Consider the following 230,686-nt stretch of genomic DNA (forward strand, 5'->3'; position numbering starts at 1 on the left):
TCAGCGAGGGCGTGCTGATCACCTCGGTGTCCACCGGCGGCACCGGCGGCGACGAACGCCTGACCGAGAACATCACGCTGCACTTCGGCAAGTTCAAGTATTCGTTCCAGCCGCAGGACGACGAAGGCAAGGCCAACGGCGGCACCAAGGACTTCACCTACGACATCCAGCAGGTCGCGAAGCAGTGAGCGTCACCGCGCGCGGCTCGCGCCGCTTCCCCTCGCATCCGGCGCCGCCGCCTGGCGTCACCCGTCCGGGCAGGCCGCACGCCGGCCGCGCCCGGCCCGCGCCCCGTTGAACGGAATCGCCGACGTGAACCTGACTCCCGCCATCACCCGCCCGGCGGCGCTGCTCGCCAACGGGCAACTCGACGAGGCGCTGCGCGCGCTGTCGGCCGAGGTGCGCAGCCGGCCCGCCGACGCGGCGCTGCGCGTGTTCCTGTTCCAGCTGCTGGCGATCCACGGCGACTGGGAGCGTGCCGGCCATCAGCTGAAGGTGGCCGCCGAACTCGACGCGGGCAACGCGCCGATGGCCACCGCCTACGCGTTCGCGCTGCGCGGCGAACTGGAGCGCGACGCCGTGCTGGCGGGCGCGAAAAGCCCGCTGCTGGCCGGCGAGCCGGCCGCCTGGCACGCCTCGCTGCTGCGGTCGCTGCATGCGCTGACCGAGCGGCGCGTGAAGGCCGCGCTCGAGCTGCGCGCGGCCGCGTTCGACGCGGCCGAGACGGTGGCCGGCACGATCGACGGCGAGCCGTTCGACTGGCTCGCCGATGCCGATCCGCGCTTCGGCCCGTGCCTCGAACTGATCCTGAAGAGCGGCTACGTCTGGGTGCCGTTCTCGCAGCTGCGCTCGCTCACGTTCGACGCGCCGGCCGATCTGCGCGACAAGATCTGGGCGCCGGTGCGGATCGTCTGGCTGAGCGGCGCCGAATCGGTCGGCTTCGTGCCGTGCCGCTACGCGGGCAGCGAGCGCTCGGGTATCGCCGATCTCGCGCTGGCCGCCGGCACCTCGTGGACCGAGCACGGCGAGGACTGCTTCACCGGGCGCGGCCAGCGCATGCTGGTGACCGACCGCGCCGAATATCCGCTGCTCGACGTGCGCTCGATCACGATCGACGCGCGCTGAAGCCGAACCCGACGGGAGCGCCGACACCATGGCCGAACTGACGCCGCAGGAACGCCTGCAACCGTCGCTGCTCGACCGGCTCACCGACCTCGCGCCGGCCGAGCCCGAGGAAAGCCGCGAGCAGCGCGTGATCACCGCCGCGAGGCTGCGCGAGTGCGTGACGCGCGACATCGCCGCGTTGCTGAACTGCACGCGCCAGTGGGAAGACGAGGCGCTGGCGGGCCTCGACCAGGTCGGCGACTCGGTGCTGAACTACGGCATCCCCGACCTGGCCGGCAGCGCGCTGTCGGGCATCGACGCGGGCGAGCTGCAGAGCCGGATTCGCGCCGCGCTGCTCGATTTCGAGCCGCGCCTGATCGCCGACACCGTGCAGGTGACGGTCAGCGCCGACGCCTCGCGCATGGACGGCCGCGCGCTGAGCTTTCGCATCGACGCCGAGATGTGGGCGCAGCCGATGCCGCTCGGCCTTTATCTGCGCACCGATCTCGATCTGGAGACCGGCGAGTTCCGCGTCTCGTCACTGTTGGGTTGAATCGCCATGGATCCTCGTCTGCTCCGCTACTACAACCGCGAGCTGCAACACGTGCGCGAGATGGGCGCCGAGTTCGCCGGCGCGTATCCGAAGGTGGCCGGCCGGCTCGGCCTGGAAGGCTTCGAATGCGCGGACCCCTACGTCGAGCGGCTGCTCGAAGGCTTCGCGTTCCTCGCCGCGCGCGTGCAGTTGAAGCTCGACGCGCAATACCCGGTGTTCACCCAGCATCTGCTGGAGATGGTCTACCCGCACTACCTCGCGCCGATCCCGTCGATGGCGGTGGTGCAGATGCACCCCGACGCGACCGAGGACCTGCCGCCCGGCGGCCATGCCGTGGCGCGCCATACCGTGCTGCGCAGCCTGACCGGCTTCGGCGACCGCACCGCCTGCGAATACCGCACCGCGCATGCGCTGACGCTCTGGCCGATCGAGCTGGCCGAGGCGCGCTACTTCGAGACGCCGGCTGCATTGGCCGCGGCCGGGCTCGTGCCGCCGCGCGGGCGCACCGCGCGCGCCGGCCTGCGGCTGCGGCTGCGCACGCTGGCCGGCGTCGAGGCGAAGATGCTCGCGCTCGACGCGCTGCCGATCCACCTGGCCGGCGCCGACGAGCTGCCGGGCCTGCTCCACGAGCAGTTGCTCGCCAACGGCACCGGCTACACGGTGCGCACGGCGGCGGCCACCGAAGGCGAATTCGTCGAGACCCACTACGACGCGGCGGCGCTGCGCACGCCCGGCTTCGACGAGCACGAGGCGATGCTGCCCGCCGGCGGCCGCTCGTTCAGCGGCTACCGGCTGCTGCAGGAGTATTTCGCCTGCCCCGAGCGGTTCCGCTTCGTCGAGTTCACCGGCCTGCGCGCGCCGCTCGCCCGCGCGCGCGGCCATGCCTTCGAGATCGTGGTCTGGCTCGATCGCGGCGTCGCGCGGCTGCACAACGCGATCGACAAGGGCAACTTCCGGCTGTTCTGCGCGCCAGCCGCGAACCTGTTCGAGCGGCGCGCCGACCGGATCCACCTGCAGGCCGGCCGCACCGAGTACCACGTGCTCGGCGACCGCACGCGGCCAATGGATTTCGAGGTTCACAGCGTGCTCGACGTGCAGGGCTACGGCGACCGCCAGGAGCCCGAGCAGCGCTTCGTGCCGTTCTACGACAGCACCTCGCGCAGCTGGCACGGCGGCGAGGCCGCGTTCTACACGCTGCGCCGCGAGCCGCGCCTGCTCTCCACGCGCCAGCAGCAGCGCGGCCCGCGTTCGAGCTACGTCGGCAGCGAAGCCTTCATCGCGCTGGTGGACAGCCACGACGCGCCGTACGCCACCACGCTGCGCCAGCTCGGCCTGAAGCTGCTCTGCACCAATCGCGACCTGCCGCTGCACATGCCGGTGGGCAAGTCCCACACCGACTTCACGCTCGACACCGACGCGCCGGTGGCGTCGATCCGCTGCGTGGCCGGCCCCACCCGCCCGCGCGCGCCCACCGCCACCGGCGAGACGGCATGGCGGCTGATCAGCCATCTGCAACTGAACTACCTGTCGCTGCTCGACGAGGACGGCGAGCAGGGCGCGGCCTCGCTGCGCGAGATGCTCGGGCTCTATCACGACGAGTTCGACGCCGCCGCGCGCCGGCAGATCGAGGGCATCCGGCAGGTGGTGGCCAGGCCCGTCACGCGGCGCGTGCCGGTGCCGGGGCCGGTCACCTACGGGCGCGGGCTCGAGATCGCGCTGACCTGCGCGGACGCCGCGTTCGAGGGCAGCAGCGCGTTCCTGCTCGGCTCGGTGCTGCAACACTTCTTCGCGCGCTACGTCTCGCTGAATTCGTTCACGGAGACGGTGCTGCGCACGCTCGAACGCAACGAGGTGGCCCGATGGCCCGCGACGCTCGGCAAGCGTCCGATCCTGTGATGGCGACGGCATCGACACCGCCGGCATCGGCATCGGCAGACGCGCCCGCGTCCGATCCGCGCCCGCCCGCGGCCCGCGCGCTCGAAGCGGCGCTGCGCGAGCGGCCGTTCGATTTCGAGTTCTTCGAGGCGATGCGGCGGCTCGAATGCGCGTATCCGCAGCGTCCGCGCTTCGGGCAGTCGACGCGGCCGGCCGAGGACGCGGTGCGGCTCGCGCACGCGGCCTCGCTCGAATTCCCGGCGCGCAGCATCGAACGCTTCGAGCCGGGCGAGGGCGGCGCGCCGGCCCGGCTGCACGGCCTCTTTCTCGGGCTGTTCGGGCCGAACGGGCCGCTGCCGCTGCACCTGACCGAACACGCGGTGGACCGCCAGCGCAACGCCAGGGACGCCACGCTGGTGGCGTTCGCCGACGTGTTCCATCACCGCATGCTGAGCCTGTTCTACCGCGCCTGGGCCGACGCGCAGCCGACCGTGCAGCACGACCGGCCCGAGCAGGACCGCTTTCGCACCTACCTCGGCGCGCTGATCGGCATCGCCGCGCCGCGGCTCGAGGCGCGCGACGCGCTGCCGGACCGCTACAAGCGTTTCTTCGCCGGCCGGCTGGTGCCGCAGGCGCGCAACGCGGAAGGGCTCAAGGGCTTCGTCGAGCATTACTTCGGCGTGCCGGTGAGCGTGATCGAGTTCGTGCCCGGCTGGATGACGCTGCCGGACGATGCCCGTCTGAGGATGGGCGGCGCGATGGCCGCGATGGGCCGCAACGCCACGCTCGGCGCCCACGTGCGCGGCGCGCAGCAGCGCTTCCGGCTGCGCCTCGGGCCGTTGGGCCTGAGCGAGTTCAATCGCTTCCTGCCCGGCGGCGAGGCACTGGACGAACTGGTCGCGGCGGTCCGGCTCTATGCCGGCGACGAGAAGGGCTGGGACGTGCAGCTGGTGCTGAAGCGGCAGGCGGTGCCGGCCATGCACCTGGGACGTGCCGGGCGGATGGGCTTCAACAGCTGGATGGGCCGCTACCCGCAGCCCGCCGACGCGGACCAGGTCGTGGTGGCGCCGCTCGGATGAACCGCGCCGCCATGCCGATGCCGGGTTCGCCTCACCGGTCGTCGTGTGCATCGTTTCGTTTCGAACCGGTGGCCGCGCCGCGGCCGCCACACTCTCCAAAGGATTGACATCATGGCCGAGATCAGTCGCGGCGCCCTGTTCGGCAAGCTCAACGCGCTCGCCTATCGGGGTATCGAAAGCGCCACCGTGTTCTGCAAGCTGCGCGGCAACCCCTACGTCGAACTCACGCACTGGATTCACCAGCTGCTGCAGTTGCAGGACTCGGACCTGCATCGCATCGTGCGCCATTTCGAGGTCGATCCGGCGCGGCTCGCGCGCGACGTCACCGCCTCGCTGGAGAAGCTGCCGCGCGGCAGCAGCGCGATCTCCGATCTGTCGGCGGAGGTGGAGGAGGCCGTCGAGCGCGGCTGGGTGTTCGCCACGCTGATGTTCGGCGAGACGCAGGTGCGCACCGGCTATCTGCTGGTCGCGATGCTGCGCACGCGGCATCTGCGCCATGCGCTGCACGCGGTGTCGGGCGAGTTCGCGAAGCTGAAGGCCGAGGCGCTCGCCGACGCGTTCGCGCGGATCGTGGCCGGCTCGCCCGAGGACGCGCTCGGCGCGACCGACGGCTTCCGGGCCGACGCCGCCGCCGGGCCGGGCGAGGCGAGCGGCGCGCTGGCGCCGGCGCCGCTCGGGCGCGGGCAGGCCTTGAGGCAGTTCACGGTGGATCTGACCGCGCAGGCGCGCGAGGGCCGCCTCGACCCGATCGTCGGCCGCGACGGCGAGATCCGCCAGGTGGTCGACATCCTGATGCGGCGCCGCCAGAACAATCCGATGCTGGTGGGCGAGGCCGGTGTCGGCAAGACCGCCGTGGTGGAGGGCTTCGCGCTGCGCATCGCGCGCGGCGACGTTCCGCCCGCGCTGCGCGACGTGCAGGTGCGCACGCTCGACATCGGCCTGCTGCAGGCCGGCGCCAGCATGAAGGGCGAGTTCGAGAACCGGCTGCGGCAGGTGATCGACGAGGTGCAGGCCTCGCCGCGGCCCGTGATCCTGTTCATCGACGAGGTCCATACGCTGGTGGGCGCGGGCGGCGCGGCCGGCACCGGCGACGCCGCGAACCTGCTGAAGCCGGCGCTCGCGCGGGGCAGCCTGCGCACCGTCGGCGCGACCACCTGGGCCGAGTACCGCAAGCACATCGAGAAGGATCCGGCGCTGACGCGGCGCTTCCAGACCGTGACCGTGGACGAGCCCGACGAGGCGAAGGCCATCCTGATGCTGCGCGGCGTGGCGGCCGTGATGGAGCGCCACCACCGCGTGCAGATCCTCGACGAGGCGCTGGAGGCCGCGGTGCGGCTCTCGCATCGCTACATCCCGGCGCGGCAGCTGCCCGACAAGGCCGTGAGCCTGCTCGACACGGCCTGCGCGCGCGTGGCGATCAGCCAGCACGCGGTGCCGGCCGAGATCGACGACGCGCGCAAGCGGATCGAGGCGCTCGACACCGAGCGCGCGATCGTCGCGCGCGAGAAGCGCGTGGGCGTGGAGGTGGCGGCGCGCGAGGCGCGCGTGGCCGACGCGCTCGACGCGCAGCATGTCCGGCTCGCCGCGCTCGAAGCGGACTGGGAGCGCGAGAAAGTGCTGATCGAGCGGATCCTGTCGTTGCGCGCGCAACTGCGTGGCGAGGCGGTGGCGGTGGACGTGTCGCCTGACGCCGGGAAGGATGTCGATGTGGCCGCCAATGTCGATGTCGATGTGGATGCGAACGATGCCGCCGGCCACGCCGCGCAACTGGCCGAGCTGCGCGAACTGCAGGCGCGACTGGCCGATTTGCAGGGCGAGCGCCCGCTGATCCTGCCGGGCGTCGATCACCAGGCCGTGGCGGCCGTGGTGGCGGACTGGACCGGCGTGCCCGTCGGGCGCATGGTGCGCAGCGAGCTGCAGACCGTGATGAACCTCGCGAGCCTGATGCGCGCGCGCGTGATCGGCCAGGATCACGCGATGGAGGCGATCGCGAAGCGCATCCAGACCTCGCGCGCCGGCCTCGACAATCCGGACCGCCCGATCGGCGTGTTCCTGCTGGCGGGCACCTCGGGCGTGGGCAAGACCGAGACGGCGCTGGCGCTGGCCGAGGCGCTCTACGGCGGCGAGCACAACCTCATCACGATCAACATGAGCGAGTTCCAGGAGGCGCACACCGTCTCCACGCTGAAGGGCGCGCCGCCCGGCTACGTCGGCTACGGCGAGGGCGGCGTGCTGACCGAGGCGGTGCGGCGCAAGCCGTACTCGGTGGTGCTGCTCGACGAGGTGGAAAAGGCGCACCCGGACGTCCACGAGTTGTTCTTCCAGGTGTTCGACAAGGGCGTGATGGAAGACGGCGAGGGTCGCTCGATCAACTTCCGCAACACGCTGATCCTGCTGACCACCAACGTCGGCACCGACCTGATCGCTGGGCTCTGCCGCGATCCCGAGCTGATGCCCGATGCCGAGGCACTCGCGCAGGCGCTGCGCGCGCCGCTGCTGGACGTGTTTCCGCCCGCGCTGCTGGGCCGGCTGGTCGCGATTCCGTATTTTCCGCTCGATCCGGCGATGCTCGCGCGCATCGTCACGCTGCAGCTGGAGCGGATCCGGCGGCGCGTGGCGGCGCGCTATGGCGTGCCGTTCGACTACGACGAAGCCGTCGTGCAGCGCGTGGTGAGTCGCTGCACCGAGAGCGAATCGGGCGGCCGCATGATCGACGCGATCCTGACCAACACGATGCTGCCCGCCATCAGCCGCGCGTTCCTCACGCGCATGATCGACGGCGGCGAGATCGCGCGCGTGAGCGTCGGCATCGAGGCCGGCGACTTCGCGTATCGCTTCGACGCGCACGACGCGCTTTCCACGGCCGCCGCCGAGGCCGCCGCGCTACCGGCCGGCTGATGCCTCGCGTCGGTCTTTCTTGGTTTTTCCAACGGGCGGCCGGCGCCGCCCGACCGTTCGTTCGCATCAGGAGCAACCCATCATGAAGGCCATTCCCAAGGTGATCCACATCATCTGGATCGGCGGCGACATCCCGCAACGCAACCGCGAGTGCATCACGACCTTCGTGAGGCACAACCCCGACTGGAAGATCCGGCTGTGGATCGACGCGAACCAGCTGCTCACGGGCGAGCGCCGCCGCCAGGTGAAGGCGCAACACGGCGGCAGCGTGAGCAAGGAGGCATGGCAGGCGGTGGCGGAGCGGCTCGGCAGCGGCGGCGACGCGGAAACGATCCGCTACCTCGCGAGCCATTTCGACCAGCGCGGCGAGGCGCTGCAAGGCCTGCGCCTCCGGCAGATCAACTCGATCATGGATTTCTGCCGCGCCAACGGCATCACGCTCAGCGAGGTGCAGCGCGACCTGAAGACGGGCAAGAACGCGGCGATCTACCGGCAGGAACTCGTCAATCGCGGCGCCAACTTCGGCTCGGCCAGCGACATCCTGCGCATCGAGATTCTGCTCCAGTACGGCGGCATCTACGTGGATACCGACGTCGATTGCGTCTCGGCGCTCGGCGAGCTGATCTGCCATCAGTCGTATCCGCGCTTCTCGGCCGTCAGCGCGCTGTGGGCCAACGGCGTCACCGAGCAGGACTGGAACAGCGACGCGTGGTGGAAGCAGCGCTTCAACGGCCAGATGGCGCCGAAGATCAGCAACTCGATCATCGCCTGCCACGCCGGCAGCAAGGGGCTCAAGGCCTATCGCAAGCTGATCGCCGGCAACTTCACGAAGCTCAGGCGCGACGACGAGATGCGCGGCGCCTACTTCGACAGCATCCGCAGCAGCACGATCCAGATGACGGGGCCGACCGCCGCCGCCGACAGCACCGGCTTCAACCGCGCGCGCGAGGCCGCGAAGCACGACGGCGACGAGTTCAGCGACCAGCGCAAGCTCGACCTGCGCGATCACTGGTATTTCCCGATGCATCACGTGCGCGATCGCTATTTCCACGACTGGCTCTGATGCGCGGTTCGGCGGCTCGCGCGTGGCCCCGATTCTTTTCACGCGCGACGACGGAATAGATCGCGGTGCCCGTGCGTTTTGACTGGCGAAGGGCGCGTTTTTCGCGCCGGAAACATGGTCTTTCGCCACGCAACGAGGTTCCGCGATCACGTCATGGCTCACGCAATCACGCTCAGTTCCAAGCTCGGCAGCAGCCTGCTGTTTTCGAACCTGACCGCCGGCGAGGCGCTCGGGCGGCTGTTCACGTACCGGCTCGAAGCGATCAGCCGCAACGCCGCGGTCGAACTGCGCGCGCTGCTGGCCACGCCGATGACGGTCAGGCTGGTGAGCCCGCAGGGCGATACGCGCTACTTCAACGGCATCGTGCGCGACGCCGAGCAGCGCGGCTTCGTCAACATCGACGGGGTGCGCTACGCCGTCTACGCGTTCACGCTGGTGCCGAAGCCGTGGCTCGCCACGCGGCGCCGCGACTGCCGCATCTATCGCGGCATGACGGTGCCGCAGATCGTGCAGTCGGTGCTCGGCGAGATCGGCTACGGCGACGTGAAGCCGAGCCTGAGCGGCAGCTATCCCGCGCGCGAGTATTGCGTGCAGTATCGCGAGAGCGACTTCGATTTCATCAGTCGGCTGATGGAGCAGGAAGGCATCTACTACTTCTTCACGCACGCCGACGGCACGCACACCATGGTGCTGGCCGACGCGCTCGGCGCGCACGCGAGCGTGCCCGGCTTCGAGCAGATTCCCTACGCGCCGCCCACCGAGCGCGGCAAGCGCATGAAGGCCTCGATCAGCGACTGGCACACCGCGCGCACCGTCAACACCACGCGCGTGCAACTCGACGACTACGACTACCTGAAGCCGAAGGCCTCGCTGGTGGCCACCGAGGCGTTGACCGACCAGGACGACGCGCCGGGCGTGGACGGCCTGGACGGCTACGACTGGTCCTACGACACGGTCGGCTACGACCAGAAGCTCGCCGACGGCCAGCGCTACGCGCAGGTGCGCGCCGACGCGCTGAACGTGCCGCTCGCCGCGAGCCACGGCCACACCGACGCCTACGGGCTCGCCACCGGCGCGCTGTTCCGGCTCAAGGATTTCCCGCTCGCCGAGGCGAACCAGGAATACCTCGTGATCGAGACCGAGACGCGCCTCGTCGAGCCCGACTACGCCACGGGCGGCGGCAGCGACGACGACGCGGAGCCGCCGTTCCACTGCGCGTTCCGCGCGATCCGCGCGCGCCAGCCGTTCCGCGCCATGCCGGTCACGCCGCGGCCGCGCATCGCCGGCCTGCAGACGGCCGTGGTGGCCGGCGACACGCCCGAGGACATCGCCGTCGACAAATATGGACGCGTGCAGCTGACGTTCTTCTGGAGCCGCCCCGGCAAGCCGCACGCCGCCAACTCGTGCCCGGTGCGCGTCGCGCAGATGTGGGCCGGCAAGCGCTGGGGCGCGCAGTTCATCCCGCGCGTGGGGCAGGAGGTGGTGGTGAGCTTCCTCGACGGCAATCCCGACCGCCCGCTCGTGATCGGCAGCGTCTACAACGCCGACAACATGCCGCCCTACAGCCTGCCCGACAACCGGACCCGGAGCGGCGTGAAGAGCCGCAGCCACCAGGGCGGCGGCAGCGAGGACTACAACGAGCTGCGCTTCGAGGACCGCAAGGGCGCCGAGCAGGTGCTGATCCACGCGCAGAAGGATCTGCGCGAGGAGTCCGAGCACGACCACGACGTGCAGGTGGGCCGCAACTACACGCTTACCGCCGGCAACCAGATCCGGCTCGTGACGGGGCTCGCCAGCATCACGATGAACCGCAGCGGCGAGATCGCGATCGAGGGCACCAACCTGACGATCAACGGCAACCTGAACGTGACGCTGAGTTCGGGCCTCGCGATGGAGATCAACTCGAAGGCGAACCTGAACGTCAGTTCGATCGCGGCGATGGAGATCCTGTCCGAAGCGGACTGCCTGGTGCAGTCCACCAACCTGCAACTGATCGGTACGGCCACCGCGGTGCTCGGCGGCGCGGCGCCGATGATCCTGTGAGCGCGCTGCTCGACGCCGCGCGCCAGATGCGGCTTGGCGCGCCCGCGATGGCACGGCTGCAGCCCGCGATGACGCCGCACGCGGCCGTCTCGGCGCTGCTCGACGCGGGCCTCGCGGCCGACGCGCTGAGCCTGCTCGCGCGGCTGCTGCCGCATCGCTACGCGGTGGCCTGGGTGTGCCAGTGCGCGAGCCGCGACCCGCACGATGCGGCCGATCAGGTCGAGACGCTCGCCGGACCCGACCGCGCCGGCCTCGCGCTGGCCGAGGCCTGGGTGCGCGAGCCCGACGAGGCGCGCCGCGAGGCCGCCGCCGCGTTCGCGAGCGCGCACCGCTATCGCGGCATCGGCGCGTGGGCCGCCGCCGCGGCCGGCTGGAGCGGCGGCCACCTGAACCCGCGCCACGAACGGCCCACGCCGCCGCCCGCGCATCTGAGCGCGCTGGCGGCGATGGCGGCCCTCAACTATCTGGCGGCGCGCGCGCCGCAGCGGTTCGACGCGCGGCGGGCGGCGTTCGTGCGCGACGCGCTCGGCCTGCTCGGCATTCCCAACGGTGGTGACGGAGGACTTCGATGAACAGCGGACCCAGCCTGATCCTGGCCGTGCAGGGCGAGCGCGCCGAACGGCTCGGCAGCCGGCGCGAGCGCGTGTTCGATTGCCGCGACGGCAGCATCGGCCGCGCCGACGACTGCGACTGGGTGCTCGGCGCCGAGGGCGTGTCGCGCCTGCACGCGCTGGTGCGCTACCTGAACGGGCTGTATTTCGTCGAGGACCGCAGCACCAACGGCATGCTGCTGAACGGCGCGCCGCTGCGCAAGGGCGACCCCGCCGCGCTGCGGCATGGCGATCGGCTGCAGATCGACACGTTCGAGATCGACGTGCGGCTCGGCGGCGAGACGAGCGGGCGCCGGGACGACACGGCCGGGCGCGGGCGCGGCGAGGCCGGCGCGGCTGCGGACGATCTTGCCGCCGCCCCTCGCGAGGCGGGCGGCGCGGCCTCGTTGCCTTCCATCGGCGAGAACCGCGATCCGCTCGATCTCGGCCCGCTGCTGGCGTCGCCGGGCGATCGCGCCGGCGACGCGGGGCGCCCGGACGGCCTGATCCCCGGCGCGCGCGACGCGGCCGTGCCGGGCGCGAGCCTCGATCCGCTCGCGCTGTTCGATGCGCCGTCGTCTTGTTTCGACGAGACGCCGGCCGCCGCGCCCGCGCAGCCGGGCTGGAACCACACGCCGGCCGAGGCCGACCGGTTCCGCCCGCCGCGTGTCGAGGCCGCGCGCCCCGGCGCGCCGCTCCTGCCCGAGGATTGGGACGCGACGGGCAGCCGGGTGGTGCCGCGCGAAGCCGGGGCGCGTGCCGACGGCGTGCCGTTGGTACCGACTCCCGTGAGGCGGGGCGAGGGCCGCGAAAGCGATGCGTCGCGTCACGAGGCGGGGGCCGCTACGGGCTCGCCGTCACCGGCGACGCACGCCGCATCCGCCACCGACGCGCACGTCGCGCAGGCGTTGCCGTCCCCGTCTCGATGGACTGACTGGTTGCCCGAGCCCGGGTCGGCGCCCGACGTCGCGCACGACATCGCCGCGAGCGAGGCGGCGGCAGCGGCGTCGCCGACGCCGGCGCCGGCACCGCAGCGCCCCGACCCGCACATCGAGCCCGCCACGCGCCCCGTGTCGTCCGTCGAGCCCGCCCCGACCTCGCGCCGCGACGCATCGCCGGCATCGGTCGCCGCGTCGTTGCCCGCGGAACCGCCCGAGGCACCGCCCCGATCCGCCGCGCCGCCGGCACCCTCGACGCCCGCCGCCGAGCTGCCCGCGCTGTTCGAGATCGCCGTCGACGCGATGATGGACGTGCTGCGCGCGCGCGCCGAGCTGAAGAACAGCTTCCGCCTGCCCGCCACGCTGATCCAGCGCAGCGAGAACAACCCGCTCAAGTTCGCGCCCACCGCGCAGGAGGCCGTGCGGCGCCTGCTCGCGCCGCCCGACAACGGCTTCCTGGCCGGCCACGCCGCGCTCGTCGACGCGGCCGACGACATCCGCCATCACCAGATGGCGATGCTGGCCGGCGTGCGCTCGGCGTTCGATTCGCTGCTCGCGCAATTCGATCCGGCCCGCATCGAGCAGGACGCCGAAGGCGGCGCGCGGCGTCTGCCGCTCGGCGGGCGGCCGCGTCACTGGGAGCGTTACAGGGAGCAGTTCGAGGCGCTGACGAGAAACCGCGACGAATGTTTCCGGCGGCTGTTCGGCGACGCGTTCGCGCGCGCCTACGAGGAACAGCTCGCGCGCCTGAAGCCGCGCCGCTGAGCATGCGCGGCGCACCGATCCGCACGACCCCGCGCGCCGCCATGGCTGCCCGCGCAGCCGCGGCGCGACGCATCACGAACCCTTGATCGACCTGACGACATGACCCAAAGCAACAAAGTCATCTGGAGCGAAGGCCTGTTTCTGCGGCCGCAGCACATGCAGCAGCAGGAGCGCTATTTCGAGCGCTACGTGGAGCTGCGCGCCGGCGCGCTGAGCCCGCATGCCTGGGGCTTCCAGTCGCTCGAACTCGAAAGCGACCTGCTCGCGATCGGCAAGCTCGGCATCAAGCGCGCGCGCGGCGTGTTCCCCGACGGCACGCCGTTCGCGATGCCCGGCGACGATCCGCTGCCGCCCCCGCTCGACATCGAGCCGAACTGGCGCGATCAGGTGATCCACCTGACGCTGCCGCTGCGCTCGCCCACCCGGCCCGACAGCGCCTGGGCCGATGCCGGCAAGCCCGGCGACGATGCGCTGCATCGCTTCCAGGTGCGCGAGACCGAGGTACGCGACGCCTCGGGCAGCACGGAAGGGCTGACCGCGCTCGAGGTGGCCGGCATGTGTACGCGCCTCGTGCCCGATGCGCAGCCCGCCGAGGGCTTGATGCGGATTCCGCTCGCGCGCGTGATCGAGTGCCGCGCCGACCGCCGGGTGGTGCTCGACGAGGGCTTCATGCCGAGCGCGCAGGCCGTCGAGGCGGCCGACCGGCTCGTGATGTTCCTCTCCGAGCTGCTCGGCCTGCTGCACCAGCGCGGCGAGGCGCTGGCCGCGCGCGTGGCCGAGACCGATCGCGGCGGCGCGGCCGAGATCGCCGATTTCCTGATGCTGCAGGTGATCAACCGCTGCCAGCCGCTCGTCGCGCATCTGGCCGCCGCGCCGCTGCTGCATCCGGAGGCGCTGTACCGCGTGCTGGTGGGGCTGGCTGGCGAACTCGCCACCTTCACGGCGCCGGGCAAGCGCGCGCCCGCGTTTGCGCCGTACCGGCACGAGCAGCTGCGCGAGAGCTTCGAGCCCGTGATCGCCGCGCTGCGCGTCGCGCTGAGCGCGGTGCTGGAGCAGAGCGCCGTGCCGATCCCGCTGCAGCAGCGCAAGTACGGCGTGTGGGTGGGCGTGGTGCCGGACCCGACGCTGCTCGACACCGCCACCTTCGTGCTGGCCGCGAAGGCCGACATGAAGGCCGAGGACATGCGCCGGCAGCTGCCCGCGCAGTCGAAGATCGGCCCGGTCGAGAAGATCCGCGATCTCGTCAACCTGCAGCTGCCCGGCATCGGCGTGTCGCCGATGGCGGTCGCGCCGCGCCAGCTGCCCTACACCTCGGGCTTCCTCTATTTCGAATGCGACCGCAACTCGTCGATGTGGCGGATGCTGAAGACCTCGGGCGGCATCGCGATGCATTTCGGCAGCGGCTTCGCGGGCCTCGACCTGCAATTCTGGGCGGTGCGCGCATGAACGACGAGCGCCGCCAACCCGACCGCGCGCTGCGCATCGACGCCACCGTGCTGCGCCCGCAAGGCAGCGCCGGCGCCGACGACGCGACGCGCATCATGGCGCCGCGCGCGCCCTCGGCCGACGCCGCGGGGAGATTCGACGCCGCCGCGTCCCGCGCCGCTGGCCCGACCCCCGCGCGCACGGCGCCGCGCGCCGAGCTTGCCGATTTCATGACCGGCGTGGCCAACCCGCTGGTGCGCGCGGCCAACCCGCTGCTGCAGCTGACGGTGCAGCTTCGCCACAGCGTCGCGCCGCCGGCCGACGTCGCGCGGCTGCGCGAGCAGGCCGTGGCGCAGGTCCACGGCTTCGAGCGCCACGCGCAGGGCGCCGGCATCAACACGCAGACCGTCATGGCCGCGCGCTACGTGCTCTGCACGCTGCTCGACGAGGCCGTCAACAACGCGCCGTGGGGCGATGCGAGCGGCTGGGCGCAGCAGACGCTGCTCGTCACGTTCCATGGCGAGACCTACGGCGGCGCGAAGTTCTTCCAGATCCTCGATCGCCTCGGCGTGGATTTCTCGCGCCATCTCGACCTGATCGAGCTGATGTACATCTGCCTCGCGCTCGGCTTCGGCGGCCGCTATCTGGTCGAGCCGGGCGGTCTGGGCCGGCTCGCCGACATCCAGGACGACCTGTACCGCCGGATTCGCGGCCTGCGCGAGGCGCCGGCGGCCGAGCTCGCGCCGCACTGGCGCGGCGTGGAGGACCGCCGCAATCCGGTGATGCGCCACGTGCCGCCGTGGGTCGCGCTGGCGGCCTCGGCCGTGATCCTGCTGGCCAGCTTCCTCTACTTTTTCACGAAGCTGAACGGCCTGGCCGAGCCGGTCAGCGCGCAGCTGGCCGCGATCGGCCTCGAACATGCGCCGCCGCCGCAGGGCGACGCCGCGCCGGCGCCGGCCGGCCCCGACCTGAAGGCGCTGCTCGCGCCGCTCGAACAGGCCGGCGCGCTGAGCGTGGACGAGCAGCCCGACGGCCGCGCCACGGTGCGCCTCGCCGCCGGCCTGCTGTTTCCGTCGGGCGGCGCCGAGATCGCGCCGGCCGAGGCGCCGCTGCTGCGCCAGGTGGCCGCCGCGCTGAACCGCGTGAAGGGCCGCGTGATCGTGGTGGGCCATACCGACGACCAGCCGATCCGCTCGCTGACGTTCAAGGACAACTTCGAACTGTCCACGGCACGCGCGCGCAACACGCTCGCGATCCTCGCGCAGGGGCTCGACGATCCGAGGCGGCTGGAGGCGAACGGCGCCGGCGCCTCGCAGCCGCTCGCCACGCCGGCGAACCTGCCCGAGAACCGCGCGCGCAACCGGCGCGTGGAAATCCTCTATCTCCCGGAGCACTGAACCCATGAACAGCCTGAAGACCTGGGCGCGCTCCCGGTGGTTCGCGGTGGCGCTCGGCCTCGCGCTGATCGCCGTGCTGATCTGGCTCGGCGGCCCCTACCTCGGCATCGGCGATCACCAGCCGCTCGCCGGCGCCGCCGCGCGGCTCGCGCTGATCCTCGCGATCGTGCTGGCGTGGCTGGCGGTCGAGCAGCTGCTGCAATGGCGTGCGCGCCAAAAGACGGCGCGGCTGTCCGGCGAGCTGGCCGGGCAGGAGGCGCGGCTCGCGGCCGGCGAGCCCGGCGACGCCGAACGCGCGCAGCTGCGGCAGCGCTTTCGCGAGGCGATCGACACGCTGCGCCGCACGCGCCGCAACGGCCGCAACCTCTACGCGCTGCCGTGGTACGTGGTGATCGGGCCGCCCGGCTCGGGCAAGAGCACGCTGCTGCAGAACTCGGGGCTCGACTTCCCGCTGTCCGAGCGCTTCGGCAGCCAGGCGCTGCGCGGCATCGGCGGCACGCGCGACTGCGACTGGTGGTTCACCGACGAGGCCGTGTTCCTCGACACGGCCGGCCGCTACACCACCCAGGATTCCGACGCGGCGGCCGACGCGTCGGCGTGGCAGGCGTTCCTCGCGCTGCTGCGCCGCTACCGCCGGCGCCGGCCGCTGAACGGCGTGATCGTGACGATCAGCGTGTCGGACCTGCTCGGCTTCGACGACGCGCAGCGCCAGCAGCACATCCGCGCCGTGCGGCGGCGCCTCGACGAGCTGACGCAGCACCTGAAGGTGGCCGTGCCGGTCTACCTGATGTTCACGAAATGCGATCTGGTGGCCGGCTTCGGCGAGTTCTTCGACGATCTCGGCCCCGAGCTGCGCGCGCAGGTGTGGGGCACCACGTTCCCGCTCGCGGCCAGCCTCGACGGCAGCGCCTGCGGCCGCTTCGCCGGCGAGTACGACCTGCTGCTGGAGCGGCTCGGCACGCGCCTGATCGAGCGGCTGCACGCCGAGCGCGATCGCGGCCGGCGCGCGGCGGTGCTGGGCTTCCCGCAGCAGCTCGGCGCGTTTCGCGAGATCGCGCGGCAGTTCGTGGAGGGCACCTTCGGGCGCAACGAATACGGCACGCCGCCGCTGCTGCGCGGCGCCTACCTGACCTCGGGCACCCAGGAGGGCGCGCCGATCGACCGGATGCTGAGCGCCGTGGCGCGCACCTTCGGCGTGGACGCGGCGCGCGTGCAGCCGGGCAACACGCAGCGGCGCACCTACTTCGTCGAGCGGCTGCTCAAGGACGTGCTGTTCCGCGAATCGGGGCTGGCCGGCACCGATCCGCGGCTCGAACGGCGCAAGCGGCTGCTGCAGATCGGCGCCTATGCGGGCATCGCGCTGTTCACGGTGCTGATGGTGGCCGGCTTCGCGACCAGCTACGCGCGCAACCGCGCCTACGTGGCCGAGGTGCAGGCGACGCTGACGGATCTGCCCGGCGCCGAAACGCTCGCCGGCGTACCCGACATCCGCACGTATTTCGCGCGCGCGCTGGCGCGGCTCGAGGTGATCGCCGGCACGCTCGACTCGGCCGGCCGCTATCGCGATCACGTGCCGCTGCCGATGCGCTTCGGCCTGTTCCAGGGCCGCGCGCTGACGGCACGGGCGCACGACGCCTACCTGCGCGAACTCGACGGCACGCTGCTGCCCGGCGTGGGCGCGCGGTTCCGCGACGGGCTCGGCGCCAGCGCGAACGATCCGCAGGCGCTCTACGACTACCTGAAGGGCTATCTGATGCTGGGCCTGCCGCAGCATCTGGACGCGAGCGAACTGGCCGCGCTGGCGCGCCTCGAATGGCAGCGCCTGTTTCCCGACGATCCGGCGATCCGCGCCGCGCTCGACCGGCACTTCTCGGCGCGCCTGCGCGATACGCCCGCGCCGCGCGCGCTCACGCTCGACGGTGCACTGATCGACCAGGCGCGCGCCACGCTGAAGACGGCCGATCTCGCCACGCTGATCTACGGCAGCGTGAAGCTCGACGCCGATCGCTCGGGCGTCTCGCCGCTGCGCCTCGACGCGGCGCTCGGGCTGCTCGGCGACGTGTTCCGCCGCCGCAGCGGCACGCCGCTCGCGCAGCCGCTGCCGGTGCTGTTCACGCGGCCGGTTTTCGCCTACGAGGCCACGGGCGGCCTCGACCGCGCGGTGGACGGCTTCGTCAGGGACTACTGGGTGTTCGACACCGGCCGCGTCGATCCGCTCGCGCGCTCGCGCTACGCGCAGCAGGTGCTGGCGCTCTACGAGCAGGACTACATCCGCAACTGGGACGCGCTGCTGTCCGACCTGCAGCTGCAGCCGGTGGCGAACCTGCGCGACGCGAGCACGGTGGCCGCGAAGCTGTCCGGGCCGAGTTCGCCGCTCAAGGCGCTGCTGAATCTCGTGCGCGACAACACCAGCGACCTGCTGCGCGGCCAGAACGGCGCGGCGGCATCGGGCGCGGTGGCCGATGCCGACCCGGCCGCTCAGCAGGCGAAGACGGTCGGCGAGAACCTGGCCGCGCGGCGCGCGCTGAACACGAAGCTCGCCGGCGAACTGCGCACCGCCGGCGCGCCGCTGCCCTACGGCGTGACGCTGGCCGGCCGCAACGCGAACGCATCGGAGGGCGCCGCGCCTGGCGCCGCGATCGAGCAGCACTTCGCGGCGATCGACGCGCTGAGCGTCGGCACGCCCGGCGCCACGCCGCTCGATCACACGATCGGCGTGCTCGACCAGCTCGGCAAGACGCTCCTGACGATGAACGACCTGAGCGACCCCGCCGCGCAGAACAATCCCGCGCTGCTGTCGGCGCGGCAGGAGGCGCAGCAGCTGCCGCCGCAGGTGGCGGGGCTGATCTCGGGCCTGACCGGCAAGAGCGCCGACCTGGTGGCGAGCGGCGGCAGCGCCGCGCTGGCCGAGCAGTTCCGCGCGGCGGCCGGCAACGACTGCGCGAACTTCGTCGATGGCCGCTATCCGTTCGCGGCGGGCGGCGCGTCGGACATCCCGCTGCAGAACTTCGCCGAGCTGTTCGGCGGCGGCGGGCGCTTCGACGGCTTCTTCAAGAGCACGCTGGCCGCGCGTGTCGATACCGGCGCGAGCAGCTGGCGCTGGAAGCCGGACCTGCCGTCCGGGCCGGCCGGCGTGCTGGCCGGCGCGCAGCTCGCCGACCGGATCCGGCAGGACTATTTCGGCGACGCCGCGCAGCCGCACGTCGGCTTCACGCTGCTCGCGCCGCAGTTCGACACGGCGGTCGCGCGCGTGGTGGTGGAGGTGGACGGGCAGAAGTACGAGTTCGCCGCGAACGGCGCGAGCGCCGCGTCGAGCGCGATGACGTGGCCCGGGCCGCAGCCGGGGCACGTGGTGATCAGCGCGTTCGACGGCGCGAATCATCCGCTCGGCACGCCCTACAGGTTCGACGGCGACTGGGCGCTGTTCCATGCGCTCGACGCGGGGCGGCTGCAGAAGCAGGGCGAGCTGCGCTTCGTGGCGAGCTTCGATTTCGGCGGTCACGCGGTGAAGCTGCCGATCCAGCCGGCCAGCCTGCGCAATCCGTTCGCCGACGACGCCGTGCGGCGCTTCAGGTGCCCGCGATGAGCGGCGGCGTGGGTTTCCACGGCAAGCTGCCGGGCGCCGGCGATTTCGTGAAGCGGCGGCTGCCGGCCGATTTCATCGAGGGCTGGGATCGGCATTTCCAGCGCGCGATGGAGACCGGCCGGCGCGAGCTGGGCGAGCGCTGGGCGCAGGCGTGGCGCGACGGGCCGGCCTGGCGCTTCGTGCTGCCGCCGCAGGTGTGCGGCCGCGGCGCCTGGTGCGGGCTGGTGGGGCCGGCGCTCGACCGGCTCGGCCGCGCGTTCCCGATGGTGCTCGCCGCGCCCTGCACCGGCGACGTCGCGCGGATCCTCGGCAACGCGGCGTGGTTCGACGCGCTCGAGCGCGTCTATCGCGGCGCGCAGGCCGACGCGGCCAGCGTCGAGACGTTCGACGCGCGCGTGGCCGCGCTGCCGCCGCCGCTGGCGGGCGGGGCCGATCTGTCGGCGCGCTGGCGCGCGCTGCCCTGGGATGAAGGGCAATGGCGGCTCGACATGCCGGGCGCGGCGGCCGCCGGCGTGATGCTGGTCGAGGCGTGGCGGCAGCTTTGCCTGCGGCCCGGGCCGTGGTGCCTGTGGTGGACGGCTGGTGCGACGCGCCTGCTCGCGACGCGCGGGCTGCCGCGCAGCCATGCGGCGTTGCTGGAGCCGGCGGGGCTGGCTGGTGCCGCTCGGGATGGTGATCTCGCCGACCTGTTCGCGGGCGGTGATTCACGTGCGTCGGCTTCGGTCGATGTCCAGGCGGATACGATTCGCGCGGATGGGATCGGTGGCGAGGCGGGCGCTAGCGGTATGGCGGCGAGGGTTGCGAACGGCGGTCGGCTCGCGGATGTCGTCGCGCATGCCTCGGCCCCGGTCGATGCCGCGGCGGCCACGATTCGCGCCGATTGGCTCGATGGCGAGGCGAGCGCTGGCGGCACGGCGAAGGCGGTTGCGAGTGGCGGCCGGATCGAGACGAATATGGATTCGCGTTTGTCGGCCCTGGTCGATGCCATGGCGGCCACGATTCGCGCCGGTTGGCTCGGCGGCGAAGCGGGCGCTGACGACATGGCGAAAGAGGTTGCGAACGGCGATCGGCCCGCGAGCATCGTTGCGCATGCCTCGGCCCCGGTCGATGCCGCGGCGGCCACGATTCGCGCCGATTGGCTCGATGGCGAGGCGAACGCTGGCGGCACGGCGAAGGCGGTTGCGAACGGCGCCCTGTTCACCGATATCGATCCGCATGCGTCGAAGCCGGCCCCGACCGCCACCGAAGCGGCCACGATTCACGCCGATTGGCTCGACGACGAAGCGGGCATCGACGGCACGGCCACGGATGCCGGCAACGGCGGCCCGCCCGCCGGTCGCCTGCACGCCGCGTTGCCGTCATCGGCATCGAGCCTGGGCGAACACCGCCCGCATTCGACCGCGATGCCCGCGTCCGCCGATCCACGTGCCCCGGCCGTCCACGACGAATCAGCCTGCGCGCTGTGGCTCGACCACGGCCGCACGCTGGTACTGAGCGCCGACGACGACGCGTTCGACACAACGTCAGCCCCCGCCGCGACCCGCATCGCCGCGCGCGCGATCCGCGCGACCGCCGCCGCGCACGCGACCGATCCCGCCGGCCTGCCCGGCGCGCTGCTCACGCTGCACGCCCGGCTGCGCGCCACCGCCCGCGCTACCACGCCGCCCGAAAACGGCGCGGCCCTGGTCGCCCGTTTCAGCGGCGCTTCCGTCCACCTCCTGCGCTTCGGCGCAGCCGCCGTCTGGCACTGGCGGCGCGGCGTGCTGCAAGCACCGTTCGTCGAGCGCACGGCCGGCGCCGGCGGCGAATTCGACGATCTGCTGTTCGGCGACGCATGGCTCGCGATGCCCGGCATCGGCTCGGCCGGCGAGCCCGACCGAGACGCGGCCACGCTTCACCTCGAAGCCGGCGACCGCGTGCTGCTGCTCGCCACGCGCGCGCTGCTGGGCCTGCCGCGCGAGTGCCTCGCCGATGCGCTCGCGCTGCCGACCTGCGACGACGCCAGCGCCCACCTTGCGCGGCGTGCCGGCCTCGCCGCGCCATCCGCCCACTGGCCGCTCGCGGTCCTCGGAGTCCATGCATGAACACGCGCTGCCGCTCCGCCGGCCACACCGAGACGGGCAAGGTGCGCCGTCGCAACGAAGACGCGATCCTGGTGCGCGACGACCTCGGCCTGTGGGCCGTGGCCGACGGGCTCGGCGGCCACGCGGCCGGCGATGTCGCCAGCGCGCTGATCGTCGAGCGGCTCGGCGCGCTGACGCGCGATGGCGACGTCCACGCGTTCGCCGTCGCGATCGAGGAATGCCTGCAGCAGGTGAACACCGAGCTGCGCGACGCCGCGCGCGCCCGGCAGGTGGACGTGATCGGCTCGACCGTCGCGCTGGTGGTCCACGATCCGGCCTTCGTGCTGTGCGGCTGGGTGGGCGACAGCCGCGTCTACGTCCACGAGGAAGGGCGCCTCGCGCAGCTCACGCGCGACCACGTCCACGGCCAGCCCGTCGACGTCACGCACTACGGCTTCAACGGCACGCCGCCGCCGGCGCCCGGTGCGGGCGTGCTGACGCGCGCGGTGGGCGTGGAGGACGCGCTGTTCCTCGACTGGGCCGTGGCCGGCAGCCGGCCCGGCGTGCAGTTCCTGCTCTGCTCGGACGGCATCAACAAGGAACTGAGCGATGCCGAGCTGGCCGACGCGTTCCGGCGGCAGCCGGCCGAACCCCGGCAGCTGGTGGACCACCTGTTCGAACTGTCGCTCGCGCGCCGTGCGCGCGACAACCTCTCGGCCGTGATCGTGCGGCTCGAGGCTCCCTGAGCGCTTCCCGATGAATGATCCCCACGCACTTCCGAACGCGGGCCGCCTGCGCTGGCGGCGGCTCCTGGCCGGCGTCGAGCGCCGCCTCGCCGACCGTCTCGCACGCGGTTCCGCACGGCGCCCCTCGCGCGGCCCGCAACCGGCCCGCCGCGGCCCGCCGAGCCCGGCCGCCGCCACGACGAGCCGCACCGCGCACGCGGCGACCGCCCACGGCGACCTGACGCTCGTGCAGGTCGGGCGGCCCGGCGTGAACGACGCCACGGCGCGGTCCGCCGCGCACACCGCATCGGCCGACGACGACGCCACCGTGGTGGTGCGCCCGCTCGCGCGCATCGGGGGAGGCGGCACGCGGTCCGACAGCCTGAGCCGCGAGAGCTGGCGGCGCATCGCCAGCGCCCAGGGCGGCGACCACGCCACGGTCGGCACGCTGCTCAAGGGCCGCTTCCTGCTCGAACGCGAGCTGGGGCGCGGCGGCATGGGCGTGGTCTACCTCGCGCGCGACGAGCGCAAGGTGGAGGCGCGCGACCGCGATCCGTACCTGGCCGTGAAGGTGCTCAACGACGAGTTCCGGCGCCACCCGGATTCGCTGATCGCGTTGCAGCGCGAGGCGCGGCGCGCGCAGAAGCTGGCCGACGACCATATCGTCCACGTCTACGATTTCGACAAGGACGGCACGATCGTCTTCATGACGATGGAGTACATCGACGGCACCGACCTGCGCACGCTGATTCGCGAGCGTCCGTCGGGGATGCCGCTGCGCGAGGCGTGGCCGCTCATCGACGGGATGGCGCGCGCGTTGCAGCGCGCGCACGCGAGCGGCATCGTGCATTCCGACTTCAAGCCCGGCAACGTGATGGTCACGCGCGACGGCGTGCCGAAGGTGTTCGACTTCGGCATCGCGCGCGCCGGCAACGCGCGCGCCGGCGCGGCCGGCGAGCAGACCGTGTTCGACGCCGGCACGCTCGGCGCGCTGACGCCGGCCTACGCGAGCCTGGAGATGATCCAGGGCGCCGATCCGGCGGTGCGCGACGACGTCTACGCGCTCGGCTGCGTGATCTTCGAGCTGCTGACCGGCCATCATCCGTTCGAGCGCCACAGCGCCGAGGTGGCGCTGGCGAGCGGCGCGCTGCCGCCGGCCGTGCCGGGGCTGCCGCGCCGCCAGTACCGCGCGCTCTGCGAGGCGGTGGCGTTTCGCGGCGAGCATCGGCTGCAGACTATCGGCGCGCTGGTCGAGGGGCTGCGCCCGCGCCGCCGCGGCGAGCGGCTCGCGCCGTATTTCGCCGGCCTGCTGGTCGCGGCCGTGGTGGCGGCCGGCGGCTTCGCGCTGCACGGCCACCACCGCCAGCGCGAGCTCGACCTCGCCATCGCGCGCTTCGCCGACGGCGACGCGCACCGCTATGCCAACGAGGTCCAGGCGCAGGCCGCGCTCGACGCGCTCGGCAGCGACGCGCGCGAACGGCTGGTGCTGGCGCGCAGCGACGTGATATTGCATTTCCTTTCGCAGCGGCTCGACGCGTACTGGAGCCCGCCGCTCGGCCGCTTCGACTACGCGGCCGTGCAGCGCGTGTTCGCGATGCGCGAGCGGCTCAAGCTGTTCTCGCCCGCGTTCGACGCGCGCCGCCAGCAGATCGAGGACGAGCGCACCGACATGCTCGCGCGGCTCGGCGGCGCGCTCGACGAAGCGGTCGATCGCGACGCGCTGTTCGAGGATTTGCCCGGCAGCGCGGCCGACGTCCTGCAGCGGATCCGTCTGCTCGATCCCGGCAGCGCGCTGCTGCGCGGCACGCGGCTCGAACTGAAGTACGACGCGGCGATCGGCCAGTCGATCGATCTCGGCAAGTACGACGAGGCGCGCGCGCGGATCGCGCTCGGCCTGCAGCTGTTTCCCGAGTCGGCGCGGCTGCGGCGGCGCCGCGACCAGCTCGCGGCCGAGATCGCCTCGGCCGCCGCGCGGCCGGCCCGGCCGGCCAGCGCGATGAGCGCCGCCGACGCGCGCCGCGCGCTGACCGTGCTGGCCGCCAGCCCCTCCACCAGCAAGCCCTGGCTCGACGGCGTGGCGAGCGCGATGGCCGCGCTGCAGGGCGACGACGCGCCCGAGACCGGCAAGGCCGTCGAGACGCTGGCCGACGGCATCGTCGCGGCGGCCGCGCAGGTCGGCGATCCGGGGCTCGCGCACCAGTACCTCGATCTGGTGGAGGTCGGCCTGCGCTACGCGCCGCACTCGCCGGGGCTCGCCGAGCAGCGCGACCGGATGCTGATGCTGTTGCAGCAGCAGCGGATCGACCAGCAGATCGCGAGCGACGATCCGGCCGCGCAGGTCGAGGCGCTGCGCCTGGCCGCCTCGGCCGGCGACGGGCCGCGCGCGCTCGCGGCACTGAACCGGCTGCGCGCGTTGCAGCCCGGCAGCGCGGTGCTGACCGGCGCGGGGCCGCAGTTCGTGGCCACCGCCTACCTCGGCGACGCGCGCGCGCTGGCGCGGCGCGGCAAGCTGGCCGAGGCGGCGAGCCTCGTCTCGCAGGGCGCCGACGCGGTGCAGGGCGACGCGCGCCTCGGCGCCGCCGCGCAGCGCTACCTCGTGGCGGCGGCGATCCTGGCGGCGCGCGGCCGGCCGATCGCCGATCCCGACTTCCAGGACCTGCGCGCGCGCTACTCGGCGGCGCAGTCCGCCGATCCGGCCGGCATGCAGCAGCTCGAACGCGATCTCGGCGCGAGCACGCCGCTGCCGCCGGGCGGCCTTGGTGCCGTGCTGGATCAGTTGCGCGCGACGGCCGGAGCTGCGTCCGGGGCCGATGCGGGCAACGGCGCGGACGGCAGCGACGGCACGGACGGCACCGCCGGCGGTGAGCCTCGCGTGGTGGGTAGCGGCGGATGAGCGACGCAATCCGGCAACGCATGAACCGAAACGCAAGAACCAACCACGAGCACGCCGCGCCAGGGCGGGCTTGCGCCGTCGCGACGGCGCGCGCGGCCGATGACGAGGGAACGGCAATGAGCTTACGCGAGCAGCAGGCCAACGACGCATTGCGCGGGCTTGACGAGATGCACCGATCGGGCCGGCTCGATCGCGATGCCTACCGGCGGCGCCGCCGCGCGCTGCTCGAAGCGCTTGGCGACACGTCGGGCGTGACGGAGCGCGATACGGTACGGCGTGGTCTGCACGGGGCCGGGACCGAACGCCACCGCGACGGCGATGGCATGGATGGCATGCAGGCGGCACGGGCCGTGCGCGACGACGTGGGCGGCGGGGGCGCGCGCCTGATGACCTGCCTTTGCGTATTGCTCGGCATGGCGGCGGGGGCCGCCGCCGTCTGCTGGTTCATGATGATGAGCTGAGCCGAACGCGCTCCCCTCGGCCGGCCGCGATCGGCGTCAGTCCGTTTCCGGCCGGGACAGCGTCCGCGACTCCGGCGGACCGCCCGGCGCGATCTCCTTCAGCACTCCCACGCAGCCGGCCCGAGACCGACGTCAGTCGGCGTCCGGCCCCGACAGCGTCTGCAGCTCCGACAGGCCGCCCGGCGCGATGTCCTTCAGCACCTCCATGAAACTCTTGCCGACCAGACGCCGCGCGCGCTTGAGCAGGATCGGCAGCGGGCTGGACGGCTCGACTCGTTGGTAGTAGTCGCAGATTTCGTCGAGGCGGCGAATCACGTCGTCGTGGCCGGCGATCCGGCCGGGCGCCGGTTGCGGCGCGGCGTCGGCCGCGGCCGCGGCTTGCGGGCCGGCGCCGGCGTCGTCATCGGCCGCCGTTGCCGCCGCGCGTTCCGGAAAGCGCCGGGCCACCTGCGCGTCCACGAATTTACGCAGCTCGGCGAGATCGGCCAGCAGATGCGCGAAGTCGGGGCTCGAGGTGCCGAGCCGTTCGCGCAGCAGCGCGGCCAGCGCCTGCGCGTGCGTCTGCGCCTCGGCCAGCTGCGCGGCCGCGTCGGGCAGCTGCGGCTCGGCGCAGTCGAGGCAGCAGGCGTCGAGATCGACGAGGGTGGGCGGCGGCGCGCCGTCGGCCGACGGCGCGGCCTGGATCGCGCCGGTCGCCACGCGCAGGTCGCGCAGCGAGAAGCGGCCCAGGCGCGGCGATTGCACGAACGGCACCAGCCGGAAGTAGCCGAGCACGCTTTGCGGATCGCCGAGCGGCATCAGCGCGTTGGCGCGCGCGGTCGGATCGTTGTCGTCGTCGGCGTCGAGCCGCGGATGAACCTCGTCCCAATAGCGTTCGAGCAGTCCGCGCGCGAGGCCGAGGCCCGCGGCCCAGCCGGCCAGCCCCAGCCGGCGCGTGTAGGCCGCCGTCAGGTAGATCGCCACGCGCAGGTCCTTGGTGCGCGCGAACAGCGCCTCGGCGGCGGCTGCCACCTTGTCCCAGTCGGGCTCCTGCGCGGCCTTCAGGCTGTCGCCCATCGCGCGCTCGGGCGTCGGCATCGCGAGGCGTTCGAGTTCGGTGAAGGCGGCGTCGTATTCGAGGTTCGGGCCGGTCGGCGCCGTGTCGTCGATCGGGGCGAGCAGCAGGGTCGGGTCGGATGGCAGCATGTTGGCGGGTGCGTGGGGCGATCGGGCGGGACATCCTGGAGAACGCCCGGCGCGGCGGAAATATTCCGCGACGCCGTGTGAAGCGGCGCGGCGTTCGCGCTTCATGCTCGCGAACCGCGCGCGAACACGCGTTCCGCGACGCGAAGCGGGACCCGGCGCGAAGCGCCATCCGCTTGCCTCCGCCGCCGCCCGCCGGCACCGCCGCCGAATCGTTTAGGTAGCCATAAACAGCGCACGCGACCCATCGGCGTGCGTACCCGTTCGCGAGGCCTCGCCGGTTTCCCTGACAGCCGCGTCAGGTAAGCCGGGGCGCCAGGTGTTACGCAACGTATCGGCGCTTGCGGGCGATGCGAAAACTGCCTATGTTGGCGGCGTTCGCCGTTTCGTTTTTTGCGGCAGCAAACGTTTTTCGGACGTTGTACAATCCGCGAGCTCGTTCAACCTGCCGGCAACGGCCAGTTTTCCCCGGTGTGCCAGCCGGCGATCCTGCTTTCAGCCAGTCAACCATGTCAACAGCGGATGTCGAGAGTCTGCCCAATCTGCTGCCGGGCATGCTGCCACGGCTCTGGGCGTTCTCCCTGCGCCTGTGCGGGAACCAGCACGACGCCGAGGACGTGCTGCAGCGCGCCTGCGTGCGAGGCCTCGAACGTGCCCATCAATTGCGGCCCGGCACCTCGCCGCTGAGTTGGATGTTCTCGATCGTCCATTCCACCTGGATCAACGAATTGCGCGCGCGCAACGTGCGCAGCCGTTCGAGCATGGATTGGGACGACAACTTCCTCGAAACCGTGCCCGATCCGGGCGCGCGCAATCCCGAGGAAACCGTGATGAACGGCGAGGTGATCGCCGCCGTCGAGCGCCTGCCCGAGGCGCAGCGCATCGTGATGCTGCTGGTGGCCGTCGAGGGGCTCAGCTACGCCGAGGCGGCCGACGTGCTCGAGGTGCCGATCGGCACCGTGATGAGCCGGCTCTCGCGCGCACGCCAGACCATCGGCGCGCAGTTCGGCCAGCGCGACGCGGGCACCGCGCGCGCCGCTCCCACCCAGCGAGCCGCGCGATGACGATCGACGACGCCAGCCTGTTGGCCTATGTGGACGACGAACTGCCGCCCGAGGACCGTGCGCGGATCGAGACCACGATCGGCGCCTCGGCGGAACTCGCCTCGCGTGTGGCGCTGCTGCGCGCCTCGCGGCTGCCGTATGGCGAGGCCTTCGCGAGGCAGGCGCTGCCGCCCGTGCCCGAATCGCTCGCGCGCAGCGTCGACGAGCTGATCCGCCGCCATCGCGCCGGCATGCCGCTGCAGGCCATGCCCGATGAAGAGGAATCCGAAGCGCCCGACGCCCGGTCCGATGTACCGCTCGGCCACAACGTGCATCGGCTCAGGCCGCGCGCGCGCCGGCTGTTGCCGGCCGTGTCGTGGCCGAAGCTGGCCGTGGCGTTCGTGGCCGGCGCGTTCTGCTGCGGGCTCGCATTGCAGTTCGCGCCGCGGCTGTCGGGCGGCGGCTTTCTGGCCGCCTCGAACGATGCCGGCATGACGCCGTGGATCAAGGCCGCGGCCGGCTACCAGCAGCTCTATTCGCGCGACACCATCGCCGCGCTGCAGCCCGACATGGGCGCGACGGCCACCACCGTGGCCGACATCCATCAGGTCGACGATCTCGCGCTGCAGATTCCCGACCTGCGCAGCCAGGGGCTCACGTTCAAGCGCGTGCAGCGGCTGCGCTTCCACGACAAGCCGCTGGTGCAGATCGTCTACCTGCCCGAGAAGGGCAAGCCGGTCGCCCTCTGCGTGCTGAAGGAAGCGAAGGCCGACGCGGCGCCGGCCGGCCATCGCGTCGACGGCATGTCGGTGGTGGCGTGGCGGCGCGGGCAGCTCGGCTACGCGCTGATCGGCGAGCCCGGCGACGTCGATCTCGACGCGCTCGGCAAGCAGCTCTACAACGGCCAGGTGCCCACCACGATCGGCGCGGCCGACACCACCGGCGGGCATGGCCGTCGAGCCTGACCGGCGGGGCGGCGGCGCGATGCGGGGCGGCGGGACGCGGACCACGGTGTTGACGACGCGGTGCGCGGCACCACCGCTGCATGGGCCGCGCGCCGGCACCGTCGATGACCACCGATAACCCGCCCGACCGGCCGCGCCGTGCGCCGGCCGTCTCGTGCCGTCCTTCGGCACCGCGTCCGCGCGGGCGTTCACTCGCCTGGCGCTGGGCCATCGTGCTCGGCGCGCCGGCCGCGCTCGTCGCGCTGTTCGCCTGGTGCGGCGGCTGGCTGTCGTCGCGACTCACCGCGCCGCGCCTCGTCGACGCGTTCGAGGCCACCACCACCGCGCATCCCGGCTTCCGCCGCAATCACGCCAAGGGCATCTGCGTGACCGGCCATTTCGACAGCAACGGCAGCGGCGCGCTGCTGTCGCGCGCGAGCGTGTTCGTGCGGGGCCGCTATCCGCTGGTCGGGCGGCTGTCGATGCCGGGCGGCGATCCCGGCGAGGCCGACGCCGCCGGCATGGTGCGCAGCTTCGCGCTGCGCATCGCGCTGCCGCACGACGCGGACTGGCGCCTCGCGATGAATTCGGTGCCGATCTTCGCGGTGCGCACGCCGCAGGCGCTCTACGAGCAACTGGCCGCCGACGCGCGCGACCCGCGCACCGGCCGGGCCGATCCCGCGAGGATGCGCGCGTTCCTCGAGCGTCATCCGGAGGCGCGCGCGTTTCACGATTACGTGGCGGCGCATCCGTCCTCGTCGCGCTACGACAACGCGACGTACTACGGCATCAGCACGTTCCGCACCACCGACGAGCATGGCGTGCGGCGCTTCGTGCGCTGGGCGGCGGTGCCCGACGCGCCGTACCGGCCGATCGACCCGAGCGCGCAGCGCGATCCCGATTTCCTCTCCTATGACCTCATGATGCGGCTTGCTGACGGCCCGCTGCGCTGGCATCTAGTGTTCGAGGTCGCGATGCCGGGCGATCCGATCGACGATTCCACGCGGCAATGGGCACGCTCGCCGCGCCGCCTGCGAATCGACACCGGGGTGGTGGTGATCGAGCATGCGCAGGCGCAGATCGACGGGCCGTGCCGCGATATCGTGTTCGATCCGACCATCCTGCCCGACGGCATCGCGCCGTCCCGGGACCCGTTGCTGGCCGCGCGCTCGTCGGCGTATCGCGTCTCGTTCGATCGCCGCACGCAGGAGGAAGCGGCGGCACGGCGGCACGCGCATTGAGCGGCCGGGCCCGCGCCGAATTGATCGGTTATGCAGAGGATTGGCCCGCGCGGGGCGCTTCCCGACACATGGCGCCGGAAAACCGTTCCACTTTATGTTGTATCTGCTCATAAAGCGGAACTATGGGTATCATAGGGGTTTGCTAACGAACGACGGATTCGGTCGGAAATTCGGTAGTGCCGATACCGATAACAACCGGTTCATATCGCGGCTACTCTTTCGCCTTTCGTGAGTCCATCGACTTGATGAAACCCGACGACAGCACACTGATCGCTTATGCCGACGGCGAGCTCGATGCCGCCGACGCGGCGCGCGTCGAGCAGGCGCTGGCCGAGTCGTCCGAGTTGCGGCAGAGCGTGGAGCGCCTGCGTGCCTCGCGTCTGCCGTATCGCGACGCGTTCGCGGCGCAGCGGCTGCCCGAGCTGCCCGATGCGCTGCGCCTGCGGATCGAGGCGATGGCGAGCACCGCCCAGGCACGGCCGGCCGGCGAGCCGGCGGTGGACGCGAGCGTGGGCGCGCCCGAGCCGCGTGAAGCCGCATCGCCGGCGGCCGGTAACGTGCATGCGCTGCCGGCGCGGCGGGTCGCGCGGCCGGCGCTGTGGCTCGCCGCGGCGTTCGTGGCCGGTGCGTTCTGCGCCGGCCTGGTCCAGCAGTTCGCGGCCGGCGGTTTCGGGTCAGGGGTGGCCGGTGGCGGCGCGACGCTCGCCTCGGCCGGCGCGAAGAAGCCGTGGATCAGCGTCGCCGCCGATTATCAGCAGCTCTACACGCGCGACACGGTCGCGAACCTCCAGCCCGATCCGGCGGTGTCCTCGGCGATCGTCGGCGCGATCCGCAGCGACGACGGCATCCGCCTGCGCGTGCCGGACCTGCGCATGGCCGGCTTCACGTTCAAGGCCGTCGATCGCCTGCGCTACGACGGCAAGCCGCTCGTGCAGATCGTCTACCTGCCCGAACACGGCACGCCCGTCGCGCTCTGCGTGATGAAGGACGCGCGCCCCGACCAGTCGATCACGCAGCGCGAGATGCATGGCATGACCGTGGTGTCGTGGCGGCAGAACGAACTGTCCTATGCGCTGATCGGCAAGCCCGATTCGGGCAACCTCGAAGCCGTGGCGCGGCAGATCTCGGGCAGCCACGTCGACGCGATGTTCGCCGTCCACGAGGGGCGGAGCGGGTATCTGGGCTGAGGCCGGCGGCGGCGGGTGCCGGCGGCCTCGCGCCCGGTCGGGCGGTCAGCCGAGCGCGAAGTCGTGGAAACGGTACTCGCGGCCGCGTTCGTTGAGGGCCGCCACGAGCGATAGCGCTTCCTTGTCGGCCAGCCCGCGCTCGCGCAGCACGGCATAGATCTGGTAGAACTCGCCCGCCAGTTCCCCGGCGAAGATGCCGGGGTCGTCCGAGCCCAGCGTCACCATGATTTCCGGGTCGCCCGACTTCAATGCGCCGGGCAGGCGCATCCAGCGAAACACGTGGTGCTCCTCGAAGTGCTGGTACTGGCTGATGCGGACGTTGCTCGACGGCAGCGTTTCGATCAGCACGCGGCGCTGCTGCACGATCTTCATCAGCGCCTGCTGCAGCGTGACGTATTCGCTTGCCGAGAAATGCCCACAAGCCACTGGCATCAGCTCGCGCCCGCGTTCGCGCAGCGCGTCGTCGCCAAGCCAGCGCCACAGCAGCTTGCAGTCGCCGGGGCGGGTGCGGATCGCGTCGTCCACACGCCTGGCCTCGGCGCGTTCGGCGTCGTGCAGCGGGCTGACGATATCGATCGACTTGCGCGGGCGGTTCGCGGCCAGTTCCTCGCGTGTCGAGCGCGAGAAGACCAGGTCGAGATAGGCGACATTCAGGCCGCGCAGGCGCATGGCGCGATCCAGCGTCACCGCGCTGATCTCGCTGCCGAACAGTTCGCCGCCGAGTTCGGTCAGTTCGCGCTCGACCTTGTAGGCGAGCGCCGTCTGGTTGCTGGCCTGCAGCAATTGCCAGGCCGCCAGCAGATCCAGCAGCCATTCGTCCTTGCGCAGGCGCACCTGGCCCGGCATGCGTTGCAGCCAGAGTTCCGGATCGATGCCCATCGCCGTGCCGTGACCGATGCGGTCGCCGTCGCGCAGGTCGAGCAGTTCCATGGCATCGAGAATCGCCCGGATGCCGCTCATCAGATGATGGAAATCCTCACCGGCGTGATAGCTGCGCCGGGTCACGCCCGCCGCGCGACAGATCCGGAACGTGCTGGCGAAGACTTCGGGCGGGGCGTCGAGTTCGTTCGCGGCGGCGTCGATGCCGCGAATCCAATGGCGCAGCGACGGATACAGGCTGAATATCGAGCACAGCGCATGCGCCTGATCGACGAGCCGCGTGCGCAAGGCGTAGAAGCGGTAGGGCTTGTCGTCGGTGGTTTCAGGCGATTTGATGAAATGCGCGACGAGCGCGAGCCGCAGGCGGCGTCCCTGCGCCGGCTCGCGCAGCCTGGCATCGAAATCGCGCAGCAGCTTCGTGAAGCCGGATGGCGGATTGTCGTCGTTCCGGTAGCGCCAGTAGCCGCGCAGGATGCGCTCGAGCAGTTCGAGGTTCTTGAAATCGGTCTGTTTCGGTGCGAAACGCCCTTCCAGGTAGACGATCCGGCTGTGCGCGGGCAGCGGGCCGTGCATGGCGCGGAAGCGTTCCAGGTAGTCCTTTTCCGCGGGCTCGCGCAGGTCCGTCCAGGTCAGCTTCTGGAACTGGTCGAAGCCGTACTGGTCCTCGCTCTGCACCAGCAGCCGGTAGTAGAGGTTCTGCAGCAGCAGATAGCCGTGCAGCATGTTGGTAAGCGTTACCGAGGGCCGCTCGCATAGCCGGACGAGCAGACGATACAGCCATTCGCGCTCGGCGGTGACATCGATCGCGCCGCGCCGGGCCAGGCGTTCATGGTCGGGCGGGTTGCACCGCACGGGCGGCGGTGTGAAGCTCAGCGCCTCGGTGTAGAGCGCCTCGAACGTGGCCGGTAGCGCTGCCTCGTTGTTCAGGCAGCCGAACGCGGCGGCCAGTAGATAGCCGCGCAACTGCCGCGCGATGAAGAGCTGCCGCTTCAGTTCGACGATGGTGAAATCGGGCTGGATCGAGCGGGCCAGCTCGCGCAGGCCATGCGCCTCGCGGCTGCCGGATGCGAGCTTGATCGCGAATTCGTCGGTCTCCTGGTCGGGCGCGTCGAGCGCCCGCAGCCAGCAGAGTTCGGCGTGCGTGCTGCCGTTCAGGTGCAGGTGCGTCTCGTGCAGTCCCTCGCGATGGAAATATTCCTCCACGAGCGGATCGTAGGGCAGTAGCAGCGTGTGCGGCTGACGCGGTGCCGGCGCGCCGGTGGCGCCGGGGGCGGCGAGGAGCGGCTGCAGGAAGCAGTCCCTGGGCGGCCAGACGTGGGCGGCGGCCTGCAGCGCCAGCCCGCTGATGCGGCTCAGCACGCTCTGCTGCCAGACGCCGAAGCGGTCGAGCTTGACGTGCAGTTCGCCGTGCCGTGCGGTCAGGAACTCCTCGGCGAGGATGCGCATGGCGGCCAGCAGCGGCGGCCCGTCGTGCGGCTGCCGATAGGCATCCCAGGCTTCCCAGGCGCGCCGGAAGACATGATCGGGTTCGCGCGCGGCCCACGGCTGATGGGTCAGGTAGAGCGCTTCGCGCAGGTCGTCGTCGGCCAGCGGTGCATGCAGCGAGCCGGCCTGCAGGCTCGCCAGCACGCGGTGGCTCGACAGCAGCGCACAGGCGAGCAGCGACGGCGTGGAGATCGGCAGGCCGCTCATGCTTGGGATTTGGCCGATCCGGAATGCTTCTGCCATTGGCCGGCGATGAATGCGTTCTTGACGATACTGGCCTCTGGCAGCTTGTGGATCAGATTGCCGAGCGGGCCGAGTTCCAATGCCTTCACCATGATTTTCCGCTCATTGGTGCCGAGCAGCCCGAGTACGAGTGGACAGCTCGCGATCGCGACGGTCAGCGGCAATTGCGTCCGATTGGCTTGCAGGAACGCCGTCTTGTGCTTCAGCGTGGAAGCCGCCGAAGTGGCCGGATTGGTGCGATCCACGGTGCCCTCGAATTTGCCCAGGCTGTGGTCGGCTTCCTCGACCAGGAACGCATTGATCAGGCAGGCTGCGCTGAGCGCCATGATTTCATCCAGACGCTTGTTGCCGTCGCGGCTCGCGCTGCGGGCAAGGTCCGAGGCCTTTTCGAGGCTGAAATAGGTTCGCACCCAGATCTTGCCGAGCAAGATCGATGACGGAGCGTAATTTTCGAAGATGCCCTCGAGTGAGGTTGTCCAGGCCGCCATGGCATCGACCAGCTTGCCATGCGCGCTGTTTGCCGGGAGGGGAGTGTCATCGGCGCCGTCGGGCTCGTCGCTGTCCGTGTCGCCGGCATTGCCCGAGGCGATGATGCTCTCGCCCCAGTCCGGGCTGCTGATGGTCAGCGGCGGAAAGGTGCTGCTCAGGCGCCGCTCGATGGCCGGGCTCTCCGCGCTCAACAGCCGTTCGATCAGGCCGAGGATGTTGTAGATCGACGCATAACCGCGGCTGCTCTGGTTCGAGACGTCGAGCATGCTGTATGCGATGGTCGGCAGTCCTTCCGGGGACGACGCCTGAAGGCGCAGGATGTCGTCGATGACCTTGAAGTCTTCCTTTTTCGCGTGGCTCGGCTTTCTCTTGTTCAGGCCGATCACGCCGAAGTCCACCACCGACGAACTCGGCGAGGTCGGATGGGCCGCCGCGAGCACGGCCGTGGCTCGGCGCGCCCAGTTCAGCGCGTCCTCGACGCGGCCCACCGCCATGTATTGTCGAAACTGCTTCATCAGCAGTTCCGGGCTGATCCGCGACGCCATGCGCCGTGTTTCCTTGCCCCACAGCGAGACGCTGCCGGGGCCGGCCAGCATGTAAATCAGCGCGTTCGACGGATTCTCGGCGCACAACCCCGCTACCTCGGCGGCAAGCGACATGTAGCAGTTGTTGAGATCGTCGTCGCTGGCCTGCGGGCGCAGGTAGGCGGCCGTATCGACGTCGCCGTCCTCGCAGGCCAACTCGAACACGGCCTTGGTCAAGGTGGGCAGGTAGTTGGCCGCCAGATCGTCGACCATGATGCCCTTCTTGTAGAGGCTGCCCTGCGCCATGGCGCGCAGCGATCCGCGCACGGCGTCGGACAGATCGCGGCTCCAGCTCGTGTCGTCCCTGGCCTGCTCGTCGGTTTCATGCAGGAACGGCGCGCAGCCCTGCATGACCTGCAGCACCGAGCGCAGCGGCTGCTTGAGCAGATGCTCGCGGAACAGCGAAACGTCGGACGCGGAGCGCACGCGCAAGCCGCGCCGGATGATTTCGTCCATCACCGAGATCGGCGTGCGGGGAACCTCGTTCCAGCGGGTCGAGCGGAACTGGTAGGTGTTGTTCTTGCCGTCCTCGTCGAGCAGGCGTCCCAGTTTCTTGAGGTGATACCGGCGGCGCAGCGGGAACAGCTTCAGCAGGTATTGATCCTCGAGATGGTCGAGCATGCGGATCCGCTGCGCCTGCCGGCTTTCGCCCGGCTCGTCGGTGGCCGTCGGCAACTGCAGCGAAAACGCGCGGCGCGTCAGCAGGGAATACAGTTCCATGTCGCCGGTGACGAGAATCACGAGCCGCGGCGTATCGAGGTAGCTGCGAAAGCATTCCAGCAGCTTGTAGGCGTGGCGCGAATTGGTGTCGGCGTCGTCGAACGCGAGCAGCAGCGCGTCGACGCCGAGCATGTTGCAGGCGAGGTCGATCGCAAGGTGCAGGCCGTTGCGCAGTGAGTCACTGTCGGCCGCGCGAGCCAGGCCGCGGTCGAAGAACAGCTCGGGGTCGTGATGCGCGAGCGGATCGTGTGCCTTGCGGAACAGGCTCAGGCCGCCCGCGAGCTGCTTGAAGTGCCGCCGGAAATCCTCGCGACGGCGTTCGTTGTCGAGGCTGGGCGTGGCTTTTTCGGCCACCAGCTTCAGGGCGCGCAGCACGTTCAGCAGGATGATCTCGCTGCCTTCCAGGCGCGTGGGATCGATGTAGGCGAGCTGCCGGACCTGGACGCGTTTCCCGACCGGCGGATTTTCCGACAGGGCGCGCGGCAGATCGGCGTAAACCGTGCGCAGGAAGGTGGTTTTCCCCGCGCCGCGCGAGCCGTCGATGAAGTGGATCAGGCCGCTGCCGGGCGGATAGTGGTCCTCGTCGGGGCGCGACGTCTTCGAGTCGCCGGTTTCGGCGCGGCCGGCCCGGGACAGCAGCGACGCCGCGATATCGTCGGTCAGCGCCTTGTAGATTTTTCGATGAACCAGATTATCGGGCTCGATTTTGGTCGAGTTATCGTAATCATCCAGATGGATGGTGATTGAGGTCATCGGGGTCTCCGTATCGCTCGGCAATCACCCCGGCGCCGCAACGCCGCCTCGGGCGCGGGACGGCGAGCGTCCGCGCGGCCGAGGCGGCGAGGGGAGAAAGGGGGGATTGGCGCTGCGGGAAATAATAGGGCGCGTTTGGATCGTTCTCTCAGGATCGATAACGGCCGTTTGATCGTCTGACTTTAGCTTGGCCTCGCATTCGGCTGCATCGCGCTGCCCCTGTTGCGAAAACCCCAATCCCTGTTGCACCGCAGCGATGGATCCGTATAATACGGGTTTTCCCCTAGGCACTAACCCTGAGGTCATCATGAAAGCTGCGACTGCGTCGACTCCCGTTGTGAATCAATGGTTTGCTCAACTGCGTAGCGGTCTGGCGCGCGCGTGGGAAATCCACGTCCGCACCTGCGAACTGATCGCCGAAGCGCACCGCCGCATGTAATGGCGGGCGGCACGGCCGCCGGTGCCACGATGCGGAGCGGCGCGGCTTCGAGGCTGCGACGGCGCATCCGGCCCCCCGACAGCCGATGTCGCGTATCGAACCCGGCGGCAGTCGCCGCGCAGGGTTCCGGCACGCTGAAACCAGCGTGCGTTTGCCGGTCACGCGAACGCGTTCGCGCCGCCGATCGTCCCGCCGGGGCGAATCCCGAAGCCGGATTCGCCGCAACCCGGCAACCGCTCGACGATCGGCCGCGTCGGCAACGAGCAGGCGGAGGAACGCCTGATTCGTGGTTCGCGTTTACCGGTCATCCCATTCGTTCCGTCGCATCGATTGCGACGGAATTGTCTTTTGTGGCGCCTGTATCGCGCCGTGCCTTCGGGCATGCGCAGCCCGGCGCCCGTTGCTTCCCCCCTTCTCCGCCCGGCACGGCTCACGACCAGTCCGGCAAGCGCCACCACGCACATTGGCCGGCACCGCCAACACGAATCCCGGCAAGGCCGTCACGAGGCAATCGCGCCGCGCCGCGCGCCGTTCCAGTTTCGCGAGCGCGTTGCCGAACACGATCGGCGGCGACTGGCAGGGCAGCACGGTCGTCGCGTATCCGGTGACCTGCGCGGGCATGGCCGTCTTCGACGGCAAACCGTGTGCGAACGCATGCGCCACGAACGGCGTGTAGAGCGCCGGCTCCGCGTTCGAGGTGACGGCGAAGCAAAAGGGCGACCGACAGGGCCGTCAGCGCGGGATACGCGAGCAGCGGGCGATCGCGCAGCGCGTCGGGGGCGAGCAGGCCGAAGGCGCGTGGATCGAGTCCCGGTCGACGAGCGCGGCCAGCCCGATGATCGCCGCGACGAACGCGAGCAGGTCGAGCTTCAGCGCGGCCACGAAGCGGCGGAACCGCGCCGGCGGCGACGTCGCGAAATAAACGGATACGAAGCCGAGCCCAACGCGGCACGGCGCGACGTGATGCAGCGAATCCGTGAGCCAGAACCCGAGCGTGATCGCCAGCGGTGCCGCCGCGTGCCATTCCCGGCGGTCCGGCGCCGGGAATGGCGTAGCGGGAACCCGGCCCGCCCGCGCTTGATCCGGAAACAGCCGCCGCGCGGCATACACGAGTACCGCGCCGCGCACCATGGCGCCGGCCGGGAAAAACCGCAGCAGATACTCGAAGAAGCCGAGCCGCGTGCCCGGCGATCGCTCCGGTATGCCGGCCATGATCACGTTCGGCAGGTTGGCCGGCAGTACGGCGGCGGCCGGCCCATACGAGCCGACCACCACGAGCAGCAGGATGCCGCGCCGGCCATGGGTCCCAGCGCGGAACCCGACCACGCGGTGTACGACCAGCAGCGCGATGGCCGCGGCGCCGGTGGCGAGCAGGGCTGCCGCGAGCCAGCGGTGTGCCGTCACGGGTGCATGCCTCGCGGGCGGCTCGGACGGCGTGGTGCGGCGGGGAACTGGCATGGTTGTCCGGAGGGGTAAGAGGAAGGTCGATATCGAAATGCGCGCTGCGTCCCGGTTGTCTAAAAAAAAAGATGATCGAGGCGAGCGTTCGCCGATGAAGATGTTCGGATCTAGGTGCGAGGTCGTGTCGACGAGCGGAATGCCGCTTCAGGGCGAAGTGCTGGCGGGTCGGCCCGAAGCTCTCGAGGAAAGCCTGAGTGCGCTTCAGGTCGCGAAATCCCCGCATGCGTCGCTCGCGTTCGCGGGTCGGCTGATGACAGCTCTCGGCAGCTCTCGGCGCGGTTGTTCACGCGGGCAACGGCCTGCACGAACACATGCCTGACGTTGGCGAGCGCCGGGATGCCGGCCTTCGCAGCCGGGTAGCTGCGTAACGGGTCGGTGGCGCTCTTGTACGGCAACGGAAAGGAACGCAGCACACGCTGGAAAAAGCGCTTCGCTGCGGCTTCGTCGCGCCGCTTCCGCAGCAGGATATCCAGCACGGCACCGTGTTCGTCAACCGCTCGCCACGGCAGCCAGGGCTCGCCACGCAGGCTCACGAACATCTCGTCCAGATGCCAGGTGCGGCCCGGCTTTCGTCGCGCAGCCTTGACCCGCCGGGCGAAGGTCGCACCGAACTTGTCGCGCCATCGGTGGATCGTCTCGTAGCTGACGATCACGTCGTGCTCGAATCGCAGCCCCTCGATGTCGCGCACGCTCAACGGGAAGCGGAAATACCAACGGATCGCCTGGCTGATGATTGCTGCGGGGAATCGATGGCCGTGGTAGCGCGCTTCGGGTTTCAGCGCGCCGTCTTCCGCGACCACACATTGCCAATGTGACGGCGCCAAGCCAACAGCGACCGGATCCGCCAATATGGCTAATGGGCTTATGATATGCGCTAGCATTTCACCTGTTCACACCCGGCATGAAGAAGGCGCATTGATTGGTCGCGACGCGTACCAAGATCTGAGTGTGCATGGGGCATCGAACTGTACACGGTAAGAAGGTCTGCCCTACAGTCGCAATGGCATATACAAAACGGCCAAGCTTTCCCTAGGATGGAGGTTGACGATAACGTGCAAGCAAAGAAGGAAACACCGGTAACAAGAGTTCGGGGGGAGCGCGCAGGCCTGGATTTGTTAAAGATCATGGAGGCGACCAGAACGCTTGATGCTGCAGCCATATCGATGCAATCGCTTGCTGACGTGTTGAACGTCGATCGTAAGGCCCTTCATTATCACGTCAAAGATCGACAGTCGCTGCTCCAGCTGATCGCGATGGACCGCTTTTCCCGACAGTTTTCGGATAAGGAGATTATTGCCGCAGAGAACTGGCAGGAAGCTTGCCGACGATTTGCCCGCGGGTTTGTCGACGGCGTCCTTTCGATCGGGACACTTGCCGAGCATCTTTGGTTCGGAGACCTGCTTATAGCATCGGTAATGAAGCCGGGCGAGGCATTGTTTCAACAATTTCATAAAGCGTCGTTCGACGATGAGGCGACAATTCGGCTTACAACGATGCTTGCCACCATCTGCTTGGGGCATGCCCGCGACATCATTCAATCCCAAGAAACCTCTGAGAGGCCGAGGGCTTTTTCGCTTGCAAGAACTTTGGAACACACAAGCAAGAAGGAATTCGCCAACTTGCGGAGAATTTCAAAGATTGGAGTGGATACTTATACTAGACAGCAACTCGACTTCAGTCTCGACGTGTTTTTTTCGGGAGCGGAGTTACTTTTGAAACGCGAGTGAGTGTATTGGTGCCGCGTATGCGTGGAGTCGCCCAGGCATTTTCCTATGTAGCCGATACAAGAGAGGTCGAATCTACTTATTTACTGGGGCCAACAATTTCAGCGAGAATCGTGCAACACCCTCGTTAACGTATCGAAAGAGGCTGTTCTGATGAAACAATGCGCACGGAGCAGCCTCTTGCGGATGACCTCGCGGAAAATGAATTATTTGAATTTCGTAACGAGCCTAATTACAACACCACTGGACGCAACGGTGTTCCGCCCGGCCACAGCCAGCATGCCCTTTGCTGTCAGGTTCCAGTAACGACCTGCAGCGACGAAGTCATATGAGACCAACGGACCAAGGGACAGGAAACTCGCTCTGTTGCCATTGTTCGGATGTAAGGTGCCTCCAATAGTATCATCGGCGATTTGTGTATAGGTGGTCCCTGCGATACCAAACTGCCATTGATTGACTCGCTCAGTCATCGAAAAATCCGCGCTTATCGTTGGTCCGGAAAGGTAGTCGGTAGCATGATTTTTTGTATATTTATTGAAGAAAAATCTGGCGCTGAATTCGGTTGCGTGGCCAGGTGCGTCATAAAAGATGCTTGGTTTAGTGTAGGTTAGCGCGATGCTTGGGGAGAACGTGTAAATATTCGAGCCGACATTCACCGGGTCCGAGGCGTGATACTTGCCCGTAGGAAAATTCATCCCGAGGCCAAGCATGACTTGCAAGCCGTAAGGCATCGCATTTCCGCCTTTCGGCTGTCTTGCATAATCCGCGCTCGGGAAAAATCGCGACCACATGAAAATATCAGAATATATGTCGCCAAAACCCACGCTTCTATTCTTTGCTCCACCTTTGATTCCAAAGTTCTGATCAGCGTAGGTCTCGAAGACGGTCGATGCTATTTTTCCACCAAATAGATCAGTATCGTAAACGTATAGAAGGCCGCCGCCTCCAACTATAGGGGTCCCCCTTGAATCGAGGGTGTCATTATCGCCCCAATACTTGGGGAGCGTGAGTCCGACTCCTACGCCGATGCCGTATAACCCTGGGGGCGGTAGATAAGCTTGACGAATGTCTGTCCCCCCAATCGGGCCGATCGGCTTGAACGACTCCACCGCGCAGGCCATTTCTCCGTAATAGAAAAAGAACACGCATGCAACGAGCGAAATGATACGTTGAATTTTCACGATCTCCTCCTTGAATCCGCGCTGGCACCATGTGCGGCGCATTTGTTTGTTTTTTGGTTGGGGTACGTCATGACTGGAACACCTCTCTAGTGACGTACCGACCTGGTGTGACGCGAGTCACGTTGTATTACTTAGTATTTCTGATTAATTGAAAGCCAGACTTCTTGGTCGACATGGATGTGGTCAAGCACACCTCCGTGAATACCATTCCAGAAACGGCCTGGCCGGCATCCGCGGCCTTGCCGTTACGGTCCTCGAGGAACCCTTTATCCCCATATTCCCGACCGGGAATATGGGGATAATAGTTTTTCCGGAGATGCTTCGTTATTGGAGTCTTCCCGAAGGTGCTCTGAGTGGCCGCATCCCGGCGTCACGCGGAGCGAAGTGAATCTCGCCAAGGCATGCCGGATTACGCCCCGAACGTCTCATCTATCTGCCGGGACCGTTCGACCACGTCAGTCTGACGATCGATCAAGGCTGCCGCGATCGAGCCGTGGCGGAGCTTGTCGTGTACCGTCGACCGTTGCGCGCCACGCGCGAACGACGCAATTTCCAGCCGGCACGGGATGATCAGTGCAGATGGCATCGGAGGTCAGGTGGAAAGGCTGCACAGACCTACCACTGACGGGAACAGGTGATGCCCGTTGCTCCGTCCCGTCACGGCTCACCAGTGGCTTTCCGATCCCGGCGCTGGGGTATCACCTCTAGACGAGGGACCGGCTCAGTGCAACGCGTGCAGCAACGGCACGCTACCTCACCGGGCTTGTCACCCTCTTGTTCATGAGATTGAGACATTGGGTGCCGAGTTCGTTGGCACTGATATCGCCGAGCCTCGCCGGGTGGCGCTTCGAGTTGCACAGCCACTCACACTGGAACCATCTCAAAATCGCTCTTGCTCATGCCACAATCCGGACATGCCCAAGCATCGGGGATTTGCTCCCATGCAGTTCCGGGCGGAATTCCCTCCTCAGGGAAACCATTCTGTTCGGAATACTCGAAGCCGCAGACCATGCAGCGCCACACCCTGAACCCTTTTGATTTTCTATTCGTCATTATTCGTCAACGTTTTATAAATCATATCCAGAATTAAATTCGATTCGAGTGTTGCGGGAGTCGTTGCGGCGAATTATTTTTGGTGCTTGAATTTATTTTCACGCCGCATGGATTTTCTGAATTTAGCCGCCAAGTGCCATGTTTATGACTTTGGCCTGAGTGAATTCTTTCATGCCCTCAATTCCCTGCTCCCGGCCAATTCCCGACTGCTTTGCTCCTCCAAATGGCACAGTGAAGGGGATCTCCAGAAACTTATTGATCCACACAATACCGCTGCCGATCTTCAGCGCCACGTCCAGTGCCCTGTCGGTATCTTTCGACCAGATCACGCCGCCAAGTCCCAGCTCACAGGAATTTGTCCATTCGATCGCATCGTCCACATCATCAAAAGGCAAGACCGGGAGAACAGGGCCAAACTGCTCTTGCATGACAAGAGGCGCATCATTCGGCAAATCAGCAACAATTGTCGGCTGGATAAAATAACCCGGCCTATCAAGCCGATCGCCTCCGGCAAGCACCGAGCCGGTGCTTTTTGCGCTTTCAATCAACGAAAGCACTTTTTCAAATTGCGCCCGGTTTTGAACTGGTCCTACGGTGACGTTAGGTTCAGTGCCATCGCCCACGACTGCGCTCTTCGCGAGCTTCGTCAAAGCAGCACACAGCGCTGCGTACACCGAGCGGTGTGCGTAGACTCTCTTGGTGGCCAGGCAGACCTGACCTGCGTTGAACATGGAGGCGGCAAAGATTTTCTCTGCAGTTGCTTCGACATCCACGTCTTCCAGCACGATGGCTGCGTCATTGCCCCCGAGCTCCAGCGTCAGCCGTTTCAAGCTTGCTGCCGCACTGCCCATTACGCGTCTTCCGGTTTCCGTGGAGCCGGTAAAGCTGATCTTGCTGATCAATGGATGTGACGTTAGTTTTACTCCAAGGTCGTTATTGTCAACGATGACATTCAGTACGCCTGGCGGAAAGATTGCGTTCGCTATTTTTCCAATGACTGTCGTCGTCAATGGAGTATACGGAGACGGTTTTGCGACGACCGCATTGCCAACAATAAGCGCTGGAGCGATCTTCATTGCGAGCAGTATGACCGGAAAATTCCAGGGCGTGATTGCTGCGACGACGCCCAAAGGTACGCGTTGCTCAAGAATCCGTCCGCTCTCGTTCTCTTCCAGTACAACAATAGGGAGTTCTTGAGTTGCATAAAACTTGATGACAGCTACCGCGCCGGCAATCTCCAATCTGGCTTCGGTCAACGGCTTGCCTTGCTCACTGGTGAGCAACTTGGCAAGTTCTTCAGTCCGGACCTCGATAGCGTTGGCAAATTGCAACAACCGGCTACTTCTAGACTGTTGGGACATATTGGCCCAATGGCGTTGCACCTTGGAAGCCGCCGTAACCGCTTGGTCAAGTTGCTCTTCATCGGCAACGGAACACGTTGCCAATACTTGTTCAGTCGCGGGGTTTATCACATTGATCGTTTTTTTTCCACCAACCTGTTGGCCAGCGATCGAAAGCAAATATTCGCTCATAACACACCTTATTTTTGATGGCAGTGAATTGGCATTTATGTTCGCGAGGCGAAACGGAGACCTTTTTCTTTTTTTGCCTCTTCATGCAACTTTCTAGCCGACTCGATCAAGCGAGCCCCGTCAGGCCCCCACATGATTCGCATGAAGTAATTTGCGATCGGCCGGCGCTGCAGCAACCAAATCAAAGGGCGCATGCGCCTGGCCCGGGCGAGCACCTTCGCTTCCTGCCGTGGCGACATACCCATGTTGTGCCTGGTTCGATGCGAGGCCGCCGCCTGCACCGGGATAGCAAAAACCTTGTTTTGAAAGAAAAGCTGAAGTTTCACTCGCCATTGACTGGGATGGTCATTCTTCTTCACGGTCTCGTGGAGAAGCTCCCAAAAGTTTTGTCCCGTCTCGGGGATGATGGGCATCGTTGGAGAGGTCCCGAACAATTTCTCGTCTCTCTTGTAAAGCGCCTTGAGATCCTCCATCGTCCGAGGCAATTGCTCATCACGCGCTGGAAATAGGCGGCAGTATTCGGAAACTTCGCTGATGAATTGATCGCGGAGGTTCGCGGGTAGACGTCCAACGCGCCGAAACCCCTTGTATGCCAGCGATTCGTAAATCCAAAGCATCGAGTGCATTTCCGTCAATGCCGCCCACATGGATTCGCGGGGGGAGTTGGCTGCGTATCCTCCCAACTCCGGCGCACCGGAGTCGATGACGTCAGCAGCCACCTTTGCATGAATGTTGCCAAGGTGCCTGGCTACACGTTGGGCAGTATCCCTGTCACCCAGCCACATGGGCGCGTGGATGCCCGAATTGCGCTGCAAGCGATCAAAATAATCGAAGATGGTCAGAGTGCCGTTTCGTGCCTTCTTCGACAGAGGATCCCAGTCCCGCACGCCGGCAAGAATCGGCTTGTAGGTGAGTTGCAGCAGCCCCTGCGACGAGGTTTGAAACACGATCGATGCCGGGTGAAGGAGTACCTCCCATGCCACCGAGCCTGGCCCAAACACACCGAAGTCCGTCGAGGAGGAGCCCGGCTGAGGTGTCCCATTTCTTCTCCAGCGCGACTCCTTCCCGTACAGGCGTTCCTTCGTGACCACCTTGTTGACACTAATTGTCGGTCCATCCGTGCTCATGACGCGTCTCCTCTTTGGCATATTCCCGATCGGGAATAACAGCCGTGATCTTCCTCGCATTTCTTTGCCTGTGTCAAGACCTGCGCGGCATCCTTACAATTTGCTGCGCCGCGCAATTCGGCGCACGACTTTCTAGCGAAATCCAGGGTGCGGGTAGGCAGTGCAGCGTCTGTAGGTAGCTCGCCGGTAGAGGCCTGGCCATTCGCCGAGGCGAACTGAAGCGATTGCTTGGGAACGACTGGCCCAACAGGCGGCCGCGCGTAGCGCGGCGAACGTCCCTCGCGAAGTTATTACAACGAGCTTGGTCGCTAACACTGACGCTCCGGGCCGACTCGTCCTGGCGCTCACGCCGCTCGGAGGAATGCCGAAAGCTGCTGGTTGGGCGCTGGTAGCCGAGAGCGGGGCGCGTCCCGGATACGCTCGTGTCGGCTCGACCGATTCCGCATTCGGCCTGGCGCTCAAGCGCGGCCCGCATCACCCACCGGAAATTTCGCCCTCCGGCCAGCAAGATGGTCCGTGCGCCGGCCGGTCAGGCCGTCGGCGCCGCGCTTGCGATCTCCCGAGGCAAGCCCTCATCTCACGCCGAGAAGCGGACGGCGAGGTGTTTGCAATAAAGCGAAGCGCGCAGCAAATGCCGCTTCAGGGCGAAGTGCTGGCGGGTCGGCCCGAAGCTCTCGAGGAAAGCCTGAGTGCGCTTCAGGTCGCGAAATCCCCGCATGCGTCGCTCGCGTTCGCGGGTCGGCTGATGACAGCTCTCGGCAGCTCTCGGCGCGGTTGTTCACGCGGGCAACGGCCTGCACGAACACATGCCTGACGTTGGCGAGCGCCGGGATGCCGGCCTTCGCAGCCGGGTAGCTGCGTAACGGGTCGGTGGCGCTCTTGTACGGCAACGGAAAGGAACGCAGCACACGCTGGAAAAAGCGCTTCGCTGCGGCTTCGTCGCGCCGCTTCCGCAGCAGGATATCCAGCACGGCACCGTGTTCGTCAACCGCTCGCCACGGCAGCCAGGGCTCGCCACGCAGGCTCACGAACATCTCGTCCAGATGCCAGGTGCGGCCCGGCTTTCGTCGCGCAGCCTTGACCCGCCGGGCGAAGGTCGCACCGAACTTGTCGCGCCATCGGTGGATCGTCTCGTAGCTGACGATCACGTCGTGCTCGAATCGCAGCCCCTCGATGTCGCGCACGCTCAACGGGAAGCGGAAATACCAACGGATCGCCTGGCTGATGATTGCTGCGGGGAATCGATGGCCGTGGTAGCGCGCTTCGGGTTTCAGCGCGCCGTCTTCCGCGACCACACATTGCCAATGTGACGGCGCCATCGCGACAGTCATTGCGTGGCTTCGAAAAGTGTCATGCTCCGCTTCGTTGTCTAAATATTTAGACTGATTGCGGCATCGGCCGATTGCAAGCGGCGCATGCGGGCACGCATCGGCCAGGGCATGCCGCATCGTGCCCGGCCGGGGCCGAGCACTTTCACGTAGTATCGTGCCGAGTTCCCATCCGCGATCCGAGGTCCTGCATGTCCGTAGCCGGTTCCCGAAAAAAGCGTCTTCGCGGCGCGCGCTTCGACTTCGCCAGCATCGGCGAACGTCTGCGCGCGTACCGGATGGCCGCCGAACTGCGCAGCGAGGACGTGGCCGAGCGTCTGGCGATTTCACGCGCGGCCGTCTACAAGCTCGAACGCGGCGAGATCGTGAAGATCGACACGCTGGAGCGGCTCGCCGCGCTGTTCGGCGTCTCGCTCGCGAACCTGCTCGGCGTGGAGGTGGAATATCACGATTCGGCGGTCAGCTATTTCGAGCGGATGCGCCAGCTCGAAAGCCGCGCGCAGCGCATCGTCGCGCATTTCGATCCGTTCTCGTTCCTGCTCACCTCGGACGACTACGAAGACTGGCTGCGCACGATGCTCGCGGAGAGCGCGCCGCCCGCGCCCGCCGATGCCGACTGGCCGCGCACGCTGACCAACGTGATGGTGATCCTGGCCGAGCGCAAGGCCGCGTACCGGCAGGCGCCGCCGAACGTGACGAGCCTGATCGGGCTGCGCCAGATCGAGCAGTTCCTGCATCACGGGCTGGTGGGCCGCCTCGGCCTGCCGCCCGGCGTGCAGCTCGAACGCAAGCTCGCCGCGCGCCGCGAGGTGGCGCGCATCGTCGGCATGCTCGAGGACGACGCGGCCGGCGTGCGGATCGGCATCGTCAACGACAACCTGCCGAGCGAAACCTTCCAGATCTTCGAGAGCTGCGAGAGCGTACACGTGGCGGCCTCGCCGTTCCGGCTCGGCGAACTGCCGAACATCCGCACCGGCATCGCCACGATCACGACCTCGGCCGACGCGCTCGCGATGTACCGCAAGATGATCGACCGGCTCTGGACCGGCGCCGCGAAGGGCAAGGCGGGTGCGAAGCTGCTGAAGGCGTTGCTGGAGCGCGTGTAGCGAGCCGCCGCCGGCCGGGACCGTCTACCATATCGTTTTGTCCCGGGTCGCGATGATGTCCCCTACGCTTGCCGATGTCCTGACGCTCGCCGCCGTTCTCGAACTCGCCGACGAGAAGACCGTCGCGCGCGGGCATGCCTGTTTCCACGAGGGCGCGGTATCGCGCCTCGACGTCGACGTCGACCGGCTGCGGGCCACGGTGCGCGGCGGTGCGCTCTACACGGTCGAGCTGCGCGCCGGCGCCGGCCGCGAGTTGATCCATGCCTGCAGCTGTCCGGTGGGCGAGCGCAGGCAATTCTGCAAGCACGCGGTGGCGGTCGCCTTGTCATGGCTCGAAAATTCCGGCGCCGAGGTGTTCCCGGTGCCAGACGTGCCCGCAAAAGCCGCGCGCAAGCCGCGCAAGACCCAGGCGGACTGGATCGACGAGTTCCTCGCCACGCTCGACGTGCAGGCGCTGCGCGACTGGCTGCGCGAGGCGGCGGCAAGCGATCGTGCCCTGCGCGACAAGCTGCTGCTGGCGGCGCGCGCGAGCGGCGGCGATAAGGCCGACCTGAAAGCGGCGGTGCGCCGGATCGCACGCGTGAGCCGGCATCTGGACTGGCGCGAGGCGTCCGGTTACGCGGCGGGTCTGGAGACGCTGGCCGGCAGCCTGCGCGAACGGCTCGATGGCGCGCGAGCCGGACAGGTGGTCGAGCTGGCCGAACTGGCGATCGAGCTCGCGGTGGCAAGCCTCGAACGCGTCGACGATTCGGGCGGCGCGGTGCTGCCCGCGATCCGTGAACTGGCGGCCGTGCATCTCGATGCCTGCCTGCGCACGAGGCCGGAGCCCGTGTCGCTCGCGCGGCGGCTGTTCGGCCTGCAACTCATCGACGATTGGACGATCCTCGGCGACGTGCTGCCGGCTTATGCGCCGGCGCTCGGCACCGACGGACTGCAACGCTACCGCGAACAGCTCGACGCGCGCTGGGATGCGTTGCCGGCGCTCGATATCGGTGCCGATCGGCGCCAGTCCTACGAGGACGATCGGCTGCGGATCGAGGCGGCCAAGCTGGCGCTGGCCCGCTTCGACGACGATGCCGACGCGCTGATCGCGGCACTCGCCAAGGATCTGTCGAGCGGCTACCGGTTCCTGCAAGTGGCCGAGGCCTGTGTGGAATACGGCCGCGACGACGAGGCGCTCGCCTGGGCGCGGCGCGGCATCGCCGCGGGCGGCAGTCATCCGGACACGCGGCTTCATGCGTTTTGCATCGCCCTGCATTTGCGCAACCAGGATTTCGCCGACGCGGATGCGTGCGCGTGGCAGCGCTTTCTCTGCCGGCCCTCGGCCGATGCGTTCGCGGCGTTGATGCAGGTCGCGGCAACGACCGGCAGCACCGAGGCGACGCGGACCCGCGCACTGGCGCATCTGCGCGCGTGTATCGAGCGCGACGCGTCTGCGCGGGACGACGTCGGCACGATCCGGCGGACCGCCTATCGCGGCGAACTCGTCAAGGCGCTGCTGATGGGCGACGATGCCGAGGCGGCCTGGCGCGTGTTCAACGAAGGCACGGTGCCCACCGAGGTCTGGCGCGCCATGGCCGAGGCGCGCGGGCGCGCCCACCCGCACGACGCGATCGCGCTGTACCACCGGCTGCTGCCCGCGGAGATCGAGCGCGGCACCTACGGCGCGCGCTACGAGCCGGCTTTCGAGATCGTGAAGGCGATCGCCGGCCTGCGGCGGCGGCATGGCGAGCATGACGAATTCGCGGCCGAACTTGAAACGATACGTACGACCCACCGCGCCAAACGCAATTTCGTCAAGCTGCTCGATTCGCTGTCCTGATGCGCCCGCTCGCGGCGTAGAATGCGCCCGAATCGCCTCCCCCTTCTCAGCGAACCCCGCCGCCGCGCATGGAAATCAAGTGGATCGAGGACTTCCTGGCCCTCGCGCAATACCAGAGTTTTTCGCGCGCGGCGGAGTTCCGCAACGTCACGCAGTCCGGCTTCAGCCGGCGCATCCAGTCGCTCGAACAATGGGTGGGCGCCGAGTTGATCGACCGCAGCGGCTTTCCGCCGGTGCTGACGCCGGCCGGGCGGCTGTTTCGCGAAGTCGCCGAGGACGTGCTGCACAAGCTCAACGACACGCGCGCGATCATCCGCACCGAGCAGCGCATCGGCGGGCGCGGCCTGCAGATCGCCGCCGGCCACACCATCGCGCTGAACTTCCTGCCCGGCTGGCTGAAGGCGCTGGCCGGGCGCTTCGGCGAAGTGCGCGCGCGCGTCGTGCCGGCCAACGTCCACGATTCGATCCTCGCGCTGGTGAACGGCAACTGCGAGCTGATGTTCGCCTATCACCATCCCGAGCTGCCGCTCCATCTCGACCCGGCCCGCTACGAGCACCTGACGGTGGGCATCGACACGCTGCTGCCCGTGAGCCGGCCCACGCCGCGCGCGGCGCCGCTGTTCCGGCTGCCCGGCACCGCGAAGCAGCCGCTGCCGCTGATCTCCTACACCGACACCAGCTACTTCGGGCGCTGCCAGGCGTTGCTGCTCGCGCGCGCCCGCACGGCGCCCGCGCTGCGGCTGCATTACGAATCGGACATGGCCGAGGTGCTGAAGAAGCTCGTGATCGAAAGCGAAGGGCTCGCGTGGCTGCCGAGGAGCGCGGTCGCGCGCGAACTCGCGGCCGGCGAACTGGTCATGGCCGGGCCCAGCGCGTGGCATCTGGACGTGGAACTGCGCGTCTATCGCGATGCCACGCGCCGCGACGCGTTCGTCGATACGCTCTGGCAGCATCTGCGTGCTTCAGCCTGAGCGCCTCGCTCGAGCACCACGCGGCAGGCTATTTCGCGAATCGTGTATTTCGAAATATTTCCGGTTTCTTGGGTTTTCATTTCAGCAACTTTTCACCGAAATTAGCGGGCGATTTCCCTTCTGCTCCGCTCATGGCCGCGCCGCGCGATTGTTAGTCTGTCGGCACATCGATGCCTCGATCGATGCGTTCCAACCGGCCGACCAAGCATGAATAGCCCTGCTGTCCTGAACTTCTCCGGTGGCCCCGGCGCGCTGCCCGACGCGGTGCTGCGCGAGACGCGCGAGGCGATCCTCGCGCTGCCGGAAACGGGCGTGTCGGTGCTCGGCATGAGCCACCGGTCCGACTGGTTCCTGGCGCTGGTGGACGAGGCCGAGCGGACCCTGCGCGCGCTGCTGGGGCTGAACGAGCGTCACGCGATCTGTTTCCTGCAGGGCGGCAGCAGCCTGCTGTTCGCCACGATCCCGATGAATTTCGCCGGCTCGGGGCGCGGCCTGCCGGCCTATGTCGATGCCGGCTACTGGAGCGCGCGGGCCAGCGCCGAGGCGCGCCGGGCGGGCGGCTGCCGCGTGGTGTGGGACGGCCGCGAAAGCGGCTACCGGAGCCTGCCCGAGCTGGCGTCGCTGGCGCTGCCGGCCGATACGCGCTATCTGCACTACGTCTCGAACGAAACCGTCGAGGGCCTGCAGTTCGCCGCGCCCGAGGGCGAGATCGCGGCGCCGCTGATCGCCGACATGTCGTCGGACTTTCTCTCGAAGCCGGCCGAGGTGGGCCGCCATGCGATGGTCTACGCCCACGCGCAGAAGAATCTCGGGCCGGCCGGCGTGACCGTGGCGCTGATCGATCGCGCCTGGCTGGAGCGCATTCCCGACGGCCTGCCGTCGATCCTCGACTTTCGCACCCACGTCGCGCATCGCTCGAACTACAACACGCCGCCGGTGTTCGCGATCTATGTGCTGACGCTGGTGGTGCGCTGGCTGGCGCGCGAGATCGGCGGGCTGGCGGCGATGGCGCGGCGCAACGCGGCCAAGGCCGGGCGCCTGTACGCGACGCTCGACGCGCTCGGCGACGCGGTCACCGTGCATGCCGGGCGCCGCTGGCGTTCGACGATGAACGCGGCGTTCACGTTCGGCGACGCGCGGCTCGACCAGGCCTTCATCGAGCAGGCGCGCGCGCTCGGCATGATCGGCCTGGAGGGCCATCGCTCGCTGGGCGGCCTGCGCGCCTCGCTCTACAACGCCGTCACGCCCGAGGCGGTGGCCGTGCTGTGCGAGGCGCTGGCCGATTTCGGCCGCGCGCGCGCCTGAGCCGATGCCGATGACCGCGCCGAATCCGTCGCCCGCCTTGACCGCGCCCGCCACGACCGCCATGCCGGACGGGATCGCGGACCTGTCGCGACAACTCGACCGCGCGCCGCTCGACGCCGATCTGCACGAGCGGCTGTTCGCGAGACTGCGCGCCCACGGCGACACGGCCGGCGCCGCCGCGCACGAGCTGGCGCTGGCCGCGCTGCGCATGCTCGGCGCGGCGCCCGACGAGCAGCGCGCGCTGGCGCTCTACAACCTCGCGACCGTCTACCTGATGCACGGCCGCCACGCCGATGCGCGTCACTGGTATCGGCACACGCTGGCGATCGCGCCCGGCATCGCGGCGGCGCACCAGAACCTCGCGGTGCTGCTCGACGGGGACGGTCAGCCCGAGGCGGCCGCCGCGCATCGTTCGCAGGCCTACCGGCTGCAGCGCGTCTTCATCGAGCCGGCGCTGGGGACGGCGCCGCTGCGCCTCCTGATCCTCGGCTGCGGGCGCGGCAACGGCAACGTGCCGATCGGCGGGCTGCTGCCGCTGGCCCGCGTCTGCCGCATCCGTTACGCGATCGACTATGCCGACGCGATGGAGGACGGCCAACTGCCGCCCTACGATCTCGTCTTCAACGCGCTCGGCGACGCGGACGTGGCCGAACCGCTCGGCGAGCGGCTCGCGCGTTTCATGGCGGCGTGCCCGCGCCCCGTCCTCAACGCGCCGGACGCGGTTGCCCGCACGCGGCGCGATCGCATCGGCACGCTGCTGGCCGGCATCGCCGATCTGGTGGTGCCGGCCTGCGTGCGCCTGTCCGCGCGCCCCGGCAGCGCGCCGGCGCTCGCGCGCGAGCTGGCCGAAGCCGGCGTCGGCTTCCCGGTGCTGCTGCGGCCCGCGGCGAGCCACGGCGGCGACCAGGTCACGCTGCAGGCCACGCCCGAAGCGCTGTGGGCCGCGCTGGGCGCGCTGTCCGGCCCCTGCTACGCGACCGCGTTCCATGATTCGCGCGGCGCCGACGGCCATTTCCGCAAGTACCGCATGATCTATGTCGGCGGCAAGCCGCACGCCTACCATCTGGCGATTTCGCGCCGCTGGCTGGTGCATTACTTCTCGGCCGGGATGACCGGACACGCCTGGAAACTCGACGAGGAGCGCCGCTTTCTCGCGAGCCCGGCCGAGGCGCTCGGCGCGCGGGCGATGGCCGCGCTCGAAGCCGTCGGCGCGCGCCTCGGCCTCGACTACGCCGGGATCGATTTCTCGCGGCTGCCGGACGGACGCGTGCTCGTGTTCGAGGCGAACGCGACGATGCTGGCCCATCGCGAGCCGCCAGCCGGCCCGCTGGCCTTCAAGAACCCCGGCGTCGAACGGATCGCGCAGGCGGTGGGCCGGCTGCTCGAGACGCGCAAGCCGGACGGCGCCGGCATCACGGCCTGACTGCCTGATCGACGTCCGGGCGCCGCGGTTGCCCCCGGCGGTCCATCCTCATCTTTCCCACGACGGACCCGACGCCTTGTCTGCGTCACCGGGTCCGGTTCCCGTCCGGGTGTTTTCCTGCACCATGCGGATTTCGCATACGCGCATGCAACACTCGCATCATCACCTTTTTGGTCATCCCTACCATCCGTGCTGACGATCTGGCGGCGCCGATGCCGGCTTCGCGCCCGTCGTCATCCGACTTTTCCACCACAACGCGCCGCGCGGCCCTTGCGCCCGCCCGGCACCCTTCCCGGGGACGGACATGAAATCACGCCTCACCTTCTGGATCGCCGCGGGCATCGTGCTCGGCGGCGTCGCCGGCTACCTGTGCCACACCAACGCGGCCGACGCCGCACAGGCCAAGGCGATCGCCGGCTACTTCGGTATCCTGACCGACATCTTCCTGCGGCTGATCAAGATGATCATCGCGCCGCTGGTGTTCGCCACGCTCGTCTCGGGCCTCGCCGGCATGGAGGGCGGCCGCGACGTCGGGCGCATCGGCGCGCGCACGGTGGCGTGGTTCTTCTGCGCGTCGTTCGTCTCGCTGCTGATCGGGCTGGTGTTCGCGAACCTGCTGCAGCCCGGTGCCGGCCTGCATCTGACGGCCGGCGCCGACGACACCGTGGCCGGCCTCGATACCGCCGCGCTGAACGTGAGGGACGTGCTCACGCACGCGTTCCCGACCAGCCTGCTCGACGCGATGGCGCGCAACGACATCCTGCAGATCCTGGTGTTCTCGGTGTTCTTCGGGCTCGGCCTCGGCGCGCTGAAACGCGACCCGCGCGTCGCGCTGCTGGTCGGCGCGGTCGACGGCCTGGTGCCGGTGATGCTGCGCCTGACGGGCTACGTGATGCTGGCCGCGCCGCTCGGCGTGTTCGGCGCGGTGGCCTCGGCCGTCACGCTGCGCGGGCTCGACGTGATCCTCACCTACGGCAAGCTGATCGGCGCGTTCTACGCCGCGCTGGTGCTGCTGTGGGTGCTGCTGGCCGGCGTCGGCTACCTGTTCCTCGGCCGCAACGTGCTGGGCCTGCTGAAGGCGGTGCGCGAGCCGGCGCTGCTGGCGTTCTCGACGGCCAGCAGCGAAGCCGCCTATCCGCGCCTGATCGAGCAACTGGAGCGCTTCGGCATCCCGCAGAAGGTGGTCGGCTTCACGCTGCCGCTCGGCTATGCGTTCAATCTCGACGGCTCGATGATGTACCAGTCGTTCGCGGCGATCTTCATCGCGCAGGCGTTTGGCATCGACATGCCGGTCTCGCAGCAGTTCGCGATGCTGCTGGTGCTGATGCTGAGCAGCAAGGGCATGGCGGGCGTGCCGCGCGGCTCGGTGGTGGTGGTCGCGGCGGTCGCGCCGATGTTCCATCTGCCGGCGGCCGGCGTCGCGCTGGTGCTCGCGATCGACCAGATCCTCGACATGGGCCGCACCATGACGAACGTGATCGGCAACAGCGTCGCGACGGCCGTGATCGCGAAATGGGAAGCGCGACGCGAGGCGGCGGGCGCGGCAGCCGCGGCGGCCGGCACGCCGGGCGCGGACGCGGACGCGGCGCGCTTCGAACTCGACCGGCTGCCGGGCGAGGCGCAATGATGGCCGCCCCGGCACGCGCCGTCGGCGCGCGGCGCTACGGCATCGTCGGCGGCCTCGGGCCGCTGGCCGGCGCCGACGTGTTCGGCAAGCTGATGCGCGCCGCGCTCGGGCAGCCCGGCGCCGCGCCGCTCGACGCGATCCTGGAGCAGCGGCCGTGGCGCGGCGCCGGATCGGACCGCGTGGCCACCAGCGAGCGCAAGCTCTACGTGTTCGACCGGATTCGCGAGTTCGAGCGGCGCGGCGTGACCACCGTCGTGCTGCCGTGTTTCCTGAGCCATACCTTCATCGACGAACTGCGCGCGAACACGCCGCTCGCGATCGTCGACATCGTCGAGGCGGTGCGCGAGCATGTGCGCCGCGTCTATCCGGCGGCGCGGCGCATCGGCGTGCTGGCCTCGGCCGCGACGCGCGAGGCGCGGCTGTTCGAACGGTATTTCACGGCGCCCGGGTTCACGCTCGTCTACCCCGCCGAGGATGCGGTCGGGGACGTGGCCGGCGGCGACGCGGTGACCGAGGCCGTCTATGGCGCCGACGGGATTCGCGACGGCTACGCGGCCGGCCGCCCGGCCGGGCTGCTGCGGCGCGCCTGCGAGTCGCTCGTCGCGCGGGGCGCCGACCTGATCGTGCCGGGCCTGACCGAGATCGCGCTCGCGGCCGACGCGATCGGCCCGCTGCCGGTGCCGCTGATCGACTCGAACGCGGTCTACGCGCATTACGTGCTGGACGTCGGGGCCGGCGAGGGCGGCGGCGGACCGGCGGCGGATCCGGGGCCGCTGCGGATCGGCGTGGTGGGCGGCGTGGGGCCGGCCGCGACCGTCGATTTCCTGCGCAAGCTGGTCGACAACACGCCGGCCGCGCGCGATCAGGACCACCTGAAGGTGCTGGTCGAGCAGAACCCGCAGATTCCCGATCGCACCGCGCACCTGATCGGCGACGGCCCCGATCCCACCGTCTCGCTCTACGCCACCTGCAAGCGTCTGGAGCAGGGCGGCGCGGATCTGGTGGCGATTCCGTGCAACACCGCGCACGCGTTCGTCGATCGCATCCAGCCGCATCTGGGCATCCCGATCGTCAACATGCTGACGGTGACGGCGCGCCACCTGCGCGAGCGCTTCCCGGCGCTGCGCGAGATCGGCGTGCTGGCCACCTCGGGCACGCTCGCGAGCGGCGTCTACCGCGACGCGCTGGCCGCCGAGGGCTTCGCGCAGCGGGTGCCGCCGCCGGCGCTGCAGGCGCGCGTGATGGCGGCGATCTACGGCAAGGCCGGCGTGAAGGCCGGCTTCACCGAGGGCCGCTGCCGCGAGGACATCGGCGCGGCGCTCGACGCGCTGGTCGAGGCCGGCGCCGCCGTGGTGCTGCTCGGCTGCACGGAGCTGCCGCTGCTGCTGCCGATGGCCGACTACGTCGCGCCGGACGGCGCGCGAGCGGTGCTGGTCGATCCGACCGAGGTGCTGGCCAAGGCCTGCATCGCGATGGCGACGGGTGGCAGGGCGTGATGGCGCCGCGCGGCGCGGAGACCGGCCGCGCCAGGCGGCCGGTTTGATCAAAAAAATCGATCGTCAGATCGGAAAAATATCGTTTTTTATCAATAAAGCTCATCGGTAAGATGGCGTTCGTCGTCCCGCCGTGCGAGAGCCGCGCGGCGGGGCGCCCGTCCCCAACTGGAGAGTCCCGACCCATGAGCGCATCCGCCGCCCCGCTGCTTCCGTTCCACATCGCGTTTCCCGTGCATAGCCTCGAGGCGGCGCGGGCCTTCTATGGCGACCTGCTCGGCTGTCCCGAGGGGCGCAGCTCGGCCGAGTGGGTCGATTTCAACCTGTACGGCCATCAGATCGTCGCGCATCTCGCGCCGGACGAGACGGGCATCGCGCGCACCAACGCCGTGGACGGCCATGGCGTGCCGGTCCGCCATTTCGGCGCGCTGCTGACGCTGGAGCAGTGGCACGCGCTGGCCGACCGGCTGCGCGCGGCCGGCACGCAGTTCGTGATCGAGCCGTACATCCGCTTCAAGGGCGAGCCCGGCGAGCAGGCCACGATGTTCTTCCTCGATCCGTCGGGCAACGCGCTGGAGTTCAAGGCGTTTGCCGATCTCGGCAAGCTGTTCGCGAAGTGAGCGCGAGCCGCCTGCCCCGCGTCGCCGCGTGCCTTCGGGCGCCCGCATGAGCCGCTGCAACGTCGCCATTTCCGGGTTCGGCGCGATCGGCCGGCGGGTCGCGCAGCTGCTCGAGGCGCGCCGGCCGCGCTATCGCGAGCGCTACGGCGTGGACGTGCGGCTGACCGGCGTCTGCCGGTCGCGCGGCGGCCTCGTCGCGCCGGACGGGCTGCCCGCCGGCACCGATGCGCTCGCGGCCGATGTGGCGCTCGACCCGGCGCTGACCGGCGCCGCGTTCGTGGCCGCCGCGCGCCCGCGGGTGCTGATCGAGGCGGGGCCCACCGACTATCGCACGGGCGGCGCGGGCCTCGGCTATCTGCGCGCCGCGCTCGGCGCCGGCATACATGGCGTCGCGATCTCGAAGGGCGCGCTGGTGGTCGATTATCCGGGGCTGCGTGCGCTGGCCGACGCGAACGGCGTGGCGCTGAAGATCAGCGGCGCGACCGCGGCCGCGCTGCCCACCATCGACCTGCTCGAATACAACGCGGCCGGCTGCGAGGTGCGCGTGATGGAAGGCATCTTCACGGCCACCACCAACTACGTGCTCGACCGGATGACGGGCGGCGCCGGGTTCGCCGAGGCGCTCGCCGACGCGCAGCGGCTCGGCATGGCCGAGCCCGACCCGGGCTTCGACGTCGACGGCTCCGACACCGCCTGCAAGGTCTGCATTCTCGCGAACGCCGGGTTCGGCGCGCGGCTCGCGCTCGATGCGATCGCGCGCGAGGGGATCGAACGCGTGAGCGACGAGGATCTGGCGCGCTGGCGCGCGGCGGGCCTGGTGCCGAAGCTGGTCGGCCGCATCGAGCGGCGGGCCGACGGCAGCGTCGGCGCGGCGGTGCAGCTGCGCACCTACGCGGCCGATCATCCGTTCGCGCGGGTGGGCGCCGGCATGAAGGCGGTGCGGATCGAAACCGATGCGATGGGCGAACTGATCGCGATCGGCCGCACCAGCCCGCAGGCGACGGCCGCCGCCGCGCTGAAGGACTTCGAGCATCTGCTGATGCGCGGCGCGTTCGCGGCCTGACGGCGCGAGGCGCGGTGCGCCAAGACGGCGCGGGCGCGACCGAGGTCGCGCCCGCCGCTCAGGGGAGAGGGAGGGGCGCGGCCCGCCTCAGGCGGCCGGCCGCGGTTCGGCGCCGAGATTGAGGATCGGGATCACGGTGCGCGCGCCGTTGGTGCGCAGCACGTCGCGCAGGTCGTTGATGACGGGGAACACCTCGTGGTTCCAGTCCTCGCCCTGCATGTCGTGCGCTTCCTGCTCGCGCTCGACGATCCAGCGGTCTTCCTTGAAGATCCGCTCGGTGAACCACACCAGCAGCGGCCAGGCCATCTCGAGCGCGAACGGGAACGACGGCTTGCGGATCGACAGCATGCCGAACGTGCGGTTGGTGCGCTGCTGCTTGTCGAGCGGCACGTAGACGATCCACAGGTCCATCACCAGCGTGCCTTCGCTGGAGAGGATCTTCAGCGTCTGGTACGGGTATTCGGTGCGGATCGTCATCACGCTCTTGTCGCTCTGATCCTGCGGCTTCTTGCTCGCGCCGAACACGAGCGCCTCGCCGATCGGCTGCTTGCCCTCGGCGCGCGAGAACGTGTAGTCCACTTCCACCCAGCCGTCGCCGCGCCGGCGGCCCAGCGAGCGCGCCTTCATCTGCCCCATCTCGCGGCGATGCAGGAACTGGTGGTTCATGTCCATCAGGTTCTCGTGCATGAACGAGTAGTGGCACTTCACCGCGCGGCCGAAACGGCGCGTCTTGTACTTCGGATCGGATACGGTGGGCAGCGCCGGCACCGGCTTTTCGTCGGCCAGCGCCGGATCGCCCGTGAACACGAAGATCAGGCCCTGCACCTCGCGGCACGGATACGAGCGCACGCCGTTGGGCAGCCGCTCCTTGCCGAGATAGGGCACGTCCACGCACTTGCCGCTGCAGTCGTAGGTCCAGCCATGGTAGCCGCAGCGCAGCGCGTCGCCGTCCACCACGCCGGCATGCAGCGGCACCTGGCGGTGCGCGCAGCGGTCCTCGAGCGCAAATACCGTGCCCGACTCGCCGCGGAACAGCACGATCGGATCGCCGGCGAAATGCACGCCGAGCGTCTTGCCGCGCTTCAGTTCGCGCGACCAGGCGAGCGGATACCAGAAATCGGGGTGAATGGGCACGCGGCGCAGATCGCGCACTGGCGTGGTGGCGGTCGGTTCAATCACGTCGTCGGGTTGCGACAAGGGCACTGCGTGCATGCGGGGCATCTCCTGGCATTACGGGTGCTTCGACCCACGCGGCGAAGCGCGAAGGGAGGATCTGGCGCAGTTTACGCGAAGTGGCCGCCGTGCGGCGAGCCTTGTTAAGCGACGATGACAAGCCTCAAGACGAAAATGGCCGATCGCGGGTATATGCGGCACGCGATCGGCAAGGATTGCCGGGTGAGCGGCTCGGGGCGGCGGGGTCGCGATCGCGGCGGGTATGGTTGCCGCCGGCGCCGCTGCCGGAACGGTCCGTGGCCGCATTGCGGCCTCGCGGCCTGGCGGCCGACTTCTGCCCGGGCCCCTGCATGCAGGCGGGCCGTGGCGCGCTCGCGGGCGCGCCTCGTCCGGCATCATCAGGGCGGGTCCGCTCGCGTATCCGGTGCGACCGGCGCCCCGCCGGTTTGCGTGGCCCACGGCGGATGCTCGAATTCCTCCACCACCCAGTCGATGAACGCGCGAACCTTCGCTGGCGTGAAGTGCGCCGACGCGCGGATCACATGCATCGTTTCGTCACCGGCCACTTCCCATGCGGGCAGTACCTCGACGAGGCGTTTCTCGCGCAATTCGTTCGCGACGACCCAGTCGGCGCAATAGGACACGCCGGTTCCCTGCAACGCGGCATGCATCAACGCATCGATATCGTCGGTGGCGAGCCGCGGATGGGTGCGCACGGCGTGGCGCTGTCCGTGCCGCGAAAGATGCCAGACCGGATGCGAGGCCATCGGCGTGAACCCGATGCATGCGTGCTGAACCAGATCCCTCGGATGACGGATGGGCGGATGCGTGTCGAGATAGGCAGGCGACGCGCACAGCAGCCGGCGCATCGTCCGCACGTGCCGCGCGACGAGCCGGTTGTCTTCCAGGCGCCCGATGCGCACGCCGGCGTCGAAGCGCTCCGCGATCAGGTCGACAAAACGGTCGGTGAACACGGCTTCCACTTCCAGCGCCGGATAACGGGCGAGAAACGAGGGCAGCCGGGGCGCGATCCAGCGCCGGCCAAAACCGGCCGGCAGGCTCAGGCGCAGCAATCCGATCGGCGACGCGCTCAACGAGCGCGCTTCTTCCTCGCCGCCGCGGATCAACTGCATGGCTTCCTGCACGCGCTCGCGCAGGCGCGCGCCGGCCTCCGTGGCGGACAGGCGGCGCGTCGTCCGTTCGACCAGCCGGGTGCCGAGCCGCGTTTCCAGTGCCTTCAGGCGTCGCGAGATGACCGAGCTGTCGCGCCCGAGCTGCCGTGCCGCGGCCGTGAAGCTGCCGGTCTCGAGCACGGCGAGCAATGCGCCGATTTCGTCCGCTTCCACGCTGTTCATTCATGCGCCCCATGCAAGGATGTCGTGTTTTTCGGGTCAATTATAGAGATTGACGTCGGCTAGCATGGGCTGGTCGACAACCATGATCGGAGTAACGGACGATGCGCGCTTTCCAGTTGATACCCGGCGACACCTGGCAACTCCATCCGGGCGAGATGCCCGCGCCTCGGCCGGCGGCGGACGAAGTCCTGATCCGGCTGCATGCCGCCGGCCTGAATTATCTGGACCTGATGGTGGCGCGAGGGCGGTTGGGCGATCCGTCGGCGCCGTTCGTCCCCGGCACGGACGGCGCCGGCGAGATCGCCGAAATCGGGGAACGCGTGCGTGGTTGGGCGATCGGGGACCGCGTCATCTCCGGGTCGATGGTCGACTGGCCGGCGGGGTTGCCTACCGAAGCGAACACGCGGCGCATTCGCGGCGTCACCATGCCGGGCTCGCTCGCCGACTACGCGGTCGTTCCGGCCAGCGCGCTGGTGCGCATTCCCGACGGCATGCCGTACACGCGGGCGGTCACCTTGCCGATCGCGGCCACCACCGCCTGGAACGCCATCGTGAAAGGCAGGATCGGGCCGGCGTCGACGGTGGCGCTGCTCGGCACGGGAGGGGTGAGCCTGTTTGCCCTGCAGTTCGCGAAAGCCGCCGGTGCGCGGGTGGTGGTGTCGTCGTCTTCGGATGACAAGCTCGACCGTGCGAAACGGCTCGGCGCCGACGTGCTGATCAACTATCGCGCGCGGCCCGCATGGGATGAGGCGCTGCTGGAGGCAACCGGCGGCCGGGGGGCGGATCTGGTGGTCGAGACGGTCGGGGGCGGCACGTTTGCACGGTCGATCAACGCGGCCGCGATCGGCGGCACGATATACGTGGTGGGCTTCATCGGCGGCATGGAGGTGACGATGCCGGTGTTGCCCGTGATGGTGAAGACGCTGAACATCCTGGGCAGCCAGACCGGGTCGACCAGCGATCTGGCGGGCGCCGTGCGAGCGATCGGGCAGGCGGGCATCGAGCCGGTGGTCGACCGGGTGTTTCCGTTCGAGGCCGCAGCGGACGCTTACGCCTATCTGGCGTCAGGGGCGCATTTCGGGAAGGTGGTCGTCGGCGTGGCGTGAGCCGGGACGAGGTGATCCCGGCGGCACGCGGCATCGACGCGGCGCCTCGGGCTCGCGTCGGGGCGAGGCGCGGTGGACCGGGCGGCACGTCGCGGCGGGTGACGACGCGGCGGGCCTGCCGGTTGCCGCCGCCGCGCCGCGGCGTTCACCCTGACCGGGCGTTCAAGGCCCGGCGCGGCGCCCCCGGATGCGCGACCTCGAATCGCCGCCCGGCGCGGTGCCGCGCGGCATCCGCCGGTCGGCGAACGGAGCGGGTGAGCGGCCGGGGGCGTGAAGACCTGGCGCCGGCGCGCGCGCTCAGCGGCCGCCTGGCCCGGACGCGGCCGGGGCCGGCAGCGCCACGCGCTCGAACCTGCCCGCCAGCACGCCGTAGGCAAGAATCGCGACGATTCCGTGCGCGCCCACGAACCAGAGCGCGCGGTCGAACGAGCCGGTGGCGGCCACCACGAAGCCGATCACGAGCGGCGTGACGATCCCGGCCGTGTTGCCGATGCCGTTGAAGATGCCGCCGCTCAGGCCCGTCATGTCGCGCGGCGCGACGTCGGCCAGCACGGCCCAGCCGATCGCGCCGAGCCCCTTGCCGAAGAACGCCAGCGAGACGATCACGATCACCGCCGCGTCCGAGCCGGCCCACGGCGCGAGCATCAGCGAGGTGGCGAGCACCATGCCGAGCAGGAACGGCGTCTTGCGCGCGGCCGAGGTGGCTACGCCGCGGCGGATCAGGAAGTCCGACAGCATGCCGCCCAGCACGCCGCCGCTGAAGCCGCAGATCGCCGGCAGCGCGGCCACGAAGCCGACCGTCATGATGTTCATGCCGCGCGCCTTGACCAGGTAGATCGGGAACCAGGTGATGAAGAAGTAGGTGAGCGCGGTGATGCAGTACTGGCCGATGTAGACGGCCCACAGCGTGCGGCTCGTGAACAGCGCGCCGATCTCGCGCGAGGTGAAGCGGCGGCGGGGGCCGGCCTTCGCGTCGTCGAGGCCGACCAGCGCGCCGTTCGCGGCGACGTGCTCGTATTCGGCGCGGCTCATGCGCGGATGCGAGGCCGGATCGCGCAGCACGGCGAACCAGAGCACCGCCATCGCCAGCCCCAGCGCGCCCATGAAGAAGAACACCTGGTGCCAGCCGAGCCGGTGCGTCAGCCACGCCATCAGCGGCGTGAAGATCACCACGGCCAGATACTGCGCCGAATTGAACAGCGCGCTCGCGGTGCCGCGTTCGTTGGTGGGGAACCAGGTCGCGACGATCCGCGCGTTGCCCGGAAACGCCGGCGATTCGACCAGGCCGAGCATGAAGCGCATCACGAACAGCGCGGCGGTGGCGCCGGCCGCGCTGCCGATCAGCGAGACGGTGCCCTGCGAGATCGTGAACAGCGACCACAGCACGATGCTCGCCCCATAGACGCGGCGCGCGCCGTAGCGGTCGAGCAGCCAGCCGCCCGGGACCTGGCCGATCGCGTAGGCCCAGCCGAACGCCGAGAACACCACGCCGAGCGCGGCCGGCGTGAGGCCGAGATCCCTCGACACGAAGGTGCCGGCGATCGACAGCGTGGCGCGGTCGGCGTAGTTGAGCACGGTGACCGAGAAGATCAGCGCGAGGATCCAGTAGCGGAAATGGCCGATCCGGCCGCTCGCGACGGCGCCGTTCGAACGCGTGATGTCGATGCTTTTCATGTGTCTCCTCCCATGCGATGCGGGATGGTTCTGGTTCTGGTTCTGTCGGCGTCGCGCGGGCGGGGTGCGCGAGGTCCGGTGCCGCCGGGTGTGGCGTGATGCTGCTCGATGCGATGCGATGAAACGGGGCGGCCCGCCGGCGGCGCCGCGCCGCCCGCCGCGTCAGGGCGTGACGCTGGTGGCCGGGCGGCGCCCGGCGAAGCTGGCCGCGAGGCTGTCGAGCACGATCGCGCCCATCGCCTCGCGCGTCTGCACCGTCGCGCTCGCGCGGTGCGGCTGCAGCACCACGTTCGGCAGGGCGAACAGTTCGGGCGGCACGTTGGGCTCGTCGACGAACACGTCGAGCCCGGCGCCGGCGATGCGGCGCTCGGCCAGCGCGCGCACCAGCGCCGGCTCGTCGACGAGCTTGCCGCGCGCCACGTTGATCAGGTAGCCGTCGGGGCCGAGCGCGTCGAGCACCGTCGCGTCGATGATGCGTTCGGCGTTGTCGGCCGACGCGGCCAGCACCAGCGCGTCGCTGTCGGCGGCGAGCTGCGCGAGGTCGGCGACGAAGCGGTAGGGCACGCCGTCGAGTTCGCGCAGGTCGGTGTAGGCGATCGGGCAGCCGAACGCGGCGGCGCGCGCGGCGATCGCGCGGCCCACGCGGCCGAGCCCGACGATGCCGATCCGCATTCCGCTGAACTTGCGCGCGAGCGGCAGCGCGGCGGCCTTGCCCCACTGGCCCGCGCGTACCTGCGCGTCGCCCTGGCAAAGCCCGCGGCAGACCGACAGCAGCAGGCCGATCGCGAGATCGGCGACGTCGTCGGTCAGCACGCCGGGCGTGGTCGAGACGTGCAGGCCGCGTTCGCGCGCGTAGGCGAGATCGACGGCGTCGGTGCCGATGCCGTTGATCGCGACGATCTTCAGGTTCGGCAACTGGTCCATCACCGCGTTGCGGATGCCGGACGCGCCGCCCGTGACCACCCCGCCGATGCGCGCGCCGATCTCGCGCAGATGGGCGGCCGGATCGGCCTGCCCGTAGTGGCGGTGCAGCGTGTAGCGCTCGGCGAGCTGGCGGTCCAGCGACGGCAGGACGGGGTTGATCAGCAGGATGTCGGACGGCATGCGGTGCGGGCTCTCGAACGATGAATCGGTGGTGCGCCGGCAAGGCCCGCCGCGAGGCGGCCCGGCGACCGGATGCGAACGAGTATAGGCAGGCGATCGATCAAGGTCTAAGCTATATTCCGCATCGATCAATACAAAAACTGGAATGATGGTCGAACTCAATCATCTGCGTTGTTTCGTGGCCGTGGCCGAGGAACTGCATTTCGGCCGGGCCGCCGCGCGCCTGTTCATGACGCAGCCGCCGCTGAGCCGGCAGATCCAGCTGCTGGAGGAGGCGCTCGGGCTGCTGCTGTTCGAGCGCAACAGCCGCAGCGTGAAGCTGACCGACGCCGGGCGCGCCTATTACGACGACGCGCGGCGCATCCTGCGGCTGACCGACGAGGCCGCCGACGCGGCGCGGCGCGTGGCGCGCGGCGATGCCGGGCAGGTCACGGTCGGCTTTACCGCGGTGGCCGGCTACCGGCTCGTGCCCGAGCTGCTCGCGGCCGCGCGCGAGCAGCTGCCGGGGATCCGGCTGGTGCTGAAGGAGATGGTGTCGGTGGCGCAGCTCGATGCGCTGAAGACGCGCGCGCTCGACATCGGCATCCTGCGCGCGCAGGCGGCGGACCCGGCGATCGGCGTCGCGCGGCTCGCTCGCGAGCCGCTGCTGGCGGTGGTGCCCGCCGCGCATCCGCTGGCCGGGCGCGAGACGATCGCCGCGGCCGACCTGCATGGCGTGCCGTTCGTGATGTATTCGGCCGACGGCGGCCGGTATTTCCACGATCGCATCGTGGCGCTGCTGACGGCGGCCGGCGTCCACGTGGACGCCGTGCAGCAGCTCGACCAGACCCACACCGTGGTGACGCTGGTGCGAGCCGGGATCGGGCTGGCGATCGTGCCGGCCTCGGCGCGCGAACTCGGGATCCGCGACGTGGTGTTCCGGCCGCTGTGGACGCCCGAGGCGGTCGCCGATCTCGACCTCGGCTGGCGCGTGGAGCGCAATAGCCCGGCGGTGGAGCGGTTCCGGGCGTTCGCGCTGGCTTGTGTCGGGGCAAGTGGGGGCGCAGGGTGACGGTCTGAACGGCGGGATGGACGGTTTGGCGAGCGGTTCGGTGGACGGTTGCACGGGCGGTTGCCGATCTGCCCGCGTTATCGATCCGTGCCTGTCCAGGCGTCCTGCGCGGCGTCATCCTCGCGCAGGTCGCGGGTTCCATGCCGCCCGCCGGCGGTCTCCGTTTTTAAGCCTCGTTTAAGCCTCGTCGCCGAAGATTTTCGCGCGACATTTTCGCCGCCCGTCCCGACGAGCGATAACGACAGGAGAAGAAACCGATGCGACTTCATGCAGCGATCATCGCCGGCGCGTTCGTGCTGGCGCCGGTCCTCGCGATGGCGTCCGATCCGGTACTCGTGCAGGTCGACGGCAAGCCCGTCGCCGCGCACGAAACGTCCCGGATCGTGCAGACCGCCGCCGGTCCGGCCCATGTGAAGACCTGGAGCTGGCAAAGCCCCGACGGCGGCGCCAGCTTCGTGATGCAGACCAGCAGCAGCGGCGCCGATCCCTCGGCGCCGTCGATGTCCCCCGCGATGATGCGGCAGATGCAAGCGCGCATGCAGTCGCAGATGCGCGCCCAGATGGCCGAGATGGCCACGCTGCAGGCGCGCATGCAAATGCAGATGCAGGCGCTCCAGCAGGCCGCGTTCGGCGGCATGCCCGGCTTCGCCGGCGGTCCGTTCGACGCGATGTTCGTCGGCCCGCCGGTGGTGGTGATGCAGGCGCCGCGCCCGGTGCTGTACCTCGTGCCGGTCGCGCCGCCCGTCCGCGCCGCGGCGCCGGCCCGCCCGGCACCGATGCCAGCCGCTCCGGCCGCCCCGGCCACGCGCAAGCCCGGCGTGGAGATCTGAGCGAACGCCGGCTTCGGGCTTCACGGGTCGTGCCTCCGGGCACGGCCGGCGAGGCCCGAAGCCGGGCCGTCGCATCGCACCCCGGCCGCCCCGGCGGCCGTTCTTCCCGCCGTCCCGCAAGTTTCCCCTTTCGCGCATTCCCCCGCGTTTCCCCCGGCGCTTCCCCTTTGCCGCTCCCTCAGACGATCATCCCGCGCCCGCTCGACACGTCGCTCGCCAGCAGCACCGACAGCCGCCTGAGCGCCGCGTGCAGCTGCGTGCGATCGGGCGTTGCGCCGAGCGAGATGCGGATCGCGCCCGGCGCCTGCCCGCCGAGATGGAACGCCGTGGACGGCGCCACCGCCAGCCCCTCGGCGCCGGCCGCGGCCGCCAGCTCGCCGGGCGCCCAGTAGCTCGGCAGCGGATACCAGAGATGGATGCCGGCGCCGTCGCCGGCCACCGCGCCGAGCACTTGCGCGGCGGCGCGCTGCCGCTCGCGCGCCTCCACGCGCACGCCGTCGAGCAGCTGCGCGGCCGAGCCGTCGTTGATCCATTGCGTGACGAGCGAATTCGTCAGCGGCGGCGACATCAGCGAGAACGAACGCAGCGCGATCAGGAACGCGTCGCGTGAGGGCTCGTCGGGCAGCGCGACGAACGCGGTGCGCAGCCCCGGCGACAGGCATTTCGACAGCGTCGACAGATACGCCACCTGGGCCGGCGCGATGCGCGCGAGCGGCGGCGGCGCGTCCGGCGCGAACAACCAGTACGGGTCGTCCTCGACGATGCGCAGCCGGTGCCGCAGCGCCACCTTCAGCAGCTCCTGCCGGCGCGGCGCGGGCATGGTGGTGGCGGTGGGGTTCTGCAGCGTCGGGTTCAGGTAGATCAGCCGGATGCCGCCAGCGCCGCCGCCACTCGTGCCGGCCGGCTCGCGGCAGGCCGCGTCGAGCGCGTCGGGCCGCATGCCGTGCGCATCGGTCTCGATCGGCCGCGCGACGCGGCCGAGCTGGCTGGCCGCGAGCGGCAGCCCCGGATAGACGAGCGGCTCGCAGGCGATGGTGTCGCCGGGCATCGTCATCGCGACGATCAGCGCGGCCAGCGCGGCCTGCGCGCCGGGACTCACCACCACGCGCGAGCGCGGCACCTCGCCGAGCATCGGCCGCAGCCAGCCGGCCGCGGTGGTGCGATCGGCCTCGCTTCCGCCGCCCACGTGGTAGGTCATCAGCAGATCGATGTCGCTGCGCAGTAGCACCTGCGACATGCCGCGTCGCAACAGCTGCTCGAGATCGACGCCGGCCGGCGGCGGCGGGATGTTCATGCTGAGGTCGACGCGCTGCGCGAGTTCGGCCTTCGGCGCGGCGACGAACGTGCCAAGCGGCCCGCGCGCCTCCAGCAGGTGCCGCTGGCGCGCCTCGTTGAAGCCGCGCGTGACGGTGGTCAGGTCCACCCCGAGCCGCTGCGCGAGCTGCCGCTGCGGCGGCACGCGATCACCGGGCTGCAGGCGCCCGTCGGCGATCGCGCGCTCGATGAAGCCGGCGATCTGCAGGTAGCGCGGGCCTTGGCCCTCGGCCAGTGCGTCATTCCATGCATCGATGGCGCCGGAAAGTTTTTGCGTCATTCTGTCGCGGTATGTATGTGTGATGTCTTACTCTATCATCCGACATCGAAGCGCGTAAATCCATACATATTCCGTTTTGTATGCACGGTCAGCCGGCCGCGCGTTCCGGGGGCCGGCGTGGACGGGCAGCGATGCGAGTGGACGGATTTGCGCGCATGGCCACCACGGACATCCCCCCATGCGCACTCCATCTTCTCGAAGCCGGCCCGATGTCGAATCGGGTCCACCGCATTCCCCGTCGCCGCTTTCCTCCTCATCCTCCCCGGGCCCGCGTTCGCTGGCGCATCGCGCGGCGTCGGCCGCGCGCCTGCTGCCGGCCGCCGCGCTGCTGCTGCTCGGCGGCTGCAACGCCGTGCTGCTGGACCCGAAGGGCAACATCGGCGTGCAGGAAAAGAACCTGATCCTGATCGCGCTCGGCCTGATGCTGCTGGTCGTGATCCCGGTGATCGCGCTGACGCTGTGGTTCGCGTGGCGCTACCGCGCCGGCAACACGCGCGCGACCTACGCGCCGCGCTGGTCGCATTCGACCGCGATCGAGGTGGTGGTGTGGTCGATCCCGTGCGTGATCGTGATCATTCTCGGCGTGCTGATCTGGCGTACCACGCTGAGCCTCGATCCGTACCGGCCGATCGAATCCGGCGAGAAGCCGGTGCGCGTGGAAGTGATCGCGCTGAACTGGAAGTGGCTGTTCATCTATCCGGACTACGGCGTCGCCTCGGTCAACGAACTCGCGGTGCCGGTCGGCACGCCGGTCGATTTCAAGCTGACGGCCGAATCGCTGATGAACTCGTTCTTCATCCCGCAGCTCGGCAGCCAGGTGTATGCGATGCCGAGCATGCAGACGCGCCTGCACCTGATCGCCGACGAGCCGGGCACCTATCTCGGCCAGTCCTCGGCATTCAGCGGCCCGGGCTTCTCGGACATGCACTTCCAGACCTACGCGACGAGCCGCGGCGAGTTCGACGCCTGGGTCGCGCGCGCCCGCAAGGCGAGCGTCGTGCTCGACGCGGCCGCCTACGCGCGCCTCGCGCAGCCCAGCGAGAAGAACGCGCCGACGCTCTACGCGAGCGTGGTGCCGAACCTGTTCGACAACGTGCTCGAAACCGCGATGCGCGCCGGCTCGGCGAACCCGAGCTGCACGCCGGGCACACCGGGCGTGGTGTCGTCGACGCTCTCGCCGGCGCGCCTGGCCTCGGTTTCCCTTTCTTCCGGCGGCGCCGACGCGCCCAATTCCGCTACCCGGTAAACATCATGTTTGGAAAGCTCACTCTCGATGCCATACCCTGGCACGAACCCATCATCATGGGCACGCTCGCCGTGGTGCTCGTGCTCGGCGCGGCCCTGCTCGGCGCGATCACCTACGCGGGGAAATGGCCGTACCTGTGGCGTGAATGGTTCACCTCGGTCGATCACAAGAAGATCGGCGTGATGTACATCGCGCTCGCGATCGTGATGCTGCTGCGCGGCTTCGCCGACGCGATCATGATGCGCGCGCAGCAGGCCATCGCCAGCAACGACGCGGCCGGCTACCTGCCGCCGCATCACTACGACCAGATCTTCACGGCGCACGGCGTGATCATGATCTTCTTCGTGGCGACGCCGCTGATCCTCGGGCTGATGAACGTGGTGGTGCCGTTGCAGATCGGCGCGCGCGACGTGGCCTATCCGTTCCTGAACTCGCTGAGCTTCTGGCTCGCCGTGGTGGGCGCGATGCTGGTGATGGTGTCGATGTTCGTCGGCGACTTCGCGGCCACCGGCTGGGTGGCCTACCCGCCGCTCTCCGAGCTCGGCTACAGTCCGACCGTGGGGGTGGATTACTACATCTGGTCCCTGCAGATATCGGGCCTCGGCACCACGCTCACCGGCATCAACTTCATCGTGACGATCCTGCGCATGCGCGCGCCGACGCAGAAGCTGATGCAGATGCCGGTGTTCGTCTGGACCGCGCTGATCACCAACATCCTGATCGTCGCCGTGTTCCCGGTGCTGACGGGCACGCTCGCGCTGCTGACGGCCGACCGCTACCTCGGCATGCACTTCTTCACGAACGAGCTCGGCGGCAACGCGATGATGTACATCAACCTGATCTGGGTGTGGGGCCACCCCGAGGTGTACATCCTGATCCTGCCGGCGTTCGGCGCGTTCTCGGAGATCATCGCGACGTTCTCGGGCAAGCCGCTGTTCGGCTACAAGTCGATGGTCTACGCGACCTCCTCGATCGGCATCCTGTCGTTCTTCGTCTGGCTGCACCACTTCTTCACGATGGGCTCGGGCGCGAACGTCAACGCGTTCTTCGGGATCATGACCACCATCATCTCGATCCCGACCGGCGTGAAGCTGTTCAACTGGCTGTTCACGATGTATCGCGGGCGGATCCGCTATCACAGCTCGACGCTCTGGACCATCGGCTTCATGGTGACGTTCGCCGTGGGCGGCATGACGGGCGTGCTGCTGGCCGTGCCGGGCGCCGACTTCGTGCTGCACAACAGCCTGTTCCTGGTCGCGCACTTCCATAACGTGATCATCGGCGGCGTGGTGTTCGGCTGCCTGGCCGGCATCAGCTTCTGGTTCCCGAAGGTGTTCGGCTTCACGCTCGACGAGTTCTGGGGCAAGGTCTCGTTCTGGTGCTGGCTGATCGGCTACTGGCTCGCGTTCACGCCGCTCTACATCCTCGGCTTCGAGGGCATGACGCGCCGCATGAACCACTACTCGGTGCCGTCGTGGCATCCGTGGCTGGTGGTGGCGCTGGTGGGCGCCGTGTTCGTCGGCCTCGGCATCCTCGCGATGCTGGTGCAGATCTACGTGAGCGTGCGCCGCCGCGATGCGCTGCGCGACGCCACCGGCGATCCGTGGAACGGCCGCAGCCTCGAATGGTCGACTTCGTCGCCGGCGCCGTTCTACAACTTCGCGATCGTGCCGACCATCACCTCGCTCGAGCAGCACTGGGAAAACAAGGAAACCGGCCGCGCCTACGTGCAGCCGACGCACTACGAGGACATCCACATGCCGCGCAACACGGCGGCCGGCGTGATCATCGCCGCGTTCGGCATGCTGCTCGGCTTCGCGTTCGTCTGGCACATGTGGCCGTTCGTGGTGATCGGGCTGCTCGGCATGGTCGGCACCTTCGTGGCCCGCAGCTACGACACCGATACCGATTACTGGGTGCCGGCCGCCGAAGTCGAGCGGATCGAAAACGCGCGCTTCGCGCAACTGCAGCGTCACGTGCCGCTCGTGCCGCTCAACGAAACCGAGGTCGCATGATGAGCGCGCAGACTATCTCGCAAACAGGCCATGACGGCCACCACGCGGCCGGCCACGGCCACGAACATCACGACGACGGCGGCAAGACCACGCTCGGCTTCTGGATCTACCTGATGAGCGACTGCCTGATCTTCGCCACGCTGTTCGCGACGTTCGGCGTGCTCGCCAACGCCACGGCCGGCGGGCCGACCGGGCAGGGCCTGTTCGAGCTCGACTACGTGCTCGGCGAAACCATGCTGCTGCTGGTCAGCAGCTTCACGTTTGGCCTCGCGATGCTGGCCATGAACGCCGGGCGGCGCGGCGCGGTGATCCCGTGGCTGGCGGTGACGTTCGTGTTCGGCGCGGGCTTCATCGCGATGGAGGTCCACGAGTTCGCGAAGCTGATCGCCGACGGCGCCGGGCCCCATACGAGCGCGTTCCTGTCCGCGTATTTCGGGCTGGTCGGCACGCACGGCCTGCACGTGAGCTGCGGCCTGCTGTGGATCGCGGTGATGATGCATCAGGTCAGGAAGTTCGGCCTGACCGGCATGGTGCGCCGCCGCCTGGCCTGCCTCAGCATGTTCTGGCATTTCCTGGACCTGGTCTGGATCTGCGTGTTCACCTTCGTTTATCTGCGGGAGTTCGTATGAAGCCCACGCCCCATTCGTCTCATTCGCACGCCGCGCATGCCGTACACGACGCTTCGCACGGCACGCTGAAGCGCTACGTGATCGGCATGATCCTGTCGGTGCTGCTCACGCTGGTGTCGTTCGGCGCGGTGATGACCGATGTCGTGCCGCGCCGCTTCGGGCTGGCCGCGATCACGGTGGCCTGCGTCGCGCAGCTGATCGTGCAGCTGGTCTACTTCCTGCACATCGGCTCGGCGCGCAGCCAGCGCGCGAACACCGGCATCTTCCTCTGCACGGGCTTCCTGATCGCCGTGATCGTCGGGCTGTCGCTGTGGGTGATCCACAACGCCAACGTCAACATGATGCCGACGCACATCACGATCGAGCGGGCGCTGGCGAAGGATTGAGGACGGGGGCGCCGGGCGCTTCGGCCCGGCGGGACGGAAAACGGCGCGGCGCCCGGATGGGGCCGCGCTTTTTTTGCATCGACGGATCGCGAGAGGCGCAACCGATGAAGTAACATCGGCTTATCTCAAGACAGTATGAATTCCATTCATTTTTCATGCTTGATCGTATTCATCTGGCCATCGTGCAGGAAGTGGAGAAGCAGGGTTCGCTGACTGCGGCCGCGGGCGTCCTGCACGTGACGCAATCGGCGCTGAGCCACAGCATGAAGAAGCTGGAGCAGCAGCTCGGCACCGACATCTGGCTGCGCGAAGGCCGCAGCCTGCGCCTGACCCAGGCCGGCCAATATCTGCTGGCGGTGGCCAACCGCGTGCTGCCGCAACTGAGTCTGGCCGAGGAGCGCTTGCAGCAGTTCGCTCAGGGTGAGCGAGGCGCGCTGCGCATCGGCATGGAATGCCACCCGTGTTACCAGTGGCTGTTGAAAGTCGTGTCGCCGTATCTGGCCGCTTGGCCGGACGTGGACGTCGACGTCAAGCAGAAATTCCAGTTCGGCGGCATCGGCGCGCTGTTCGGCTACGAGATCGACCTGCTGGTCACGCCCGATCCGCTGGACAAGCCGGGCCTGGTATTCGAACCGGTGTTCGACTACGAGCAGGTGCTGGTGGTGGCCGGCAACCATCGCCTGGCCGGGGAGGAATACATCACGCCCAGACAGCTGACCAACGAGGTACTGGTGGCCTATCCGGTGCCGGTCGATCGCCTGGACATCTACAGCCTGTTCCTCGCGCCGGCCGGCATCACGCCCAGGCGCCACAAGGCGATCGAGACCACCGACATCATGCTGCAGATGGTTGCCAGCGGCCGCGGCGTGGCCGCGCTGCCGCGCTGGCTGGTGCTGGAATATGCGGACACGATGGATGTGGTGCCGGTGCGGCTGGGCAAGCACGGTATTGCCAAGCACATCTTTCTCGGGGCGCGCGAGGCGGACGTGGGCATCGATTACCTGCGCGCGTTCATCGAACAGGCGAAACACGCCGAGGTGGCCTGAGCCGTCACGGAACCTGCAGGGATCAACGGCTGCGGCCTCGCATGATCCCGACCTGCCGTATCGGGAACACGACCGCCGAAAAGGCGGCGGCCCGGCGCGCATGATCGAGATCGACAGGCGCGAAAACTTCTACCAGCAGGAATATCGCGGCTGCGCACGCTCACTGCGCGATACCAATCGACATCGCCGGGAAAGCGGCCGGGAGCACGTTCGGTTCGGCATGAAGTTCTACGGCGGCGACGACTGCGCGAACGAATCCGGATCCGGCCTTCCATGCCGGGATAGCCCGGCGAAACGACCTGAGCACGCTGCGCGCGCGGCGGGAAAGGTCGCGCCGCGCGCCCCCGACCTGCTCGTCGCACATGAACGTGGCTAATGGTTTTATGAGATAAATTCACTTTTTTTCATGGATCGCCGGCCATAGAATTCGACCCGAATGCCGATGCCGCACACATTTCCGAGGACAAACCGGAAAGCGGTATCGGCGCACATTGAACGCCGAAGGTGAACGCAGGTTCATCCCGGAATCAGGGTTTCGGATCGAAATGAGCAAAGACTTCACGTTTTCCATCAAGCGTATCGGCTTCGATGAAGACTACCGTCCATCGGACAGCACGCGCATCACGACCAACTTTGCCAACCTGGCCAGGGGGGCGAGTCGTCAGGCGAACCTGCGCAACACGTTCAGGATGATCGACAACCGTTTCAATGCCCTCGCGCATTGGGACAATCCGGCAGGCGATCGCTATTCGGTCAAGCTTGAAATCATTTCCGTCGAAATGAATATCGACGGGGCGAGCAGCAGCGCCGGCCTGCCTTTGATCGAAATCCTGAAGACCAATATTGTCGATCACAAGACCAACGAGTGCATCGAGGGCATCGTCGGGAACAACTTCTCGTCCTACGTGCGGGACTATGACTTCAGCGTCCTGCTGCAGGAGCACACGAAGAACCAGCCCGCCTTCAGCACGCCGGAGAATTTCGGCGACCTGCACGGCAAGCTGTTCAAGTGCTTCGTGAATTCGAGCGCCTACCAGGCCAACTTCAGGAAGCCTCCCGTGATATGCCTGAGCGTCTCGAGCAGCAAGACCTATCATCGGACCGCGAACCAGCATCCGGTGCTGGGCATTGAATACCAGCAGGACGAATACTCGCTGACCGACGAATACTTCAGGAAAATGGGCCTGGAGGTCCGCTACTTCATGCCGCCGAACAGCGTCGCGCCGCTGGCGTTTTATTTTTCCGGCGACCTGCTCGGCGACTACAGCGATCTCGAACTGATCGGCACCATCAGCACGATGGACACGTTCCAGAAAATCTACCGGCCCGAGATCTACAACGCGAATTCCGCGGCCGGGAAGTCGTACCGGCCGAGCCTGAAGCACGAGGATTTCTCGTTGACCCGCATTGTCTACGATCGGGAAGAACGCGGCCGGCTGGCTGTCGAGCAGGGCAGGTTCGCCGAGGAGCATTTCATCAAGCCGCACCGGGCGGTTCTCGAGCAGTGGTCCGCCAGCTTCGCTCTTTGATCAATCAGAAACACAAGGCCATCCAACGTGAAAAAATTGTTGCCCACCTCGACCGCCGGCAGTTTGCCCAAACCCTCCTGGCTCGCCCAACCGGAAACCCTCTGGTCGCCGTGGAAGCTGCAGGGCGAGGGATTGGCCGAGGGCAAGCAGGACGCCTTGCGCTTGTCGTTGCAAGAGCAACAACATGCCGGGATCGACATCGTCAGCGACGGCGAGCAGACACGCCAGCATTTCGTGACGACGTTCATCGAGCACCTGGACGGCGTCGATTTCCAGAACCGCAAGACCGTCCGGATTCGCGATCGCTATGATGCGAGCGTGCCGACCGTGGTGGGCGACGTGGCCCGGCAAAAGCCGGTGTTCGTCGAAGACGCCCGGTTCCTGCGCCGGCAAACGAAGCAGCCGATCAAGTGGGCGCTGCCCGGCCCCATGACGATGATCGACACGCTGTACGACGATCATTACAAGAGCCGCGAAAAGCTGGCCTGGGAGTTCGCGAAGATCCTGAATCAGGAGGCCCGGGAACTGGAGGCCGCCGGCGTCGACATCATTCAATTCGACGAGCCCGCGTTCAACGTGTTCTTCGACGAGGTGAACGAGTGGGGCGTGGCCGCCCTGGAGCGCGCGATCGAAGGCCTCGGGTGCGAGACCGCCGTGCATATCTGCTACGGCTACGGCATCAAGGCCAATACCGACTGGAAGAAGACGCTCGGGTCCGAGTGGCGGCAATACGAGGAAGCCTTCCCGAAGCTTCAGAAATCGAGCATCGGCATGGTTTCGCTGGAGTGCCACAACTCGCACGTGCCGATGGAACTGATCGAGCTGATCCGCGGCAAGAAGGTGATGGTGGGTGCCATCGACGTGGCCAGCAACACCATCGAAACGCCCGAGGAAGTCGCCGGCACCTTGCGCAAGGCACTGCAGTTCGTGGATGCCGACAGGCTCTATCCCTGCACCAACTGCGGCATGGCTCCGCTGTCGCGTGCCGTGGCGCGAGGCAAGCTGGAGGCGTTGAGCGCGGGCGCGGAAATCATCCGGCAGGAACTCGCGAACTGACCGGCCTTCGTCGCTTCCGGTCGAGCGCCCCGGCATCCACCATGTCACTTTCCGGCACCGCCATCGAGCCGTCGCGCTTTCGCGAGGCACTCGGGCATTACGCATCCGGCATCACGGTCGTTGCATCGCAGGTCGATGGCGAGCCGATCGGCTTCACGTGCCAGTCGTTCCACAGCGTATCGATGAGCCCGCCGCTGGTGTCGTTCAGCGTGATGGCCAGTTCGGGCAGTTACCCGGGAATTCGCCGGGCGGGCCGGTTCGTCGTCAATATCCTGTCGGACGAACAGGTCGCGATTTCCAACCAGTTCGCCCGAAGCGGAACGGACAAGTGGCACGGCGTCGAATGGCGGGAATCGCCGCTCGGTAACCCGATCATCGCCGGCAGCCTGCACTGGCTCGATTGCGAAATCCATGCCGAGCACGCGGCCGGCGATCACCTGATCGTGATCGGCGAAGTGAAGGCGCTGGACCTGCAAGACGCGCTGGCCACGCAGCCGCTGCTGTATTTCAAGGGGCAATATCGCAGCATCGCCGCGCATGACGCGGCGTGAGCGTCGTCACGCACTGCCCGCCGTCGCGGGCTGCTGCGCAGACAACCGACGTCGAAACCGAGCATGAACGGCGAGGCCTCGAACGCGTGCTGCCGCGAATGCGGCTGATATTGCAGCAGTTCGGGCGCGCGTTCCAGCACGGCCTCGATGATCCACGGCCGAGCCGCAGCCTGGCGCCCGCTCGTCGCCGCGCGATTCCCGAACTGTCGTGGCGCATGAGGGTCCGCGTCGACACCATGGCCAGTCGATGCAGGGCCACCACCTTGCGGCGCGCTTCGTCGACCATGGTCGGAAACGGCAGTTCGTCGGGAATCGCCTGCCATCGCGGCCTGCATTGCAGGCGGAAGAGTTCCACCAGCGACGCGATCGCGGCCGCCACGCGCGAATCGTAGATCGGCAGGCCGTCGACGTCGGGCCGGGCAGGAAATTGCTCGCGGCTCGTGAGCGTGGCGGGCGGCAGCGTGCGGTAAGCGGCGCCCGTGAATCGGGCGCCGCGCGCATCGTGCCCGACTTCCTCAGATCGCCGCCGTCACCAGATGATGCGGGTCGCCCAGCGCATCGGCCACGAGCCGCAGTGCCTCGCGGCAATCCTCGGGCGTTTGCGGGCCGCCCAGGCAGATCCGCAGCGCGTTGGGCGGATTGCCGTCGGTGGAGAACGCCGCGCCCGCCACCGCCGCCACGCCGCGATTGCGCAGCTGCTGCGCGAGGTCGGGCGCATAGCGGTGGCACTCGGCCGGAATCGGCAGCCACAGATGAAAGCCGTCCGGATGCGCGTCGAACGGCCAGTCGCGCAATACCTGCGCGGCGATCGCGAGGCGCGTGTTGCCCTCGGCGCGGATCGCCTCGAGCATCGCCGCGGCGGTGCCGTCGTGGACCCACTGCGTCGCCAGCAGCATCGTGTACGGGCTCGGCATCACGGTGGTCGCGCGCAGCGCGCCGGCGATGCGCTGCGCCTGCCGCGCCGACGGCGCGAGCAGGTAGGCGATCCGCAGCCCCGCGCCGAAGTTCTTCGACATCCCCGTCACGTAGTGCGTCAGTTCCGGGGCCAGCAGCGCGAGCGGCGGCGGCGCGCTGCGCGGCAGCATCGCGTAGGCGTCGTCCTCGATGATCGGCACGTTGTAGCGCAGCGCGACGTCGGCCAGCGCCTCGCGGCGCCGGTACGGGATCGTCAGCGTGCTCGGGTTCTGCAAGGTCGGGTTGCAGTAGAACGCGGCCGGCTTGTGGCTCTTGCAGAGCGATTCGAACGCGTGCGGCAGCGGCCCGTCCTCGTCGCGCGGCAGCGGCTGCAGGCGCGCGCCGAGCTGCGAGGCGATCGCCTTGATGCCGGGGTAGGCGAGCGCGTCCACGCACAGCATCTCGCCGGGCCGCACCAGCAGCGAGACGAGCGCCACCAGCGCGCTGTGGATGCCGGGGCAGACCAGCACCGCCTCGCCGTTGCAGCCGGGCAGCCGCCGGCCGAGCCACAGGCGCCCGGCCGCGCGATCGGCGGGCGCGCCGCCGAAATCCTGATAGCGCAGCAACTGATACGGATCGGCATGCGCATGCAGCGCGGCGGCCGAATCGGCGAGCCGCGCGGCCATCACGGCCGGTTCGGGCGGCATGTTCATCGACATCTCCACGCTGCCGCCGCCCGACAGCGGCAGCGTCTGCGTCGGCCCGCGCACGAAGGTGCCGCTGCCGGCGCGGCTGTCCAGCAGCCCGCGCTTGCGCGCCTCGGCATAGGCGCGTGCCACGGTGGTGTAGTTCAGCTGCAGCGCGTCGGCCAGGTCACGCAGGCCGGGCATCCGGTCGCGCGGCTTGAGCCGGCCCACCGCCAGATCCTCCTCGATCAGGTCCGGGATCAGCAGGTAGGCGGGCTTGCGGCTCTCGGCGAGGCGCCGGGTCCAGTGGGCGAGCGAGTGTTCCATCGAAGCATCCTCGAGATCCGGGGCGATTCCTGTCGATTCGCCCCGATTCACGTTAACACGCGAACCCGCGCGAAAAAAAACTGGATCGGATACCGAAGCGAAAATGATTGCATTGATCGGATGACAGATCGTTTTGATGCATGGACGCACAGCGCAAGCGCATCGCGCTGCGCCATCACGGTGCGCGGCGCGCGCGGCGGCGCGGCGCCGGCACCGGCGCGGCGCGGGTCCGCGGGCGCCGGGCACGGCCATTTCGATATCGCGCCGGCGCAATGATCGGATGGTGATCGCATCGGCGCGCGCGCCGGCGGCATGCCTGTTGCGTGAAGCGAGGCGTCCGGGCGCCGCTCGCCCGGCGCACCGATCCCCCAACGAATCAAGGAGAACACGATGCCCGCCGTCAATCACCCGCAGCACCAGAAAGGCGACGTACTGGTCGACTACGAAGAGAAGGTATTCGAGGACGTGAAGGCGGAGCCGGGCGAGAAGGCGCTGGTCACGTTCCACACGGTCGCGTTCGAAGGCTCGATCGGCTTCGTGAACCTGCTGCAGGCCACGCGCCTGCAGCGCAAGGGCTTCGAGACCTCGGTGCTGCTCTATGGCCCGGGCGTGACGCTGGGCCTGCAGCGCGGTTTCCCGACGCTCGGCGACGAGGCGTTCCCGGGGCATCTCAACTTCAACAAGCAGCTGGTGAAGTTCATGGAGGAAGGCGGCAAGGTCTATGCGTGCCGCTTCGCGCTGCAGGCGCTGTACGGCCACGGCGAGGCCTCGCTGATCGAGGGCATCCGCCCGATCAACCCGCTCGACGTGCTCGACCTGCAGCTGCTGCACCGCAAGGATGACGCGCTGATCATCCACACCTGGACCGTCTGAGCGCGCCGCGAGGGCCAACATGAGCGACAAACGCATGGTTCGCGCGGCCGCCGCCCAGATCGCACCCGATCTGGAGCGGGCCGCGGCGACGCTCGACAAGGTCTGCGCGGCGATCGACGCGGCGGCGCGCGAAGGCGTGCAGCTGATCGTGTTCCCCGAGACCTTCGTGCCGTATTACCCGTACTTCTCGTTCGTGCGGCCGCCCGTGCTGTCGGGCGCCGACCACATGCGGCTCTACGAGGAGGCGGTGGTGGTGCCCGGCCCGATCACGCAGGCGGTGGCCGAGCGCGCGCGCCGGCACGGCATGGTGGTGGTGCTCGGCGTGAACGAGCGCGACCACGGCAGCCTCTACAACACGCAGCTGGTGTTCGACGCCGACGGCCAGCTGCTCGTGAAGCGCCGCAAGCTCACGCCCACCTTCCATGAGCGGATGATCTGGGGGCAGGGCGACGCGGCGGGCCTGAAGGTCGCGCAGACGGCGGTCGGCCGGGTGGGCGCGCTGGCCTGCTGGGAACACTACAACCCGCTCGCGCGCTATGCGCTGATGGCCCAGCACGAGGAGATCCACTGCGCGCAGTTCCCGGGCTCGCTGGTCGGGCCGATCTTCGCCGAGCAGATCGAGGTGACGATCCGCCATCACGCGCTCGAATCGGGCTGCTTCGTGATCAATTCGACGGGCTGGCTCAGCGACGCGCAGGTGCAGTCGATCACGCCCGATCCGCAGTTGCAGAAGGCGCTGCGCGGCGGCTGCCTGAGCGCGATCGTGTCGCCGGAGGGCCAGCATCTGGCCGAGCCGCTGCGCGACGGCGAGGGCCTGGTGATCGCCGATCTCGACATGTCGCTGATCACCAAGCGCAAACGCATGATGGATTCGGTCGGCCATTACGCGCGCCCCGAGCTGCTGAGCCTCGTGATCAACGATCGCCCGGCCGTGCCGGTCACGACCATGGCGCCGGCCGGCGCCGCCCGCCCCGCCTTCTCCCCCGTCCCCGCTTCCGAAGGAGCCTTCGATGAATCCCGTCAGCGCGAAACCGTCGGCGCAGAGCCGGCAACTGATCACTGAGCTGCAATCGGTCGGGCTGCGGCTCGTCGATCCGAAGGCCGGCGCCGCGAGCCGGCGCGGCGGGGCCGGGCCGTCCGACCACAAGGCGGTGACGGTGGACGGCGTCACGGTGATGGTGCCGGTGCATACCAGCACCGCCTGGGATTCGCCGTTCGTGGCCGGCGCGCCCGACGCGAGCGGCACGAGCACGCTTTCGCGCGGCACGATCCCGATCGCCGGGATCCGCTTTCCGGCGAACCCGCGCTTCTACGCGCTGCAGACGCTCGACGGCGTGCCGTATTCGCAGATCGCCACGCTGCACGGCGCCGACGTGCTCGCCACCACGGTGCTGCAGACCTGCATCCGCTACGAGAGCCGCCGCAAGATGTGCCAGTTCTGCTCGATCGGCCAATCGCTGGCGGCGGGCCGCACCATCGCGCGCAAGACGCCCGAGCAACTGGCCGAGGTGGCGCGCGCGGCGGTGCTGCTCGACGGCGTGAAGCACATGGTGCTGACCACCGGCACGCCGGCCACGAGCGATCGCGGCGCGAGCCTGCTGTGCGACAGCGCGTTCGCGGTCAAGGCCGCCGTCGACCTGCCGATCCAGGGCCAGTGCGAGCCGCCCGACGACGATGCCTGGTTCGCGCGCATGAAGGCGAGCGGCATCGACACGCTCGGCATGCATCTGGAGGCGGTCACGCCCGCGGTGCGCGAGCGGATCATGCCGGGCAAGGCGAGCGTGCCGATCGCGCGCTACCTCGACGCGTTCGACGCGGCGGTGGCCGTGTTCGGGCGCGGCCAGGTCAGCACCTACATCCTCGCCGGGCTCGGCGACACGGCCGAGGCGATCCTGGCGATGTCGAAGGAATTGATCGCGCGCGGCGTCTATCCGTTCGTGGTGCCGTTCGTGCCGATCAGCGGCACGCCGCTCGAGAGCCATCCGGCGCCGTCGCCCGAATTCATGCGCGAGGTGCTGGCGCCGCTCGGCGCGATGCTGCGCGAGGCGGGCCTGCGCTCGGCCGACATCAAGGCCGGCTGCGGGAAATGCGGCGCCTGCTCGTCGCTGTCCACCTACGAGGCCTGACCATGGATTGCGACGCGATGTGGGAAGCCGGCGCGGCGCTCGCCTACCGGCCCGCCGAATACCGGATCAAGTGGGCCGCGCTGCCGTGGGAGATCGAGGAAGCGCACCAGCTGCGCCGCGCGGTGTTCTGCGTGGAGCAGGGCGTGTTCGTCGGCGACGATCGCGACGAGATCGACGCGCACGCGCAGCCGCTGGTGGCCGTCAGCGGCTGCGCGGGGCTGCCCGACCAGGTGGTCGGCACGGTGCGGATCCACGAGTTCGCGCCGGGCGAATGGCTCGGCTCGCGGCTCGCCGTCCACGCGGCGTTCCGCAACCACGGCCGGATCGGCTCGACGCTGATCATGCTGGCGGTGCGCAGCGCCCACGCGCTCGGCTGCCATACGTTCCATGCCCACGTGCAGGCGCAGAACGTGCCGCTGTTCCGCCGCCTGCACTGGGATTCGCTTGGCGAGGAGCTGCTGCACGGGCGCCTGCACCACCGCATGCAGGCCGATCTCGCGTACTACCCGCCGTGTACGACGCCGTACACGGGCTTCGTGCTGCCGGCCGGGGGCGCGCGATGAACGCCACGCCGAACCTCGCCACCGATGCCGCGACGTCTCCCGCCGCGGCGCTGGCCGCGCGCGTCGAACGCCTGCGCGCGAGCCGCGGTTTCGCCCACAAGACCGACATCGCCGACGTGGTCGGCGCGCTCGCTCGCGCGCTGCCGAACGGCACGGCCGATCTCGCGCAGGCGGTGGCGGTCGGCGACGACTGCGCGGCGATCGCCGACGGCGACGGCTACCTGCTGTTCGCGATCGAGGGGCTGGTGGCCGACTTCGTCGCCGCGATGCCGTGGTTCGCCGGCTACAGCGGCGTGATGGTCAACATCAGCGACGTCTACGCGATGGGCGGCCGGCCGCTCGCGGTGGTGGACGCGCTCTGGAGCGACGGCATGGCCGGCGCGCGCGTGGTGCTCGACGGCATGGCCGCGGCCTCGGCCGCCTACGGCGTGCCGATCGTGGGCGGCCACAGCAACGCGCGTGCGAACGGCTCGCAGCTCGCGGTGGCGATTCTCGGCCGCGCGCGCCGGCTGCTGACCAGCTTCGCGGCGCGGCCCGGCGACCGGCTGGTGATGGCCGTCGACCTGCGCGGCCGCTTCGAGGATCCCTATCCGTTCTGGAACGCCTCGGTGGGCGCGCCGCCCGCGCGGCTGCGCGGCGACCTCGAACTGCTGCCGGCACTGGCCGAGGACGGCCTCTGCGAGGCGGCCAAGGACATCAGCATGGCCGGCGTGCTCGGCACCGCGCTGATGCTGCTCGAAGCGTCGGGCGTCGGTGCGCGGATCGATCTCGACGCGCTGCCTCGCCCCGACGGCGTCGATTTCGAGCGCTGGCTCGCCGCGTTTCCGAGCTACGGCTTCCTGCTCGCGGTGAGCGAGACCAATCTCGGCGCCGTGACCGGGCGCTTTTCCGCGCGCGGGCTCGCCTGCGCCGCGATCGGCACGCTCGACGCGTCGCGCGAGCTGATCGTGACCGAAGGCGGCGCGGCCGCGCGACTGTGGGATCTGCGCGAGACGCCGTTCATCGGCGCCGCGCCGGGAGCCGCGCCATGATGCCGACGCGGCCCCTGAGGATCGGCCTCTGCACGCATTCGGTGAATCCGCGCGGCGGCGTGGTCCATACGCTCGAACTGGCGCGCGCGCTCGGCGCGGCCGGCCACGACGTGACGGTGATCGCACCGGCCGCGCCGGGTGAAGGCCTGTTCCGGCGCGACGCCGCGGCGGCCGGCGGCGCCGCCTATCGCGTGGTGCTCGCGCGCACCGCAAATGCCGCGACCGATACGGTCGGGATGGTCGCCACGCGCATCGCCGCGATCCGCGCGGCCTTCGATCGCGAGGCGCTCGCGCGCTTCGACGTGCTGCACGCGCAGGACAGCATCAGCGGCAACGCGCTCGCCGAATGGAAGGCCGAGGGCGCGATTCCGGGCTTCGTGCGCACCGTCCACCATCTCGACACGTTCACCAATCCGGCGCTCGCTGCCTGGCAGCGGCGCGCCTGGCGCGATGCCGATCGCGTGTTCTGCGTGAGCGCCGCGTGGACCGCGCGGATGCGCCACGAACATGGCGCCGACGCGCGTCAGATCGCGAACGGCATCGACGTCGAACGGTTCCAGCGCGCGCCGGCCGGCGGCGTGGCCGCGCTGCGGCGGCGCTTCGGCCTGGGCGACGGCCCGCTGGTGCTGGCGATCGGCGGCATCGAGGCGCGCAAGAACACGCTCGCGCTGCTCGATGCGTTCGCGAGCCTGCGCCGCGCCCGGCCCGCCGCGCAACTCGTGATCGCCGGCGGCGCGAGCCTGCTCGATCACGATGCCTACACGCGCCGCTTCGTGGCGCGCGCGTCCGAGCTGGGGCTGGCGATCGGCGCGGGCGCGCCGGTGATCGTGACCGGTGCGCTCGATGACGACGCGATCGTCGCGCTGCTGCACGCGGCCGACGTGGTCTCGATGGTGTCGCTGCGCGAGGGCTTCGGGCTGGTGGTGCTCGAAGCGCTCGCGGCCGGCCGGCCGGTGGTGGTCTCGCGGATCGCGCCGTTCACCGAACATCTCGACGAACGCACCTGCGTCTGGGCCGATCCCGGTGATGTCGCGTCGATTGCCACGGCGCTCGGCGACGCGCTCGACGGCCGCCGCGCGCCCGATTTCTCGGCAGCCGTGCCCGCGCTGCTGGCGCGCTTCGGCTGGGCCGCGAGCGCCGCCACGCACGTCGCCCTCTATCGGGAATGGCTGGCGTCGCGCGCCGAAGCCCGCTCGCTTTCTCCCCTCGCACAGGAAACCTGATCATGCCCGTCATGCACTTCCGGGTCCGCTGGCCCGACGCCTCGGAAACCCGCTGCTATTCGCCGTCCACCATCGTGGCCGACTACTTCACGCCGGGCCAGCACTACGCGCTCGACGATTTCGTCGCGCGCTCGCGCGAGTCGCTCGGCATCGCCTCCGAGCGCGTGCGCGCGAAGTTCGGCTACGCCTGCTCGGCCGCGATGGACGAACTCGCGCGCATCGAGTCGCTGGCCGAGCAGTTCGGCGCCGTCCCCGACGCGGCCGTCACGGTGCTCGCGCTCGACTGAGCGCCGCGCCCGCCCCCTTTCCGCTACAGGAGCCTCACCATGTCGATCCCTTCCCCGTCGTCGCCCGCCCCGTCGGACGCGGTCCCGCACCATCCCGTGATCATCGTCGGCGGCGGGCAGGCCGGGCTGTCCGTCAGCTATTACCTGAAGCAGGCCGGCATCGCCCATCTGGTGATCGAGAAGGAAACCGTCACGCACACCTGGCGCAACCAGCGCTGGGACGCGTTCTGCCTCGTCACGCCGAACTGGCAGTGCATGCTGCCCGGCTGGCCCTATCGCGGCGACGATCCGCACGGCTTCATGACGAAGGACGAGATCATCGCGTACCTGGACGGCTTCGTCGCGATGGTCGATGCGCCGGTACTCGAGCACACGCGCGTGCTGCGCGTCTCGCGCGACGCGCACGGGCGCCATCAGGTCGCCACCTCGCGCGGCGCGTTCACGGCCGACCAGGTGGTGGTGGCCTCGGGCGGCTATCACACGCCGATCGTGCCGCGCCTGGCCGAGCGGCTGCCCGCCTCGATCATGCAGGTGCAGTCGTCCGACTACCGCAACGCCGCGATGCTGCCCGAGGGCGGCGTGCTGGTGGTCGGCTCCGGGCAGTCGGGCGCGCAGATCGCCGAGGATCTTCATCTGGCCGGCCGGCGCGTGACGCTGGCGGTCGGCGACGCGCCGCGCTGCGCGCGTTTCCATCGCGGCCGCGACGTGGTGGACTGGCTCGCCGACATGCGCTACTACGAAATGCCGGTCGAGCAGCACCCGCTGCGCGAAGGCGTGCGCGACAACACCAACCACTACGTGACGGGTCGTGACGGCGGCCGCGACATCGACCTGCGCCGCTTCGCGGCCGAGGGCATGGAACTGTACGGCCGGCTCGAGGACTATCGCGACGGCGCGCTGCAATTCGCGACCAACCTCGGCGCCTGCCTCGACGGCGCCGACGAGATCTACAACGGCATCAACGCGAGCATCGACGCTTTCATCGAGAAGCACGGCATCGACGCGCCGCCCGCCACGCGCTACGAACCGGTCTGGCGCCCGGCCGCCGAACGCGCCGCGCTGCCGCTGGAGACGAGCGGCATCGGCTCGATCGTCTGGTGCATCGGCTTCACGCCCGACTTCAGCTGGATCGACCTGCCGGTGTTCAACGGGCGTGGCTACCCGGCTCACTCGCGCGGCGTGACGGCGGTGGACGGCCTCTATTTCGTCGGCCTGCCGTGGCTGCATACCTGGGGTTCGGGGCGCTTCTCGGGCATCGCGCGCGACGCCGAGTATCTGGTCGCGCGGATTCGCGAGGCCGCGCCCTCTGCCGACGCGGCGGCGGCCGACGCCGCGCGCGCCGCCGAAGGCGCGGCGGCCTGACGGGCGCCGTGGTCGCGATGCAGACGACGCTTCACCGCTACCGGGCCGGCATGCCGCAACTGGGCTACACCGGCCTCGCGGAAAACTGGCTCTTGAAGGAATGCGGGCACCGGCACTGGGAGGCGCTCGCCGCGCACGCGGGCCGCGACGCGCCCGATTTCGTCGACGATCGCGGCCGGCGCGCCTACGCGGCGTTCGTCGCGATTCGCGTGGTGTTGCCCGCGCCCTCGGCGATCGAGGAAAACGACGCGTTCGAGATCGCGCTCACGCTGCGCCGCGTGGGCGCGATACGGCACACGAGCGAGCAGCGCATCGTGCGCGGCGGCGTGGAGGTCGGCTCGGTGACGATGCTCTCCACCTTCGTCACGCGCGAGCGGGCCGGCAGCAACCGTTCGGTTGCGCGGGCGCGCTTCGCCGCGCTCGGCGGCGCGCCGGACGAGGCGGGCACGCTGCCCGAGGCGCTCGCGGCGCTGGCCGCGCGCGGCCGCGCGCTGCGCGAGCGCGACCCAGCCGCCGTGCCGCCGTGGGCGCGGCCGCTCGCGACCGTGGACGCCGGCCCGATCGAGGCGGCCGAGTTCCTGCCCTGCCCGAACAACGATTTCAACGGCGCCGACCTGCTCTATTTCGCGAGCTTCCAGGCCTTCGTCGATCGCGCCGAGTGGCAGCGTCACCGCTTCGCGCGGCCGCCCGCGCTGGTGTCGCGCTCGCTGCATTTCCACGGCAACCTCGACGTCGGCGACACGCTGCGGGTCCAGCCGCTCGCCGAGCGGCGCGACGGCGCGCGGCTGCGCCACTGGTGCGAACTCGTGCGCGGCGCCGACGGCATGAAGATCGCCGACGTGATCACCGAAAAGACCTGGGAGGGCGCATGAGCGACGCCACCGTGCCGCCGCGCGAGCGCGCGGTGCCGCTGCGCGCGATCTACACGCGCGAGGATCTGCGCGGTATCGCGCATCTCGACGCGCTGCCCGGGCAGACGCCGTTCGTGCGCGGCCCGCATCCGTCGATGTATACCGGGCGCCCCTGGACCATCCGCCAGTACACGGGGCACGCCGACGCGGCCGACACCAACCTCGCGTTTCGCGCGGCCGTGGACGCGCAGGCGAACGGCCTGTCGGTCGCGTTCGACCTGCCGACCCAGCGCGGCTACGATTCCGATCACCGCGAGGCGGCGGCCGATGTCGGCCTGGCCGGCGTCGCGATCGACACCGTCGACGACATGCTGCGGCTGTTCGACGGCATCGCGCTCGACCGCGTCTCCGTGTCGATGACGATGAACGGCGCGGTGCTGCCGGTGCTGGCGGCGTTCATCGTCGCGGCCGAGGCGCGCGGCGTGCCGGCCGCGCAACTGACCGGCACGATCCAGAACGACATCCTCAAGGAATATCTGGTTCGCCATACCTGGATTCATGCGCCGGAGCCGTCGCTGCGGATCGTCGCCGAGGTGGCCGCGTATCTGGCCGAGCATGCGCCGCGCTTCAACGCGCTGTCGGTGTCCGGCTACCACTTCCAGGAGGCGGGCGCCGACCCGGTGTTCGAACTCGCGCTGACGCTGGCCAACGCGCGCACCTACGTGGAGCGGCTGACGGCGGCCGGGCTCGACGCCGACGCGGTGTGCGCGCGGCTGAGCTTCTTCTTCGGCGTGGGCACCGATTTCTATACCGAGATCGCCAAGCTGCGCGCCGCGCGGCTGATGTGGGCCGAGATCGCGGCCGGCTGCGGGGCGCGCGGCGATCGCGCCCGCGCGCTGCGCACCCATTGCCAGACCTCGGGCTGGTCGCTGAGCGCGCAGGAGCCCGAGAACAACGTCGTGCGCGTGACCGTGGAGGCGATGGCGGCCGTGTTCGGCGGCACGCAGTCGCTGCACACCAACGCCTGGGACGAGGCGCTCGCGCTGCCGTCGGCGGGCGCCGCGCGGCTCGCGCGCAACACCCAGCGAATCCTGCAGCACGAGATGGGGTTGTGCGACAGCGTCGATCCCTGGGCCGGCTCGTACCTGATGGAATCGCTGACCGACGGCATCGCGCAGCGCGTGCGCGAGGAACTGCGGGCGATCGACGCGCAAGGCGGCATGCTCGCCGTGATCGGCAGCGGCTGGGCGCGCGAACGCATCCGCGCGGGTGCCCGGGCCGCCCAGGCGCGCATCGACGCGGGGCGGCAGGTGGTGGTGGGCGTGAACCGCTTCGTGGCCGACGACGCGGGCGGCGCGCCCGACTGCCGCGAGATCGACGGCCGGCACGTGCGCGCGATGCAGTGCGCGCGGCTCGCGCAGGCGCGGGCGCGGCGCGATCCGGCGCGCGTCGCGGCGGCCTTGCGCGCGCTGACCGACGCGGCGCGTGACGGCGGCGCGAACCTGCTCGCGCTGGCGATCGACTGCATGCGTGCGCGGGCGACGGTGGGCGAATGCACGGCGGCGCTCGAGGTCGTCTGGCCGCGCTACCGGTTGCCGGACGAACGCGCGCGCGGGGTTGGCGCGGCGGCGGTGAACGCGGCGCCTTGCGCGAGCGGGCGCGGCGACGATCCCGCCTGGCGGGCAGCGCTGGCGCGCGTGCATGCGCTGGCGGCGCGGCTCGGCCGCCGGCCCGGCATCGTGATCGCGAAGCTCGGCCAGGACGGCCACGATCGCGGCGCCGAGGTGGTGGCCGCGGCGTTCGCGGACGCCGGGTTCGAGGTGCTGCGCGCGCCGCTGTTCACGTCGCCCGAGGCCGTCGCCGAACTCGTCGCGGCGCGTCGGCTCACGGCGAGCGTCGATCTGCTCGGCATTTCGACGCTGTCGGGCGCGCACGGCGAGACCGTGCCGGCCCTGCTCGACGCGCTGGCGGCGCGCGGGCTCGCGGTGCCGGTGATCGTCGGCGGCATCGTGCCGGAGGCGCATGCGCGGCTGCTGGTCGCGCGCGGCGTGGCCGACGTGTTCGGGCCGGGCGTGCCGCTCGACGTACTCGTCACGCGCGTTGCGGCGGCCATCGAGCGGACTGCGGTGCCGGCGTGCGGGGATCGCGTCGCGTGAGGACGGGCAAGCCATAGCCGCCCGGCCGCGCGTCTTCCCTCGGCCCGACCGACCGCTTGCGCTGCCCGCCGTTCAGCCGTCCCCGTCGCGCCGGAACGGCGCGGCCTGCCGCGCGTCGGCCTGATAGAACGCCGGAAACCGTTCGAGCTGCCGCAGCGCGTCGTCGAACGCGACGCCGTCGGCCAGCACCGCGCTCGAAAAGCCGGTGCGCTCCATCAGCATCAGCTGATCGGCGAGCACCTCGCCGGTCGCGCGCAGGTCGCCGCGAAAGCCGAGCCGGCGCCGCACCAGGTAGGCCTGGCTGTAGGCGCGGCCGTCGGTGAACGAAGGGAAATGCAGTTCGACGCGCGCGGCCCGCGCGATCGCGTCGGCATGCTCGATCACGTCGGCGTCGTTGCCGAGCGCGACCACGGCGCCGGGCGCGCGCGGCGAATCGGCCGCGTGCGTGTCGGCCGTCAACAGGCGAAGTCGGTCGGGCGCGTTCATGCGGGCTGCTCCTCGGCGGGTGTGGCGCGGCGCGCGGCCTGCGCGGCGGCCTTGAACGGCTCGATGCCGACCCGGCCCACGGTCTCGATGAAGGTCTCGCGGCGCGCGTTTGGCGCGTCCGGTGCGGCAGGCGTTGCGCGCAGCGCGACGTAGGTGGACAGCACGGCGTCGATCACGTCGGGCACCTCGCGCGCCGAGAACGACGGGCCGATCACCTTGCCCGCGCGCGCCTCGCCGCCGCGCGCGGAGCCGTCGGCGCCGCCAAGCGTGATCTGATACCACTCGCGGCCGTCCTTGTCGACGCCGAGGATGCCGATGTGGCCGCTGTGGTGATGGCCGCACGAGTTGATGCAGCCGCTGACGTGCAGATCGATTTCGCCGAGGTCCTCGAGTTCGTCGAGGTCCTGGTAGCGCTCGGCGATCGCGTCGGCGATCGGCAGCGAGCGTGCGTTGGCGAGCGCGCAGAAATCGCCGCCCGGGCACGCGATCATGTCGGTCAGCAGGTGGACGTTCGCGCTCGCGAGCCCTTCGGCGCGCGCCGCTTCCCAGAGCGCCAGCAGGTCGTCGGCGTGGACCCACGGCAGCACCACGTTCTGCGCATGCGTGACGCGCGCCTCGCCGGCCGAGAAGCGATCGACCAGCGTGGCCACGCGTTCGAGCTGGTCGGCCGATGCGTCGCCGGGTGCCTGCAGGGTCCGCTTGAACGACAACGTGACGATCCGCAGCGCCGGATCACGATGCGGCGCGACGTTGCGCGCGAGCCAGCCGGCCAGCGCCGGCGTGCGCGCGGCGGCCTCGGCGAGACGCGCCGCGGCGCCTGCATCGGTCGCGCCGGCGAGGCGTGCCGCGACGGCGTCGGGCACCACGAAGCAGGCTCGCACGCGCGCGAGTTCCGCGTCGGGAATCGTGTGCGGGCCGCCGTCGTGCTCGACGATCTGGCGGAACTCGGCCTCGACGTCGTCGATGAAGCGCTGCCCCTCGGCCTTCACGAGGATCTTGATGCGAGCCTTGTATTTGTTGTCGCGGCGGCCGTACTGGTTGTACACGCGCACGATCGCCTCGAGGTAGTTCATGATGTGCCGCCACGGCACGAACTCGCGCATCGGCGTGCCGATCACCGGCGTGCGGCCCATCCCGCCGCCCGCGGTGACGCGAAAGCCGAGTTCGCCGGCGGCGTCATGCACGAGCCGCAGCCCGACGTCGTGCCAGGCGGTGGCCGCGCGGTCCTCGTCCGCGCCCGTGATCGCGATCTTGAACTTGCGCGGCAGGAACGCGAACTCGGGGTGCAGCGTCGTCCACTGCCGCATGATTTCGGCGAACGGGCGCGGGTCGGCGATCTCGTCGGGCGCCACGCCGGCGCGCTCGTCGCACGAGATGTTGCGGATGCAGTTGCCGCTGGTCTGGATGCCGTGCATGTCGACGCTGGCGAGCAGGTCCATCACGTCGGCCGCGCGGTCGAGCGGGATCCAGTTGAACTGCACGTTGGTGCGCGTCGTGAAGTGCGCGTGACGCGTGGGCAGCCGCACGGTGCCGAGCGCGCGCTGCGCGTCGAGCGCCCGGCGGTAGACCTCGGGCTCGGGCACGTCGTAGTCGCGCGCCACGCGGGCCAGCACGCGCAGCTGGGCGCTCGACAGCTCGCCGTAGGGCACCGCCACGCGCAGCATCGGCGCATGGCGCTGCACGTACCAGCCGTTCTGCAGCCGCAGCGGGCGGAATGCGTCCTCGCCGAGCCGGCCGTCCTGCCAGCGTTCGAGCTGATCGCGGAATTGCGCGGCGCGACTGCGCACGAACGCGCGGTCGAAATCGGTATATCGATACATGATGGTGGGGAAAAGGCGCGGCGAGACGTGCCGAAAGCGCCGACGTTACGATGCGGGTGCCGCACCGGCAAGCAGCAGATGGCGCCGAAAACGGCGCAGCAGGCGGGCAGGCGTTGCCGCCCGGGCGCCGGGAGTTTGCGCGGCGCCATCTGCTATGCACGTTTTCCTTGCGGCTGCTGCTGTACCGATGCGCCGGAACACGCGATGATGGGTGCCAGAGCGAGACACCGTGGCGCCCCTTCGTCCGGTGTCGAGCCGGGATTACTGCGCGAGTGCCCGGATCATCACTCCTAAACCCGCAGAGCTTGCGGCCGCATGCCTGTGGCGCGGCAGGCAACCGCTCCGACACTTGCGTGCCGGAGCCCCCATTCGAGCGGACGACGCGGCCCGGCCACGGGCCGCGTCGCATGCCGTCCAGGTATCGCGATTCGCATCGGATTCCTGACAATGGCGGCATGCCGTTCCTTCGTTCCTCAAGCAAGGCTCGACGGCGCCCGTGAGCGGCGCCGAACCGGTGGCCGGCCTTCCGAAGCAGCCGGGCAATCGCGCGTGCCGCGCTCCTATAATGGCCGCTCCCGATTCGAACGCCCACGGTCCTTCCCATGTCCACCATTCCGAACCGAAACCGGCTGCGGCTGCAGCGCCTGTTCCTCTGCGCCTGCGCCGCCTTCACGCTGCACGCGCAGGCCGAACCCCGCTGGCAGACGCTGCCGCCCACGCCGGCGCCGGTGGCGGGCGAGCGGCACGGCTTCGCCGACGTACACGGCATTCATCTCTACTACGCCACGATCGGCCATGGCACGCCGGTGATCCTGCTGCACGGCGGCCTTTCGAATTCCGACTACTTCGGCCATCAGGTCAGGGCGCTGATGAAGCACCACCAGGTGATCGTGGTGGACAGCCGCGGGCACGGCCGAAGCTCGCGCGACGCGCAGCCGTTCGGCTATGACCTGATGACGGACGACGTGGTCGCGCTGATGGACACGCTCAAGCTGCGCCGGGCCGACATCGTCGGCTGGAGCGACGGCGCGATCATCGGCATCGACATGGCGATCCGCCATCCGGACCGCGTCGGCAAGGTGGTGGCGTTCGCCGCGAACACGAAGACCGACGGCGTGATGCCCGACGTCGAGAAGAACCCGACGTTCGCGGCCTTCATCAAGCGCGGCGGCGACGAGTACCGGCGCCTGTCGCCGACGCCGAAGGAGTACGACGCGTTCGTCGAGCAGATCGGCCACATGTGGGCGTCGCAGCCGAACTGGAGCGACGCGCAGCTGAAGGCGATCACCGCGCCCGTGCTCGTGATGGACGGCGATCACGACGAGGCGATCCGGCGCGAGCACACCGAATACATCGCCGCGACGATCCCGGGCGCGGGCCTGCAGATCCTGCCCGGGACCAGCCATTTCGCGATGCTGCAGGATCCCGAGGCGTTCAACTTCGCGGTCGAGCATTTTCTTGGGGATCGATAGGCGGGTGGTGGGCGAGTGACGGGCGGGCGAGGGCTCGGGGCCGGCCGGGTGCGCACTTGGCGCGGCTGCGCCCTGGATGGCGCGGCCGTGTCCACTCAACGCCTTTCCCCCGCCGCCGCGAGGCGCCGCATCGATGCGGCCGCCGTCTCCCGCAGCCATTCGGCGAGGCGCCGCGCGCCGTCCGGCAGGTCCGCGTCCACGCGGCTGCACAGGTAGTAGTCGCGGCCGTCGTCGAGCGCGCTGTCGAACAGCTGCACGACTTCGCCGCTCGCCAGCTCCGCCTCGATCAGCGGCGCGCGCATCAGCCCCGCGCCGAGCCCCGCGCGGATCGCGCTCAGGGTCAGCTGCCCGTCCTCGAACATCGGCCCGACCACCGGCGGCACGTTGCGCACGCCCGCGCCGCGCAGCCAGTTCACCCAGGTGCTGCGGTCCTCGTCATGCACGAGCGGCACCGCGGCGAGGTCGGCCGGCTTGCGGAACGGCCCGAAGCGGCGCCGGAATCCCGCGCTGCAGACCGGCACCATCGCGCCCGGCAGCAGCTTCTCGCAGCGATAGCCGGCCCAGTCGCCGGCGCCGAAGCGGATCGAGAGATCCGACGCGTCGCTGCGATAGTTGCGGTGGTTGGCGTAGAGCACGGTCACGTCGACGTCGGTGTTCGCCTCCAGGAAGCGGTGCAGCCGCGGCACGAACCAGCCGATGCCGAACAGCGGAATCAGGCTGATCGTGATCTGGCGCAGCGACGAGCGATCGCGCACGAAGCCGGTCGCGCTGCGCAGCACCGAGAACGCCGCGCTGATCGAGCGGTAGTAGTCGCGGCCTTCGTCGGTCAGTACCAGCGCGCGGCCCTCGCGCACCGTCAGCGGCGTCAGGATGAACGCGTCGAGCAGCTGCAGCTGATGGCTGACCGCCGACGGCGTGATGTCGAGTTCGGCCGCCGCGGCCGTGACCGAGCCCAGCCGCGCGAACGCCTCGAAGGCGCGCACCGCGCGCAACGGAGGATCGTTCGACAATTGTTCGATATTTTTCATGTTTTGAATTCTATCGAATAATTCGGGAGACGGCAAAATCGCCAGATGTCTTTATGGTTAAAGGTTTTGCCCGATATTGCCGGTCGGGTATAAGCATTCAATCAAAGCGTATTTGGCTGCGATCGCATGACTGTTTAATATTTTTCATGTTTTAATCGATCGCCCACACGCCTGCCACTCATGAAAAAATCCGTCTCCCTCACCGCCGCCGCCGCGCTCGCCGTCGCCGCCGGCGCCACGTTCGCGCTGCCCGCCGGCGCCGCCGACGCGCCGCGAACCGTGCTGATCGGCCTCGCGGCGCCGCTGACCGGCCCGTCCGCGCGGATCGGCAAGGATCTGCAGAACGGCGCGCAGCTCGCGCTCGACGATGCGAACCGCCGCCATCCGACGCTCGACGGCAAGTCCGTCGTCTACAAGCTGGTGGCCGTGGACGACCAGTCCGACCCGCGCACCGCCGTGACGGTCGCGCAGTCGCTGGTCGAGCAGCACGTGATCGGCGTGGTCGGCCACTGGAACACCGGCTGCAGCGTGCCGGCCTCGCGCGTCTATCGCGACGCGGGCATCCCCGAGATCGCGCCGGCCTCCACCGGCCATCAATACACGGAGCAGGGCTACGCCACCGCGTTCCGCATCATGGGTCACGACGACGACGGCGGCGCCTACACCGGCGCCTATGCGGTGAAGACGCTGCACGCGCGCCGCATCGCCGTGCTCGACGATCGCACCTCGTTCGGCTCGGGTCTCGCCGACCAGTTCGTGAAGGGTGTGAAGGCCGACGGCGGCACGATCGTCGACCGCGAATACGTGAACGACAAGACCGTCGATTTCAGCGGCGTGCTGACCGCCATCAAGGCCAGGCAGCCCGACGTGGTGTTCTTCGGCGGGATCGACGCGCAGGCCGCGCCGATCGCGCGCCGCATGCGGCAGCTCGGGATCCACGCCACGCTGCTCGGCGCGGGCGGCTTCGTGAGCCAGACCTTCCTCTCGCTGGCTGGCGCCGACGGCGACGGCGTGACCGCGCTCGAACCGGGCCGGCCGCTCGCGAAGATGCCGGGCGGCGCCGCGTTCGACGCGCAATACCGCGCGCGCTACCACGCGCCGATCGAGCTGCACGCCCCGTTCGCCTACGACGCGGCCGCCACGCTGATCGCCGTCGCGCAGCAGACCGGCTCGACCGACCCGGCCACGCTGGTGGCCGCGCTGCATCGCGTCGACCGGCAGGGCGTGACCGGGCGCATCGCGTTCGACGCGCAGGGCAACCTGAAGGATCCGGCCTACACGATCTATCGCGTGCAGGACGGCAAGTGGGACGTCGTCGACGTGCTCGGCGGCGGCGCGAAGCCGTAAGGCGGCACGCCGGGCGGCACGCGCCGCCCGGCAGCGCCGCAGCGGCATCCAGGCAGCACCCGGGCAGCACCGATCACCCACGATAACGACGAACCCCCAAGTCAGGAGTCACCATGACCGAGCCGACCCAGTCCGCCGCGTCGAGCGACGCGGCCGACCATCGCCTGGGCATCCTCGCGCGCCGCAGGATCGAGGCGGAGATCATCAAGCCGATCTACGAAATCATGAAGCGCGAGTTCGGCACCGAGCGGGCGCAGGCCGTGATCGCCGAGGCGGTGCGCGGCGCGGCCGTGGATGCCGGCCGGTCGTTCGCGGCGCAGGAGCCGGACGGCACCAGCATCGCGTCGTTCGTCGCGCTGCAGGTGCTGTGGGAGAAGGACGACGCGCTCGACGTGGAGGTGCGTCGCGAGGATGGCGCGCACTACGACTACGACGTGCATCGCTGCGCCTACGCGGAGATGTATCACGCGATGGGGCTCGGCGAGATCGGCCACCTGCTGAGCTGCGCGCGCGACGAGTATTTTATTCGCGGTTACGATCCGCGTGTCGCGCTCACGCGCACCACCACCATCATGCAGGGCGCGCCGCGCTGCGACTTCCGCTACCGGATGCGCGACGCGGCACACGCCACCGGGGAGAATCACGATGACGAATGAATCGAAACCGCTGCCGGCCGGCACGCATCGCGCCGTGCGCGTGGACAGCGCGCGCCTGTGGGAGTCGCTCGACCGGATGGCGCGGATCGGCGCGACGCCGAAGGGCGGCGTCTGCCGGCTCGCGCTGACCGAACTCGACCGCGAGTCGCGCGACCTCTTCGTGGCCTGGGCGCGCGAGGCCGGCTGCACGATCCGCGTCGACGCGATGGGCAACGTGTTCGCGCGTCGCGAAGGCCGCCATGCCGGCGCGGCCCCCGTGCTGACCGGCTCGCATGCCGACACGCAGCCCACCGGCGGCCGCTACGACGGCATCTACGGCGTGCTCGGCGGGCTCGAGGTGGTCCGCGCGCTCAACGATGCGGACGTGCAGACCGAGCGGCCGATCGAGGTCGTGCTCTGGACCAACGAGGAAGGCTCGCGCTTCGCGCCGGCGATGGTGTCATCGGGCGTGTTCGCGGGCGCGTTCACGCTCGACTACGGCCTGTCGCGCACCGACCGCCAGGGCACCACGCTCGGCGCGGCGCTCGCCGCGATCGGCTACGCGGGCGACGCGCCGGTGGGCGGCTTCCCGGTGCATGCGGCCTACGAGCTGCATATCGAGCAGGGGCCGATCCTCGAACGCGCCGGCAACACCATCGGCGTGGTGACGGCCGGGCAGGGCCAGCGCTGGTACGAACTGACGTTCACCGGCGTCGACTCGCACGCCGGCACCACGCCGATGGACGCGCGCCGCGACGCGCTGGTGGGTGCCGCGCGCGTGATCGGTTTCGTCGACGCGATGGGCCGCGGCCGGGCGCCCGACGCGCGCGCCACGGTCGGGCTGATCGAGGCGCGGCCGAATTCGCGCAACACGGTGCCGGGCGAATGCTTTTTCACGGTGGAGTTCCGCCATCCCGACGCGGCCGTGCTCGCGCAGATGGACGCCGAACTGCGTGCCGAGGTGGCGCGGATCGCGAGCGAGACCGGGCTCGGCGCGCGCATCGAGCAGATCTTCGACTATGCGCCGGTGCCGTTCGCGCCGCGCTGCATCGAGACCGTGCGCGACGCGGCGCTCGCGCTTGGCCTCTCGCATCAGGACATCGTTTCCGGCGCCGGGCACGACGCCTGTTACCTGGCGCGCGTCGCCCCCACCGGCATGATCTTCGTGCCTTGTGTCGACGGGCTCAGCCACAACGAGGCCGAGGCGATCACGCAGGAATGGGCCGAAGCAGGCGCGAACGTCCTGCTGCACGCGGTGCTGGCGAGCGCGCAGGACGCCGTGGACGCCTGAAGCGGGCGGGGCCGGCCTGCGGCCCGGTTCGGCGGCGGCCGATGCGTGCCCGCGCGAACTCGCGCGCGCCGGCCGCGTCGGCCGGCACGGGCAGCGCATCGGGGGCAAGCCGTGAACTCGCGGCAATACCTCAGGTGATCATGCACCCGTCGCGCGGCGCGGCGAGCGCTCGCCGCGCGACGCTCAGTGGTCCATCACCAGCGTCGGATGGCATTCGAACGTGAGCTTCGCCTCGTTGTCGGAGACGTGCTCGGCGCCCGGGCTCGCATGCATGCCCTGCTGCGCGCAATAGGCATCGGCGGTGCCGATCGCCTTGCGGTGGGCCGCGGCCCACGAGAGCACGGCGCCGTGGGCCGTGGTGTTGACGGTATAGACGTGCGGCTTGTCGGTCGCGCTGACGTCGGATGCGCTCGAACAGGCGCCGAGCCAGAGTGTCAGGGCCGCCGCGATCAAGCCGATGAGCGGTGTTCTGAAGGACATGGGAAATTTTTTCTGCAATGAAATCAAGGCGACATGAAACGTCGCACTGGAGCAGGCGGAAGTATCGGCGATTTCCGCGCGCCGATCATCGTCGCGGGATTGAACAGTACGTTTCCGCCGTGTGAACAATGGCCGGATGGCGCGACGGCCGACGCGGCATATCCCGCGCCGCCCTGGCATGGTGTCGACGATCGCTGCGAATATCGCGTCGGACACCATTTCCGTGTTTTGCCATACAGCCGACGGCAAGCAGTGCGACTGCGCTGATCCGCTCGGGTTCCGGCGATTCTCGATTCAATTTTCGATCATGAGCCGGCCCCGCCGCCGCCCCGCCACGGGGGGCGATCATGAGGGTCCGAATCGGCGCCGGCGTGCAGCCTCGCCTCGCTTACGTTCCTGAAACAGGCGCGCGGCCGGGCGCCGGCGGCCGGCGCTTCGCCGCGGGGCCGCCGCCGGATACGCGTGCGCCGTCCTTTCCCTCATCGCGCGCCGGGCATCCAGCCCGCGCGGCCGTGCTCGCCGAGCAGCGCGCGCCCCAGCGCCTCGAACGCGACGGCCGGCAGGTCGGCCAGCCGTTCGACCACGGTGCTGGTCGGATAGAACGCCTCCACCGCGTCGTCGAGGATGCCCACGCCGATCAGCTCGACGCCGCGCGCGCCGATTTCGGCGATGCGCGCGCGCAGGTCCGCGCGCAGCCGGGCCGGGTCACCGTCGCCGGTTGCGGGATAGCCGTCCGACAGCACCATCAGGATGCGCCGCCGCGCGCGCCGCGCGAGCAGCCGCCCGGCGGCCCAGGCGAGCGCCTCGCCGTCGGGGTTCTCGTGGCCGCATTCGAGGCGCGCGAGTCCGCTCGGATCGTCCGAATCGAAGCGCTTGTAGATTTCCAGATCGAGCCGCTCCACGAAGCGGTTGTAGCCGCGCGGCGAGTGGCCGGCGGCGAGCCAGGCCTGATGCCAGGCGCGCATCGCCGGCGCCTCGATCGAACTGTAGCCGAGCGCCTCGCAGGCGAAACCGAGCCGGGCGAGCGCATCGCAGAGCGCGGCGGCGCACAGGCGCGCGAGTTCGATCTTGCGGCCCGCCATCGAGCCGCTGCGGTCGATCAGCAGCGTGACTGCCGTGTCGCGCCCGGCCCGCGCGCGCCGCACGCGGAACGGCGTGCGGTAGCCGGGCGAGGTGGCGAGGCGCGCGAGCGCGCGGCGATCGAGTTCGCCGCGTTCCTGTTCGCCGCGCCAGTGCTGCTGTTCGTCGGCTTCGAGCGCGCGCTCGAGTTGGGCTTTCAGGCGCGCGGTCTGCGCGCGGGCCGCGGCGCGCAGCTTGCGCCACGCGGTGGCGTCGCCGCTGCCGGTCAGGTCGGTGACGGTGTCGAACGCGGTGGTGATCGGGATCGACAGCGCCGGCGCGGAGTCGGCGCGGGCCGGGCGCGGCACGGGCGCGCTGTCGCCGGCGGCGGCGTCGGCGTTCGCGTCCGGGTCGGCCGGGGCGGTATCGGAAAGCGTGGTCGCGCCGGGCCGTGCCGGATTGGTTGCGCGCGCATCGAATGGATCGGCCGCGCCCGGTTCGTCTTCGGCGGCGAAGGCGTCCGCCACCTCGGCCGCCACGTCGGCCATGCTCGCCGGGGAATCGAGCGTCGTCTCGCGATCGACGCCGAGCATCATGTTGTTCGCGTCGCCGCGCGCGAGCGCCCGGACCCGCTCGACGATCGCCTCTGCCGCCTCGATGCTGGCGGCCGCGGAGCGCGAGGCGCGCGCCGCCTCGATCAGCGCCGAGGCGGCGCCGAGCGAGGCGTCGAGCGAGGCGCCGCGTTCGGCCGGCGGCGGCGCCTCGCCGCGAAGCACGCGCGAGACGCGCCAGACGAAACGCTCGCGCCAGCCGAGCGTCGGCCAGCGCAGGGCCGTCTCGCGAGCGGCGGCCTCGCGCTGTCGCGCCAGCAGCGGCGCGGCGCCGGGGAAGCGGGCCAGCAGCGCGAGGCTGGCGCGATGGTCGTCGATCGCCTCCGCGAGCGCGCGCGTGACGTGCGAGGCGACGCGCGCGCGCCGTGCCGGCTCACCGAAGCGCAGCCGCGCGGCGAGCAGGTCGACCCAGCCCGCCAGTTCGTCGGCGGACCACGGCGCGCCGCCGGCGCTGGCGGGTACCACGAGCAGCGTGGATGCCGACGGTTCGCCGCCCGGCACCAGCGCCGGGCCGTCGTGCGAGATCCGCACCTGCACGGCGGCGTCGCCGGTCAGCACGCGGGCGAGCTTGCCGAGCCGCTCGCCCGGGTCGTCGCCGGTGCCGGCCGGTGCGCTCGCGTTCGTGCCGGCGGGATCGCGCATGGCCGTCACGCCGCGTCGAGATCGATGTGGTGGCGGATGATGTCGCGGATCAGCGCGGCGTCGTCGAGGCTCACCTTCGCGTAGATCGTCGGGCCGGCCGCCTCTTCCGGGTCGCCGGTGCGCAGCATCAGGTCGGTCCAGTCGATCAGGCGCCGCGTCGAGAACGCGCTCGCCAGGTCGTCGCGCTCGAACGCGCGCCGGCAGGCGGCCGCGATCGAGGCGAGCGTGTCGGCCATCGCCGGGCTGACGCGCGCGCCGAAGGTCCGGCGCAGCACGGCGGCCTCGTCGGCCGGCGTCAGATAGTCGATCTCGTAGACGCGCCAGCGGTCCAGGAACGCGTCGTTCATCACGTTCGCGCCCTGGTAGAGATGGCGGAAGCGGCTCATCGCGCCGGCCGCGTTGGCGGTCGCGAACAAGCGGAACGACGGGTGCGGCACGACGATCTCGCCGCCTTTTTCCTTCAGCAGCAGCCGGCCGCCTGGTTCGAGCACGGCGGTCAGCACGGCGAGGATCGCCGGCTCGGCGAAATCGACCTCGTCGACGATCAGCCAGAGCCCCTGGCGCATCGCGTTCGGCAGCACGCCGTCCACCCAGATCGTCGCGCCGCCCTTGACGGTCCAGAAGCCGACGAAATCGCCCACCGTGGTCTGGCCGTTCATGTTCGCGCGCAGCACGCCGTGGCCGGTGTGCGCGGCCGTCTGCTCGATCAGGCTGGTCTTGCCGCTGCCCGTGTGGCCGATCAGCAGCAGCCGGCGGTTCTCGACGATGTCGCGCAGCACGTTCGCGGCGCGCGCGCCGAACAGGTAGGCGGGGTTGCGCGCGGGCACCAGCGGGCCGCCGGCACCGGTCGGCAGCGCGACGCCGGCGAGCGTCGCGCCCGGCGGCGCGTCGTCGTCGGGCGCCTTGGCCGCTCGCGCGGTCGCGCGGGCCGCCGCGCGCAGTTCGCGCAGGAAGCCGGCCCGATGCGGCGGCGGTGCGCCCGCGGCGTCCGCGTCGCCGCGTACGTAGCCTTCGCGCTGCCACTTGCGCAGCTTCGCGTCGAGGTTGTCGGGATCGATCACGGTGTCGATGTCGGTCGCGCCGTCCGCGCGGCGATGCTGGATGCGGAACAGGTGCGGGCGATCCGAGTGGCTGACGAGCCAGGCGCCGTCGTCGCGCGCATAGACGCCGACGGGCGACGCGTCGGAGGGGATCGGGGCGGGCTCGGTGGTCATCGGCGATTCGGACGGCGGCGCGGCGCCGCTCGGCAAGGGAAGCCGTCATTGTGCTACGCGGCCGGCGGGCGCTGCAAAAACCGCGGCCGCGGCGCCGGTCGCCCGGCGGGAGTGCGGTCGTGCCCCGCCATTCCTTCCGAATGGGATTTAATGCATTTCTTTGTATTGATTTATTGCTTGACGAGATTGTTTCAGACTGGCGATCCTGCGCCGGGCGGCCATGCCGTGTCGGCTGTCCCCATTTTCCGTGCGGAGCGATACGCGATGACCCCCGACCTGATTCAGGACCCGAGCTCGACGCTCGCCTACCGACCGCGCCCGGCGCACGGCACGCCACGGGCGCGCCTGCTGCTGCTGCACGGCGTCGGCGGCAACGAAACCAATCTGCTATCGCTGGCCGAGGCGCTCGACCCGCGCCTCGAGCTGGGCTTCGTGCGCGGCCCGCTCACGCTCGGCCCCGGGCAATACGCGTGGTTCCCGGTGCAGTTCGGGCCGAACGGTCCGTCGATCGACGCCGCGCGCGCCGATGCGAGCCGGCTCGCGCTGATCGCGCTGATTCGCGCGCTGCATGCCGCCGACGGTGCCGCGCCGCTGCCGACGCTGATCGGCGGCTTCAGCCAGGGCGGCATCATGAGCGCGAGCGTGGGCCTCAGTTCGCCCGCCGACGTGCGCGGCTTCGCGATCCTGAGCGGCCGCATCCTGCCCGAGATCGACGTGCATCTCGCGCCGCGCGAGGCGCTCGCGACGCTCGACGCCTTCATCGCGCACGGCGACTACGACGACAAGCTGCCGGTGTCGTGGGCCGAGCGCGCCGACGCGAAGCTGACCGGGCTGGGCGTGCCGCACGACTCGCGCCGCTATCCGGTCGGCCATCAGCTGAGCGAGGCGATCGTCGGCGATTTCGCCGCGTGGGTGGCACGCCGCGCCGGTCTCGATTGAGGCGCGCGGGCCGGCGACGCGGCTTGCGATGCGCGCGGCGGCGGTGGCGGGCGGCTGCCATCCGGCCGATTCGCGAAGCGCGGCGCGGGCCGTCGCGTGCCCGTCTGGCTTCGACACGATCGCGCGTCATCGCCCGTCGCGCGCGATAATCGCGCTTTCCCGATCCGGAGGTCTCGCCGATGAAGCTGTCCGAACAATGGGTGCTCGTCACCGGTGGCGCGCGCGGGCTCGGCGCCTCGATCACGCGCGCGCTGGCGCGCGAGGGCGCGGGCGTCGTCATCAACTATCTGCACAGCGAGGCGGCGGCGCGTGAACTGGCCGCCGAACTCGGCCCGCGCGCCGTCGCGCTGCAGGCCGACGTGACCGACGCGCAGGCGGTGGGCCGGCTGTTCGCCGAGGCAAGCGAGCGCGCCGGCGAGCCGGTACACGCGGTCGTCAACAATGCGCTCGCGAGTTTCCGTTTCGATGGCGATGCGCGTCCGACGCTCGGCGAGATCAGCTGGCAGCGCATGCAGCAGCAACTGGAAGGCGCGCTCAAGGGCGCGCTGAACACGATCCAGGCCGCGCTGCCCGGCATGCGCGAGCGCGGCTTCGGCCGGATCGTCAACGTGGGCACCAACCTGTTCCAGAATCCGGTGGTGCCCTATCACGACTACACGGCGTCGAAGGCCGCGCTGCTGTCGCTGACGCGCACCGCGGCGAACGATCTCGGCCCCGACGGCATCACCGTCAACATGGTGTCGGGCGGCCTGCTGCGCGCCACCGACGCGAGCCGCGCCACGCCCGAAGCCGTGTTCGAGATGATCGCCGGCTTCACGCCGCTGCGCCGCGTGACCTCGCCCGAGGAATTCGCCGACGCGGTGCTGTTCTTCCTGTCGCCGTGGTCGCGCGCGGTGACGGGGCAGAACCTGATCGTCGACGGCGGGCTCGTGAAGGGCTGACGGCCGCGGGCCGGCGCCCGGCGCGCGAACGGACGCCGGGCTGGTCGGCGAGGCTTGCCGCGAGCGATGAACCCGGCGGCCGGCGGGACCGGCCGCATTCGCGAAGAACCGGCCGGGTTTGCCGCCTCCGGCCGCCGCACCCTCGATCGGCGCTCACGACACGAGCAGGTCGAACTGCTCCCACCCGCCCACCTGCGCGGCGCCGGCGATCAACTGGCCCTGGCCCGCGTTCGCCGCCGTCACGTAAAGCCCGTTCGCATGCGCGCGCAGCGCCACCGCGGCGCCCGTGAACGGCTGCACGATCAGGTCGAAGGTCTCCCACGGGCCGACCGCCGTGCGGTTCGCGATCAGCGCCGCGGCGCCGGCATTCTCGGCCGTCACGTAAAGCCCGTTGGCGTGCGAGCGCAGCGCCACCGCGCCGCCTCCCGCGTCGATCAGGTCGAACTGTTCCCACGGCCCGCTCGCGGTGCGGTTCGCGATCAGCGGCTGGCTGCCTGCGTTTTCAGCCGTCACGTAGAGGCCGTTGGTGCGCGAGCGGAGGCTGACGACGGTGGCGAGGCCGGTCGTGCTGTCGAGCACCGGCGCGGTCGGCCGCACCTGCGTGAGCGCCAGCGTGCCCTTCAGCATGCGGCCGCCGTCGCGCGTGAGGCGCAGGTAGTAGTCCGGCGAGCAGGGCGTGCCGTCCTCGTCGAGGCTCAGGAAGCCCGAGCCGGCCGGCACGTCCTGCTGCGTCGCGGCCGTGTTGACGATCTGGTTGCCCTCGTTGTACTCGTCGAACATCGAGATGTAGAGGCCCGACACGCCGAGGTTCACGAGGTTGTAGAACTGCCGCCACATGTAGTTGCCGTGCGCGCGCTGGCGCACCGACAGGTCGCCCGGCATCACGCAGGGCTGGTAGTCGATGCCGTGCGCGGCGCAATCGGCCTGGTCGGCCGCGGCCACTTCCACCGCGAACGCGTTTGCGTCGGCGATCGAGCCGATCGCGCCGATCATCCACGGCGAGAGCATGTCGAACTGATGGAACACGTCGAGGAAGTTCGGCCGCACCGATTCGCCGGTGCGCCAGCGCGTGGGCACGCCGCCGATCACGTAGCAGCCCTGGCTCTTGAACCACTGGATCACGTCGGCGCAGGCGGCGGCGTCGAACGGATGGTTCGCGTCGTCGAAGCCGAAGCCCCAGATGCAGACCACCGGCTTGCCGTTCTGGCGCGCGTAGGCGGACGAGGCCGTGTAGGCCGACATCTTCGAGGTCCAGTCCTGCTTGATCTGCGTCTGCATGCTGGTCCAGCCCGTCACGTCGTACATGATGTAGAACTTGCGGCCGTAGGTCTCGGCGGCCTGGCGCACGTGGGCGGCGGCGGCGTCGCGCGTGGCGCCCTCGCCCGAGAACGGGTTGAAGCGCTGCAGCGCGGCCGTGTCGATCTCGTTGCGCTGCATCCAGCTGAATTGCAGGTTGACGGTGTCGAGGTCGTATTGCGAGAACAACGTGGCGGGCGCGCCGCTGTTGAGCGGGCTGAACGCGGTCGGATAGGTGTGCGTGTAGCCCTGCATGTCGGGCCAGGCCTTGATCGCGTTGTTGGCGGGCGAGGGCGCCGCGGCCCAGTTGCCGGCCCAGTGCCACCAGCCGTTGATCGGCGCGCCATCGCCGATCGCGGCGAACCAGCCCTGGTAGCCCACCGTCACCTTGCCGACGACGTCGCCGGCGCCACTCACCGCCGTGCGCCGCGTCGCGGCCAGCGCGCGCGTGAGGCCGCGCGCATCGAGCGCGCCGACGGCGAGTGCCGCCGCGCCGCTTTTCAGAATCGAACGACGTGAAATCGTCATGACCAAATCCCTCGTGATGTTGTGATTGGAGGCCGGGCGCGCGGCGTCGGCCGATGGCCGGGACGCGGGCCGGCACCCGGCGGCGCGGCGTGGCGGCATGCCGGCGCCGTGCCGATGCGATCATCGCGAGGCGTGCCGTTTGCCGCTCGTCGCAACCCGAATGCCGGACGGGGAATCCGAAGCGGCGCGGGCGGGTGCTGCGGGGCGAGGTTGGCGGCCGCGCTGGATCGCATGGCGCGACGAGCAATGGCGATGCCGGTCTGGACGGGCACGGGGAGGGTTCGCTCTGCTCCGTGCCTTGCACTGGCAAGGCCGGCGGCGGCATTGGATCAGGTGACACGGTGTGCGATGGCGATGGCGGTGCCGGTGCCGGTGCCGGTGCCGGTGCAGTCGGGACAAGGACACGGCGGCGCGGTTCGAACCACTTCGTGCCTCGCGCCGAGGTTCGTGCAAGGCCGCCGAGAGCGGCGCGTCGCGATACCGATGCGTGGGTCTGAAAGGCGCGCGCGCCTCAGCCCGCCGCCTGCGTGCCGTCGACCACGAGCGCGGGCACCGCCTCGCGCATCGCCGCCACGAAGCGCAGCAGCCGCGACGGATAGAACCGCGCGTGCGGATAGGTCAGATAGGCCGGCAGCGGCGCGGCCTGCCAGTCGGGCGCGACATGGACGAGGCGGCCCGCCGCGAGATCGTCGGCGAGCAGCCACGCGGAGCTGATGCCGATGCCCATCCCGTGCAGCATCGCGCTGCGCATCGCGAACAGGTTGTCGGTGCTCATGCGCGGCTGGATCGTGAAGCGCCGCGTCTCGCCCGTACCGCGATGCGTGAGCGCGACCTCGTTGCGGTAATAGGTGCGCAGCGAGAGCCAGGTCAGCGTGGCGAGTTCCTCGGGCGTCTCGGGGATGCGCCCGCGAGCAAGCATCGACGGCGCGGCCACCACGATCCGCGACACGTTGGCGAGCTTGACCGTGACCACCGACGGATCGGTCGGCCGGCCGATCTGGATCGCGCAGTCGATGCCGTTGCCGATGAAGTCGCGGACCTCGTCCTGCAGCAGCCATTCGACGGTCACGCGCGGATGCTCGCGCAGGAAGCGCATCAGCGGCTCGACGAAGATCTCCTGGCCGAACGCGTGCGGCACCGTCACCCGCAGCGGGCCTTCTGGCTCCTGCTGCGCGCCGCGCAGGTCGGCCTCGAACGAGGCCCAACTCGCGAGCAGATCCTTCGCGCGCTTGAAGGCGCGCTCGCCGTCGACGGTCAGCCGCATCGTATGCGTCGAGCGATGCAGCAGGCGCACGCCGAGCGAGCGCTCGAGCGCCTGCAGGCGCCGGCTGACGGTGGGCTGGGTGGTCCGCAGCAGCGTCGCCGCCGCGGACAGGCTGCCCGATTCCACTATACGAACGAAGGTTTCCATCAGTTGGAAACGATAGCCGGCATCACCGGGCGACGCGTCCGGTGCCCGGGAACGGCCGCTCAGGGCCGGCGTGACGGGGGTTTTGGCGCTCATGCGCGGAGCGTATAACAAATGTGCGGGCGGTGCTACTACCGGGATCGGGCGCCCCCAATCACACTCGCGTTCCAGATTCAAGACGACCCGGAACCGCACCCATGACCTCGACCCGTGATCTCGACTCCTCCGGCGGCAGCAGCTGCGAGGCGGTGCTGCCGCCGGCCGTCGCGACCTATGCGCCGCGCGCGGCCGAGCCCGCCGCACCGGCTTCGGCGCATGCGCATGCCGCGCACGGCCAGCCGTCCGTGCTGACGCCGCGTCTCGTGCTGCTGCTGGCCGCCGCCGCCGGGCTCGGCGTGGCGCCGCTCTATTACAGCCAGCCGATGCTCGGCGTGCTGGGGCCGGACATCGGCGCCTCCGCGCGCGCGGTCGGATTCGTGCCGACGCTCACGCAACTCGGCTATGCGCTCGGCATCCTGCTGCTCGCGCCGCTTGGCGATCGCTACGACCGGCGCCGCGTGATCCTCGTCAAGGCCGCCGTGCTGGTCGGTGCGCTGCTGCTCGCCGCGCTCGCGCCGTCGATCGGCTTCCTGCTCGCCGCGAGCTTCGCGGTCGGGCTCGCGGCGACGCTTGCCCAGGACGTGGTGCCGGCCGGCGCGACGCTGGCGCCCGACGCGCATCGCGGCAAGGTGGTCGGCACCGTGATGACGGGCCTGCTGCTGGGCATCCTGCTCTCGCGCGTGGTGGCCGGCGTGCTGGCCGGCAGCCTCGGCTGGCGCGCGACCTTCGTGTTCGCGGCGCTCAGCGTCGCCGTGATCGGCGTGGCCGCCGCGCGCGGGCTGCCGAGCTTCCGGCCCACCACGCAGCTGCCGTATCGCGAGCTGATCGTCTCGCTCGGCCATCTGTGGCGCCGCCATCCGGCGCTGCGCCGCGCCGCGTTCGCGCAGGGGATTCTCGCGATCGGCTTCAGCGCGTTCTGGACCACGCTTGCCGTGATGCTGCATGGCGCGCCGTTCCATCTCGGCAGCGCGGCCGCCGGTGCGTTCGGCCTGGCCGGCGCCTCGGGCGCGCTGGCCGCGCCGCTCGCCGGCCGGCTGGCCGACCGCCGCGGCGCGGAGTCCGTGACGCGGCTCGGCATCGGCGTGGCCACCGTGTCGTTCGCGGCGATGGGGCTCGCGCCGCGGATGCCGGTGTCGGGCCAGCTGGCGCTGATCGCCCTGTGTACGGTCGGCTTCGATCTCGGTTTCCAGTCCACGCTGATCGCGCACCAGACGATCGTCTACGGCATCGACCCGGCCTCGCGCAGCCGGCTCAACGCGGTGCTGTTCGTCGGCATGTTCATCGGCATGTCGGGCGGCGCGGCGCTCGGCACGCTGCTGTTCGCGCAGTGGGGCTGGACGGCGGTGGTCGTGATGGCCGTGGTGACCTCGCTCGTGGCCTTGGCGGTGAGGTGGTGGCGGCGCGCGTGAATGCCGGCGCGCCGTCGGGCGTAACGACAGGCATGATGACGGGCGGGCCGCAGGGCTCGCCCGTTTGCGCTGGATGCCGCGTTCGACGCCGCGCTTGCGGAAAGCAGGGGCAGCGGTCGCGCACGCGTTGACGCCCTCGCACGATCTGTCGACAATCCGCAGACCATCCGTCGATCGAGGTCGTCATGTCGTTTCGCCTGAATGTCGTGTCGCGCCGGCTGAACTGGCTGGTCGCAATTCTCGCGTTAACGGCGGGGCCCGGTTCCGCGTTCGCGGCGGATTCGACCGGGCCGGCGCCGGCCTCGGCGGCGTCCGTCGCCAAGGCCGGCGAGACCGCGCGCGCGTCCGGCGCGACGCCGCCGGCTCTTGCCCGGCCCGCACCCGCAACGGCGCCGCCTTCGCAGGCGGACGCCACGCATCGAGCCGCCGCGCCCGATGCCCACCGGCCCGACGACGCGCATCCGGCGCAGAACGATGCCGCGTTCGTGCCGGTCCCGCCCGAGACGGCGTCGGTCACGCGCCATTCGATCCGTCTCGACGGCCGCACTCTCGACTACACCGCGACGGCCGGCAACCTGCTGCTGCGCGACGACGCCGGGCAGGCCACGGCCAGCGTGTTTTATGTCGCCTACACGGCCCACGGCCGGCGGCCCGGCGAGCGCCCCGTGACGTTCCTGTTCAACGGCGGCCCGGGCGCGGGCAGCGTGTTCCTGATGATGGGCTCGTTCGGCCCGAAGCGCGCGCGCACCGCGAGCCCGGCCGTCAGCGGGCCGGCGCCCTACGATCTCGCCGACAATCCCGACAGCCTGCTCGGCCAGACCGATCTGGTGTTCATCGACGCCGTCGGCGCCGGCTTCTCGCGTACGGTCGGCCATGCGACGGGCAAGGCGTTCTGGAGCGTCGACGGCGATCTCGACGCGTTCGATCATTTCATCGAGCGCTACCTGACCGTCAACCAGCGCTGGAATTCGCCGAAGTATCTGCTCGGCGAGTCGTATGGCACCGCGCGGGCCGCGATGCTGGCCTACCGCCTGAACCAGAGCAACATCGCGCTGAACGGTGTGATCCTGATGTCGTCCGTGCTCGACTCGGCGGCGTTCTCGCCCGGCTCCGATTTCGAGAGCGAAAGCTATCTGCCGACCTTCGCGGCGATCGCCTGGTATCACGACCGGCTGCGGCCGAAGCCGCCGAGCCTGCCCGCCTTCCTCGACGAGGTGCGGGCGTTCGCGCGCGGCCCGTATGAGCAGGCGCTCGCGCAGGGCGACGCGCTGCCGGATGCCGAGCGCGATGCGATCGCCGCGCGGCTCGCCCAATACACGGGCATCGACGCGCAATACATCAAGGAAGCGAGATTGCGGCTCGGGCCGACGCGTTTTCGCAAGCAGTTGCTGCGCGGCGAGTCGCGCAGCCTCGGCCGCTACGACGCGCGCTTCGAGGGCATCGACTACGACGATGCCGGCGAGCATCCCGATTTCGATGCGTCGGCGGCGAGCATCTCGAGCGTGTTCGACGCGGCGCTGCATCAGCATCTGGCGAACGATCTCGATTACCGGCCGGCCGACCGCTATCGCGTGTTCAACGACGCGGCGCTGGTGCAATGGGACTGGAAGCATCGCGAATGGTGGGGCGAGCGGCTGGCCGTGCCCTACGCGGCCGGCGATCTGGCCGAGGCGATGCGGCAGAACCCGAAACTGCGCGTGATGTCGCTGAACGGTTATTTCGATCTGGCGACGCCGTTCTACGCGACCGAATATGCGCTCTCGCATCTCGGCGTCGAGCGTTCGCTGCAGGCCAACGTCGAAATCCACCATTACCCGACCGGCCACATGATTTATCTCGACGACGCGGCGCTGCACGCGATGAAGGTCGATCTCGCGCGTTTCTACCAGGGGGAACCGCGCACTAACTGAAGCGGTGATGAAGGCGACGGGGCGCCCGACATTGGATGAATGTTGACGGCGAACTGGATCGTTCGAGGAACGTAAGCGGACGTCGCACGGGTGTCGTGATCGTTGCGTCCGCAACCTGATTTCGTGCTTCTTCGTTTGGTATCAAAGGTTTGCCGCCAAGGGCGCCGCGCGAGCGGCGCCCTTGGCGCTTTTCTTTTGCATTTTCTTCACGAAAGGGCTTGCAGGAAGCGGGATCGGTGCTTAGAATCACGCCTCTTTCGCGCTAACGGAAACGCGGCGCGGAAAGGGAAGCCAGGCAGGACGAACGCAGCGCCGAATGTTGGCCGCGTGTTGGTGTTGCCGGAGGTAAATGATCAACGAAGCAGGTTGATCGCAGCGTGAAAAAAGTAGTTGACGCGCTGCGAAACGTTGATCATAATCTCGCTTCTCTGCTGCTGACAACGCAGCGCTGCTGGGAAGGCCAGAAAGTCCGGTCGGTTCAGCGGAAATGCTCTTTAAAAATTAACAGCCGATAAGTGTGGACGCTTGATCGACGCGGTCCTGATCTTTGGATCAGGTCAGCAAAAGTATCAAGAGTCTCACACAAAAGTAAGTCAGGTTTGTGAAGCAATTCATAACCTGTCAGCTTTGAGTGAGCGACCGGTTCTTAACGGAACCGAAAACAGTAACAGGAATTGAACTGAAGAGTTTGATCCTGGCTCAGATTGAACGCTGGCGGCATGCCTTACACATGCAAGTCGAACGGCAGCACGGGTGCTTGCACCTGGTGGCGAGTGGCGAACGGGTGAGTAATACATCGGAACATGTCCTGTAGTGGGGGATAGCCCGGCGAAAGCCGGATTAATACCGCATACGATCTACGGATGAAAGCGGGGGATCTTTGGACCTCGCGCTATAGGGTTGGCCGATGGCTGATTAGCTAGTTGGTGGGGTAAAGGCCTACCAAGGCGACGATCAGTAGCTGGTCTGAGAGGACGACCAGCCACACTGGGACTGAGACACGGCCCAGACTCCTACGGGAGGCAGCAGTGGGGAATTTTGGACAATGGGCGAAAGCCTGATCCAGCAATGCCGCGTGTGTGAAGAAGGCCTTCGGGTTGTAAAGCACTTTTGTCCGGAAAGAAATCCTGAGGGCTAATATCCTTCGGGGATGACGGTACCGGAAGAATAAGCACCGGCTAACTACGTGCCAGCAGCCGCGGTAATACGTAGGGTGCGAGCGTTAATCGGAATTACTGGGCGTAAAGCGTGCGCAGGCGGTTTGTTAAGACCGATGTGAAATCCCCGGGCTCAACCTGGGAACTGCATTGGTGACTGGCAAGCTAGAGTATGGCAGAGGGGGGTAGAATTCCACGTGTAGCAGTGAAATGCGTAGAGATGTGGAGGAATACCGATGGCGAAGGCAGCCCCCTGGGCCAATACTGACGCTCATGCACGAAAGCGTGGGGAGCAAACAGGATTAGATACCCTGGTAGTCCACGCCCTAAACGATGTCAACTAGTTGTTGGGGATTCATTTCCTTAGTAACGTAGCTAACGCGTGAAGTTGACCGCCTGGGGAGTACGGTCGCAAGATTAAAACTCAAAGGAATTGACGGGGACCCGCACAAGCGGTGGATGATGTGGATTAATTCGATGCAACGCGAAAAACCTTACCTACCCTTGACATGGTCGGAATCCCGAAGAGATTTGGGAGTGCTCGAAAGAGAACCGATACACAGGTGCTGCATGGCTGTCGTCAGCTCGTGTCGTGAGATGTTGGGTTAAGTCCCGCAACGAGCGCAACCCTTGTCCTTAGTTGCTACGCAAGAGCACTCTAAGGAGACTGCCGGTGACAAACCGGAGGAAGGTGGGGATGACGTCAAGTCCTCATGGCCCTTATGGGTAGGGCTTCACACGTCATACAATGGTCGGAACAGAGGGTCGCCAACCCGCGAGGGGGAGCTAATCCCAGAAAACCGATCGTAGTCCGGATTGCACTCTGCAACTCGAGTGCATGAAGCTGGAATCGCTAGTAATCGCGGATCAGCATGCCGCGGTGAATACGTTCCCGGGTCTTGTACACACCGCCCGTCACACCATGGGAGTGGGTTTTACCAGAAGTGGCTAGTCTAACCGCAAGGAGGACGGTCACCACGGTAGGATTCATGACTGGGGTGAAGTCGTAACAAGGTAGCCGTATCGGAAGGTGCGGCTGGATCACCTCCTTTCTCGAGCTAATACCGCATACATTGAGCGTTCACGCTTATCGGCTGTTGATCAAGACAGACTCAGGGGTCTGTAGCTCAGTCGGTTAGAGCACCGTCTTGATAAGGCGGGGGTCGTTGGTTCGAATCCAACCAGACCCACCAATTGTCTGACACGGAAACCTGAGACGTCTCTGTACATGGGGGCATAGCTCAGCTGGGAGAGCACCTGCTTTGCAAGCAGGGGGTCGTCGGTTCGATCCCGTCTGCCTCCACCAATCTTCAATAAAGAAGGCTTGGACCAAGGTTGCTTGGTGCCGAGGTTTCCTTATTGGCGATTGAGCCAGTCAGAGGATAAGTCAGAAGTAGCACTTATCGGCTGTCGTTCTTTAACAATCTAGAAGAAGTAGTAATTTGGATAGCGGAAGCGCTTATTTGAGATGGGCGTGGAAACTATCCGGGTTGTGATTGTATCGATGTATCTCAAGAAGATTCGAACTTAAATGTTCGGCTCAATTGGAATACGGCACAAATGCGAGAACTCAACCTGTAACGGCTGTCGAGAAGACAGACCCGTTATAGGGTCAAGCGAACAAGTGCATGTGGTGGATGCCTTGGCGATCACAGGCGATGAAGGACGCGGTAGCCTGCGAAAAGCTACGGGGAGCTGGCAAACGAGCTTTGATCCGTAGATGTCCGAATGGGGAAACCCACTCCTTTTGGAGTATCCATGACTGAATACATAGGTCATGTGAAGCGAACGCGGTGAACTGAAACATCTAAGTAACCGCAGGAAAAGAAATCAACCGAGATTCCCAAAGTAGTGGCGAGCGAAATGGGAAGAGCCTGTACTCTTTATTTGTATTGTTAGCCGAACGCTCTGGAAAGTGCGGCCATAGCAGGTGATAGCCCTGTAGGCGAAAACAGTATGAAAGAACTAGGTGTACGACAAGTAGGGCGGGACACGTGAAATCCTGTCTGAAGATGGGGGGACCATCCTCCAAGGCTAAATACTCGTGATCGACCGATAGTGAACCAGTACCGTGAGGGAAAGGTGAAAAGAACCCCGGGAGGGGAGTGAAATAGATCCTGAAACCGCATGCATACAAACAGTCGGAGCCTCGTAAGGGGTGACGGCGTACCTTTTGTATAATGGGTCAGCGACTTACGTTCAGTAGCAAGCTTAACCGAATAGGGCAGGCGTAGCGAAAGCGAGTCCGAATAGGGCGTTCAGTTGCTGGGCGTAGACCCGAAACCAAGTGATCTATCCATGGCCAGGATGAAGGTGCGGTAACACGTACTGGAGGTCCGAACCCACTAACGTTGAAAAGTTAGGGGATGAGCTGTGGATAGGGGTGAAAGGCTAAACAAACTTGGAAATAGCTGGTTCTCTCCGAAAACTATTTAGGTAGTGCCTCGTGTCTCACCTTCGGGGGTAGAGCACTGTCATGGTTGGGGGGTCTATTGCAGATTACCCCGCCATAGCAAACTCCGAATACCGAAGAGTGCAATCACGGGAGACAGACATCGGGTGCTAACGTCCGGTGTCAAGAGGGAAACAACCCAGACCGCCAGCTAAGGTCCCCAAATATAGCTAAGTGGGAAACGAAGTGGGAAGGCTAAAACAGTCAGGAGGTTGGCTTAGAAGCAGCCACCCTTTAAAGAAAGCGTAATAGCTCACTGATCGAGTCGTCCTGCGCGGAAGATGTAACGGGGCTAAGCTATATACCGAAGCTGCGGATGCACATTTATGTGCATGGTAGGAGAGCGTTCCGTAAGCCTGCGAAGGTGCATTGTAAAGTGTGCTGGAGGTATCGGAAGTGCGAATGCTGACATGAGTAGCGATAAAGGGGGTGAAAGGCCCCCTCGCCGTAAGCCCAAGGTTTCCTACGCAACGTTCATCGGCGTAGGGTGAGTCGGCCCCTAAGGCGAGGCAGAAATGCGTAGCTGATGGGAAGCAGGTCAATATTCCTGCACCATTGTTAAATGCGATGGGGGGACGGATCGCGGAAGGTTGTCCGGGTGTTGGAAGTCCCGGTCGCTGCATTGGAGAAGGCGCTTAGGCAAATCCGGGCGCGGAATTCAAGGATGTGGCGCGAGCTTCTTCGGAAGCGAAGCAATCGGAAGTGGTTCCAAGAAAAGCCTCTAAGCTTCAGTTTAACAGTGACCGTACCGCAAACCGACACAGGTGGGCGAGATGAGTATTCTAAGGCGCTTGAGAGAACTCGGGAGAAGGAACTCGGCAAATTGGTACCGTAACTTCGGGATAAGGTACGCCCCTGTAGCTTGACTGGCCTGCGCCAGAAGGGTGAAGGGGTTGCAATAAACTGGTGGCTGCGACTGTTTAATAAAAACACAGCACTCTGCAAACACGAAAGTGGACGTATAGGGTGTGACGCCTGCCCGGTGCCGGAAGATTAAATGATGGGGTGCAAGCTCTTGATTGAAGTCCCGGTAAACGGCGGCCGTAACTATAACGGTCCTAAGGTAGCGAAATTCCTTGTCGGGTAAGTTCCGACCTGCACGAATGGCGTAACGATGGCCACACTGTCTCCTCCCGAGACTCAGCGAAGTTGAAGTGTTTGTGATGATGCAATCTCCCCGCGGCTAGACGGAAAGACCCCATGAACCTTTACTGTAGCTTTGCATTGGACTTTGAACCGATCTGTGTAGGATAGGTGGGAGGCTATGAAACCGGAACGCTAGTTTCGGTGGAGCCGTCCTTGAAATACCACCCTGGTTTGTTTGAGGTTCTAACCTTGGCCCGTGATCCGGGTCGGGGACAGTGCATGGTAGGCAGTTTGACTGGGGCGGTCTCCTCCCAAAGTGTAACGGAGGAGTACGAAGGTACGCTAGGTACGGTCGGAAATCGTGCTGATAGTGCAATGGCATAAGCGTGCTTAACTGCGAGACCGACAAGTCGAGCAGGTGCGAAAGCAGGTCATAGTGATCCGGTGGTTCTGTATGGAAGGGCCATCGCTCAACGGATAAAAGGTACTCTGGGGATAACAGGCTGATACCGCCCAAGAGTTCATATCGACGGCGGTGTTTGGCACCTCGATGTCGGCTCATCTCATCCTGGGGCTGTAGCCGGTCCCAAGGGTATGGCTGTTCGCCATTTAAAGAGGTACGTGAGCTGGGTTTAAAACGTCGTGAGACAGTTTGGTCCCTATCTGCCGTGGGCGTTGGATATTTGAAGGGGGCTGCTCCTAGTACGAGAGGACCGGAGTGGACGAACCTCTGGTGTACCGGTTGTCACGCCAGTGGCATCGCCGGGTAGCTATGTTCGGAAGAGATAACCGCTGAAAGCATCTAAGCGGGAAACTCGCCTTAAGATGAGATATCCCCGGGGACTTGATCCCCTTGAAGGGTCGTTCGAGACCAGGACGTTGATAGGTCAGGTGTGTAAGCGCAGTAATGCGTTCAGCTAACTGATACTAATTGCCCGTAAGGCTTGATCCTATAACCGGTCTGTTTTGCACCAGTCATGCTGGTGTGCAGCGGTTGGATTCTTGACATGCCGTGCCGTACAAGCACAACCCAAACTACTTCTTCCAGATTGGTCGTGGCGCGACACACGCGACGCGACAACCCTCTTAGCCTGATGACCATAGCGAGTCGGTCCCACCCCTTCCCATCCCGAACAGGACCGTGAAACGACTCTACGCCGATGATAGTGCGGATTGCCCGTGTGAAAGTAGGTAATCGTCAGGCTTCCTCCTTCGAAACCCCCGCTGCCCGCGCAGTGGGGGTTTTGTCTTTTCCAGGACGGAAATCGCCGGGCCTCGGCCCGGCGTCAGTGCTATCTAGCGCGCCTTCGTCACCCGCCACACCGAATCGCCCACGTCGTCGGCGATGATCAAGCCGCCATCGCCATCCTGCGTGATCCCGACCGGGGCACCATGCAGCTGCTTTTCATCGTCGGAGACGAAGCCTGTCACCACCGGTTTCGGCGCGCCGGTCGGCTTGCCGTTCTCGAACGGCACGTAGACCACCGCATAGCCGCTCAATGGCGACCGGTCCCAGCTACCGTGCTCGCCGATGAAGGCGCCGCCGCGATACTCGGCCGGCAGGTTGTTGCCGGTATAGAACCACAGGCCGAGCGGTGCGACGTGCGAGCCGATCGCGTAGTCGGGGCTGACCGCCTTCGCCACCAGATCCGGCCGCTGCGGCATCACGCGTGAATCGACGTGCTGTCCGTAATAGCTGTACGGCCAGCCATAGAAGCCGCCTTCCTGCACCGACGTCAGATAGTCCGGCACCAGGTCGGCGCCGATTTCGTCGCGCTCGTTCGCAACGGCCCAGAGCTTGCCCGTCTTCGGCTCCCACTGCAGCCCGGTCGGATTGCGGATGCCCGAGGCGAACACGCGGCTCGCGCCGCTGGCCACGTCGACCTCGAGCACGACCGCGCGCCGGTATTCCACGTCGAGACCGTTTTCCCCGACGTTGCTGTTCGAGCCGACGCCGACATAGAGCTTCTTGCCGTCAGGGCTCGCCAGCAGCGACTTGGTCCAGTGATGGTTGATGGTGCTCGGCAGGTCGGCCAGCTCGACGCCGGGCGCGGCGATCTTCGTCTGGCCCGTCGTGTACGGGAATTTCAGCAGCGCATCGGTATCGGCGACGTAGAGCGTGTCGCCGATCAGTTGCACGCCGAACGGCGAATGCAGCTTGTCGATGAACAGGTACTTGTCCCATCCGCCGCCGGCCTTGCGGCGCAGCAGCGTGATCCGGTTGCCGCCCGGCGCGCCCTTGCCGGCGCGGCTGGTCACCATGCCGGCGATCAGCTGCTTCGGCGTGGTCACGGGCTCCGTTTTCGGGCTGTTCGCCTCGACCACCAGGATGTCCTGGTTCGGCAGCACGTAGACCTGCCGCGGATGCTCGAGGCCGCCCGCGATCTTCTCGATGGCGAGCCCGGCCGCCACCTTCGGCGTCTGACCGTCCTGCCAGCCGACGCCCTTCGGCACCTGGATCGGCGGCACGATGAAGTTTTGCGCGCCCGGCAGGGGCGGGTTCGCGCCGGCTTGATGCTCGGGATCGTATCTGGCCTTCTCGCTGCAAGCGCCGAACAGCAACGCAACGGCGAACGCGAGGGCGGTGGCGGCTCCGATGCGCTTATTCATGGCCGACCTCCTGCACCGCGAACTTGCCGAGGGCAAGCGTGAGCTGCGCGAGACCGAGCAGCACGACCGTGATGACCGACAGGATCACGTTCTCGGGCACGATCGCATAGGCATCGCGGCTGTGGACGAACGCGTTGGCGATCGCGGCGATGATGCCCACCAGATTCAGCCAGAAATCGAGGCGCTCGACGCGCAGCACGGGGTGGCGCGACGGCAGCCAGACGTGGCCGAGATTGAGCAGGCGCGGAACGATCGCGATGACGAGCCCGATGCTGACCTGCCACGCGGCGCCCTTGGCCCACAGGATGTCCGCGGTGTTGGCGTAGAGGATGTCGAAGATCAGGGTGCCGACGAACAGGCCATACGGGATCGGATTGAGCAGATCGAAGATCGCGGTGGCCAGCCGCGATCGATATCTCGGGCGATAGGGCGTCATGGAATGGTCCTTTTTCCGGAGAAGACGGGATGCGATGTGAAGCGCATGGACAACACCGACGGCGCGACGCGACCCGCCGTTGCGACGGGCGGGACGTGACGATGTCGGTTCTCAGGCTCTGACGATCGATGCAGCGACACGGCGCGAGGCAGGCATGCCGCGCCGCGACCGGGGAGGACGACGGAGGAAGGGCCCGGTCGATGCCAATATAGACGACCCCGCGCGGATGCGTATTGCAGCAAAATCGCGGCCCGCCGGCGGGGGCGCGTGCTGAATCGCAGCAAATCGGCGCAAGGCGCAACCGATTCGGCCTTGGTGAGGTGACGTCGCGAGATCGATGCGCGCGCAATGATTCCTCCGCATCGGCGGAGGCCGTCCGGCAACGGGAGACAGCGCTATAGCGGAAACGATATAGCGCAGCATGCTGGTAGCCGTATTGTCACTCAATGCTTTCATCCGAAAAAAGCCGCATTTTCGGCATGCTCTTATGAAGACCATTCATCAATGTCTGTGCGATGATGCGCCGTCTGGTCGCACCCCCGCGCGACATTGCCGGCCCGTTGCGCCGGTTGCTTTTCCGGAGCGACGTCGAATGCCTACGCTCGAGAACATGCGCCTGTTCGTGAAGGTGGTCGAGACAGGCAGCTTCACGAAGGCCGCGCAGTCGGCCTTCGTTGCAACGCCACAGGTCTCGCGCGCGATCTCGTCCCTCGAAACGCAGCTGCGCGTGCGGCTGCTCAATCGCACCACGCGCCGCGTGGCGCTGACCGAAGCCGGCGAGCGTTACCTCGCCCACTGCCGGCAGATTCTCGATCTGGTCGATGAAGCCGAGGCGGAGGCCTCGGGCGCCGTGCGCTGCGCGTCGGGCCGCCTGCGCGTGCATGCGAGCGCGGGCTTCGGCCGCCACTATCTCGTGCCGCGTCTTTCGCGCTACCGCGAGTGCTATCCGGAAGTCACGATCGACCTCACGCTCGCACAGCGCATGCCCGATCTGGTCGAAGAAGGCTTCGATCTCGCGCTCGTCGTCGCCAACGAACTCGACGATTCGACGCTGGTCGCCGAGCGCATCGGCACCAGCCACAGCGTGCTGTGCGCGTCGCCCGCCTATCTGGCGCGCGCCGGCGCGCCGGCCGCGGTGGCGGACCTCGACCGTCACGCCTGCCTGCAGCTGGTGGTGCCGAACGCGCCGACCGGCAGCTGGGCGCTGGAAGGCCCGGTGTCGTCCGCCACCTTCACGCCCGCGCGACCCTGGCCGTTCGTCGTCAACATCGCCGACGCGATGGCCGACGCACTGCGCTCGGGCATGGGGATCGGCCCGCTGCCGGTGTGGACCGCGCTCGACGGGTTGCGCGACGGCACGCTCGCTCGCGTGCTGCCGGGCTGGCGGCTGCGCTCGCACGGCATCCACGCGCTCTATCCGTCGCGCCGGCATCTCGAGGCGAAGGTGCGTACCTTCATCGATCACCTGCGCAGCGTGGTGCCGCCGCTGCTCGAACTCGAAACGCATGCACTGAACCGCTTCACGCAATCCCACGCGGCGCCGGTTACGCAGCCGCAGCCGGACCTGACCGACTGCGACGCCTGACCCGCTCCAAGCCTTGCCGCGACACGCTCCAACCATTCCCCCACAAAACCGGGAGCTTTCGATGACCACGTTGAACATCAATGGCGTGACGCACAGCGTCGACGCGCCCGACGACATGCCCCTGCTCTGGGTGCTGCGCGACCTCGTCGGCCTGACCGGTACGAAATTCGGCTGCGGCATCGCCCAGTGCGGCGCCTGCACCGTTCACCTGGACGGCGAGGCCGCGCGCTCGTGCGTGCTGCCGGTGGCCGCCGTGGCCGGCCGCAAGATCACCACGATCGAGGCGGTCGGCATGACGCCGGTGGGCGCGAAGGTCCAGCAGGCGTGGCGCAAGCTCGACGTGGTGCAGTGCGGCTACTGCCAGTCGGGACAAGTGATGGCGGCCGCGTCGCTGCTGGCCTCGAACCCGCACCCGAACGACGCCGACATCGACGCGGCGATGGCGGGCAACATCTGCCGCTGCGGCACCTACAACCGGATTCGCGCGGCGATCAAGCTGGCCGCGCGGGAGGCCTGACCATGTCCTCGGGAATCATCGAAGCGAGCCGCGCCGCGAGCGCGGCCGACGGCGACGCGGCGGGCATCTCGCGGCGCCGCTTCCTGCAGGCCGGCTTCACGCTCGGCGCGGCGGCCGGCGGCGGCCTGCTGCTCGGTTTCGCGGTGCCGGCCTCGGGCGGGGCGACGCGCCCGTCCGTGATTGGCGGCGACGCACCCGACCAGGCGCCGGCCGGGCTGTTCGCGCCGAACGCGTTCGTGCGCGTCGATCGCTCGGGGCAGGTCACGCTGGTGATGCCGAAGGTCGAGATGGGGCAGGGCGTCTACACGTCGATCCCGATGCTGATCGCCGAGGAACTCGAGGTGCCGCTCGACAGCGTGGTGCTCGACCATGCGCCGGCCGACGCGAAGCACTACGGCGACCCGCTGCTGGGCGGTGGCCAGCTGACCGGCGGCTCGACCTCGATCCGCTATGCGTGGGAGCCGATGCGCCGCGCCGGCGCCACCGCGCGCACGCTGCTGGTGGCGGCGGCCGCGCAGCAGTGGAAGGTCGATCCGGCATCGTGCAGCGCGGCGAACGGCGAGGTGCTGCATGCGCCGAGCGGCCGTCGCGCGGGCTACGGCTCGCTGGTCGACGCCGCCGCGAAGCTGCCGGTACCGGCCAACGTGGCGCTGAAGAAGCCCGAGGCGTTCACGCTGATCGGCAAGCCGGTGAAGCGGCTCGATTCGCCCGAGAAGGTGGACGGCACCGCGCAGTTCGGCCTCGACGTGCGGCTGCCGGGCATGCTGTACGCGGCGATCGTCAACAGCCCGGTGTTCGGCGGCACCGTCGCGAGCGTCGACGACAGCGCGGCGAAGCGCGTGCCGGGCGTGCGCCAGGTGGTGCGCGTCGACAACGCGGTGGCGGTGGTGGGCGACCACACCTGGGCCGCCAAGCGCGGCGCCGCGGCGCTGGTGATCACCTGGCACGAAGGCGACGGCGCGCGCGTCTCGATGGACGACATCGTCGGCGATCTCGCGCGCGCGTCCGAGCGCCCCGGCGCCGTGGCGCGCAACGACGGCGACGTGGCCAAGGCGTTCGGCTCGGCCGGCGCGCGCATCGATTCGGTGTATCAGCAACCGTTCCTCGCGCACGCCACGATGGAGCCGGTCAACTGCACGGTCCACGTGCGCGGCGACGGTTGCGAGATCTGGGTCGGCACGCAGGTGCCGGGGTTCGCGGTCGATGCGGCGAAGCGCGTGACCGGCTTCGACGAGAGCCGCATCGTGCTGCACAACCATCTGCTCGGCGGCGGCTTCGGGCGGCGGCTCGAGACCGACATGATCGCGCAGGCGCTGAAGGTCGGCAAACAGGTGGGCGCGCCGGTCAAGGTGGTCTGGACGCGCGAGGAGGACATCCGCCACGACATGTACCGGCCTTACTACTATGACCGGATCTCGGCCGGCGTCGACGCGAACGGCAAGCCGGTGGCGTGGCAGCACCGCATCGTCGGCTCCTCGATCATGGCGCGCTTCGCGCCCGGCGCCGTGAAGAACGGCGTGGACAGCGACGCGGTGGAGGTGGCCGCCGACCTGCCCTACGAGATCCCGAACCAGCGCGTCGAATACGTGCGCCAGGAGCCGCGCCACGTGCCGACCGCGTTCTGGCGCGGCGTCGGCCCGACGCGCAGCGCGTTCGTGGTGGAGAGCTTCATCGACGAACTGGCGGTGCGCGCCAAGGCCGACCCGGTCGCTTATCGACGCTCGCTGCTGGGCCGCACGCCGCGTGCGCGCAACGTGCTCGACGTGGTCACGCGCGAGTCCGGCTGGGGGCAGGCGGTGCCGGCCGGACACGGGCGCGGCGTATCGGTGCTGCATGCGTTCGGCAGCTTCTTCAGCATGATCGTGGACGTGGCGGTGGCCGACGGCGAGGTCAGCGTCGAGCGCGTGGTCTGCGCCGTCGATTGCGGCATGGTGGTGAATCCCGACACGGTCGAGGCGCAGATCCAGGGCGGTATCGTGTTCGGCATCACCGCTGCGCTGTACGGCGAGATCACGATCCGCGACGGGCGTGTCGAGCAGAGCAACTTCACCGACTACCGGATGCTGCGCATCAACCAGACGCCGAAGATCGACGTGCATATCGTGAAGAGCACGGAGGCGCCGGGCGGGATCGGCGAGCCGGGCACCTCGGCGATCGCGGCGGCGGTGGCCAACGCGATCCACGCGGCCACGGGCAAGCGGCTTTACCGGCTGCCCGTCGGCGATCAACTGAAAACGGCATGAGGGAGACGGCGATGACGATTCCGAACCGGCTGCGCCGGGCATTCGGCGCGGCGGCACTGGCCTGCGCCGCGTTCACGGCGCCGGGCGCCCACGCGGCGGTGGCCGACGGCAGCAACGACGCGGCGCTGGTCGCGCGCGGCGAATACCTGGCGCGCGCGGGCGACTGCATCGCCTGCCACACGGCGCCGAAGGGCAAGCCGTTCGCGGGCGGGCTGAAGATGTCCACGCCGATGGGCGCGATCTACACGACCAACATCACGCCCGACGCGGCCACCGGCATCGGCGGCTACAGCGAGGCCGACTTCGCGCGCGCGCTGCGCGAGGGCGTGGCGAAGGACGGCCACAACCTCTATCCGGCGATGCCGTACCCGTCGTATGCGAAGGTCAGCGACGACGACGTGCGCGCGATGTACGCCTACTTCATGCACGGCGTGGCGCCGGTCGCGCAGGCCAACCGCGACAGCGAGATTCGCTGGCCGCTCGACATGCGCTGGCCGCTCAAGCTCTGGAACCTGGTGTTCCTCGACACCACGCGCTACCAGGCCAGGGCCGACCACGATCCGGTCTGGAATCGCGGCGCCTACCTCGTGCAGGGGCTCGGCCATTGCGGCGCGTGCCACACGCCGCGCGGCGTCGGCTTCCAGGAGAAGGCGCTCGACGAGCGCGGCAGCGCGTTCCTGACCGGCGGCCTGCTCGACAACTGGTTCGCCTCGAACCTGACCGGCGAGGCCAATACCGGGCTCGGCCGCTGGAGCGAGGCCGACGTCGCGCAGTTCCTGAAGACCGGCGCGAACGCGCATGCCAGCGCGTTCGGCGCGATGACGGACGCGATCAACCACAGCACGCAGTACCTGAGCGGCGACGACCTGAGCGCGATCGCGCGCTACCTGAAATCGCTGCCGGCCGCGGGCGGCACCGGCGCGCCGCCGTATCGCTACGATCCGCAGCGCACCATGGCCGCGCTGAAGCATCCGGCGGGCGATCCGGGCGCGGCCGTCTACGCCGCGTACTGCATGCACTGCCACGGCACCGACGGCCGCGCGTTCGCGCCGCTGCTCGCGCCGCTCGCCGGCAATCCGAACCTGCTGGAGGCGAACCCGGCGTCGCTGATCAACGTGACGCTGAACGGCACCGCCGATCTCGTGATCGCGGGCGTGCCGGCCGCCTATCCGATGCCGAAGTTCGCCGACGTGCTGACCGACCGCCAGATCGCCGACGTGCTGACCTTCGTGCGCGCGGGCTGGAACAACGGCGCGCCGGCGGTGAGCGCCGACGAGGTCGCGAAGCTGCGCCGCGCCACCGCGGCGGCCCGCTGATGGACAGCGTCGATCTCGACGTGCTGCGCACCAGCGCGCGCTGGCTGGCGGCCGGCCGGCGCGTGCTGCTGGCCACCGTGGTGCGCACCTGGGGATCGTCGCCGCGGCCGGTGGGGGCGCTGCTCGCGCTGCGCGACGACGGGCGCGCGGTCGGCTCGGTGTCGGGCGGCTGCATCGAGGACGACCTGATCGCGCGCGTGCGCGAGGCCGGCATCGCGCACGACGCGCGTCCCGAGACGATCCGCTACGGGATCAGCGCGGACGAGGCGCACCGCTTCGGCCTGCCGTGCGGCGGCACGCTCGAACTCGTGCTCGAGCCGCTCAACGCCGCGAGCGGCATCGCGGCGCTGTGCGAGGCGATCGACGCGGGCCGGCTGGTGGCGCGCACGCTCACGCTTGCCACCGGCGCGGTGGCGCTCGATCACGCGGTGACGGCGGCCGACGGCGTGACGTTCGACGGCGCGAGCCTGCGCACCGTGCATGGCCCGCGCCACCGGATGCTGGTGATCGGCGCGGGGCAGCTGTCGCGCTACCTGTGCCGGATCGCGACCGGCCTCGACTATCAGGTGACGGTGTGCGACCCGCGCGAGGAGCAGGTCGAGGCCTGGGACGTGCCGGGCACGCGGCTGGTGCGCACCATGCCCGACGACACGGTGCTGGAGATGCGGCTCGACGCGCGCTCGTGCGTGATCGCGCTCACGCACGACCCGAAGCTCGACGACCTCGCGCTGATGGAAGCGCTGAAGACGCCCGCGTTCTACGTCGGCGCGCTCGGCTCGCGCCGCAACAACGCCGCGCGCCGCGAGCGGCTGGCCGAGTTCGATCTCGACGCGGCGCAGCTCGCGCGGCTGCACGGGCCGGCCGGGCTGCACATCGGCAGCCGCACGCCGCCCGAGATCGCGCTGTCGATCCTCGCCGAGGTCACGGCGGTCAAGAACGGCATCGCGATTCCACGCACCATGAACATCGCGGTCGCAAAGACCGGCGAATCGGGCTGAGGCGGCGCTCGCGCGATCCCGCGCGCGAAGCTCAGTCGCGATGCTTCAGCGCGTCGATCACGAGCGACAGCGCGCGCGACGACTGCCGGCGGCTCGGGTAGTAGGCGTGATAGCCGGGGAACGTCGCGCTCCATTCCTTCAGCACGCACTTCAGGTTGCCGGCCCGCACGTGCGGCATCAGCTCGTCCTCGGGCAGATAGGTGAGCCCGAAGCCCTCCAGCGCGGCGGCCAGCATCTGCGGCGTGCTGTTGAAGATCAGCTGTCCGTCCACGCGCACCAGCAGGTCGTGCCTGCCTTTCTTCAGCTCCCACGCGTAGAGGCTGCCGCGCGTGGGCAGCCGCAGGTTGATGCAGGCATGGTCGAGCAGGTCCTGCGGACACTTCGGCGCCGGATGGCGCGCGAGGTAATCGGGCGAGCCGGCGATCATCATCCGCACGTCGGGGCCGATCCGCACCGCGATCATGTCGTTGGCGACCTGATCGCCGAAACGCACGCCGATGTCGTAGCGCTGCGCGACGATGTCGGACAGGTTGTAGTCGATCGACATCTCGATCTTGAGGCCGGGATAGTCGGCCAGCAGCGGCTTCAGGCGCGGCCACAGGATCGTGTTGACCGGATGGTCGGTGGCGGTGATGCGGATCAGGCCGACCGGCTTGTCGCGCAGTTCGGACAGCGCGTTCAGCTCGGTTTCGATCTCGTCGAAGCGCGGCGCCGCCACGTGCATCAGCCGTTCGCCGGCCTCGGTGGTGGCGACGCTGCGCGTGGTGCGCGTCAGCAGCCGCACGCCGAGCCGCGCCTCGAGCCCGCGTATCGTGTGGCTCAGCGCCGATTGCGATACGCCGAGCTGGGTGGCGGCCTTGGTGAAGCTGCGTTCGCGCGCGACCGCGAGAAAGGCCAGAAGATCGCTGAAATTGTCGCGTGCCATCGGTAGATCGCCGCCGGATGGCGGGGGATAACGGAATATCGAGAGCGCATCGTACCATCGGCCCGCAAACGGCGTGCGATGCCGTTCCGCGCGGCGTCGACGCGCGCGGGCCGCGCGTCGACGCCGGCCGATTCATGAATCACATTCATAAGGCCATGCCGGCTCGGGCGTCTAATCAAACAATTGCGGCGCTGGTACATTGCGGTTCCCCGGAAGTGGAACGCGCCTTCCGGGCCGAACCTGGAGCCTGCCCGGCCGACCGGCCGCCGGCTCCGCCCGCGCGGCGCGACTCACCGCGCGACGTTCACCGCATGACGCGTTCACCGCCATCGTCGCGCCGCCCGCCGGGCCGTGCGATGTCCGGATCAAGAGGCTGGCGCCGCAAGGCGCAGGAGACGGGCGCCGGTCGAGGCCCGAGCGCGGCGGCACGCCATGCGTGCCGCCCGCAACGGAATCCGCCGACGCCGCAACGGACGTTTGCACGCAGGGGCGTGCGGGCCGTAGCTCCCTGGAGTCGGAAAATCATGAAGTCGTGCTGGAAGGCCGCCTGTGTCGCGGCCGCTTTCGTCATCCCCGCGATCTCCCTCGCGCAGGGCAGCGGCGCGCCGAGCCGCGCCCAGGTGCGGGCCGACCTGGTCCGCTACGAGCGCGCCGGCTTCAATCCGGCCCGCCAGAACCCGTCGCGCCGGGTGGACGACCTGCAGGCCGCGTCGGTGCGCGTGCAGGCCGAAGACGGCGTGGCCACCGCGAGCAACACCGACGCGCAGGCCGCCACCGTGAAGAATTGAGTTTTGTTCAATGCAATCGCCATCTATTTTGTGATAGTTTCGCCATCCGCCCGTCAGCGCGGCGTAATCAAGTCCGGGTGTGAGCCCGGGCATCGCCCGATCGTTGGCTGAGGCCGCCGGGCTCCCTGGTTGTTCCGTGAAGTTTTTCGTCCGTGAAGTGTTGTCCGTCACGGATGCCTTCGTTGCGTCGTCAGGTCGTGGCCGCCAGTTGCGGGCCGGCGACCGGCGGCGCCGGCCGATGCCGCCAGCGCGGTGCCGGTGCTGGTCGTTCCCGTGTTTGCCGCATCGGTTTCCGGCGATGGACTGCCGGCCGGTGCCGTTTCGTTGATTCTTACAGAGGTCGCTCCATGCGCGTCGAACGGGTTTCTTATCGCATTCTTCCTGTCGCGGCAGCCGCCGCGCTGCTCGCCGCCTGCGGAAAGCAGGACGCGGCGCCGCCCCCCCCGGCGCCCGAAGTCGGTGTCGTGACGGTCCAGCCGCAAGCGGTGCCGGTCATCACCGAACTGCCGGGACGCACCAACGCGTTCCTGATGGCCCAGGTCCGGGCGCGCGTCGACGGCATCGTGCTGCGTCGCGAATTCACCGAAGGCTCCGACGTGAAGGCCGGCCAGCGCCTCTACAAGATCGACCCGGCGCCGTACCTCGCCACGCTCAACAGTGCCAAAGCCACGCTCGCGAAGGCTCAGGCGAACCTCGTCTCGACCAACGCGCAGGCCGCGCGCTACAAGGTGCTGGTGGCCGCCAACGCGGTCAGCAAGCAGGACTACGACAACGCCGTGGCCTCGGCCGGCCAGGCCGCGGCCGACGTCGCGTCGGGCAAGGCGGCCGTGGACACCGCGCAGATCAACCTCGGCTACACCGACGTGCTCTCGCCGATCTCGGGCCGCGTCGGGATCTCGCAGGTCACGCCGGGCGCCTACGTGCAGGCCAGCGCGGCGACGCTGATGTCGACCGTGCAGCAGCTCGACCCGATGTACGTGGATCTCACGCAATCGAGCCTCGACGGCCTGAAGCTGCGCCAGGACATCCAGAGCGGGCGCGTGAAGACGGCCGGCCCGAACGCGGCGAAGGTGTCGCTGATCCTCGAGGACGGCCGCACCTACTCGACCGAGGGCAAGCTGCAGTTCACCGACGTGACGGTGGACCAGACCACCGGCTCGGTGACGATCCGCGCGATCTTCCCGAATCCGAACCGCGTGCTGCTGCCGGGCATGTTCGTGCGCGCGCGCATCGAGGAAGGCGTCAACGACAACGCGTTCCTGGTGCCGCAGATCGGCGTGCAGCACGACCCGAAGGGCCAGCCGACCGCGCTGGTGGTGGGCCAGGACAACAAGGTCGCCACCCATGTGCTGAAGACCACCGGCACCTACGGCCAGGACTGGATCGTCGAGGGCGGGCTGCAGGCGGGCGACCGCGTGATCGTGCAGGGCGTGGCGAAGGTGCAGCCGGGCATGACGGTCAAGCCGGTGGCCGCGCAGCTGCCGGCCGATCCGAACGCCGCTTCCGACGCCGGCGCCGCGCAGGCACCGGCCGGCGCCGCATCGGGCGCATCGGGCGCGGCTGCATCCGCGTCGGGCGCATCCGCCGCGAAGTAACGAGGGGTACCAAATGGCAAAGTTTTTTATCGATCGGCCGATCTTCGCGTGGGTGATCGCGATCGTGCTGATGCTCGCGGGCGTCGCGTCGATCTTCACGCTGCCGATCTCGCAGTACCCGACGATCGCGCCGCCCGCGGTGCAGATCACGGCGAACTATCCGGGCGCGTCGGCGAAGACGGTCGAGGACACGGTCACGCAGGTGATCGAGCAGCAGATGAGCGGCCTCGACAACTTCCTGTACATGTCGTCCACCAGTGACGACTCGGGCAACGCCACCATCACCATCTCGTTCGCGCCGGGCACCAACCCGGACATCGCGCAGGTGCAGGTGCAGAACAAGCTGTCGCTGGCCACGCCGATCCTGCCGCAGGTGGTGCAGCAGCTGGGCCTGAAGGTCACGAAGTCGAGCACGAGCTGGCTGATCTGGATCGCGTTCAACTCCGACGACGGCAGCATGGGCCGCAACGACCTGACGAACTACGTCGCCTCGCACGTGCTCGATCCGATCAGCCGCCTGAACGGCGTCGGCCAGACGCTGCTGCTTGGCTCGCAGTACGCGATGCGGATCTGGCTCGACCCGAACAAGCTGACCAACTTCAGCCTGACGCCGTCCGACGTGACCAACGCGATCACGGCGCAGAACGTGCAGATCGCGGGCGGCCAGATCGGCGGCACGCCGGCCAAGCCCGGCACGGTGCTGCAGGCCACCATCACCGAGCAGACGCTGCTGCAGACGCCGGAGCAGTTCGGCAACATCCTGCTGAAGGTGAACCAGGACGGCTCGCAGGTGCGCCTGAAGGACGTGGCGACCATGAACCTGGGGGCGGAGAACTACAACTTCGACACCAAGTACATGGGCCAGCCCACGGCCGGCCTCGGCATCCAGCTGGCCACCGGCGCCAACGCGCTGGCCACGGTCGATGCGATCAAGGGCAAGGTGCAGGAGCTGTCGAAGTACTTCCCGCACGGCATGGTGGTGCATTACCCGTATGACACGACGCCGTTCGTGCGCCTGTCGATCGAGGAAGTGGTCAAGACGCTGCTGGAAGGCATCGTGCTGGTGTTCCTCGTGATGTACCTGTTCCTGCAGAACCTGCGCGCGACGCTGATCCCGACCATCGCGGTGCCGGTGGTGCTGCTCGGCACGTTCGCGATCATGGCCGCGGCGGGCTTCTCGATCAACACGCTGTCGATGTTCGGCCTGGTGCTCGCGATCGGCCTGCTGGTGGACGATGCGATCGTGGTGGTGGAGAACGTCGAGCGCGTGATGGTGGAGGACGGCCTCTCGCCGAAGGAAGCGACCAAGAAGGCGATGGGCCAGATCACCAGCGCGCTGGTGGGCGTGGCGCTGGTGCTGTCGGCGGTGTTCGTGCCGGTGGCGTTCTCGGGCGGTTCGGTGGGCGCGATCTACCGGCAGTTCTCGCTGACGATCGTCTCGGCGATGGTGCTGTCGGTGCTGGTGGCGCTGATTCTCACGCCGGCGCTGTGCGCGACCCTCCTGAAGCCGGTCGAGAAGGGCCATCACGAGGAGAAGAAGGGCTTCTTCGGCTGGTTCAACCGCAACTTCGACAAGGGCCGGGAGAAGTATCACGTGGGCGTGCATCACGTGATCAAGCGCTCGAGCCGCTGGCTCGTGATCTACCTCGCGGTGATCGTCGGCGTCGGCTTCCTGTTCGTGCGGCTGCCGAAGTCGTTCCTGCCGGACGAGGATCAGGGCTACATGTTCATGATCGTGCAGACGCCGCCGGGCTCGACGCAGGAGACCACCGCGCGCACGCTGGCCGACATCACGACGCACATGGCGACGCAGGAAAAGGACGTGGTGGATTCGGTGTTCACCGTGAACGGCTTCAGCTTCGCGGGCCGCGGCCAGAACGCCGGCCTCGTGTTCGTCAAGCTCAAGCCGTTCGAGGAGCGCCGCAGCGCCGATCGCAAGGTGCAGGCGCTGCTGAAGCGGACCATGGGCCACTACGCGGCCTACAAGGACGCCTTGGTGATTCCGTTCAATCCGCCGTCGATTCCCGAACTGGGTACCGCCGCCGGCTTCGATTTCGAGCTGACCGACAACGGCGGCCTCGGCCACGACGCGCTGATGGCCGCGCGCAACCAGCTGCTCGGGATGGCCGCGAAGGATCCGGCGCTGGCGCTGGTGCGCCCGAACGGCCTGAACGACACGCCGCAGTTCAAGGTCGACATCGACCGCGAGAAGGCCAACGCGCTCGGCGTGACGCCGGCCGCGATCGACCAGACGTTCTCGATCGCGTGGGCCTCGCAGTACGTCAACAACTTCCTCGATACCGACGGCCGGATCAAGAAGGTGTACGTGCAGGCCGACTCGCCGTTCCGCGTCACGCCCGAAGACCTGAACATCTGGTACGTGCGCAACAGCGCGGGCGGGATGGTGCCGTTCAGCGCGTTCGCGACCGGCCACTGGACCTACGGTTCGCCGAAGCTGGAGCGCTACAACGGCATCTCGTCGGTGGAAATCCAGGGGCAGGCGTCGCCGGGCAACAGTACCGGCCAGGCGATGGCGGCCATGGAGAAGATCTCGCAGAAGCTGCCGAACGGCATCGGCTATTCGTGGACGGGCCTCTCGTTCCAGGAAATCCAGTCGGGCTCGCAGGCGCCGATCCTCTACGCGATCTCGATCCTGGTGGTGTTCCTGTGTCTGGCGGCGCTGTATGAAAGCTGGTCGATCCCGTTCTCGGTGATCATGGTGGTGCCGCTCGGCGTGATCGGCGCGCTGATCGCCACCACGGTGCGCGGGCTCGAGAACGACGTGTTCTTCCAGGTCGGCCTGCTGACCACGGTGGGGCTGTCGGCGAAGAACGCGATCCTGATCGTGGAATTCGCGCGCGAGCTGCAGATCGGCGAGAAGATGGGGCCGGTCGAGGCGGCGCTGGAAGCGGCGCGGCTGCGGCTGCGCCCGATCCTGATGACCTCGCTCGCGTTCATCCTCGGCGTGCTGCCGCTCGCGATCAGCAACGGCGCGGGCTCGGCGAGCCAGCACGCGATCGGTACCGGCGTGATCGGCGGGATGTTGACCGCAACGTTCCTCGCGATTTTCATGATCCCCATGTTCTTCGTGAAGGTGCGGGCGGTGTTCGGCGGCGAGAAGGAAGACGCTGACGAGGCGCTGCGTCTGGCGCAGGAGCACGCGCACCGGACCCAGGAAGGCGGCGACGGCAACAAGGAACAGTGACAATGCGAAAATTTGCTTTGACTGCAATGGCGGTCGCGCTCGTCGCCACCGGCTGCACGCTGGCACCGCACTACGAGCGTCCGGACGCGCCGGTCGCGAACGCGTTCCCGTCCGACGGCGTCTACGCGACGCAGCCGGGCGCGAGCGCGACCAAGAGCGCGAACGGCCAGGCCGCCAGCGACATCGGCTGGCGCAACTTCTTCACCGATCCGCGGCTGCGGCAGCTGATCGAGCTGGCGCTGAAGAACAACCGCGACCTGCGCGTGTCGGTGCTCAACGTCGAGGCGGCGCGCGCGCAGTACCAGATCACGCGCGCCGAGCTGCTGCCCACGCTGGGCGGCACCGGCACCGGCTCGCTGCAGCGGCTGCCGGCCGGGGTCTCGACCACCAACGGCCCGCTCATCACGCGCACCTACAACGTCGGGCTCTCGGCATCGTGGGAGCTGGACCTGTTCGGCCGGATCCAGAGCCTGAAGGACCAGGCGCTCGCGCAATACCTGTCGACGGCGCAGGCGCGCAAGGCCGCGGAGATCTCGCTGATCTCGCAGGTGGCGGACCAGTACCTGACGGTGCTGTCCACCGACGACCTGCTGAAGGTGACGGAGGACACGCTGAAGACGGCGCAGTCCTCGTACAACCTGACCAAGCTGCAGTTCGACAACGGCACCGGCTCGGAGCTGGACCTGCGTCAGGCGCAGACGGTGGTCGAGCAGGCGCTGGCGAACCAGCAGGCGCAGGCGCGCGCGCGGGCACAGGCGCTCAACGCGCTGGTGGTGCTGGTGGGCGAGCCGCTGCCGGAGGACCTGCCGGCGGGGCTGCCGCTCGACTCGCAGGACCTGCTGACGGACATCCCGGCGGGGCTGCCGTCGGACCTGCTCACGCGCCGGCCCGACATCATGGAGGCCGAGCAGACGCTGCGCGCGGCCAACGCGAACATCGGCGCGGCGCGCGCGGCGTTCTTCCCGCGCATCTCGCTGACGGGCGCGTTCGGCACGGCGAGCCCGACGCTGGGCGGGCTGTTCAAGGCGGGGACGGCGGCCTGGTCGTTCGCGCCGGACATCACGCTGCCGATCTTCGAGGGCGGCTCGAACCTGGCGAACCTCGACTTGGCGCACGTGCAGAAGCGCATCGAGGTGGCGAACTACGAGAAGGCGATCCAGACGGCGTTCCAGGAAGTGTCGGACGGTCTGGCCGCGCGCGGGACGTTCGACCAGCAGATCGCGGCGCTGCAACGCAACGAGCAGGCGCAGCAGCGTCGCTACGACCTGTCGGATTTGCGTTACAAGAACGGGGTGGACAACTACCTGACGGTGCTGACGGCGCAGACGGACCTGTACACGGCGCAGCAGTCGCTGATATCGGCGCGGCTGTCGCGCTGGACGAATCTGGTGGACCTGTACCGTGCGCTGGGCGGTGGCTGGATCGAGCACTCGGGCGACACGCCGCGCGAGGCCGATGCGCCGGTCGATTACGGCAAGGCTGCGGCGCCGGCGGCGCCGGCTTCGCAAGCCCCGGCGGGCTGAGCCACGATCGAGGCGGGTGGGCGGTGGCAACGCCGGCCCGCGTGCCCCGAACCCGGCAACACGACACGACACCCCGGCAGGCCTCACGGCTTGCCGGGGTGTCGTTTTTTTGTCCGCGTCGCGCCGGCCGCGCGGCAGGCACTGTTGGCCACGCGTCACCGACCTGTCGGCGCGCGACATCGCCGGGACCGCGCCGGCCGCGCGCCGATTCCATCCCATTGCGTTGTCGCAATTCTTCTAGATGGCCGCCTGCGCTTCCGGTTGAATAGCGCTCCGAATCAGGCAATTTGTTCGAAGCGCGCCGGGCGGATGCCGATCCGTGCCGGGAGCCGCCGCGCGCGGCGCAGGGTAAGTCTTTTGATGACGGACGTCGGGAAAATCATGTTCAACTATTCCACCAGCACCATCGAAGCGGTCGATCCGGACCTCTGGCAGGCGATCCAGCAGGAAAACCAGCGCCAGGAAGATCACATCGAGCTGATCGCCTCCGAGAACTACACGAGCCCGGCCGTGATGGCCGCGCAAGGCTCGCAGCTGACCAACAAGTACGCCGAGGGCTATCCCGGCAAGCGCTACTACGGCGGTTGCGAATACGTGGACGTGGTCGAACAGCTGGCGATCGACCGCGTCAAGGCGCTGTTCGGCGCGGACGCGGCCAACGTGCAGCCGAACTCGGGCTCGCAGGCCAACCAGGGCGTGTTCTTCGCGATGTTGAAGCCCGGCGACACGATCATGGGGATGAGCCTCGCGCACGGCGGCCACCTCACGCACGGCTCGCCGGTGAACATGTCGGGCAAGTGGTTCAACGTGGTGAGCTACGGCCTGAACGAAGACGAGGACATCGACTACGAAGCGGCCGAAAAGCTGGCACAGGAACACAAGCCGAAGATGATCGTGGCGGGCGCGTCGGCGTTCGCGCTGAAGATCGACTTCGAGCGTCTGGCGAGGATCGCGAAGTCGGTGGGCGCGTACCTGATGGTGGACATGGCGCACTACGCGGGGCTGATCGCGGCGGGCGTGTATCCGAACCCGGTGCCGCACGCGGACTTCGTGACGACGACCACGCACAAGAGCCTGCGCGGCCCGCGCGGCGGGGTGATCCTGATGAGGGCCGAGTACGAGAAGCCGATCAACTCGGCGATCTTCCCGGGGATCCAGGGTGGCCCGCTGATGCACGTGATCGCGGCGAAGGCGGTGGCGTTCAAGGAAGCGGCGCAGCCGGAGTTCAAGGCGTATCAGCAGCAGGTGGTGGAGAACGCGCGGGTGCTGGCGCAGACGCTGGTCAAGCGCGGGCTGCGGATCGTGTCGGGTCGCACGGAAAGCCACGTGATGCTGGTGGACCTGCAGGCGAAGAAGATCACGGGCAAGGCGGCGGAAGCGGCGCTGGGCGCGGCGCACATCACGGTGAACAAGAACGCGATTCCGAACGATCCGGAGAAGCCGTTCGTGACGAGCGGGATTCGTCTGGGTTCGCCGGCGATGACGACGCGCGGCTTCGGCGCGAAGCAAGCCGAGATCGTCGGCAACCTGATCGCCGACGTGCTCGACAATCCGGAAGACACGGCGACCATCGAGCGCGTGCGCGCGCAGGTGGCCGAGCTGACGAAGCAGTTCCCGGTGTACGGCGGCCGTTCGGAGGCCTGAGCGACCGAGGCACCGGCAGGGGCGGAGCTTTTACCACGCGTGCGTTGCGCGTGACGGCTCCGCCCGCATCGATCCGGTTGCCTTTCCATCCGGAGGCCGCGCATGGCGGATTCCCTCGACACGATCGGCGTGACCGCGTGGCTGCGTGATCTGTCTATTTATCTCGACGCCGAGCACCGTGAATGCGAGGCGCTCGACGCGGCACGCGCCGCGCTCGCGGGCGTGCCCGGGCCGGTGGCGCCGCGTGAGGCGCCGCGCACGTCCGACACCGTCGAGGCGTGGCTGGACGATGCCCTGCATCGCGCCGCGGCCGCCGATGCCGCGCTCGCGCCGCTGGCCGCGGGCTTCGCGCGGCTCGTGCCGGCGCTGCGCTGGTACCGGCGCCCGACCGACGAACCCGATCCGGCATTCGAGCAGGGCCATGCGAACGCGATCGTGATCGGCGGCGCGGGGCTCGCGACGCTCGGCACGATGATCGTCGGCGTGTCGCTGCTCGCGCCGTGCATCGCGTATCCCGTGCATCGGCATCCGCCCGACGAGGTCTACGTCGTGATGTCCGACGGCCAGTGGTGGCGCGATGGCACCGCATGGTGGACGCCCGGCCCCGGCGCGCTCGTGCATAACCGCGGCGGCGAATGGCATGCGATGCGCGCCGCGGCCACGCCGCTGTTCGCCGTCTGGTTCCTGACCGGCGCCGGCCGCTGAATCATGATGCGGCGCCGGATGGCCGCTGCGGGGCCGCCTCGGCCTGCGCCTCGCCGTCGGCGCGCACGAAATCGATGAACGCGCGCAGCGGCGCCGGCACGAGCCGCCGCCCCGGGTAGTAGAGGAACGGCCCCGAGAACGTTTCCCACCAGCCTTCCAGCACCGGTTCGAGCGCGCCGCTCGCGAGGTGCGGGCGCAGCCAGTCCTCGAACAGGCGGACGATGCCGGTGCCGGCCACCGCCGCGTCGACGGCCAGGTCCACCGCCGCGCCCAGCTGCACGAGCAGTTGCCCCGACGGCTCGATGCGTACCGTCTCGCCGTCGCGCTCGAAGCTCCACGGCGGCATCGCGCCGCTCGGGAAGCGGCCGAGGATGCAGTCGTGGTCGAGCAGCTCGCGCGGATGCGCGGGCCGCCCGCGCCGGTCCAGGTAGGCGGGCGAGGCCGCCATCGCGAAGCGCTGCAGGCGCGGGCCGATCGGCACCGCGATCATGTCCTGTTCGAGCCGTTCCTCGTAGCGGATGCCGGCGTCGCAGCCCACCGCCAGCACGTCGACGAAATTCTCGTCGGCCGATACTTCGAGCCGGATCTCGGGATAGGCCGCCAGGAAGCGCGGCACGATCGACGGCAGCACCAGCCGCGCCACGCTGACCGGCACGTTCAGGCGCAGCGTGCCGGCCGGCCGGTCGCGAAAGCCGTTGACCTCGTCGAGCGCCGCCTCCACTTCGCCGAACGCCGGCGCGAGCCGCGCCAGCAGCCGCTGGCCGGCCTCGGTCGGCACCACGCTGCGGGTGGTGCGATTCAGCAGCCGCACGCCGAGCCGCGCCTCCAGCCTGCGCACCGCCTCGCTGAGTCCGGACGCGCTGGTGCCGGTGGCGCGCGCGCCGTCGCGAAAGCCGTTCGCGCGCGCCACCGCCACGAACGCGCTCAGGTCCGACAGATCGACGTTCATTGTTCGCTCCTTCGTACAAGTCGTGCGGATTATGGTGGCTTATCGATGGAATCGCCAGCGCGTAAGCTCGGGTTTCGCTACCAGGAGGCGCTTCATGAACGCATCGACCCCGACCCAGGTTTTCCCGCTCGGCAGCCATTCGGTCCGCCGCATCGGCTACGGCGCCATGCAGCTGGCCGGCCCCGGCGTGTTCGGTCCGCCGAAGGATCACGCCGCCGCGCTGGCCGTGCTGCGCGCGGCCGTGGAGGCCGGCGTCGACCATATCGACACCAGCGATTTCTACGGCCCGCACGTCACGAACCAGTTGATCCGCGAGGCGCTGCATCCGTATCGCGACGAACTCGTGATCGTGACCAAGGTGGGCGCGCGCCGCGACGCGGCCGGCGCCTGGCTGCCGGCGTTCTCCGCCGCCGAGCTGGAGCGCGCGATCCACGACAACCTGCGCAATCTCGGCCGCGACGTGCTCGACGTGGTGAACCTGCGCGCGATGTTCTCGATCCACGGGCCGGCCGAGGGCTCGATCGAGGCGCCGCTGAGCGCGCTGGCCGAACTGCAGCGCAAGGGGCTGGTGCGCCATGTCGGGCTCAGCAACGTGACGCGCGCGCAGATCGAGGAAGGGCGGCGCATCTGCGAGATCGTCTGCGTGCAGAACCTGTACAACCTCGCGCATCGCGACGACGACGCGCTGATCGACACGCTGGCCGACGAGGGCGTGGCCTACGTGCCGTTCTTCCCGCTCGGCGGGTTCTCGCCGCTGCAATCCTCGGAGCTTTCCGCCGTGGCCGGGCGGCTCGGCGCCACGCCGATGCAGGTCGCGCTGGCGTGGCTGCTGCGCCGCGCGCCGAACGTGCTGCTGATTCCCGGCACCTCGTCGGTCACGCATCTGCGCGAGAACCTCGCCGCCGGACAGCTCGACCTGCCCGACGACGCGATGCGCGAACTGGACGCGATCGGCGCGGCCTGAGGTAACGAAGCCGTGGCGTGAAGCGGGGCCGGCGGCGCCGGGCGGTGCTGATGGCCGGCCGGCGCGGCACGGCACGGCATGCCCGGGCGCCGGCAAGACAAGGCGCGCCCCGGCATGGCCGGCGGCGGGCAACCAGCGGAGCGCGGCTGGCGCGGGCAGCGGCGCGGGCTGTTAGCCCCCGTCGTGCCGGATTCCTTTCAGCACTCCTTTCCGGACCGTTTCGGCTTCTTTTCGGCCGTCTTTTCCCCCTTGCCGTGGCCCTCGTTCGGCCCGCTTCGGCGCACCGCGCCGGCGCGTTTCGCATCGGCTGCCGCGCATTCCCGCCGGCGTGCGCGGCGCGTGCGGCCGCCGTCCGGACGATGCGCGAATTCCCCGCGTTTCATCACGCCGATGCGGTGGCGCGCCGGGTTTGTTGCGGCGTTCGCGGGCTTTGCACGGACATTTCCGGATGCGCGGAACGCTCAGGTCGATTACAGTGTTCGGTCAGCGCGGCGGCGGGACGTTCCCGCCGCCCCAATAAAACAGGAGCGGACCACGATGAGCACCGGCAGCACCCCGACTTTCCCGATCGAGCGTCACCCGAATCCGACTTCCGCCGAAGCTCGCGCGCGATTGCTCGAGAATCCCGGCTTCGGCAAGGTTTTCACCGACTACATGGTGACGATCCGCTACACGGAAGGCCAGGGCTGGCACGACGCGAAGATCGAGCCGCGCCGTGCGCTCCAGGTCGATCCGGCCACGCTGGTGCTGCACTACGCGCAGGAAATCTTCGAAGGCATGAAGGCGTACCCGCTGCCCGACGGCCAGGTCGCGCTGTTCCGCCCCGAGCAGAACGCGCGCCGGTTCCAGAACTCGGCGGCGCGGCTGGCGATGGCGCAGCTGCCGGAAGAACTGTTCGTGGAAGCGGTGCGCCAGCTCGTGAAGCTGGAGCGCGACTGGATTCCGTCGGCGGAAGGCAGCGCGCTTTACCTGCGTCCGTTCATGATCGCCGACGAGGTGGTGCTGGGCGTGAAGCCGTCGGCGCAGTACCTGTTCTGCGTGGTGGCCACGCCGGTGGGCGCCTACTTCAAGGGCGACGCGTCGAAGGGCGTGGCGATCTGGGTGTCGGACAGCTACACGCGCGCGGCGCCCGGCGGCACCGGCGACGCGAAGTGCGGCGGCAACTACGCGGCGAGCCTCGCCGCGCAGGCCGAGGCGACGCGCGAGGGCTGCGATCAGGTGGTGTTCCTCGACGCGGTGGAGCGGCGCTGGATCGAGGAACTGGGCGGCATGAACGTGTTCTTCGTGTTCGACGACGGCTCGCTGCAGACGCCGCCGCTGACCGGCACGATCCTGCCGGGCATCACGCGTGCCTCGCTGATCGAGCTGGCGCGCGATCTGGGCTACACCGTGCGCGAGGAGCCTTACTCGATCGAGCAGTGGGAAGCCGACGCGAAGAGCGGCCGGCTGGTGGAGGCGTTCGCCTGCGGGACCGCGGCCGTCGTCACGGCGATCGGGCAGGTGAAGGGCCGCAAGCACGGCTTCATGATCGGCGACGGCGGCGCCGGCCCGGTGGCGACGCGTCTGAAGAAGACGCTGGTGGGCATCCAGACCGGGCGCGAAGCCGATGCGCACGGCTGGGTCGACATCCTCGGCTGAATCCGGTTCTGACGGCGTGCCGTGCGAGCCTCGGGCGCGCGCGGCACGCCGTCAATCCTGCGGCGGCTCTCCGGCCGCGTCGGTTCTTTTGGCTTTCCTGGTCTTCCTGACCTTCCCGGCGTTCTCCCCCCTTCGCAGCTTTCCCGGCCTTTCCGGCTTTCTTCGCCTGCTTCGCCTCTTCGGCCTTCTGGACGGATCCCCGCGATGGCCGGCGGATCTCCCACGCCTGGCCGCCGACGGTGACCTGGAACCTGCCCGCATCCTGATCGGATCTACCCGGCTGGCAGGCCGGAATCGCAGGAGAACCGTTCCTCGGAAACTGGAAGTCCGCGCCGATCCGGTGGCCGATGATGCGCACGCGCTTGCGCGTCTGCGGCACGCCGCAGCCGGCGAGATTCACCTTCCGCAGGCGCACGCCGTAGCCGATCGCCAGGAACTCCCTGACCAACGAGGACGGTGCCTCGCCATGGCCCGAGGTGAGCAGCCCCTCGACGTTCTCGAAGATGAACCGGCGCGGCCTGAGCTCGGCGACGATGTGCGGGTAGTTGAAGATCAACGGGTCGCGCGGGTCGTCGGCGCGCCGGCGGTGCTGAAGCCCTGGCAGAGGGCCGCCGATCAGCGCGAACGGCTCGCGGCCGCCCGGCATGTCCTTGAAGAACGACGGCCGGACCGTCGTCAGGTCGAGCGCGTGGCAGGTGCCGCCGACGTTGTTTTCATAGGTGCGGCACCGGTCCCGGTCGATCTCGGCGCCGCACCGCGGCTTCAGTCCGGCCGCCGCGAAACCGTAGGAAAATCCGCCCGCTCCCGGGAACAGGGAAAGTACGGCACCGGATCCCGGAGTCATGGCAAGCGCGGCGTCCCGTGGGCAACTCGCGCAATGACACGATACGGGGGCGGCGCATCCGGGCCGCGCAGGCTGGCCACGCAGGCAGACCGGACCGCGCCGGCTCAGCCCGTCGCGCCGGCCCAGCCCTGCCAGACCAGCACGGCGTTCAGCGCCGTCACCACGCAGGCCGCGAGCGTCGCCGCGGCCGTCGTCAGGCGCCGGTTGCGGAACGGCCCCATCACCGCGCGGCTCGCGGTCAGCCGGATCAGCATGAACATCGGCAGCGGCAGCGCGAAGCTGAGCACCACCTGGCTCAGGACCAGCGCGCGCGTCGCGTCGACGCCGAGCGCGATCACCACGAAGCTCGGCGCCATCGTCACGAAGCGCCGCAGCGACAGCCGCAGCCGCCTCTTCACGAAGCCCTGCATGATGACCTGGCCCGCCATGGCGCCGACCACCGAACTCGATACGCCGGCCGCGATCAGGCCGGTCAGGAACAGCAGCGCGGCCAGGTCGCCGAGCAGCGGGCGCAGCGTGTGATAGGCGGTGTCGATCCGCGCGATGTCGCTGAAGCGCTCGTGGAACGCGCCGGCCGCGGTGATCACCATCGCCAGGTTGATCAGCCCCGCCACGCCGAGCGCGGCCGCCACCTCGAGGTTCGAGAACTTCAGCAGCCGCCGCAGCTCGGCCGGCCCTCGCGGCGCCACGCGGTTCTGGGTCAGCCCCGAATGCAGGAACAGCGCGTGCGGCATCACGGTGGCGCCGACGATGGCGACCGAGATCATCAGCGCGTCGGCGCGCGGCAGCCGCGTGGGCACGAGCTGCGCGAACACGGTGGGCCACGCGACCGGCACGATGACCAGCTCGATCAGATACGCGGCGCCGATCGTCGCGACCAGCGCGGCGATCATCAGCTCCAGCGGACGGAAGCCGCGCCGCTCGAAGCCGAGCAGCGCGGTGACGACGGCCGCCGTCGCCAGCATCCCCACCAGCAGCGGCAGGCCGCACAGCAGCTGCAGGCCGATCGCGGCGCCGACCAGCTCGGCGAGTTCGGTCGCCATCGCCACGAGTTCGCTCAGCAGCCACATGCCGTACACGGCGGCGCGCGGCAGCCGCAGGCGGCAGTGCTCGGCGAGGTTCAGGCCGGTCACGAAGCCGAGCCGCGCGGCCAGCGCCTGGAACAGCATGCCGATCAGGTTGGCCAGCAGCACGACCCACAGCAGCGAATAGCCGAAGCGCGCGCCGGCCTCGATGTTGGTGGCGAAGTTGCCGGGGTCCATGTAGGCGATCGAGGCCACCACCGCCGGCCCGCTCAGGGCGATCAGCCGCCGCAGGCCGGGGCGCGGCCCGGACAGCGCGGCCCGCGCCTCGCGCGTGGCGCGTTCGGTCAGCGCGGATACCACGTCCGGCTTGAAGACGGGATCGGTCATGGGCGCGCGGGCGTCAGCGGGAGCCCGCGTGGCCGAGCCGCGCGAGCTGGCGCCCGACGATGCGTTCGAGCTGCGCGTCGTAGGTGTAGCGGCGGCGCAGCGGCTCGGCGACCGCACGCGGCGCCGGCCAGGTGAGCCCCTGCGGGTCCACGCGATAGATCGAGGCGAAGCTGCGGAAGCTGCCGCTCAGCAGCGCGTGGTCCCAGCCGAGCGTGCCCTCGACGAGGCCGTGCAGCGCGGCGAGCGTGATGGTCGATTCGAGGTTCGCGTAGTCGGACGGCCCGCCTTGCGCGCGCGGCGCCGCGTCGGCCAGGTGGTAATGCCAGCTTTGCGTGCGGGTGGGCGACACCACGTTCAGCTGGTAGATCACGTCCCACTCGCGATGCGCGGCGCGCAGCGCCGGGTCCATGCCGAGAATGTGGCGCGGCAGCGCGTCGGTGCATTCGGCCTCGGCCACGCGCCATTGCAGCGCCTCGGCGGGCGTGTCGGGGCCGGCGCCGGGACCGGATGCCGGATGCTCGAACGGCACGCCGAACCGCACCGGGTCGAAGCGCGGCTCGGGGCCGCCGTCGGCGAGCCGCACGGCGAAGCGGCTCGCGCCGGGCGCGTGCGTGACGACGGGGGCCGCGCCCGCGCGCGCGTCGAGCCGCAGCAGGTCGGACGGCTGCGCCGCGTGGCAGGACGCGGCCAGCGCCGGGCAGCGCTGTTCGAGCGCGCGCACGAAGCGCTTCAGCGTGAGCGGGAACACCAGCTGGTTCATGAACGCGGCGGGCGGCAGATAGGCGAACATGCACGAGCCCGGCACGACGTGGCGCGGCGCGATGCGGGCGATCTGTTCGAGCATCGCGCCGACGCGCTCGTGCGGAAACGCCAGCGAGCGGTTCAACGGGAAATTGTTTTCCAGCAGCGGCTGCCATGGCGCGATCAGCAGGTCCACCTGGCCGAGCTGCGCGGCGATGCGCGACGAGGTCGCCTCGCTGACGATGGTGTCGACGGCGTTCCACAGCAGGCACGGCCCGTCGCGCACGATCAGCCCGAATTCCGGCACGCGGTTCTCCGAGCGCGTGATGGTGAGGCGCACCTCGCCGAACGCGATCTCGTCGAAGTCATGCACGCGCTCCACCTGCCGGTAGCCGAGTTCGTGCAGCGCGTGCGCGATCAGGTCGTCGTCGGGAATGATCACGCGGCACTCGCGCGACAGCCCGGCCAGCGTCTCGACGTCGAAGTGATCGAGATGGCGGTGCGAGATCACCAGCAGCGCGAAGCGCAGCGCGTCGAGCTCGCGCAGCGCGCGTTTCGGGAACACGTCGAGCAGGCCCTCCTGGTGCGAGGCGCCGAACACCGGGTCCATCAGGATGTTGCCGGCGCTGGTTTCGATCAGCAGGCTGGCGTGGCCGAGGAAATGGATTTGCATGCGGGGTCTCCCTGCGCGGCTCAGTCGGCGCCCGGGCGCGCGTCGTCGGCGGTCAGCCCGCGCGCCTCGCACCAGGCCGGATCGAAGAAGGTGTTCAGGTACGGCCGCGCGCCGTCGGGCAGCAGCGCGACCACGTTGCGTCCGCGCGCGGTGGCCGGCGCGGTGGCGCAGTAGCGCAGCGCCGCCGCCACGATGCAGCCCGACGACGGCCCCGCGAGCATGCCTTCGCGCTCGAACAGCCGCTGGCTGACCGCGCGCGATTCGGCGTCGGCGATCTCGAACACGCGATCGACGTCGGCGAGGCTCGCCACCACGGGCACCTCGTCGTTGCCGACGCCTTCCACGAGGCTGCCGCGAAACGTGGCCGCTCGCGCGTGCCACGCGGCCGAGAACGCGCTGCCGGGCGGCTCGGCCAGCACGATCTCGACGCCGGGGTTCTGTTCCTTGAGAAAGCGCGCCACGCCATGCAGCGTGCCGCCGGTGCCGGCGCCGCACACCAGCGCGTCGATCCGGCCATCGCTTTGCCGCCACAGTTCGCGGCCGAGGCCGGCGTAGGCGCTCTGCCAGTTCATTGGATTGCCGAACTGGTTCGCGAACCACGCGCCGGGGATCTCGCGCGCGAGGCGCCGCGCGGTGGCGGTACCCGATTCGGGATGGTCGGCGGGCAGGCCGGGGCTGACCAGATGCACGGTGGCGCCGCAGGCGCGCAGCAGGTTGATCTTGTCGGGCGTGGTGGTGCGCGCGACCACCAGCACCACGCGGTAGCCGAGGATCGCGCCGACCGTGGCGAGCCCGACGCCGGTGTTGCCCGAGGTGGTCTCGATCACGGTGCCGCCGGGCGCGAGCAGGCCGCGGCGCGCGGCTTCGGTCAGCAGCGTGCGCGCGAGCCGGTCCTTGATCGAGCCGCCCGGATTCATGAATTCGCACTTGCCGTGCAGGCGGTTGGCGTGCGGCTCCGGCGCCGGCGCGAGCCGCGCGAGCCGCACCAGCGGCGTGTCCCCGATCGCCTCGGCGAGCGACGCGAGCGCGCCCGGCATCGGCCCGGCATCGGGCGCGTCATGGGCCGCGGCAAGGCTGGCGGGCAAACTCGTCGATTGGTCCATGCGGCGGCTCACGAGGCGGCGCGCGCCGCCGGCTTGGCGAGCAGATGGAAGCCGAGGCTCCACGGCACGGTGACGCGGCCGTCGGCGTGGCGCACGGGGCTCAGCCAGTGCTCGACCAGCGGCGCCAGCTCGGCCAGCGCGATCTCCAGCCCGAGCAGTCGCATGATGTACGAGAGCGCCGCGCCCGCGTCGCTGAACTGCCAGTCGGTGGCCCGGCGCCGGCTCCAGCGGTGGATCATCCCGGCACGATCGCAGAGCAGCTGCATGAACGCGCGATCGAGGAACTCGACCTCGTGGCCGGTGCGGCAGTGATGCTGGACCACGTGGTCGAAGAAGCGCTGCGCCGGCGTGCCGAAATCGACGTCCACGATCAGCAGCTCGGCGTTCGGCTTCAGCACGCGGCGGATCTCGTCGAGCGCGACCTTCTTGTTCTGCACGTGATGGAAGCTCGCCATCGAGAACACCAGGTCCACCGAATCGTCGGGCAGGTCGATTCGCGACGGCGTGGCCACCAGCTTGCGCATGCCGGCCAGCGGCTGCAGATGCGCGAGCATGTGGGGCGACGGATCGCAGGCGATCAGCTCGCCACCGGGCGCGAGCTGCTCGAGCAGGGCCGGCGTGGCGAAGCCGGAGCCGGCGCCCAGCTCGACGATGCGCCGCACCGGCGGGCGGCGGCGCTCGGCCAGCGCCCAGCACGCCGCTTCCAGTTCGGCGGCGCGGGCATACGGCGAGGCGCGCATCGCGCCTTCGTAATCGACGGCGCGCTGGAGGTCGAATTCAACGAACATGATGGGATTCCCGGTCAGGTCGACTTGATCAGCAGGCGGTCGCCGACGCACAGCGCGTCGAGCGCCACCTCGTGATAGAACGCCTCGCTCTGCGCGGCGGTGGAGAAAATCGGGCTGCCGCCGGCGTTCAGCGAGGTGTTGAGCAGCACCGGCACGCCGGTGCGCGCCTCGAACGCGCGCAGCAGCGCGGCGAACGGCTCGTGCTCGGTGCCGGGGCCGTCGGCCACGGTCTGCACGCGCGCGGTGCCGTCCTCGTGGACGATCGCGGCCAGCTGCTCGCGCCGCTCGGGCCGCACGTCGATGGCGCGCAGCATGTAGCGGCTCGAGCCGCTCATCTCGAACCATTCGCCGGCCCGGCTCTCCAGCACGCTCGGCGCATACGGACGCCAGCGCTCGCGCAGCTTCACGCGCGTGTTGAGGATTTCCTTGGCGTCGGCGATGCGCGGGTCCATCAGGATCGAGCGATGGCCGAGCGCGCGCGGCCCGAGCTCGCCGCGGCCCTGATGCCAGGCCACGATCCTGCCGGCGGCGAGCAGCCCGGCCACTTGCTCGATGGTGTGCGGCGAGGGTTGCGCCTCGACCGGATCATCCTGCCAGTAGGGGAAGCCGCCGGTCGGGAACAGCGGCTGGTCGAGCTGGATGCGCAGCAGCTCCAGGCAGCCGAGCGACAGGCCGCCGTCGTAGGCATGCGGCGGGATCGCGAGCAGCGGGAAATGGCGCGCCAGCAGCTCGTTGCAGACCACGTTCTGCGCGCAGCCGCCGGCATAGAGGATGGTGTCCTCGGCGCGGCAGTGGCGCTGGAAGAAGCGCAGCACGTAAGCGGCCACGCCGTGATGGATGGTGGCGAGCCAGTCGCGGAACGAAGGGTTGTCGAACGAGAAGAACGCGTTGCCGGCGCGCGGCACCCAGCGCCGCGCGACCGCGTCGACCACGATCTGCGGGTCCGCCTCGGGAATCGCGCCGCGCCACGGCACGGCGCGGATCAGGTCGTAGATCGCGTGGTCGGCGATCGCGTCGAAGTCGATCCCGTCCAGGTAGGCGTGGTCGACGCTGCCGTAAGCCTGCGCGCCCATCACCTTGCCGACCAGATCCTCGAGGCCGCCGGACAGCTTCATCAGCATGCCGATCTTCTCGAACAGCATGCCGAACGAGCGGTTGCCGGTGCTGAACACGAGCTCGGGCGTCTTCGAGCCGGGCGCGCGGATCACCGACTGCGAATTGCCGTTGTCGCCGTTGCCGTCGAGCGCGATGCCGACCGCCGCCTCGGCTACCGGCAGCAGCGGCCAGCCGCTCAATACGTGCGCGTAATGGTGGTCGACGCACCAGGTCGGCGCGTCGCCGAAGCGCGGCAGCACCGGGCGGCTGCGCTCGAACAGCCGGTTCGGCGCGCAGCTGCCGAGCCCGTTGCGCTGGCCGTCCGAGAACGCCACCGCGTCGACGCGGTCGAGGCCCCATTCGGCGCAGGTGCGCTCGACGAATTCGAGCGTGGCGCGGTGATGCTTGATGCCGGTGGCGCGCTCCGATTTCGCATAACGCACGCGGCCGTCGATCCAGGCGGCAACGTTGCTGTCGTGACGGCCCAGATAGAACGAGACGAAGTTCATTCGGTACTCCGGTTGGTGGGCGTGAGCCCGGCGATGAACGCGTGGATGGCGGCGGCCGTGGCGTCGGGGCGTTCGTGCATCGGCAGGTGGCCGCAGTCGGGCATGATCGCGAGCGAGGCCTGGCCGGCCGGCAGCCGTTCGACGAAGGCCCGCGCATAGGCGGGCGGCGTGAAGCGGTCCTGCGCGCCGGCGATCACCAGCACGCGCCGGCGCAGATGCGGCAGCCGGTGGCGCAGGCCGTGCTCGGCGAACGGCCAGGCGATCCGGCTCAGCGCGTTCATGCCGCGCGCCGGCCAGTGCGCCTGCATGCGCCGCGCGTCGGGATGCGCCGGGTCGTGCCAGAGCAGGCCGGTGGCCGCGTCCGGACCGAGCGCGAGCAGGTTGGCGAGCGGATGCGCGTCGAGCCAGAGGCCGAGCGGCGAGATCAGCACCAGCGGGGCGCGCGGCGCCGAGTCGAGACCATCGAGGCAGGCCAGCTCGGCCGCGAGCATCGCGCCGAGGCCGTGCGCGATCAGGAGCGGGGGCGTGGCGTGCGGCGTGGCGCCGGTTGTCTCCGGCGCCTCGTCGCGAAGCCGGCGCGCGCAGGCGGCGAGCACGTCGAGCAGCGGGTTCGCGCCGGCCTGCGTCTGCATCGCCAGCTCGCCGGCGGCCATCACCGGCACCGGCCGCGAGGACAGCGCGCGCAGGAAGCGTTCGGGCACCAGCGGATCGGCGCCGCCGAGATAGCACGCCGCGATGGCGGGCGCCACGGACGCGGGCGCGGGCACCACGGCGGCGCGGGTGGACGGAGTCGAGGTCATGGCGTGGGGGCTCCGGCGAGCGCGCGCGGCGTCCAGCGATCCTCGTACGCGTCGTGCAGGCCGCGCAGTTGCGGCATCACCTGCGTCGCGAACAGCCGCGCGTTCTTTTCGGTCAGCTCGGCCGACAGCGTGCCGACCTGCAGGATGCCGATCAGGTGGCCGATCCGGCAGCGCATGGCGAGATCGCGCAGCGCCGCCGTCACGGTGGCCGGGCTGCCCGCGATCACCTGGCCGCGCGCGACGTAGTCGGCATAGCGCAGCGGGCCGCGCGCCTCGGGCTTCGCATCCGGCTTCGCATCGGCGGGCGGCTTCGGCGCCGGCACGTCGCTGACCGGCACGTGGGCGAACATCGGCGTCACGGCGGTGACGGTGCCGAAGAAGTGCTCGACGGCCTCGGCGTAGTCGGCCTCGGCCGAGGCGTCGGTCTCGCTCACGCAGATCACCTGCGCGAGCGCGAACCGGTACGGGTTGTCGTCCCAGCCGTTGGCATGCACGGCGGACCAGTAGCCGTCGAGGAACGCCACCGTCTTCTGCGTGCCGCCGAACGACAGGTAGCAGTAGCAGTAGTCCTCGCGCGCGGCGATCGCCCAGGTGTCGTGGCTGCCGGTGCCGGGCAGCCAGACCGGCGGGCGCGGCTGCTGCAGCGGGCGCGGCCACGGATTCACGTGGGCCAGCCGCGTGTAGGCGCCGGCGAACGCGAACGGCGCGTCGGCGGCCCAGGCCGCGCGGATCAGCCGGTGCGCCTCGGCCCAGCGTTCGCGCAGCTCGCCCGGCGCGACGCCGCCCGCGAAGCAGGCGTCCATCGGCGTGCCGAACACGAAGCCGGCCACCAGCCGGCCGTTCGACAGCACGTCGATCACCGCGAGTTCCTCGGCCACGCGCGTGGGCGGGTTGTACAGCGGCAGGCTGTTGCCGAGCACCACGATCGCGGCGCGGCGCGTCTCGCGCGCGAGGATCGCCGCGAACAGGTTCGGCGAGGGGCTGACCGAGCCGGCGTATTGATGGTGCTCGTTGACCACCAGTCCGTCGAAGCCCAGCTCGCTCGCGAGCCGGTAGCCGCTCAGCGTGTCGTCGTAGAGCGCGGCGACCCGGGCCGGGTCGCAGTGGCGGCGCGGCGGCGTCACCCACATGCCGCCGTCGCGGGCGCCCGCTTCCTGCGCGAGCCCCGGGTAGGTGAATTCGACGAACCAGTGGAATTTCATTGCGTGACGGCGCGGTTGTCGAGCAGGTCGAGCATCAGCGGCGAGGCGACGTAGTTCTCGATCAGCACGTCGGTGCGGTCCTTGCGGACCAGACGCACCTGCGCGCCGATCTCGGGCGTCCTGCCGAGGTTGTAGAGGTGATCGTCGTGGGTGGCGTTGCGCGCGTGCTTGAACGCCTCCGGGCCGATGTAGCCACCCAGGTGGTCGCAGCGTCCGGTCGCGAGATGGAAGGTGCCGAAGATCTTCTCGTCCTGGATCCCGGTGCCGGTGACGGGCAGCCGCGAGGTGCCGAGTCCGAACTCGCAGATCACGGCGGTGGCGGGATCGTCGCGGAAGCGCTGCAGGCCCTCGGCCAGCGTGCCGGCGCTGCCGTCGAGCAGCGTGCCGTCCACGATGCTGCCGTCCACCACGCGCAGCGCGGCGAGCGTGCCGTCCTCGAACTTGTGCGGAAAGGTGCCGCTCGCGCTCTTGGGCAGGAAATACACCTCGCCGTCGGGCAGGTTCTCGACGTTGCGCTGGCCCGGCGGGCAGCGCCCGCAGCTCTTGCCGGCGTGGCGCCCGCCGATCTCGATGTCGAGCCGGAACTGCTGCGTGCCGTAGAAGAAGTCGATCTCGGCGCGCTCGGCCGGCGAGAGCGCGACGCGGATCCGGTTGGTGTCCTCGCCGACCTTGCGGTAGTCGAGGCACAGGCCGCTTTGCATCACGTCGCGGTTGATGCCGTGCATGGTGGCGGCGCGAAAGCCGATCCGGCGCGCCAGCGCGAGCAGCGGCGCGGTGGCCGAGTGGGTGGACAGGCACAGCAGGATCGAATGCCCCTCGCAGATCTCCTTGACGAAATCGACCACGCGGCCGTCCGGTGTCACGGCCTGCGCGGGCAGCTCGGCGTTGCTGCCCGACACCGTCCGGTAGGCGTACAGATCGACCGCGCCGAGCTTCAGCTGCCCGGCGACGCCGGCGCGCAGCGGCTGATAGAACTCGTCGTGCGCGAGCGCCTGCAGCTCGAAGGCGGGATCGCCGAGATAGCGGAAGTTCTCGACCAGCGACGGGTCGGGCAGGTCGATCAGGATCGCGAGCCGTTCGCCGGGCTCGGGCTCGAAGCAGCTTTCGAGGAGGCGATGGAGGTCGAAGGTCGGGAAGGTGAGATCGGTCATGGCGGGGTTCCGGGTGGGAAATGGGTGGATCGGTAGGCGGCTCGAAACGTGGCTCGGCATGCGGTTCGGAATGCGGCCCGCGGCGCGGCGCCGGCTCAGTCCGGCTGGCGCGGCGTGCGGCGCAGCTCGTGGCCGATGAAGCTGGCGCACGCGCCGAACCAGCGCCGCACGAACCGCCGGCTGCCGGCCCACGAGCCGCGCACCAGCGCCCGCGAGCCGTGGCTGCCGGCCACGCGTGCGTAGCGCAGCAGATGCCGCGCGCGCGGCGACAGCGCGTCGAACCTGTGCTGCTCGATCGGCCGGCGATAGTCGCGGTCGCTCTGCACGCTTTCCTCGACGATGCGGCCGAGCAGGTTGCCGAGATTGAGCAGCCGCTGGTTGGCGATCGCGCCGCCGCCGCTCGCGCCGCGCCCGGCCTTGCGCACGCGCTCGGCCAGCCAGACGCCGGCGCGCGCGAGCCATGCGTAGGGCACCGGCCCGGGCTGGACGTAGTAGAGCGAGAGCATCGGCCGCGACGCGTCGGACCGGTTCGCGGTGCCGCGATGCAGCAGCCGGTGGTCGCGCAGCACGAAGCTGCCGGCGCGGTTGGTGAGCCGCCGCGGGCGGCGCGTGGCCGAGATCTGGCGTGCCTCGTCGGCGGCGATGAAATACGGCTGCGTGTCGAATCGGCCGCCGCAGTGCGTGCCCGGCCAGATCTCGGTCGGCCCGTTGTGCTCGGTGACGTCCACCAGCGGGATGTTCAGCGCGATGCTGAAGCGCGTGAAGTCCTGGTGCGCGCCCTGGAAGCCGGCGCCGGGCAGCGGCGTGTCGGAGGCGATCAGGTAGCAGACCGCGTCGGGGCCGATCAGCCGGTCGACGATCGCCATCACGCGCGGATCGTTGAACAGGCGCTCGTCGAACAGCGGCCCGTGCGACGGCAGGTGCATGTTCCAGCGGTTCAGGTCGTGATTGCCGCCCTTGGGCTTGAAGTCGTTGAGCACCGCGTCGTTGCGGTCGAGCAGCGCCTGGTCGGCGGCCACGCCGTGCAGGCCGAAGCGGCGCATCTTCGCGTCGAGCAGCGCCAGGTAGTGCTCGCGCAGCGTGTCGAGTTCGCCCGGGCTGAACGGGCTGCCGAACGTGCAATGGCCGTCGGCGATGAACCGGTCGAGCGCGGATGAATCGGAGTCCGTATTGTTGTCCGTGTGGTTCGTATCGGCGGACGTCGGGTTCGATGCCGCGTCGGCCCATCGCGCATGCATTTCCATGGTCGTTCATTCCTTGTCGGTCCGATCCGCGGATCGAGTACCGGACGAAGAGTGTCACGAGCGGGGCGCCGCGCGCACCTCTAAAACTTGAGAGGTTGAACCGCGCGCCGCCGCTGTCCTACTCTGGAAGCCTTCCGCCGGCCTGCGGGCTTCGGCGTGTCGTCACTTCAAGGAGCGGACCCGATGCCGGAGCGGAACCAGCGCGATACCGATCCGCCCCTGGCCTGGCCGGCGCGCGACGCCCGTCCGCCGCGCGGCGAGCCCGGGCCGCTGACCGTGGCCGGCTTCCTGCGCGGCCAGCTGCTGGAGGCATGGCGGCCGCTGAGCGGCGCGATCACCGGCCAGCTCGTGTTCGTGCTGGTGGCGATGGCCACCACGCGCATGATCGGCAACGCGATGGAGGCGGCCAGCCACGGCGCCCAGTCGCTCGGCGCGCTGTGTACGCGCTTCGCGATGATCGCCGCGCTGTTGCTGCTCGGCATCTGCGTGCGCCGCTATGCCGATCGCGCGGTGATGGACCATATCCTCACGGTGTCGTGCGCGATCGTGCAGCAGGGCTACGAGCGCGCCGAGGAAAGCCGCAGCGAGGCCGGCGCGCTCGGCGGCCCGGCCGGCCAGGATCGCAGCGGCGCGACCGTGCGCAAGATCCTGCGCGCGCGGCAGAACTACGACGTGCTGGTGAGCAGCTGCTACTTCTCGCTGCTGCCCGCCGCGCTCGGCATCCCGTTCGCGATCGGCGTGACCGCGCTCGACAGCTGGCCCGGCGCGCTCGCGATGCTGATCTGCCTGACGCCGATGCTGTTCGCCACCGCGCTGTTCGGCCGGCGCCACGTCACGCCGCTGCTGCGCGAATCGGCGCGGCTCGACAGCCGGCTCTCGGCCGAGCTGTCCGACGTGCTCGGCAATCACGCCACGGTGACGAGCTGGGACACGCATCACTACGAGACCGGCCGCCTGCAGCGCCTGAGCGAATGCTGGCGCGAGCGCACCGCGCCGGCGTGGGGCCGGCTGGTGGACAACGCGATGCTGCAGAACGCGCTGTCGGCCGTGACGCTGGTGGTGCCGCTCGCGGTGGTGGCCGCCGAGCTGCTGGCGCGCCACGGCAACATCGCGGCGGCCACCACGGTGGTGGGCGCCTCGTTCGTGCTGCGCAGCTCGCTCGGCACGTTCGGCAAGGCGGTGCGCGACGTCCATACCTCGCTGTCCGACCTGCACGAGTACGTCGATCTGCTGAACGTCTCGCAACCCGCCGTCGCGCAGCGCGAACTCTCGGCGTTCCGCGCCGCCGAGATGCGGATCCGCTTCGACGCGGTGGACTTCCATTACCCGGGACGCCGCGAGAGCGGGGTGCGCGCGCTCGACGTGGCGATCGAGCCGAACCAGACGGTCGGCGTGGTGGGCGGCTCCGGCAGCGGCAAGACCACCTTCCTGAAGCTGATTCTCGGCATCCATGTGGCGAGCGCGGGCCGCGTGACGGTGGACGGCCAGGACGTCGCGCAGATGCGGCGCGGCAGCCTGCGCCGGCACATCGCGCTGGTCGCGCAGGACACGCCGATGTTCCAGCGCACGCTGCTGGAGAACCTGACCTACGGCATCGGCCATGTGCGCCGCAAGACGATCGACGCCGTGGTGCGCGCGGTGGGGCTCGACGTGCTGGTCGCGTCGCTGCCCGACGGCTACGCGACGATGGTGGGCGAGCGCGGCGCGAGCCTGTCGGGCGGCGAGCGGCAGCGCGTGGCGATCGCGCGCGCGCTGCTGTCGAACCGCCGGCTGCTGATCTTCGACGAGGCCACCGCGAACCTCGACATCGTCACCGAGGCGCGCGCGCAGGCGGCGATCGAGCGCTTCGCGGCCGGGCGCACCTGCATCATCGTCGCGCATCGGCTCTCGACGGTCCGGCATGCCGATCGCATCCTCGTGTTCAGCGAGGGCCGCATCGTCGCGGACGGCAGCCACGACGAGCTGGTGCGGCGCGGCGATCCGGCCTACCGGCGCCTGCTGGGCGAGCCGCACGGCGCGCCGCCGCGCGGGGCGCGCCCCGCGACGCCGCTTGAAGCGCCGCCCGCCGGCCGGCCCGGCTAGCCGGCGCGACTCCTTTCCCCGCGCGGCGCGACCGGCGCGCTCCCGACACTTCCCAGGCAACAGGAACCCACACCATGCAGGTACAAGTCGAATCGCTGGAACCCACGCTGTTTCGCTACACGCGCCGCTATCCGGACGTGCCGCCGGAAGTGATCCTGAAGGAAGACCTGCTGCGGCTCGGCCTGCAGATCAACCGCGACGCGCTCGCGCTGCTGCGCGGCTGCCGCACGCAGGCCTACTTCCTGTTCTCGTACAACATGTCGTCGGTCGACGCGCTCGGCGAGGACGTCAGCGCGCTCGCGCCCGAGGACATCTCGTTCTTCGGCGGCCCGCTGGCGCTCAGGCGCACCTCGGTGCGGGTGGTGCTGTCGGCGAAGTCGCCGTACCAGCTCTGCGAGGCGGACGGCAAGCTCGCGATCTGCGAGAACGGCGAGCTGCTGGCCGAGGTCGTGCTGCCGTCGAAGCCGCCGTACTACGGCAACCTGTTCGACGACGGCACGCGCTACGAGCAGGTGGTGCCGCTGCTCTACAACCACTACGCGTTCGTGACGACGTTCCGCGTCTGCCATTACTGGGGCGACAAGGAAGAGTGCAAGTTCTGCGACATCAACGAGCACGTGCGCCAGTTGCGCCGGCAGTCGGGCGACCACGTGCTGGCCGAGCCGGTCAAGGAGCAGGACAAGGTGGTGGCGGCGATCCGCGCGATGTACGAGGAGAAGTCGCCCGAATTCCGGCTCGTGACGGTGCTGATGACGAGCGGCTCGATCCTGCGCAAGGTGCGCGGCGGCGCCGGCAACCCGACCGACTTCAACCTGCCCTACGTGGAGGGGATCCGCGCCGCGATCGGCAACCAGACGCCGATCGTGCTGATCACCGAATCGCAGCCGATCGAGCAGGTCAGGCGGCTGCACCGCGCCGGCGTGACGAGCCACAACGCGAACCTGGAGGTGTGGGACCGCGAGCTGTTCGAGGTGATCGCGCCGGGCAAGCAGAAGTACGTCGGCTACGACCGCTGGCTGCACAACCTCTACGACGCGGTGACGGTGATGGGCGAGGGCAACGTGAGCCCGAACATGGTGTCCGGCATCGAGATGGTCCAGCCGTGGGGCTTCAAGTCCGTGCCGGACGCGGTGGCGTCGGCGCGCGAGGGCTTCGAGACGCTGATGTCCCACGGGGTCGTGCCGCATCTCGACACCTGGTGCATCGAGCCGGGCTCGCGGCTGGAAAACCATCCGCCGCCGCCGCTCGATTTCCTCGTGCAGGCCGACATCGCCTGGTACGAGACCTGGCGCAAGTACAACCTGCCGCCGTTCTCGGGCTACGGCCCGATGGGCGCGCCGGGCTGCGCGATCTACGGCAACAGCGCGTCGGTCGACATGGGGGGCTGATGCGATGAACGGCAGCGCGACAGGTTCGATGCAGGCCGTGCCGGCACAGGCGGCGGCCGACCCCGACCGGGCGGCGCCGCGCCCGCCCGGCGATCCGCTCGCGACGAACGGCGCCGGCGCGCTGCTGGGCGCGATCGAGACGCAGGTGCTGCGCGCGCCGCAGGCGCTCGCGATCGCGGACATGGCGCGCGATTGGTCGTATGCGGCGCTGTGGGAGGCCGTCGAGCGGACGGCGGCGCGCCTGCGGGCGGCCGGGCTGCGGCCCGGCGACCGGGCGCTGTGCGTGGCCGGGCGCGGCGCGCCCACGGTGGTCGCGCTGCTGGCGATCTGGCGCGTGGGCGGCGTCTACGTGCCGGTCAAGGACGATTACCCGGCCGCGCGCATCGAGGCGATCCGCGTGCAGTCCGGCGCCGTGCTGACGATCGGCTGCGAGCCGCGCGCCGCGCGTGACGCCGGCGGCGAGGCCGTGCCGGGCGAGATCGGCGTGACGGCCGGGGCCGCGCCGCCGCGCGAGCCCGCCGCCGGTCCGCCGTGCGAGCCCGCCGCCGGCGACGCGCTTGCCTACGTGATCTACACCTCGGGCTCGTCCGGCGCGCCGAAGGGCGTGATGGTCGGCCACGCCGCGCTGCGCAACGTGATCGACGACCATCTCCGCGCGTTCGCGCTGAGCCGCGCCGACCGCGTGCTGCAGTTCTCGTCGCCGGCCTTCGACGCGGCGCTGTTCCAGATCCTGATGCCGCTCTGTTGCGGCGCGGTGCTGGTGCTGGCCGACGAGGCGACGCTCGGCGACGTCGAGCGCCTGCTGGCGCGCGTCGAGCAGACCGGCGTGAGCGTGCTGTCGCTGCCGCCCGCGTATCTGGCGCGCTTCGAGCGCCGACCGCTGCCAGCCTGCGTGCGGCTGCTCAATACCGGCGGCGACGCGCCGGTGGTGGCCGACGCGCGCCACTATGCCGGCTGCTGCGCTTACTTCAGCACCTACGGGCCGACCGAGGCCACCATCTGCTGCGCCCATCACCGCGTCGATCCACGGCGCGACTACGCCGGCGGCGTACCGCTCGGGCAGCCGGTGAACAACATGCGGCTGGCGGTGTTCGACGCGCAGCTGCGGCCGGTCGCGCCCGGCGAGATCGGCGAGCTGCTGGTGAGCGGCGTCGGGCTCGCGTTCGGTTACGTCGGCGAGCCGGAGAAGAGCGCGCGCGCGTTCGTCGAGCTGCCCGCTGACGACGATGGCGAGGGGCGCACCGTGCGCTGGTATCGCACCGGCGATCGGGTGCGCGAGCAGGACGGCGAGCTGTTCTTCGCCGGCCGCGCGGACCGGCAGGTCAAGATCAGCGGCTACCGGATCGAGCTGGCCGAGATCGAACGCGCGCTGGAACGGCATCCGGCCGTCGCGCGCAGCCTGGTGGAACGCATCGCCGGGCCGGACGGCCGCAACGCGACGCTGCATGCCTATCTGCAGGGCGAGCCCGGCGCGGGCGCCACGGCGGCCGTGCGCGCGAGCCTCGCCGCGTCGCTGCCCGCCTACATGATCCCGGCGACGCTGAGCTGGGTCGCGCGGTTTCCGCTGACGTCGAACGGCAAGATCGACACGAAGGCGCTCGCGGCGCTGCGCGGCGAGGCCGCGGCGCAGGAGCAGGATGGTTTCGAGGACGATTGCAAGGACGATTCATCCGCCGTCGGGATGACGCCGTTCCGCCGGCAACTCGCCGAGATCTGGCGGCGCGCGCTGACGCTGCCCGGGCGCGGCCCGCGCGGTCATTTCTTCGCGGCCGGCGGCGACAGCCTGATCGGCATGCGCGTGACGGCCGAGGTCGAGCGCCGGCTCGGCTGCGAGACGAGCGTGGCGGACTTGCTGCGCACGCCCGCGTTCGACGATTACGCCGCGCTGCTCGAAAGCCGGCCGCGCCGCGCGCCGCCGGCCGACGAGGCGGCTTCCGGGGCCGCCGACGACATCACCGGGGACACGCTCGACGCGACTCCCGGACCCGACGCGCCGTGGCCGCTGACGCCCGCGCAGCGACGGCTCTGGATGCTCGGACAGATCGAGCCGGCGTCGAGCGCCTATCACCTCGCGCACGCGTTCGTGCTGCGCGGGACACTCGACACGGCCCGGCTCGAACGGGCGCTGGACGCGGTCGTGCGACGTCATCCGGCGCTGCGCGTGGCGATCGTCGAGCATCACGGCATCGCCTGCCAGCAGCCGCGCGACGGCGCGATCGGCCTGCTGCCGCTGCGCGTGCCCGGGATCGAACGCGTGCGGCATGCGGAGATCACCGAGCACCACGACGCGGCGCTCGAAGCCGCGCGCGCCCTCGCCGACGCGCCGTTCGATCCGGCCCGGGGCCCGCTGCTGCGCATGGCCGTCGCGCGGCTCGATGCCGATCGCACGTTGCTGCTGTGCGTGGTCCATCACATCGTCTGCGACGGCACCTCGCTCGGCATCGTCCTCGACGATCTCGGCCAGGCCTATCGCGCGCCCGATGCCGCGCCGCCGCTGCCCGTCCACGACTACCGGCGGCTGATCGCGCTACAGGCCGCGCGCCTGCAACGGCGGCTGCCGGCGCTGGCGCGCTTCTGGCAGCCGCGCGTCGCCGGCCTGCCCGAGCCGCTCGCGCTGCCCGCCGATTTTCCGCGCCCGGCCCGGCGCGGCAGCAGCGGCGAGGTGTTGCGCTTCGATCTCGACGCGGCGCTCGGCGAGCGCCTGGCGCGCGCGGCGGCCGGCCATGGCGTGAGCCGCTTCAGCTTCGTGCTGGCGGTGTTCAAGGTGCTGCTGCACCGCTATACCGAGCGCGACGACCTGGTGGTCGGCGTGCCCGTCACCGAGCGCCACGACGCGCGCTACGCGCAGGTGGTCGGCATGTTCGTGAATACCGTGATCGTGCGCACGCGCCTGACCGCGGCGCTGCCGTTTCGCGCGCTGCTGGCGCAGGTCGCCGACGAATCCGCGCAGGTCTACGCGCACGGCGACTATCCGTTCGAACTGCTGGTCGAGCAGTCCGACGCGGCGCGCGACCCGGCGCACGGCGCGCTGTTCAACGTGATGGCCGCGTGGCAGCGCGCCGACGATCTGCGCCTGACGCTGGACGGCGTCGAACTCGAGCGCCACGTCCCGCTCGAGAGCGGCAGCAAGTTCGACCTCAGCATCGATTTCGTCGACGGCCCGCACGGGCTGGAAATCCTGCTCGAATACAGCGACGCGTTGTTCACCGCGCAGCGCATCACGCGCCTGTTCGCGCACTGGTGCTGCCTGCTCGACGCGGCGCTGGCCGATCCGGACCTGCCGCTCGCGCGCCTGAACCTGCTGCCGCCGGACGAACGCGCGGACCTCGAACGGCGCTTCCAGGCGCCGCGCCTCGCCGGGCCGGCGCCGCTCGCCTTCGACGGTTTCGACGCGACGGTGCGCGCCGAGCCGCGGCGCGACGCGATCGTCCATCGCGGCCGGCACTGGAGCTACGCCGAGATCGACCGGCAGGTGAGCGCGCTGGCCGCCGTGATCGGCCGGCGTCTGGCCGGCGCGCCGAACCGGCTGGTCGGCATCCTGGTGGCGCGCTCGGAGCGCTTCTTCGTGAGCCTGCTGGCGATCTGGCGCGCCGGCCACGCGTACCTGCCGCTCGACGCACAGCATCCCGACGCGCGGCTGCGGCAGATCGTGGAGGCGAGCGGCTGCGTGCTGATCGTCGCCGACCGCGCGCTGGCCTCGCGCGCGCCGGCCGATCGGGCGCCGCTGCTGTGCTACGACGAGGCGGACCTGAATGGCGCGCTGCCTCCGCCCGCCGCGCCGGCGTTGCGGCCCGACCAGCTCGCCTATTGCTATTTCACCTCCGGCTCGACCGGGCAGCCGAAGGGCGTGCTGGTCGAGCACGGCAACGTCGCGAACGCGATCCGGGTCTGGCGCCACGATTACGCGCTCGACCGGCCGCGCGTGCTGCAGCTCGCGGGCCATGCGTTCGACGTCGCGCTGGGCGACCTGTGCCGCTCGCTGCTGATCGGCGGCACGCTGGTGATCGCCGACGAGGTCGAGCGCGCGAGCCCGCCGGCGATTGCCGCGCTGCTGGAGGCCGAGCGGATCGACGTCTGCGAGATCACGCCGGCCGTGGCGCGCCTGCTGACGAGCCATTTCCAGGAACGCGCCGCGCCGGCCGGCCTGGGCCTGCTGGTGGTGGGCTCGGATGTCTGGACGCTCGACGAGTTCGCCGCGCTGCGCGGCCGGCTGGCGGTGGGCACGCGCCTGATCGGCAGCTACGGCACCACCGAGGCGACCGTCGATTCGACCTGCTACGAACCGGCCGCGTCCGATGCCGGAGCCGCGTCGCGGCAAGCCGGCGCCGGCGAGCGCGTGCCGCTGGGCCGGCCGATGAGCAACGTCGAGGTGCGGATCTGCGACCGGGCCGGCAACCTGATGCCGATCGGCGTGCCGGGCGAGCTGTGCCTGGCCGGCCCGTCGGTGGCGCGCGGCTATCTCGGCTGGCCGTCGCCCGACGGCGAGCGCTTCGTCGCCGATCCGGCGCATCCCGGCGCGCGCGTGTTCCGCACCCGCGATCGGGCCGCATGGCGCGCCGACGGCGGCATCGCGTTCCTCGGCCGCGACGACGACCAGCTCAAGGTGCGCGGCTACCGGATCGATCGCGTCGAGATCGAGCAGGCGCTGCGCGCGGTGCCGGGCGTGGCGCAGGCGGTGGTGGCCGTGCATTCGGGCGCGGGCCGGCTGATGGCGTTCGTGACCGGCGCGGCGGCGCCGCGCGCCGAGGCGATCCGCGCCGCCGTGGCCGCGCACCTGCCGTTCTTCGCGGTGCCCGAGTCGATCACGGTGCTGGCGCGCCTGCCGTTGAACGTCAACGGCAAGGTGGCGGTGAAGCAGCTGGAGGCGCTCGAATCGCACGCGCCGGCGGCTGGCGGCGGCGAGGCCGGCGCGCCGCTGCCGCCGCGCGAGGCGCTGCTCGCGCAGCTGTGGCGCGAGGTGTTGCGCGAGCCGGGCGCGATCGACGCGTCGAGTTCGTTCTTCGGGCTCGGCGGCGATTCGCTGCAGGCTGTCAGCCTGGTGATCGCCGCCGCGCGCGTCGACGCGCGGCTGACGCTGGCCGACATCTATCGCCAGCCGCGCCTGGCGGAAATGGCCGCCTGCCTGCAGCCGGGCCGCGCCGGCACGGCGGCGCCGCTGGTGGTGCCGCCGGTCGGCGAGGCGCTGCGGCGGAGCCTCGCGGCGCGGGCGGTCGATCTCTATCCGGCCACGCGGATGCAGGCCGCGATGCTCGACTGGTCGCGGCGCATTCCGGCCAGCTATCACAACCAGTCGAGCTGGCGGCTGCGCGCGCCGGGGCTCACGGCCGCCCTGGCGGGCGCGGCGGTGGCGGCGGTGGCGGCGCATTACCCGGCGCTGCGCACCGCCTTCGTGCGCGATCCCGACGAGCCGGGCGGCTATGCGCAGGTCGTGCTGGCGCCCGGGACGATGCCGCTCGTGATCGAGGATCTGGCGGCGCTCGACGGCGCCGCGCGGGAGGCGCGGCTGGCCGCCTGGCTGGCCGCCGATCGCGAGCGGCCGTTCATGGTCGGCGCGGCGCCCGGGCCGCTCGTGCCGATGAGCCGCGCCGCCGTGTTCGAGCTGGGCGGCGGCGAGGTCGAAGTGGCGTGGTCGCAGCATCATGCGCTCGACGACGGCTGGAGCCACCTGCAGATCGAGGCGCGCCTGCTCGCCTATGGCGCGCAGCTGCTGGCGCGCGGCGAGATCGCGCCCGAGCCGCCCGACACGAGCTATCGCGAGGTCGTGGCGCTGGAGCGCGAGCAGCTTGATTCGGCCGAACTGGTCGCGTTTTGGCGCGCGCGATGCGCGGGCTGGGCGCTCGACGACGAGGCTGGCGACGAGGACCACCCGGGGCTTTCCGGAACCGCCGCGCCGGCTCGGCCCGAGGCGGCACCCGGCGCGATGCGCCAGCGCATGATCGCGCTCGACGCCGCCGTGCTGCAGGCGCTGCGGCAGCGCGCGGCGGCGCTTGGCGTGAGCCTCAAGAGCCTGTTCGTCGCCGCGTTCCATCGCGCGCTGTGCGAATGGCGCCCGCAACGGCGGCCGGTGATCGGCATCGTGTCGAACGGCCGCTCCGCGCGCATGAGCAATCCGCTCGGCATGGTCGGGCTGTGCTGGAACCTCGTGCCGTTCCATCGCGCCGAGGCGCGGCTCGGCGCGCAGGCCGCGTTCGACGAACTGGCCGCGATCGAGTCGCACGCGGGCCTGCCGCTGCCCGCGATCGCGCGTCTGGCGGGCCGGCCCGAACTGCTCGACGCCTGCCTGAACTTCACCGACTTCCCGCGCGATGCCGCCGCGAACGACGCCGCGGATGATCGCGCGATCGTGGTCGCGGCGCGCGGCAACGCCGGCTGTTTCCATTTCCCGGTCACGCTGACGGTGGCGCTGCGCGGCGACGGCGCCGCGTCGTGCGCGGTGCTCGAATGCGATGCCGGGAATGTCACCGCCGCCGGGCAGGATACGCTCGGCGGCCTGTTCCTGGGAGCCTTGCAACGATGAACGACCCGCACCGGATTCGCGTGACGCGATCGCTGCTGCAGCAGGACGACGTCGGCCGGCTGGCCGCGCAACGCTACGGGCTCGTCGGCGAGGTGCGCACGCGGCTGTGGACCATCGGCGACAACGACAACTACATGCTCTACCACGACGGCGCGCCACGCTTCCTGCGCGTCTATCTGGCGAGCAAGCATTGGGGCACCGGCGAGGCGGACTACCGCTTCGAGCTGGATTTCCTGCTGCATCTGCATGCGCAGGGGCTGCCGGTGGCCTATCCGCTGCGCGCGCTGGACGGCGACGTGCTGAGCCCGGTGCCGGCGCCCGAGGGCATGCGCTATCTGGCGATGTTCTCCTACGTGCGGGGCGACGTCGATCCGTTCCCGGACGGCGAGGACGGCGAGGCGCGGCGTTTCGAGATCGGCCGCCATCTGGCCGGCGTGCATCGCGCCGGCACGCGCTTCACCTCGCGCCACGCGCGCTTCGCGCTCGACGCCGGGTTCCTGCTGGAGCGCCCGATCGAGCGGATCGGCACGGTCTGGCGCCCGCGGGCGCGGCCCCGGCTCGACGCGCTGCTGGCCGAGGCGCGGGCTTGCGTCGAGCCGGCGCTGGCCGCGCTGCCGGCGGGCGGCGACGGCGTGATCGTCGGCGATTTCCATGGCTCGAACTATCACTTCTTCGAAGGCCGCGCGACGCTGTTCGATTTCGATCTGTGCGGGACGGGCTGGCACGCGCACGACCTGGCCACCTGGCTGTGGGATGCACGCAAGCGGTTCGGCGACGAGCGCGCGCGCGCCCTGTTCGGCGCGATGGCGCGCGGCTACGAATCGGTGCAGCCGCTGTCGGCGGCGAGCCGCGCCGCGCTGCCGGCGCTGATGATCGCGCGCGAGATCTGGCTGGCCGGCGAGCATTGCGCCGATATCGAGAGCCTCGGCGAGCAGCGGCTCGACGCCCGCTACTGGGATGCCTTCGAGGAGCGGCTGGCGCGCTGGCTGGCCAGCCTGCCCGCGTTCGACTGGTTCGAACGCGCGTAGCGATGCAATGCATGACCGGGGGAATGCGATGAGGCACGACGAGACAGGACACGGGCAGCACGGCCCGGACGCAGCGCCGGCACGGGCGGCCGGGCAGCCGGACTTGCTGGACGCGCTCGACGCGGCCAGCCCGCGCTACTGGGACGATCATTTCGAGCGCCGCCACACGCCGTGGGACCAGGGCGGCGCGCCGCCCGCGTTCCAGGCGTTCGCGGCGCGCCAGCCGCGCCCGCTCGAGGTGCTGATTCCCGGCTGCGGCAGCGCGCACGAAGCGCTCTGGCTGGCCGAGCGCGGCTGGCGCGTGCGCGCCATCGATTTCTCGGCCGCCGCCGCCGCCGCCGCGCAGGCCCGGCTCGGCGCGCACCGGGCCTGCGCCGAGCAGGCGGACTTCTTCGGCTACCAGCCGCCGTTCGCGCCGGGATGGATCTACGAGCGCGCGTTCCTGTGCGCGCTGCCGCGCGCGCGGCAGCGCGACTACGCCGCGCGGATGGCCGAACTGCTGGCGCCGGGCGCGCTGCTGGCGGGCTTCTTCCTGATCGGCGCCACGCCCTCGGGGCCGCCGTTCGGTTTCGTGCACGACGCGCTGCTGGCGCTGCTGGGGCCGCACTTCGAGCTGCTCGAGGAACACGGCGTGGCCGGCTCGATTCCCGCGTTCGCCGGCAAGGAGCGCTGGATGACGTGGCGCCGGCGCCGTTGAGGCCGGCGCGCGCGTGCTTCACTGCAGCAGCGGCTTGCGCGGCCAGTGGCGCGCCAGCGCGACGTACACGTCGGCCTGCCAGCCGAGGGTGGCGAGCCGCGCGCGCAGCAGCGCGTCGGTGGCGCGCCGGCCGAGCGGCTCGCCATGCTCGCCGGTCAGCATCAGGTTGCTGCCGATCGAGCCCGGCGCGAGTTCGGCCTCGCCGACCGGCTTCAGCAGCCAGGCCCAGCCCACCGAGACGAGGCCGGCCGGATGCCGGCTCTGCCATTCGGTGACGCCGCAGAGCAGGCAGTGGACGCCGCGCGCGGCCAGCGTCTCGCGCACCTCGTCGTCGAGCGCCGACCAGCGATGCTGCAGCGCGATCCGCTCCAGCTCGACGCGGGTCAGGTGGAGGCGTCCATCGTCGGGCATGGGGTTCCTCGAAAGGGGCCGCGGGCGGCCGGGCGGGCATGCCCATGCTGCGCTCGCGCGAGGCGGCGCGATACTATCAACTTTGCGAGTTTTCCCCGCGCGGCCCGGCGTGTGTAATCGGCCTCGTGGTCACTACGGAGGCCGTCATGATGACAACGATACGTAGAACCGGGGACGATCTCGCCGAGCTGTTCCGTCCGCTGGCCGAATACCGCCACGCGGTGTTCGTCGAGAAACTGGGGTGGCCGCTCGCGGTGCGCGACGGCCTCGAACTCGACCAGTTCGACGGCGCCGGCACGCGCTACCTGATCGGCCGCGACGGCAACGGCGCGATCTGCGGCTGCGCGCGGCTGCTGCCGACCCGCGGCGCCTATCTGCTCTCCGACGTGTTCGCCTCGCTGCTCGACGGCGCCGCGCCGCCGCACGACGACCGCGTCTGGGAGCTGTCGCGTTTCGCGGTCACGCATCCGGCCGACGCCGGCCGCGCGATCATCGACGTCGACGCGGCGACGCGCGCGATGCTCGGCGCGAGCGTCAGGCTCGCGGCCGAGTGCGGCGCCGAACGGCTCATCACCGTCTCGCCGCTCGGCATCGAGCGCCTGCTGCTGCGCATGGGCGTCGACGCGCATCGCGCGGGCCGTCCGCAGCGCATCGGCGGCAAGCCGATCTTCGCCTGCTGGATCGAGCTCAACCGCCAGACCACCGAGGCCCTGCATCTCGCCCCGCCGCCGGGTGCGAACCGCCTGCCGCCGCCGGCCGAACGCGCCGTGCGCCCGTACCTCGGGGCCCGGGCCTAGCGGCCCGCGCGAGCAAGCGCGTGCTTCAGCGCAGCAAACCCGTCAGCGCGGCCTTGGCCACCGCCTGGATCTTGTTCGTCACGTCGAGCTTGGCGACGATGTTCTTGACGTGGAAGTTGACCGTGCTCTCGGCGATGCTGAGGATCATCGAGATCTCGTGCGCGGTCTTGCCGTCCGCGGTCCACTTGAGCACGTCGATCTCGCGCTGCGTCAGCGGCGAGCCGGCGACGTTGCCGCCCGGCAGGAACGGCGCCACCACGGCATGCGCGGTCTGCGCGAGCCACAGCACGACGCCGCGGTAGCTGGCCTGTTCCGCGTCGCTGATCAGGTCGTCGCTGCGCGACAGCGTGAGCAGGCCGACCGTGCCGTTCGCGCCGCGCGAGGCCGCCGACCATCCCTCGACGATCCCGAACGACGACGCCTCGCCCCAGAACTCGGCGGCGGACAGGCCGCTGCCGGCCGACCAGACCACCGGCTCGTTGCTGCCGAGCGCGGCCCGCACCACCGGATCGACCTCGACGTAGCGCGCGTGGACATAGCGCTCGCGCCAGGTGTCGGGGTAGTTCGAGATCATCACGGTCTGCCGGTTGTGGATCGGGAACGGCTTGCGCATGCCGTGCGCGGCGTACTCGAATCCCAATGCCGACGCGGCGCGCGTGAGTACCGCCAGCACCTCGTCATAGCTCTTGCATCGGGAGAATTCATCAAGCCAGTTGGGAACCAAGACATGCATGGCGGATTGACCCTCGCATTCACTGTCGCGGCCTGATCGTTATCGGGATACCGGCGCGCGGGCGGCAGCGGGACGGCGATGCCTTGCTTCCGGTTGAAACCCGGGCCGGTTTCCACGACGGCCGGGATTCGCGGATTGCCGGAATCGCGAGAAACGGACGCCTGGGACGCCTGCCGTTTTACGAACGGAATGGCTGGAAGCACCACCGGACGGGATCGAGGTAGGGATCGTTTTACATTTTTTATCGATACGGGACTGGGTGATGACAAAGTTAGCTCGATCCGGCGGATTTGCCGAGTGCTATTTCAATTCCGGATCGTGGGGCGGCATGCTCGGGCTGGCCCCAAATAACCGGCCGGCCCGCTTCCATCGGTGCCGGCGAGCGCCGCCGCCGGTCTGGCAGAGCATTGTAGGGGCGGGCGCGCCGGGGATCATGCATGGCGCGGCATATCGACCAAACCATTACATAACTATTATTTTATTGAGTTTATGAGGATTCGGTGTATGCGTGTCACCGGATTTTTATTGTGTTTCGGTATTTGTCCCGGTTTTCACGACAATTCGGAAATCGCGACGTCATTGTTGCTGGCTGCCCGGGGTTATCGGTCGGTATTGCGGTATGAGGGGGTTATGCATGACATCGATTTTATTTTTTATTATTGCTGGTTGCCGTGATGGGTGTTTATTAACGCGATTCGTCCGAAATGCGATGTGATTATTTATTCGAATTCGGTATTGATCCCGGGCAGCGATCCGCAGCGGGCGCCATGCCGGCGCGGCAGGCGTTTCAAGGCAGCCCGCCGGTGAGCCGATTCATGCGTGGCCGGCATGGCGGGCCGCTTTTGCCGCCGCTTCCGCCTTCGCGTCAGCGCACCGTTTCGCCGAACTGCAGCGCCGCCAGCTGCGCGTAGAGCGGCGAACTCGTCAGCAGCTCCGCGTGCCGGCCCTGCGCCACGATGCGCCCGTGCTCGAGCACCACGATCCGGTCGGCCTGCTGCACGGTGGCCAGCCGGTGCGCGATCACCAGCGTCGTGCGGTTCTGCGCGGCGTTGTCGAGCGCCTGCTGCACGAGCCGTTCGCTGGCCGCGTCGAGCGCGCTGGTCGCCTCGTCGAGCAGCAGGATCGGCGGATTCTTCAGGATCGCCCGCGCGATCGCGATGCGCTGCCGCTGCCCGCCCGACAGCCTCACGCCGCGCTCGCCGAGGAACGTGTCGTAGCCTTGCGGCAGGTCCTCGATGAAGTCGGCGGCCGCGGCCATCCCGGCGGCGCGCTTCACGTCGTCGAGCGTGGCTTCGGGCATCCCGTAGCGGATGTTCTCGAGTACGCTGCCGGAAAAGATCACCGATTCCTGCAGCACCACGCCGACGGCCCGCCGCAGCGCGTCGAGCGGCACCTCGCGGGTGGCGACGCCGTTGATCGTGATGCGCCCCGCGCGCGGATCGTAGAAGCGCAGCAGCAGCTGGAACAGCGTGGTCTTGCCGGCGCCGGACGGCCCCACCAGCGCCACGTGTTCGCCCTCGCGCACGTCGAGCGAAATCCCCGCCAGCGCGTCGATGCCGGGCCGCGACGGATACGAGAAGCTGACGTCCTCGAAGCGGATGCCCGTGCCCCGCATCGGCAGCGGCACGGTCCGGCCGGCCTCCAGCACCGGCGAGCGCGCCGCCAGCAGCTGCAGCAGCCGCTCGGTCGCGCCGGCCGCGCGCTGCAGGTCGCCCCATACCTCGGCCACCGCGCCCACCGCGCCGGCCGTCAGCACCGCGTAGAGAATGAACTGCGAGAGCTGCCCCGCGCTCATGGTGCCGGCCAGCACCGCCTGCGCGCCCAGCCACAGCACGAACACGATGGCGCTGAACACCAGCACGATCACCACGCCCGTCAGCCAGGCGCGCGCCCGGATGCGCCGCAGCGCCGTGTCGAACGCGGTTTCCACCGCGTCGCCGAAGCGCCCGGCCTCGAACGCCTCCTGCCGGTACGACTGCACGGTCGGCATCGCGTTGAGCACCTCGCCCGCCAGCGCGCTGGCGTTCGCCACCGTGTCCTGGCTCGCGCGCGACAGCCGCCGCACCCGGCGTCCAAAAATAACGACGGGCGCGACCACCACCACCAGCGTGCCGATGATGTAGCCGGACAACACCGGGCTCGTCACCACCAGCATCGCGAGGCCGCCCAGCAGCATGAAGAAGTTGCGCATGCCGAGCGACAGGCTGGTGCCCACCACGGCCTGGATCAGCGTGGTGTCGGTGGTCAGCCGCGACAGCACTTCGCCCGTTTGCGTGGTTTCGAAGAACTGCGGGCTCATCCTCACCACGTGGCCGTACACGGCGCGCCGCAGGTCCGCCGTCACGCGCTCGCCGAGCCACGAGACCAGATAGAAGCGCAGCGCCGTGGCCCCGGCCAGCACCAGCGCCACCGCGAACAGCGCGATGAAGTAGCGGTCGACGTGGGCCGGGTCGCCGCCCGCGAAACCGCGGTCGATCAGGTACTTGAACGCCACCGGCAGCACCAGCGTCGCGCCGGCCGAGGTCACCAGCGCGAGGAACGCGAGCGCCCAGCGTCCGGCATACGGGCGCATGAACGGCAGCAGGGAGAACAGCGGGCCGATGCGGGCGGCACGGGGAGCGGCGTCTGACACGGATTTTCCTGGGAAGCGGCGAACAAGGGGGATTGTGCCTGCGCCGGATGGCGCGGGGGAGGTGGCCGGCGCGGCACGCGTTCGGCGTGGCCGGCGCGGGCCGCGTGCGCTCAATACGCGAAATGCTCGTCCGCGCGCGGGCAGGTCTCGCGGTAGAGCCGGCGCGCGAGCCGCGCGGCGGCGTCGAGCAGCGAGACGCCGGCCGCCGTCAGCGTCGGCCGCCGCGCCTCGCCCGCGGACGGTTCGAGCGAGATCAGCTGGCGATCGCGCAGCGTCTCCAGCTCGGTGCGGGCCAGGTCGAGCTGGTCGGGCGCGTTGCGCACCAGCATCAGCGTGGCCAGTTCGTGTGGACTCAACATGGTCAGGTTCCTCGGATTCCTCGGCGCCGATGCGTCAGCGCACCTTGACGAGCGTGATGGCGCGCTCGGGGCAGGCCGGCACGCACAGCCCGCAGCCGCGGCACGCGTCGGCGTTCGGCGCGTAGGCCACGCGCATGCCATGCACGCGCAGCTTGAAGCGCTGCATCAGGCCGAGCCGCCGGTAATCGGCGTCGTCGATGCGGCGGATCTCGAACACGTCCTCCGGGCAGACCACGGCGCAGTCGGTCTTGCCTTCGCAGCGCGCGAAGTCGACCGACGGCGCGATCACGCCGGGCGGCTGCTTGCAGGCGGCGGTGGTGGTGGTGACGTCGCGGCTCATGCGCCGGTCCCTCCGTCGCGGCGCGCGGCTGCGTCCATCGCGCCGCGCAGCCGGTCGCGTTCGTCCTGCGTCATGCGCTGCCAGTGGTGCCAGTGCTTGCGCTCGCGGCAGCCGCCGTGGCCGCGAAAGCCGCCGAACAGGATCCGGCTCAGCACCAGCAGGCCGATCGCGTGCGGATAGTCGATCGCGTGCGCGCCCGCCACGAGTTCGGGCACCACCCAGTTCCACAGCCCCATCACGATGCGTCCCAGCACGGCCACCACCACCACGAGCAGCAACAGCTTGGCGATGAATTTGCGTCGATGCCTCATCATTCAGTTCTCCTTTGCTTCAATTTCCGAATTCGTCGTAGACGGGCTGCAGTCGCTTGCGCAGATGCAGCACCGCGTACCGCTTGCGGGCCAGCAGCGTGTTGACGCTCGTGCCGGTGGCCGCGGCCAGCTCCTTGAAACTGCGCCCGTCGAGTTCGTGGGCGATGAACACCTCGCGCTGGCCGGGCGGCAGCTCGTCGAGCGCGGCGCGCAGCGTGTCGAGCAGCGCGGCGCGTTCGTAGGCGGCCTCCGGGCCGTCGGTCGAGGCGGGCAGCGCGAGGTCGAGCCGGCAGGCCTCGTCGTCGTCGCCGGCGGGCTCGGGCAGCGGCGCCTCCTTCTTCTTGCGGAAGCGGTCGATGATCCGGTTGCGTGCGACGCGAAACAGCCACGCGCCGATCTGCTCGATCGACTCCGGCAGCCGGTACGCCTCGACCATCTCCTCGAACACGTCCTGCAGGATGTCCTCGGCCTCGTCCTGGTCGAGCACGCGCCGGCGGATGAAATTGCGCAGCCTCGGCCGCTCGCGGGCGACGGCGTCGGCGATTTCACGGTCCTGCGCGGTCGGCGGGGGCGGGGTGGGCGGCGGTTCCATACCCGTGTTGACGAATCAGGAAGGGAAATATTGTGGCGCGGGCGGCCACTTCGCCGAAAATTTTCGGGTGGGGGGAACGAGAGCGATTCGCGCGTCGGCGGAAGAGGGGAGTGTGAGGAGGAGCGGGCAGCCGGACGCCGCCCGCGCGGCTTCCCTAGCCGCGCCGCGCCACCAGCGCCGATACCATCTGCGAGGCTTCCAGCAGCGGTTCGAGGAATTCCTTTACCATTTGTCTCGCCGTATGCCGCTGGGCGTTGCCGCTGATGTTCATCGCCGCGATCACCTTGCCGCGGCGGTTGCGGATCGGCGCCGACAGCGAGATCAGCCCGCCCTCGAGTTCCTGGTCGACGATCGCCCAGCCCTGCTTGCGCACGGTGGCGATCTCGGCCTTCAGCGCGGCCGGATCGGTCAGCGTGCGCGGCGTGTGCGCCGCGATCGGGCTGCGCGCGAGCACCTCGTCGAGCGCGGCCTCGTCGAGCGAGGACAGCAGCACGCGCCCCATCGACGTGCAGTAGGCCGGCAGCCGGCTGCCGATCGACAGGTTGATGGTCATGATCTTGTGGGTCGGCACGCGCAGCACGTAGACGATCTCGGTGCGGTCGAGCACGGCCGCCGAACAGCTTTCGTGGATGCGCGCGGACAGCTGCTCCATCACCGGCTCGGCGAGGTTCCAGAACGGCATCGAGGTCAGGTACGCGAAGCCCAGATCGAGGATCTTCGGCGTGAGCCGGAACAGCCGGCCGTCGGCCTCCACGTAGCCGAGCGTCTGCAACGTCAGCAGGATGCGCCGCGCGCCGGCGCGCGTGAGGCCGGTGGCGGCGGCAACCTCGGTCAGCGTCTGCTCGGGATGTTCGGCGTCGAACGCGCGGATCACGGCGAGGCCGCGCGCGAACGACTGGACATAGGAATCGCCGGGTTTGGCCTGAAGGTCGTCGGTGCTCATGAGTCGGGGCAAGGTCGTGCAACGCTAGAGAGTAGCGCATGGGGTCGGGTCGCGCCAACCGCGGCGGCATGGGCGGCGACATGCGCGGCCGCCACCCGCAAGCTTGACATGCCCCCGGCCCGCTCCCTATGATCACGTCACTCGTTCGATATTCGATCTTATGTTCGTATAAAGAACATTTTGACGCAACCCCGGCGCCCCGCCGCGAGCCTTCCGGTGCGCGCCCCTTCCGATGATGTTCCGGAGACAACCATGACCGATGCATTCCTCTGCGACGCGATCCGCACCCCGATCGGGCGATACGGCGGCGCGCTGTCGGGCGTCCGGGCCGACGATCTCGGCGCGGTGCCGATCAAGGCGCTCGTCGAGCGCAACCGCGACGTCGACTGGGCCGCGATCGACGACGTGATCTACGGCTGCGCGAACCAGGCCGGCGAGGACAACCGCAACGTGGCGCGCATGTCGGCGCTGCTGGCGGGCCTGCCGCAGGCCGTGCCGGGCTCGACCGTGAACCGGCTGTGCGGCTCGGGCATGGACGCGATCGGCATCGCCGCGCGCGCCATCAAGTCCGGCGAGGCCGGCCTGATGATCGCGGGCGGCGTGGAGAGCATGAGCCGCGCGCCGTTCGTGATGGGCAAGGCGAGCAGCGCGTTCTCGCGCCAGGCCGAGATCTTCGACACGACCATCGGCTGGCGTTTCGTGAACCCGCTGATGAAGCAGCAATACGGCGTCGATTCGATGCCGGAGACGGGCGAGAACGTCGCGACCGACTACGCGGTGAGCCGCGCCGACCAGGACGCGTTCGCGCTGCGCAGCCAGCAGAAGGCGGCGCGCGCGCAGCAGGACGGCTCGCTCGCGCAGGAAATCGTCGCGGTCACGATCGCGCAGAAGAAGGGCGACCCGCTGGTGGTCTCGCGCGACGAGCATCCGCGCGAGACCTCGCTCGAAGCGCTCGCGAAGCTCAAGGGCGTGGTGCGCCCGGACGGCACCGTGACGGCCGGCAACGCCTCGGGCGTCAACGACGGCGCCTGCGCGCTGCTGGTGGCCAACGAGGAGAACGCGAAGCGCCACGGCCTGGTGCCGCGTGCGCGGATCCTCGGCATCGCCACCGCCGGCGTCGCGCCGCGCGTGATGGGCATCGGCCCGGCGCCGGCCACCCAGAAGCTGCTCGCGCGGCTCGGCATGACGATCGACCAGTTCGACGTGATCGAGCTGAACGAGGCGTTCGCCTCGCAGGGCCTCGCGGTGCTGCGCCTGCTCGGCGTGGGCGACGACGATCCGCGCGTGAACCCGAACGGCGGCGCGATCGCGCTCGGCCACCCGCTCGGCGCCTCGGGCGCGCGGCTCGTGACCACGGCGATGTATCAGCTGCACCGCACCCACGGCCGCTTCGCGCTCTGCACGATGTGCATCGGCGTCGGCCAGGGCATCGCGCTCGCGATCGAGCGCGTCTGAGCCCGGGGCGGCGGCGCCGCCCGCTCCCCTCCTTCTCGTCGATTTCCCCTCGTCCGCGTTCGCGCGGCGCTCGACGGCAGCCCGCCTCCCTGGCCCGGCTGCCGTTTTTTCATGGTTTCGCGCCGGCGGCCGGATCTCGCGCCCAGCTTGAAGATCCGGCCCAACATCCAGGCCGCGCAGGCAACATCTGTCTGCAAAAAATCAATTTCCCTTGACGTGAATCAAAAACAGGATGGTTTTGACATGTTTTTGCCCGGAAAGGGTAAGGTTTTGGCTCCGGCTGCCGTCAAAAAAGAAGATAGGCCCGTGGCCGTCGCGGCGCGATGAGACGCGCCGGCGGCCGACCCCGACACCGACCCAAAGAGAAGACACGGCCGCGCGCGCCGTGCCCCGGAGCAGCGAATGCGCAATAACCAGCCGGTCACGCAGCACGAATACGAATTCCCGGAAGACTCGACGCTGATGTCGACGACCACCGCCAACGGCACGATCACCTACGCGAACGCCACGTTCGTCCAGATCAGCGGCTACTCGGCCGAGGAGATCGTGGGCTCGCCGCACAACGTCGTCCGCCATCCGGACATGCCGCGCGAGGCGTTCGCGGACATGTGGGCCACCATCCAGGGCGGCGAGCCGTGGATGGCGCTCGTCAAGAACCGCCGCAAGAACGGCGATCACTACTGGGTGCGCGCCAACGCGGTGCCGCTGATGCGCAACGGCCAGCCGCAGGGCTACATGTCGGTGCGCACCAAGGCGTCACGCGAGGAGATCGAGGGGGCCGAGGCGCTCTACGCCGATTTCCGCGAGGGCCGCACGCGCGGGCGGCGTTTCTACAAGGGGCTGGTGGTGCGCGGCGGGATCGGCCGACTCGGCTCGCTGCTGAAGACGATCTCGGTACGCACGCGGATGTACGGGCCGCTCGTCGCGCTGGTGCCGGTGGTGGCGGCCGGCGCCTGGGCGAGCGGCGTGACGGGCGCGGCGCTGGCGGGCGTGGCGGGCTCCGCGGCGGTGGCCGCGGGCCTCGTCGCGGCCTGGCTCGACGTGCAGATCGCGCAGCCGCTGCGCGCGGTGCGGCAGCGCGCGCTGGACGTGGCGACCGGCGAGAACCGCAGCGGCCCGGCCGTCACGCGCGTCGACGAGATCGGCATGACGCTGCGCACGATCGACCAGCTCGGGCTGATGTTCCGCTGGCTGGTGGACGACGTCAGCGAGCAGGTGCTGAACGTGCAGCGCGCGAGCAGCGAGATCGCGCAGGGCAACAACGACCTGAGCGCGCGCACCGAGCAGGCGGCCACCGCCGTGCAGCAGACCGCCTCGTCGATGGCCGAGATGACGGCCACGGTATCGAACAACGCGGCCACCGCCTCGCAGGCGAACCAGCTCGCGGTGTCGGCCAGCGACGCGGCCGCGCGCGGCGGCCATTCGGTGGGCGAGATCGTCGGCACCATGAACGAGATCACCGACAGCTCGCGGCGCATCGCCGACATCATCGGCGTGATCGACGGCATCGCGTTCCAGACCAACATCCTGGCGCTGAACGCGGCGGTGGAAGCCGCGCGGGCCGGCGAGCAGGGGCGCGGCTTCGCGGTGGTGGCGGGCGAGGTGCGCGCGCTCGCGCAGCGCAGCGCGAACGCGGCCAAGGAGATCAAGACGCTGATCGAGAACAGCGTCGAGCGCGTGGCGTCGGGCGCGCGGCGCGTGGATGACGCGGGCCGCGCGATGGACGACCTCGTCCTCCAGGTCAAGCGCGTGGCGGACCTGATCGCCGAGATCAGCTCGTCCACCTCCGAACAGAGCGTAGGCGTGGAGCAGGTCGATCGCGCGGTGATCGACCTCGACAACATCACGCAGCAGAACGCGGCGCTCGTCGAGCAGAGCGCGGCCGCCTCCGAGAGCCTGCGCCAGCAGGCCACCTCGCTGGTCGACGCGGTCGGCGTGTTCCGCTGAACCTGCACGCGCAGCCGGATCGGCCGGCTCGCGCCATCGCACCGGGGACACGAGGATGGCAACCTATCGGGACATTCAGGCGTTCGTGAAGGAGCGCTACGGCATCGACGCGCAGAGCGCCTGGATCGCGCATGTGAAGGAACTGAACGGACTGCCGGTAAAGAGCCGGCGCACCTCGATCCGGATCAAGTCGTGCCCCGAACAGTGGCGCGCCGCGATCGAGGAGGCGATGCGCCACTTCGGCTGGCTGCACGCGGTGGCCGTGGGCGCGGCCGATGAAGCGGGCGCGGCGCGCGCGCCATGAAAAAACGCCTTCGCGGCCTGCTGCGCGAAGGCGTTTCGTATCTGCCGTAGCCGCCGCATCGGTGACGGAGTGGCCGGCTCACCCCCGAGGCTCACACCCCCATGCACAGATACTTGATCACGACGTAGTCGTCGATCCCGTAGTGCGAGCCCTCGCGGCCCATCCCCGACTGCTTGACGCCGCCGAACGGCGCGACCTCGTTCGAGATCAGCCCGGTGTTGATGCCCACCATGCCGTACTCGAGCGCCTCGGCCACGCGCCAGACGCGGCCGATGTCGCGGCTGTAGAAGTAGGCGGCGAGGCCGAACTCGGTGTCGTTCGCGAGCGCCACCACCTCGTCGTCCGAGGTGAAGCGCAACAGCGGCGCGAGCGGGCCGAAGGTTTCCTCCCTCGCGACCTTCATGTCGGACGTGACGCCGGTCAGCACGGTCGGCTCGAAGAAGCCGTGGCCGAGCGCGTGGCGCTTGCCGCCGGTGGTCACGCGCGCGCCCCTGGCGAGCGCGTCCTCGATATGCGCCTCCACCTTCAGCACGGCCGCCTCGTTGATCAGCGGGCCTTGCGCCACGCCGGCCTCGGTGCCGCGGCCGACCTTGAGCTGCCCGACGGCCGCGCGCAGCTTGTCGGCGAACGCGTCGTAGACCTTGTCGTGGACGTAGAAGCGGTTGGTGCAGACGCAGGTCTGGCCGCTGTTGCGGTACTTCGAGGCGATCGCGCCGGCCACGGCCGCGTCCAGGTCGGCGTCGTCGAACACGATGAATGGCGCGTTGCCGCCCAGTTCGAGCGAGACCTTCTTGACGGTCGGCGCGCACTGCGCCATCAGCAGCCGGCCGATCGGCGTGGAGCCCGTGAACGAGAGCTTGCGCACCGTGGGGTTGCCGGTCAGCTCGCCGCCGATCGCCTTCGGCTCGCCCGTCACCACGCTGAACACACCGGCCGGCACGCCCGCGCGCTCGGCCAGCACGGCCAGCGCGAGCGCCGAGAACGGCGTGGCCTCGGCCGGCTTGACCACGATCGGGCAGCCGGCCGCGAGCGCCGGGCCGGCCTTGCGCGTGATCATCGCGGCCGGGAAATTCCACGGCGTGATCGCCGCGCAGACCCCCACCGGCTCCTTGACCACCACGATGCGCCTGTCGCCGGCCGGCGTCGGGATCGTGTCGCCGTACACGCGCTTGCCTTCCTCGGCGAACCACTCGATGAACGACGCGGCGTACTGGATCTCGCCCTTCGCCTCGGCGAGCGGCTTGCCCTGCTCGGTGGTGAGGATCAGCGCGAGGTCGTCGGCGTGCGCGAGCATCAGCTCGTACCACTTGCGCAGGATCGCGGCGCGCTCCTTCGCGGTGCGCTTGCGCCACGCCGGCCAGGCGGCGTTGGCCGCCTCGATCGCGCGGCGCGTCTCGGCCGCGCCGGCCAGCGGCGCGGTGCCGATCAGCTCGCCGGTAGCGGGGTTGCGGACCTCGAACGCGGCGCCGGTCGCGGCGTCCTGCCATTCGCCGGCGAAATAGGCCTGCTGACGGAACAGCGACGGGTCCTTCAGTGCGGAGGTGAATGCGGTGCTCATGTGATGTCCCGTGAAACCGATGCAAAACGCCGCGTCCCGGACGAATGAACGGACGCGGCGTGGCGGATGCAAGGCAGGTCACCTGCCCTGGGTGGGTTGGCCTCAGGCGGCGACGCCGACGGTTTCCTTCAGCACTTCGTCGAGGATGCCGAGCGCTTCGTCGAACACGGCGTCCTGGATCGTCAGCGGGAACAGGAAGCGGATCACGTTCGAATGGACGCCGCAGATCAGCAGCAGCAGCCCGCGTTCGAGCGCGCGCGCCTGCACGCGCTTGGTGAAGTCCGCGTCCGGCTCCCGCGTGCCGGCCTTGAAGAACTCGACGGCCACCATCGCGCCCGGGCCGCGCACGTCGACGATTTGCGGCACCTCGGGCCGAAGCGCCAGCAGCTTCGCCTTGAGCTTGTCGCCGAGCGCGACGGCGCGCGCTTCGAGCCGTTCCTCGTCGATGATGTCGAGCACCGCGTGCGCCGCGGCCACCGCGAGCGGGTTGCCCGCGTAGGTGCCGCCGAGGCCGCCCGGCGCCGCCGCGTCCATCACGTCGGCGCGGCCGACCACGCCCGACAGCGGCATGCCGCCCGCGAGGCTCTTGGCCATGGTGGTGAGGTCGGGCAGCACGTCGTGGTGCTGCATCGCGAACAGCTTGCCGGTGCGCGCGAAACCGGTCTGCACTTCGTCGGCGATCAGCACGATCCCGTGTTCGTCGCAGATCCCGCGCAGGCCGCGCACGAAATCGGCCGGCGCCGCGTAGAAGCCGCCTTCGCCCTGCACCGGCTCGAAGATGATCGCGGCCACGCGCTTCGGATCGATGTCGGCCTTGAACAGCAGGTCGATCGCCTTCAGCGAGTCGGCCACGCTCACGCCGTGCAGCGCGTTCGGGTAGGGCGCGTGGAACACGTCGCCCGGGAACGGCCCGAAGTTCAGCTTGTACGGCGCGACCTTGCCGGTCAGCGCCATGCCCATCATGGTGCGGCCGTGGAAGCCGCCCGCGAACGCGATCACGCCGGGGCGGCCGGTGAACGCGCGCGCCATCTTGACGGCGTTCTCGACGGCTTCGGCGCCGGTCGTGAAGAACGCGGCCTTCTTCGCGAAGCTGCCCGGCGCGCGCGCGATGATCTTCTCGGCCAGCTCGACGTAGGACGCGTAGGGGACGATCTGGTAGGCCGTGTGCGTGAACTGCTCGAGTTGCGCGGCGATCGCCTTGACCAGCTTCGGATGGCGGTGGCCCGTGTTCATCACCGCGATGCCGGCCGCGAAGTCGATGAAGCGGCGGCCCTCGACGTCCCACAGTTCGGCGTTCTCGGCGCGCGCGGCGTAGAAATCGCACATCACGCCGACGCCGCGCGGGGTGGCGGCATTCTTGCGGGCTTGCAGATCGGCATTCTTCACGGGATATCTCCTTCCGGTCGACTCGACTCGGTCAAAACAAGGGGCGCGGGGGGCCTCCGACGGACTTGACTATAATCAACTTTGGCTCTGGAAATCAGAGCCATTCTGGTAAATCTATAGGAGCCAATTGTGCGCGCGAGCGTGTTGTCCGACTGGCTGGCGCAGCGCCTCGTGCGAGACGGCGCGCAGCCGATCTACCGTCAGCTGCACCGGCTGCTGCAGCAGGCGATCCTGTCGCGCGAACTGCCGGCCGGCACGCGGGTGCCGTCGTCGCGGCTGCTCGCGGCCGAACTCGGGATCGCGCGCAATACCGTCACGCAGGTCTACGAGCAACTGGTGCTGGAGGGCTACGTGACCTCGGCCACCGGGCGCGGCACGTTCGTGGCCGACAGTTCGCCGGACGAGATCGTCGGCGCGGCCGAGCGGGACGAAGCGGGCGGCGGCGCGGGCGGCAAGGGCGGCGGCGCGGGGGCGCGGCGGCCGGGGCGGGCAGGGGCGGGCGCGGCGGCGGCCGATGTCGCGGCGAACCCGGGCGGTGCGGGCGGTTCGCCGGCACCGCCGCCGGTGCGCTCGGCGGCCGGGGCGCTGTCGGTGCGCGGCGCGCGGCTGGTGGCCGGCGCGGGCGTGTCGAAGCGCCAGGGCGGCGCGTTCATGCCCGGCGTGCCCGACGTGTCGCGCTTCCCGGCGCGCGTCTGGATGCGCCTGCACAACAAGTACTGGCGGCGCCTGCGCCCCGACCTGCTGACCTATGCGCCGGGCGGCGGCCTCGCCTCGCTGCGCGAGGCGCTGGCCGATTACCTGCGCACCTCGCGCTCGGTGCGCTGCACGCCCGAACAGATCGTGATCACCACCGGCATCCACCAGTCGATCGATCTGGCGGTGCGGCTGCTGACCGATCCCGGCGACGCGATCTGGACCGAGGACCCGTGCTACTGGGGCATGCGCAGCGTGCTGCAGGTGTCGGGGCTGACCACGCGGCCGATCGCCGTCGACGACGAGGGCATCGCGCCCGGCGCCGCCGATCTCGCGGCGCCGCCGAAGCTGATGCTCGTCACGCCCTCGCATCAGTATCCGCTCGGCATGGTGATGAGTCTCGCACGGCGGCGCATGCTGCTCGAATACGCACGCCAGCACGGCGCCTGGATCATCGAGGACGACTACGACAGCGAGTTCCGCTACGGCAGCCGGCCGCTCGCGTCGCTGCAGGGGCTCGACACGAGCGGGCAGGTGATCTACGTGGGCAGCTTCGGCAAGACGCTGTTCCCGGGGCTGCGCGTCGGCTATCTGGTCGCGCCGGAGCCGCTCGCCGAGAGCTTCGCCACCGCGAGCGCCGAGCTCTATCGCGAAGGGCAGCTGCTGCAGCAGGCGGTGCTGGCCGAGTTCATCGCCGAAGGCCATTTCGTGTCGCATATCCGCAAGATGCGCGCGCTTTACGGGCTGCGCCGCCAGACCCTGCTCGACGTGCTCGCGCGCCGCTACGGCGACGCGCTGCCGGCGATGGGCGGCGATGCGGGGCTGCATCTCGTGATGCGCCTGCCCGACGGCGCCGATGATCACGCGGTCGCGCGCGCGGCGCTCGAACGCAACATCGTGGTGCGCGCGCTGTCGGGCTATTACGCCGATGCGTCGCGTGCGGCGCCGGGGCTGCTGCTCGGCTACGCCTGCGTCCACGAGGACGAGATCGGCGCGGCGTTCGACACGCTCGCGCAGGCGATTGATGAAGTTGTGTTCGCCCGGCGCGACGGGTGAGCGGATCGCCGTGCCGGTTGCCGGGCGTGTTGCGATGGAATGAACGTGGCGGCGTGCCCGTTCCGTGCTGAAAACCGGTCCTCCGGTTTCGGAGCGGGACGGCTTCGCGTGCAACGATCCGCCCGTCGCGATGCCGGCGACGATGGATGACGCCGCGCAATTCCAATGCGGTTGGCCGTCGTTGCCGGCGTGGCGCCCGGTGTCGACCCGAACCAGGTCAAGCAGGCGGCGCTTGCGTGCCGCTATGCTTGTGGCACGGTTTGCGGCGCGGCGGATCACGCGCGATCGATCCGCCCCGCACGGCTGCATCGCCATGCATCATCGGTGCCACGGCGGCCTTGCGAAGCCCGGCGGCGCGCTGCCCGTCTCGCGGTTTTGCCGGCTCGTGCGCCGCTGCGCCTCGCAGCGCGGCACGACGTTTCCGGCTTCGTCATGATCCTGTCGATGAAACGGCGTATCCGCATCTTGCGATGCATCGGTATCGACGCATGCATTGAATTTGGACTCCTATGGAATTGAAGACGCTCTGGCTCTGCATGGCGCTGGTGTTTCTGGTGTTCGGCCTGGCCGTCCTGCTGAAACCGCAATGGTTCCTGCCCTGTGCATGGACGCTGTATCCGCATCACATCACCCCGGAGACGATCGCGCACTTGCAAGGCGAATCCGAGGCCGGGCAGGGCGGCGAAGCGGGCGCGGCCGGGGCTGTCGCATTCGGCACGGGCGACGGCGAGCCGGCCGTGTCGCCGGTCGCGTCCCCGCTCGCGCCGCGCGAGGGCAGCCGCGCCACGTTGCGAGACCTGGCGGCCCGCTGACGCGAGTCTCCCGCGCCTCGCGGCACCGGCGGCGGCTTGGCCCGGCACGCCCATGCCGGCATAGTCGAAGTCGCGCCCACACGCCCCACGCCCCCCGGCCAGCCCGGCGTGCCGGAACGTTCCCGGACCGCGCGGGCGCCGGTTGAGAGCGGGCCGGGGGCATGTCGCTCCAAATTCATCGACCACGGCGACCTCGCTCGGTATACCCTTCCAGACATCGACCGTCTCCGGGCTGTCCCCCCGGGGCGGCTTGCGTCTCCCGCGCGCGGCAGCCGTTGCCGTGCTCGATGCGGCGGGGCCGGTGCGGATCGGGGTGGCGGCCCAGGTTTCCGGCTCGACCGAGGTGGCCCCGCGGGCCAGGGCTCGCGTGCCCGGTTGAATCGCATCGGCGGGCCGGGCTGGCCGCAACGGAAAACGTCGGCGCGCCGACATCGACGAAACAACCGGCACGCCGGTATCGAGGAAGATAATGCGACCAACGGAAAAAACAGAAGGGCATGCGTCGAATGTCGTCGAGAGGCTGTTCGAACACGGTCTGTTCGCGAGCCGCTGGGTGCTGGCACCGATCTACGCGGGCCTGGCGCTCGGGATGGTCATGTTGCTGATCAAGTTTTGCCAGGAGTTCTGGCATCTGGCCACGACGCTGCTCGGCAGTGAAGTCGAAGACGTCATCCTGGGGGTGCTGTCGCTCGTCGACCTCTCGCTGATGGCCAACCTGCTGCTCATGATCATATTCGGCGGTTATCAGAGTTTCGTGTCCCGGCTGAAGCTCGGTGGTCATGAGGACACGCCGGAATGGATCGGCCATGTCGGATTCACCGACATCAAGCTGAAACTGATGGCGTCGATCGTGGCGATATCGGCGATCGAGGTGCTGCGGGGATTCCTGTCGCTCGACAAGGTCGGGCTGACGACGATCGTCTGGGGGATCGCTGTGCATATGACTTTCGTGTTGTCCGCGGTCCTGCTCGCGGGGATGGACTGGATCACCGCCAAGACCCGCGCGATCAAGTGAGTCGGACGATTCATGCGCGCCGCGCGCTCGACGGGACCGTGTCGACGGCGGCCGCGCAGCAGCCGCGTCGCGGACCGGGCCGCGCTGCCGGCGGCGGCAGGCAGCCGTGAAGACAGCGCCGCAGCGGCGACGGCCTTCCGCCATCACGCGCGGGGCCGCCGGCTTCGCGCGGCGATGCCCTGGCCATGCCGGCCTTGCGACGCGAGCGGGCATGCGCCGCCTCGCAGCGTGCCGACGCGGGCCGCGGCGTCACACCCGTGCCTTACGCCCGGCGTGGAAACGGCGCGCGAATCGTCATGACGATTTCCCTTCCAGCAGGTCTCCTATCATCTTGAGAAGTCGATCAAAAGCGAGCGGCTTGCGTGCGTAGGCGATCAGCGAATTCGGCTGCGGCGGGATATCGTCGCGCGAACTGCAGAGGATGATCGGTACGTCGCGCCATGCCGGTTCGGCCGCCAGGGCGGCGCACACGTCCGCTCCCGACATCTCCGGCATCATGAAGTCGGTCACGACCAGATCCGGCCGTTGCGCCCTGATTGCCTCGAGCGCCGCCACGCCGTTGGGCGCCGTGAGTACGCGATAGCCGGCCTGCGTCAAGAGCAGGCGCCACACCACCAGCACATCGAATTCGTCGTCTACAAGCAGGATTGTTTTCATCTGTCGCTAGTGTCCGTTCCATGGCGATTCGGGCTCATCGCCCCTTCGCGGGGAATACGCCAGGCGTGGGGAAGAGCGTTGGTCCGTCCGCGATGCCCAGACCTTCCGGTGTGATGGCAAGCTCGCGCACCGAAGTGTCGTGGGCGCTCTCGCGCTGCTTGACCACCGATAACGTGCGTCGCAACTGGCCGTCGCTGTCGGCGTAGTGCAGCACGATCAGGTTCTCGGCCAGCGCGCAGAGCCGATCGCTCCTGCCGTTCGACGGTTCCGGATAGAGCGGCAGTTCCTCGATCACCAGCATGGTGACGCCGGCGTCGCGTAATGCATGGGTGAACGCGTTCAGGAACAGGCCGAAGCGTGCCGGGCGCAGCGCGGAATCGCGAAACCCCTCCATGCCGTCGATCACGAGCCGGGAGGCGCCGAGCCGCTGGATCAGCGCGAGCGTGTTGGCGGCCAGTTCGTCCACCTCGAGCTCGACGGCCGGCTGCCACTGCATCGACAGGCGCCCGTCGGCGAATGCCTCGCGCAGCCGGATGCCGACCGTCTCGGCCTTGCCGATCAGCCGCTGCGGCGATTCGTAGAAGCCGAGGTAGACCACCTTCTCGTCGCGCGCGACGCCGGCCTTCAGGAACTGCAGCGCGAGCAGCGTCTTGCCGACCCCGGACGGCCCCATCACCGTGGTGACGGATCCACGCACGAAGCCGCCGCCGAGCAGGTGGTCGAGATGCGGCAGGCCGGTATCGAGCCGCTGGTGCAGGTCGCGCTCGTCCTCGAGGTTCGCGAAGCGCGCCTCGAGACGCGGGTACATCGCGTGGCCGCCCGAGGTGATCCGGAAGAAGTGGCGGCCCAGCAGGTGGTTGCGCGCGCGCATCTTGTGGACCTCGATCTCGCGCGCGCGGCGCATGCCGCCGTCGGTATAGCGGTTCAGCTCGATCAGGCCGTCCACCAGCGTGTGCTCGGGATGCGGCTCGTTGCCCGACAGCGGCGCGAGCAGCAGCGTGGTGCAGCCCATCGCGGCCACCAGCGCGTTCAGCTCGTGGATGAACTTCGACAGCGACAGCTCGGTTTCGCTGAATTCGCGCGCGCTGCGAAAGCCGTCCACGATCAGCAGGCCGGGCCGGTAGTTCGCGAGGCTCGCCGCGATCAGCCTCAGGAAGCCGTCGAGGCCGTCCTGCATCAGTTCGTGATAACCCGACACGAACATCATCTTCTGCGCGACGGCGGCCGGATCGAAGAAATCGAGCGCGCGCAGGTGGCCGAGCAGCTTGTCGTGCGACTCGGCGATCAGCGTCATGTAGAGCACGCGGTCGCCCTGGCGCACGCGATGGAAGCCGATCTGGCTCGACAGGATGGTCTTGCCCGCGCTGGCCATCCCCTCGATCAGATAAAGGCCGCCACGCACGAAGCCGCCGCCGAGGATCTCGTCGAAGCCCGGCACGCCCGTCTCCACGTTTTCCAATGGCTCGATGTCGGGGGATGCCGATCCGTCATCGGACGGCGCGGAATCCGGACTTCGATGCGGGGGGCGGTGTCTCGAGTCGTCTAATGTCATGTGCAGTCACCTGTTTGCGCGAGGGCTTCAGGATGCGAACGCAAGCGCGGGCGGCGTGCCGTTCGCTCGGGTTTCTGTAAAAACTACAGGCCGATCGCATCTTCGGGCCGCGAAGATGCTCCAGACAGCCGGTTCTCCAGTCCTGCTCGAAGTGCGCAAGAAACGGGCCGCGGACGGCACGCGGCTGCCGCAAGTTCGTTGTGACCGTGCGGGATCCGGGGTGCATGGGCTCGCGCTTGCCGGCACGGCAACTCGCGAGCCGTGCGCATTTCCGCCGGTCTCGCCCGGGCAGTGGAGCGGCGTCGAAGCCGAAATCGGGCGCGTCGATGATTCGTCTGCGCTTGGTGCGTCGGCCGCTGGCCGGTGGGCTCAAGCGGTTTGCGACCTCCAGGTCAGACTTCGTGCCGAGGGGGTGCAGCGGGCTCGAGCCGGCCGAGTTCGAGCGGGAGGTCGCGCTTCATGCTCGACACGACCGCGCACTGCCACCTGCCAAAGCATTGGCCCGAAGCCGTCGCGCAGCGATTCGCGTGGTGCCATGTCGGAGGTGGGGGCGGGTCCGCGATCTCTTCTGGCGGACCCGAATGCGGCGCGGCAGCCTCCACGCAGCGCGCGCCACAATCCCGCGGTGCCGTTCGACGCCGCCGAGGTGAGGCCCATGAGCCGATGCGCGAGGCCGCGCGGGATCGGGGAAACGACGCTCCCGACACACTGTTCGCCGCACACGCCGCCGCGCCGGATATGACGCCGGCGACCAACAACGAGCGCGGCTTTGCCGATTACCGGCGCATCGAGATCGAAAAGCGGATGAGGGATTGAGGCAACGGAGCGGCATGGAACACATCGCGGCGAAGGCGAACTGCGGGGTCATGCAACCGGCAACGTACCGACGGTCCTGTGTCGAGTTCGCGGTGCGGGGGCCATGCCGGTTCGACGTCGGGCGCGTTGTCATTGCATCGAGTCGACCGGATTGAAACGGTCGATGGATGGTGGTCACGAGCGCGCGACCTGCCCGAGTTTCGTACCGTTTCGCTACCGTGTGCGTGCCGGCGAGCGTGTTCGCCGCTGCGCGTCGACTGTCCGGCATTTGCCGTGGCGGCCTGCGAACCTGGCGCGGGCCATTGCCCCGTCGCGCGCGAGACCGGTGCCACCCGTGTCACCACCAACCGACGATGCCCCGGTCTGCCCGCCCACGCAAGATCGGGCACCTGTCGCTGCGTTTCACGTCCACGCCGCACATCCGAGCTTCACATCCGAGTTTCACATCCGGATCAACACCGCCCCCGCCACCACCATCACGCAGGCCGCGAGCCGCCGCGCCGTCGGTCGCTCGCGCATCGCGAACCAGCCGATGCCGATCGCGAAGATCGAACTCGTCTCGCGCAGCGCCGACACGGTGGCCACCGGCAGGTGCCGATACGCGAGCGTGACGATCGCATAGGCGCCGAGCGCGCAGGTGCCGGCGCCCACCCCGCGCCAGAGCGCGGCGCGCGAGGCCAGCAGCGGCCGCGGGCCGCCGCGCAGCGCGCAGACGAGCGCGAACTGCGGCAGGTTCCAGAGCAGATAGACCCAGCAGATATACGACAGCGAGTTGCCGGCAAGCCGCACGCCGATGCCGTCCACCACCGAGTACGCGGCGATGAACACGCCGGTGAGCACCGCGTAGGGCACGCTCTCGCCGGACAGCCGCAGGCCGCGCCGCAGCGCGAGCGACATGATGCCGAGCGAGACCAGTGCGATGCCGGCGAGGCCCCAGGCCGACGGCCGCTCGCCGAGCGCGGGCAGCGCCAGCAGCGCGACCAGCAGCGGTGAGCTGCCGCGCGCGATCGGATAGATCTGGCTGAATTCGCCGCTGCGGTAGGCGCGCAGCAGCGCGAGGCAATAGCCGAGTTCGAGCAGCGCCGACGCGGCGATGTAAGGCCACGCGCCGGGCGCCGGTGGGGGCAGCCACAGCGCGCCGGCCGCGCCCGCCGCCAGATACGGAATCGCCATGGTGCCGAGCTGGACCACGCGATCCTCGCTGACATGCAGGAACGCGTTCCAGACCGCGTGCAGCAGCGCGGAGAACAACACGAGGGCGACGAGCAGATGATCCATGGCGGTGAGGGCGGCGCAAGGCGCGCACGACGATGAGCGGCGAAACCAGGCCCGGGGAGCGCCGACGCGCCGCTCGATGCCGACCGGACGGAAGCAGCGAACCGGAAAACGCGGGATGAGGCAACGAGAGGCAAAATGCGGCAATACGTGGATTATGCCGGCGCCGGGCCGGTTTCGCCAAGCACCGATTGCGGATGCAAGGCGCGCGGACAGGCGCGTTCGCGGCGGATTGCCGATAATAGGCGCTTCGCCAACCAGGATCGCCGTCATGAATTCCACCCCGCAATCGAATCCGCCGCGTCTGACCAGCCTCTCGCATGGCGGCGGCTGCGGCTGCAAGATCGCGCCGGGCGTGCTCGCCGAGCTGCTCAAGCGCAACGCGCCGCCCGCGCTGTTCCCCGACCTGCTGGTCGGCACCGAAACCTCCGACGACGCGGCGGTCTACCGGCTCAACGACGAACAGGCGATCGTCGCGACCACCGATTTCTTCATGCCGATCGTCGACGATCCCTACGACTTCGGCCGGATCGCCGCCACCAACGCCCTGTCCGACGTCTACGCGATGGGCGGCAAGCCGATCCTCGCGCTCGCGCTGGTCGGCATGCCGATCAACGTGCTGCCGCACGAGACGATCGCCGCCGTGCTCAAGGGCGGCGAAGCGGTCTGCGCGGAAGCGGGGATTCCCGTGGCGGGCGGCCATTCGATCGACTCGGTCGAGCCGATCTACGGGCTCGCGGCGCTCGGCATCGTCCATCCGTCGCGCGTCAAGCGCAACGCCGGCGCGCGCGCGGGCGACCTGCTGGTGCTCGGCAAGCCGCTCGGTGTCGGCGTGTTGTCGGCGGCGCTGAAGAAGGGCCAGCTCGACGCTGCCGGCTATGCCGCGATGATCGCCGCGACCACCCGGCTCAACCGGCCCGGCACCGAGCTGGCCGCGCTGCCGGGCGTCCACGCGATGACCGACGTGACGGGCTTCGGCCTGCTCGGGCACGGGCTCGAGGTGGCGCGCGGCGCGGGGCTCACGGCGCGCGTGCGCTATGCGGCGCTGCCGTGGCTCGCCGGGGTCGAGGCGTTCGCCGCGGGCGGCGTGGTGACGGGCGCCTCGGGGCGCAACTGGGCCGCCTATGGCGCCGACGTGCGGCTCGGCGACGGCCTGCCCGCCACCGCGCAGGCGCTGCTGACCGATCCGCAGACCTCGGGCGGCCTGCTGGTGGCCTGCGCGCCCGACACGGTCGACGCGGTGCTGGCCTGCTTCCACGCGGACGGTTTCGCGCAGGCCGCCGTGATCGGTGAACTGGTGGACGGCCCGGCCCGGATCGAGGTCGCCTGACGGTGTCGCCCGTGGTGGCGGGCACCGCCGCGGGCATCATGAAGTTCGCTCGGGAACCCCGTCGGGTTCCCGTTTTCACAACGGGGTTTTGCTGAAAGGTATACCCCCCTATGGTATATTCACACCCAACATGAGCCACACCGTCAAGGACAAGCAGAAGCTGCTGAACCGGGTTCGCCGGATCAAGGGGCAGCTGGAAGCCGTCGAACGCGCGCTCGAGGAAGAGCATGGTTGCAACGACGTGCTGCAGCGACTGACAAGTTGCCGCGGTGCGATGAATGGACTGCTCGCGGCCGTGCTCGAGTCGCATATTCGCGGTCACATGATGGATGCGCCGGTGTCCGAACCCGACGAGGCCGGCGGCAGCGCGACCGAGCAACTGATCGAGGTCGTCCACAGTTACTTCAAGTAAGGAGCGGGGGGAGTGTGATGAACGAACCATTGGGCAGGCAGTCCGGGCCGGCACGGCATGAGCATGTGTTTCTCGGCGCCGCGCACGCGAGCCGCGAGCGGCGCACCTGGTTCGTGATCGGGCTCTGCGCGCTGACGATGGTGGCCGAGATCGCGGGCGGCTGGCGCTTCGGTTCACTCGCGCTCGTCGCCGACGGCCTGCACATGTCGACGCACGCCGGCGCGATGCTGATCGCCGCGCTCGCCTACACCTACGCGCGGCGCCACGCGCACGATCCGCGCTTCTCGTTCGGCACCGGCAAGCTCGGCGATCTGGCCGGTTTCACGAGCGCCGTCGCGCTCGCGCTGATCGCCTTGCTGATCGGCTATGAAGCGATCATGCGGCTGATCGATCCGGTGCCGATCCGGTTCGGCGAGGCGATTCCGATCGCCGTGTTCGGGCTCGCCGTCAATCTCGGTTGCGCGTGGCTGCTCGGTGGCGTGCATCATGGCCATGCGCATCACGGTCACGCGGAGGATCACCGGCATCCGCACGCGGAGCACGACCATGATCATGATCATGCGGACCACGCGCATCAGGCCGGGCATGCCGACTCGCACGCCGCCGGCCACGGCAAGCAAGCGTTCCACGCGCGCGACCACAATTTCCGCGCCGCGTATCTGCACGTGATCGGTGATGCGGTCGTATCGGTGCTCGCGATCGCGGGCCTGATCGCCGCGCGCGCGTTCGGCTGGAACTGGATGGATCCGCTGGCCGGCATCGTCGGCGCGCTCGTGATCGCGAACTGGTCGTTCGTGCTGATCCGCGACACCGGCGCGACGCTGCTCGACATGACGCCCGATCCCGCGCTGGCGGCGCGCATCCGCGAGCGGATCGAGGGCGATGGCGACGCCGTGGTCGATCTGCACCTGTGGCGCCTCGGCCCCGGCCATCTGAGTGCCGCGCTGTCGGTCGTGACGGGCAGCGCGCGCCGCGACGCGCGCTTCTATCACCAGCGTCTGGCCGGCGTCGACGGCCTGTCGCATCTGACTGTCGAAGTCACGTCGGCGGCGATGTCGCCGATCGCGTCGGGCGGCTAGCGGCCTGCGGCGGTGGGGCCCGTCGCGCAGCGCGGCCGTCACCGCCGGCTCGCCTCGAAACGCCATCCTCCCCGACACGTCGCATCTGCCACCACGTCTGCGCGCATCCCGGCGCCCCCGCGTCCGTTTTCGCTATGCTTGTCACCGGGCGCCGGTGCGGCCTCGCATCACATGCCGCGCCGCCGCCCGCGCCGTGCCCGCCGCGTGGCACGGCGGACTCGCTGCTCGCGGTGCCGGAGGGCCCGGCACCGCGAGCCTGTTCCGCAGTCTCCGGGAGCCGTTCTCACCACTCCATTCAAAAGGAACGACGATGCTGACTCGCTCGCTGTCAACGCTGGCCGTTTTCTCGCTCGCCGCGTGTACCACGCCCCCGTCCGTCGCCCAGGACGCGGCCTCGCAGGACGTCACGGGCCATCTTGCCGGCGCGCATGCGCCGAAGGTGATGATCGTCACGATGTTCGGCCCGGAAGGGCAGGCCTGGACCGACCGGCTCGGCCCGTGGACGCAGGTGAAGGTGCCGGGGCTCTCGCCCGACTACCCGAACGTGCAGTGCAACCGCCAGGACGTCTGCGTGGTGACGACGGGCATGGGCTACGCGAACGCGGCCGCCACCCTCATGGCGCTGACGTTCTCGCCGCAATTCGACCTGCGCCACACCTATTTCCTGATTTCGGGCATCGCCGGCGTCGATCCGGCGCAGGGCACGGTCGGCTCGGCCGCGTGGTCGCATTACCTGGTCGATTTCAGCCTGCAATGGGAACTCGACGCGCGCGAGATCCCGGCCGGCTGGCACACGGGCTACCTCGGCATCAACACCAAGAACCCGCGCCAGAAGCCGCCGCTCGACTACAAGACCGAGGTGTTCGAGCTGAACCCGAAGCTGACCGACGCGGCCTACGCGCTGTCGCGCAACGTGGTGCTGGCCGACAACGCGCAGGCGCAGGCCGCGCGCGCGAAGTTCGACGCGGCGCCGGCCAACCGGCCGCCGACGGTGGTGCGCTGCGATACCTCGTCGGGCAACACCTGGTTTTCCGGCACGAAGCTCGGCGAACGGGCGCGCGAGTGGACGAAGATCCTGACCGACGGCAAGGGCACCTACTGCATGACCGCGCAGGAGGACAACGCGACCTACGAGGCACTCACGCGCGCGGCGGCCACGCAGCGCGTCGATCTCTCGCGCGTGGCGCTGCTGCGCACGGGCTCGGACTTCGACCGGCCGTATCCCGGCCAGACCAGTGCCGACAACCTGCTGAACTACGCCGACCAGGGCGGCTTCACGATTGCCACCGAGAACCTCTATCGCGCCGGCAACCCGCTCGTGCAGGACATCGTCACGCACTGGAGCGAGTGGCGCGCGGGCGTGCCCACGCGCTGAGCGCATCCGGCCGGGCGCGCTCGGCGCGCCCCAATGAGCACGGCGGCCGCGGCATCGCGAGATGCGGCGGCCGCCGTTTTCGATTGCAGCGCAGGACCGCAAGCGCAGGAAGCAGCGACGGGCAGCCTGCTCGAGCCGCCCGCCGGCGCTCCCAGGCTCAGGCGTTCTGCTGGCTGCGCGGTTGCGCGCGGAACGGAATCCACACCGGGACGGTGCGATCCCATTGGTCGAGCTGGGACGGTTTCGGTTCGTTCGGGTTCATGATCGTGACCTCCTTCCTGTCAATGGATCCGTGTGCCGCCGGGCGCATCGCGCGCCGGCGTCGTGCGATGCGCCCGGGCGCCGTGCCCGGACGCGCGGGCTTCAGTGCTCGGCCGAGGCGAGTTCGTTCGCCGGGCCGCCCGATTCCGATTGCGCCGGACGTTGCGCGAGTTCGACGCCTTGCGGGTACGAGTTGGTCTTGCGCAGCGCGGCGAGCGAACCGTCGCGTTGGGCCTGGGCCAGTTCGGCACGCACTTGCGCGCGGGTCAGCTGGCTGGTGTTCCTGGCGTGCGGCAGGTCGCCGTAGCTGCCCGACAGGCCGATGCCGCCGTCGGCGAACGCCGACACGGCAGTGGTGGACAGGGCGAGCGCGGCGAGGGTGATGGCGATGCGGTTCATGTTCGACTCCTTTCGATTCGGATGCGCAGTCAATTGAGTTGCGCGACGGAGTGAAATTTAGGTGCAAGCGCAGCATCAATAAATGGGATGGACGCGAATTGAATTGTCGCCATGCTGGAACAATCAAATTCCGTACTGCGAATAGGGTCGGCGAAAATCCTTGCCAGCCTTGGATTTCGTCGAAAACGACCGCATTCCGCCGCAGGCTGCGAGGCGGCATTGGTTCAAACGGCGCAATAGTGTGATGCCGCGCGAATCATCAATCGTCGTCGGTTTGTTGCGTTGCAAAAACGCATCGTGAAAAAGTGGGAGCGAGTGGTGACCGACTGGCGCCGCCGTCGCCGGGACGGCTTCCCTGACGCAGCACGCCGTCGACGCAGCGAGGCCGGCTGGCATTCCGTGCGCATTTTAGAGATAGAAGCCGGAATCGCCATTTACCTTACTCGGCGGGCTCCATGAGCCGGTTCAGCCAGTTTCGTACTGTGCCGATTTCATCACCGCCACCGGCAAAAAATCACAAGCCGGACGGGATTTGCCCGACGGATACTTCAGCTCATCGAACCGACTTTCCCGCAGGAGGGCGTGCGAGCATGACCCGATTCGCATGTCCCGGAGCCGGTGACGCGGATCGCGGCGAAGGCGCCGGCGGTTTCCGGCCGCCGGGCCGGCACAGCCGGGCGGCCGCAGGTTGGGCCGCCCATTTCGCTTGATCCGCCGCGGCCGGACGCAGGCACGACGCACGCCGGCCATCGCGGTGCCCACCCCGGCAAGCCGCGCGTGCCGGCATCGCTCGCGGTCCGGGCGTGGCGCCGTCCACGGCACGTGACCCGGCCGGCCGCGAAGCAGCACGATGCACGGCACGCGGCGGGCGACGTCCTTCGCGGCAACCCGCCGGCGCCCGCGAGCGCACGGCCAACATGGCAGGAGACACGCCTGATGCAAAACCAGGGCAAATTCCAGAAAAATCTGTCGCTGACGGATCTCACCTTCATCGGCCTCGGCGCGATCTTCGGCTCGGGCTGGCTGTTCGCCGCGAGCCACGTGGCCAGCATCGCCGGTCCGGCCGGCGTGTTCTCGTGGGTGCTCGGCGGCTTCGCGGTGCTGCTGCTCGGCGTCATCTACTGCGAACTCGGCGCGGCGCTGCCGCGCGCGGGCGGCGTGGTGCGCTACCCGGTGTTCTCGCACGGGCCGCTGCTCGGCTACCTGATGGGCCTCATCACGCTGATCGCGTTCTCGAGCCTGATCGCGATCGAGGTGGTGGCGGCGCGCCAGTACGCGGCCGCCTGGTTTCCGTCGCTGACCGTCCCGGGCTCGAACGCGCCCACCACGATCGGCTGGCTGCTGCAGTTCGCGCTGCTCTGCCTGTTCTTTCGGCTCAACTATTCGAGCGTGAAGACCTTCGCGCTGGCCAACAACATCATCAGCCTGTTCAAGTTCGTCGTGCCGATCTCGGTGATCGTCGTGCTGTTCGTGTTCTTCAAGCCGCACAACCTGCGGGTGGCCGGCTTCGCGCCGTTCGGCATGTCGGGCGTGGAGATGGCGGTGTCGGCGGGCGGCGTGATCTTCGCCTATCTCGGCCTCACGCCGATCATCTCGGTGGCGAGCGAGGTGCGCAATCCGCAGCGCACGATCCCGTTCGCGCTGATCCTCTCGGTGCTGCTCTCCACGCTGATCTACGTGCTGCTGCAGCTGGCGTTCCTGGGCGGCATTCCCACCGATATGCTCGCGCACGGCTGGGGCGGCATCGACCACGCGTTCTCGCTGCCGTACCGCGACATCGCCACGGTGCTCGGCATCGGCTGGCTCGCCTACATGGTGGTGGCCGACGCGATGATCTCGCCGAGCGGCTGCGGCAACATCTACATGAACGCGACGCCGCGCGTGATCTACGGCTGGGCCAAGACCGGCACGTTCTTCCGCGTGTTCACGCGGATCGACGAGGCCACCGGCATCCCGCGCGCGGGGCTGTGGCTGACGCTCGCGCTGTCGGTGTTCTGGACCCTGCCGTTTCCGTCGTGGGACGTGCTGATCAACGTGGTGTCGGCCGCGCTGGTGCTGAGCTACGCGGTCGCGCCGGTATCGGTGGCCGCGCTGCGCCGCACCGCGCCGGACCTGCCGCGGCCGTTCCGCGCCAGTGCGCTCGGCGTGCTCGGCCCGGTGTCGTTCATCATCGCGGCGCTGATCGTCTACTGGTCGGGCTGGGGCACGGTGTCCTGGCTGCTCGGCCTGCAGATCGTGCTGTTCTTCGTCTATCTCGCCTGCGGGCGCTTCGTGCCCACCGACCAGCTGAGCCTCGGCGAGCAGGTGCGCTCGTCGGCCTGGCTGATCGCGTTCTATGCGCTGATCATCGGCGCATCGTACCTGGGCAGCTTCGGCGGCATCGGCGTGCTGACGCATCCGCTCGATACCGTGGTGGTGGCCGTGATCGCGATCGTCATCTACTACTGGGGCGCCGCCACGGGCGTACCCGCCGGCAGGCTGCGGCTCGACGACGACGAATGAGCCTGCCCGCCGCCCTGCCGGGCCAGCCGCGACAGCGCTTCCGGCCGTCGCGGCGGTTCTTTTTCGAGCGCGCCGTACTGCCGGCGCGCCGCCAATCCGCCGCGGCCGCCGCCGCGCGCGAACGAGGCCGACGCACGGCCTGGAGAGAATTGATGAGTATTGCCGACGACGTGATCCTCTCGCTCGACGAGGTCGATACGCTGGCGCGCCGCGTGCTGACGCACCACGGCATGTCCGACGCGAACGCGCGCGCGATCGCCGGCGTCATCGCGCAGGGCCAGCGCGACGAGTGTCACTCGCATGGCCTCTACCGGCTGATCGTCTGCGTGCGCTCGCTGCGCAGCGGCCGCGTCGATCCGCGCGCGGTGCCCACGCTGCGGCGCGTGGCCGGCAGCGTGATCGAGGCCGACGCGCACGGCGGCTACTCGCTGCCGGCGTTCGAGCTGGGGCTGCCGGCGCTGGTCGAGGCGGCGCGCGAGCAGGGACTCGCGGCGCTGACGATCCGCCACTGCTATCACTTCTCGGCGCTCTGGCCCGAGGTGGAGGCGATCGCCGCGCACGGCCTGGCGGGCATCGCGATGTGCCCGAGCCACGCCTGGGTGGCGCCGGCGGGCGGCACGCGGCCCGTGTTCGGCACCAATCCGATCGCGTTCGCGTGGCCGCGCCCGGACGGCCAGCCGCCCTACGTGTTCGATTTCGCCACCAGTGCGATCGCGCGCGGCGACATCGAGCTGCACGCGCGGCAGAACCGGTCGATCCCCGACGACTGGGCGCTCGACGAGGCGGGGCGGCCGACCACCGATCCGCACGCGGCGCTGCGCGGCGCGATGCGCACGTTCGGCGGCCACAAGGGTTCGGCGCTGTCCACCATGGTGGAGCTGATGGCGGGCGCGCTGATCGGCGACCTGACGAGCGCCGAGTCGCTCGAATACGACGGCGGCGCGGGTGCCTCGCCGTATCACGGCGAGTTGCTGCTGGCGTTCGACCCCGAGGTGTTCGCCGGCGACGCGTGCGAGGCCGGCCGCGCGAGCGGCGAGCGCGTGCTCCGCGAAATCGCCGCGCAGGGCGCGCGCCTGCCGTCGCAGCGGCGCTTCACGGCGCGGGCGCGCAGCCTCGAGCATGGCGTGAAGGTGCCGCGTGCGTTGTATGAGGAAATTCTGGCCTTGCTCGATTGAGCGGCGGCGGGCGCTGGCGGCGCCGGAAAGAACGCGGGGCGGCCATGAGGCCGCCCCGGTGTGCCGGCGGGGGATTGCCGGCGATGCTGGCGCCGATCGGGCAGGTGGTCGGGGCACCCGGCCGGCTTGCCTGATCCGCCCGATTTTCCCGGTCCGTCCGATGCCGCCGGCCCGGCCGGCGCCGTGCCCGAATCAGGCGCGCGCCTCCCGGCCGCTTACGCCACCCACTCGCTGATCACCGGCGTATCGAGCACCGGCGCGCTCTCGGCCTGCTCGAACGTGCGCTTGCTGCAGATCGTATCGAGCGGCGGCCGGCCCGAGCCGTTCAGCAGCGGGCAGCGGTCGAACACCTCGGCGATCCAGTCGACGAACACGCGCACTTTCGGCGACAGGTGCCGGCTGTGCGGATAGACCACCGAAATCGGCATCGGCAGCGGCTTGTGGTCCTTCAGCACTTCCTTGAGCACGCCCGAGCGCAGTTGCGGCAGCACCATGAACAGCGGCGGCTGGATCAGGCCGAAGCCCTCGATGCCGCAGGTCACGTAGGCGTCGGCGTCGTTGACCGACACCACGCCTTCCATCTTGACCTCCACCTCGTTGCCCTCGATCAGGAACGCCCAGTCGATGGTGCGCCCGGTGCGGCTCGAAAAATAATTGACGGCGCGGTGGTCGGCCAGGTCGTCGATGCTGCGCGGCTCGCCGTAGCGCGCCAGGTACGCGGGCGAGGCGGCCGTGATGCCCTCGAACAGGCCGACGCGGCGCGCGACGAGCGACGAATCCTGCAGCGCGCCCACCCGGATCACGCAGTCCACGCCCTCCTGCAGCAGATCGACCGGGCGGTCCGACAGCCCGAGCTGCAGGTCGATGTCGGGGAAGCGCTCGCGGAATTCGTTCAGCGACGGGATCACCACCAGCCGCCCGAGCGAACCGGGCATGTCCACCCGCAGCTTGCCGTGCGGCTTGCGATTGTTGATCTGGAAGCTGGCCTCGGTCTCCTCGACCTCGGCCAGGATCCGCACGCAGCGCTCGTAGTAGGCGGCCCCGTCCGGCGTCAGCGACAGCCGCCGCGTGGTCCGGTGCATCAGCCGCACACCGAGGAACGCCTCGAGGTTCTGGATGATCGTCGTCACGGACGCGCGCGGAAGGCTCAGCGTCTCCGCGGCCTTCGTGAAGCTGTTCGTATCGACGACGCGCGTGAATACCTGCATCGCTTGAAGTCGGTCCATCGCTGCTTACCTCCGGGTTTGATCGGCTCAATCAGTCGGTCGGACGCCGCTTTTCGCACGCCCGTGCGTCGATTGTTCAAAGCCCCTGAATTGTGTTGCCGGATTATAGGCATTTATCCTCATGTCTGCCGGACCCAGAATGCGCTCCATCTCGCAATGGACGCGCTTACGCGCATCACTCATGGATGCATCGGGTTTTCGCAATCTGCTGAATACCGCCACGGCCGCGCCGGGGCTGGCTGGCACGTCGCTCGCGGTCTCCGACGTCGAAATCGAAGGGCATGCACAGGACATCGTGCTGCGCCTCTATCGTCGGCCGGACAAGACCGGATTGCCGGTAGTGCTTTATTTCCACGGCGGCGGCTTCGTGCGCGGTTCGCTCGCCGATGCCGACTTCGCCGCGCGCTTCCTCGCCGAGCGCGTGCCGGCGCTGGTGGTGTCGGTCGATTATTCGCTGGCGCCGAAACATCCGTTTCCGGCCGCCCCCGAGGACGCCTACCGCGCCGCGCGCTGGGTCGAGGCCCGCGCCCGCGCGTTCGGCGGCAACCCGCGCCGCATCGCGGTGGCCGGCCACGACGCGGGCGGCCAGCTCGCGAACTGCCTCGCCTTCATCGCGCGCGACCGCGGCGACGTGACGATCGTCGCGCAGGCGCTGTTCGGGCCGATGCTCGATCCGAGCATGACGCGGCTTGGCGACGAGCGCCAGCTCGCCTCCGACATCACCATGAAGGAGTGCGCGGCCTGCTACCGCGCCTACCTGCCCCAGCCGGCGCAGCGCATGCACCCCTACGCGGCGCCGCTCGAATCGGCACGGCTCGCGCGGCTGCCCGCCACGCTGATCGCCACGGCCCAGAACGACGTGCTGCACGTCGAGGCCGAGAAGTATGCCGCGCGCCTGATCGAGGCCGGCGTGCTGACCCAGGTGATCCGCTATCCCGACGTCTCGCATGCCGAGCTGGCCGGCTACGCCCCCGCGCTGCAGGAAGCCGTGCGCTTCCTGACCTGCCGGTTCCAGGCCCACGCCAACGACTGATTCCTACCATTCCAACGCAACCGGAGATCTTCATGTCCATCCTACGTACTCCCCGCTCCCGCATCGCGGTTGCCGCGTTGGCCGTCGTCGTCGCCGTCGGCGGCGGCGCGTTCGGCGTGATCCGCGCCAGCGCGAACGCCCCGGCGGCCCCGGCCGCGCCGCTGCAGGAAGTGGACGTCGCGACCGTGCTGTCGAAGACGATCACCGACTGGCAGACCTATTCGGGCCGGCTCGAGGCGATCGAGCGCGTCGACGTGCGCCCGCTCGTGTCGGGCACCATCGTGTCGGTCAACTTCAAGGACGGCGCGCTCGTCAAGAAGGGCGACGTGCTGTTCGTGATCGACCCGCGTCCGTACCAGGCCGAGGTCGACCGCACCGCCGCCCAGCTGGCCGCCGCGCAGGCACGCGACGGCAACGCGCAGACAGACTGGCAGCGCGCGCAGCGCCTGATCGGCGACAACGCGATCGCCAGGCGCGACTACGACGAGAAGCAGAACGCCGCGCGCGAGGCGAGCGCCAACGTGAAGGCCGCGGCCGCCGCGCTGGAAGCCGCGCAGATCAATCTCGGCTACACGCGCATCGTCGCGCCGATCGCGGGCCGCGCCTCGCGCGCCGAGATCACGCTCGGCAACGTGGTGTCGGCCGGCGCCTCGGCCGCGCCGCTGACCACGCTGGTCTCGGTGTCGCCGATCTACGCCTCGTTCGACGCCGACGAGCAGACCTATCTGCGCTACATCGGCGCCGTGCGAGACGGCCACCGCGCGCCGGTGGACCTCGGCCTCGCCAACGAGAGCGGCTACTCGCGCAGCGGCGTGATCGACTCGGTGGACAACCGGCTCGACACCTCGTCGGGCACGATCCGCGTGCGCGCGCGCTTCGACAACGCCGACGGCACGCTGGTGCCGGGCCTCTACGCGCGCATCAAGGTGAACGGCAGCGCACCGCATCCGGCACTGCTGGTGGACGACGCGGCGATCAACACCGACCAGGACAAGAAGTTCGTGTTCGTGGTGGACGCGCAGGGCAAGGTCGCCTACCGCGAGGTGCAGATCGGCGGGCTGCACGGCAACCAGCGCGTGATCGCGGGCGGCCTGCAGGCGAGCGACCGGGTGGTGGTGAACGGCACGCAGCGCGTGCGTCCGGGCGAACCGGTGAAGGTCCACATGGTGCCGATGACGGGCGGCGACGACGCAGCGGCGGCGCCGGTCGCGGCGGCTTCGCAGCCGGCCCGCGGCGCTGCGTCGTGACGGGGCGCGGTTAGCCCCTGACACTCGCGCACAACCAGAACAGAGTTTTTCATGAACATATCCAAATTCTTCATCGATCGTCCGATCTTTGCAGGAGTCCTATCCGTCCTGATCCTGCTGGGCGGCGTCATCGCGATGTTCATGCTGCCGATTTCCGAGTATCCGGAAGTCGTGCCGCCGTCGGTGATCGTCAAGGCGCAGTACCCGGGCGCGAACCCGAAGGTGATCGCCGAGACGGTGGCCTCGCCGATCGAGGAGCAGATCAACGGCGTCGAGGACATGCTCTACATGCAGTCCCAGGCGAACAGCGACGGCAACGTGACGATCACCGTCACGTTCAAGCTCGGCACCGATCCGGACAAGGCCACGCAGCTCGTGCAGAACCGCGTGAACCAGGCGCTGCCGCGCCTGCCGGAGGACGTCCAGCGGCTCGGCGTGACGACCGTCAAGAGCTCGCCGACGCTGACCATGGTGGTCCACCTGATCTCGCCGGACAACCGCTACGACATGACCTACCTGCGCAACTACGCGCTGATCAACGTGAAGGATCGCCTGTCGCGGATCCAGGGCGTGGGCCAGGTGCAGCTGTGGGGCGCGGGCGACTACGCGATGCGTGTCTGGCTCGATCCGCAGAAGGTGGCCGAGCGCGGCCTGACCGCCGACGACGTGGTCAGGTCGATCCGCGAGCAGAACGTGCAGGTGGCCGCCGGCGTGATCGGCGCGTCGCCGTCGATTCCCGGCACGCCGCTGCAGCTGTCGGTGAACGCGCGCGGGCGCCTGCAGACCGAGGAGGAGTTCGGCAACATCGTCGTGAAGACGGCGCCGGACGGCGCGGTCACGCGGCTGCGCGACCTCGGCCGCGTCGACCTGGACGCCTCCGAGTACGGCTTGCGCTCGCTGCTCGACAACCAGCCGGCGGTGGCGATGGCGATCAATCAGTCGCCGGGCGCGAACTCGCTGCAGATCTCCGACCAGGTGCGCGCCACCATGGAGGAGCTGAAGCAGGACTTCCCGGCCGGCGTCGAATACCGGATCGTCTACGACCCGACGCAGTTCGTGCGGTCGTCGATCAAGGCGGTGGTCCACACGCTGCTGGAGGCGATCGCGCTGGTGGTGATCGTCGTGATCGTGTTCCTGCAGACCTGGCGCGCCTCGATCATTCCGCTTATCGCGGTGCCGGTGTCGATCATCGGTACCTTCTCGCTGCTGCTGATGTTCGGCTATTCGATCAACGCGCTGTCGCTGTTCGGGATGGTGCTGGCGATCGGGATCGTGGTGGATGACGCGATCGTGGTGGTGGAGAACGTCGAGCGCAACATCGAGGCCGGGCTGTCCGCGCGCGACGCCACTTACAAGGCGATGCGCGAGGTGAGCGGGCCGATCATCGCGATCGCGCTGACGCTGGTGGCCGTGTTCGTGCCGCTCGCGTTCATGTCGGGCCTGACCGGCCAGTTCTACAAGCAGTTCGCGATGACCATCGCGATCTCCACGGTGATCTCGGCGTTCAACTCGCTGACGCTCTCGCCGGCACTCTCGGCGATCCTGCTGAAGGGCCACGACGAGAAGCCGGACTGGCTCACGCGCGTGATGAATCGCGTGCTCGGCGGCTTCTTCCGCCGCTTCAACGCGGTGTTCCATCGCGGCGCCGAGAGCTACGGGCGCGGCGTGCGCGGCGTGCTGTCGAGGAAGACGCTGATGCTCGGCGTCTACGCGGTGCTGCTCGGCGCGGCGGTGCTGATGGGCCGGATCGTGCCGGGCGGCTTCGTGCCGGCGCAGGACAAGGAATACCTGATCGCGTTCGCGCAGCTGCCCAACGGCGCCTCGCTCGACCGTACCGAGCAGGTGATCCGCCAGATGGGTTCGATCGCGCTGAAGCAGCCGGGCGTGCAGAGCGCGGTGGCGTTCCCTGGCCTGTCGGTGAACGGCTTCACCAACAGCTCGAGCGCCGGCATCGTGTTCGTCACGCTGAAGCCGTTCGACCAGCGCCACGGCAAGGCGCTGTCGGCCGGCGCGATCGCGGGCGCGCTGAACCAGCAGTACGCGGGCATCAAGGATTCGTTCGTCGCCGTGTTCCCGCCGCCGCCGGTGCTCGGGCTCGGCACGCTGGGCGGCTTCAAGATGCAGGTCGAGGATCGCGGCGCGGTGGGCTACGCGCGGCTGGCCGACGCCACGCAGGACTTCATCAAGCGCGCGCAGCAGGCGCCGGAACTGGGCCCGCTGTTCACCAGCTACCAGATCAACGTGCCGCAGCTCAACGTCGACCTGGACCGCGTGAAGGCAAAGCAGCTCGGCGTGAACGTGACCGACGTGTTCGACACGATGCAGGTGTATCTCGGCTCGCTCTACGTGAACGACTTCAACCGCTTCGGACGCGTGTACCAGGTGCGCGTGCAGGCCGACGCGCAGTATCGCCAAAAGCCCGACGACATCGGCCTGCTGAAGACGCGCAACGCCGCCGGCGAGATGGTGCCGCTGTCGTCGCTCGTCACCGTCACGCCGACCTTCGGGCCGGAAATGGTGGTGCGCTACAACGGCTACACGGCGGCCGACGTGAACGGCGGCCCGGCCCCGGGCTACTCGTCGGGCCAGGCGCAGGCGGCGGTGGAACGGATCGCGGCGCAGACCTTCCCGCGCGGCGTGAAGTTCGAATGGACCGACCTGACGTATCAGCAGATCCTGGCCGGCAACGCCGGGCTCGTGATCTTCCCGATCAGCGTGCTGCTGGTGTTCCTGGTGCTCGCGGCGCTGTATGAAAGCCTGACGCTGCCGCTCGCGGTGATCCTGATCGTGCCGATGAGCCTGCTGTCCGCGCTGACCGGCGTGTGGCTCACGCAGGGCGACAACAACATCTTCACGCAGATCGGCCTGATGGTGCTGGTGGGGCTGTCGGCCAAGAACGCGATCCTGATCGTGGAGTTCGCGCGCGAGCTCGAACATGACGGCCGCACGCCGTTCCAGGCCGCCGTCGAGGCGAGCCGACTGCGGCTGCGCCCGATCCTGATGACCTCGATCGCGTTCATCATGGGCGTGGTGCCGCTGGTGGTCTCGACCGGCGCCGGCGCCGAGATGCGTCATGCGATGGGCGTGGCGGTGTTCTTCGGCATGCTCGGCGTGACGCTGTTCGGGCTGATGCTGACCCCGGTGTTCTACGTGGTGCTGCGCACGCTGGCCGGCGGCAAGATCCACGTCGCGCAGAAGGACAATTCGCGGTACGACGTATCGGCCGCGGACGCTTGAGGAATCGATCCATGAAAAACGACAAGACCATCCTGCGGCTCGCGAAGCTGGCCGGCCTGAGCACGCTGATGGCCGCGCTGCTCGCGGCCTGCGCGGTCGGGCCGGATTACAAGCGGCCAGAGGCGGCCACGCCCGCCGCGTTCAAGGAAGCGCCGACGCTCGCCGCCGGCGAGCAGGCCGGCACCTGGAAGCCGGCCGAGCCGGCCGACGCCGGGCAGCGCGGCGAATGGTGGAAGGTGTTCGGCGATCCGGTGCTCGACGCGCTCGAACAGCAGGCGCTCGACGCGAACCAGAACCTGAAGGCCGCCGCCGCGCGCGTGCAGGAAGCGCGCGCCGCCACGCGCGCCGCGCGCTCGGCGTGGTTCCCGTCGCTCGACGCCGGCTTCGGGCCGACGCGCGAAGGCGTGTCGTCGGCCTCGCAGTTCCAGCCGCAGGGCTCCGGGCCGATCAACGCCACGCTGTGGCGCGCGCAGGGCACCGTGTCCTACGAGGCCGACCTGTTCGGCAGCGTCAGCCGCAACGTCGAGGCCTCGCGCGCCGACGCCGCGCAGAGCGATGCGCTGTTCCAGTCGGTGCGGCTCGCGCTGCAGGCCGACGTCGCGCAGAACTACTTCGAACTGCGCCAGCTCGATTCGGACCAGGACCTGTACCGGCGCACGGTGGCGCTGCGCGAGGAATCGCTGAAGCTCACGCAGCGGCGCTTCAGCGAGGGCGACATCGACGATCTCGACGTGTCGCGCGCGAAGAACGAGCTGGCCAGCGCGCAGGCCGACGCGGTCGGCGTCGCGCGGCGTCGCGCGGCCTCCGAGCATGCGCTCGCGATCCTGCTCGGCAAGGCGCCGGCCGATTTCGGCTTCAAGGAGACGCCGATCGTGCCGGTCACGCTGAAGATCCCGCCGGGCCTGCCGTCGGCGCTGCTGGAGCGGCGCCCCGACGTGGCCGCGGCCGAGCGCGCGATGGCCGCCGCCAACGCGCGGATCGGCCTCGCGAAGTCGGCGTATTTCCCGAAGCTCAACATCTCCGGCTCGTTCGGTTATGAGGCGTCCACGCTCGGCAACCTGTTCATGTGGTCGAGCCGCACGTTCCTGCTCGGGCCGTTCGCGGGCACCGCGCTCACGCTGCCGCTGTTCGACGGCGGCCGGCGCAGCGCCGGCGTGCAGCAGGCGCGCGCGTCCTACGAGGAGCAGGTCGCGAACTACCGGCAGCAGGTGCTGGTGGCGTTCCGCGAGGTCGAGGACAACCTCTCCGACCTGCGCCTGCTCGACGACCAGATCCGGGCGCAGGGCGACGCCGTGAGCGCCTCGCAGCGCGCGGCGAAGCTGTCGCGCACGCAGTATCAGGAAGGGCAGATCGCCTATCTCGACGTGATCGACAGCGAGCGCACGGTGTTGCAGTCGCAGCTTCAGGCGAACCAGCTGACGGGCGCGCAGGCGGTCTCGACGGTGAACCTGATCCGCGCGCTCGGCGGTGGATGGGGGACGCCGCAGGCGGCCGCGGCGCCGGTGGCGGCTTCGCCGGCTGCATCGTCGGCCACGCAGGCGGTGGCGCAGCGCTGAAGCCCGGGCGCGGCGGCGTGTGCGTGATGCATGCCGCCGCGCCGCGATGACCGGCGTCGGTGAAGTATCGAAACGGGCCTTCAGAGGCCCGTTTCCATTTGACGGGCCTGCGTGCGCAGGCCGGTGAAGATCGCGTCGGCGAGGTCGCCGGGGAAATCGGCCGGCAGCAGCGCCGCGACCTCGTCGATCACGCTCGGCGTCGCGGCCACGAGTTCGCCGATCAGCGCGCGCACCGTCTGCTCGCCCAAACCGCAGCGGCGCCCCTGCGCGATCCAGTGGCGCGTGCGGATTTCCTGCCAGCCGTAATGCTTGTGCGTACCGCGCACGGCCATCGCCATGCGCAGGCGCTGCGGCGCGATCTGTCCGGCGCGGCGCCCCAGGATCGGATGAAACGACAGGACATCGTAGAGCGGCGTGGCCCGATAACGTGCTTCGGGCAGATGCGCGATGCTGAAATTCTTGCCGTGGCCGTCGGCGGCCGCGAGCAGCCAGAACACCAGTTGTGTCGTGAAGAAGTGGCGCCGGTCGAGCGCCGCGTCGATCGAGCCGGCCAGGAGGTCCATGACCGCATCGATGCCGGGGCCGCCGTCGGCTTCGTATTTGTTCAGGCCCGACGTGCCGGTGGCCTGGCACAAATCCTCCTGCGGCAGGCGCACGAGCCAGTTGCCGTCGGCCGAGGGGCGCCGGTCGAAACGTTCGACCACGAGCGCCTTTTGATCCTCGAACCGGCCGATGCCGCACGGCGCGACGGGCAGCCCGTAGGCGGCCACCAGCAGCGCGCAGAGCCATTCGTTCTCGACCGAGGTGCGCAGGTCGGCGCCGAGGCCGGCCACGAGGCCGAGCGGCAGCTTGAGAATGTGCGTGGTGGGCGTGCTGCCTTCGGGGCGCAGCCATTGGCCGTCGTGCCAGAGCAGCGCGGTTTTCTCCTGCGCGCCGGCGATCGACAGGCGCAGGTCATGGCTGGCCGAGTCGCGACCGGTGCCCGCGACGAGCGGCAGCGCGCGCAGCCATTGCGCGATCGCGGCCTCGTCGAGCGGCGTACCGGCGATCCGTTTCAGGCCGGCGGGCGCCTGGCCTTCCGGCAGCAGTTGCAGGGCACCGACGCAGTCGCGCCCCACCGCCTCGAGCAGCGCGAACGGCGTGGTGTCGCGCGCCGCGTGACGCTGCGCGAGGCGGCGGCGAATCGCGTCGCTGTCGGGCAGCAGGTTGTCGAAGTAATTCGCGACGGCGGCGCCCTGATAAGGCAGATTGCCGGGGCGGAACGGCAGCGACAGGGACAGCGGGCGGCGTTGCGGATGGTCGAGCCAGCCCGGTGCGTAAGCGAGGCGATCGACGCCCTGGATCCGCTCCCAGTAGCCGACCTCGATGCCGTTCATCCAGAGCGCGAGGCGCGTGGCGTGAGAGGTGCGTGGCATGGGGGTTACCAGTCCTCGCGGGGCGTATCGCTGCCGCGCCGGCCGCCGGCAGTGGGGGCGGCGGGTTCGGTGGCGGTGGCCGATGAAGACGGCGGGACGGCATGGCCGGCATGCGGTTCGGCCGCTTCCGGCGCGGCGCCGCCCAGCTTCATTTCGATGCCGAGCACGCGCATCACGCGGAACAGCCGTTCGACGCTCGCGCGGGTCGGATCGGCTTCGAGGCGAGCGTAGGTCTGCTGCGTGACGCCGAGCCGTTCGGCCATGGCGGCCTGCGTGAGCCCTGCCGCCTTGCGGAAACCTTGCAGCAGGGGGCGCAACTGGGCGGGTGTCTTGACGGGATAGTCCACGATGAGGGCGCGCGGCGCGAACGTTGGATCGTGACATCCTACAGCCCGAAGACTGTCATCACAACATACAGCGTAAAGGCTGTTTTTATGAAATACAGCCTTTACGCTGTTGAATCCATGATGTCGCCCGGCGCTTCAGCGCCCCCTGCCGCCCGGCCGCGCCACGGCGATCCTGGTGTTCTTGCCGCCCGCGCTGGCAGGCGCCGGATTGAGCGCCGCGACCGCCGACACTTCCTGCGACCAGTACGACGGCAGCCCGTTGTACGGATTCGGCAGCTTCAGCGAGGTAATGTAGACGCCGCCCGCGCCGTTCGCCGCGGCGAGCTGCAGATCGCCGGCCAACTGCGACGAGGTCGCGTTGTAGACGATGTGGATGAAGCGGCTCGCGCCGTGAGCGGCCTGCCACGCGTCCGGCACGAAGCCGGCGTAGTTGGCCTGCTTGTCCTCGTAGACCACGAAGCGGTCCGCCACCGGCAGGCTCGCGTAGATCGCGGGCAGCTTCGAGCCGGGGTTGTTGACCACCTGGTAGTTCGGCGAGAGCCCCTTGATGTAGTTGTAGAGCGACTGGTAGTACTGGACGTGGGCGGTCGTGCTGTCGTTGGCCATCTCGTCGATGAAGAAGCCGTCCACCGTGTAGAACGCCAGATACCTGTTGATGTCGGCCGTCACGTCGGACAGCGAACGGGCGCCGTACGACGTGTGGACATAGGCGATCACCTTGCCGCCCGCCGTGCGCACCTTCGCGATCGCGCTGGTGTAGGCCGGGTCGGCCGCCGTGCCCGGGCCGCTGTTCGGGTTGACGATGGCGGTGAGCGGCACCGAGGCGGCGTTCGTCGCGAGCGTGTTCCAGGCGGTCGCGCCCGAGCCGGACGGATAGAAATACGCGGGCACCACGAGGTCGGCCGCGTGGGCGCTGCCGCCCGCCACCACCAGCGAGGCCATCAGCGAACAGGCGGCCGACGCGAAGCGGTGAAACGCGCCGGGCGCCCGGCCGCCGCGCGGCCTCGAGCGTCGATCGATCAGGAGTGCAGGAGAAATGAACGTCGAAGCACAGGCGTGGGTCATGGTCGGTCTCGCTGGCTGATCTCGCCGCCGCGGGTTCGCGCCCGCCGCGTGTGGTATTGGGGTACGTCGCCGCGTCGGTTGTTGCGCCGGATTTCCCGATCCCGGTCATTCATGAATAGCAGCTTTCAAATGCAACGGCAACCGCCCGCGGTATGAAAATACGTGCCGTAGCGTGGGCGCCTCGCTTATCGTTTTCGCCGATTTCCATTTGCGCATCGCTTGTTGGACCGGGCCCGGCGTTCGCGTCTATCATCGGCCCGCGGGCCCGCCCCCGCTTTTCCGGCCGTCCCGGGCGCGGCAATATCCGTGTTTACGACAGCGCGCCGGCGATAGGTAGCCCGATCGGCCGGGTTCGCGCGGCGGTGCGCTATCGTTCCGATTCCTCAGACCTCAAACGTCCAACCTCCAACGGCAGGGAGCCTGTTACCCGATGAGCGAACTCCATTCGTCGACCGCCGCGGCGGCCGATCCCGATGCCCCGCGCACCTTCGGCGAACTGATCGTCGCGCTGCGCGCGAGCGCGGCCGAGCGCGACCGGCGCGGCGGCCATGCCGCGCGCGAGAAGCAGTGGATGGCCGCCGTCGGCCTGCAGACGCTGGCGGTGCCGCGCGCGTTCGGCGGCCAGGAAGCCGAATGGCCGATCGTTTATCAGACGATTCGCGCGCTCGCGCGCGTCGACAGCGCGCTTGCGCACCTGGTCGGCTTCCAGGTGCTGCAGATCGTCAGCGTCGAGGTGTGGGGCAGCGACGCGCAGCGCGAGCGCTATCTGCGCGGCACGGTCGAGCAGGGCTGGTGGTGGGGCAACGCCGTCAATTCGCTCGACACCCGGCTGGTCGCGCGCCAGGAGGCCGACGGCGGCTATCGGCTCGACGGCATCAAGAGCTTCTGCTCGGGCACGCGCGGCTCGTCGCGCATGACGATCTCGGCGCACGATCCGGCCACCGGCAAGCCGGTGTTCGCGGTGGTGCCGACCGCGCGCGACGGCATCACGGTTCACGACGACTGGGATCCGATCGGCCAGCGCCAGACCGACAGCGGCAGCGTGTCGTTCAACGGCGTGCGGGTCGAGCCGGACGAGGTGCTGCATCGTTCGGAGGTGCCGCCCACGCCGCGCGCGACGCTGCGCACGCTGGTCTCGCAACTGGTGCTGACCAACCTGTTCGTCGGGCTCGCCGAGGGGGCGCTCGCCGAGGCGCGCGAGTACGTGGGCACGCGCGGGCGGCCGTGGATCCATTCGGGCGTCGAGCGGGCGCAGGACGATCCGTACACGCTGCAGCGCTTCGGCGAGATGCGGGTGCGGGCGGTGGCGGCCGAGGCGCTCGCCGATCGCGCCGCACGCGCGCTGCAGGGCGTCTGGGATCGCGGCCAGGCGCTGACGGCCGAGGCCCGCGCCGAGGTCTCGCTGGCCGTGTCGGAGGCGAAGGTGGTGGCGCAGCGAGCCGCGCTGGAGTCGGGCGAGGCGCTGTTCGACGCCTGCGGTGCGCGCGCCACGGCCGCGCCGCTCGCGCTCGACCGCTTCTGGCGCAACGCGCGCACGCACACGCTGCACGATCCGCTCGACTACCGGCTGCGCGACCTCGGCCGCCACGCGCTGACGGGCGAACTGCCGGAGGCCTCGCTCTACACCTGAGCGAGCGCGGGCCGCCGGCCCCCGGCGAGGGCGGCGGCCGGGACGACGGTTACAGGATGTTGAGCGCCGACGCCGCGCGGCGCGGGCACAGGTCCGGGTCGCCGCCCCAGCCCGGATATTCGACCTTCACGGCCTTGGGATCGGTGACCGAGTAGACCGACAGCGATTGCGACGTGGATTTCACTTCCGCATAACCGATCGGCGCGGCGAACCGGCAATGGGTTTTCAGCAGCTTCGCGCAGAACGGATCCCTGCCCGTATGGCACGACAGCAGATACAGGGTGATCCCCCTTTTCTGCAGCGTGGTGCCGAAGGTGTCGATTTCGGTATCCGTCATGTCCTTGCCGCTGGTGCCGTCGACCATCAGGAAACCGTTGTCGTCGCCGTGGCTCATGATGGCGAGAAAGCCCTTGTCCTCGATCTTGTCGATCTGCTTCCAGAAGAACGCGGGATCGTTGGTCAGCGCGACCACCTCGTATCCCTTGTTCTTGAACATTTTCTGCGTATCGCCGGTGGCCGCGTCGGTGCTGTAAAGAAACAATTTTTTCGCCATGATGGTCTCCGAAATCGCGAGGGTGACGATCCGGAGCCGATCATCGCGTCCGGATCGAATCACACATTAACGAATCGGATCGAGTTGGCGTCAGAACTTTTTGACGATAAAGGCGGGACAAAACGATTCAGGTGATGAACGCGTGATTGCCGCGCGGCCGATCGCCCGATCGCCGGGCGCATCGTTTCGATCGGGTTTTCATCGCGCCGGCGCCGGCGGCATGCCGGTCGGGCAACGGGCGCGGCGTGCAGGACCCGCACGAGCCCGGACCCTTCGCTCAATCCCCCGGCAACCGCGCCATGCGCCGCGCGAACGACTCGAACGCGGACACGTCGTCCGCGCCCGTCAGCAGCGCGGCCGGATCGGCGATCTCGTGCGCGCCCATCGGCACCTGCTGGCAGTCGATCAGGTGCCGCACGCTCGGATATTTCGACATGCGCGGGCGCTTGTAGCGCAGCCGGAACAGGCGCGGCACCATCCGTCCCGGCTTGCCGAGGTCGCCGATCTGCTGCACCGACGCGTCGAACCAGAAACGGATCCAGGCCGCCTGCTTCTCGCTTGGCGGCGCGGCGATGAAATCGGTCAGCACCAGCATCACGTAGGGGATGTCGCGCTGCGCGAGCGTCGGCCATGCCCACAGCTTCAGCACGTCGGCATGCTCGATCGCGCAGGTGAAGCGCGCCACCTGGAACGCGCTCGCGGTCTGCCGGATGGTGTGCAGATGCCGCTGCCAGTGCTGGAAGAAGCTCGCGCGCAGCTGCCGCGCGCGCTCGGTCAGCGGCGGACCGACGCCGACGGCGAGCGGGTTGGACACCGCGTCGCTGACCAGCGGGCAGCGCGCGAACGGCCCGGCCGCATGGACGAAGCGGCGCGCCTGGCTGCGATCGCGCAACTGCACCACGCGCAGCACGCCCGAGCAGAGCGGACAGCGCGCCAGGCCGCGCAGCAGCGGCAGGTCGAGGCAGAACTCGTCGACGTGGACCAGCCGGTCCTCGACGGGGTGCTGCGCGAATTCGAGCATCGGGCGTTCTTTCATCTCGATGATTCTCGACGACGGGTCGGACGCCGCGCGGGGAACAGCCGGCCGCGCGCGACGCTGGAGACAGCAAGGGATGGAGGAATCAGACACGCCTTGTGTGACAGCACGATGGCGCGCCGCGCGGCGGCGGTCGCGGCGGTGCCGTGCCGGGTTTGCGTGCCGCCATCGTGCCGGTCGCGACCGCTGCCTGCCGCTGCCTTAGCGCTGCCTGCCGCTGCCTGAGCGCCGCCTGAGGGACGCTCGAGCGCGCGTCCGTTCCGCCGCCGGGCCGTTGCCGTATCCGATCGTGCCGGCCGATGCCGGGGCGCAACGAGGGCGGAGGGCCGGACCGGCAGCCGGGCGGCCCGATGCCGCCCGCCGCGTCGGTGCTTCCGTCAGTGCTTTTTCTTGTCGGCCGCGTGCATGCAGGCGCTGCAGATCCCGAACACGACGTGGTTGTAGCTGAGGTAGCGGAAGTCGTAGGCCTTGGCGATGCGGGCCTGCTGCCGCTCGAACACCGGATCGTGGATGTCCTGGATCGCGTCGCAGTGCGTGCAGACGAGATGGATGTGCTGCTCGCCGCGATTCAGTTCGTAGATCACCTTCGACATGCCGAGCGACGAGCCGATGATCAGCGACGCTTCCTGCAGCGAGCCGAGCGCGCGATAGATGCTCGACAGGTTGAAGCTCTCGTCCTGGTCGACGAGCCGGCGAAACACCTGGTCGGCCGTGAAGTGCGTGGTGGGCGCTTCGTGGAAGAGCCGGTACACCGCGACGCGCGTCGCGGTCGGCCGCATGTGGGCCTTCTTCAGTGCCGAAAAAATCACGTTCATGGGCAGGGCTTGCGACGGATCACGCGGCGCGCCAGGCGAAATCGGGCGGGCCGGATCGACGAAGCATGGCCGGTGAAACTTAGACGAAAAACAGGGATGGATCGAACGTGCGACGGATCGACTCGGGAATTGCGGTAAATTCGCCCGTGCGGGGGCCGCATGGCACGCGCCGATGCCGTCGACGGCGCGGCCGGCGGTCGGTGAAGGGAGGCACGCGAGCGACGGGCCGCGGGCGGCAGCCGTTGGCCGCCGCGGGCTGCGGCCGCGCCTGCGCCGGATGGCGGGAAACGAACGGGGATTGGGCAGATGAGGGTATTGCTGGTCGAGGACGACGAGATGATCGGCGACGAGGTGTCGGGCGCGCTGCGCGACGCGAGCTACGCGGTGGACTGGGTGCGCGACGGCACCAGCGCGGTGGCGTCGGCGCGCGCGCAGCATTACGACCTCGTGCTGCTCGATCTCGGGCTGCCGAGGCAGGACGGCTTTCATGTGCTGGCCGCGATCCGCGCGGCCAACAACCCGGTGCCGGTGGTGGTGGTGACCGCGCGCGACGCGCTCGAGGATCGCGTGCGCGGCCTCGACAACGGCGCCGACGACTACGTGATCAAGCCGTTCGAGATCGCCGAGCTGCTGGCGCGGATTCGCGCCGCGGTCCGGCGCGGCGGCGGCACGGCCGCGCCGGTGCTCGGCAATGGCGTGGTGTCGCTCGACCCTTCCACCCACGAGGCGCGCGCCGCCGACCACACGGTGCGGCTGTCGAGCCGCGAATTCGCGCTGCTGCACGCGCTGCTGCAGCGGCCCGGCGCGATCCTCTCTCGCGCCGAGCTGGAAGACCGCATCTATGGCTGGAACGAGGAAGTGGAGAGCAACGCGATCGAGTTCCTGATCTATTCGCTGCGCAAGAAGCTCGGGAGCGACACGATCCGCAACGTGCGCGGCGTCGGCTGGATGGTATCGAAGACCCAATGAAGGATTCACTGCAATTCCGGCTCGCCGCCTGGCTGTCGGCGATGGTGCTGCTCGCCACGGCGGTGGCCGGCGCGGCGTCGTTTACGGCGTCGTTCCACGAGGCCAACGAGTTGCAGGACTGGCAGCTCGAACAGGTGGCCGCGATGCTGAGCCCCCAAAGCCTCGCGGCGATGGAGCGCGACGGCACCATCAGCGCGCGCGTGAAGGCTGTCCACGACAAGCCGGAGCTGGTGGTGCAGCGGCTCGACGCCGGCGGCGGTCCGCTCGCGCTGCCGGCCTCGCTGCCCGACGGCGTGCAGGACGTGGAGGTGGGCGGCGTGGCATGGCGCGTCGTGGTGCGCACGCTCGACGCCGCCACGCGCGTGGCCGTCGGCCAGCAGACCGCCGGCCGCAACGACGTGGCCGAGAGCAGCGCGCTCGCCACCACCGCGCCGCTGGTGGTGTTCGTGCCGGTGCTGGTGTTCGTGCTCGGGATCGTGGTGCGCCGCATGTTCGCGCCGCTGCGCGCGCTGTCGGCCGCGATCGACCGGCGCGACAGCCGCGACCTGTCGAGCCTGCCCGACGCCGGGCTGCCCGACGAGATCCGGCCGTTCGTGGTCGCGCTGAACCGGCTGCTCGCCCGCGTCGGCCAGTCGGTGGCCGCGCAGCGGCGCTTCATCGCCGACGCGGCGCACGAGCTGCGCTCGCCGCTCACGGCGCTGTCGCTGCAGGCCGAGCGGCTCGAACCGATGACGGCAGCCACGCCCGCGCACGAGCAGGTGCGCACGCTGCGGCGCGGGCTCGCGCGCGGCAGCGCGATGGTCGAGCAGCTGCTGAGCTTCGCGCGCATCCATGACGTGCCCGATGCGCCGGACGAGACGCTGTCGGTCGCGCAGACCTGCCGGCAGGTGCTGGAAGACCTGATGCCGCTCGCGGACCGCAAGCGCATCGACATCGGCGTGCTCGCGCTGGACGAGGCCGCCGTGCGCGCGCGGCCGCTCGATCTGCGGATGCTGGTGCGCAATCTGGTCGACAACGCGATCCGCTACACGCCCGACCACGGCCGCATCGACCTGGCCGTGCGGGTCACGGGCGAGGGCGTCGAGCTGACGATCGACGACAGCGGGCCGGGGATCGCCCCCGAGGAGCGCGAGCGCGTGTTCGACGCGTTCTACCGGATCGTCGGCAACCGCGCACTCGGTTCGGGCCTCGGGCTCGCGATCGTCAAGACCATCGTGGAGCGGCTCGGCGCGCGCATCGAACTCGGCGAGGCCGGACCCGGCGGGCTGCGCGTGACGGTGACGATTCCGGGCGCGCCGTGAGGCGCGCGAGCGGGGCGGCGGCCGGCTGGCCACGAGCCGGCCATGCCCCCGGCCCCGACCTCGCCGGCCACGCACCGGCGGATGCTCGCCGCGCCGCTCTTCCGTCCCGTTGCCCCGCCGAGGTCGAGCGCCTTTCTCCCCTCTCCCCGGTTGCCGCGCTCGCCGCCGCCTCGCCGCGAAAACGGTGTTGCGGTGAAATCGGCGCGATCGCGCCGCACGTTAACGTTGCGTTAAGCCTCGGCGCGAGATGCTGGCGGCCGAGCGGAGCGTGCCGTTCGCATCCACGCAGCGTGATTCCTGCCGACGCCGGCGGATGCGTTTCGCATTTTCCGGGTTTCGGCTTCGCTCTGTACGACCCGGCCTTCGCCGGCCGGGTCGCCGTTTCCCGATCGAACCGCTCCCTCGGGCACGGCGCGAGCCCGTGTGCCCAGGCCGATTCCGCCGGTCCGAGGACCCGATGTCGACTTCGTCTTCTCCCCCGCGTCGCGCGACGCCGCCGCCCGTTCGCGGCACGCCCGCTTCACCCGAAGCCGCCGCGTCCGGCGCCGTCCCGGCCGCCGGCAGTGCCGCCGCCTCGCGGCCGGGCGCGCCGGAAGGCTGGTTCGACGTGCCGGTCGGCCATTTCCGCGACGATCCCTATGCGCCGCGGCTGGACGATCTGGCGCACGCGGCGGCGGCCTGCCGTTCCATCGATTCGGTGCGGGCCGAGGCGGCCGGCGATTCCGCTCCCGACACGCGCGACGCGTGACGCGGCATCCCCGCGCCTCCCGCGCCTGGGTTCGATCCGCCCGACCTACCCGACCCGCGCCATCGCCCGCGCATGACGTCTGCCCGGGTTCCCGCCGCCCGTGCCGCCGTGCCGCCCGAGGCGCCGCCGCCTTCCTCGCGCGGCGGGTACCGGCCGCGTCGCTCGAACTGCAACACCCCCCCCCGTGTTCGCGATCCACGTGCTGAGGCTCGTCACGCGCCGTCTGCGTGACGGGATCGGCGGGATCGGCGGGCTCGACGCGACGGGCGCGATCAACGCGCGCAAGCCGGCGCGGCTCCACCGCGCGCCCGACGCGCCCGGCGAGGCGGTGCGAATCCATGCGGCGCGGCCGTGGCGCTCGCCGACGGACGTTGCGTTCACGTTCGGCGACGCGCGGCTCGACGCGGCGTTCATCAAGGCGGCGGCCGGGCACGGCCGGCCCGCGTCCGGCTAGCGAGGCCGCGATGCAGGGGCGGGGCGGGTCCCCCCGATTACCGCCGGACGTCGCCAGGATGACAAATTCGTCATCCTGGCGACGCGCGTCTTGGCGCGGCCTGAATGCCGGTAACATGGCGCGGAGGCGGCGCCGCGCCGGCCGCGGGGCCGTGTCGCCGCCGCCTCGCCCCGCAGTCGCGCAAGGAGGGCCGCCATGCGAATCCTGGTAGTGGAAGATGAACCGAAGACGGGCGCCTATCTGAAGAAGGGGCTCGAGGAATCGGGCTTCAGCGTCGATCTGGCCGCCGACGGCGCCGAGGGGCTGCTGCTCGCGCAGGAAGAGAGCTACGACGTGATCGTGCTCGACGTGATGCTGCCCGTGCTCGACGGCTGGGACGTGCTCAAGCGCCTGCGCGCCACGCGCGCGACGCCGGTGCTGTTCCTCACGGCGCGCGACGACGTGGAGGACCGCGTGCGCGGCCTCGAACTCGGCGCCGACGATTATCTGGTCAAGCCGTTCGCGTTCGTCGAGCTGCTCGCGCGCGTGCGCACGCTGGCGCGGCGCGGGCCGCCGCGCGAGACCGAATGGATCCGCGTGGGCGACCTCGAGATCGACGTGGTGCGCCGGCGGGTCCGGCGCGGCGCCGCGCGCATCGACCTGACGCCGCGCGAATTCTCGCTGCTGCAATTGCTCGCGCGCCGCCAGGGCGAGGTGCTGAGCCGCACGCAGATCGCGTCCTACGTCTGGGACATGAATTTCGACAGCGACACCAACGTCGTGGAAGTGGCGATCCGGCGGCTGCGCGCGAAGATCGACGACGATTTCCCGGACAAGCTGATCCATACCGTGCGCGGCGTCGGCTACGTGCTGGAACTGAAGGGCGACGCGTGAGGCCGGTGCGTTCGCTGACCACCGCGCTGGCCGTGGCGTTCGCGGCGATGACGCTCGCCGTGTTCGCGCTGGTCGGCACCTACGTCTATCTGGCGCTCGATCGCCAGGTGCGCGCCCAGGACGATCTCGACGTGGTGCTGGCCGCGCGCCACGCGCGCCGCCTCGCGGCCGAGCTCGAATCGGCCGCCGACGTGCGCGCGCATGCCGAGCGGCTGACCAGCGTGGTGTTCGGCAATGCCGCGCTGTCGTTCGCGGTGGCCGCCGACGACGGCCGGCTGATCGCCTCGCACAACGTCGCCGCCACGGCGCCTGGTGATCCTCGCGTTGATCCCCACCTCGATCCGCACCTCGTGCCGCCGACCGGCGTGGCGGCGAGCACCAAGGAGGCGGCCGACGACGGCGCGGACGATCCACCCGATCACGGCGCCGCCGCCGATTCGATCGAACTGCCCGCGTCGGTGTCACTGGCCTCGCTGCTGCCGGGCCCGCCGTACCGCGTGCCGGCCGACACGCGGATCGTGCGCGACCAGATCATGTCGTGGGTCACGCCGCGCGGCGTGCCCGTGCATGGCATCGTGGTGGACGTGCGGCTGCGCGACGGCGCCGTGATGCAGCTGATGATCGCGCGCAACCTGCACGACGGCACCGTCATGCTCGACCGCTATCGCGACACGCTGAAACTGGCCGGCGGGATCGGCGCGCTGCTGTCGGTGCTGTTCGGCTATGCGCTGATCCGGCTGTCGATGCGGCCGCTGCGCGGCGTGGTCGAGGCCACCGGGCGCATCACCGTGGACCGGCTCGACACGCGGCTCGACGCGCACCGCGTGCCGCGCGAGCTGGTGCCGCTCGTCGAGGCCGTGAACGCGATGCTGGCGCGGCTGCAGCACGGCTTCCGGCTGCTCTCGCAGTTCAGCGCCGATCTTGCGCACGATTTGCGCACGCCGCTCAACAACATGCGCGGCGCGACCGAGGTGGCGCTGAGCCGGCGCCGCAGCGCCGACGACTACGAGGCGCTGCTCGAATCGAACCTGGAGGAATACGACCGGCTCGCGCGGATGATCGAGAACGTGCTGTTCCTTGCGCGCGCCGAGCATCCCGGCTTCGTCACGCATCGGCGCGAGTTCGACGTGCATGAGGAACTGACGCGCATCGCCGGCTATTTCGAGGGGCTCGCCGACGAGGCCGGCTCGGTGCTGCGCGTGACGGGCAGCGGGCGGCTCAGCGCCGATCTCGAGCTGTTCCGCCGCGCGGTGGGCAACCTGCTCGCGAACGCGCTGCGCTACACGCCGCGCGGCGGCGAGATCCGGCTGGCGGTGGAGGAGACGGACACGGCGCTATGCGTGCGGGTGGAGAACCAGGGCGAGCCGATCGACGCCGAGCATCTGCCGCGTATCTTCGACCGCTTCTATCGCGGCGACGCCGCGCGCAGCCGCCACTCGCCGTCGGGCGGCGCGAGCGGCGTGGCGGGATTGGGCCTCGCGATCGTGCGCTCGGTGATGGAGCTGCATGGCGGTAGCGCGTGGGCGGAACGGCGGGACGACGGCATGCGCTTCGTGCTGAGGTTTCCACGGCAGGGGTGAGGGGCGTTTCGCACTGATCGGCGCTGACAGCCGCCTGATGGATCAGGCGCCGCCGTCATCGCCAAAAATGGAAACGATTCCTGTCCTCCGGAGACGGCTTGCCGAGCCACCCGCGCACGCTACCCACAGCGCACGCGCAAGCTTCACCGCGATGAAGCGTCGGCGTACCCGCCGGTGTTTCCGGCCGCGGCCGTCGCCACGTCCGGCTCCGCCCGCCAGCCACCCCCCACCGCCACCGCCAGCCCCACCGCCGCCGCGATCCGCTGCGCGTCGATCTGATCGACGCGCAGCCGGTTCGACAACGCGATGGTCTGCGCGGTTACCACGTCCAGGTAGCTGACCGCGCCGGCCTGGAAGCGGTTCGTCGTCAGCGTCAGCGACAGGTCCGAGGCCTCGGCCGCGCGCCGCGCGCTGGCCGCCTCCGAGGCGAGCGCGTCTAGCGAGGTCAGATCGTCCTCCACCTGCTGGAACGCGCTCAGCACGGTCTGCCGGTAGTCGGCCGCCGCGCCGTCGTATTGCGCTGTCTCGCCGTGCAGCGTCGCGCGCCGCTGGCCGCCGTCGAACAGCGTGCCGACCAGTTGCGGCCCGAGCGACCAGAACAGGCTCGACGCGGTCAGCCACGGCCCGAACGCGGAACTCTCGAGCCCGGCGCTCGCGCTCAGCAGCAGGTCCGGGAAGAACGCCGCGCGCGCGGCGCCGATCTGCGCGTTCGCGGCCGCCACGCGCCGCTCGGCCGCCGCGATGTCGGGGCGCCGTTCGAGCAGCTGCGACGGCAGGCCGACCGGGATCGGCGGCACCGCCAGCGCCTGCACGCGCGGCGCGATCGAGAACGTCGAGGCGTTCTCGCCCACCAGCGTCGCGATCGCGTGCTGGAGCCGCGCGCGCTGTGCGCCGACGTCGGTGGCCTGGGTACGGGCGGCTTCGTATTGCGCGCGCGCCTGCGCGACCGCCGACGCGTCGATCGCGCCGTCGGCAAGCTGCTGTTCGAGCAGGCGCAGCGCGTGGCCATAGGCGTTCACGGTGTCGTCGAGCAGCAGTCGCTGCGTGTCGAGCGAGCGCAGCGCGAAATAGTCGGAGGCCAGTTGCGCGCCGATCGCGAGGCGCACGGCGCCGAGGTCGGCCTCGCTCGCGGCGGCGTTGGCCCGGGCGTTGGCGACGGCGTCGCGCAGCTTGCCGAACAGGTCGGGCTCCCAGCTCGCGGTGACGCCGGCCGTGTAGTCGGGCGTGGTCTTGCCGGCCAGCGACGAGCCGGCCTTGTGCCGCGAGATCCGCGCGCGGCTCGGCGAGCCGCTCGCGGTCAGCGTCGGCAGCAGGCCGGCCCGCTGGAAATCGACGGCCGCGCGCGCGGCGTCGAGATCGGCCAGCGCGCGCCGCAGCGTCGGGTTCGACACCTCGACGCGCGCCTCCAGCCGGTTCAGGTCGGCGTCGCCGAATAGCTGCCACCACGGGCCGCGCGGTGCCGCGTCGGCAGGCGCCGCGCGTTGCCAGCCCGGCGTGGCGGCCGTGGCGCCGCCGGCCGGCGCGCCGGCATAGCGGGCCGGAATCGCGACCGTCGGCGGCACGGTGTCGGGCAGGGTCGAGCATGCCGCGAGCGAGAGCGCGGCAAGCGCCGTCGCGAGCGCGGCGGCGAGCGGGCGGCGCGCGGGGCGAGGGAGGTGGGTTCGCATCGTCGTGATCCTGTCGGCGAAAGTCTCAGGCATGGACGGCGGAGGCGGCGGCCGGTGCCGAGGCCCCCGAAGCCGCGGAAGTGCCCGAGGCCCCCGAGGCATCCCCCGGCACCGTCGTGTGCGTGACCTTGATCACCCGCACCGTGGTGCCGGCCGCGAGCGAATCGCCGGGGTTGTCGATCACGCGATCCGAAGCCGCGATCCCGCCCGTGATCTCCACGCGCGTGCCGAAATCGCGGCCGATCCGGACCTGCCGTAGCACGCTCTTGCCGTCGTCGCCGACGATCGCGACGGTCACGCCGTCGGGGCGGAACAGCAGCGCGCTGACCGGCAGCTCCAGCGCCGGGTTCGCGCTCGCCACCTGCAGGTGCGCCTGCGCGTAGGCGCCCGGCAGCAGCGCGCCGTCGTGATTGTCGACGTCGATCTCCACGCGCAGCGTGCGCGTGGCCGGATCGATCGCGCCGCTGCTGCGCGCGACGTGCGCGGTGAACCGGCGGCCCGGATATTGCGGCGAGCTGAGGTAGACGCCGGTGCCGGTCGTGACGTGGGTGGCGCTGTCCTGCGGGACGTCCACGAACACGCGCAGCGTATCGGTCTGCTGCAGATGGAACAGCTCGCCGGTCTGCCCCGGCGAGCCCGGCGTGCCGCCCGCGGTGACCAGCGTGCCGACGTCGACGTTGCGCGCGGTGATCACGCCCGCGAACGGCGCGGTCACGCCCTCGAACGAGACCAACTGCGCGAGGTGCCCGACGTTGGCCTGCGCGGCCGCCAGCTGCGCGCGCTTCGCGTTCAGGTCGGCCGTCTTGGTGTCGGCGTCCTGCTGCGAGACCGATTGCGTGGCCAGCATCCGGCGCCAGCGCTCGGCGGTCGATTTCGCGTAGTCGTAGTTCGCCTGCGCCACGGCTTCGTCGGCGCGCGCCTGCTTCAACTGCGCGTCGAGATCGGGCGCGGCGATCCGGGCCAGCGTGTCGCCGGCCCGCACACGCGTGCCGATGTCGGTGCGCCAGCTCGCGATGAAGCCGCTGGTGCGCGCGAAGATCGCCGCGTCGGCGAACGGCGCCACCGCGCCGGGCAGGATCAGCTCCTGGTCGGCCGGTGCGTGGCCCGGCAGCACCACCGACACCGGCAGCGCGCGTTGCGCGGCCAGCTGCGAGGCGAGCGCGGCATGCGCGGTGAGGCGCGGCGCCAGGCCGACCGCGATGAGCGCCGCGAAGGCCGCGGCGAGCGCGAGCGGCAGGGCGCGCAGGCGGCGTTGCCGGGGAGCGGGCGGGCGCCTGGCTTGGGCGGGATCGTGCGAATCGTTCATGATCGAGAGGCGTGTGGATGGCGAAGGGTGCCGGCTCGCGGCCGGGCGGGCGAGGGCATCGCGGGCGGTGAGGAGCGGGCGTCAGTGCGCATCGGGCTTGCCATCGGGCTGGTGGTTGGGCTCGTTGTCGGATCCGCCTTCGGATCCGGCATCGCGCGAGGCGCTGGTCACCGATGTGGCCGGCCGGCGCCCGGCGAGCCATGCATGCGCAAGGCCGAACACCACCGGCACGAACAGCAGCGTGGACAGCGTGCCGAACGCGAGCCCGCCGATCACGGCGCGGCCGAGCGGCGCGTTCTGCTCGCCGCCGTCGCCGAGGCCGAGCGCCATCGGCAGCATGCCGATCAGCATCGCGAGCGCGGTCATCACCACCGGCCGGAAGCGCGTGAAGCCGGCCTCGAGCGCGGCGTGCCACGGCTCGGCGCCGTCGCGCAGCATCTCGCGCGCGGCGTTCACCACCAGGATGCTGTTGGCCGTGGCGATGCCGATGCAGAGGATGGTGCCCGTCAGCGCCGGCACCGACAGCGTGGTGTGGGTGGCGAACAGCATCCACGCGATGCCGGCGAGCGACGCGGGCAACCCGCTCACGATCACGAGCGGATCGAGCCACGACTGGAAGTTCACCACCATCAGCAGGTAGACCAGGCCGATCGCGAACGCGAGGCCGGCCAGCAGCCCCGAGAACGAGGTGTTCATGGCCTGCACCTGGCCGCGCAGCACGATCTTCGAGCCGGGCGGCAGCTGCGCGCGCGCGGCGTCGACGAGCTTCGTGACGTCGGCCGCCACGCCGCCCAGGTCGCGTCCCTGCGTCGAGGCGAACAGGTCGAGCACCGGCTGGACGTTGTAGTGCGAGACCACCGCCTGCTGGCTCGCGCGCGAGAAGCTGCCGAGCGAGCCGAGCAGGTTGCGCGGCGCGGCGCCGGTCGCGGCCGCGCCGTTGCCCGGCGACGGCATCGGCAGGTTGGCGAGCGCCTGCAGCGAATTCACGTCGTATTGCGGCGCCTCGATCGTCACCGGATAGCTGACGCCGTTGGTCGGGTCGAGCCAGAAGTTCGGCGCGGTTTGCGAGCTGCCCGACAGCGCGATCAGCAGGTTCTGCGCGACGTCGCGCTGCTGCAGCCCGGCCAGGATCGCCCGCGTGCGATCGACGCTGACGTTGATCGCCGGTTCGTCGCCGGGCTGCTGGATGCGCGCGTCCACCAGCCCCGGCACGCCGCGCAGTTGCGCGAGCAACCGGTTGGCCACCACGCGGTTGGCGTCGAGCCGGTTGCCGACGATCTGGATGTCGATCGGCGAGGGCAGCCCGAAGTTGAGGATCTGGCTGACGATGTCGGCCGGCAGGAACGCGAACGTGACGCCGGGGAACGCCGCCGCGAGCGTGTTGCGCAGCGTCGCGACGAGCGCGGCGGTGGGCGGGTGGCCCGGCTTCAGCGAGATCGTCACGGTGGCGTCCTCGGAGCCGATCACGCCGGTCGAGTCATAGGTCAGGTTGATGCCGCTGACCGGCACGCCGATATTGTCGAGCATCGAGGCGAGCTGCGCGGGCGGGATCACGGTACGGATCTTCGCCTCGACCTCGTCGGTGATGCGTGCGGTCTGCTCGATGCGCGTGCCGGTGGGCGCGCGCAGGTGCAGGCGGATCTCGCCGGTATCGACGGCCGGGAAGAAGTCGCGGCCCGCGAACGCGAACAATGACATCGAGGCCGTGCAGGCCAGCGCGAAGCCGATCAGCACCGCGCGCCGGCGCCGGATCGCGGCGTCAAGCAGCGCGCGGTAGCGCGCGCGCACCGCCTCGAAGCGCCGCTCGAAGCCGCGCTGCCAGCGCGCGAAGCGCCCGCCGGCGGCATGGTTCGGCGCGCGCAGCAGCCACATCGCGAGGGTCGGCACCAGCGTGCGCGACAGCAGGTAGGACGCCGCCATCGCGAAGACCACCGCCTCGGCCATCGGCACGAACAGGTAGCGCGCCACGCCGGTGAGCAGGAACATCGGCGCGAACACGATGCAGATCGACAGCGTGGAGACGAAGGTGGGCACCGCGATCTCGCCCGCGCCGGTCAGGATCGCGTCCTCCGGCGGCGCGCCGCGTTCGAGGTGGTGCGTGATGTTCTCGATCGCCACGGTGGCGTCGTCCACCAGGATCCCGACCGCCAGCGCGAGGCCGCCGAGCGTCATGATGTTGATGGTCTGGCCGAGCGCCGACAGCGCCAGCAGCGAGGACAGCACCGCGAGCGGGATCGACACCGCGATGATCAGCGTGGCGCGCCAGCTGCCGAGGAACAGCAGGATCATCAGCGCGGTCAGGCAGGCCGCGATCAGCGCCTCGCGGATCACGCCCTGGATCGCCGATTTCACGAACACCGACTGGTCGCCGAGCGCCGTGATGTGCAGCGCCTTCGGCAGCCCGGCGGCGATGTCGGGCAGCATCGCCTTGACCTGGCCGATGATCGCGAGCGTCGAGGCGCTGCCGGTCTTCTCGACCGTCAGCAGCGCGGCGCGCTTGCCGTCGGCGCGCACGATGCTGGTCTGCGGCACGTAGCCGTCGCGCACGTGGGCCACGTCGCGCACGTACACCACGCTGCCGTTGGCGGCCTTGACCGGCAGGTCGTTCAGCGCGGCGATGGTCTGCGTGCTGCCGTTCATCTGCACGTTGTACTCGCGCGCGCCGAGCTTGGCGGTGCCGCCCGGCAGCACCAGGTTCTGCGCGTTGACGGCGTTCACCACGTCGAGCGGCGCGAGCCCCTTGGCCTGCAGCGCGCTCGAATCGAGATCGACCACGATCGAGCGCACCTTGCCGCCGAACGGCAGCGGCACGGCCGCGCCCTGCACGGTGGCGAGCTGGGTGCGGATGAAGCTGTTGCCGAGGTCGTAGAGCTGCTGCTCGGGCAGCGTCGGGCTCGACAGCCCGAGCTGCAGGATCGGCACCGTCGAGGCGCTGTAGGTGATGATGTTCGGCGGCAGCGTGCCGGGCGGCAGCACGCGCAGGATCGACGACGCGTTGCTGGTGGCCTGCGCGATCGCGCGGTTGATGTCGGCGCCCGGATGGAAGAACACCTTGATCACCGACACGCCGTTCAGCGACTGCGATTCGATGTGCTCGATGTCGTCCACGTCGGAGGTCAGCGCGCGTTCGTAGATCGAGGTGATCCGGTGCGCCATGTCCTCGGCCGAGAAACCGTTGTATTGCCAGACGATGCTGACGACGGGGATGTCGATGTTCGGGAAGATGTCGGTCGGCGTGCGCAGGATCGCGAGCAGACCGCCGATGGCGATCAGCAGCGCGAGCACGACAAACGTATGGGGCCGGCGCAGGGCCAGCCGGACGATCCACATGGCGGTTTCCTTTCGCGCTGGGCGGACTGGGAAGGCGTGCGCGGCAAGCACCGCGACGAGGCGCCAGTGTCGCGGCGCGGCGCCGTCCCGGCCGTGACGCCGACATGACGAAACTGAAATCTTCGCGCGCGCGGCCGTTCTCGCGTGGATGTCGGATTCGTCATGAGGGCGTCAAGTTAGCGGCATGGGAGGGCGGCCAGAATCGTGGTGCCGGCTCGACATGCTTCGGATTGCCAAGCGTAGCGGGCCGGATTCCCTTATCGATCCGGAGGTGTCTCATGTTGAAAGTCACACGCTGGTCCGCGGCCGTCTGCGCCGCGTGGGCCGCATGCATCGCGTCGCTCGCGCTGGCCGAGCCGGCGATCGCCAAGGTTGACGACAACGGCCCGCTCACGCGCGCGGCGGTACGGGCCGAACTCGTCGACGCGCAGCGCGACGGCTTCGAGCCGACCGGAAATTCGGACTATCCGCCCTCGGCCGTCGCCGTCGCGCGCAACCGTGAGCGGTATGCGGTCGCGCATCGCGGCGGGCAGGGGGAGTCGGGGCGGCGGGCGTGCGGCAGTGAGGGAAGGGCGTGCGGGTGGTTCGGCGGGTGGTCGGCTGATGCGGATTAGCGCCGGTCAGCCGCCGGCGTCGCGGCGCGCTGCGGAATCAGCACGATGCAGGCGACGATGAACACGGCGAGGGCCGCCGTGGCGTAGAACCGGCTCAGTTCGAGCCCGCCTTGCGCGACGGGCTTGTCGAGCCAGTCGCCGAGCGTCGCGCCGAGCGGGCGCGTCAGCACGAACGCGGCCCAGAACAGCGCGGTGCGCGACACGCGCGGCCGCAGCCGCAGCAGCGCGACCACCACGAGGCCGGCGCCGAAGATCGCGGCGCCCAGCTCGTAGCCGAGCCCCAGGCCGCCGAGATCCTTGCCGGCGACGTAGTCGCCGAGCGCGGTGCCGAGCGTCTGCGAGAGCATGATGGTGGCCCAGTAGAACCATTCGGCGCGCGAGCCGGTGACGCTGTCCACCGACACGGTGCCCTCGACGCGATACCAGATCGCGAGGCTCGCCGCGAGCAGCGCGACGATGATCGTCACGCCGCCTGCATAGCCGATGCCGAGCGAGCGGTCGCAGAAGTCCGCGAGCGTGGTGCCGAAGGTGGTGGTCGCGACGATGGTGGCCCAGTAGAGCCACGCGTCGAAGCGCGCCGCGCGGATCTGCGCGGCCACCAGCACCACGAACGCGGCCAGGAAGATCAGCGAGCCGACCAGGTAGCCAAGGTTCAGCGACATCGTCACCCAGTCGCCGCCGGTCTCGCCGAGCGTGGTGGCCGCGATCTTGATGATCCAGAAGCCGAGCGTGAGCGCCGGCACCTTGCTGACGGTCTGCCCGGCGAGGCGTTCGGTGGTGGCATGCATGTCGGCTTCCTCGTTGGTGGCGCGGGAAGACCGACAATAACGTCGGGTGGGTTAACGCGGGCTTAAGGCGGCGCGGGCAGCCACGCTCGCGCATGCGAAAACGGGCCGCCCGGATGTACCCCGAGCGGCCCGCGGGCGGAAGCAGGTGAGGCGCCGGCCCGCCGGGCGGCGCTTACTGATAGACGTTCAGCGTCAACATCGCCGAGCGGCCCGGTGCCCAGGTCGCGTAGATCGGGTAGGCGCTCGCGTAGTACTTCTTGTCGAACAGGTTCTGCACGTTCAACTGCAGGTCGATCGACTTCGTGACGTGATAGGTGGCCGCCGCGTCGAAGCGGGCATAGCCGGGCGTCCACTTGCGCGCGGTGGCCGACACCGACGCGTAGGTCAGGCTCGACACCGTCGCGCCCGCGCCGAGCGTCAGCTTCGGGATCACGTCGTAGCTGGTCCACAGCGTGAAGTTGTGCTTCGGCACCATCACCATCGGCAGGCCCGAGGCGGTCGGGTTGCCGGCGCCGGCATTGGTGGTCACGCCGTTCAGGTACGAGTAGCCGCCGAACAGGTGCCACTTGCTGGTGACGTCGCCGGCGAAGCCGAACTCGAAGCCGCGCACGCGCTGCGAGCCGGCGTTGACGGTGTTGCCGAGGCCGTCGGGAACCTGCGTGTTGGTCTTGTCGGTCTGGAACAGCGCGGTGGTCAGCGACAGGCGCTGGTCGAGCACGTCCCACTTCGCGCCCACCTCGATGTTGCGCGCCCGCTCGGGCGAGAGGTTCTGGTTCTTCGTGCTGATCTGGTCGTTGCCACCTCCGAGGCCGGCGTTCGCGCCGGGCGGGTTGGCCGAGGTGCCGTAGGAGGTGTAGAGGCTCAGCGTCTCGATCGGCTTGAAGACGATGCCGAACTGGTAGCTGAACAGGTTCGAGGTGTTCGTCAGGTCGGCGTTGCCGGCCTGCTGCGCGCGCACGTCGTAGCGGTCGAAGCGCAGGCCCGCGTTGAAGCGCCAGCGCTCCGAGAGCCGCACCGTGTCGAACAGGTAGGCCGATGCGATGTCGGTGCGCGTGTTGATGGTCGGGCCGGGGAAGCTGTCGCCGTTCAGGATCAGGTTGCCGGTCCATGGGTTGTTCGGGTTCCAGCTGCCGATCGGCGTGCAGTCGAAGGCGACCGTGCAGGGGCCGCCGGTGCGGATGCTGTTGCCCTGGGCGTCGGTCACCAGGTAGCCCTCGTAGCGGCTCTGCTCGTGGCTGAACTCGATGCCGCCCGTCAGCGTGTGCTCCATGCCGAACAGCGTGGCCTTGCCGGTCAGCTCGGTCTGGTTGGCGATGCTGTTGGTCGCGTACTTGCCGCTCTTGGCCTGCAGGCTGATCATGCCGGGGTCCTTCGAACTCAGCTGCGGATTGGTGCCAACGTAGTCGAGCGTCGAGCGGCCGAACATCGTGGTGTTGCGCAGCTTCCAGCCGCCGTCGAGGCGGTGCTCGACGCGCACTTCGGCCGTGTCGGTCTGGCTGCGGCGGTAGTCGCGCGTGTTGAGCCCGTAGAACAGGCCGCGCTCGGACGGGATCGGCGTGCCGCTCGTGCCGAACGGCACGCTGAAGTCGGGCATGTCCCAGGTGTTCAGGTGGTAGTAGCTGACCGTGACCTGGGTGGGCGTGTTCAGGCCGAACGTGACGGACGGCGCGATCCCCCAGCGCTTGCTGTAGACGTCGGTGCGGCCCGCCTGGTCGGCGTCGTTGCCCATCACGTTCAGGCGCACGGCGGTGGTGTCGTTGAGCTTGCGGTTCACGTCGAGCGTGGCGCGCTTGTAGCTGTCGGTGCCGAAGCCGATGCTGCCGTTCGTGAAGTTGTCGTTCTTCGGCGCCTTCGTGACGATGTCGATGCTGCCGCCCACCGAGCCGCGCCCGGCGTAGACCGAATCGGGGCCCTTGATGACGCTGATCTGCTCGATATCGAAGGTCTCGCGGTTCTGCACGCCCGAGTCGCGCATGCCGTCCACGAAGATCGAGTTGCGCGATTCGAAGCCGCGGATCACGGGGCGGTCCGCCGACGGGTTCGCGGCCGCGTCGCCGCCGAGGAACGTGATGCCGGGCACGGTGCGCAGCGCGTCGGTGAAGGTCGTCACGTTTTTCTCGCGGATCACGGCTTCGGGGATTACCGTGACCGAGCGCGGCGTGTCGAGCAGCGGCGCCGTGAACTTGTAGGACGGCAGCGAGCGCACCTGCATGTCCGACTGGGCCTCCACCGAGATCGTCGGCAGCTTGCTGCCGCGCATCGCAGAGGACTGCGAAGCGTCGTGTGAACGAGAAGCGGCGGGCGAGGCGGCGGATGCCTGGTCAGGGGAGGGGGCGGAGGGCGCTGTCTGGGCGACCGCGACGAGCGGGGCGAGGAACACGGAGCAGGCGAGCGCGGACGCGAGCTTGCTGGGCCGGGTGTTGAAGCGTCTGGACATGGGCGAGAGAGCGGTGGTATCGAAAGCGGTATCGCCGAATCGGGTCAACGTTCGGCTGAAATGTTTCTATTAATGAGAATGATTCGTGATTGCGTTCCGAATTCTAGTGATGTCGTAACGGTTTGTAAACGAATGCTTTCAAAAATCGCGCACGTTGTTGACACGTTTAAAACACTGGCGGAGCGGCGGGAAGGGCGCGGTGGCGGTGCCAGTGCCGCGTGCGTGCGGCCTTATGACATGGGACGTGGGCGGGTGCGGGCGAGCTGTCCGCGGCCGTCGCCGGGAGCGCGGAAGCGCGGCGAGGCGTCGGTATCCGCTGCCCGTGCCGGCCGTGGTCGGCACGGCGAGGCAGACCGGAGGGCGTCGCGCGGCCGCGCCTCGTGTCCGCAACGCATCGGCGGCGCCAAGGCCCGGATGGGCGGCGATGTGCCTTGCACCCTTGGTCGTGTCGATGACCGTTCCGCCGCCGATCGCGAGAATCGCGTCGGTGCCGCTGGCCGACACGAAGGCCCCGGCGGCCGTGATCGATTCGAGCGTCGGAAGATCATCGTCGACGAGGTAGTCGAGCCGGTCGCAAGGCAGCGCATCGAGGTTCAGCAGCGCGGCCGCATTGCTGAGTTCGAACGAGCGCGGCCCGCGAAACACCACGACGCGCCGGGCGGCAACCCCGCCGAGCAGACGCGGGACCAGCGCCGCGGCGCCGGGGAACACGAGCGGCGAGGACGCGGACATGACCGGGACCTCGATCACGCCGCGCGGCCGGACATCCCGTCCCCGGGGACGGTGCCGGCGTACGCGTCGGCGCCGCCCGCCACCATCGACAGGATGTCGTGCAGGCTCGCCGCCGCGCTTGCGCATTCGTGGGCGCGGCCGTGCCGCAGGATCGATTCGGCCGCGCGCGCCATGGCCGGATACGCGGCGCGCAGCAGGTGGTTCGCATAGATCACCCCGTTGACGCCCGCGGCTTCCAGGTCGTCCTCGCCGACAATGTCGTAGGTCGAGGAGACTGCGAAGAGCTCATAGCCTTCGGCCAGGCAGTCGAGGATGCTGACGTCGTAGCCGTTGCGCTCGAGGTTCGCGCCGAGGTAGCCGAGCCCGAGCGGATAGGTGCAGCGCGGCAGGTCACCGCGATAGAGAATGGCGCCGGGAGACAGCAGCATGACGCGCTGGAAGCGACGGGTTTCCCTGGCCGATCGCGCCGGCTCCAGGGCCCGGTAGACGATGTCCGGGCGTTGCCCCGGATCGAGGAACTCGACCCGGATCTGGCCGATCGAGCGTGTCATTGCATGGCCCCCTGCCGGCCGAAATCGAACAGGCGAAAGGCGAAGCCGTCGCCCTGCGATGTCATGCCAGCGATCTTGTCCGAGTAATAGCGCTCGCGAAAGTCGCCCTCGTGCGCGCCATTGAACGTGAGGAACAGATGGGCGATGACATATGGCGAAAGATTGGCGCAGGTCCGGTGCGGCGCGCGACCGTCGAACAGCAGCCCGTCGCCGGCATCGACGTGAAGCGGCCGGGGTTGCAATGACGCGAACAGCCCATCGTCGAGCTGTCCGTTCTGATTCGGGTACAGGTGGTCGGGCGATGGCCCGCCGGCCATTTCAAAGCCGCCGGTTTCGGGCCGCGACGCCTCGATCAGCGCGGCAACGGTCGCGTACTCCGAGGCATAGCGGTCCCAACCGGCGGCGGCATCCTGATGGGCCCGGAAGCCGGGCGATCCCGGATGGCGGAAATTGATCTTGTCCTTGAAAAGCTTGCACGAGCGCCCGAGTAAATCCTGAGCGGATGCCCGGCAGCGGGCCTGTAGATCGATGCCGGTGCGTTCGGAAAAATCCTCGACGAAACGTTCGACGCGTACCAGGCGTTGTCCCGTTTCGTCGCTTTCGTGATAGGCAATCAGCGCGGCGGGGCGGGCCGCCATATCGATCAACGACATGCAATAGGCGCGCGCGGCGGCGATTTCACGGTCGTCGACGAGGATGTGCTTCACCAACTGCCAAGGCCCATCAAGGGGATTCATGGCTTGTCGCTCTTGATTATTCCGTTGCGGATCGGCTGTCGGCAAACAACGCGGGCGCAATGCGGCATGCGGGCATGACAATGCCTGCCTGCGCGGCGCTACATCGAATGCTGGTTGCAGTCGGCCCTCATGAAGACTTTTGCGAGGGCGGCGGTGCGATGGCGGGGATGGCATCGATCCGCTCATGGGCTCGGCGGCAGGCGATGCCGCGTGCGTGCCGCCATGACGGCATGGGAGATGGACGCGGGGCTGCGGCCGGCGCGGTGCCCCGCGCCGTGACTCAGGGGTTCGCGGGCTGCAGCGTCTGATGCGGGTCCGGCAGCGGCGGCAGGTTCAACGAACGCTGGGCGCGGCGGTAGGCGGCGAGGAAGGCGGGCGCGTCGCCGCGCACCTCGCCCATCCAGCGCGCGAGTTCCGGTTCGCAGGCGTCGCCGTCGGCGTCGCGGAAACACGGCGAGCCGGCCGGCATCTGCCGCGCGGACCAGTAGAGCGCGAACAGCGTGGCCCGGTCGGCCGGCGCCAGATGCAGGCCGTGGTCGCCGCCGCCCGTGAACCATTCGCGGATCGCCGCCGCGAGCCGCAGCCCGGTCTCGTCGTCGGCGTACTCGAGGCCGTGCGGCTGGCCCTCGCGTGCATTGGCCAGATCGTGCGTGGCGACGGCGATCACGAAGTCCACCGGGCCGCCCGGCCTCGCGTCGGCCGGGCGCGGCGTGCTGGCCGGGACGGCGGCCGGGGCCAGCAGCGCGACGAGACAGACGGCGGGGGCGAGCAGACGGCGCAACGGGGATGGCTTCATGAGCGGGCGGGGTGACGGCGTTCGGCGTTCGGCGCTGGCGGCCGGCGTGCCGCGTGCGAAGCGCGCAAGCGTGGCGCGCCAGACTTGGCCGAAAAACAGGGTCATGGTCGATCGGGCCAACGGGCGGGGCTCCACGAGGCGGCGCGGTGTCAGCGAATCGTCATCGTTAACGTTCCGTTAAGGCCGCCCGGCGCATCCTTGCGTCCGACGCGTCGCACGCGAACCCAACCATGCGGAGTGTCGGGGAGCGGGATACCCAGACTGCCGTTCCCTGTTCACTCGGTTTCGACCCGGCCCCACCCGGCCGGGTCTTTTTTTATGCACGCGCGGCAGCGGCTCAACTGCCGCTGCTGGTCTTGTCGATCACCGCGAGCAGCTCGGCGAGTGCCTGCCGGCAGGTGGCGGCGTTGGGCCGGGACGCCCGCAGCGCGGACAGCGCGCGATCGATCGCGTCGTCCACGCGGTGCCAGTCGGCCGCCGCGCGCGGCTTCAGCGACGGCTCGGCGTCATCCCAACGGGTTTCGAGATCCTTGATGCGCGTCTTCGCGTCGTCGAGCTTGCCCGCGTCGACGCGTTTCGCGGTGTCGGCAGCGATCGCGCGAAAGCGCGACAGGTCGCCGAGCTTCGAGGGCGCGGCTTCGGCGGCGCCGATCGGGGCGGGCGCGCCGGGGACGAGTTGCAGCGCGGCGAGCGCGCCGCACGAGAGCAGCGCGGCCAGGCTCGCGCGGGACAGCAGGCGCCGCAGCGGCTGCGAGGCAATCTGGATCGACATGATGAATCTCCTCAGGAACGAATGGCCGGAACGCCGGCCGCGGTGACGAAGGCGGTGGCCGGCCGTGCCGCCATGAAGCGGCGGGCGCGGCCGGGCCGTTAAAAACACGACGAAAAAACGGCGAAAACACGATGCAGGCGTGGTGAACCCGCCACGAGCGGCGCGTCGGCGCGCCAGCCCGAGGGCCGGCCGCGCGCAGCACATATCAGGAATCAGTAATCAGGAATCAGGAATCAGGCCGAGGCACCGGGCCGCTGCGCGCGCCGGCCGGCAACGTCGAGCGCGCCCACCAGCAGCACGATCACGACCAGGAACGCGAGGCTCGTGTAGACCGTGCCGAGCCCGAGCCCGCCGTACTCGCGCGCCTGCGAGAGCAGGTCGCCGAGCGACGCGCCGAGCGGGCGCGTCAGCACGTAGGCGGCCCAGAACGCGAACACGCGCGACAGGCCGAACCGCGCGGCCACGGCGATCAGCCCGATCAGCACGGCGCAGGCGACCGTGCCGAGCCGGAAGCCCATCCCGAGCGCCTCGGTCGCGAGATCGCCGGCGGCGGTGCCGAGCGTGAACGTCAGCAGGATCGCGATCCAGTAGAACGCCTCGCGGCGCGTCGTGACGATCGTCTCGAACGACAGCGTGCCCTCGCGCCGGTACCAGAGCACGAACGCGGCGGCCAGCGCCAGCGCGAAGCCGGCACTGCTCGCGTAGAGGCTCACGTGCAGGCCGTCCGTCAGCGCGTCGGTGAGCTGGGTGCCCACCACGCTGACCAGCACCACGGCGAGCCAGTAGCGCCACGGCTCGTAGCGGCGCGCGCGGAACTGCGCGAACAGCGCGGCGGCGAGCAGGAGCAGCATGATCGCGCCGGTCGCGGCGGTGCCGAGCCCGACGTGGACCGCGAGATAGTCGGCGCCGGTCTCGCCGACGGTGGTGGTCAGGATCTTGATCAGCCAGAACGCGAGCGTGACGGGCGGCACCTTGTTCAGCATGCGGCCGGGCTCATCGGGGCGGATCGATCGAATCGATCGGGTCGAATTCACGGTGGTCTCCACGAGTGGCGCGCGACCCGGAATGGATCGCGGCGCTACTGTGCTTCCACCTGGCTTAAGCAAGGCTTACGGTTGCATTTTTTTCGACGACGGGCAGCGCCGCGTCGGCTGTTAAGGTCGACTTAACCGCGAACCCGGATGATTGGCATTGGACGTCAACGACGTTCGGTTTCTTTTTTTATGACCTAATCATCAGGAGTCCCCATCATGAAGAAGCTTCTCGTCTCGCTGTTTACCCCGCTGCTGGCCGCCTCGGCCGTCGCCATGCTGAGCGGCGTCGCGTATGCCGACGTCACGCACCTGACCTCGCGCGGCGACGTGCGCGCCGAGCTGGTCCGCGTCGAACAGGCGGGCTACCAGCCGGCACGCAATTCGAATAACTACCCGAACGACATCCAGGCCGCCGAAGCGAAGCTGAACGCCCGACCGGGCGCCGCGCGCGACACCTCGGGCTATGGCTACGTGCCGGCCGCCTCCACCCAGGGCGGCAGCATGGTCGCGCACCTCGCCGACTCGCGCGGCGGCGTCTATGCCCACCACTGACGGCCGCGCGGCACCGCGCCGTCCCATGCCGTTCCCGATCCGGCCGCCCCGGCCGGATCGCCGCCGGCGGCATCAAGCCGTCGGCAAAATGACAGACCGTTGACAGCCTCGGCAGGCGCATCAATAATGAGAATTATTCTCGATAACGGGCGGCTCTCGCTCTCCGCTGAACGTGACAGGCCTGCCCCGCGACGCCGCCGATTCATCGCTGATCGGTACGCTGATCAAACACTACGACGACCTCGTCAATCATGTTCGCCATCGTTTCGGCGATCGCGCGTTCGCACGGGACGTCGTGCAGGACGTCTGCGTGCAGCTGCTGCAGCGTCCGCCGGTCGAGAGCATCCGCACGCCGCTCGCATTCCTGCGGCATCTGTCGATCCATCGCGCGATCGATCGCTGGCGTGGCGACGAGGCCCATGCCGCGTCGGTCGATCTGACCGGCTTCGCCGTGCCGGACCTGCGTTCGGACGACGTCGACGGGGAGCAATTCTTGACCTACCAGCAGACAGTCCGCGAACTCGAACGGATCATCGACGATCTGCCCGCCCGGTGTCGCGAGGTCTTCATTCTCCACAAGCTGCACGACCTCTCGCAGGACGAAGTGGCTGCCGAGCTGCGCATTTCGCGTAACATGGTCGCCAAACATCTCGCCCGCGCGATGGTCGCGCTGGCGCCGGTCCTTCAACACCCGTTGCGAGCCGCGACGTCGAATCACGATGCAGCCTGAGCATTCCCGCAGTCCCGATCTCCGCGAAGCCGGCGATGACGCCTTGCGCGACTACGTCGGCTCGCTGCGCGAGCGTTATCCGCTCGATGCGATACGGCGCCGTGCCGCGCGCCGGCGCGGCGTGCGGCGCGCGATCGGCGGCACGGCACTGTGCGCCGTGCTCGGCGCGTTCGCCTGGCAGGCCGATCCGGCCTGGCGCGTCGAGCAGGTCAGTACGCCCGTCGGCGGCCATCTCGACCGGCGGCTGGCCGACGGCACGCGGCTCGTGCTCAATACCGATTCCGCGGTGTACTTCGAATCGCGGCTGCATTCGCGGCGCCTGTCGGTCGAGCGCGGCGAGGCTTACGTCGAGGTGGCGCACGAGGCGCTGCGCCCGCTGATGACGCGCGCGGGCGCGCTGCAGATCCGCGACATCGGCACCGCGTTCACGGTGCGCCGCGACGCGGCGCTCACGCAGGTGGGCGTGTCCTCGGGCGCCGTCGAGGTAGCGCTGGCCGGCCAGCCGGCGCGCCGGCTCGATGCCGGGCAGGCGCTCGACGCCAACGGCGGCCGGCTCGGCGATCCGCACGCGCTGCCCGCCGATGCGCTGGCCTGGGTGCAAGGGCGCCTCTCGTTCGACGCCGTGCCGCTGCGCACCGCCGCCGCCGAGCTGCAGCGCTACCGCGCCGCGCCGATCCGCGTCGCGCCCGACGCCGCGGCGCTGAAGTTGTCGGGCCAGTTCAACAGCGGCAACGTCGAGACGCTGCTCGACCTGCTGCCGCGCGTGCTGCCCGTCCACGTCACGCGCGCCGCCGACGGCGCGGTGCTGATCGCGCACCGCTGACTCCCCGCCGCCGGTTCCTGCCTGATCCCAGCCTGATCTCCTGCCGCTGTTCCCCCGCCGCTGATCCCTCCCGCCCGCCTCGCGAAAAAATATTTTCGCGGGGACGTCAACAAATCCGTTTGCCGTTTCGGCAACCCTCTTAGAACGTGTTCAATCACCGATAACGAGGAGTGGCAGCATGGGTTTCAGGGGGGGGCGGCAGGCAGTCGGACGATGGGTATCGGCGGCGGTGGCGAGCGGCTGCGTGTCGGCCGCCGCATGGGGGCAGGGCGCGGTATCGAGCTTCGACATCCCGGCGCAGCGGCTCGACCGCGCGCTCAACGCGTTCGCGCGGCAGTCGGGCACGCAGCTGCTGTTCGCGCCGTCGCTGGCCGAGGGGCACACGAGCCGGGCCGTGCAGGGGCCGATGACGCCCGCCGCGGCGCTGGCGCGGATGCTGGCCGGCTCGGGGCTGCGCGCCAACGCGACGGCGGCCGACACCTTCACGATCGACAAGGCACCGGCCGGGGCCTCCGGAACCGGCGCCCCGGGCGCGGCGGCCGAGCCCGCGCACGCCACCGAGCTGGCGGCCGTGGAGGTCTCCACCGACCGCACCCGCAGCGACCTCGTGCGGCCCACGCGGCAGACCACCGTGATCGACCGCGCCCAGCTCGAGCAGCTGCAGGCCGGCTCGAACACGCTCGCCACGGCGCTCAGCAAGGCCGTGCCGGGCTTCGCGGATTCCAGCCACACGATCACCGACTACGGCCAGACGCTGCGCGGGCGTAACGTGCTGGTGCTGGTGGACGGCGTGCCGCTCAACACCAACCGCGACTCGGCGCGCAACCTCGCCAACATCGATCCGAACGACATCGAGAAGGTGGAGGTGCTGCGCGGCAGCAACGCGATCTACGGCAGCGGCGCGACGGGCGGCATCGTCTCGGTCACGACGCGGCCGGCGGGCGGCGCGCCGCGCGCGGAAACCACCTTCTCGATGGAGACGCCGCTCTCGCATCTGGGCAGCGGCGGGCTCGGCGGCACGCTGCAGCAGTTCTTCAGCGGCAGCCACGGGCCGCTCGACTACGAGTTCAACGTCAGCGGCCAGCGCGTGGGCAGCTCGTATGACGCGCGCGGCCACCGCATCGCGCCCGAACCGAGCCAGGGCGACCTGTTCGACTCCGACATCTACAGCGTGGGCGGCAAGCTCGGCGCGCGGATCGACGCGAACCAGCGCATCGTGTTCTCGCTGAGCCACTACGACGCGAAGCAGGACACGCACGTGGGCAGCGATCCGTCGGTGGCGAAGCTCGCGCCCGGCACCGCCGTCGCGCGGCCGATCGACGGCCTGCAGCTGGCCGACCAGAACCGCATCCGCAACACCATCCTGAACCTGCAGTACGAGAACAAGGACGTGTTCGGCAGCACCGTGTCGACGCAGTTCTACTATCGCGACTACTTCACGCGCTTCGCCCCGTTCGACGCGCGCGCCGTGGCCACGCGCGGCAACAACATCGACCAGGTGATGCAAGACTCGACCGTGTTCGGCAGCCGCCTGACGATCACCACGCCGCTCGACTCGGCCAAGCGCACCAAGCTGCTGTGGGGCGCCGACTTCAACCAGGAACGCAGCGACATGCCGGACGACATCTTCGCGCCCGGCCCCTACGACGCGAGCGGCGGCCTCGTCTACCAGAAGACCGGGCGCCTGATGTACCTGCCGCCGCTGACCACGCGCAGCATCGGCGCGTTCGCGCAGCTGCAGCACAAGTTCAACGACAAATGGTCGGCCGAGGCGGGCCTGCGCTACGAGCACGCGAGCGCGAGCTTCGACGATTTCACGCCGCTCTCGCAGCTGCGCGTGGCCAACCCGTACCGCGTGCCGGGCGGCTCGACCGGCTTCGGCTCGTGGCTGTTCAACGCCGGCGTCTCGTATGCGCCGGTGCCGGGGCAGGAGGTCTACGCCTCGTTCAGCCAGGGCTTCCAGCTGCCCGACGTGGGCCTGCAGTTGCGCAACGCGACGGCCGGCTTCAATCTCGATTCGTCGAGCCTCGAGCCGGTGAAGACCAACAACTACGAGGTGGGCTGGCGCGGCAATCTCGGCAACCAGGCCGACGGCACGCTCGCGCTGTTCTACACGACCTCCG

183 protein-coding genes, 2 tRNA genes, 3 rRNA genes and 2 pseudogenes (2 of these 190 running past the window's edge) are annotated in these 230,686 nt (G+C 69.6%); 119 read left to right on the plus strand and 71 right to left on the minus strand.

Features of this window, described 5'->3' with window-relative positions; all coding sequences use genetic code 11:
* The 17 genes from bpln_RS19365 to bpln_RS19445 all read left to right on the plus strand — a co-directional run.
* Positions 1-188: the end of an Hcp family type VI secretion system effector gene (locus bpln_RS19365; protein ID WP_244486984.1), read on the plus strand. Its footprint begins 304 nt before the window's first position; 188 of the gene's 492 nt are visible here — the last part of the coding sequence; its start codon lies off the left edge, out of view; its stop codon occupies positions 186-188.
* A gap of 124 nt (positions 189-312) precedes the next feature.
* Positions 313-1,125, plus strand: coding sequence for a type VI secretion system accessory protein TagJ (locus bpln_RS19370; protein WP_052498385.1), 813 nt, complete (start codon positions 313-315; stop codon positions 1,123-1,125).
* A gap of 28 nt (positions 1,126-1,153) precedes the next feature.
* Complete coding sequence (gene tssE, locus bpln_RS19375) at positions 1,154-1,657, plus strand: type VI secretion system baseplate subunit TssE (protein ID WP_042627032.1); 504 nt, start codon at positions 1,154-1,156, stop codon at positions 1,655-1,657.
* Between the two features lie 6 nt (positions 1,658-1,663).
* Positions 1,664-3,553: a type VI secretion system baseplate subunit TssF gene (gene tssF, locus bpln_RS19380; RefSeq protein WP_055139715.1), complete on the plus strand. Its 1,890-nt coding sequence runs from the start codon at positions 1,664-1,666 to the stop codon at positions 3,551-3,553.
* Positions 3,553-4,611 (plus strand): type VI secretion system baseplate subunit TssG, encoded by a 1,059-nt coding sequence (tssG, locus tag bpln_RS19385; RefSeq protein ID WP_055139716.1) that lies wholly within the window; start codon positions 3,553-3,555, stop codon positions 4,609-4,611. Before tssF ends, tssG begins: the two co-directional genes overlap by 1 nt.
* Before the next feature lie 111 nt (positions 4,612-4,722).
* Complete coding sequence (tssH, locus tag bpln_RS19390) at positions 4,723-7,509, plus strand: type VI secretion system ATPase TssH (protein WP_055139717.1); 2,787 nt, start codon at positions 4,723-4,725, stop codon at positions 7,507-7,509.
* An 82-nt stretch (positions 7,510-7,591) separates the two neighbouring features.
* Complete coding sequence (locus bpln_RS19395) at positions 7,592-8,572, plus strand: TcdA/TcdB catalytic glycosyltransferase domain-containing protein (RefSeq protein ID WP_055139718.1); 981 nt, start codon at positions 7,592-7,594, stop codon at positions 8,570-8,572.
* Positions 8,573-8,725: 153 nt separating this feature from the next.
* The gene (gene tssI, locus bpln_RS19400) at positions 8,726-10,615 is read left to right on the plus strand and encodes a type VI secretion system tip protein TssI/VgrG (protein WP_042627037.1); all 1,890 of its coding nucleotides are present in this window, start codon (positions 8,726-8,728) and stop codon (positions 10,613-10,615) included.
* Positions 10,612-11,187 carry a DUF6931 family protein gene (locus bpln_RS19405; RefSeq protein ID WP_208459483.1) on the plus strand — a complete coding sequence of 192 codons (576 nt, stop codon included), beginning with the start codon at positions 10,612-10,614 and terminating at the stop codon, positions 11,185-11,187. Before tssI ends, bpln_RS19405 begins: the two co-directional genes overlap by 4 nt.
* Entirely contained in the window at positions 11,184-12,908 is a 1,725-nt protein-coding gene (gene tagH / locus bpln_RS19410; protein WP_055139719.1) for a type VI secretion system-associated FHA domain protein TagH, read from the plus strand. The genes bpln_RS19405 and tagH overlap by 4 nt, the downstream gene beginning before the upstream one ends.
* A 99-nt stretch (positions 12,909-13,007) precedes the next feature.
* Positions 13,008-14,354, plus strand: a complete 1,347-nt coding sequence (tssK, locus tag bpln_RS19415) for a type VI secretion system baseplate subunit TssK (RefSeq protein ID WP_055139720.1) — start codon at positions 13,008-13,010, stop codon at positions 14,352-14,354.
* Positions 14,351-15,730: a type IVB secretion system protein IcmH/DotU gene (gene icmH / locus bpln_RS19420; protein ID WP_042627040.1), complete on the plus strand. Its 1,380-nt coding sequence runs from the start codon at positions 14,351-14,353 to the stop codon at positions 15,728-15,730. The genes tssK and icmH overlap by 4 nt, the downstream gene beginning before the upstream one ends.
* A gap of 4 nt (positions 15,731-15,734) precedes the next feature.
* The gene (gene tssM / locus bpln_RS19425; RefSeq protein WP_055139721.1) at positions 15,735-19,316 is read left to right on the plus strand and encodes a type VI secretion system membrane subunit TssM; all 3,582 of its coding nucleotides are present in this window, start codon (positions 15,735-15,737) and stop codon (positions 19,314-19,316) included.
* A complete protein-coding gene (gene tagF / locus bpln_RS37860; RefSeq protein ID WP_082465510.1) occupies positions 19,313-21,400 on the plus strand; it encodes a type VI secretion system-associated protein TagF in 2,088 nt (695 codons plus the stop codon). Before tssM ends, tagF begins: the two co-directional genes overlap by 4 nt.
* Complete coding sequence (locus bpln_RS19435; protein ID WP_042627042.1) at positions 21,397-22,125, plus strand: PP2C family protein-serine/threonine phosphatase; 729 nt, start codon at positions 21,397-21,399, stop codon at positions 22,123-22,125. The genes tagF and bpln_RS19435 overlap by 4 nt, the downstream gene beginning before the upstream one ends.
* Positions 22,126-22,135: 10 nt before the next feature.
* A complete protein-coding gene (locus tag bpln_RS19440) occupies positions 22,136-24,997 on the plus strand; it encodes a serine/threonine-protein kinase (RefSeq protein WP_055139722.1) in 2,862 nt (953 codons plus the stop codon).
* A complete protein-coding gene (locus tag bpln_RS19445) occupies positions 24,994-25,458 on the plus strand; it encodes a hypothetical protein (protein WP_148654093.1) in 465 nt (154 codons plus the stop codon). The genes bpln_RS19440 and bpln_RS19445 overlap by 4 nt, the downstream gene beginning before the upstream one ends.
* Before the next feature lie 132 nt (positions 25,459-25,590).
* Here bpln_RS19445 and tssA read toward each other — a convergent pair whose 3' ends face one another.
* Complete coding sequence (gene tssA, locus bpln_RS19450) at positions 25,591-26,643, minus strand: type VI secretion system protein TssA (RefSeq protein WP_055139724.1); 1,053 nt, start codon at positions 26,641-26,643, stop codon at positions 25,591-25,593.
* A 506-nt stretch (positions 26,644-27,149) separates the two neighbouring features.
* Between tssA and bpln_RS19455 the strand changes: the two genes are divergently transcribed.
* From bpln_RS19455 to bpln_RS19470, 4 genes are all read left to right on the plus strand, one after another.
* Positions 27,150-27,704 carry an RNA polymerase sigma factor gene (locus bpln_RS19455; RefSeq protein ID WP_055139725.1) on the plus strand — a complete coding sequence of 185 codons (555 nt, stop codon included), beginning with the start codon at positions 27,150-27,152 and terminating at the stop codon, positions 27,702-27,704.
* Positions 27,701-28,648, plus strand: coding sequence for an anti-sigma factor (locus bpln_RS19460; protein WP_042627046.1), 948 nt, complete (start codon positions 27,701-27,703; stop codon positions 28,646-28,648). The genes bpln_RS19455 and bpln_RS19460 overlap by 4 nt, the downstream gene beginning before the upstream one ends.
* A gap of 104 nt (positions 28,649-28,752) precedes the next feature.
* Positions 28,753-29,868 carry a catalase family peroxidase gene (locus tag bpln_RS19465; RefSeq protein WP_082465511.1) on the plus strand — a complete coding sequence of 372 codons (1,116 nt, stop codon included), beginning with the start codon at positions 28,753-28,755 and terminating at the stop codon, positions 29,866-29,868.
* Positions 29,869-30,113: 245 nt separating this feature from the next.
* Positions 30,114-31,055 carry an anti-sigma factor family protein gene (locus bpln_RS19470; RefSeq protein WP_055139726.1) on the plus strand — a complete coding sequence of 314 codons (942 nt, stop codon included), beginning with the start codon at positions 30,114-30,116 and terminating at the stop codon, positions 31,053-31,055.
* Positions 31,056-31,100: 45 nt separating this feature from the next.
* Here bpln_RS19470 and bpln_RS19475 read toward each other — a convergent pair whose 3' ends face one another.
* Both bpln_RS19475 and bpln_RS19480 read right to left on the minus strand, forming a co-directional pair.
* Positions 31,101-33,626 carry an amidohydrolase family protein gene (locus bpln_RS19475; RefSeq protein ID WP_055139727.1) on the minus strand — a complete coding sequence of 842 codons (2,526 nt, stop codon included), beginning with the start codon at positions 33,624-33,626 and terminating at the stop codon, positions 31,101-31,103.
* Positions 33,623-36,208 carry a hypothetical protein gene (locus bpln_RS19480; protein ID WP_055139728.1) on the minus strand — a complete coding sequence of 862 codons (2,586 nt, stop codon included), beginning with the start codon at positions 36,206-36,208 and terminating at the stop codon, positions 33,623-33,625. Before bpln_RS19480 ends, bpln_RS19475 begins: the two co-directional genes overlap by 4 nt.
* 307 nt (positions 36,209-36,515) lie before the next feature.
* Between bpln_RS19480 and bpln_RS38195 the strand changes: the two genes are divergently transcribed.
* Positions 36,516-36,647: a hypothetical protein gene (locus tag bpln_RS38195; RefSeq protein ID WP_275472439.1), complete on the plus strand. Its 132-nt coding sequence runs from the start codon at positions 36,516-36,518 to the stop codon at positions 36,645-36,647.
* A gap of 463 nt (positions 36,648-37,110) precedes the next feature.
* Positions 37,111-37,323 (plus strand): hypothetical protein, encoded by a 213-nt coding sequence (locus bpln_RS37400; RefSeq protein WP_055139729.1) that lies wholly within the window; start codon positions 37,111-37,113, stop codon positions 37,321-37,323.
* A gap of 56 nt (positions 37,324-37,379) precedes the next feature.
* On the opposite strand, the gene bpln_RS37065 is transcribed toward bpln_RS37400, so the two are convergent.
* Positions 37,380-38,105 (minus strand): hypothetical protein, encoded by a 726-nt coding sequence (locus bpln_RS37065; RefSeq protein WP_162492386.1) that lies wholly within the window; start codon positions 38,103-38,105, stop codon positions 37,380-37,382.
* A 130-nt stretch (positions 38,106-38,235) separates the two neighbouring features.
* Positions 38,236-38,887 (minus strand): annotated as a pseudogene (locus tag bpln_RS19495) (IS6 family transposase); the annotation flags it as partial.
* Between the two features lie 273 nt (positions 38,888-39,160).
* Between bpln_RS19495 and bpln_RS19500 the strand changes: the two are divergent.
* Positions 39,161-39,835: a TetR family transcriptional regulator gene (locus tag bpln_RS19500; protein ID WP_141755287.1), complete on the plus strand. Its 675-nt coding sequence runs from the start codon at positions 39,161-39,163 to the stop codon at positions 39,833-39,835.
* A gap of 203 nt (positions 39,836-40,038) precedes the next feature.
* Here bpln_RS19500 and bpln_RS34235 read toward each other — a convergent pair whose 3' ends face one another.
* The 5 genes and pseudogenes from bpln_RS34235 to bpln_RS19515 form a co-directional block, all read right to left on the minus strand.
* The gene (locus bpln_RS34235; RefSeq protein WP_158512046.1) at positions 40,039-41,013 is read right to left on the minus strand and encodes a SphA family protein; all 975 of its coding nucleotides are present in this window, start codon (positions 41,011-41,013) and stop codon (positions 40,039-40,041) included.
* Between the two features lie 864 nt (positions 41,014-41,877).
* Positions 41,878-42,066, minus strand: coding sequence for a rubredoxin (locus bpln_RS34240; protein ID WP_082465361.1), 189 nt, complete (start codon positions 42,064-42,066; stop codon positions 41,878-41,880).
* A 122-nt stretch (positions 42,067-42,188) separates the two neighbouring features.
* Positions 42,189-43,598, minus strand: a complete 1,410-nt coding sequence (locus bpln_RS19505) for an aldehyde dehydrogenase family protein (RefSeq protein WP_055139732.1) — start codon at positions 43,596-43,598, stop codon at positions 42,189-42,191.
* 35 nt (positions 43,599-43,633) lie between these two features.
* Complete coding sequence (locus bpln_RS34245; RefSeq protein ID WP_082465362.1) at positions 43,634-44,725, minus strand: oxygenase MpaB family protein; 1,092 nt, start codon at positions 44,723-44,725, stop codon at positions 43,634-43,636.
* A gap of 577 nt (positions 44,726-45,302) precedes the next feature.
* A pseudogene (locus bpln_RS19515) lies at positions 45,303-46,044 on the minus strand (IS6 family transposase).
* 200 nt (positions 46,045-46,244) lie between these two features.
* Here bpln_RS19515 and bpln_RS19520 point away from each other — a divergent pair.
* The 9 genes from bpln_RS19520 (at position 46,245) to bpln_RS19560 (ending at position 57,483) form a co-directional block, all read left to right on the plus strand.
* The gene (locus tag bpln_RS19520) at positions 46,245-47,159 is read left to right on the plus strand and encodes a helix-turn-helix domain-containing protein (RefSeq protein WP_055139734.1); all 915 of its coding nucleotides are present in this window, start codon (positions 46,245-46,247) and stop codon (positions 47,157-47,159) included.
* 55 nt (positions 47,160-47,214) lie between these two features.
* The gene (locus tag bpln_RS19525) at positions 47,215-48,981 is read left to right on the plus strand and encodes an SWIM zinc finger family protein (protein WP_042629230.1); all 1,767 of its coding nucleotides are present in this window, start codon (positions 47,215-47,217) and stop codon (positions 48,979-48,981) included.
* A 68-nt stretch (positions 48,982-49,049) separates the two neighbouring features.
* On the plus strand, positions 49,050-49,952 hold the full coding sequence (locus bpln_RS19530; RefSeq protein ID WP_042627052.1) for a LysR substrate-binding domain-containing protein: 903 nt from the start codon (positions 49,050-49,052) through the stop codon (positions 49,950-49,952).
* 207 nt (positions 49,953-50,159) lie between these two features.
* A complete protein-coding gene (gene serC / locus bpln_RS19535; protein ID WP_055139735.1) occupies positions 50,160-51,257 on the plus strand; it encodes a 3-phosphoserine/phosphohydroxythreonine transaminase in 1,098 nt (365 codons plus the stop codon).
* Positions 51,258-51,267: 10 nt separating this feature from the next.
* Entirely contained in the window at positions 51,268-52,680 is a 1,413-nt protein-coding gene (locus bpln_RS19540) for an ATP-grasp domain-containing protein (protein ID WP_148654094.1), read from the plus strand.
* A 304-nt stretch (positions 52,681-52,984) separates the two neighbouring features.
* A complete protein-coding gene (locus bpln_RS19545) occupies positions 52,985-54,307 on the plus strand; it encodes a dicarboxylate/amino acid:cation symporter (protein ID WP_055139737.1) in 1,323 nt (440 codons plus the stop codon).
* Complete coding sequence (gene cuyB / locus bpln_RS19550; RefSeq protein WP_055139738.1) at positions 54,304-55,803, plus strand: cysteate racemase; 1,500 nt, start codon at positions 54,304-54,306, stop codon at positions 55,801-55,803. The genes bpln_RS19545 and cuyB overlap by 4 nt, the downstream gene beginning before the upstream one ends.
* A 182-nt stretch (positions 55,804-55,985) precedes the next feature.
* Positions 55,986-56,420, plus strand: a complete 435-nt coding sequence (locus bpln_RS19555) for a VOC family protein (protein WP_042627056.1) — start codon at positions 55,986-55,988, stop codon at positions 56,418-56,420.
* Between the two features lie 46 nt (positions 56,421-56,466).
* On the plus strand, positions 56,467-57,483 hold the full coding sequence (locus tag bpln_RS19560) for a homoserine dehydrogenase (protein ID WP_055139739.1): 1,017 nt from the start codon (positions 56,467-56,469) through the stop codon (positions 57,481-57,483).
* An 87-nt stretch (positions 57,484-57,570) separates the two neighbouring features.
* Here bpln_RS19560 and bpln_RS19565 read toward each other — a convergent pair whose 3' ends face one another.
* Together bpln_RS19565 and bpln_RS19570 are read right to left on the minus strand one after the other, a co-directional pair.
* Positions 57,571-58,695 carry an aromatic ring-hydroxylating oxygenase subunit alpha gene (locus bpln_RS19565; protein ID WP_042629232.1) on the minus strand — a complete coding sequence of 375 codons (1,125 nt, stop codon included), beginning with the start codon at positions 58,693-58,695 and terminating at the stop codon, positions 57,571-57,573.
* Between the two features lie 359 nt (positions 58,696-59,054).
* Positions 59,055-60,011 (minus strand): LysR family transcriptional regulator, encoded by a 957-nt coding sequence (locus bpln_RS19570; protein WP_042627058.1) that lies wholly within the window; start codon positions 60,009-60,011, stop codon positions 59,055-59,057.
* Positions 60,012-60,112: 101 nt separating this feature from the next.
* Here bpln_RS19570 and bpln_RS19575 point away from each other — a divergent pair, with 101 nt between their 5' ends.
* Positions 60,113-61,117: a zinc-dependent alcohol dehydrogenase family protein gene (locus bpln_RS19575; RefSeq protein ID WP_055139740.1), complete on the plus strand. Its 1,005-nt coding sequence runs from the start codon at positions 60,113-60,115 to the stop codon at positions 61,115-61,117.
* A 297-nt stretch (positions 61,118-61,414) separates the two neighbouring features.
* On the opposite strand, the gene bpln_RS19580 is transcribed toward bpln_RS19575, so the two are convergent.
* Positions 61,415-62,791, minus strand: coding sequence for an MFS transporter (locus bpln_RS19580; RefSeq protein ID WP_042627059.1), 1,377 nt, complete (start codon positions 62,789-62,791; stop codon positions 61,415-61,417).
* A 162-nt stretch (positions 62,792-62,953) separates the two neighbouring features.
* Complete coding sequence (locus bpln_RS19585; RefSeq protein ID WP_042627060.1) at positions 62,954-63,895, minus strand: 2-hydroxyacid dehydrogenase; 942 nt, start codon at positions 63,893-63,895, stop codon at positions 62,954-62,956.
* Positions 63,896-64,040: 145 nt separating this feature from the next.
* On the opposite strand from bpln_RS19585, the gene bpln_RS19590 reads away from it, so the two are divergent.
* Both bpln_RS19590 and bpln_RS19595 read left to right on the plus strand, forming a co-directional pair.
* Complete coding sequence (locus bpln_RS19590) at positions 64,041-64,946, plus strand: LysR family transcriptional regulator (RefSeq protein ID WP_082465363.1); 906 nt, start codon at positions 64,041-64,043, stop codon at positions 64,944-64,946.
* A 257-nt stretch (positions 64,947-65,203) separates the two neighbouring features.
* Complete coding sequence (locus tag bpln_RS19595; protein ID WP_042627061.1) at positions 65,204-65,776, plus strand: hypothetical protein; 573 nt, start codon at positions 65,204-65,206, stop codon at positions 65,774-65,776.
* Positions 65,777-65,954: 178 nt separating this feature from the next.
* On the opposite strand, the gene bpln_RS19600 is transcribed toward bpln_RS19595, so the two are convergent.
* The gene (locus tag bpln_RS19600; RefSeq protein WP_055139741.1) at positions 65,955-67,370 is read right to left on the minus strand and encodes an aminotransferase-like domain-containing protein; all 1,416 of its coding nucleotides are present in this window, start codon (positions 67,368-67,370) and stop codon (positions 65,955-65,957) included.
* Positions 67,371-67,548: 178 nt separating this feature from the next.
* Between bpln_RS19600 and cyoA the strand changes: the two genes are divergently transcribed.
* The 10 genes from cyoA to bpln_RS35775 all read left to right on the plus strand — a co-directional run bounded on the left by cyoA (position 67,549) and on the right by bpln_RS35775 (position 76,220).
* Entirely contained in the window at positions 67,549-68,616 is a 1,068-nt protein-coding gene (gene cyoA, locus bpln_RS19605) for a ubiquinol oxidase subunit II (RefSeq protein ID WP_082465364.1), read from the plus strand.
* Positions 68,617-68,621: 5 nt separating this feature from the next.
* Positions 68,622-70,631, plus strand: a complete 2,010-nt coding sequence (gene cyoB / locus bpln_RS19610) for a cytochrome o ubiquinol oxidase subunit I (protein WP_042627063.1) — start codon at positions 68,622-68,624, stop codon at positions 70,629-70,631.
* Positions 70,628-71,260, plus strand: a complete 633-nt coding sequence (cyoC, locus tag bpln_RS19615) for a cytochrome o ubiquinol oxidase subunit III (RefSeq protein ID WP_082465365.1) — start codon at positions 70,628-70,630, stop codon at positions 71,258-71,260. Before cyoB ends, cyoC begins: the two co-directional genes overlap by 4 nt.
* A complete protein-coding gene (cyoD, locus tag bpln_RS19620; protein ID WP_055139743.1) occupies positions 71,257-71,646 on the plus strand; it encodes a cytochrome o ubiquinol oxidase subunit IV in 390 nt (129 codons plus the stop codon). Before cyoC ends, cyoD begins: the two co-directional genes overlap by 4 nt.
* A 155-nt stretch (positions 71,647-71,801) precedes the next feature.
* Complete coding sequence (locus tag bpln_RS19625; protein ID WP_055139744.1) at positions 71,802-72,692, plus strand: LysR family transcriptional regulator; 891 nt, start codon at positions 71,802-71,804, stop codon at positions 72,690-72,692.
* Between the two features lie 100 nt (positions 72,693-72,792).
* A complete protein-coding gene (locus bpln_RS37405; protein ID WP_175937979.1) occupies positions 72,793-73,068 on the plus strand; it encodes a hypothetical protein in 276 nt (91 codons plus the stop codon).
* 169 nt (positions 73,069-73,237) lie between these two features.
* Positions 73,238-74,221 (plus strand): DUF1852 domain-containing protein, encoded by a 984-nt coding sequence (locus tag bpln_RS19635; protein WP_042627067.1) that lies wholly within the window; start codon positions 73,238-73,240, stop codon positions 74,219-74,221.
* A gap of 27 nt (positions 74,222-74,248) precedes the next feature.
* The gene (locus tag bpln_RS19640) at positions 74,249-75,277 is read left to right on the plus strand and encodes a methionine synthase (protein WP_042627068.1); all 1,029 of its coding nucleotides are present in this window, start codon (positions 74,249-74,251) and stop codon (positions 75,275-75,277) included.
* Positions 75,278-75,318: 41 nt separating this feature from the next.
* Positions 75,319-75,828 (plus strand): flavin reductase family protein, encoded by a 510-nt coding sequence (locus bpln_RS19645; protein ID WP_042627069.1) that lies wholly within the window; start codon positions 75,319-75,321, stop codon positions 75,826-75,828.
* Complete coding sequence (locus tag bpln_RS35775) at positions 75,825-76,220, plus strand: hypothetical protein (protein WP_148654095.1); 396 nt, start codon at positions 75,825-75,827, stop codon at positions 76,218-76,220. Before bpln_RS19645 ends, bpln_RS35775 begins: the two co-directional genes overlap by 4 nt.
* 123 nt (positions 76,221-76,343) lie before the next feature.
* Here bpln_RS35775 and bpln_RS19650 read toward each other — a convergent pair whose 3' ends face one another.
* Positions 76,344-77,735, minus strand: coding sequence for an aminotransferase-like domain-containing protein (locus bpln_RS19650; RefSeq protein WP_042627071.1), 1,392 nt, complete (start codon positions 77,733-77,735; stop codon positions 76,344-76,346).
* 47 nt (positions 77,736-77,782) lie between these two features.
* A complete protein-coding gene (locus bpln_RS37410) occupies positions 77,783-78,124 on the minus strand; it encodes a hypothetical protein (RefSeq protein WP_148654096.1) in 342 nt (113 codons plus the stop codon).
* A gap of 1 nt (position 78,125) precedes the next feature.
* On the opposite strand from bpln_RS37410, the gene bpln_RS19655 reads away from it, so the two are divergent.
* Genes bpln_RS19655 through scpA form a run of 10 tightly spaced genes read left to right on the plus strand, consistent with a single transcriptional unit; the run spans position 78,126 to position 88,207 of the window.
* Positions 78,126-78,608, plus strand: coding sequence for an MSMEG_0572/Sll0783 family nitrogen starvation response protein (locus bpln_RS19655; protein ID WP_042627072.1), 483 nt, complete (start codon positions 78,126-78,128; stop codon positions 78,606-78,608).
* Positions 78,609-78,627: 19 nt separating this feature from the next.
* Entirely contained in the window at positions 78,628-79,671 is a 1,044-nt protein-coding gene (locus tag bpln_RS19660) for a Nit6803 family nitrilase (RefSeq protein WP_042627073.1), read from the plus strand.
* Positions 79,619-80,734 (plus strand): MSMEG_0568 family radical SAM protein, encoded by a 1,116-nt coding sequence (locus bpln_RS19665; RefSeq protein ID WP_175937978.1) that lies wholly within the window; start codon positions 79,619-79,621, stop codon positions 80,732-80,734. Before bpln_RS19660 ends, bpln_RS19665 begins: the two co-directional genes overlap by 53 nt.
* Positions 80,735-80,736: 2 nt before the next feature.
* Positions 80,737-81,297 (plus strand): MSMEG_0567/Sll0786 family nitrogen starvation N-acetyltransferase, encoded by a 561-nt coding sequence (locus bpln_RS19670; protein ID WP_055139746.1) that lies wholly within the window; start codon positions 80,737-80,739, stop codon positions 81,295-81,297.
* Complete coding sequence (locus tag bpln_RS19675; RefSeq protein ID WP_055139747.1) at positions 81,294-82,328, plus strand: sll0787 family AIR synthase-like protein; 1,035 nt, start codon at positions 81,294-81,296, stop codon at positions 82,326-82,328. The genes bpln_RS19670 and bpln_RS19675 overlap by 4 nt, the downstream gene beginning before the upstream one ends.
* Positions 82,328-83,551, plus strand: a complete 1,224-nt coding sequence (locus bpln_RS19680) for an MSMEG_0565 family glycosyltransferase (protein WP_055141140.1) — start codon at positions 82,328-82,330, stop codon at positions 83,549-83,551. The genes bpln_RS19675 and bpln_RS19680 overlap by 1 nt, the downstream gene beginning before the upstream one ends.
* Before the next feature lie 2 nt (positions 83,552-83,553).
* Positions 83,554-83,838, plus strand: a complete 285-nt coding sequence (locus bpln_RS19685) for an MSMEG_0570 family nitrogen starvation response protein (protein WP_042627076.1) — start codon at positions 83,554-83,556, stop codon at positions 83,836-83,838.
* A gap of 39 nt (positions 83,839-83,877) precedes the next feature.
* Positions 83,878-85,200, plus strand: coding sequence for an MSMEG_0569 family flavin-dependent oxidoreductase (locus bpln_RS19690; RefSeq protein ID WP_055139748.1), 1,323 nt, complete (start codon positions 83,878-83,880; stop codon positions 85,198-85,200).
* A 17-nt stretch (positions 85,201-85,217) separates the two neighbouring features.
* Positions 85,218-86,072 (plus strand): Pnap_2097 family protein, encoded by an 855-nt coding sequence (locus tag bpln_RS19695; RefSeq protein WP_042627078.1) that lies wholly within the window; start codon positions 85,218-85,220, stop codon positions 86,070-86,072.
* The gene (gene scpA / locus bpln_RS19700; protein WP_055139749.1) at positions 86,069-88,207 is read left to right on the plus strand and encodes a methylmalonyl-CoA mutase; all 2,139 of its coding nucleotides are present in this window, start codon (positions 86,069-86,071) and stop codon (positions 88,205-88,207) included. The genes bpln_RS19695 and scpA overlap by 4 nt, the downstream gene beginning before the upstream one ends.
* Before the next feature lie 72 nt (positions 88,208-88,279).
* On the opposite strand, the gene bpln_RS19705 is transcribed toward scpA, so the two are convergent.
* Both bpln_RS19705 and bpln_RS19710 read right to left on the minus strand, forming a co-directional pair.
* A complete protein-coding gene (locus tag bpln_RS19705; RefSeq protein WP_042627080.1) occupies positions 88,280-88,693 on the minus strand; it encodes a DUF934 domain-containing protein in 414 nt (137 codons plus the stop codon).
* Complete coding sequence (locus tag bpln_RS19710) at positions 88,690-90,513, minus strand: nitrite/sulfite reductase (RefSeq protein ID WP_055139750.1); 1,824 nt, start codon at positions 90,511-90,513, stop codon at positions 88,690-88,692. Before bpln_RS19710 ends, bpln_RS19705 begins: the two co-directional genes overlap by 4 nt.
* Positions 90,514-91,115: 602 nt before the next feature.
* Between bpln_RS19710 and bpln_RS19715 the strand changes: the two genes are divergently transcribed.
* Positions 91,116-91,985, plus strand: coding sequence for an alpha/beta fold hydrolase (locus tag bpln_RS19715; RefSeq protein WP_055139751.1), 870 nt, complete (start codon positions 91,116-91,118; stop codon positions 91,983-91,985).
* Positions 91,986-92,080: 95 nt separating this feature from the next.
* On the opposite strand, the gene bpln_RS19720 is transcribed toward bpln_RS19715, so the two are convergent.
* Positions 92,081-93,013 (minus strand): LysR substrate-binding domain-containing protein, encoded by a 933-nt coding sequence (locus tag bpln_RS19720; protein ID WP_042627083.1) that lies wholly within the window; start codon positions 93,011-93,013, stop codon positions 92,081-92,083.
* A 180-nt stretch (positions 93,014-93,193) separates the two neighbouring features.
* Between bpln_RS19720 and bpln_RS19725 the strand changes: the two genes are divergently transcribed.
* The 3 genes from bpln_RS19725 to bpln_RS19735 all read left to right on the plus strand — a co-directional run bounded on the left by bpln_RS19725 (position 93,194) and on the right by bpln_RS19735 (position 96,286).
* On the plus strand, positions 93,194-94,360 hold the full coding sequence (locus tag bpln_RS19725; protein WP_055139752.1) for a branched-chain amino acid ABC transporter substrate-binding protein: 1,167 nt from the start codon (positions 93,194-93,196) through the stop codon (positions 94,358-94,360).
* A 113-nt stretch (positions 94,361-94,473) separates the two neighbouring features.
* The gene (locus tag bpln_RS19730) at positions 94,474-95,016 is read left to right on the plus strand and encodes an L-2-amino-thiazoline-4-carboxylic acid hydrolase (RefSeq protein ID WP_042627085.1); all 543 of its coding nucleotides are present in this window, start codon (positions 94,474-94,476) and stop codon (positions 95,014-95,016) included.
* On the plus strand, positions 95,006-96,286 hold the full coding sequence (locus bpln_RS19735; RefSeq protein WP_042627086.1) for a Zn-dependent hydrolase: 1,281 nt from the start codon (positions 95,006-95,008) through the stop codon (positions 96,284-96,286). Before bpln_RS19730 ends, bpln_RS19735 begins: the two co-directional genes overlap by 11 nt.
* A 183-nt stretch (positions 96,287-96,469) precedes the next feature.
* Here the strand turns inward: bpln_RS19735 and bpln_RS19740 are convergent, their stop codons facing one another.
* Positions 96,470-96,766 carry a hypothetical protein gene (locus bpln_RS19740; protein WP_042627087.1) on the minus strand — a complete coding sequence of 99 codons (297 nt, stop codon included), beginning with the start codon at positions 96,764-96,766 and terminating at the stop codon, positions 96,470-96,472.
* Positions 96,767-96,799: 33 nt separating this feature from the next.
* On the opposite strand from bpln_RS19740, the gene bpln_RS37070 reads away from it, so the two are divergent.
* On the plus strand, positions 96,800-97,033 hold the full coding sequence (locus tag bpln_RS37070; protein ID WP_162492387.1) for a hypothetical protein: 234 nt from the start codon (positions 96,800-96,802) through the stop codon (positions 97,031-97,033).
* A gap of 212 nt (positions 97,034-97,245) precedes the next feature.
* On the opposite strand, the gene bpln_RS19745 is transcribed toward bpln_RS37070, so the two are convergent.
* Both bpln_RS19745 and bpln_RS19750 read right to left on the minus strand, forming a co-directional pair.
* On the minus strand, positions 97,246-99,078 hold the full coding sequence (locus tag bpln_RS19745) for a cobaltochelatase CobT-related protein (protein WP_055139753.1): 1,833 nt from the start codon (positions 99,076-99,078) through the stop codon (positions 97,246-97,248).
* A 5-nt stretch (positions 99,079-99,083) separates the two neighbouring features.
* Positions 99,084-100,292 carry an AAA family ATPase gene (locus bpln_RS19750; protein WP_055141141.1) on the minus strand — a complete coding sequence of 403 codons (1,209 nt, stop codon included), beginning with the start codon at positions 100,290-100,292 and terminating at the stop codon, positions 99,084-99,086.
* Positions 100,293-100,556: 264 nt separating this feature from the next.
* On the opposite strand from bpln_RS19750, the gene bpln_RS19755 reads away from it, so the two are divergent.
* Both bpln_RS19755 and bpln_RS19760 read left to right on the plus strand, forming a co-directional pair.
* Positions 100,557-101,231, plus strand: coding sequence for an alpha/beta hydrolase (locus tag bpln_RS19755; protein ID WP_055139754.1), 675 nt, complete (start codon positions 100,557-100,559; stop codon positions 101,229-101,231).
* A 179-nt stretch (positions 101,232-101,410) separates the two neighbouring features.
* On the plus strand, positions 101,411-102,172 hold the full coding sequence (locus bpln_RS19760; protein ID WP_055139755.1) for a 3-oxoacyl-ACP reductase: 762 nt from the start codon (positions 101,411-101,413) through the stop codon (positions 102,170-102,172).
* Between the two features lie 153 nt (positions 102,173-102,325).
* On the opposite strand, the gene bpln_RS19765 is transcribed toward bpln_RS19760, so the two are convergent.
* Positions 102,326-103,996 carry a hypothetical protein gene (locus bpln_RS19765; protein WP_055139756.1) on the minus strand — a complete coding sequence of 557 codons (1,671 nt, stop codon included), beginning with the start codon at positions 103,994-103,996 and terminating at the stop codon, positions 102,326-102,328.
* Positions 103,997-104,507: 511 nt separating this feature from the next.
* Complete coding sequence (locus bpln_RS19770) at positions 104,508-105,500, minus strand: LysR family transcriptional regulator (protein ID WP_042627092.1); 993 nt, start codon at positions 105,498-105,500, stop codon at positions 104,508-104,510.
* A gap of 101 nt (positions 105,501-105,601) precedes the next feature.
* On the opposite strand from bpln_RS19770, the gene bpln_RS19775 reads away from it, so the two are divergent.
* The 7 genes from bpln_RS19775 to rrf all read left to right on the plus strand — a co-directional run bounded on the left by bpln_RS19775 (position 105,602) and on the right by rrf (position 114,721).
* Positions 105,602-106,912 (plus strand): MFS transporter, encoded by a 1,311-nt coding sequence (locus tag bpln_RS19775; RefSeq protein ID WP_244132074.1) that lies wholly within the window; start codon positions 105,602-105,604, stop codon positions 106,910-106,912.
* A gap of 185 nt (positions 106,913-107,097) precedes the next feature.
* Positions 107,098-108,822 (plus strand): S10 family peptidase, encoded by a 1,725-nt coding sequence (locus tag bpln_RS19780; protein ID WP_055139757.1) that lies wholly within the window; start codon positions 107,098-107,100, stop codon positions 108,820-108,822.
* A 676-nt stretch (positions 108,823-109,498) separates the two neighbouring features.
* Positions 109,499-111,031, plus strand: a 16S ribosomal RNA gene (locus tag bpln_RS19785).
* A 64-nt stretch (positions 111,032-111,095) separates the two neighbouring features.
* Positions 111,096-111,172 (plus strand) — tRNA-Ile (locus tag bpln_RS19790).
* 37 nt (positions 111,173-111,209) lie between these two features.
* Positions 111,210-111,285 (plus strand) — tRNA-Ala (locus bpln_RS19795).
* A gap of 304 nt (positions 111,286-111,589) precedes the next feature.
* A 23S ribosomal RNA gene (locus bpln_RS19800) occupies positions 111,590-114,469 on the plus strand.
* A 138-nt stretch (positions 114,470-114,607) separates the two neighbouring features.
* Positions 114,608-114,721: ribosomal RNA gene (rrf, locus tag bpln_RS19805) — 5S ribosomal RNA — on the plus strand.
* Together the 16S, 23S and 5S rRNA genes with 2 tRNA genes alongside form the textbook arrangement of a ribosomal RNA operon.
* Before the next feature lie 92 nt (positions 114,722-114,813).
* Here the strand turns inward: rrf and bpln_RS19810 are convergent.
* Positions 114,814-116,127 carry a PQQ-dependent sugar dehydrogenase gene (locus bpln_RS19810; protein WP_055139758.1) on the minus strand — a complete coding sequence of 438 codons (1,314 nt, stop codon included), beginning with the start codon at positions 116,125-116,127 and terminating at the stop codon, positions 114,814-114,816.
* Entirely contained in the window at positions 116,120-116,563 is a 444-nt protein-coding gene (locus bpln_RS19815) for a DUF2231 domain-containing protein (RefSeq protein WP_042627095.1), read from the minus strand. Before bpln_RS19815 ends, bpln_RS19810 begins: the two co-directional genes overlap by 8 nt.
* A gap of 592 nt (positions 116,564-117,155) precedes the next feature.
* Between bpln_RS19815 and bpln_RS19820 the strand changes: the two genes are divergently transcribed.
* From bpln_RS19820 to bpln_RS19840, 5 genes are all read left to right on the plus strand, one after another.
* A complete protein-coding gene (locus bpln_RS19820; RefSeq protein ID WP_055139759.1) occupies positions 117,156-118,148 on the plus strand; it encodes a LysR family transcriptional regulator in 993 nt (330 codons plus the stop codon).
* 61 nt (positions 118,149-118,209) lie between these two features.
* Positions 118,210-118,665, plus strand: a complete 456-nt coding sequence (locus tag bpln_RS19825; RefSeq protein WP_042627097.1) for a (2Fe-2S)-binding protein — start codon at positions 118,210-118,212, stop codon at positions 118,663-118,665.
* Positions 118,666-118,667: 2 nt separating this feature from the next.
* Complete coding sequence (locus tag bpln_RS19830) at positions 118,668-120,908, plus strand: xanthine dehydrogenase family protein molybdopterin-binding subunit (RefSeq protein WP_055139760.1); 2,241 nt, start codon at positions 118,668-118,670, stop codon at positions 120,906-120,908.
* Entirely contained in the window at positions 120,905-122,224 is a 1,320-nt protein-coding gene (locus bpln_RS19835; protein WP_055139761.1) for a cytochrome c, read from the plus strand. The genes bpln_RS19830 and bpln_RS19835 overlap by 4 nt, the downstream gene beginning before the upstream one ends.
* Positions 122,224-123,222: an XdhC family protein gene (locus bpln_RS19840; RefSeq protein ID WP_055139762.1), complete on the plus strand. Its 999-nt coding sequence runs from the start codon at positions 122,224-122,226 to the stop codon at positions 123,220-123,222. The genes bpln_RS19835 and bpln_RS19840 overlap by 1 nt, the downstream gene beginning before the upstream one ends.
* Before the next feature lie 31 nt (positions 123,223-123,253).
* Here the strand turns inward: bpln_RS19840 and bpln_RS19845 are convergent, their stop codons facing one another.
* Positions 123,254-124,147, minus strand: coding sequence for a LysR family transcriptional regulator (locus bpln_RS19845; protein ID WP_042627101.1), 894 nt, complete (start codon positions 124,145-124,147; stop codon positions 123,254-123,256).
* Between the two features lie 524 nt (positions 124,148-124,671).
* Here bpln_RS19845 and bpln_RS19850 point away from each other — a divergent pair.
* From bpln_RS19850 to bpln_RS19875, 6 genes are all read left to right on the plus strand, one after another.
* Entirely contained in the window at positions 124,672-124,935 is a 264-nt protein-coding gene (locus bpln_RS19850; protein WP_055139763.1) for a DUF4148 domain-containing protein, read from the plus strand.
* Between the two features lie 347 nt (positions 124,936-125,282).
* On the plus strand, positions 125,283-126,530 hold the full coding sequence (locus bpln_RS19855; protein WP_055139764.1) for an efflux RND transporter periplasmic adaptor subunit: 1,248 nt from the start codon (positions 125,283-125,285) through the stop codon (positions 126,528-126,530).
* Positions 126,531-126,543: 13 nt separating this feature from the next.
* A complete protein-coding gene (locus tag bpln_RS19860; protein WP_055139765.1) occupies positions 126,544-129,735 on the plus strand; it encodes an efflux RND transporter permease subunit in 3,192 nt (1,063 codons plus the stop codon).
* A gap of 2 nt (positions 129,736-129,737) precedes the next feature.
* Positions 129,738-131,258, plus strand: a complete 1,521-nt coding sequence (locus tag bpln_RS19865) for an efflux transporter outer membrane subunit (protein ID WP_042625877.1) — start codon at positions 129,738-129,740, stop codon at positions 131,256-131,258.
* A gap of 381 nt (positions 131,259-131,639) precedes the next feature.
* Positions 131,640-132,902: a serine hydroxymethyltransferase gene (glyA, locus tag bpln_RS19870; protein WP_042627106.1), complete on the plus strand. Its 1,263-nt coding sequence runs from the start codon at positions 131,640-131,642 to the stop codon at positions 132,900-132,902.
* A gap of 102 nt (positions 132,903-133,004) precedes the next feature.
* Positions 133,005-133,607 (plus strand): dimethylsulfonioproprionate lyase family protein, encoded by a 603-nt coding sequence (locus bpln_RS19875; RefSeq protein WP_055139766.1) that lies wholly within the window; start codon positions 133,005-133,007, stop codon positions 133,605-133,607.
* 1 nt (position 133,608) lies between these two features.
* Here bpln_RS19875 and bpln_RS19880 read toward each other — a convergent pair whose 3' ends face one another.
* Complete coding sequence (locus bpln_RS19880; RefSeq protein ID WP_042627107.1) at positions 133,609-134,556, minus strand: LysR family transcriptional regulator; 948 nt, start codon at positions 134,554-134,556, stop codon at positions 133,609-133,611.
* 94 nt (positions 134,557-134,650) lie between these two features.
* On the opposite strand from bpln_RS19880, the gene bpln_RS19885 reads away from it, so the two are divergent.
* Complete coding sequence (locus bpln_RS19885) at positions 134,651-135,520, plus strand: aldo/keto reductase family oxidoreductase (protein WP_042627108.1); 870 nt, start codon at positions 134,651-134,653, stop codon at positions 135,518-135,520.
* A gap of 537 nt (positions 135,521-136,057) precedes the next feature.
* On the plus strand, positions 136,058-137,158 hold the full coding sequence (locus bpln_RS19890; RefSeq protein ID WP_042627109.1) for a branched-chain amino acid aminotransferase: 1,101 nt from the start codon (positions 136,058-136,060) through the stop codon (positions 137,156-137,158).
* Here bpln_RS19890 and bpln_RS34255 read toward each other — a convergent pair.
* The 10 genes from bpln_RS34255 to bpln_RS19935 form a co-directional block, all read right to left on the minus strand.
* The gene (locus bpln_RS34255; protein ID WP_082465366.1) at positions 137,043-138,002 is read right to left on the minus strand and encodes a DNA cytosine methyltransferase; all 960 of its coding nucleotides are present in this window, start codon (positions 138,000-138,002) and stop codon (positions 137,043-137,045) included. The two genes, bpln_RS19890 and bpln_RS34255, sit on opposite strands and share 116 nt — an antisense overlap.
* A 104-nt stretch (positions 138,003-138,106) precedes the next feature.
* A complete protein-coding gene (locus tag bpln_RS19895; RefSeq protein ID WP_055139767.1) occupies positions 138,107-139,414 on the minus strand; it encodes an Nramp family divalent metal transporter in 1,308 nt (435 codons plus the stop codon).
* A gap of 13 nt (positions 139,415-139,427) precedes the next feature.
* Entirely contained in the window at positions 139,428-140,828 is a 1,401-nt protein-coding gene (locus tag bpln_RS19900; protein ID WP_055139768.1) for an MBL fold metallo-hydrolase, read from the minus strand.
* Positions 140,829-140,848: 20 nt separating this feature from the next.
* Positions 140,849-141,931 (minus strand): PLP-dependent cysteine synthase family protein, encoded by a 1,083-nt coding sequence (locus bpln_RS19905; protein ID WP_141755383.1) that lies wholly within the window; start codon positions 141,929-141,931, stop codon positions 140,849-140,851.
* Positions 141,932-141,939: 8 nt separating this feature from the next.
* Positions 141,940-142,719 (minus strand): class I SAM-dependent methyltransferase, encoded by a 780-nt coding sequence (locus bpln_RS19910; RefSeq protein ID WP_042627114.1) that lies wholly within the window; start codon positions 142,717-142,719, stop codon positions 141,940-141,942.
* Between the two features lie 14 nt (positions 142,720-142,733).
* Positions 142,734-144,323: a carbamoyltransferase C-terminal domain-containing protein gene (locus bpln_RS19915; RefSeq protein ID WP_148654098.1), complete on the minus strand. Its 1,590-nt coding sequence runs from the start codon at positions 144,321-144,323 to the stop codon at positions 142,734-142,736.
* On the minus strand, positions 144,320-145,123 hold the full coding sequence (locus tag bpln_RS19920) for an alpha/beta fold hydrolase (protein ID WP_055139770.1): 804 nt from the start codon (positions 145,121-145,123) through the stop codon (positions 144,320-144,322). Before bpln_RS19920 ends, bpln_RS19915 begins: the two co-directional genes overlap by 4 nt.
* Positions 145,120-146,325, minus strand: a complete 1,206-nt coding sequence (locus tag bpln_RS19925) for an LLM class flavin-dependent oxidoreductase (RefSeq protein WP_055139771.1) — start codon at positions 146,323-146,325, stop codon at positions 145,120-145,122. The genes bpln_RS19920 and bpln_RS19925 overlap by 4 nt, the downstream gene beginning before the upstream one ends.
* On the minus strand, positions 146,322-147,476 hold the full coding sequence (locus bpln_RS19930) for a M29 family metallopeptidase (RefSeq protein WP_042627117.1): 1,155 nt from the start codon (positions 147,474-147,476) through the stop codon (positions 146,322-146,324). Before bpln_RS19930 ends, bpln_RS19925 begins: the two co-directional genes overlap by 4 nt.
* Before the next feature lie 95 nt (positions 147,477-147,571).
* Complete coding sequence (locus tag bpln_RS19935; protein ID WP_055139772.1) at positions 147,572-148,720, minus strand: phytanoyl-CoA dioxygenase family protein; 1,149 nt, start codon at positions 148,718-148,720, stop codon at positions 147,572-147,574.
* 183 nt (positions 148,721-148,903) lie between these two features.
* Between bpln_RS19935 and bpln_RS19940 the strand changes: the two genes are divergently transcribed.
* From bpln_RS19940 to bpln_RS19960, 5 genes are all read left to right on the plus strand, one after another.
* Complete coding sequence (locus bpln_RS19940) at positions 148,904-150,802, plus strand: ABC transporter ATP-binding protein (protein WP_055139773.1); 1,899 nt, start codon at positions 148,904-148,906, stop codon at positions 150,800-150,802.
* 74 nt (positions 150,803-150,876) lie between these two features.
* Positions 150,877-152,190, plus strand: coding sequence for a radical SAM protein (locus bpln_RS19945; protein WP_042627118.1), 1,314 nt, complete (start codon positions 150,877-150,879; stop codon positions 152,188-152,190).
* A 4-nt stretch (positions 152,191-152,194) separates the two neighbouring features.
* Positions 152,195-158,707 carry a non-ribosomal peptide synthetase gene (locus bpln_RS19950; protein ID WP_055139774.1) on the plus strand — a complete coding sequence of 2,171 codons (6,513 nt, stop codon included), beginning with the start codon at positions 152,195-152,197 and terminating at the stop codon, positions 158,705-158,707.
* Positions 158,704-159,735 carry a phosphotransferase enzyme family protein gene (locus bpln_RS19955; protein WP_055139775.1) on the plus strand — a complete coding sequence of 344 codons (1,032 nt, stop codon included), beginning with the start codon at positions 158,704-158,706 and terminating at the stop codon, positions 159,733-159,735. The genes bpln_RS19950 and bpln_RS19955 overlap by 4 nt, the downstream gene beginning before the upstream one ends.
* A gap of 103 nt (positions 159,736-159,838) precedes the next feature.
* Positions 159,839-160,432 carry a methyltransferase domain-containing protein gene (locus bpln_RS19960; protein ID WP_055139776.1) on the plus strand — a complete coding sequence of 198 codons (594 nt, stop codon included), beginning with the start codon at positions 159,839-159,841 and terminating at the stop codon, positions 160,430-160,432.
* 18 nt (positions 160,433-160,450) lie between these two features.
* Here the strand turns inward: bpln_RS19960 and bpln_RS19965 are convergent, their stop codons facing one another.
* A complete protein-coding gene (locus bpln_RS19965; protein WP_055139777.1) occupies positions 160,451-160,843 on the minus strand; it encodes a DUF4902 domain-containing protein in 393 nt (130 codons plus the stop codon).
* A 146-nt stretch (positions 160,844-160,989) separates the two neighbouring features.
* On the opposite strand from bpln_RS19965, the gene bpln_RS19970 reads away from it, so the two are divergent.
* On the plus strand, positions 160,990-161,640 hold the full coding sequence (locus bpln_RS19970; protein WP_063891303.1) for an acyl-homoserine-lactone synthase: 651 nt from the start codon (positions 160,990-160,992) through the stop codon (positions 161,638-161,640).
* A gap of 25 nt (positions 161,641-161,665) precedes the next feature.
* Here the strand turns inward: bpln_RS19970 and bpln_RS19975 are convergent, their stop codons facing one another.
* The 7 genes from bpln_RS19975 to bpln_RS20005 all read right to left on the minus strand — a co-directional run bounded on the left by bpln_RS19975 (position 161,666) and on the right by bpln_RS20005 (position 167,550).
* The gene (locus bpln_RS19975) at positions 161,666-162,373 is read right to left on the minus strand and encodes a LuxR family transcriptional regulator (RefSeq protein WP_042627123.1); all 708 of its coding nucleotides are present in this window, start codon (positions 162,371-162,373) and stop codon (positions 161,666-161,668) included.
* A gap of 865 nt (positions 162,374-163,238) precedes the next feature.
* A complete protein-coding gene (locus tag bpln_RS19980) occupies positions 163,239-165,005 on the minus strand; it encodes an ABC transporter transmembrane domain-containing protein (RefSeq protein ID WP_055139778.1) in 1,767 nt (588 codons plus the stop codon).
* A 110-nt stretch (positions 165,006-165,115) separates the two neighbouring features.
* Positions 165,116-165,364 (minus strand): hypothetical protein, encoded by a 249-nt coding sequence (locus tag bpln_RS19985; RefSeq protein ID WP_042627125.1) that lies wholly within the window; start codon positions 165,362-165,364, stop codon positions 165,116-165,118.
* Positions 165,365-165,398: 34 nt separating this feature from the next.
* Positions 165,399-165,704 carry a 4Fe-4S binding protein gene (locus bpln_RS19990; protein WP_055139779.1) on the minus strand — a complete coding sequence of 102 codons (306 nt, stop codon included), beginning with the start codon at positions 165,702-165,704 and terminating at the stop codon, positions 165,399-165,401.
* Positions 165,701-166,015, minus strand: coding sequence for a hypothetical protein (locus bpln_RS19995; RefSeq protein WP_042629245.1), 315 nt, complete (start codon positions 166,013-166,015; stop codon positions 165,701-165,703). The genes bpln_RS19990 and bpln_RS19995 overlap by 4 nt, the downstream gene beginning before the upstream one ends.
* Before the next feature lie 19 nt (positions 166,016-166,034).
* Entirely contained in the window at positions 166,035-166,607 is a 573-nt protein-coding gene (locus bpln_RS20000; RefSeq protein ID WP_042627127.1) for an RNA polymerase sigma factor, read from the minus strand.
* 154 nt (positions 166,608-166,761) lie between these two features.
* A complete protein-coding gene (locus bpln_RS20005) occupies positions 166,762-167,550 on the minus strand; it encodes an IclR family transcriptional regulator (protein ID WP_055139780.1) in 789 nt (262 codons plus the stop codon).
* A gap of 252 nt (positions 167,551-167,802) precedes the next feature.
* Between bpln_RS20005 and pcaF the strand changes: the two genes are divergently transcribed.
* The 4 genes from pcaF (at position 167,803) to bpln_RS20020 (ending at position 171,256) form a co-directional block, all read left to right on the plus strand.
* The gene (pcaF, locus tag bpln_RS20010) at positions 167,803-169,005 is read left to right on the plus strand and encodes a 3-oxoadipyl-CoA thiolase (RefSeq protein ID WP_042627129.1); all 1,203 of its coding nucleotides are present in this window, start codon (positions 167,803-167,805) and stop codon (positions 169,003-169,005) included.
* Positions 169,006-169,152: 147 nt separating this feature from the next.
* Complete coding sequence (locus bpln_RS35790; protein WP_123863677.1) at positions 169,153-169,332, plus strand: hypothetical protein; 180 nt, start codon at positions 169,153-169,155, stop codon at positions 169,330-169,332.
* Positions 169,333-169,407: 75 nt separating this feature from the next.
* Complete coding sequence (locus bpln_RS20015) at positions 169,408-170,952, plus strand: methyl-accepting chemotaxis protein (protein ID WP_042627130.1); 1,545 nt, start codon at positions 169,408-169,410, stop codon at positions 170,950-170,952.
* A gap of 55 nt (positions 170,953-171,007) precedes the next feature.
* Positions 171,008-171,256, plus strand: coding sequence for a hypothetical protein (locus bpln_RS20020; protein WP_055139781.1), 249 nt, complete (start codon positions 171,008-171,010; stop codon positions 171,254-171,256).
* Between the two features lie 91 nt (positions 171,257-171,347).
* On the opposite strand, the gene gabD is transcribed toward bpln_RS20020, so the two are convergent.
* Together gabD and gabT are read right to left on the minus strand one after the other, a co-directional pair.
* Positions 171,348-172,814, minus strand: coding sequence for an NADP-dependent succinate-semialdehyde dehydrogenase (gene gabD, locus bpln_RS20025; protein ID WP_055139782.1), 1,467 nt, complete (start codon positions 172,812-172,814; stop codon positions 171,348-171,350).
* Between the two features lie 102 nt (positions 172,815-172,916).
* A complete protein-coding gene (gabT, locus tag bpln_RS20030; protein WP_055139783.1) occupies positions 172,917-174,200 on the minus strand; it encodes a 4-aminobutyrate--2-oxoglutarate transaminase in 1,284 nt (427 codons plus the stop codon).
* Between the two features lie 129 nt (positions 174,201-174,329).
* On the opposite strand from gabT, the gene pdxR reads away from it, so the two are divergent.
* From pdxR to bpln_RS20045, 3 genes are all read left to right on the plus strand, one after another.
* Positions 174,330-175,949: a MocR-like pyridoxine biosynthesis transcription factor PdxR gene (gene pdxR, locus bpln_RS20035; RefSeq protein WP_055139784.1), complete on the plus strand. Its 1,620-nt coding sequence runs from the start codon at positions 174,330-174,332 to the stop codon at positions 175,947-175,949.
* A gap of 509 nt (positions 175,950-176,458) precedes the next feature.
* Positions 176,459-176,761, plus strand: a complete 303-nt coding sequence (locus bpln_RS20040; protein ID WP_055139785.1) for a hypothetical protein — start codon at positions 176,459-176,461, stop codon at positions 176,759-176,761.
* Positions 176,762-177,230: 469 nt separating this feature from the next.
* Complete coding sequence (locus bpln_RS20045) at positions 177,231-177,776, plus strand: TIGR00645 family protein (RefSeq protein ID WP_055139786.1); 546 nt, start codon at positions 177,231-177,233, stop codon at positions 177,774-177,776.
* A 294-nt stretch (positions 177,777-178,070) separates the two neighbouring features.
* On the opposite strand, the gene bpln_RS20050 is transcribed toward bpln_RS20045, so the two are convergent.
* The gene (locus bpln_RS20050; RefSeq protein WP_055139787.1) at positions 178,071-178,433 is read right to left on the minus strand and encodes a response regulator; all 363 of its coding nucleotides are present in this window, start codon (positions 178,431-178,433) and stop codon (positions 178,071-178,073) included.
* Positions 178,434-178,467: 34 nt separating this feature from the next.
* A complete protein-coding gene (locus bpln_RS20055) occupies positions 178,468-179,985 on the minus strand; it encodes a DUF7125 family protein (RefSeq protein ID WP_055139788.1) in 1,518 nt (505 codons plus the stop codon).
* 459 nt (positions 179,986-180,444) lie between these two features.
* Between bpln_RS20055 and bpln_RS35795 the strand changes: the two genes are divergently transcribed.
* The gene (locus bpln_RS35795) at positions 180,445-180,801 is read left to right on the plus strand and encodes a type II toxin-antitoxin system VapC family toxin (protein WP_148654099.1); all 357 of its coding nucleotides are present in this window, start codon (positions 180,445-180,447) and stop codon (positions 180,799-180,801) included.
* Between the two features lie 441 nt (positions 180,802-181,242).
* Here bpln_RS35795 and bpln_RS20060 read toward each other — a convergent pair whose 3' ends face one another.
* Complete coding sequence (locus tag bpln_RS20060) at positions 181,243-182,079, minus strand: DMT family transporter (RefSeq protein ID WP_042627141.1); 837 nt, start codon at positions 182,077-182,079, stop codon at positions 181,243-181,245.
* A 268-nt stretch (positions 182,080-182,347) separates the two neighbouring features.
* Between bpln_RS20060 and selD the strand changes: the two genes are divergently transcribed.
* The 4 genes from selD (at position 182,348) to bpln_RS20080 (ending at position 186,272) form a co-directional block, all read left to right on the plus strand.
* Positions 182,348-183,406, plus strand: a complete 1,059-nt coding sequence (gene selD, locus bpln_RS20065; RefSeq protein WP_055139789.1) for a selenide, water dikinase SelD — start codon at positions 182,348-182,350, stop codon at positions 183,404-183,406.
* A 130-nt stretch (positions 183,407-183,536) separates the two neighbouring features.
* Positions 183,537-183,818: a metal/formaldehyde-sensitive transcriptional repressor gene (locus bpln_RS20070; RefSeq protein WP_042627143.1), complete on the plus strand. Its 282-nt coding sequence runs from the start codon at positions 183,537-183,539 to the stop codon at positions 183,816-183,818.
* A 17-nt stretch (positions 183,819-183,835) separates the two neighbouring features.
* Positions 183,836-184,897: a CDF family Co(II)/Ni(II) efflux transporter DmeF gene (gene dmeF, locus bpln_RS20075; RefSeq protein ID WP_055139790.1), complete on the plus strand. Its 1,062-nt coding sequence runs from the start codon at positions 183,836-183,838 to the stop codon at positions 184,895-184,897.
* A gap of 310 nt (positions 184,898-185,207) precedes the next feature.
* The gene (locus bpln_RS20080) at positions 185,208-186,272 is read left to right on the plus strand and encodes a purine-nucleoside phosphorylase (RefSeq protein WP_042627145.1); all 1,065 of its coding nucleotides are present in this window, start codon (positions 185,208-185,210) and stop codon (positions 186,270-186,272) included.
* A gap of 363 nt (positions 186,273-186,635) precedes the next feature.
* On the opposite strand, the gene bpln_RS20085 is transcribed toward bpln_RS20080, so the two are convergent.
* Entirely contained in the window at positions 186,636-186,932 is a 297-nt protein-coding gene (locus tag bpln_RS20085) for a DUF4148 domain-containing protein (RefSeq protein WP_042627146.1), read from the minus strand.
* Between the two features lie 936 nt (positions 186,933-187,868).
* Here bpln_RS20085 and bpln_RS20090 point away from each other — a divergent pair.
* Positions 187,869-189,434: an APC family permease gene (locus bpln_RS20090; protein ID WP_042627147.1), complete on the plus strand. Its 1,566-nt coding sequence runs from the start codon at positions 187,869-187,871 to the stop codon at positions 189,432-189,434.
* Between the two features lie 152 nt (positions 189,435-189,586).
* On the plus strand, positions 189,587-190,609 hold the full coding sequence (locus bpln_RS20095; protein ID WP_055141144.1) for an Ldh family oxidoreductase: 1,023 nt from the start codon (positions 189,587-189,589) through the stop codon (positions 190,607-190,609).
* A gap of 215 nt (positions 190,610-190,824) precedes the next feature.
* Here the strand turns inward: bpln_RS20095 and bpln_RS20100 are convergent, their stop codons facing one another.
* Entirely contained in the window at positions 190,825-191,835 is a 1,011-nt protein-coding gene (locus bpln_RS20100; protein WP_042627148.1) for a LysR family transcriptional regulator, read from the minus strand.
* 181 nt (positions 191,836-192,016) lie between these two features.
* On the opposite strand from bpln_RS20100, the gene bpln_RS20105 reads away from it, so the two are divergent.
* Genes bpln_RS20105 through bpln_RS20120 form a run of 4 tightly spaced genes read left to right on the plus strand, consistent with a single transcriptional unit; the run spans position 192,017 to position 198,908 of the window.
* Positions 192,017-192,868, plus strand: coding sequence for an alpha/beta hydrolase (locus bpln_RS20105; RefSeq protein WP_042627149.1), 852 nt, complete (start codon positions 192,017-192,019; stop codon positions 192,866-192,868).
* 32 nt (positions 192,869-192,900) lie between these two features.
* Positions 192,901-194,115 (plus strand): efflux RND transporter periplasmic adaptor subunit, encoded by a 1,215-nt coding sequence (locus bpln_RS20110; protein WP_055139791.1) that lies wholly within the window; start codon positions 192,901-192,903, stop codon positions 194,113-194,115.
* Positions 194,116-194,166: 51 nt separating this feature from the next.
* A complete protein-coding gene (locus tag bpln_RS20115) occupies positions 194,167-197,352 on the plus strand; it encodes an efflux RND transporter permease subunit (protein ID WP_042627151.1) in 3,186 nt (1,061 codons plus the stop codon).
* An 11-nt stretch (positions 197,353-197,363) separates the two neighbouring features.
* Complete coding sequence (locus bpln_RS20120) at positions 197,364-198,908, plus strand: efflux transporter outer membrane subunit (protein WP_042627152.1); 1,545 nt, start codon at positions 197,364-197,366, stop codon at positions 198,906-198,908.
* A gap of 80 nt (positions 198,909-198,988) precedes the next feature.
* Here bpln_RS20120 and bpln_RS20125 read toward each other — a convergent pair whose 3' ends face one another.
* The 3 genes from bpln_RS20125 to bpln_RS20135 all read right to left on the minus strand — a co-directional run bounded on the left by bpln_RS20125 (position 198,989) and on the right by bpln_RS20135 (position 201,735).
* A complete protein-coding gene (locus tag bpln_RS20125; protein ID WP_055139792.1) occupies positions 198,989-200,323 on the minus strand; it encodes a type II toxin-antitoxin system HipA family toxin in 1,335 nt (444 codons plus the stop codon).
* Between the two features lie 5 nt (positions 200,324-200,328).
* On the minus strand, positions 200,329-200,670 hold the full coding sequence (locus bpln_RS20130; protein ID WP_055139793.1) for a helix-turn-helix transcriptional regulator: 342 nt from the start codon (positions 200,668-200,670) through the stop codon (positions 200,329-200,331).
* Positions 200,671-200,805: 135 nt separating this feature from the next.
* Positions 200,806-201,735 carry a spherulation-specific family 4 protein gene (locus bpln_RS20135; RefSeq protein ID WP_055139794.1) on the minus strand — a complete coding sequence of 310 codons (930 nt, stop codon included), beginning with the start codon at positions 201,733-201,735 and terminating at the stop codon, positions 200,806-200,808.
* A 430-nt stretch (positions 201,736-202,165) separates the two neighbouring features.
* Here bpln_RS20135 and bpln_RS20140 point away from each other — a divergent pair, with 430 nt between their 5' ends.
* A complete protein-coding gene (locus tag bpln_RS20140) occupies positions 202,166-203,365 on the plus strand; it encodes an acyl-CoA dehydrogenase family protein (RefSeq protein ID WP_055139795.1) in 1,200 nt (399 codons plus the stop codon).
* Between the two features lie 49 nt (positions 203,366-203,414).
* On the opposite strand, the gene bpln_RS20145 is transcribed toward bpln_RS20140, so the two are convergent.
* The 3 genes from bpln_RS20145 to bpln_RS20155 all read right to left on the minus strand — a co-directional run bounded on the left by bpln_RS20145 (position 203,415) and on the right by bpln_RS20155 (position 205,769).
* On the minus strand, positions 203,415-203,918 hold the full coding sequence (locus tag bpln_RS20145; protein ID WP_055139796.1) for a hypothetical protein: 504 nt from the start codon (positions 203,916-203,918) through the stop codon (positions 203,415-203,417).
* 277 nt (positions 203,919-204,195) lie between these two features.
* Positions 204,196-204,954 carry a hypothetical protein gene (locus bpln_RS20150; protein ID WP_080937328.1) on the minus strand — a complete coding sequence of 253 codons (759 nt, stop codon included), beginning with the start codon at positions 204,952-204,954 and terminating at the stop codon, positions 204,196-204,198.
* A gap of 377 nt (positions 204,955-205,331) precedes the next feature.
* Positions 205,332-205,769 (minus strand): Fur family transcriptional regulator, encoded by a 438-nt coding sequence (locus bpln_RS20155; protein WP_055139797.1) that lies wholly within the window; start codon positions 205,767-205,769, stop codon positions 205,332-205,334.
* A gap of 306 nt (positions 205,770-206,075) precedes the next feature.
* On the opposite strand from bpln_RS20155, the gene bpln_RS20160 reads away from it, so the two are divergent.
* From bpln_RS20160 to bpln_RS20180, 6 genes are all read left to right on the plus strand, one after another.
* A complete protein-coding gene (locus bpln_RS20160) occupies positions 206,076-206,738 on the plus strand; it encodes a response regulator (protein WP_042627158.1) in 663 nt (220 codons plus the stop codon).
* A complete protein-coding gene (locus bpln_RS20165; RefSeq protein WP_080937329.1) occupies positions 206,735-208,039 on the plus strand; it encodes a sensor histidine kinase in 1,305 nt (434 codons plus the stop codon). The genes bpln_RS20160 and bpln_RS20165 overlap by 4 nt, the downstream gene beginning before the upstream one ends.
* Positions 208,040-208,496: 457 nt before the next feature.
* Positions 208,497-208,787, plus strand: a complete 291-nt coding sequence (locus bpln_RS35800) for a hypothetical protein (protein ID WP_123863679.1) — start codon at positions 208,497-208,499, stop codon at positions 208,785-208,787.
* Between the two features lie 184 nt (positions 208,788-208,971).
* Positions 208,972-209,241, plus strand: coding sequence for a PLP-dependent aminotransferase family protein (locus tag bpln_RS20170; RefSeq protein WP_055139798.1), 270 nt, complete (start codon positions 208,972-208,974; stop codon positions 209,239-209,241).
* A 195-nt stretch (positions 209,242-209,436) separates the two neighbouring features.
* Positions 209,437-210,114, plus strand: a complete 678-nt coding sequence (locus bpln_RS20175) for a heavy metal response regulator transcription factor (RefSeq protein ID WP_042627160.1) — start codon at positions 209,437-209,439, stop codon at positions 210,112-210,114.
* Between the two features lie 47 nt (positions 210,115-210,161).
* Positions 210,162-211,694, plus strand: a complete 1,533-nt coding sequence (locus bpln_RS20180; protein ID WP_055141145.1) for a heavy metal sensor histidine kinase — start codon at positions 210,162-210,164, stop codon at positions 211,692-211,694.
* Positions 211,695-211,837: 143 nt separating this feature from the next.
* Here the strand turns inward: bpln_RS20180 and bpln_RS20185 are convergent, their stop codons facing one another.
* The 3 genes from bpln_RS20185 to bpln_RS20195 all read right to left on the minus strand — a co-directional run bounded on the left by bpln_RS20185 (position 211,838) and on the right by bpln_RS20195 (position 217,997).
* Positions 211,838-213,361 carry an efflux transporter outer membrane subunit gene (locus bpln_RS20185; RefSeq protein ID WP_055139799.1) on the minus strand — a complete coding sequence of 508 codons (1,524 nt, stop codon included), beginning with the start codon at positions 213,359-213,361 and terminating at the stop codon, positions 211,838-211,840.
* A gap of 25 nt (positions 213,362-213,386) precedes the next feature.
* A complete protein-coding gene (locus bpln_RS20190; protein ID WP_082465369.1) occupies positions 213,387-214,667 on the minus strand; it encodes an efflux RND transporter periplasmic adaptor subunit in 1,281 nt (426 codons plus the stop codon).
* Positions 214,668-214,748: 81 nt separating this feature from the next.
* The gene (locus bpln_RS20195; protein ID WP_082465370.1) at positions 214,749-217,997 is read right to left on the minus strand and encodes an efflux RND transporter permease subunit; all 3,249 of its coding nucleotides are present in this window, start codon (positions 217,995-217,997) and stop codon (positions 214,749-214,751) included.
* A 278-nt stretch (positions 217,998-218,275) separates the two neighbouring features.
* Between bpln_RS20195 and bpln_RS20200 the strand changes: the two genes are divergently transcribed.
* Entirely contained in the window at positions 218,276-218,611 is a 336-nt protein-coding gene (locus tag bpln_RS20200) for a DUF4148 domain-containing protein (RefSeq protein WP_063891305.1), read from the plus strand.
* Here bpln_RS20200 and bpln_RS20205 read toward each other — a convergent pair.
* The 8 genes from bpln_RS20205 to bpln_RS20240 all read right to left on the minus strand — a co-directional run bounded on the left by bpln_RS20205 (position 218,608) and on the right by bpln_RS20240 (position 226,407).
* Positions 218,608-219,399, minus strand: coding sequence for a COG4705 family protein (locus tag bpln_RS20205; protein WP_055139801.1), 792 nt, complete (start codon positions 219,397-219,399; stop codon positions 218,608-218,610). The two genes, bpln_RS20200 and bpln_RS20205, sit on opposite strands and share 4 nt — an antisense overlap.
* 172 nt (positions 219,400-219,571) lie before the next feature.
* Positions 219,572-221,836: a TonB-dependent receptor gene (locus bpln_RS20210; RefSeq protein WP_055139802.1), complete on the minus strand. Its 2,265-nt coding sequence runs from the start codon at positions 221,834-221,836 to the stop codon at positions 219,572-219,574.
* A 138-nt stretch (positions 221,837-221,974) separates the two neighbouring features.
* Positions 221,975-222,568, minus strand: a complete 594-nt coding sequence (locus bpln_RS20215) for an iron-containing alcohol dehydrogenase (protein WP_055139803.1) — start codon at positions 222,566-222,568, stop codon at positions 221,975-221,977.
* Between the two features lie 14 nt (positions 222,569-222,582).
* Positions 222,583-223,119: a beta/alpha barrel domain-containing protein gene (locus bpln_RS37415; protein WP_055139804.1), complete on the minus strand. Its 537-nt coding sequence runs from the start codon at positions 223,117-223,119 to the stop codon at positions 222,583-222,585.
* A complete protein-coding gene (locus bpln_RS20225) occupies positions 223,116-223,856 on the minus strand; it encodes a phytanoyl-CoA dioxygenase family protein (RefSeq protein ID WP_158512047.1) in 741 nt (246 codons plus the stop codon). The genes bpln_RS37415 and bpln_RS20225 overlap by 4 nt, the downstream gene beginning before the upstream one ends.
* A 280-nt stretch (positions 223,857-224,136) precedes the next feature.
* Positions 224,137-224,652, minus strand: a complete 516-nt coding sequence (locus tag bpln_RS20230; RefSeq protein ID WP_148654101.1) for a hypothetical protein — start codon at positions 224,650-224,652, stop codon at positions 224,137-224,139.
* Positions 224,653-224,989: 337 nt separating this feature from the next.
* Positions 224,990-225,424, minus strand: a complete 435-nt coding sequence (locus bpln_RS20235) for a histidine kinase (RefSeq protein ID WP_148654102.1) — start codon at positions 225,422-225,424, stop codon at positions 224,990-224,992.
* Between the two features lie 233 nt (positions 225,425-225,657).
* Complete coding sequence (locus tag bpln_RS20240; RefSeq protein ID WP_055139807.1) at positions 225,658-226,407, minus strand: COG4705 family protein; 750 nt, start codon at positions 226,405-226,407, stop codon at positions 225,658-225,660.
* Between the two features lie 267 nt (positions 226,408-226,674).
* Here bpln_RS20240 and bpln_RS20245 point away from each other — a divergent pair, with 267 nt between their 5' ends.
* The 4 genes from bpln_RS20245 to bpln_RS20260 all read left to right on the plus strand — a co-directional run.
* Positions 226,675-227,010 carry a DUF4148 domain-containing protein gene (locus bpln_RS20245; protein WP_055139808.1) on the plus strand — a complete coding sequence of 112 codons (336 nt, stop codon included), beginning with the start codon at positions 226,675-226,677 and terminating at the stop codon, positions 227,008-227,010.
* 172 nt (positions 227,011-227,182) lie between these two features.
* On the plus strand, positions 227,183-227,740 hold the full coding sequence (locus bpln_RS20250; protein ID WP_244132013.1) for an RNA polymerase sigma factor: 558 nt from the start codon (positions 227,183-227,185) through the stop codon (positions 227,738-227,740).
* 43 nt (positions 227,741-227,783) lie between these two features.
* Positions 227,784-228,563: a FecR family protein gene (locus tag bpln_RS20255; RefSeq protein ID WP_063891356.1), complete on the plus strand. Its 780-nt coding sequence runs from the start codon at positions 227,784-227,786 to the stop codon at positions 228,561-228,563.
* Positions 228,564-228,741: 178 nt separating this feature from the next.
* Positions 228,742-230,686, plus strand: partial view of a TonB-dependent receptor gene (locus tag bpln_RS20260; protein ID WP_055139810.1) — the 5' portion only. Its footprint extends 524 nt past the window's final position; the window shows 1,945 of its 2,469 coding nt (coding positions 1-1,945); its start codon is at positions 228,742-228,744; its stop codon lies off the right edge, out of view.

Source organism: Burkholderia plantarii, assembly GCF_001411805.1.
In the GTDB taxonomy this organism is placed as follows: Bacteria; Pseudomonadota; Gammaproteobacteria; order Burkholderiales; family Burkholderiaceae; genus Burkholderia; species Burkholderia plantarii.

What these genes read in the sequence shown, in the direction of transcription:
- bpln_RS19570 (WP_042627058.1), bottom strand. Translation starts at nt 60,011, where the DNA reads ATGAACAGCGTGGAAGCGGACGAAATCGGCGCATTGCTCGCCGTGCTC.
- tssM (WP_055139721.1), top strand. Translation starts at nt 15,735, where the DNA reads ATGAACAGCCTGAAGACCTGGGCGCGCTCCCGGTGGTTCGCGGTGGCG.
- bpln_RS19885 (WP_042627108.1), top strand. Translation starts at nt 134,651, where the DNA reads ATGAACGCATCGACCCCGACCCAGGTTTTCCCGCTCGGCAGCCATTCG.
- bpln_RS19690 (WP_055139748.1), top strand. Translation starts at nt 83,878, where the DNA reads ATGTCGATCCCTTCCCCGTCGTCGCCCGCCCCGTCGGACGCGGTCCCG.
- bpln_RS20045 (WP_055139786.1), top strand. Translation starts at nt 177,231, where the DNA reads ATGCGACCAACGGAAAAAACAGAAGGGCATGCGTCGAATGTCGTCGAG.
- bpln_RS20185 (WP_055139799.1), bottom strand. Translation starts at nt 213,361, where the DNA reads ATGCGAACCCACCTCCCTCGCCCCGCGCGCCGCCCGCTCGCCGCCGCG.
- bpln_RS19750 (WP_055141141.1), bottom strand. Translation starts at nt 100,292, where the DNA reads ATGACCACCGAGCCCGCCCCGATCCCCTCCGACGCGTCGCCCGTCGGC.
- bpln_RS19925 (WP_055139771.1), bottom strand. Translation starts at nt 146,325, where the DNA reads ATGAAATTCCACTGGTTCGTCGAATTCACCTACCCGGGGCTCGCGCAG.
- bpln_RS20225 (WP_158512047.1), bottom strand. Translation starts at nt 223,856, where the DNA reads ATGAATCCCCTTGATGGGCCTTGGCAGTTGGTGAAGCACATCCTCGTC.
- bpln_RS20140 (WP_055139795.1), top strand. Translation starts at nt 202,166, where the DNA reads ATGAGCGAACTCCATTCGTCGACCGCCGCGGCGGCCGATCCCGATGCC.
- tssK (WP_055139720.1), top strand. Translation starts at nt 13,008, where the DNA reads ATGACCCAAAGCAACAAAGTCATCTGGAGCGAAGGCCTGTTTCTGCGG.
- bpln_RS34245 (WP_082465362.1), bottom strand. Translation starts at nt 44,725, where the DNA reads ATGAGCACGGATGGACCGACAATTAGTGTCAACAAGGTGGTCACGAAG.
- bpln_RS20090 (WP_042627147.1), top strand. Translation starts at nt 187,869, where the DNA reads ATGCAAAACCAGGGCAAATTCCAGAAAAATCTGTCGCTGACGGATCTC.
- bpln_RS20180 (WP_055141145.1), top strand. Translation starts at nt 210,162, where the DNA reads ATGACGCTCGCCGTGTTCGCGCTGGTCGGCACCTACGTCTATCTGGCG.
- bpln_RS19855 (WP_055139764.1), top strand. Translation starts at nt 125,283, where the DNA reads ATGCGCGTCGAACGGGTTTCTTATCGCATTCTTCCTGTCGCGGCAGCC.
- bpln_RS19680 (WP_055141140.1), top strand. Translation starts at nt 82,328, where the DNA reads ATGCCGACGCGGCCCCTGAGGATCGGCCTCTGCACGCATTCGGTGAAT.
- bpln_RS19560 (WP_055139739.1), top strand. Translation starts at nt 56,467, where the DNA reads ATGAGCCGCTGCAACGTCGCCATTTCCGGGTTCGGCGCGATCGGCCGG.
- bpln_RS19740 (WP_042627087.1), bottom strand. Translation starts at nt 96,766, where the DNA reads ATGTCCTTCAGAACACCGCTCATCGGCTTGATCGCGGCGGCCCTGACA.
- cyoB (WP_042627063.1), top strand. Translation starts at nt 68,622, where the DNA reads ATGTTTGGAAAGCTCACTCTCGATGCCATACCCTGGCACGAACCCATC.
- bpln_RS20135 (WP_055139794.1), bottom strand. Translation starts at nt 201,735, where the DNA reads ATGACCCACGCCTGTGCTTCGACGTTCATTTCTCCTGCACTCCTGATC.
- bpln_RS20100 (WP_042627148.1), bottom strand. Translation starts at nt 191,835, where the DNA reads ATGGACCGACTTCAAGCGATGCAGGTATTCACGCGCGTCGTCGATACG.
- bpln_RS19455 (WP_055139725.1), top strand. Translation starts at nt 27,150, where the DNA reads ATGTCAACAGCGGATGTCGAGAGTCTGCCCAATCTGCTGCCGGGCATG.
- bpln_RS19955 (WP_055139775.1), top strand. Translation starts at nt 158,704, where the DNA reads ATGAACGACCCGCACCGGATTCGCGTGACGCGATCGCTGCTGCAGCAG.
- bpln_RS19555 (WP_042627056.1), top strand. Translation starts at nt 55,986, where the DNA reads ATGAGCGCATCCGCCGCCCCGCTGCTTCCGTTCCACATCGCGTTTCCC.
- bpln_RS20050 (WP_055139787.1), bottom strand. Translation starts at nt 178,433, where the DNA reads ATGAAAACAATCCTGCTTGTAGACGACGAATTCGATGTGCTGGTGGTG.
- bpln_RS19595 (WP_042627061.1), top strand. Translation starts at nt 65,204, where the DNA reads ATGCGACTTCATGCAGCGATCATCGCCGGCGCGTTCGTGCTGGCGCCG.
- bpln_RS20150 (WP_080937328.1), bottom strand. Translation starts at nt 204,954, where the DNA reads ATGAAAGAACGCCCGATGCTCGAATTCGCGCAGCACCCCGTCGAGGAC.
- bpln_RS19685 (WP_042627076.1), top strand. Translation starts at nt 83,554, where the DNA reads ATGCCCGTCATGCACTTCCGGGTCCGCTGGCCCGACGCCTCGGAAACC.
- bpln_RS19440 (WP_055139722.1), top strand. Translation starts at nt 22,136, where the DNA reads ATGAATGATCCCCACGCACTTCCGAACGCGGGCCGCCTGCGCTGGCGG.
- bpln_RS19780 (WP_055139757.1), top strand. Translation starts at nt 107,098, where the DNA reads ATGTCGTTTCGCCTGAATGTCGTGTCGCGCCGGCTGAACTGGCTGGTC.
- bpln_RS19820 (WP_055139759.1), top strand. Translation starts at nt 117,156, where the DNA reads ATGCCTACGCTCGAGAACATGCGCCTGTTCGTGAAGGTGGTCGAGACA.
- bpln_RS20080 (WP_042627145.1), top strand. Translation starts at nt 185,208, where the DNA reads ATGCTGACTCGCTCGCTGTCAACGCTGGCCGTTTTCTCGCTCGCCGCG.
- bpln_RS19880 (WP_042627107.1), bottom strand. Translation starts at nt 134,556, where the DNA reads ATGAACGTCGATCTGTCGGACCTGAGCGCGTTCGTGGCGGTGGCGCGC.
- bpln_RS19470 (WP_055139726.1), top strand. Translation starts at nt 30,114, where the DNA reads ATGAAACCCGACGACAGCACACTGATCGCTTATGCCGACGGCGAGCTC.
- bpln_RS20095 (WP_055141144.1), top strand. Translation starts at nt 189,587, where the DNA reads ATGAGTATTGCCGACGACGTGATCCTCTCGCTCGACGAGGTCGATACG.
- bpln_RS19905 (WP_141755383.1), bottom strand. Translation starts at nt 141,931, where the DNA reads ATGGACCAATCGACGAGTTTGCCCGCCAGCCTTGCCGCGGCCCATGAC.
- bpln_RS19940 (WP_055139773.1), top strand. Translation starts at nt 148,904, where the DNA reads ATGCCGGAGCGGAACCAGCGCGATACCGATCCGCCCCTGGCCTGGCCG.
- cyoA (WP_082465364.1), top strand. Translation starts at nt 67,549, where the DNA reads ATGCGCACTCCATCTTCTCGAAGCCGGCCCGATGTCGAATCGGGTCCA.
- bpln_RS19895 (WP_055139767.1), bottom strand. Translation starts at nt 139,414, where the DNA reads ATGACCGATCCCGTCTTCAAGCCGGACGTGGTATCCGCGCTGACCGAA.
- bpln_RS20060 (WP_042627141.1), bottom strand. Translation starts at nt 182,079, where the DNA reads ATGGATCATCTGCTCGTCGCCCTCGTGTTGTTCTCCGCGCTGCTGCAC.
- bpln_RS20085 (WP_042627146.1), bottom strand. Translation starts at nt 186,932, where the DNA reads ATGAACCGCATCGCCATCACCCTCGCCGCGCTCGCCCTGTCCACCACT.
- tagH (WP_055139719.1), top strand. Translation starts at nt 11,184, where the DNA reads ATGAACAGCGGACCCAGCCTGATCCTGGCCGTGCAGGGCGAGCGCGCC.
- bpln_RS19845 (WP_042627101.1), bottom strand. Translation starts at nt 124,147, where the DNA reads ATGGCACGCGACAATTTCAGCGATCTTCTGGCCTTTCTCGCGGTCGCG.
- bpln_RS19910 (WP_042627114.1), bottom strand. Translation starts at nt 142,719, where the DNA reads ATGTTCGTTGAATTCGACCTCCAGCGCGCCGTCGATTACGAAGGCGCG.
- dmeF (WP_055139790.1), top strand. Translation starts at nt 183,836, where the DNA reads ATGAACGAACCATTGGGCAGGCAGTCCGGGCCGGCACGGCATGAGCAT.
- selD (WP_055139789.1), top strand. Translation starts at nt 182,348, where the DNA reads ATGAATTCCACCCCGCAATCGAATCCGCCGCGTCTGACCAGCCTCTCG.
- bpln_RS19920 (WP_055139770.1), bottom strand. Translation starts at nt 145,123, where the DNA reads ATGACCTCGACTCCGTCCACCCGCGCCGCCGTGGTGCCCGCGCCCGCG.
- bpln_RS19930 (WP_042627117.1), bottom strand. Translation starts at nt 147,476, where the DNA reads ATGACCGATCTCACCTTCCCGACCTTCGACCTCCATCGCCTCCTCGAA.
- bpln_RS37065 (WP_162492386.1), bottom strand. Translation starts at nt 38,105, where the DNA reads ATGCCAGTTCCCCGCCGCACCACGCCGTCCGAGCCGCCCGCGAGGCAT.
- scpA (WP_055139749.1), top strand. Translation starts at nt 86,069, where the DNA reads ATGAGCGACGCCACCGTGCCGCCGCGCGAGCGCGCGGTGCCGCTGCGC.
- bpln_RS37405 (WP_175937979.1), top strand. Translation starts at nt 72,793, where the DNA reads ATGATCGAGATCGACAGGCGCGAAAACTTCTACCAGCAGGAATATCGC.
- bpln_RS19675 (WP_055139747.1), top strand. Translation starts at nt 81,294, where the DNA reads ATGAACGCCACGCCGAACCTCGCCACCGATGCCGCGACGTCTCCCGCC.
- bpln_RS19715 (WP_055139751.1), top strand. Translation starts at nt 91,116, where the DNA reads ATGTCCACCATTCCGAACCGAAACCGGCTGCGGCTGCAGCGCCTGTTC.
- bpln_RS38195 (WP_275472439.1), top strand. Translation starts at nt 36,516, where the DNA reads ATGAAAGCTGCGACTGCGTCGACTCCCGTTGTGAATCAATGGTTTGCT.
- bpln_RS19900 (WP_055139768.1), bottom strand. Translation starts at nt 140,828, where the DNA reads ATGCAAATCCATTTCCTCGGCCACGCCAGCCTGCTGATCGAAACCAGC.
- bpln_RS20200 (WP_063891305.1), top strand. Translation starts at nt 218,276, where the DNA reads ATGTTGAAAGTCACACGCTGGTCCGCGGCCGTCTGCGCCGCGTGGGCC.
- bpln_RS20120 (WP_042627152.1), top strand. Translation starts at nt 197,364, where the DNA reads ATGAAAAACGACAAGACCATCCTGCGGCTCGCGAAGCTGGCCGGCCTG.
- bpln_RS19530 (WP_042627052.1), top strand. Translation starts at nt 49,050, where the DNA reads ATGGAAATCAAGTGGATCGAGGACTTCCTGGCCCTCGCGCAATACCAG.
- bpln_RS19890 (WP_042627109.1), top strand. Translation starts at nt 136,058, where the DNA reads ATGAGCACCGGCAGCACCCCGACTTTCCCGATCGAGCGTCACCCGAAT.
- bpln_RS19660 (WP_042627073.1), top strand. Translation starts at nt 78,628, where the DNA reads ATGAGCGACAAACGCATGGTTCGCGCGGCCGCCGCCCAGATCGCACCC.
- bpln_RS20205 (WP_055139801.1), bottom strand. Translation starts at nt 219,399, where the DNA reads ATGCATGCCACCACCGAACGCCTCGCCGGGCAGACCGTCAGCAAGGTG.
- bpln_RS19565 (WP_042629232.1), bottom strand. Translation starts at nt 58,695, where the DNA reads ATGCACGCAGTGCCCTTGTCGCAACCCGACGACGTGATTGAACCGACC.
- bpln_RS20070 (WP_042627143.1), top strand. Translation starts at nt 183,537, where the DNA reads ATGAGCCACACCGTCAAGGACAAGCAGAAGCTGCTGAACCGGGTTCGC.
- bpln_RS19650 (WP_042627071.1), bottom strand. Translation starts at nt 77,735, where the DNA reads ATGGAACACTCGCTCGCCCACTGGACCCGGCGCCTCGCCGAGAGCCGC.
- bpln_RS20125 (WP_055139792.1), bottom strand. Translation starts at nt 200,323, where the DNA reads ATGCCACGCACCTCTCACGCCACGCGCCTCGCGCTCTGGATGAACGGC.
- bpln_RS20040 (WP_055139785.1), top strand. Translation starts at nt 176,459, where the DNA reads ATGGAATTGAAGACGCTCTGGCTCTGCATGGCGCTGGTGTTTCTGGTG.
- bpln_RS20145 (WP_055139796.1), bottom strand. Translation starts at nt 203,918, where the DNA reads ATGGCGAAAAAATTGTTTCTTTACAGCACCGACGCGGCCACCGGCGAT.
- bpln_RS19475 (WP_055139727.1), bottom strand. Translation starts at nt 33,626, where the DNA reads ATGAGCGGCCTGCCGATCTCCACGCCGTCGCTGCTCGCCTGTGCGCTG.
- bpln_RS19775 (WP_244132074.1), top strand. Translation starts at nt 105,602, where the DNA reads ATGACCTCGACCCGTGATCTCGACTCCTCCGGCGGCAGCAGCTGCGAG.
- bpln_RS20000 (WP_042627127.1), bottom strand. Translation starts at nt 166,607, where the DNA reads ATGGAACCGCCGCCCACCCCGCCCCCGCCGACCGCGCAGGACCGTGAA.
- bpln_RS20195 (WP_082465370.1), bottom strand. Translation starts at nt 217,997, where the DNA reads ATGTGGATCGTCCGGCTGGCCCTGCGCCGGCCCCATACGTTTGTCGTG.
- tssH (WP_055139717.1), top strand. Translation starts at nt 4,723, where the DNA reads ATGGCCGAGATCAGTCGCGGCGCCCTGTTCGGCAAGCTCAACGCGCTC.
- bpln_RS19730 (WP_042627085.1), top strand. Translation starts at nt 94,474, where the DNA reads ATGACCGAGCCGACCCAGTCCGCCGCGTCGAGCGACGCGGCCGACCAT.
- bpln_RS19725 (WP_055139752.1), top strand. Translation starts at nt 93,194, where the DNA reads ATGAAAAAATCCGTCTCCCTCACCGCCGCCGCCGCGCTCGCCGTCGCC.
- bpln_RS19990 (WP_055139779.1), bottom strand. Translation starts at nt 165,704, where the DNA reads ATGAGCCGCGACGTCACCACCACCACCGCCGCCTGCAAGCAGCCGCCC.
- pcaF (WP_042627129.1), top strand. Translation starts at nt 167,803, where the DNA reads ATGACCGATGCATTCCTCTGCGACGCGATCCGCACCCCGATCGGGCGA.
- bpln_RS19635 (WP_042627067.1), top strand. Translation starts at nt 73,238, where the DNA reads ATGAGCAAAGACTTCACGTTTTCCATCAAGCGTATCGGCTTCGATGAA.
- bpln_RS19760 (WP_055139755.1), top strand. Translation starts at nt 101,411, where the DNA reads ATGAAGCTGTCCGAACAATGGGTGCTCGTCACCGGTGGCGCGCGCGGG.
- bpln_RS19735 (WP_042627086.1), top strand. Translation starts at nt 95,006, where the DNA reads ATGACGAATGAATCGAAACCGCTGCCGGCCGGCACGCATCGCGCCGTG.
- glyA (WP_042627106.1), top strand. Translation starts at nt 131,640, where the DNA reads ATGTTCAACTATTCCACCAGCACCATCGAAGCGGTCGATCCGGACCTC.
- bpln_RS19600 (WP_055139741.1), bottom strand. Translation starts at nt 67,370, where the DNA reads ATGACGCAAAAACTTTCCGGCGCCATCGATGCATGGAATGACGCACTG.
- bpln_RS19710 (WP_055139750.1), bottom strand. Translation starts at nt 90,513, where the DNA reads ATGTATCGATATACCGATTTCGACCGCGCGTTCGTGCGCAGTCGCGCC.
- bpln_RS19645 (WP_042627069.1), top strand. Translation starts at nt 75,319, where the DNA reads ATGTCACTTTCCGGCACCGCCATCGAGCCGTCGCGCTTTCGCGAGGCA.
- bpln_RS20240 (WP_055139807.1), bottom strand. Translation starts at nt 226,407, where the DNA reads ATGCTGAACAAGGTGCCGCCCGTCACGCTCGCGTTCTGGCTGATCAAG.
- bpln_RS19965 (WP_055139777.1), bottom strand. Translation starts at nt 160,843, where the DNA reads ATGCCCGACGATGGACGCCTCCACCTGACCCGCGTCGAGCTGGAGCGG.
- bpln_RS19720 (WP_042627083.1), bottom strand. Translation starts at nt 93,013, where the DNA reads ATGAAAAATATCGAACAATTGTCGAACGATCCTCCGTTGCGCGCGGTG.
- tssI (WP_042627037.1), top strand. Translation starts at nt 8,726, where the DNA reads ATGGCTCACGCAATCACGCTCAGTTCCAAGCTCGGCAGCAGCCTGCTG.
- bpln_RS19505 (WP_055139732.1), bottom strand. Translation starts at nt 43,598, where the DNA reads ATGAGCGAATATTTGCTTTCGATCGCTGGCCAACAGGTTGGTGGAAAA.
- bpln_RS19655 (WP_042627072.1), top strand. Translation starts at nt 78,126, where the DNA reads ATGCCCGCCGTCAATCACCCGCAGCACCAGAAAGGCGACGTACTGGTC.
- bpln_RS20215 (WP_055139803.1), bottom strand. Translation starts at nt 222,568, where the DNA reads ATGTCCGCGTCCTCGCCGCTCGTGTTCCCCGGCGCCGCGGCGCTGGTC.
- bpln_RS19445 (WP_148654093.1), top strand. Translation starts at nt 24,994, where the DNA reads ATGAGCGACGCAATCCGGCAACGCATGAACCGAAACGCAAGAACCAAC.
- bpln_RS19695 (WP_042627078.1), top strand. Translation starts at nt 85,218, where the DNA reads ATGCAGACGACGCTTCACCGCTACCGGGCCGGCATGCCGCAACTGGGC.
- bpln_RS20235 (WP_148654102.1), bottom strand. Translation starts at nt 225,424, where the DNA reads ATGTCGATCCAGATTGCCTCGCAGCCGCTGCGGCGCCTGCTGTCCCGC.
- bpln_RS20190 (WP_082465369.1), bottom strand. Translation starts at nt 214,667, where the DNA reads ATGAACGATTCGCACGATCCCGCCCAAGCCAGGCGCCCGCCCGCTCCC.
- bpln_RS19770 (WP_042627092.1), bottom strand. Translation starts at nt 105,500, where the DNA reads ATGAGCGCCAAAACCCCCGTCACGCCGGCCCTGAGCGGCCGTTCCCGG.
- bpln_RS19825 (WP_042627097.1), top strand. Translation starts at nt 118,210, where the DNA reads ATGACCACGTTGAACATCAATGGCGTGACGCACAGCGTCGACGCGCCC.
- bpln_RS20055 (WP_055139788.1), bottom strand. Translation starts at nt 179,985, where the DNA reads ATGACATTAGACGACTCGAGACACCGCCCCCCGCATCGAAGTCCGGAT.
- bpln_RS19585 (WP_042627060.1), bottom strand. Translation starts at nt 63,895, where the DNA reads ATGCCGTCCGACATCCTGCTGATCAACCCCGTCCTGCCGTCGCTGGAC.
- bpln_RS20245 (WP_055139808.1), top strand. Translation starts at nt 226,675, where the DNA reads ATGAAGAAGCTTCTCGTCTCGCTGTTTACCCCGCTGCTGGCCGCCTCG.
- bpln_RS20175 (WP_042627160.1), top strand. Translation starts at nt 209,437, where the DNA reads ATGCGAATCCTGGTAGTGGAAGATGAACCGAAGACGGGCGCCTATCTG.
- cyoC (WP_082465365.1), top strand. Translation starts at nt 70,628, where the DNA reads ATGATGAGCGCGCAGACTATCTCGCAAACAGGCCATGACGGCCACCAC.
- bpln_RS19525 (WP_042629230.1), top strand. Translation starts at nt 47,215, where the DNA reads ATGTCCCCTACGCTTGCCGATGTCCTGACGCTCGCCGCCGTTCTCGAA.
- tagF (WP_082465510.1), top strand. Translation starts at nt 19,313, where the DNA reads ATGAGCGGCGGCGTGGGTTTCCACGGCAAGCTGCCGGGCGCCGGCGAT.
- bpln_RS20005 (WP_055139780.1), bottom strand. Translation starts at nt 167,550, where the DNA reads ATGAGCACCGACGACCTTCAGGCCAAACCCGGCGATTCCTATGTCCAG.
- bpln_RS19985 (WP_042627125.1), bottom strand. Translation starts at nt 165,364, where the DNA reads ATGTTGAGTCCACACGAACTGGCCACGCTGATGCTGGTGCGCAACGCG.
- bpln_RS35800 (WP_123863679.1), top strand. Translation starts at nt 208,497, where the DNA reads ATGTCGACTTCGTCTTCTCCCCCGCGTCGCGCGACGCCGCCGCCCGTT.
- tssF (WP_055139715.1), top strand. Translation starts at nt 1,664, where the DNA reads ATGGATCCTCGTCTGCTCCGCTACTACAACCGCGAGCTGCAACACGTG.
- bpln_RS19480 (WP_055139728.1), bottom strand. Translation starts at nt 36,208, where the DNA reads ATGACCTCAATCACCATCCATCTGGATGATTACGATAACTCGACCAAA.
- bpln_RS19755 (WP_055139754.1), top strand. Translation starts at nt 100,557, where the DNA reads ATGACCCCCGACCTGATTCAGGACCCGAGCTCGACGCTCGCCTACCGA.
- bpln_RS19835 (WP_055139761.1), top strand. Translation starts at nt 120,905, where the DNA reads ATGAGGGAGACGGCGATGACGATTCCGAACCGGCTGCGCCGGGCATTC.
- bpln_RS37070 (WP_162492387.1), top strand. Translation starts at nt 96,800, where the DNA reads ATGAAACGTCGCACTGGAGCAGGCGGAAGTATCGGCGATTTCCGCGCG.
- bpln_RS19460 (WP_042627046.1), top strand. Translation starts at nt 27,701, where the DNA reads ATGACGATCGACGACGCCAGCCTGTTGGCCTATGTGGACGACGAACTG.
- bpln_RS19950 (WP_055139774.1), top strand. Translation starts at nt 152,195, where the DNA reads ATGAACGGCAGCGCGACAGGTTCGATGCAGGCCGTGCCGGCACAGGCG.
- bpln_RS20165 (WP_080937329.1), top strand. Translation starts at nt 206,735, where the DNA reads ATGAAGGATTCACTGCAATTCCGGCTCGCCGCCTGGCTGTCGGCGATG.
- bpln_RS19520 (WP_055139734.1), top strand. Translation starts at nt 46,245, where the DNA reads ATGTCCGTAGCCGGTTCCCGAAAAAAGCGTCTTCGCGGCGCGCGCTTC.
- bpln_RS19465 (WP_082465511.1), top strand. Translation starts at nt 28,753, where the DNA reads ATGACCACCGATAACCCGCCCGACCGGCCGCGCCGTGCGCCGGCCGTC.
- bpln_RS19945 (WP_042627118.1), top strand. Translation starts at nt 150,877, where the DNA reads ATGCAGGTACAAGTCGAATCGCTGGAACCCACGCTGTTTCGCTACACG.
- bpln_RS20115 (WP_042627151.1), top strand. Translation starts at nt 194,167, where the DNA reads ATGAACATATCCAAATTCTTCATCGATCGTCCGATCTTTGCAGGAGTC.
- gabD (WP_055139782.1), bottom strand. Translation starts at nt 172,814, where the DNA reads ATGAGCACCGCATTCACCTCCGCACTGAAGGACCCGTCGCTGTTCCGT.
- bpln_RS19830 (WP_055139760.1), top strand. Translation starts at nt 118,668, where the DNA reads ATGTCCTCGGGAATCATCGAAGCGAGCCGCGCCGCGAGCGCGGCCGAC.
- bpln_RS19625 (WP_055139744.1), top strand. Translation starts at nt 71,802, where the DNA reads ATGCTTGATCGTATTCATCTGGCCATCGTGCAGGAAGTGGAGAAGCAG.
- bpln_RS19875 (WP_055139766.1), top strand. Translation starts at nt 133,005, where the DNA reads ATGGCGGATTCCCTCGACACGATCGGCGTGACCGCGTGGCTGCGTGAT.
- bpln_RS19935 (WP_055139772.1), bottom strand. Translation starts at nt 148,720, where the DNA reads ATGGAAATGCATGCGCGATGGGCCGACGCGGCATCGAACCCGACGTCC.
- cyoD (WP_055139743.1), top strand. Translation starts at nt 71,257, where the DNA reads ATGAAGCCCACGCCCCATTCGTCTCATTCGCACGCCGCGCATGCCGTA.
- tssE (WP_042627032.1), top strand. Translation starts at nt 1,154, where the DNA reads ATGGCCGAACTGACGCCGCAGGAACGCCTGCAACCGTCGCTGCTCGAC.
- bpln_RS19590 (WP_082465363.1), top strand. Translation starts at nt 64,041, where the DNA reads ATGATGGTCGAACTCAATCATCTGCGTTGTTTCGTGGCCGTGGCCGAG.
- bpln_RS19860 (WP_055139765.1), top strand. Translation starts at nt 126,544, where the DNA reads ATGGCAAAGTTTTTTATCGATCGGCCGATCTTCGCGTGGGTGATCGCG.
- bpln_RS19970 (WP_063891303.1), top strand. Translation starts at nt 160,990, where the DNA reads ATGATGACAACGATACGTAGAACCGGGGACGATCTCGCCGAGCTGTTC.
- cuyB (WP_055139738.1), top strand. Translation starts at nt 54,304, where the DNA reads ATGATGGCCGCCCCGGCACGCGCCGTCGGCGCGCGGCGCTACGGCATC.
- bpln_RS19975 (WP_042627123.1), bottom strand. Translation starts at nt 162,373, where the DNA reads ATGCATGTCTTGGTTCCCAACTGGCTTGATGAATTCTCCCGATGCAAG.
- bpln_RS19435 (WP_042627042.1), top strand. Translation starts at nt 21,397, where the DNA reads ATGAACACGCGCTGCCGCTCCGCCGGCCACACCGAGACGGGCAAGGTG.
- tssA (WP_055139724.1), bottom strand. Translation starts at nt 26,643, where the DNA reads ATGCTGCCATCCGACCCGACCCTGCTGCTCGCCCCGATCGACGACACG.
- bpln_RS20015 (WP_042627130.1), top strand. Translation starts at nt 169,408, where the DNA reads ATGCGCAATAACCAGCCGGTCACGCAGCACGAATACGAATTCCCGGAA.
- bpln_RS19765 (WP_055139756.1), bottom strand. Translation starts at nt 103,996, where the DNA reads ATGACGATTTCACGTCGTTCGATTCTGAAAAGCGGCGCGGCGGCACTC.
- bpln_RS34255 (WP_082465366.1), bottom strand. Translation starts at nt 138,002, where the DNA reads ATGACTCCGGGATCCGGTGCCGTACTTTCCCTGTTCCCGGGAGCGGGC.
- bpln_RS20230 (WP_148654101.1), bottom strand. Translation starts at nt 224,652, where the DNA reads ATGAAGCCATCCCCGTTGCGCCGTCTGCTCGCCCCCGCCGTCTGTCTC.
- bpln_RS35795 (WP_148654099.1), top strand. Translation starts at nt 180,445, where the DNA reads ATGCTCGACACGACCGCGCACTGCCACCTGCCAAAGCATTGGCCCGAA.
- bpln_RS20155 (WP_055139797.1), bottom strand. Translation starts at nt 205,769, where the DNA reads ATGAACGTGATTTTTTCGGCACTGAAGAAGGCCCACATGCGGCCGACC.
- bpln_RS19840 (WP_055139762.1), top strand. Translation starts at nt 122,224, where the DNA reads ATGGACAGCGTCGATCTCGACGTGCTGCGCACCAGCGCGCGCTGGCTG.
- bpln_RS20020 (WP_055139781.1), top strand. Translation starts at nt 171,008, where the DNA reads ATGGCAACCTATCGGGACATTCAGGCGTTCGTGAAGGAGCGCTACGGC.
- bpln_RS20160 (WP_042627158.1), top strand. Translation starts at nt 206,076, where the DNA reads ATGAGGGTATTGCTGGTCGAGGACGACGAGATGATCGGCGACGAGGTG.
- bpln_RS19395 (WP_055139718.1), top strand. Translation starts at nt 7,592, where the DNA reads ATGAAGGCCATTCCCAAGGTGATCCACATCATCTGGATCGGCGGCGAC.
- bpln_RS19545 (WP_055139737.1), top strand. Translation starts at nt 52,985, where the DNA reads ATGAAATCACGCCTCACCTTCTGGATCGCCGCGGGCATCGTGCTCGGC.
- bpln_RS19580 (WP_042627059.1), bottom strand. Translation starts at nt 62,791, where the DNA reads ATGAAAAGCATCGACATCACGCGTTCGAACGGCGCCGTCGCGAGCGGC.
- bpln_RS19575 (WP_055139740.1), top strand. Translation starts at nt 60,113, where the DNA reads ATGCGCGCTTTCCAGTTGATACCCGGCGACACCTGGCAACTCCATCCG.
- bpln_RS19815 (WP_042627095.1), bottom strand. Translation starts at nt 116,563, where the DNA reads ATGACGCCCTATCGCCCGAGATATCGATCGCGGCTGGCCACCGCGATC.
- bpln_RS37415 (WP_055139804.1), bottom strand. Translation starts at nt 223,119, where the DNA reads ATGACACGCTCGATCGGCCAGATCCGGGTCGAGTTCCTCGATCCGGGG.
- icmH (WP_042627040.1), top strand. Translation starts at nt 14,351, where the DNA reads ATGAACGACGAGCGCCGCCAACCCGACCGCGCGCTGCGCATCGACGCC.
- tssG (WP_055139716.1), top strand. Translation starts at nt 3,553, where the DNA reads ATGGCGACGGCATCGACACCGCCGGCATCGGCATCGGCAGACGCGCCC.
- bpln_RS19670 (WP_055139746.1), top strand. Translation starts at nt 80,737, where the DNA reads ATGGATTGCGACGCGATGTGGGAAGCCGGCGCGGCGCTCGCCTACCGG.
- bpln_RS19915 (WP_148654098.1), bottom strand. Translation starts at nt 144,323, where the DNA reads ATGAACTTCGTCTCGTTCTATCTGGGCCGTCACGACAGCAACGTTGCC.
- bpln_RS19540 (WP_148654094.1), top strand. Translation starts at nt 51,268, where the DNA reads ATGACCGCGCCGAATCCGTCGCCCGCCTTGACCGCGCCCGCCACGACC.
- bpln_RS20110 (WP_055139791.1), top strand. Translation starts at nt 192,901, where the DNA reads ATGTCCATCCTACGTACTCCCCGCTCCCGCATCGCGGTTGCCGCGTTG.
- serC (WP_055139735.1), top strand. Translation starts at nt 50,160, where the DNA reads ATGAATAGCCCTGCTGTCCTGAACTTCTCCGGTGGCCCCGGCGCGCTG.
- bpln_RS34240 (WP_082465361.1), bottom strand. Translation starts at nt 42,066, where the DNA reads ATGACGAATAGAAAATCAAAAGGGTTCAGGGTGTGGCGCTGCATGGTC.
- bpln_RS19865 (WP_042625877.1), top strand. Translation starts at nt 129,738, where the DNA reads ATGCGAAAATTTGCTTTGACTGCAATGGCGGTCGCGCTCGTCGCCACC.
- bpln_RS20105 (WP_042627149.1), top strand. Translation starts at nt 192,017, where the DNA reads ATGGATGCATCGGGTTTTCGCAATCTGCTGAATACCGCCACGGCCGCG.
- bpln_RS19665 (WP_175937978.1), top strand. Translation starts at nt 79,619, where the DNA reads ATGAATCCCGTCAGCGCGAAACCGTCGGCGCAGAGCCGGCAACTGATC.
- bpln_RS19850 (WP_055139763.1), top strand. Translation starts at nt 124,672, where the DNA reads ATGAAGTCGTGCTGGAAGGCCGCCTGTGTCGCGGCCGCTTTCGTCATC.
- bpln_RS19745 (WP_055139753.1), bottom strand. Translation starts at nt 99,078, where the DNA reads ATGCGCGATCCCGCCGGCACGAACGCGAGCGCACCGGCCGGCACCGGC.
- bpln_RS19705 (WP_042627080.1), bottom strand. Translation starts at nt 88,693, where the DNA reads ATGAACGCGCCCGACCGACTTCGCCTGTTGACGGCCGACACGCACGCG.
- bpln_RS19810 (WP_055139758.1), bottom strand. Translation starts at nt 116,127, where the DNA reads ATGAATAAGCGCATCGGAGCCGCCACCGCCCTCGCGTTCGCCGTTGCG.
- bpln_RS20210 (WP_055139802.1), bottom strand. Translation starts at nt 221,836, where the DNA reads ATGTCCAGACGCTTCAACACCCGGCCCAGCAAGCTCGCGTCCGCGCTC.
- bpln_RS19995 (WP_042629245.1), bottom strand. Translation starts at nt 166,015, where the DNA reads ATGAGGCATCGACGCAAATTCATCGCCAAGCTGTTGCTGCTCGTGGTG.